The sequence below is a fragment of the Streptomyces cucumeris genome (assembly GCF_024295805.1).
GTDB classification, from domain to species: Bacteria; Actinomycetota; Actinomycetes; order Streptomycetales; family Streptomycetaceae; genus Streptomyces; species Streptomyces cucumeris.
This window is the reverse complement of sequence record NZ_JANCLX010000001.1, coordinates 297,901-475,845: the sequence shown is the minus strand read 5'-3', so window position 1 is coordinate 475,845 and position 177,945 is coordinate 297,901. Positions and strand designations below refer to the sequence as shown.

Sequence of the window (177,945 nt, the reverse complement as noted above, 5' to 3'; positions counted from 1 at the left end):
TCGCCCGTCCGGGGGCCCCCCCCCTGCCCCCCCCCCCCCCCCCCCCGGGGGGGGGCCCCCCCCCCCCCCCGCGCGCCCCCCACGCCGTTCTGGGTTCACCACCCACGTCACGGCTCCACATCGAGGATGCGCACCGGCCGTCCTTTCCACTCGTCCGCAGCGGTCGTCGCGACCCGCGCCCCGTCCGGGCGCTCAGGGTTCGGCTGGGCCACGTAGGCGGCGTGGGCCATCGCCCATCTTTCGGTGTCGCGCGCCACCGAAAGGGCAGCAGACAGGTCCAGGTCGAGGACCGTCAGGCCGGGCAGGGCAGCGATGTGCTCTGCCGTCCCGGGGCGGGTGCGGTCGGCCTCCACGAGGGCGCAGGCCGGGGCGTAGAGGAACCAGTCCGCTTCGGCGTGAGCTCGGTGGATCAGCCGGGAGAGCAGGATGTTGCCGCGGCCGGCCGCCACCATGGCCGTGTCGTCCAGCACGATGTGCATCGCATCGGTCACCGGGGCGCCGCCTCGGCCAGCCGCCGGTCCAGTTCGGCGTCCAGATCGGCCACCTCGGCCTCGGTGGGGTCGTATCCGTTCCACTCTCGCAACACGGAACGAGCCTTCTCGGCACGCTCAGCGCGCTCAGCGGGGGTCAGCACCGATTCGGCCAGGCGGGCCAGGTAGGCCCGCAGGGACAGCCCCTCCGACGCCGCTATCTCCGCGAGCCGGTCTCGCGCCTCCGTGGGGATGCGGATGTTCGCGTCGGCCATGGTGAGGCTCCTTCCACTCATCACACCAGGGTACGGGTACGTCCCCGTACCCGTACCCCATTCCGCCGGAGCGCTGACGTCAGACCAGGAAGTCCGCGGCCAGGCGTTCGGCCGTGCGTTCCAGGAGGGGGCCGGCCTCGGCGATACAGCGTGCCGGGTCGGGCTCCAGATCGGTGAGGGGATAGGCGCGGCGGATGCCCGCCGTGCCCAGGGCCGACGGGGAGAGGGCGAGACGGCCGCAGACCGCCACGACCTCGATGCCCCGCGCCCGCGCCGCCGCCGCCACGCCCGCCGGGGCCTTGCCGTGCAGGGTCTGCCCGTCGAGCGAGCCCTCGCCCGTGATCACCAGATCCGTGCCCTCCAGCGCCGCCGCGAAGCCGAGCACGTCCAGCATCACGTCGATCCCCGGGCGGAAGACCGCGCCGAGGCCCAGGAGCGCGCCGAAGCCGATACCGCCCGCCGCGCCCGCGCCGGGTGCCTGGGCGCAGTCGGCGGCCCGGGAGCCCGCCGCCCGCTCCAGCACCCGCGCGTAGTGCGCCAGCGCGGCGTCCAGTGCCCGGACCTCCTCCGGACCCGCGCCCTTCTGCGGGCCGTAGACCGCCGCCGCGCCCTTCGGCCCGGTCAGCGGATTGTCGACATCGCTGGCGAGCACGACCTCGGTCTCCGCGAGCCGCGGGTCCAGACCGGTCAGATCCGCGGTGGCCAGCTCGCACAGCGGGCCGCCGCCCGGGGCGACCGGTGCGCCGTCCGCGTCCAGCAGCCGGGCGCCCAGCGCCACCAGCATCCCCGCGCCGCCGTCCGTGGTGGCGCTGCCTCCGACACCGAACACGATGCGGCGCGCCCCCGCATCCAGGGCCGCGCGCAGCAGCTCACCGCTGCCGTGGGTGGTCGCCGTCAGCGGTGCGTACACCCCGGCCGGGAGGTGCCGCAACCCCGACGCCTCCGCCATCTCCACCACGGCGGTGGTCCCGCGCAGCGCGTACGCGGCCGTCACCGGGGTGCCCAGCGGTCCGGTGACCGTCAACTCCCGGCGCTCGAACCCGGCCGCTACGGCCGCGTCCACCGTGCCGTCACCGCCGTCGGCGACCGGCAGCGACACGATCTCCAGCTCCGCGCCCTCCGCCGCGCCGCGGCGCAGCCCGGCCGTCACATGCCCGGCGACCCGCACGGCGGTGAGCGATCCCTTGAACTTGTCCGCGGCGATGAGCACACGGGTCGGCCGGGTCTGCTGCCCCTCGGCCCAGGTCTTCGTCGGCTCTGCCTTTTCCTCGTCCGTCACCTTGGTAACCCCTTGCTTCCGGAACAGGCAGTCGCGCCGCTGCGACCCTATCCGCCGCCAAGCCCCTTGCCCACCACCGCTTTCCCGCGCGCTGCGCCCCGGTCTCCGGTACACCTGACACATGGGCCTCAGCGGCAGCGCACTCTCCGACAGGATCCACGGCGGCTGGCTGGGCCGTGTCGCCGGGAACATGCTCGGCAAGCCCGTCGAGGAAGGGACGCACTGGACCCGCGCGCGTATCGACCGCTATCTGCGCCGTGCCGGGGCGCTGCCGCTCACCGACTACCTGCCCGCGCTGGAGCCGCCGCCGGACCCCGTGGAGTTCGCACTGCGCCCCGAGTGGCAGCGGTGCGTCCGCGGCCGGATCCACGGCAGCGTCCGCGACGACGACGTGGACTACTCGGTCCTGGGGCTGCACCTGCTGGAGACCCACGGCTTCGGGTACACCACCGAGCAGGCCGGCGAGATGTGGCTGCTGTGCCTGCCCTACCTCCAGACCTTCACCGCCGAGCGCGCGGCGTACCGCAATCTGGCCGCCGGGGTGAAGCCGCCGCTCAGCGCCACACTCGACAATCCGTACCAGGAGTGGATCGGCGCCCTGATCCGCGCCGACATCCACGGCTGGGTCAACCCCGGCGATCCGCGCCGCGCCGCCGGGATGGCCCGCCGTGACGCCGTGCTGTCCCACACCGGCAACGGGGTCTACGGCGCGATGTGGGCGGCCGCCCTGATCGCCGCCGCCTTCACCGCCGACGGCCCGCGCGAAGCCGTCGAGGAGGCCCTGACCCCCATCCCCCCGCGCTGCCGACTGGCCCGTGTCGTCCGCCGCGCCGCGTCCCTGTACGACGCGGGCGTGGACTGGGCGGACGCCCTGGATCAGTTGGAGCGGGAGACAGCCGGGCTGCCCTGGATCCATGTCGTCCCCAACGCCGCCGTGATCACCGCCGGACTGCTCTACGGCGCCGGGGACTTCACCGCCACGCTCGCCCTGACCGTCCGCGGCGGTCTGGACACCGATTCCAACGGCGCGACGGCGGGCTCGGTCGCGGGGGTGCTGTGCGGTGCGCAGGCCATCCCCCCGCAGTGGACCGTCCCGCTCGAGGACCGCCTGCGCAGCGCGGTGTTCGGCTTCGACGGCGCCCGCATCAGCGACCTGGCGGCACGCACGCACCGGCTGGCGGTGGCGGGTGCGGGGGCTCAGCTCGTCGTGACGTAGCGCCGCCGCGTCCGGCGAAACGCGGTCGCCCCCGTGCGTGCCCGCTGCGTACGCTCGGCGGCATGAGCAGCGAGAGCGAGCACCGGCCCCTGGTGGCGATCCTGAGCGGCGCGGGCATCTCCACGGACTCCGGGATCCCGGACTACCGCGGGCCGCAGGGGCTGTGGCGGCAGGACCCCGAGGCCGAGAAGCTCGTGACCTACGACCACTACATGACCGACCCGGAGATCCGGCGCCGCTCCTGGCTGATGCGGCGGGACAGCGAGGCGCTGCGCGCCCGGCCGAACGGGGCCCATGAGGCGGTGGCGCGGCTGGAGCGGTCCGGGGTGCCGGTCAGGGTGATCACCCAGAACGTGGACGGGCTGCACCAGCTCGCCGGACTGCCCGCGCGCAAGGTGCTCGAACTGCACGGCACCGCACGGACGGTCCAGTGCACGGTGTGTGACGCACGGTCGGACATGGCAGGCGCGCTGGAGCGGGTGGCGTCCGGGGATCCGGACCCGTCCTGTGAGGAGTGCGGCGGGATCCTGAAGTCGGCGACGGTGATGTTCGGGCAGAACCTGGACCCGGAGGTGCTGACCGATGCGGTCGCGGTGGCGCGGGCCTGCGAGGTGTTCATCGCGGTCGGCACCAGCCTCCAGGTGCAGCCCGCGGCCTCGCTCGCGGGGATGGCGGCGGAGGGCGGCGCCCGGCTGATCATCGTCAACGCCGAGCCGACCCCGTACGACGAGCTCGCGGACGAGGTCGTGCGCGAGCCCATCGGTACGGCGCTGCCCGCCCTGCTGGACCGGATCGCCGCGGGCGGCTGAGGCCGGGCGGCGCGTCAGTCCACGAGATCCCAGACGCCGACCAGCCCGGCCCCGCTCTCGAAGTCCAGGAGCCGGCGCTTGCGGTCGAGTCCGCCGCCGTAGCCGGTGAGGCTGCCGGAGGCACCGACGACGCGGTGGCAGGGGACGATGATGCCCACCGGGTTCTTGCCGTTGGCCAGACCGACGGCGCGGGACGCGGAGGGCTGTCCGATCCGGTCGGCGAGCTGCCCGTAGGAGAGCGTCACGCCGTAGGGGATGCGGCACAGCTCGGCCCAGACGCGGCGCTGGAACGGCGTGCCGGTCAGCTTCAGCGGCAGCTCGAACGCGGTGAGGTCGCCCGCGAAGTAGGCGGTGAGCTGGCGGGCGGTCTCGGCGAACGGCGCCTCGTCCGGGTCGCCGGGCGCGCCGAAACTCTCCTCGGGCGGGCGGTGCCGCTGCCCCGCCATGTAGAGACCGCTGAGCTCCCCGTCGGTGGCGACCAGGGTGAGCGGGCCGCAGGGGCTGTCGACGACGGTGTGCGTGATCATGTCGGGCTGTCTTCCTCGGGGTGCTGGTGACGGTCAGGGCGCGGGCAGCCGGTTGATCGCATGCGACTCGTCGGTGGCCCATAGGTACTGGACGGCGTAGGCCCGCCACGGCCGCCACCGTGTGGAGTGCCGGGTCAGCGCGCCCGGGGTGGCGGGCAGGCCCAGCCCCGCGGCGCCGCGGCGCACACCCAGGTCGGTGGGGATGAAGGCGTCCGGGTCGCCGAGCGCCCGCATCGCGATGATCTCCACGGTCCACGGGCCGAGCCCGGGCAGCGCGGTCAGACCGGCGCGGGCGGCGTCCCAGTCGGTGCCGACGCCGAGCGTGACCCGGCCCTCGGCGAGCGCGCCGATCAGTCCGGTGAGCGTGGCCCGGCGGGTGCGCGGCATGGCCAGCGCCTCCGGGTCGAGACCGGCGAGGGCGCCGACGGTCGGGAAGAGGTGGGTCAGTCCGCCCGCCGGATCCGCGACGGGCTCGCCGTGGGCGGTCACCAGCCGGGCCGCGTGGGTACGGGCCGCCGCCGTGGACACCTGCTGGCCGAGCACGGCGCGCACCGCGAACTCCTCGGCGTCCACCGTGCCCGGCACCCGTCGCCCCGGGGCCTTGTCGACCAGCGGCGCGAGCCGGTCGTCGGCGCGCAGCAGCTCGTCCACGGCGGCCGGGTCGGCGTCGAGGTCCAGCATCCGGCGGCAACGGCTGATCGCCCCGGCCAGATCGCGCAGATCGGCGAGTGAGAGCTGACAGGCGATGTGGTCCGGCCGCGGGCTCAGGGCGACCACCCCGGGTCCGTACGGCAGCCGCAGGGTCCGCCGGTACGCGCCGTCGCGCCACTCCTCCACCCCGGGGACCGCGGTGGCGGCCAGGTGTCCGAAGAGGTTGTCCGGGCACAGCGGGGCGCGGAAGGGCAGTCGCAGGGTCAGCACGCCGGGGACGGCGGGCTGCGGACCGCTCCTGGCCCGCTGCCGCAGCTCGGTCGGGGTGAGCGCGAAGACCTCGCGCACGGTCTCGTTGAAGGCGCGGATGCTGGCGAACCCGGCGGCGAAGGCGATGTCCGCCATCGGCAGCGGGCTGGTCTCGATGAGCAGCCGCGCGGTCTGCGCCCGCTGGGCGCGGGCCAGGGCGAGGGGCCCCGCGCCGAGCTCGGCGCGGAGCTGCCGTTCGATCTGGCGGGTGCTGTAGCCGAGCCGCGCGGCAAGACCCGGCACCCCGTCCCGGTCCACCACACCGTCCGCGATCATCCGCATGGCACGGGCCACCAGGTCCGCGCGCTCGTTCCACTGCGGGGAGCCGGGGCTGGCGTCGGGGCGGCACCGTTTGCAGGCCCGGAAACCGGCCTGCTGGGCCGCGGCCGCGCTGGGGTAGAACCGCATGTTCCCGGGCTTGGGACCGACGACCGGACAGCTGGGGCGGCAGTAGATGCCCGTGGTGACGACGGCGATGAAGAACCAGCCGTCGAAGCGGGCGTCCTTGGCCTGCGCCGCGCGCAGGCACCGGTCGGTGTCGGTGTGCATGTCTCCAGCATCCGCCAGCGGGTGGGGCGGTGCTCGCGGAAATCCGACATGGACCTTCCGCCGGGCCGCGGCGGCCCGTCCGACGAGGGCGGTTGTGTGAAACAGGCAGACCGGGGGCGTGCCGATCGGCATCATGGTCATGTGACGGACTACGCCGAGCTCCCGCTCCCCGATGGCACCCCCGTACGTCTAGAGCTGACCCCCGTGGTCGGCGCGCCCGGCGCCGCGCCGCCCGCCACCAATGGCAGCACCCCCGGGGACCCGGCGGACCGGCTGCCCGGCGGGATCGGCGGGGTGACACCGGTGTCCCGGGGGCAGCGGGCCGCGGTGCTGGCCGCGGACGGGCTGCGCGCGGTACTGCGGCCGCTGGGCCCGCTGTTGCAGGAGGTGCATGACGCGGTGTCCACCGCGGCGAACCCACCCGACGAGATCCAGGTGCAGTTCGGCGTCCAGGTCGGCCAGGACCTCAAGCTGGGCATCGTCGGCGCGGGCGGCCAGGCCAGCATGACGATTTCGGCCACCTGGCAGCTCTCGGGTCCCCGTACGGCCTGACCGATGGAGTGGTTCCGTTCCGCACCGGCCCCCGGGCAGCGTCCGGTCACGGTCTCGGTGCTGAGCCAGGTCGACCAGGAGGCGGTCGGCTCCGGGGTCCTGCTCCCCGGCGGCCGTCGCTTCCTGACCTGTGCGCATGTGATCAACTGTGCGCTGGGCAAGGAGGACACCACCTGCGCCGACCCTCCGGCGGCGGGCGCGCTGACGGTGCGGGTGCACGGTCCGGACGGCGGGGCCCCGCACATCCGCACCGCCGAACTCACCGTGTGGATACCCCCGGGCCGCTCCCGCGGCGTGGAGTGGGAAGGCGATCTAGCCGTACTCGACCTCACCGAACCGCCGCCCCGTGAGCTGCTCGCGCCGCGCTGGCGGGCCATGACGGCGGGGCAGTCGGTGCTCGCCTGGCACGCCAGCGGGCTCGCGGCCACCATCGCCAAGGCCCAGGTGACCTCGTGCGACGGCCGGATCGGCTATGTGGACGGCGAGTCCCTCACCGGGGTCGCCATCGACCACGGCTACAGCGGAGGGCCGCTGTGGTCGGGTGAGGAAGGGGCGGTGGTCGGCCTGGTCGCGGCCGCCCTGACACCCCCTCACCATCCGGCCACCGGAGCTCCGCTGGCCTACGCACCGCACCATGTCGCGCGCCGTAGCTGGAGCATTCCGTGGCAGCGGATCCAGGACGAGCTGCGCCGGGCGGGCGCGGCGCACGTACTCCACGAACCGGCGCCCGGACCGTGGACGCCGTACGAGCCGTGGACGCCGTCCGGACCGTACGGCGACGGGGGGTTATCCGGGCCCGCCGCACCCCCGCCACCCGCACCACCGCACCCCGACCCCGCCCACCGCCTCCTCACGGCCGTCCTCGCCCGCGCGCTGGCCGACCCCGTCCGCCGCGCCGACTGCGCCCGTACCGTCGCCCGGCGCTGCGGCCACCCCCACCGCACCGACGGCTCCGCCCCGTCCGTGGACGAGTTCGCCCGGCTGCTCACCCAGGACGGACGGGCGCTGCCCGCCCTCGCCGAGGTACTGCACCCCGCCGCCCCGCGCGATGTCGCCGAACTCCTCGCCGCCGGGCGGATGTCCGGGGTGCCCCAACTGCTCTCCCCCGGTGAGCTGGAAGAGTTGCTGACCCAGTTCGCCCGGGTGCCCCTCACCGTGGCCGCCCGACTCCCCTCCGTCGTACGGGCCGCGCTGCCGCTGGCCGAGCTGCCGGGGACACCGCTCGCCGGATCCGGCTGGACCGACCCGGACGCCGGGGTGCGGGCGGTCCGCGTCCGGGAGCTGATCGGCGCTCTGGAGGGGCTGCGCGGGGACAGCCGCCCCGTCCCCGACGGCACCGCGGGCGTCCCCGGACTGCTGCGCGTGGTCACGTACGTGGCCGCCCTGTGCCCGGCCGACCCCGGTGAGGCGCTGCGCCGCTGGAGCACGGCGGTCGCCGTCCGGCTGGGCATCCACCCGGCCGCGCTGGAGGAGCGCCGCACCGACGCCCACGAGTGGGCGAAGCGCCAGCGGACGTCGGCCGCGGTCCCCCGGGTGCTGGTGCGGCTCACCGCCCACCCCGGCCAGGACGGCACCGACCGCTACCGGCTGCGGATGTGGTGCGACGAGGGCGAGGGCCCCCGCCGGGTGTCCGGTGGCGGCGGCGACGGCGAGGGCTATGCGCCGCGCAGCGCGGCCCAGGCCGCCGAGGACATCCTCACGGTGATCGAGCCGCTGCACCGGGCGCTCCCCGCCGGGGTCCGGCCCGTCATCGAACTCATCGTGGACCGCGAGGCGCTGGAGCTCCCGGTCGACCAGTGGGAGTGGCCGGGCCCGGCCGGTCTGGTGCCCGGGGTGCTGGGCGCGGAGTACCCGCTCGTCGTCCACTGCCCGGAACTGCTCCAGCGGGCCGGTGAGCGGTTCAAGGCGGCGCTGCGCCACCGCTGGCAGCGGCTGGACGACGGCGGGGCCGTGCACATCGACGGCGCCACGGGCGGCGCGCACGGGGTGTACGCGCTGCTGATGGACCATCTGGACGCCGCGCAGGCCACGGTGGACGGCGTTCCGGCGGAGGTGCGGATCGAGATCGTCCAGGTGTGTCTGGCGATGGGGATGCCGGTCGTCGTCTGGGACCGGGACACGGACGCGGAGTCCGGCTCGCACGCCGTACGGGCGGTGGCGGGCACCCCGCCGCGCCGGTTGCCGGAGACGGTGCGCGCCTACCGCGCCAGGACCCTCGGCTGTCCGCGGACGTTCCTGGGGCGGCCGGTGCTGGCCTGGGCCGAGGCCGACCGCGAACTGCCCCGGCTGGAGCTGGCCGACCCCACGGAGCCGTCATGACCGTCCATCGCACAGTCCCTGTCCGCCGTGCCGGCCACCTCGGCCACCTCGGCCATATCGCTACGGAGGTCCCATGACGGCGTCGTACGACCGTCCCCCACCCGGCGGCAACGACTGGCGGCTCTTCCGCGGCGACGGTGTCGCGCGGGGCGCCGACCTGCCCCCGGCCCCGCCCTGGCGGCGGTTCGGCGCCCCGGGCACCGGGTCCGGCGAGGACGGCCCGCCGCCCTACCTGATCTCCGCCGACCACGCCGACGTGGTGAACGCGGCACTCCATCTGCGCCGCCCGCTGCTGGTCACCGGCCAGCCCGGCACCGGCAAATCGTCCCTGGCCCGGGCCGTCGCCCATGAGCTGGACCTCGGCGAGGTACTGCGCTGGCCGGTCAACAGCCGCTCCACCGTGCAGGACGCGCTCTACCGCTACGACGCGGTCGGCCGGCTCCGCGAGACCACGCTGAACCGCGATCGCGGCGGGCCGGAGCCGGACATCGGGTCCTTCATGCGGCTCGGACCGCTCGGCACCGCCCTGGTACCGCGGCCCCGGCCCGGTGTGCTGCTGATCGACGAACTGGACAAGGGCGATGTGGACCTGCCCAACGATCTGCTGACCGTCTTCGAGGAGGGCGAGTTCGAGATCCCCGAGCTGTCCCGGCTCTCCGACGAGCGGCCCGAGGTCGAGGTGCCCACACTGCGGACCGGCGAGCGGGCGCGGGTGGTGCGCGGCCGGGTGCGGTGTGCCGAGTTCCCCGTGGTGGTCGTCACCAGCAACGGCGAACGGGACTTCCCGCCCGCGTTCCTGCGGCGCTGCGTCCGTCTCGAACTGCCGCCGCCGGACGAGCGGCAGCTCCGCGCGATCGTCACTGCCCATCTCGGCGAGGGCGCGCTGCACGAGGTGGACGATCTGCTGCGAACGTTCCTGCGCCGCCGCGCACCGGGCGAACTGGCCACCGACCAGCTCCTGAACGCGGTCTTCCTCCGCACCGGGGGCGTGGACCTGGACGCCGACGGACTGCTCGACGCCGTACTGCACCGGCTCGGCGGGGCGGTGTGACCCATGGCCCCTGACGCCGAACGGCTCGATGAACGGCTGGGCGCGCTGCGTTCCGTCCTCGAGTCCAGTGGCGTCACCCTGGCCCGCGAAGAGCTGCTGGACGCGCTGTGGCTGGCCGCACGGCTGCCCGCGGACGGCGCCGACGCGCCGCTGCGCCGCGCCCTGGACCGCCGGGCCGCGGCCGACGACCCGCCGGACGTCGCGCGTGACCCCTCCGGCGCGGACGGCGGCGCGGCGGGCGCCCAGCGGTCGGCGGACCCGCCGCCGGAGCCCGTCCGGCCGTCGGCGGGGCCGCCGTCGGCCGTACCGGAGGACGTCCGGACCGCCGGACTGCATGCCGTCCCGGACGGCTCCGACGCCCACGGCCCGCCGCACGCCGGTCCGTCCGGCGCGCTCGCGCTGCGCGTCCCCGAGGGCAAGGCGCTGCGCGCCGAGCTCCGGATCGGACGCGCGCTGCGCCCGCTCCGGCAGCACCGGCCCAGCGTCGCCCGGCACGAGGTGGACATCGACGCCACGGTGACGGCGCTGGCCGAGACCGGACTGCCGGACGTCGCGCTCCGCCCGGCGCGTGAACGCTGGCTGGATCTGGCGTTGGTGATCGACGACGGGATCTCGATGCTGCTGTGGCAGCGGCTGGCCGCCGAGATCCACGCGATGACGGAACGGCTGGGCGCGTTCCGCCTGGTGCGGACGTACGGTCTGAGCGCTCCGGACCCCACCGCCCCGCCGCGGTTGAGCGCCCGCCCCTTCGATCCGGCGGCCGCGCCGATGCCGCCGCGGGCCCTGGCCGATCCGTCCGGCCAGACGCTGGTGCTGGTGCTGAGCGACGGTATGGGCCCGGCCTGGCGGGACGGCCGCAAGCACGAGGCCGTACGGCGCTGGGCCCGCTGCGGGCCCACGGCGATCCTGCACGCCCTGCCGCACCGGATGTGGGACGGCTCCGGTATCCGCGCGCACCGCTGGCGGGTGACGACCCGCCGCAGCGGCGCCCCCAACACCGCGTGGCGGGTGAGCGATCCCGTACTCCCGGCGGGCCTGGCGGCGTTCGACGGCGTTCCGGTGCCGGTGATCGAACCGGAGCCGGGGGCGATGGCGACATGGGCCCGGCTGGTCGCCTCGCCGGGCGGCAGCGCGCTGCTGCCCCTGCTCGGCCGCCCGGAACCGGCACCGCACCGGGCGGCCGCTACGGCCGACGGGCTGGGAAGCGTCCAGCGCTTCCGCGACGCCGCCTCCCCCGAGGCGTACCGGCTGGCCGCTCATCTGGCGGCGGTCGCCCCGGTGTCGGTGCCGGTGATGCGGCTGGTGCAGGCCGCCGTGCCCTGGCAGGCGGATACCGCACACCTCGCCGAGGTCTTCCTCGGCGGACTGCTGCGGCCCGCCGACGCGGGGCCCTGGGCGGGGCTGCTGCCGCCCCGGCACCGGGTCTTCGACTTCCCGGAGGCGGCCCGGACGGGGCTGCTGGACGCCGTTCCGACCGCCGAACTCATCGCCACCGGGCGCCATATCGGCCGCACCCTGTCCGATCTGGCGGGCCGTTCACCCGATTTCCCCGCCTGGCTGGCCCATCCGTCGGGACCGGATGTCCTGCCGCCCGGTGCGCGGGCGTTCGCCGAGGTGGGCCCGCGCCTGGCCGCCCGCTTCGGGGCCCCGGCCCTGCCGGTGGAGCTTGCGGCGGCCCCGGGGAGCGGGACGGAACCCCCCACCCTGGGCCTGCGGGGGCCCGACCGCCGGACGGAGTCCGCTCAGGCCGCGCCGTCGCCCACCGCGTGCCCGACGTGCGCAGAGCCGTTGGAACCCCTCGACCGCTACTGCGGTACCTGCGGCTGGGACATCACCGTCGCCCCGGCGGATCTGTGCCCGGAGTGCGGGGCCCCGGTACGGGGCGACAGCGAATACTGCGATACCTGCGGCATCCGCATCGGACCCGGTCCGGGTCTCCCGGCCCGCCCGGCGACCCCCGTACCCGCGTCGTTCACGACGCCGCCTCCGCCGCTGGTCCCGCCGGAGCGGTCCCGGCACGGCACCGTCACGCTGTCCGACGATGTCCCGGTCTCCCTGGGCCCCTACCAAATCGCCGGGAGGCTCGCGTCGGACGCCCGGATCGTGACCTATATCGGCTTCGGCCAAGGCCAGTTCGCGGTGGTGCGCGCACCCCACGCGGGCGCGGAGCCCGGAGACTACTGGCTGTGGGCACGGACCCAGGCACTGCGTCAGATGGACGGCCATTACGCGCCCCGGCTGCTGCGCAGTTCCGAGGCGCCACCGTTCATGGCGGAGGAGTTCCTCCGCACCGCCGACGGTTCGCTGCCCACCGATCTGCTGAGCCTCCTGTCTGCCGGGGCGCCCGGCTGGAACGGCGACCGGTTCCTCCGTATCGGCCGGAGCCTCGCCAAAGCCGTCGCCCGGTGCGCCGATCGGCACATCGTCCACGGCGGACTCACCACCGCAACGGTGCTCGTCGTGGACGATGCCGTGAAGCTGGTCGGCTGGGAGGCGGTCTCCTTCGTCGACGACGTGTGGGCGTCGCCCGCCGCGGCGGACGACGTCCTCGCGCTCGGCCGGATCCTCCAGGCCATGGGAGGGCGCAGTGCCGGCACCGGCCGGTGGGAGGACTTCCCGTGGCGGGACATCCCCGGGGTGAGTCCGCGCGCCACGATCGAGGCGTGCCTCGACCCTGACCCCAGACTCCGCCCGACGGCACATCAGGTCGCCGAAGTGCTGGCCCGCTACGAGCATCAGCCCCTGGGCAGCGCGTCCCCTACCCCCCAGGGCTATGGGGACTTCCTCGACCTCGATGGTCTGCTCCACCAGGCCCCGGCCGCCCCACCCGCCATGACCGCTCCGCCGAAACCTGCCAGACCGACCATCGCCTCCCGACTTCGGCTCGGCGGCCGGGCCAAGGCGGCGGAGCGGCAGCGCAGACTGGAGCTGATCCGTACGCCGTTGCGGCCCGCCCCCTACCGCATCGCGGTGATCAGCCTCAAGAGCGGCATCGGCAAGACCACGACCACCCTGGCGCTCGGCTCCGTACTGGCTGCCGAACGGCAGGACAAGGTCATCGCACTGGACGCCAAACCCGGCGCGGGCACCCTCGCCCACCGGGTGCGGCTGGAGACCGGCGCGACCATCCGCGACCTGGTCATCGCGCTCCCGTACCTCCACAGCTATATGGACATCAGGCGGTTCACCTCACGACTCCCGTCGGGACTGGAGGTGCTCGCGAGCGACGTGGAGCCCACCGCCCTGCCGGTCGACGACGCGGACTACCGCCGCGTCATCGACATCCTGGGCAGGCAGTACCCGCTCACCCTGACCGACACCGGCCCAGGGCTGCTCTACAGCACGATGCGCGGGGTGCTGGATCTCGCCGACCAACTGGTCGTCCTCTCCAGCGCGTCGGTGGACGGTGCGGGCAGTGCGAGCACCACCCTCGACTGGCTCACCGCACACGGCTACCGGGACCTGATCTCCCGCAGCGTCACCGTCGTCTCGGGGGTCCGGGACCCCGGGGCGACGGTGAACACCGACGATGTGGTGGCGCACTTCCGGAGCCGCTGCCGTGGTGTGGTCGCCGTTCCCTTCGACCGGCATCTGGCCGACGGTGGCGAACCGGACCTCGCTCTGCTGCGGTCGAGGACCCGCGAGGCGTATCTCGATCTGGCGGCCCTGGTGGCCGAGGACTTCGGGCGCCACCTGCGGTAAGGGGGAGGGCGCCCGCGGTGAGGCGGCCGACGGTACGGACGTGCGGCTCGTCACCCCGACCGCGTCATGGCACGGGGCCCCTCCCGGACGCCCTATCGTGTACGCCATGTCGTCCACCGACCTCATCCGCATCGTCTCCCGCTCCTCTCCCATGGCCCTGGCCCAGGTCGAGCGGGTCCGCACCGAACTCGCGGCCCTCCACCCCGGGATCCGTACCGAGGTGATCCCGGTGACCACCTCCGGCGACCGGTGGATGGGCGATCTGTCCAAGCTGGGCGGGAAGGGCGCGTTCACCAAGGAGGTGGACGCTGCGCTGCTGGCGGGCGAGGCCGATCTGGCCGTGCACTGCATCAAGGACGTGCCCGCCGACCGGCCGCTGCCCGCGGGCACCGTGTTCGCCGCCTATCTCAAGCGGGACGACATCCGCGACGCCGTGATCCACCCCGAGGGGCTGACCCTCGACCAGATGCCCGAGGGCACCAGGATCGGCACCTCCTCGGTACGGCGGGTGGCCCAACTCGCCGTCACCCACCCGCACGTCGAGTGCGTGCCGATGCGCGGCAACGCCAACCGCCGTCTGGAGAAGCTGGCGGCCGGTGACGCGGACGCGCTGCTGCTGGCCGTCTCCGGTCTGGAGCGCATCGGCCGGACGGACGTGATCAGCGAGATCCTCTCCGTCGACACCATGTGCCCGCCGATCGGCGCCGGGGTACTCGGGCTCCAGTGCCGCGAGGACGACACCGCGACCATCGACGCCGTCGCCGGACTCGGGGACACCGACGCGTGGAAGGAGGTCACGGCGGAGCGGATGCTGCTGCACGTCCTCCAGGGACACTGCAACTCCCCCATCGCGGGGTTCGCCAAGGCCGAGCGCGACGGACGGCTGTCACTGCGCGCCCGGGTGTTCAGCCCGGACGGCAAGACGGTGCTGGACGCGCACGAGTGGGCGGGCCCGCTGGACCCGGCCACCCTGGGCACCTCGGTGGCGGTGGCGCTGCTGCGCCAGGGTGCCCGCGAGGTCATCGACACCATTCCGCACTGAGGCACTGACGCACCGGGGCGGACCGGCCGGTCCGCCCTAGCGCCCCTGCCGCAGCCGCCGCCACACCGCCCGTGCCGCATGGTGCCCCGACATCCCGTGGACACCGGGGCCGGGCGGGGTCGCCGAGGAGCACAGGAAGACGGCGGGGTGGGGGGTGGCGTACGGGACCCGGGCCAACCGGGGCCGTATCACCGCCTGGAGGCCGCCGAAGACACCGCAGGCGATGTCGCCGCCCACGTAGTTGGCGTTGCGCGCGGCCAGCTCGGGGGGTCCGGCCACCGCGCGGGCCAGGACGAGATCGCGGAAACCGGGGGCGAACCGCTCGATCTGCCGCTCGATGACCTCCGTGGCATCGCCCTTCCAGCCGCTGGGCACATGCCCGTAGACCCAGAAGGTGTGCTTGCCCTCGGGGGCGCGGGAGGCGTCGAGCAGGGACGGCTGGGCGGCGATCAGGAACGGCACCGTCGGCTCACGGCCGTCGGTGGCGGCCCGCAGCGCCGCGCCGATCTCACCCGCGGAGGGGCCGATATGGACGGTCCCGGCACGGCGGGCCTCGGACGCGGTCCACGGCACCGGGCCGTCCAGGGCGTAGTCGATCTTGAAGACGGAGGCCCCGTAGCGGTAGTGGGCGAAGGCGTTGCCCAGTCCGGCGATCCGGGCCAGTGCGGTGGGTGAGGTGTCGAAGACGTACGCACGGGCGGGCGGCAGTTCATCGAGCCGCCGGACCGGGGTGCCGACGTGGATCGTGCCGCCCTGCTCGCGCAGGTAGGAGCCGAGGGCGTCCGCGATGGACTGGGAGCCGCCGCGCGGCACCGGCCAGCCGACCTCATGGGCGGCGACGGCGAAGGTCAGCGCGGGCGCCGCGGTGGTCAGCGCGCTGGTCGGCGCGATGGCATGTCCGGCAAGCCCGCTGATCAGGGCCTTCGCCTTCTCGCCGCGGAAACGGCGGGCGAGGAGGGTGGACGGCTGGAGCGCGTGCAGCCCGAACCGGACCCAGGTGGCCGGGTCCCGCGGCACCCCGTCCCACTGGGTGCGCAGGATGTCGGGCGCGAAGGTGTGCCATTTGCCGAGGTAGGGCGCGACCAGCCGTCGGTAGGTCCCGGCGTCCCGCGGCCCGAGCGACATGGCCGTCTCGCCGACCGAACGGGCCAGCACCGCCGCGGAACCGTCCGGGAAGGGATGGGCGAGCGCCAGCTCGGGGTGCAGCCACTCCAGACCGTGCCGGGCGAGCGGCATCCGTTCGAAGGCCGGGGAGCCGACCCCGAGGGGGTGCACGGCGGAGCAGGGGTCGTGGCGGAAGCCGGGGAGGGTGAGCTCCTCGGTGCGGGAGCCGCCGCCGATGGCACCGGCCGCCTCGTAGACCTCCACCGCACAGCCGCGGCGGGCGAGTTCGACGGCCGCGGTCAGCCCGTTCGGTCCGGCACCCACCACAACCGCGTCGAGCATCGACGGCACGTCGGCCTCCTCCTCCTCGCCATTGAGGATCGTGGAACGTCAGCCGGCGGCGGCCAGCAGGCTCAGGATATGCCGTGCGGTGGCCTCGTCCCGGGCCGCTGTGAAAGGCAGCGCGTTTCCGCCAATAATGCGGAACGGTTCCCCGGCCAGGGTGGCGCTGGTACCGCCCGCCTCGGCCACCAGCAGCAGTCCCGCGGCGTGGTCCCAGGCGTTCTCCCAGGTGAAGGCGAGGGCGTCGAGCTGTCCCCGGGCCACCTTCAGATACTCCAGACCGGCCGAACCACACGGCCGCGGTGCGACGCCCGGGGTGCTCAGACCGGCCAGGGCGCGCTTCTCCGCGTCGGTGGTGAAGTCGAAGTGGGAGATGGCCACTTCGAGGGTCGCGCCGGGCTCCGGCGAGCCGGAGCGGATCGGCTCCCCGTTCAGCAGGGCACCCTGACCGCGCCGGGCCACGGCCATCTCGTCCACCGCCGGGGCGAAGGTCCAGGAGACGAGCAGTTCGCCGTGGTGGGCCAGGGCGACCAGGGTCGCGAAGCCCGGATCGCCGTGGACGAACTGCCGGGTGCCGTCGACCGGGTCGACGATCCACACCGGGGCGTCGCCGCCGAGCGCGCCGAGGATCGAGGGGTCGGCGTGCACACCCTCCTCGCCCACCACGGCCGAGCCGGGCAGCAGGCTGGTCAGCGAGGCGGCCAGATGCTGCTCGGCGAGCCGGTCGGCGGTGGTGACGAGGTCGTGCGGGCCGTTCTTCTCGATGATCTCGTGCTCGGCGAGCTGTCGGAAGCGCGGCATGATCTCGGCGGCTGCCGCCTTGCGGACCGCCTCCTCGACATCGGACAGATCACCAGTGAGAAATTGATCGATCATACGTTCATCGAACCATGCCGCTCCGACAGCCGGTGACCAGGTGGCGGACGGAGGGTGTCACCGAGGTGAACCCCCTCACCGTCCCGGAGCCGCCGACTGCCGGCCGTCAGCCGCCCGGGAGCCTCAGCCGGTGCGGTGCCTGGCGGCCCCGGGCAGCATCAGCGCGGTGTAGAGCACCAGGGAGGCCCCGAGTCCGACCGCCCAGCCGTAGTCGGCCAGCGGCTGGAGGAACGGGATCAGTCCGTCCTCCGGGAACGGGCCCTTGCCGGGGTGGGAGTACGAACCGCCCACCGCGAGCACCCCGCCGACGGCGAAGGCGGCCACGGCCCGCCAGTTCCAGCCGGAGACGTACCAGTAGCGGCCCCCGGGCCGGTAGAGATCGGCGAGGTCGAGCACCGTACGGCGGATGATCCAGTAGTCGGCGATCAGCACTCCGGCGACGGTGCCGAGCAGTCCGCCGACGACACCGAGCCAGGTGAAGATGTACAGCTCGGGGGTGGAGGTGAGCTTCCAGGGGAAGATCACCACACCGACGATCCCGGTGATCAGCGCCCCGGTGCGGAAGCTGATCAGCTTCGGCGCCAGATTGGCCAGGTCATAGGCGGGCGAGACGACATTGGCCGCGATGTTGACCGAGATGGTGGCGATCAGCACCGTCACCAGCGCGAAGAGCAGACCGAAGACATTGTCCGTCTTGCCCGCGAGCGCCACCGGATCCCAGATGGCCTCGCCGTAGACGGCCTCGGAGCCGGAGGTCACGAAGACCGACAGCAGGGCGAAGGCCGTCATGGTGGTGGGCAGGCCGAGGGACTGTCCCCACACCTGGGCCCGCTGGCCCGCGCCGAAGCGGGTGAAGTCGGGGATGTTGAGGGAGAGGGTGGCCCAGAAACCGATCATGCCCATGAGGGCGGGGAAGAAGACGGGCCAGAAGTCACTGCCCCAGCCCAGTTTGGAGGGCTGGTCGAGCAGCGAGCCGAACCCGCCCGCCTTGACGGCTATCCAGACCAGCAGCACCACGGCTCCGATGAGCACGAAGGGCGCGGCCCAGTTCTCGAACCGTCTCAGAGTCTCCATACCCCGGTAGATGATGGCCAGTTCCAGCGCCCAGAAGACGACGAAGCACAGCCACAGGGTCCAGGGGTAGCCGCCGATCTCCCCGGCCGTCGCCCAGCCGCCGCCGAACACCTTGCCCAGCAGGATGTAGATGCCCTGTCCGCCGATCCAGGTCTGGATGCCGAACCAGGCGCAGGCCACGGCGGCCCGGATGAGCGCGGGGAGGTTGGCACCGCGCAGTCCGAACGAGGCGCGTGCCAGCACCGGGAAGGGGATCCCGTACTTGGGCCCGGCGTGGCCGGTGAGCAGCATCGGCAGCAGCACGATGACATTGGCCAGGGCGATGGTGAAGACGGCCTGCTTCCAGTCCATGCCGAGGGCGACCAGACCGGAGGCCAGGGTCCAGGAGGGGATGTTGTGGGCCATGCCGATCCACAGCGCGGTGAAGTTGTAGGTGGTCCAGCGGCGTTCGGCGACCGGGACCGGCCGCAGGTCCTCGTTGCAGAAGCGGCTGTCGGCCAGGGAGGCGCCGGGTGGCAGCTCGACGCGGCCGTCGGGGTGGGTGGTCCGGCCGGGCTCGGCGGGGGGCGGTGCGGTGGCGGTCATGGCGACCCTCTTCGTTCGGGACGGCGATACGGGGAGAGAGGGTGGGCGGATGCCGCGGGCCGGTCCCGGTGGACCGGCCCGCGGGGGGAGTCAGCCGCCGAAGGCGGGGATGATCCGCTCGCCGTAGGCGTCGATGGTCGCCTCCTTGGCGTCGTGCATCGCGTAGACGGCGAACTGGTCGACACCGAGCGACCGCAGCCGCTCCAGCTTCTCGATATGCGCCTCCACCGGGCCCAGCAGACAGAAGCGGTCGACGATCTCGTCGGGGACGAAGGCGGTGTCCGGGTTCCCGGTGCGGCCGTGGTGGCTGTAGTCGTAGCCCTGCCGCTCCTTGATGTACGCGGTCAGGGACTCGGGAACGGCGCCGGAGTGCTCACCGTAGCGGGAGACGAGATCGGCGACGTGGTTGCCGACCATCCCGCCGAACCACCGGCACTGCTCACGCGCGTGGTCCAGGTCGTCCCCGACGTACGCGGGGGCGGCGACGCAGATGGTGACGGAGTCGGGGTCGCGCCCGGCCGCGGCGGCGGCGTCCCGCACCGCCTTGACCATCCACTCCGTCAGGAACGGGTCGGCGAGCTGGAGGATGAAGCCGTCGGCCTTCTGCCCGGTCAGCGCCAGGGCCTTGGGGCCGTAGGCGGCCATCCACACCGGCAGCCGGCCGTCCTCGACCCACGGGATGCGCACCGGGTTGCCGTCCACGACGGCTTCGCGGCCCTCGGCGAGGTCGCGGATGGTGTCGATGGCCTCGCCCAGCCGGGCCAGTGTGTTGGGCCTGCGGCCCGCCACCCGCATCGCGGAGTCACCGCGGCCGATCCCGCAGACCGTGCGGTTGCCGTACATGTCGTTGAGGGTGGCGAAGGTGGAGGCGGTGACCTCCCAGGTGCGGGTGCCGGGGTTGGTGACCATCGGTCCGACGATCAGCCGCTCGGTGTGGTCCAGGATGCGGCTGTAGATGACGAAGGGCTCCTGCCACAGCACGGCGGAGTCGAAGGTCCAGCCGTAGCGGAAGCCGTTGTTCTCGGCGCGTTGCATCAGGTCGACCACCCCTGACGCGGGCGGATCCGTCTGAAGGACGAGTCCGAAGTCCATGCTTGCTCCAGGTTCAGGGTTCAGGAGAGGTACTGACAGGTGGCGCGCGGCACATAGCGGCCGTGTCCGGCCCGCCCGGTGTACTCCCGCTGGTCGATCACGGTGGTGCCGCGCGACAGCACGGTCTGGACCTGCCCGGTGATCTGCTTGCCCTCGTAGGCCGAGTAGTCGACGTTCATATGGTGGGTCTCCACCGACAGGGTCTGCTCGGCGGCGGGGTCGTAGATGACCACGTCGGCGTCGGCGCCCGGGGCGATGGTGCCCTTCTTCGGGTAGAGGCCGAACATCCGGGCCGGGGTGGCGCAGGCGATCTCGATCCAGCGGCGGCGGGAGATATGGCCGTCCACCACGGCCTGGTGGAGCAGGTCCATCCGGTGCTCCACCCCCGGCATACCGTTGGGGATCTTCGAGAAGTCCCCGCGGCCCAGCTCCTTCTGACCGGTGAAGCAGAAGGGGCAGTGGTCGGTGGAGACGACCTGGAGGTCGTTGGTGCGCAAGCCCCGCCACAGCGCCGCCTGGTGCTCCCGCGGCCGCAGCGGGGTGGAGCATACGTACTTGGCGCCCTCGAAGTCCGGTTCCGCGAGGTTGTCGGTGGACAGGAAGAGGTACTGCGGACAGGTCTCGCCGAAGACCGGCAGCCCCTTGTCCCGGGCCTGGGTCAGCTCGGCCACGGCCTCCTCGGCGGAGACGTGCACCACGTAGAGCGGGGCACCGGCCACCCGGGCGAGCTGGATGGCGCGGTGGGTGGCCTCGGACTCCAGCAGCGCCTTGCGGACCTCGCCGTGGTAGCGGGGGTCGGTCCTGCCCTCGGCGAGGGCCTGTTCGACCAGGACGTCGATGGCGATGCCGTTCTCGGCGTGCATCATGATCAGCCCGCCGTTGGCGGCGCCGCGCTGCATGGCGCGCAGGATCTGGCCGTCGTCGCTGTAGAAGACGCCCGGATAGGCCATGAACAGCTTGAAACTGCTCACGCCCTCCTCCACCAGCAGGTCCATCTCCTTGAGCGACCCCTGGTCGACATCGGAGAGGATCATGTGGAAGCCGTAGTCGATGGCGCAGTTGCCGCTCGCCTTCAGATGCCAGGCGTCCAGGCCCTCGCGCAGTGCGTGGCCCTTGGTCTGGATGGCGAAGTCGACGATGGTGGTGGTGCCGCCCCAGGCCGCGGCCCGGGTACCGGTCTCGAAGGTGTCGGCGGCGAAGGTGCCGCCGAACGGCATCTCCATATGGGTGTGCGGATCGACGCCGCCCGGGATGACGTACTTCCCGGTGGCGTCGAGGGTGCGGTCGGCGGTCCAGCCGCGGGCGCACTCGCTGTCGGATGCGGCCAGGGCCACGATCTTCTCGTCCTCGATCAGGACGTCGGCGTGGGTCTCCTCGGCGGCGGTGATGACGAGCCCGCCACGGATCACGGTACGGGGCATCAGCTCGCACTCCTTCCGGACTGGGTGGCCTTGAGGGCTGCCTCGAGGATCTCCGCGCCCTCCTCCGCCTCGGCGACGGTGAGGCTCAGCGGCGGGGCGATGCGCAGCGCGCTGCTGTTGTGCCCGCCGCCCTTGCCGATGAGCAGTCCGCCCTCACGGGCGGCCTCCAGCACGGTGGAGGCGGCCTCGGGGGACGGCCGGTCGGTGCCGGGCTCGACCAGTTCGAGACCGATCATCAGCCCACGGCCGCGTACTTCGCGGACGGTGTCCAGACCGGCGGTCGCGGCCCGCAGCCGCTCGATCAGCAGTCCGCCGACCCGGCGGGCATTGCCCTGGAGGTCGTGCTCCACGAGGTGGTTGAGGTTGGCGAGGCCCGCGGCCATGGTGACCGGGCTGCCGCCGAAGGTGGAGATGGAGTTGGCGTCCAGGCAGTTCATGACCTCGGCGCGGGCCACCACCCCGCCGATGGACATACCGTTGCCGATGCCCTTGGCGAAGGTGAGGATGTCCGGCGGCCCGGAGCCCTCATGGGCCTGCCAGCCCCAGAAGTGGTCTCCGGTGCGGCCCCAGCCGGTCTGCACCTCATCGGTGATCCACAGGATGCCGTGCCGGTCGAGCACCTCGCGGAAGGCGGCGAACAGCCCGTCGGGCGGTGAGGTGAACCCGCCGACGCCCTGGACCGGTTCGGCGATCAGCGCGGCGACGTTGCCGTGCGTCTGGCCGAGGATGTCCTCGAGGTCGGCCACACACGCCTGGATGAACTCGGCGTCGGTGAGGTGGGCGAAGGGTCCCCGTCCGCGCACCCCGCCGTGGACGTACAGGGTCTGAAGCGGGGACAGGCTGGTCGGCGACCAGGAGCGGTTGCCGGTGATGCCCACGGCCGAGAAGGACCGGCCGTGGTAGCTGTTGCGCATCGCCAGGATCTGGTTGGAGCGGCGGTGGGTGGTGGCCAGCAGCAGGGCCGTGTCATTGGCCTCGGTGCCGGAGGTGGTGAAGAAGACCCGCGCGTCGGGGATGCCGGACAGCGCGGCGACGCGCTCGGCCAGGTCCACCATCGGACGGTCGAGGTAGAGCGTGGAGCTGTGCAGGATCCGGCCCGCCTGCTCGCTGATCGCCTTGGTGACCTCGGGCAGCGCATGGGCGGTCATCGTGGTGAGGATGCCGCCGAAGAAGTCGAGGTAGCGGTTGCCGTCCGCGTCCCAGACATGCCGCCCCTCACCGTGGGTGATCTCGATGGGCCGCTGGTAGTAGAGGGCCAGCCAGTCGGGCAGCACCGCCCGATGGCGCCGGTGCAGCGCCGCGTGGACGCCGGAGGGCTGCTCGGTCACGGCTTCACCAGCCCCTCGTAGGCGTCGGGACGCCGGTCGCGGTAGAAGGCCCACTGCTGGCGCACCTCGTCGATGAGCCCGAAGTCGAGGTCCCTGACGATCAGTTCCTCCTCCTTGTCGCTGGCCACCTCGCCGACGAACTGGCCGCGCGGGTCGACGAAGTAGCTGGTGCCGTAGAAGTCGTTGTCGCCGTGCTCCTCCACGCCCACGCGGTTGATGGCGGCGACGAAGTACTCGTTGGCGACGGCCGCGGCGGGCTGCTCCAGCTGCCACAGATACGCGGACAGACCGCGCGAGGTCGCCGACGGGTTGTAGACCAGCTGGGCGCCGGCGAGCCCCAGCTCGCGCCAGCCCTCCGGGAAGTGACGGTCGTAGCAGATGTAGACGCCGACCTTGCCGACGGCGGTGTCGAACACCGGCCAGCCCATGTTGCCGGGCTTGAAGTAGTACTTCTCCCAGAACCCCTTGACCTGGGGGATGTGGTGCTTGCGGTACTTGCCGAGGTAGCTGCCGTCCGCGTCGATCACGGCGGCGGTGTTGTAGAAGAAGCCGGACTGCTCGACCTCGTAGACCGGCACCACGATGACCATGCCGGTCTCCCGGGCCAGCGCCTGCATCCGCTGGACGGTCGGCCCGTCCGGTACCCGTTCGGCCCATCGGTAGTGCTCCGCCTCCTGCACCTGACAGAAGTACGGGGCGTTGAACACCTCCTGGAAGCCGATCACCTTCGCGCCCTGGGCGGCCGCCTGCCGGGCGTACTCCTCATGCTTCGCGATCATTGATTCGGTATCGCCGGTCCAGGTGGCCTGGACGAGAGCGGCACGTACGACATTGGCCATGATCAGCTCCTTCACAGCAGGTGCTCCGAGGGCTTACCCCCGTCGTCAACCTGTGTCTACGCACGTAGAATCCGGCTGTGGTGAAGAACGTAGAAGCGCACTCACCACTCTGGCAATACCGCCGCCGTTACTCAATGAAGACATTCAGAGTTCGCGTCGCATCAGGCCAGACCGGCTGTACGCAGTGCTAGAGCGAGATCGTTACGGCTACTGGCGGACACCCGGTCCGCGGCGTCCAGGAGCAGCGGAACCAATGTGGCTGGATCCTCACCTGCCGCCCCCGCCGCCTCCTCCGGGCTGCGGGCCCGGAGCAACGCCCGCAGCAGCAGGTCCGCCTCATGTCCGGCACCCGCCGCGACCAGCGCGAGCGCGGTGTGCGCGGTCTCCGCGACCGGGCGGGCGACGCTCTGCCGCAGCAGCCGTTCGCCGTCGGCCTCCCGGCCCGCCCGCATCAGGGCCTCCGCGGCGGCGGCCAGGCGCGCGGGCGGAAGGCACGCCATCTCCCAGAGCAGCGTGGCCACATCCGCCCCGAGCCCGGCGCGCTCCAGCTCCGCGGCGAGCACCGGCAGCCGCGGGGCGGGCCAGGCGGCGGTCTCGCACAGCACCATATGCGCCTCACCGCCGCGCCCCTGCGCCCGCAGACTGCCGAGCCGGGTGACGGCCTCGGCGGCGGCGCGGTGTGCCTCACCGCGCCGGGCCGCCTCCCGTACGGCGCGGTGGGTCGCGCTCTCGTCCCGCCCTCCGCGGCGCCGGCGCCGGGGGCCACCCCCGTCGCCGTACGCCCCGGCGAACCGGGCTCCCCGGGGCGTCGCGGGGGCCTCAGCGGTGTCCACCGCCGGGGCGGGAGCGGGGTCCGGGTGCGGCGCCGCTCCCCCGCCCCCGTCACCGTCGTCGGCCTCGACCCCGGCGAAGCGCGCGCCGCGGGGACGCGAACGAGCAGCGGGGGTCGGATGTTCGAGGCCCGACTCCGGCGCAGCGCCCGGATCCCCGCCACCATCGGGCCGGAGCGTCTCCCGCTCGGGCCGCTCCGGGCTACGGCCACCGGGCTGAAGGTGGTCGGGACCGTACCCGTCCGCGGCACGGCCATCGGGCACGAGGTCATCGGGCAGCAGCCCCCGCTCGGGCCCGCCCGGACCGTGGCCACCGGACTGGAGGCGGTCGGAACCGTAACCGTCGGGCGCACGCCCATCCGAGCCCCGCTCACCTGACGGATAGCCACCGGCTCCGGTGCGGGCGGGGTCGTGCCCGTCGCCCGGGACGTCATCGAGGGCGGTGAGGCGGGCGCTCAGTTCCTCGCAGCGGGCCGTCGCGCGTTCCCGGTCGTCGCGCGCCCACGCGAGATCCGCGTTCAGGGCGTCCCGCGCAGCGGGGTCGGCGGCGGTGTGCAGGGTCTCCTGGAGGTGGCGCTCGCGTCCGGCCGCGCGGTGCTGTTCGCTCCGCATCGCCTCCAGCCGCTCCCGGAGCGCCGCGGCTCCGCCGACCTCGGTGTCGTAGACCCGGACCGATGCCCGGTAGAGGTCGGCCGCGCGGGCCGCCGCGTCCCGCGCCGCCTGCGGGCTGTCATGGACGGAGAGGTCCTGGAGCAGCGCCTGGACCACGTCCCAGGGTGGCACCTCATGGCCGTCCAGACACGCTTCCAGACCCTTCGGGTCGCGCCGCGCGAAGACGCCGTACCACCCCGCCCCCCGGTCCAGCCGCCGCGTCAGCGCCCGCAGGAAGTCCGCGAACTCACCGACCTCGGCGGGGAGTTGCCCGCCCACATCGCCACCCCTCTCCCCCTGACCGCCTTCACCCCCCTGGCCCGCATTCGACACCCCGCGTGTTACGGATCCGGTTACGGGCGTGCTACGGACGGTTTTCCTGCTCCGCACATGACAGCCAAACTTGCCAGTCCGGCTGTTGAAATCGTACGGTCGAACCCATGGCACCCCACCCGGAGACCCGCGCCCAGGAGCGCGTGGCCGCCGACCTCTCGGCCGTCGTCGGGCAACTGATGCGGCGGATGCGGGCGGCTTCACCGCTCGGTGAGCTGACCCCGTCCCAGCGCAGTGTGCTCAGCCGTCTGGACACCGGCGGTCCGGCCACCACCGCGGCCCTGGCCCGCGCTGAGCTGATCCGCCCCCAGTCGATGCGCGCGATCCTCGCCGCGCTGGAGGAGCGGGGGCTGGTCGAGCGCACCCCGCACCCCACCGACGGCCGGCAGATCGACTTCTCGGTCACCGAGGAGGGGCTGCGCGCGATCGCCGCCGTACGGCAGGCCAAGCAGAGCTGGCTGCTGGAGGCGATCGCCACCCGTCTCGACGCGGACGAGCGCCGCACCCTGGCCGAGGCCACCGCCTTGCTGAGACGACTGGTCGAGGAGTGACGCGAGCCCGGTCGACGGGATGCCGGACCCGTGGCTGATCCGCCCCTACCGCTCAGGAGCCCTGATGACCGCCACCACGCTCGACCCGGACACCGCCCTGGTCCTGGTCGACCTCCAGAAGGGCATCACCGCGCTGCCCACCGCGCACCCCGCCGCCGAGGTGGTGGAGCGGGCGGCCCGGCTGGCCGCCGCCTTCCGTGCGCGCGGACTGCCGGTGGTGCTGGTGCGGGTGGTGGCCGGGGCGCCGGGCCGTACCGAGTCGGGGCCCAGCCGCCCGGGGCCGCGGCCCGCGGACTTCGCCGAGCTCGCGCCCGGACTCGGGCGCACGGACGACGACATCGTGGTCACCAAGCACACCTGGGGCGCCTTCCACGGCACCGATCTCGACCTCCGGCTGCGCCGCCGCGGGGTGACCCAGGTGGTGCTGGGCGGGATCGCCACCAGCATCGGCGTGGAGTCGACCGCACGGGCCGCGTACGAGCACGGGTACCACGTGACCGTCGCGACCGACGCGGTGACCGACATGGATCCCGAGGCGCACCGCAACAGCGTCGAGCGGATCTTCCCGCGGCTCGGGGAGACCGGGACGGCCGACGAGCTCATCTCCCTGCTGGGCTGAGCCGGCCACGCCGGACCCGCCGGAACGTGCGGCCGGGCCGGTCCCCCGTGCGGGGGAGACCGGCCCGGTCGCGGTCAGCAGGGCGGTCCGTCAGCCGGGCCGGACCACCATCGCCGAGCCGCCGCCGCGTCGTTGCGTCTCGGCCGCGGCCAGCCACTTCCCGCCGGGCAGCCGCTGGACACCGGTCGCGGCGCCGATCTCCGGGTTCTGCTTGAAGGAGTGGCCGAGCGCCTCCAGTTCGGCGCGCTCGGCGCCGTTCCACAACCCCGGTTCCAGCTCGGTCTGGGCCGCGTTGCGCTGGCTGGCGCGTGGTGCGGCGATGGCGTCGACCAGCGGCATGCCCCGGTCGAGGTGGTTGAGCATCGTCTGCAGCACGGTGGTGATGATCGTCGCGCCGCCGGGTGAGCCGAGCGCCAGCACCGGCTTGTTGTCGTCGAGCACGATCGTCGGCGACATCGACGACCGGGGCCGCTTCCCCGGACCCGGCAGGTTGGGGTCGTGGACGGCCGGGTCGGCGGGTGCGAAGGAGAAGTCGGTCAGCTCGTTGTTGAGCAGGAAGCCGCGGTCCGGGACGGTGATCCCGCTGCCGCCGGTCTGCTCGATGGTGAGCGTGTAGGCGACGACGTTGCCCCACTTGTCGGCCGTCGTGAGGTGGGTGGTGTTCTCGCCCTCGTAGGTGGTGGGGGCGGCGTGGCCGCGGGTGTCACAGCTTCCGGGCTTCCCCGGGCGGGTCGGGTCGCCGGGCTTCACCGGGCTCTTGAGCACCGCGTCGGGCTTGATCAGGCAGGCCCGGGAGTCGGCGAACCGCTGGGAGGTCAGCCCCTTGGTGGGGACGTCCTCGGCGGCCGGGTCGCCGACCCAGCGTCCGCGGTCGGCGAAGGCGATCCGGCTGGCCTCGATATAGCGGTGGAGGTAGTCGCGGTTACTCAGCTTGGAGAGGTCGGTCCGCTCCAGGATGTTGAGCCCCTCGGCCACGCTGGTGCCGCCGGAGGACGAGGGCGCCATGCTGTAGACGTCCAGTCCGCGGTAGCCGGTGCGGGTGGGCGCCTGCTGCTTGGTGCGGTACTCCCGCAGGTCGCGCGCGGTCAGATCACCCGGGTGTACGGTGCGCTCCGCCTTGGGGTCCACCGGGGGCTTGCGCACGGTGTCGACGATGTCGCGGGCCAGCTCGCCCTTGTAGACCGCCCCGGTGCCCTTCTTCGCCAGCAGGGCGTAGGTGCGGGCGAGATCGGGGTTGGTGAAGGTGGAGCCGACCACCGGCAGCTTGCCGCCGGGCAGGAACAGCTCGGCCGAGGCCGGGAAGTCCTTGAAGCGGGCCTCGTTGTCGGCGGTCTGCTGGCGGAAGGTGGCGTCCACGGTGAAGCCGTCGCGGGCGAGCTGCTCGGCGGGCTTCAGCACCTGTCCCAGTGACCGGGTGCCCCATGTGTCGAGGGCGTCCTCCCAGGTGGCGGGGGTGCCGGGGGTGCCCACACTGAGCCCGCTGGTGACGGCGTCGGCGAACGGCAGCGGTTTGCCGTCCTCGCCGAGGAAGAGCTTCTCGTCGGCGCTGAGCGGCGCGGTCTCCCGGCCGTCCAGGGTGTGCACCTTGTGCGTCCTGGCGTCGTAGTAGACCAGGTACCCACCGCCGCCGACGCCCGCCGAGTACGGCTCGGTGACACCGAGGGCGGCGGCGGTCGCGACCGCCGCGTCCACCGCGTTCCCGCCGCGCCGCAGCACCTCGATCCCGGCCGCCGAGGCGTCCGGGTCCACGCTGGAGACCGCACCGCCGTAGCCCTGGGCCACCGGGGTCTTGGCGGGGGTGTCATGCCGGGCGGTGTCCGCCGGACCGGTCTGCGCCGCACCGGCCGGGGCGATGCCCAGCACGGCGGCCAGCGCCGCCGCCGCGGCCATCGCGGGCACCCGGCGGCGTGGGGGCGCGGCGCCGGACGTGGTCGACGGTGCGGCTGGTCGTGCGGCGGGCCCCATCCATACCTCCATGCGGACGACAGGGGCCGGAGCCTACCCGTGCGCGGTGTGATCACGACAGGGGTCGGACCGTCCCGGCCGGTCGGGACGGGAGTCGGGTTCCCCCGATCCCCGCCCTCGAACACCCACCCGGTTCGCCGCTACGATGCGCGGCCATGAATGACACCCTGCAGGACCTGATCGCCTCCGCGGCGGCCCTGGTCGTGGGCCTGGCCCTCGGCTGGGCCGTGCATTCGGCGCTGGTGCGCCGCAGGCGCACCCGCGAGCAGCGCTTCTTCGGCCTGCCGGACGGCTCGGAGTGCGTGCTGGTCACCCATCGGGACAGCACCTCGGCGCACTGGAGCATTCCGCGCCATGACGCCCTCGCGCTGCTCGGCCTGGCCTCCGTCGTGGAGAACTGCGGCGCCCATCCCGAGATCGCGCCGCATGACACCGGGTTGCAGGGGTTCGGCGCACGGACGGAGTTCTGCGTGGGCGATCCCACGGCGCACCGCAGGCTGGCCGCCCATCTGTCGAACCTGCTGCCCGGGGTGGCCGTGCACCCGGGCGATGAACCGGGCGCGGACCGCGGCACCTTCACCATCGGCGGCACCGCCTACCGCGCCGAACCGGGCGCGGTCGAGTACGTCCTGCTGGCCCGGCTGACGGCGGGTGAGGGCGGGCGTCCGGTCTTCCTGGCCGCCGGACAGCGCCCGGTGACCCATCGCGCGGCGGTGCGCCACCTGGTGCGCAACCGGTCCCGGCTGGCGCGGAAGTACGGCGCCCAGGGCTCGTTCTGCCTGCTGCTGAAGGTCGTCAACTCCCAGGCGTACGGCCCGGACGTGGTCGAGCTGGTCGCCGATGTCACCAAGGCCGCGGCCGCGGCGCCCGCGCGGTCGCACGCCGCGCCCAAGGAGGCGTGAGCGCACCCCGCTTCCACCGCGCGGCGCGGGGCCGGACCCGGACGGGGTCCGGCCCCTGGGCAGCGCCCCAAGCCGCTCCGGCCCCGGCAGCCGGGAGCGGCCTTTATCGTTACCCATGCGTAACTTACCGCGCTATTACCAGCGGTAAACACCCGGGTTACCGTCAGGTCACTTGAGCGCGTGCTCCCTTGAGCCCCCCACGGCCTTTTTCCCCACAGGAGCGACAAGTGACCCCTGCCCGTACCTCCCTGCGCACGGCGGCGATCACCGCCGTATCGGCAACCGTGCTGGCCGGTGCCGCCCTCGGCCCCGGCGCCGTGGCACCGGCCGCCGCGGCGGCGCCCACGAGCGCCGTCAGCGCGGCCGCCTCCCCGGCGTCCGTGCGTTTCGTCGACATTCCCGGCGACGGCGGCGTGCAGCTCGCCGCCAATGTGGTCGCCCCGGCCGACGCCGGTGCCGGGCACCGCTATCCGCTGGTCGTGCTGCCCACGAGCTGGGCCATGCCCCAGGTCGAATATCTCGCCCAGGCCAAGAAGCTGGCCGACTCCGGCTATGTGGTGGTCAGTTACAACCCCCGGGGCTTCTGGCAGTCCGGCGGACGCGTCGAGACGGCCGGGCCGCCCGATGTCGCCGACGCCTCCAAGGTCATCGACTGGGCGCTGGACCACACCGCCGCCGACCCCGGCCACATCGGCATGGCCGGGGTCTCCTACGGCGCCGGGATCAGCCTGCTCGCCTCGGCGTTCGACCCGCGGGTGAAGGCCGTGGTGGCGATGAGCGGCTGGGCGGATCTGATCGACTCCATCTACAGCGGCCGCACCCAGCACCGTCAGGCCGCCGGTCTGCTGGGCGGGTTGGGAACCCTGACCGGCCGGCCGAGCGAGGAGATGAAGGAGATCCTCAAGGACTTCCTCGGCTCCAACCTGGCCAAGGAACAGGACATGATCGAGTGGGGGCGCAAACGCTCCCCCGCCACCTACCTCGACCGCATCAACACCAACGGCACGGCCGTGATGCTGGGCAACGCCTGGGGGGACTCCATCTTCCCGCCCAACAGCTACGCCCGCTTCTACGACAAGCTCAGCGTGCCCAAGCGTCTTGAGCTGCGGCCCGGGGACCATGCGACCCCCGAACTCACCGGGCTGCTGGGGGTGCCCAATGACACCTGGGACCACTCCCGCCGCTGGCTGGACCGCTACCTCAAGGGCGACCGGAACGGCATCGACAGCGAACAGCCGGTACAGCTCGCCTCCCGGACCAAGGACGGCTACGAGGGCTATCCGAGCTGGTCGGCCGTGCCCGGTGACCACCGCCGGATCGCCCTGGACCGCACCGAGCGGATCAGCGCCGACCACAACTCCGGCGCCGACGGCGGTACGGCGATCCTCAGCGGTGTGCTGGACCAGTTCCTCAGGCTGCCGCCGCTGGCCTCGATCCCGCTGCTGCCCCGCTCCTTCGCCGCCGTCTGGCAGAGCGAGCGCTACGCCACCGAACAGCGCATCCGCGGGAACGTCACCCTGCACACCACGATGACCAGCAACAAGTCCAGCGGTACGGCGGTGGCGTACCTCTACGACGTCGGCGCGCTCGGTATCGGCAAGCTGATCACCCACGCCCCGGTCACCTTCCACGACCGCACCCCGGGGACGCCGTTCGGCGTGGACCTGGAGCTGTTCTCGACCGCCTACGACCTCCCCGCCGGGCACCGGCTGGCCCTGGTCGTCGACGCCAAGGACCCGCTCTACAACGAGCACAACCCGGACGGGGCGCGGCTCACCTTCTCCTCGCCCGCGGACGATCCGTCCGCGCTGTCGGTGCCGGTCCGCGACTGAAGCGGACGGGCCCGGCCCGTTCACCGCCTCCGCCCCCGTGTCAGGTGCGGGTGTCACCCGGCATGGGGGCGGCCGGTTCGGCGGCGGCGACGGTCATCTGACCGGTCTTCACACTGCGCCGCTCCCGCTTCGCCACCCAGTTGGCGAACCACGACAGCAGCATGCACATCCCGATGTAGATCGGTGAGATCACCATCACCACCGGGATGAACGGGAGGTCGTAGTCGAGATTGGACGCGATGAGCTTCCCGGCGTGCAGGAACTCCTCGTAGGTGATGAGGAAGCCGAGCGAGGTGTCCTTCAGCGCCACCACCAACTGGCTGATGATGGCGGGCAGCATCGCCCGTACGCCCTGCGGCACCAGGACGTACGTCATCACCGCCGTCTTCCGCATGCCCAGCGAGTACGCAGCCTCGCGCTGACCGCGGTCCACCGCGTTCACCCCGGCGCGGAACACCTCGGCCAGCACCGAGCCGTTGTACAGCGTCAGCCCGGTGACCAGCGCGGGCAGGGGCTGCACCTTCAGCGCGACGAACACGAAGAAGATCATCACCAGTACCGGCATCGCCCGGAAGAACTCCACCACCAGCGTGGACAGCCAGCGCACCGGCCGGTGCTCGGAGAGCCGTCCGGCGGCCAGCACCGCGCCGAGCACCAGCGAGAACACCGCGGCCAGCGCGAACGCCTTGAGGGTGTTGGCGAGCCCGCGCAGCAGCAGCTCCTGGATGCCCTTGTACGTGAAGGGCGCCCATTTCTCGGCCGCGAACTGCCCGGTGTCCACCAGGAGGTAGACCACCCAGGCGATCAGCGCCAGCAGCACGGCCGTCGCCGCGACCCCGTAGATCCGGTGGCGGCGCCGGGTGCGCGGCCCGGCCACGTCGTAGAGGGCGGTGGTCATCGCGGCACTCCCCAGCGCTTCTCCAGGACGGCGAAGATCGCGCTGATGGCCAGCGTCACGATCAGATAGCCGACGGCGATCCAGATGAAGGTCCAGATGATGCTGTAGCCCATCTCGTTGAGGGGCTTGTAGGTGCCGAGCAACTCGGTGACGCTGAACGACCCGGCGATGGCGGAGTTCTTGGCGAGCGCGATCAGGGTCGAGCCGATCGGCGGGATGACCGAGCGGAACGCCTGCGGCAGCACCACCGCGCCCAGCGTCTGCTCGAATGTCATCCCGAGGCTGCGCGCCGCCTCGCCCTGTCCCACCGGCACCGTATTGATGCCCGAGCGCACCGCCTCACAGATGAACGCCGAGGTGTAGCAGCCCAGCGCCAGCACCGCGAAGGTGGTGAACGGCAGTACCAGGCCGAACCGCGGCAGCCCCAGCATCACCGCGAAGAACAGCAGCGTCAGCGGGGTGTTGCGCAGCACCGTCACCCACGCGGTGCCGAACGCCCGCAGCGAGGCCACCGGCGCCACCCGGAACGCCGCCATCAGGATGCCCACGGCCAGGGCGAGCAGGGACGCGTACACGGTCAGCTCGACCGTGCCCAGGAACCCCTTGCCGTAGAGGGAGAAGTTGTCGGTGAGCACATCCATGCGGCGGCCTCAGCGCGTCTGGTAGCGGTCGATGGGCGGCGGTTTGGGCGCGGGCACCCCGGACAGCCCGAGGGTCGCGTTGTACGCCCTCTTCCAGTCCCCGTTGCGCTCGTGGGCCAGCAGGGCGTCGTCCAGCGCGAAGCGCAGCGCGTTGTCATGGCGGGGCACGCCGATGCCGTACGGCTCCCTGGAGAACGGTTTGCCCACCACCTTCAGCTCGTCCGGGACCTTGGCCGCGTAGCCGAGCAGGATCACGTTGTCCGTGGTGACCGCGTCGACCTGGTAGCTCAGCAGGTTGTCCACACAGACCGAGTAGGTGTCGTAGGCCACCGCACGCGCCTTGGGGTAGTCGGACTGGATCCGCTGGAGCGGGGTCGAACCGGCCACCGAGCACACCGTCTTGCCCGCGAGGTCCTGCGGACCGTGGATGTCGTCCTCGTCCGCGCGCACCAGCAGCGACTGGCCCGCCATGTAGTACGGCCCGGCGAAGCCGACCTGGCGCTTGCGCAGCGGATTGATGGTGTAGGTGCCGACGTAGTAGTCGATCTGGCCGTTCTGGAGCGCGGTCTCCCGGTTGGCGGAGGCGATGGTCCGGAACCGGATGGTGCTGGGCTGGAACCCCAGCGACGCGGCCATCATCTTGGCGATCTCGATGTCGAAACCGGAGTAGCGGCCGGTGGCCGGGTCCTTCTCGCCCAGATAGGGCTGGTCCTCCTTGACCCCCACGGTGAGGTGGCCGCGCCGCTCGGCCCGCCGCCAGGTGGGCGACTCCGGCAGCCGGAAGCCGGTGTCCACCTTGTAGGTGGGCAACTCCTCGGCCTGGGGACCCTTGACGGGCGGGCTGCCCTCCTTGCCGCATCCGGCCGCCGCCGGAAGCAGGGCGAGGGCCAGGGCCAGCGCGGTGATCGCCCGGCGGATGCGCCTCATGTCCGTCACCACCCGGCTCAGTGCTTGAGGATCTTGGAGAGGAAGTCCCGGGCCCGCTCGGTCGCCGGGGCGCTGAAGAACTCCTCCGGGATGCGGTCCTCCACGATCCGGCCGTCGGCCATGAAGACCACCCGGTTCGCCGCGGAGCGCGCGAAGCCCATCTCGTGGGTGACGACGACCATCGTCATCCCGTCCCGGGCGAGCTGCTGCATGACCTCCAGCACCTCGTTGATCATCTCCGGGTCGAGCGCCGAGGTCGGCTCGTCGAAGAGCATCACCTTCGGGTCCATGGCCAGCGCCCGGGCGATCGCCACCCGCTGCTGCTGGCCGCCGGAGAGCTGCGCCGGGTACTTGGGCGCCTGGTCCGCGAGCCCGACCCGCTCCAGCAACTCCCGTGCCCGCTGCTCGGATTCCCGCTTGGCGCGCTTGCGCACCTTCTGCTGGCCGAGCATCACATTGTCCAGCACGGTCCGGTGCGCGAAGAGGTTGAACGACTGGAAGACCATACCGACCTCGGCCCGCAGCCGTGCCAGCTCCTTGCCCTCCTCGGGCAGCGGCCGGCCGTCCACGGCGATGGAGCCGGACTGGATCGTCTCCAGCCGGTTGATGGTCCGGCACAGCGTGGACTTCCCGGAGCCGGAGGGTCCGATGACCACCACGACCTCACCGCGGCCGACGGTGAGGTCGATGTCCTGGAGCACATGGAGCGCGCCGAAGTACTTGTTGACCTCACGCATCTCGATCAGCGGTTCGCCGACGGCCATACCCGGCCCCACCCACTTTCGCCTGTGTCGCGTCAGCGCAAGCTATCCAGACAAAAGCGGCACATCGCAGAGGACACGCATACCGGGGAGTGGATACCCCCCGATCGAGAGCGGGCCGGGGCGACGGCTCAGGGCATCGCGCCGGAGACCACCGTGCCGTCGTCGAAGACGAGGTACAGCACACCGCCGTCACCGAGCACCAGGGGCGGGATCCACTCGGAGGGGTCCTTCACGACCGGCCAGCCCGGATAGCGGACCGACTTCCCGGAAGGCCGTCCGTCGGCGCCGGAGAAGGGCCGCAGACCCCTGTGGTCGACGGAGAGGAAGCCGTCGCCGTGGACCGGCACCGTCACCTCCCCGGTGCCGCTCGGCCTGGTCCAGCGCGTCCCTTTGGTGAGCAGGTCGACACCGCGCAGCGTCATGGTGCCGTCGGTCCCGGTGATACGGGTGACGGCCGTCCGGCCGGTGCCCGCGGTCACCATGCCGCCCGGCAGCGTGGACAGCGTCTTGAGGGTGCGGGGGTCGCGCACGGTGGTGGTGTTCTCGGCGGTGTCGCAGTAGACACGCCCTGCGCGCACCACCAGCGGGAGACAGGGCGGCGCCTCGCCCGTCGCCTCCCCGTCGGCGGTGTCCAGCGCGACCCCACGGGTGTCCCCCTGGACGTACAGCCGGTCCCCCACCAGCTCCATGCTCTGCGGGAAGACGCTTCGGTGGACCTTCTCCCAGAGCCGGTGTCCGCTGGACGCCCGGTAGGCGCGGAAGAGCATGCTGGAGCTGGTGCCCACACCCGCCGGTCCGCCGTAGACGATGTACACCACACCGTCCGCGGCCGCCGCCCGCGTGGGGACGTACCCCGCGGCACCCGGCCAGTGGGACACCGGCTTGCCGGTGCCGAGACGCAGGCCCACGACGCCGTCGCCCTCCGCGGCGTAGACGACGTCGCCGCCGATCGCGGGGAAGAACTCACCGGCGCTCTGGTCGTTGCGCCCGCCCTCGTCGTGATAGCGCCAGACCCGTTTGCCGGTGGCCGCCTTCCGTACCTCGACTCCGCCGGGGACACCGCACATCAGATAGGCGTCCGCCAACTGGCAGGCGGACGGGGTGCCGTCCGGCAGCCGGGCGTGCCAGGGCTTCCAGCCCGCGGGCCGCCGCTTCCGGTCATCGGCGTGGGGCCCCAGCCCCACGGCCCGGGCGCCGATGTCCGTACGCCCGGTCACCACCGGTCCCGCGGCGACCGGGGCGGGGGCGGCCGCGTCCGAAGCCGTCTCGTCGCCGTCCCACGGACCGGGGAGCAGCGTGGTGATCAGCAGCCCGGCCGTCAGCGCCGCCGCCCCGGCCAGGGCGAGGACCAGGGAGCGCGGGCGCCGCCGTCCGTCCGGGGCGGACGGCGCCGGTGCCACGGCGGGCGGGGTGGGCCCGGGCGACGGGGGCGGTGCCGACTCCAGCACCCGGCGCACCTGAGCGTCATGGGAACCGATGAGCCCGGAGATCCCCTCGGGCCATGGGAAGGGCCCGGTCCTGCGGGTCTCCCGTCCCGGCCTGCCGTTGGCCGCCGCCTCGGGGTCGAAGGAGCGCAGCAGCGCGTCCGGGGTCGGCCGCGCGCCGGGGTCCCGGTCCAGGCAGGCCGCGACGGCCTCGCGCAACTCGTCCGGTACGCCGTCGAGATCGGCCTCACCGCGGGTGACGCGGTGGATGACGGCGGCCAGTTCCTCGTCGTGGAACGGTCCCGAGCCGCGGGCGGCGAAGCACAGCAGCGCGCCGAGGGCGAAGACATCGGCGGCCGCCGTCACCGGCCCGTCGGTCATGAGCTGTTCCGGGGCCATGAAGCCCGGTGAGCCGATCATCGTGCCGACCCCGGTCAGCGCGGTGGCGTCGTACGCCTGCGCGATACCGAAGTCGATGATCCGGGGCCCGTCGGCCGTCAGGAGGACGTTGGCGGGCTTGAGGTCGCGGTGCAGCACCCGTGCGCCGTGGATCGTCCGCAGTCCGCGGGCCAGGTCCGCGCCCAGGGCGCGGACGGCGGCCGCCGGGAGGGGACCGCACCGGGTCACCGCCTCGTGCAGCGAGGGGCCGACGATGTACTCGGTGGCCAGCCAGGGCGGGGTCGCGGCGGGGTCCGCGTCCACCAGCGCCACGGTGTGGGGGCCGCGGACCGCCCGGGCCGCCTCCACCTCGCGGCGGAAGCGGATGCCGAACTCCCGGTCATCCGCCCGGTCCTGGCGCAGCGTCTTGACCGCGACCAGCGAGCTCAGCAGCTCACCGGGCGGGCGATGCGGAACGTCCTGAGGTAAGGCCAGGTACACCGTTCCCATACCGCCCGAACCCAGTGCGGCCAGCGGCCGGTACGGGCCGATCCGGCGCGGGGCGTACTCGTCGAGGGGTCGCAGCACCGCTCCCTCGTCTCCTCTCGTGGTGGTCCAGTGGTCGTGGTGGTCCCGCGGATCGCGCGGGTGGCCGGCGTTGGTGTCAGGGCAGGTCGAGCGAGCGGACCGTGCCGTCGTAGTAGACGAGGACGACGGTTCCCCCGGCCGACAGCAGCTCCGGCGCCCGCACCGCCTTCCCCACGTTCCCGGTGGCCGGGGCGGAGCGGATACCGGGCGCGCCCTTCACCGAGGTCCGGTGCGCGGGGCCGTCCCACGGCAGGGTGTACAGCGCGGCGTTGTCGGCGTAGACGGCGGTGTTCCCGATGAACACGCCCGCGGAGACGGCCGCCCGCTGTCCGCCGGGCGTACGGGCCACCGGGCCGACCCGGAGCGTCGTGCCGTCCATCCGGCGCAGCAGCACCGCGTCGCCTTCCGTGGTCAGCGCGCCACGGCTGCCCAGCGCGCCCACCGAGCCCCGTGCCGGGGGCACCCCGGGATAGACCGGATCGTCCGGGTGGTCGACCCGCTCCAGGGTGCGGGCGTCCAGGGCGGCGACGCCCTCGTGCCCGCCCGGGCACAGCACCTCACCGCCGCTCAGCCGCGCTCCCCGGCACCGCTCCGCGGCCGTCTCCGAGACGGCTTCCCGCTTCCCGGTACCGGCGTCATACGCCGTCAGACGGTCCGGGCCCAGCACATAGACCAGACCGGTGCCGAACGCCTGGACGCCGACGGGGGTCCCGGACGCCGCCGCGCCGTCCCGCGCGGGGAGGGCGCGGGACCACAGCCGGTGGCCGCCGCGGACGTCGTACGCCAGAACCTCGGAACCGCCGTCGTTCCCGGTGGCCGTGAGGAAGACCCGCCCGTCGGCCGCGAGGATCCGTCCGCGGTCTCCCCCGCGGCCCGCGATCCGCCGCTCCCAGCGGACCGAGCCGTCCCGGACGTCGCGGGCGCGCAGCCGCCCGGACTCGGCCGAGACCACCAGCCCGCCGACGACCACCGGATGGGCGCCGTCGCCCCGGACGTCGTGCGCGGGCCGCTCGCCCGGGTGCTCCCGGTCGGTCCGCCACCGGCGCGCACCGGACGCGGCGTCGAGGGCCTGGAGCGTTCCGTCCGCGAGGCGGCACACCAGCAGTCGGCGGTCCAGCGCGCAGGCCACCGGTGTGTCCGCCAGCCGGGCCGCCCAGCTCCGCCAGCCCTCCGGTCGCCGGGCGCCGCTCGGGGAGAAGGTCCGGTTGCGGTCCGGGCCGCCGTACGCGTCCACCGAGACCGAAGTGGTGTCGGCCGCCGCGCCGTTCGCCCCGGTCCGCGCTCCGGCGCCGCCCGGGTCGAGGGCGCGGATCCCCAAGACCGCCAGGGCGGTGGCGGCCAGCACCGCCGCGCCGGTCAGCACCCGCCGTCGGCGCGGCATACCGTCCCCGCCCGTCCGCGGCGGCCGGGGCACCGCACCGGCCTCGGTCGGCGCACCGTGCACGGCGGACGCGCCGGACGGGGGCTCCGGACCGAACGCGGGCTCCGCGGCGGCCCGTTCGAGGGTGCGTCGCAGCTCCCCTTCCCGCTCGGCGATCAGTGCCTGGACCGGAGCGGGCCAGGGAGGGCGCGCGACGGCACCCACGGGGGTCCCGGCCGCGAACCGCCGCTCCAGCTCGGCGGTGTCAGGCCGGGCCGTGGGATCGGGGTGCAGACAGTCGGTCAGCAGTTCGCGCAGCCAGCCGGGGACACGGGAGAGATCCGCCTCGGCTTCCGCGATGCGGAACAGCACCAGGGCCATCGGCCCGTCACCGTCGCCGAACAGCCCCTCGCCGGTGGCGGCGTAGCACAGCAGTGTGGCGAGGCAGAAGATGTCCGAGGCCGCGACGATATGGCGGCTGCCCCTGACATGCTCGGGCGACATGAAGCCCGGTGAGCCGACCACGGCTCCGGCGACGGTCATGGTGGCGGCGCCGAAGGCCCGGGCGATACCGAAGTCGATGACCTTGGGTCCGCCGTCCGCCAGCAGCACGTTCCCGGGCTTCAGATCCCGGTGCAGGACACGGGCGTGGTGGATGCTGCGCAGGGCGCGGACGAGGTCCAGGCCGAGGGCCCGGACGTTCTCGGGCGGCAGCGGGCCGGATCGGAACACGGTCCGGTCGAGGGCGGGTCCCGGTATGTACTCGGTGGCCATCCACGGGGTGTCGGCCTCGGCGTCGCCACCCAGCAGCCGTGCGGTGTAACGGCCCTCCACCGCCTGGGCCGCGGCGATCTCGCGCCGGAAGCGTCCGCGGAAGTCCCGGTCGGGGTCGGGGTCGGCGGTGCCTTCCGCGACGAGGTCGGGCCGGATCGTCTTCACCGCGGCCGGCCGGCCCTCGGGGTCGACCCCGAGGAACACCTCGCCCATGCCGCCCGCGCCGAGGCGGGTGAGCAGCCGGTAGGGCCCGATGGCCCGGAGCGAAGGCTGGGACACCCCTCCCCGCACGTCCTGACCCCCCTCTGCCACAGCGCGTCCACAGATTACCCGTTGGGGCGACCGTGACCGCTCGCCGACTCACGGGTGACCGTGACCCGCCGTCGGGCTATGTCTCGGCGGCCTCTGCGTAGAGCTGGGAGAGTTCCGGGGCGCCGTCGACGGCCCATTGGTGACCGGCCTGGACGACGTCGACCTCACGGCCCGAACCGAGTCTGACGACGGGTCGGCCGCTGGGCCAGACCTGCCAGACGGCGCCGGGGACGGTGCGGATGATGACCGTGCCGAGGTAGAGCCCGGCGTCGTTGCCGAGCCAGGTCAGTTCCTCGGGGTCGTCCCGCCAGCGCGGGAGGAGCTGGTCGAGTTCCTCCAACGAGGCGGCGGAATCGTCAAGTCCGATCCCGGCGGTGGCGGCCCGGGCGCGCAGCAGTTCGCATTCGGAGAGCAGTTGCGCGACCCCCTGGGGATCCTCCTCCTGGGCGCCCATCAGCGCCGTGGCGGAGGCCGGGCCGTGCCGCTTGCGCCAGTTGTCCAAGAAGGGGATGTTCATACCACTCAGCGTCGCATCCGGCGCACGGGCGCACCACAGGGCGCGCGGTATGGCTCGTGACCCGATGATTGTCTTGACGCCATCCATCCGCCTCTCTACGTTCTTCCCGCACCTGTCGGATCAGCAGTCGGGGTTGGTTGCGAGAGGGGACACGTATGCGCCTGGGCAGACGGTGGACGGCAGCCGGGATCATCGCGGGAGGTGTCGCCTTCGCCCTTCCGGCATCGGCCGTACCGGCCCTGGCCGGGACCGCCACCCGGACCGCGCCGCCCGAGCCGCTCCCCCTGGAGCGGCTTTTCGACAACCGGGGGGTCAGCGAGGACTCCCGGCCCGGGGACGCGGACCTCGACGGTTCGGGCAACTCGCTGTCCGCGGGGGATCTGAGGGCCGCCGGGTGGACGCCGGGGCGGGTGCTCGATCTGGACGGGGCACGGCTGACCTGGCCGCGGGGCGCGGGAGCGCGGCCGGACAACGTGGTCGCCGACGGGCAGGCGGTACGGCTGCGCGGCCGGGGCGAGGCGCTCACCTTCCTCGTGGCGGGCAGCGCGCCGGAGGGATCCGGCGCCGGGGTGAGCGGCACCGGGACGGTGCGCTACCGCGACGGGTCGAGCGGGACGTACACCCTCACCGCGCCGGACTGGCGCGCCGGTTCCGCGGCCACCAAGGCGGTCGGCCTCCCGCACATCAACGGCGCGGGCGGACAGCGGACGGAGCCCGCCCGGCTGTACGCGGTGACGGTGCCGGTGGCCCGGGGCCGGGAGATCGCGTCGGTGGTGCTGCCCCGGGATCCTGGGCCGGGCGCCGATCTGCATGTGTTCGCCGCGACGCTGCGGCGGTCCGCGCCGGGCTGGACCGGTAGCTGGGGAGCGAGCACCGCCGGGTACACCAAGGTCGGACCGTGGACGGACCAGACGCTGCGGCTGGTGGTGCACACCAGCGCGGGCGGGCCGCGGGCCAGGATCCGGCTGGCGAACACCTTCGCGGCGGCGCCGGTCGGGATCGGCCGGGCCACCGTCGCCGTACAGGGGAACGGGGCGGCGGCGCACGGTACGCCGGTGCCGCTGACGTTCGGCGGACGGCGGGGCGCCGCGATTCCGGCGGGAGCGCAGCTGGTCAGCGACCCGGTGGACTTCCGCGTCCCTGCGGACACCAATCTGCTGGTGAGCGTGCATCTGCCGGGTCCGGTCAGCGCGGCGCCGGTGCACACCCAGGCCACCCAGCGCTCGTATCTGAGTGCGCCCGGCAGCGGGGACCGCACCGGGGACACCGGCGCGGACGCCTACACCGGCACCCTGACCACCTGGCCGTTCCTCACCGGTGTGGAGGTGACGGGCGGGCCGGGCACGGTGGTGGCGCTGGGCGACTCGATCACCGACGGCACCAACTCCACGGCCGACGCCAACCGCCGCTGGCCGGATGTCCTGGCCCGGCGGCTGCGGGCGCAGTCCGAGGTGCCCGCGTACGGGGTGGTCAACAGCGGAATCTCGGCGAACCGCGTGGTCACCGATGTGTATACCGGCGACGGGGTCTCCACGGTGACCAGCGGGGTGAGTGCGCTGAGCCGGCTGGAGCGGGACGCGCTCGCCCGGACCGGGGCCCGGACCGTGGTGGTCTTCCAGGGCATCAACGACCTGCGCTGGGGCACCTCGGCGCAGGATGTCATCGCCGGGCTGCGGACCCTCGCGGCGCGCGCCCATGCGCGCGGGCTGCGGGTCGTGGGGGCGACGATCGCGCCGTGCGAGGGCGAGGCGCGCTGCACGGCGGACGCCGACGCACGCCGTCAGGTGGTCAACGCGTTCCTGCGGGACAGCGGCGGGGTGTTCGACGCGGTGCTGGACTTCGATGCGGTGGTGCGGGATCCGCAGCACCCGGCGCGGATCCTCCCGGCATACGACAGCGGTGACCATCTGCACCCCGGGGACGCCGGGTTGCGGGCGATGGCCGAGTCGATCGACCTGCGGACCCTGACGGGGTGACCCCTCGGTCTCAGACCTCCAGGTCGACCACGACCGGGGCGTGGTCGGAGGCGCCCTTGCCCTTGCGCTCCTCACGGTCCACATAGGCGTCGCCCACGGCCTTGGCGAACGGCTCGTTGCCGTAGACCAGGTCGATCCGCATGCCCCGGTTCTTGGGGAAGCCCAGCTCGCGGTAGTCCCAGTAGGTGAAGGGGCGGTCGTACTTCAGCGGGCGCGGCACCACATCGGACAGACCGGTGCCGCGCAGCGCGGCCAGGGCGTCCCGCTCGAGGTCGGTGACATGGGTGAGGCCGTCGAAGGCGGCCCGGTCCCAGACGTCCTCGTCAGCGGGCGCCACGTTGAAGTCGCCGAGGACGGCGAAGGGGCGGTCACCGGCGGCGTCCTCGGTGACCGTGGAGCGCAGCGCCTCCAGCCAGGCCAGCTTGTAGTCGTAGTGCGGGTGGCCGATCTCCCGGCCGTTGGGCACATAGACCGACCAGACGCGGACGCCGCCGCAGGTGGCCGCTATGGCGCGCGGCTCCTGCCCGCCGTCGTAGTCCGGGCCGCCGGGCAGACCGACGGTGATCTCGCCGAGCCCCACCCGGGAGAGCAGCGCCACCCCGTTCCACCGGCCGGTGGCGTTGACCGCGGACTCGTAGCCCAGCTCACGCAGCGGCTCGTAGGGGAAGGCGGACTCGGCGCACTTCGTCTCCTGGACGCACAGCACGTCCGTACCGCTGCTCTCCAGCCAGGCGAGCAGCCGCGGCAGCCGGGCGGTGATCGAATTGACGTTCCAGGTCGCGATGCGCATGTGGGTCAACCTAACAGCCGGGTCCGACAGCGCTCACAGGGTCAGCGTCTGCCCCGGCGCCAGCCGCAGATGCTCGGTACCGGCGATCCCCGGACCCTCGGGTCCCAGCAGCCGGCCGTAGACCTGCGGGGCCACCTCGGACAGCAGGGCGTCGTGGATGTCGACGGCACGGCGGGGGGCCACGGCCCGGACGTAGTCGAGCACCTCGCTGAACTTGTTCCAGGGGGCGTGCACCGGCAGCAGCAGCGTGTCCAGCCTGCGGCCGGGGGGCACGGTGAGCGCGTCGCCGGGGTGGAAGACGGTGTTGTCCACCACGTAGCCGACGTTGGTGATCCGGGGGATGTCGGGGTGGATGACGGCGTGGAGCTGGCCGTGGACCTCGATCTCGAACCCCGCCGCGGTGAAGGTGTCGCCCTCGCCGATCGTGTGCACCCGGCCGGGGAACGCCGCCGAGATCTGCCCGGCCACACTGGTCAGGGTCCACAGCTCGGCGCCGGGGTTGGCCTCGAGCGCCACCCGCAGCCTTGCCTCGTTGAAGTGGTCGGCGTGTTCATGGGTGACCAGGATCGCGTCCGCGGCCACCGCCGCGTCCTGTTCGCTGAAGGCTCCGGGGTCGATGACGAGCGTCTGCCCGTCCTTCTCCAGCCGGACGCAGGCGTGGCCCTTCTTGGTGAGCTTCATGTGGATCATTCTGCTACCGGGCCGCCCGCGTAAACGGCTCACTCCTCCGGGCTGGTCTCCTCGCGGATGACGCGCTGGGCCACCGCGAAGGCGGCGTTGGCGGCGGGCACCCCGCAGTAGACGCCGGTGTGCAGCAGGACTTCCTTGATCTCGGTGGGGGTGAGCCCGTTGCGCAGCGCGGCGCGGGTGTGGAAGGCCAGTTCATCCAGGTGGCCGCGGGCGACCAGGGCGGTGAGGGTGATCACGGAGCGGGTGCGGCGGTCGATTCCCGGGCGGGTCCACACCTCGCCCCACGCATAGCGGGTGATGAAGTCCTGGAAGTCGCCGGTGAACTCGTCTATCTGTGACTCGGCGCGGTCCACGTGCGCGTCGCCCAGTACCTCGCGGCGCACCTTGATGCCGCGCTCGAAGGCGTCGGTGCGGACGTCCGGCACCGGTTCGGGCGCGGCGGCCCAGCCGATCTCCGCGGCCGGGGTGGCCGTCGGGGTCGTCGTCGGCGTGGCGGGGGGCGCGGGGGTGAGCACCGGCTTGACGGGCGGCGCGGGGATCGCGGTCATCCCGGTGGGGTGGTCCGGGCTCTGCCAGGTGCCGGAGAAGTGGCGGACCAGCAGATCGGTGACGGCCGCCGGCTGCTCCACCGGGGCGAGGTGGGAGGTGCCGGGGACCATGGCGAGCCGGGCGTCGGGGATTCCGGCGACCAGGACGCGGGCGTCGGCGGGCGGGGTCACCTCGTCGTCGGCGCCGACCAGGACCAGGGTGGGGGCGCTGATCAGACCGAGCTCGGCGCGGGCGTCGAATGCGGCGAGCGCCTCGCAGCAGGCGATGTAGCAGCCGGGGTCGGTGGTGCGGACCATCTGGACGGCCCAGTCGACGATGGCGGGCTGGGCGCCCGCGAACGCGGGGGTGAACCAGCGCTCGGGGGTGGCGCGGGCCACCGGGTCGAGACCGTTGGTGCGGACCACCACACCGCGCTGGCGGAAGGAGTCGGCGGTGCCGAAGCGCGGGGAGGCGGAGACGAGGGCGAGCGAGCCCACTCTGAGCGGATGGCGCAGCGCGAGTTCGGCACCGATGGCCCCGCCGAGCGAGCAGCCCGCGTACCCGAACCGGTCGATGCCGATCTGGTCCAGGGTGGCCAGCAGCCGTCCGGCGAGCTCCCGCACGGAGGAGGCGGGGTAGGCCGGTGCGCCGCCGTGGCCGGGCAGGTCGAAACGGAGCACCCGCCAATGGCGGGACAGCTCGGGTATCTGGCGGTCCCACATGTGCCAGGTGGTGCCCAGCGCCGGTCCGAGGACGAGCACGGGCCCGTCCTCGGGTCCGTCGATCCGGTACTGAAGTGTCTTGATCTCGCTCACCCGGAAACGGTATCCGAACGAGGTGGCCGCCCCTTACGGCGTAACCGTGGAGACTACGTAGACCCTCGGGTGACGGGGATTGTCACGATTGACGGTGATCTCCAGCGTGGGCTGGGGGTCCTTCTGTTTGAACACCGTTCCTGACCACTTATCGCCTGAACCAAGCCGCCAGCCGACCTTCTTGGCCTCCTTGGCACTGATGGTCACCTCGCCGTCCTCCAGGGCGGACGGACGGGTGCCGGCCCGGGTCAGAAAGCGGTTCAGACCCTCGGGCGACGTGATGAACTGCACGTAGAGCGAGCTCTCGTCCCAGGAGTTGGTCTCGTAGTAGGCGACGTCCGCGGAGTAGGCCGGGATCGGTACGTCGTATATGCGCCGCTGCACCCGGCTGGGCCAGCCCTCGGTGAGCCCGGTGGCCGAGGCGCTCTCCTCCTTGTTCTCACCGCCCTCCCGGCTCTGGATGGCCGAGATCACGCCGTAGCCCGCGGGGAGCGTGATCAGCAGGAAGACGATCAGGACCTTGAGCCAGCGGCGGCGCGGACGGCCGTCGTCACCACCGGGGGTGCCGGGGCTCTCGGGGGCGCCGCTGCCGCGGTCGGGCGGGGTGGCTCCGGGGTCGTCCTGCGCGGGGCGCTGGTCGGCGGCGTTCATCCGCGGCCCGCCTCTCCCCTGGGCGCCAGCCGCAGCGGTGAGGTCCCGGTGCGCTCATAGCGCTCGACCCGGCGGCGGTTGGCGCGGCGGAAGCGGCGGGCGACCAGCCGGGCGAGGTCGGCGGCGCCCACCATCCCGGCCTCGGGCCCGAGCTGCGCCTTGACGATCCGGGCCTCCGGCCGGTAGCCGCGGCCGGTGAGGGTGCGCCGGAAGGCGTCCCGGGCGGGCCCGATCAGCAGATCGTCGGCGGCGCTGACGCCACCGCCGATGACGAAGCAGGAGGGGTCGAGCGCGGCGGCCAGGTTGGCGATGCCGACGCCGAGCCACTGGCCGATGTCCTGGAGGAGTTCGATGCACATGGCATCGCCGTCACGGGCCAGCTCGGTGATGAGCGGCCCGGTGATCTCCTGGATGTTGCCGCCGACCCGGTCGTTGATGCCGTACGCCACCGGGGACTCGGCGGCGGCCAGCTCACGGGCCTCGCGCACCAGCGCGTTCCCGGAGCTGTACTGCTCCCAGCAGCCGCGGTTGCCGCACGGGCAGCGGTGCCCCGCGGGGACGACCTGCATATGGCCGAACTCGCCCGCGACCCCGTACTTGCCCCGCTTGACCTGGCCGTCCTCCAGGATGGCGCCGCCGATACCGGTACCGAGGGTGATCATGACGAGGTGGTCCTCGCCGCGTCCGGCGCCGAACCGCCACTCGGCCCACGCGGCCGCGTTGGCGTCGTTGTCGACCATGACCGGGACCGCGAGCCGCTCGGCGAGCCGGTCGCGCAGCGGTTCGTTGCGCCAGGACAGATGGGGGGCGAACAGGACGCGGTTGCGGTCGGCGTCCACCCAGCCCGCGGCGCCGATGCCCACCGCGTGCACATCATGCCGGTCGGAGAGGTCCAGGACCAGCTCGGTGATGGTGTCCTCGACGACCTTGGGGCTCTTGGACTTGTCGGGCGTCTCGGTGCGCAGCTTCTCCAGGATGACGCCGTCGGCGTCCACCACCCCGGCCATCACCTTGGTGCCGCCGATGTCGATGCCGACGGTGGGCACCCGGGGCGCGGACAGGTGCGAGCGGCGCTCGCGGGTGCCGACGGTCCGCAGCACGGTGGCGCGGGCCGAGCCCCGGTGCACTCTTTCGCGGTAGATGCTCATCGGCCGCCCCCTTCACCGGTGCGGGGGGTGCGGTCGCTGCGGGTGCGTGCTCGCAAGAGTTCGTCGTCCCTGCGGGGGTCTCGGGAGGCCGGGGGGCCTCGGATACGTGGTTCCGTGGCGGGTGGGGCCCGCCGTGCGATTGTGCCTCACCCGGGGCTCGCACCGCATGGCGGAGTCCCGGGGCAGCGCGCCCCGGGACTCCGTGTCGATCAGCTCGCGGCGGGGCCGGACTCCAGCCGCGCCAGCTCGTGGCTGAGCTGCTCCAGCTCGCTGCCGCCCGCCATCTGGCGGGTGAGCTCGTCCAGGGCGATGCCGTCCTTGGTGTGGCTGCCCGCCATGGCGCCGCGCTTGAGGAGGACGAAGCGGTCACCGACCAGATACGCATGGTGCGGGTTGTGGGTGATCAGCACCACGCCCAGACCCGCGTCCCGGGCGGCGGCGACGTACTTGAGCACCACCCCGGACTGTTTGACGCCCAGCGCCGCCGTCGGCTCGTCCAGCACCAGCACCCTGGCGCCGAAGTGGACGGCGCGGGCGATGGCCACGCACTGCCGCTCACCGCCGGACAGGGTGCCGATGGGCTGGTCCACATCGCGCAGATCGATGCCCATGCGCAGCAGCTCGCTGCGGGTGGTGGCGCGCATCGCGTCCACGTCGAGCCGCCGGAACGGTCCGTATCCCTTGCGCAGCTCGGAGCCGAGGAAGAAGTTCCGCCACACCGGCATCAGCGGGACGACGGCGAGGTCCTGGTAGACCGTGGCGATCCCGCGGTCCAGGGCCTCGCGCGGGGAGCCGAGCCGGGTCTCCTCGCCCTCGATCGCGAAGCTGCCGCCGTCATGCCCGTGCAGTCCGGCGATGATCTTGATGAGGGTGGACTTGCCCGCGCCGTTGTCGCCGAGGACGCAGGTGATCTCCCCGGCGCGCACCTCGAGGGAGACCTCCTCGAGCGCCTTGACGTTGCCGTAGTACTTGCTGACGCCGTTCAGTTCGATCAGCGGTGCCGTGGTCACTTGCTCGCCTCCGCCCGCTTGCGGACCCACCAGTTGAGCAGGGTGGCGAGCAGCAGCATCGCCCCGAGGAAGAACTTGAACCAGTCCGCGCCCCACTGCGCGTAGACGATGCCCTTGTTGGTCATGCCGAAGATGAAGGCGCCGACGGCGGCGCCCACCGCGGAGCCGTAGCCACCGGTGAGCAGACAGCCGCCGATGACGGCCGCGATGATGTAGAGCAGCTCGTTGCCGACACCCTCGCCGGACTGGACCACGTCGTAGTTGAACAGCAGGTGCTGACCGGAGATCCAGGCGGCGAAGGCGACGCCCATATAGAGCCCGATCTTGGTGCGGTTCACGGGGACGCCCACCGCGCGGGCCGCCTCCTTGGCACCGCCCACGGCGAAGATCCAGTTGCCGGCGCGGGTGCGCAGCAGGATCCAGGTGGCCAGTGCGATCAGGGCGAACCACCACAGGACGGTGATCTGGACCTCGACGTCCCCGATGGTCAGATGTGAGGCGAAGACCTTCTGCGCGGCGGGGAAGCCCTCCATGTCGGCGATGGTCTTGGTGGAGACCGTGTCGCTGATCAGCTTGGTGAAGCCGAGGTTGCAGCCCTGGAGGATCAGGAAGGTGGCCAGGGTGATGATGAAGCTCGGCAGGTTGGTGCGCACCAGCAGATAGCCGTTGAAGAAGCCGATGGCGAGGGTGGCCAGCAGGGACACCCCGACACCGACCCAGACGTTCGCCGTCATCTGGTACGAGAACATCGAGGAGATCAGCGCCGAGGAGGTCACCATGACCCCGGTCGACAGATCGAACTCCCCGCCGATCATCAGCAGCGCCACCGGCACCGCCATGATCCCGATGGTCGACGAGGCGTACAGCACGGTGCTGAAGCTGGACCACTGCAGGAACGCGTCGGCGGCGAACGAGAAGAAGACGAAGACGGCGACGGCGCCGACCACCGCGCCCAGCTCCGGACGGCTCGCCAGCCGGCGCGGCAGCGAGGCGCGCACCGTCCGCCGGTCGTCCGGGCGGCCCGGTCCGGCGGGATCACCGCCGGCACCGGCGGTCTTGAGGGGTTGGGCGTCCGTGCTCATCGGGTCCCCCGCTTGGTGTACCCGGCGAGCTCGGCGGCGTCGTCCTTGGTGACGATCTGCGGACCGGTGAGCACCGGCTTGCCGCCGCCGAGGACATCGGCGTTGTAACGGTGGAGCCAGAGCAGGTCCACCGCCTCGTAACCCTGGAGGTACGGCTGCTGGTCGACGGCGAAGCCGAGCGTGCCGTCCTGGAGTGCGGCGGCGACCTTCGCATTGAGGTCGAAGGTGTCGATCTCGGCGTCGCTGCCCGCGCGGTCGGCGGCCTTGGCGGCGGTGTCCGCGAAGGGCGCGCCGAGGGTGACCACGCTGTCGATGTCCTTGTCGGACTGGAGCTTGGCCTCGATGGAGGACTCCACGTCGGGCATGTTGGTGCCCTCCACGTAGATCTTCTCCATCTTTCCGGCAAAGGTGTCGGCGGCGCCGTCGCAGCGCTGCTCATGGCCGACGTTGCCCTGCTCGTGCAGGACGCACAGGGCCTTCTTGCGGCCGCGCTTGTTGAGCTCCTCGCCGACGGCCTCGCCCGCGATGGTCTCGTCCTGGCCGACGTGGGTGAGGGCGCCGAACTTCTTGGACTCACCGGAGCCGGAGTTGACGGTGATCACCGGTATCCCGGCCTTCTGCGCCCGCTTGACCACGGACTTCATGGCGTCGGGCTTGGCGAGCGTGACGATCAGCCCGTCGACCTTCTGGTCGATGTAGGACTGCACGAGCTGGGCCTGTTCCTTGCCCTCCTCGTTGTGGGCGTAGAGGAACTTGATGTTGTCCTTGGCGGCGGCCTGTTTGGCGCCGCTCTGCACGATGTCCCAGAAGGTGTCGCCGTCGCCGGAGTGGGTCACCATGGCGAAGGTCCACTTGGGGGTGTCGACCGCCGCCCGGCCCCCGGCCGCCGCCTGGGCGGCCCGCTCCTCGGCGCGCTTGCCGCCGGTACTGCTGCACCCGGCCAGGCCCGCGCCCAGCGCCGCCGCCACCACGGCGGCGGTCATCGCGCGCACCCCTGTCCGAACCTTCGCCGCCCTCGCCACGTAGCGTCGCCCTTCTCGCCGTCTATTCCGGTGTGCACCGGATGACCCGGTCTGTCCGCTGTCATGATCACGGCCTGGCGCCAGGTGTTCCGGGCTCCGGCCGCCGCCAAGTATCCGTCACCGCCGGCCACCCTGGCCCCTGGGGGCTCAGCGGGCGCCACGGGCGGTGCGTTTCTCCAGCTCGGGGGCGTCTTCGCCGGTCACGGCCGTGGGCCCGACGCCTGGTGCTGGATCCGCCCCCTCCCGGCCGCCCCGATGCGGCTGGGGGACTTGTAGCGGCGGGCGCGGATCGCGTCAAGGCACCGCGCTCCGGGGCCGGTCGAGAACGGGCGGGGAACGGCCGGGGGCGCCGGAGCCTCAGGGGCCTCAGGGGCTTTCAGCGGCCTCAGGGGCGGACGAGCAGCTGGAACTCGAAGGCGTAGCGCGAGGCCCGGTAGATATGCGAGCCGAACTCCACGGCCCGACCGGTGTCGTCGAAGGTCGTACGCTCCATCGTCAGCACCGGCGCGCCCTCCGGCTCGCCGAGCTCCTCCCCCTCCTCGGCTGTGGCCGCGCGGGCGCCGACCGCCTGGCGGGCGCTGTGCAGGGTGATCCCGGCGGCGCGCATCAGCCGGTACAGACCCGTGCCCTCCAGCTCCGCGCTGTCCAGGGTGAACAGCCCCGCGGGGAGCCAGTTGCACAGATGGGCCATGGGCTCGCCATGCGCCAGCCGCAGCCGCTCGATCAGCACCACGTCGGTGCCCTCCGCGAGCCCCAGGGCGGCGGCGACCTCGGCGGTGGCGGGTTCGGTGGTGTTCCGCAGCACCCGGGTGGCCGGGCGCTGCCCGGCGGCCTCCAGGTCGTCGTAGAGGCTGCTCAGCTCCAGCGGGCGCTTGACCTGGCTGTGCACCACCTGAGTGCCCACACCCCGGCGCCGGACCAGCAGCCCCTTGTCGACGAGCGACTGTATGGCCTGGCGGACGGTGGGGCGGGACAGCCCGAGCCGCCCGGCGAGGTCGATCTCATTGCCGAGCAGGCTCCCGGGCGCCAGCCGCCCCTGTTCGATCGCCGCCTCGAGCTGCTGGGACAGCTGGAAGTACAGCGGGACCGGGCTGCTGCGGTCCACGCTGAACTGGAGCTCCGCCGCGCCAGAAGAGTCTTCTCCCTGCATTGCCACGGGCCGAGCGTAGCCGGATGAGCACATGACGGGAAGTCGTGAAGTTCGGTTGTCCGGACAAACGGCGGGGCGACTACGGAGAGAGATCGTTCCTGCCGTCCCGGCGATCGTCAGCGGACGCCGCCGGGGGCCGGGGTGAACTCCACCGGCAGGGCCGACAGCCCGCGCATCCAGGGCGAGGGCCGCCAGACGAGCGCCTTCGCCGACACCGCGAGCCGCAGATCGGGCAGCCGGTCCAGCAGCACCTCGACCCCGGTCCTGGCGATGACCTCGGCGATCTCCTGGGCCGGGTAGGGGCAGCGGTGCGAGCCGTGACCGAAGGAGAGGAACGCGCTGTTGCCCTCGGTGGAGACCCGGCGGTCCGGCCGCACCTCCGGATCGGCGTTGGCGGCGGCGAAGCCGAGCAGCAGCAGATCCCCGGCGCGGATCCGCTGCTCCCCCAGGACGGTGTCCCGGGTGGCCCAGCGGCCCGCGATGTTCTGGGTGGGGGTGTCCTCCCACAGCACCTCGTTCATCGCCCGGGCCACGCTGTGGCGGCCGCCGGAGAGCGAGAGGGCGAACCGCTCGTCGGTGAGCATCAGCCGCAGGGTGTTCCCGATCCAGTCGGCCGTCGACTGGTGACCCGCCCCGAACAGCACCATCAGGTCCTGGATGATCTCCTCGTCGCGCGAGGGGTCCGAGGAGCCGATCATCCGGGAGGCCACATCCGGTCCGGGGACCTCACGCTTGGCGGCCAGCAGCTCCCGCATTCCGGCGCGCAGCGCCTTCTGCCCCGCCAGCGCCTTGCGGCTGCCGTCCACCACCTCGTGGAGCGAGCGCAGCAGCTTCAGCCCCATGGTGTCGGGGAAGCCGAAGATCCGGGCGATGACCAGCGCCGGGAGCAGCACCGCGTACTCCGCGACCAGATCGGCCTCACCCCGTTCGCAGAACGCGTCCACCAGCAGATCCGCGAACTTCTCCGCCTGGTCGCGCAGTTCGTAGGGGTCGACGGCGTCCAGCGCGTTGTTGATGGTCAGCGAACGCTTCCGGTGGACCTCGCCCTCGGTGTAGACCACGGCGGTGTCACCGCGGCCGATCATGGGCAGCAGGGGCCAGTCGTCGGGTATGCGGTCCCAGGCGTTCCAGCCGCTGGAGTCGCGGGTGAACAGGGCCGGATCGCTGGTCAGCTGGCGCAGTTCGCGGTAGCCCAGCACCAGCCAGGCGGGGACCCCGCCCTCGAGCAGCACCGGGGCCACCGCCCCGTGTTCGCGCCGCATATCGGCGTACATCCGTGCCGGGTCGGTCTGGAACCCCGGCCCGCTGAGCGGCCGGGCGCCGGAGCGGGCGGGGCAGCCGGTCGGCGGGGCGGCGGTGCCGGACGTGGTCGCGGCGCTCCCGGAGCGTTCGAGGTGCGCTGTCATCGATCAGTCCTTATGACACTGGGGTGATGTAAACCCGGGTCAATATAGGTCAGTCACGGCAGCGTGGGGAGGCTCGGAGGCAAAGCGGTCGTTATTTCAACCACTCGTCCTCATACCGTTCGTAGGTGCCGTCATGTGTGGCCAGATGGACCCACTGGTCGACGTATTCCCTGAACTGCGTGTCCCCGCGCGGCAGGGCATATGCCTTCTCGGAGAAGGAGAACGGCTTGTCCGGGTGGACGGCGCACAGTTCGGGGTGGATCGCGGACTGGTAGCGGGTCTCGCTCGCGTCCGTCATCATCACATCGGCCCGGCCCTCGATGATCTCGTCGAAGATCGTGGTGTTGTCCGGATGGACGGTGAGGGTGGCCTTCTCGATGTGGGCGCGCGCGAACTGCTCGTTGGTGCCACCGGGGTTGACCACCACCCGCACCCCCGGCCGGTCGATCTCCTCCAGCGTGGTGTACTTCCGCTCGTCCGGACAGCGCACGATCGGCGTCTTGCCGTCGGTGAGGTACGGCTCGCCGAAGGACACCGTACGGGCGCGGGCGAGGGTCACCGACACCCCGCCCATCCCGATGTCGCAGCGCCCGGCGGCCACCTCACCCGTCAGGTCGGCCCAGGTGGTGGCGCGGTACTCCGGGGTGGCGTCAAGGCTCTTGGCCAGATCGCGGGCCATCTTGATGTCGATGCCGGAGTACGCCCCGGTCCTGGGGTCGCGGTGGGTGAAGGGGCGGTAGTCGCCCGTGGTGCACACCCGCAGCACCCCGCGCTCGGGCACCTTGTCCAGCAGGGTGCCGTGCGGACGGGCGCGTTCGGCCGCGGAGGGTGCCGCGGATCCGGCGGCCAGGGCCGAACCCGCGGCGGTGGCGGCGAGCAGGGCGGCGACGGCGGACAGGGTGACGGTGCGTCTCACAGCGGCTCCTGAGCTCCTGAGCACGGGTTCTCCTGGGCACGGGCTCTCCTCGGCAGGGGCGGAGAGCCCGGGGCGCATGATCACAGCGCGCCCAGGGTGGCAGAAGTGGCGGCTCAGGAGAACCCGTTGACCCTCAGTACGGTTCGGGACCGGGGTCGAGCGGCGGGCCCACGTCCGCGAGCCGGGCCAGCAGTTCGGCGACGCGCTTGGCCACGGTGTCCCGGTCGCCCTCGGCCAGCGAGGCGCCCATCCCGCAGGCCACCGCGCCCGCGGCGATCCACTCCGGGGCCTCGGCCACTCCCACCCCGCCCGTGGGGATCACGGCGGCCTGGGGCAGCGCGGCGGTCACGTCCCTGACCCAGCCGGGGCCGTACGCGGAGGCGGGGAACAGCTTGAGGGCGTCCGCGCCCAGCTCCAGCGCGCGCACCGCCTCGGTGGGGGTGGCCACCCCGGGGAAGACGGGCAGTCCGTAGCGGTGGCCGGTGCGGATGACCTCGGCGTCCAGGCTCGGGGAGACCAGGAAGCGGGCGCCCGCGTCGGCCGCCATCCGGGCGGAGGTGGCATCGAGCACCGTGCCCGCGCCGATCACCGCGTCATTGCCCACCTCCCGGATCAGGGTGGTGACCGCCTCCAGGGCGAAGGGCGTGGTCAGCGAGATCTCCAGGCCGGCTATACCGGCGGAGAGCAGGCTGTCCGCAGTGGCCGTGGCACGGTCGTAACTGTCGCTCCGTACGATCGCCAGGACGCGCTGCGCAAGCGCGGCCCGGGTGGTCTCCCAGCGGTACACGGCGGTCGCCGCCTTTCCTCTCCGAGGTGCTGCCAGGGGGTGCCGCGCCGGATTGCCCCGGGGATATGCGGCACGTGCGGTGTGCGGTGGACGGTGTGCGGTGCTGCGACGGGCTCGGGGTGCGGGGACAGCGGAGGTGCGGGGTGGTTCCGTCGGGGTGTCGCGGATGCGGTGTGCTGCGGTGCGGGTGGTGCCGGGACGAGCCTACGGACCGGGCGGGCGGGTCAGCGGTGGACCCCGTCCCCGCCGCCCGCGGCGCGGGCGAGGGCGCGGTCCCGGGCGGCGGCGGTGGGCAGCCCGTCGGTGTCGGTGGCGGCCTGGACCGCGAGGGAGGCCACACAGGCGGCCTCGGCCAGCGCGCGCTGCTCGCGCAGACCCCGCAGCCGGGCCGAGAGATAGCCCGCGGCGAAGGCGTCACCGGCGCCGATCGGATCGACGACCGGCACCGCGTGGGGCTCCTGACGCCAGCTTCCGTCCGCGGTCCGCACGGTGGCCGAGTGGTCCGGGTGCTTGACCACGACTTCCCGGGCGGCGCCGGCCAGCAGCTCCTCCGTGGCCTCGGCCACGGACAAGGAGGTCAGCAGCTCCAACTCGTCCTCCCCCGCGAGGACGATGTCCGCCTCGCGCAGCAACGGGCCCGCCGTCTGGGTCCACTGGGCGGCGCCGCCCAGTTTGTGCCGGACGTTGGGGTCGAAGGAGATCCGGGCCCCGGCCGCGCGAGCCAGCTCCACCAGGCGGCGGCTGGCGGCCGCGGCGGTCGGCGAGAGCATGGGGGTGATCCCGGAGAGGTGCAGCAGCCGGGCGCCCTCGACGGACTCCGGGCGTATCTGCTCGGGGTTGAGCCGGGAGGCGGCCGAACCCATGCGGTAGTACTGCACATCGATGGCGCGGTGCGGATGGCTGTCCCGCATCAGCAGCCCGGTGGGGGCATGGTCGTCCACCATGGCGTGGCCGACGTCCACACAGTCCGCGCGCAGCTCGCGCAGCACCGCCTCGCCCGCCGGATCGGCGCCGACGCGGCCGAGCCAGCGCACGCCGTGGCCGAGCCGGGCAAGGCCCACGGCCACGTTGGACTCCGCCCCCGCCACCGACCGGCGGAAGTGCACGGCACGGTCCAGCGGAACTCCGGGCTCCGCCAGCAGGAGCAACATCGCCTCGCCGCATGTGACCACGTCCGGGCCGTTCGCCACCGGTGCCTCCCCAACACGACCGCTACCACCGAAACGGTATCGGGAGGCGCTGACAAGGGGCCGTGCGGGGTTGGGTACGAGGCGCGGTACGGGCCGCCGGATCGTATGCGACCGGTGCGCCGCGGGAGGCGCGGTGTGTCCCCGTGACACCACGCCGCGCGGCCGCTGCCCTGTTGCCGGGGCAGCGGCCGCGATGTGGGGGGTGGCGGTCTTCTTCGGCTCAGCAGCCGCGGTCCACCAGGTCGAACGACTCGTAGTGGTCAGCGGTGTAGTAGTCCTCGTTGTCCTTTTCACCGGTGACGATGCGACGGGCGCCACGGTCCGGGGAGCCGGGGGTCTCGACCGTGAACTCGTGGTAGTAGCCGGACGACTGGTCCGGGAGGATGCCCTCGCGGTTGTCGAAGACGGTGCCGTCCTGCGGGTACGGGTAGGGGCCGTCCTTCTCGATCAGGTCGAGGGTCTTGTGGGCCTCGTCGGGCAGCTTCGAGTAGCAGATGTCGCCGACATCGGCGGCGACCCGGACCGAGGCGACGACGCTGTGGCCGGCGGGGGCGGCGGTGGCCGTGACGGCCGTTCCGCCGAGCAGCAGCGTCGAGGCGAGGGCGCCGAGTGCACCGATGCGAGCAATCCGTGGGGGGATTTTCATGGCACTAGCATGACGCGCGTAGAGGATGGCATGTCAATGCCAAGTACCCGTAGTTACCGAGGAGTTCACAAGACCTCCGCGAGATGCCGTACCCGGTGAGGAAAATGTAACTTTTGCCTCTCGGGCAAATCTTTTGCCCCAGGGGTGAAGGGCTGGCTATACCGGAGCTATGACTCCGTTCCCCGGCGGGCCCGGTGACCAGCCTCTCGGCGGATCCGGCGACGGACCGCCGACCGAACTGCCCACCGTCGCTCCGCGTCTGCGAGACCTGCGGCGGCGCAGCGGTCTGACCCTGGAGACCGCGGCCCGGCGGGTCGGTCTCTCCCCGGCCCATCTGTCCCGCCTGGAGACCGGGCGGCGGCAGCCGTCGCTGCCCATGCTGCTGGCCTTGGCCCGTACGTACGGCACCACGGTATCCGACCTGCTGGGCGAGGCGCCTCCGGAGCGGGAACCGGTGGTGCGGGCCGACCGGATGGAGCCCCAGGAGGCGGGCGGCTGGACCTACTGGCGGGCCGGGGGTTCGGGCCGGGCCATGCAGGCGCTGCGGGTGCACGTCCCGGAGCGCTCCGGTGCCCAGGACGCCCTGGTGCGGGTCCACCCCGGCGAGGAGTGGCTCTACGTCATCCGGGGGCGGCTGGGGCTGACCCTCGGGGAGACGGTCCACGTCCTCGCCGAGGGCGACGCCGCCCACTTCGACTCCCTCACCCCGCACCGCATCGCCGCCGCCTCGCCCGGCGGCACCGATCTGCTCTTCGTCCACACACTGCTGCAGAGCGGCGCGGCCGAGTTGTGCCTCGGTGACGCCGCCCGCGGAGGAAGGCACGGTACGCCGTGAACGAGACGACCGCCGACCACACCCCCGGAACCGCCGGCACCCCTCCGGCCAGGGCCGCCACCACCCCCGACGAGGAGGACCGGGCGCCCATGACCTTCACCGTCCGGGTCTTCATCTACCTGGTGGGCGTGCACTTCATCGCCGGCTTCCTCTTCCTGCTCTTCTACCTCGCGGGCGCCAAGTAGCCGCGCGGGGAAGGCTTTCCGGTGTCCGGTGCCGGATCCGGCCGGACGGCGGCGTCCGCAGGGGCTCGGCGCCGCCTGCACCGCCACCGTCGCCGCACTGGTCAGGCTGGGGTGGGAACACATACGGCGGGAACACGGACTCCGACCACCGCCCCCGAGCACCGCACCGCCGCAGACCAGAGAGGAGCACGCCGATGGTCGCCACCGCCCCGGCGCGGGCCCGCACCCTGTGGGCCCTGTTCGAGCCGATCCACGCGGTCACCTACTTCGCGCCGGAGGCCCTGACCGCCTACGAGGACGCCGGGCTGCGCGGCTTCTGGCGCGGCTATTTCGCGGGCCGCGCCGCCCCGCTGGGGCCGGTCGGCCCGGAGCCCGTCGTGGCGGCGTTCTTCAGCTTCGCGCCCTCGATGGTCGCGCGCGCCCTGCCCGACGCCTGGGCGGTGGCGCCGCCCGAGCGGGTGCTGGAGGTCCGGCGCGCCGGGGCGGTCGCCGCGCTGCGGCGGCTGCTGGCCGGGCAGGAGGCGGCGGTGGAGCGCGCCGCCGAGGCCCTGGTGCCCCGGTCCGCCGGTCTGGACACCGCGGGCCGGGTGCTCACATCGGCCAACGCGGCGCTGGACTTCCCCGACAAGCCCGTCGAGCGGCTGTGGCACGCCGCCACCCTGCTGCGTGAGCACCGCGGTGACGGTCATGTGGCGGCCCTGGTCGCCGCGGGCCTGGACGGCTGTGAGGCGCTGGGCCTGCGCGCGGGCGCCGATCTGCCGCGGGCCGAACTCCAGCCGTACCGCGGCTGGACCGACCAGGAGTGGGAGGCCGCGCTGACCCGGCTGGCCGACCGCGGGCTGCTGAAACCGGACGGCACCGCCACCGGGAACGGGCGTGAACTGCTGCGCGCGGTGGAGTCCGCCACCGACCGCGCGGCCGAACGCCCCTGGCGGCCGCTGACCGCCGAGGACACCACGGCCCTGACGGCCCTGTTGAAGCCGCTGGCCGCGGCGTGCTCGACGGCGCTGCGCTTCCCCAATCCGATCGGGGTGCCGGAGCCGGGCGCCTGACGTTCCGTCCACCGCCCGGCTGCCGCCCGGCCGCTGTCAGCCGCTCAGCTCCGCATGGCGTCCGGCGAGCGTCCCGGCGCCCCGCTCGGTCAGTTCGCCGTACAGCCGCAGCCGGGCGACCCCGCCGTCCGGGTGGATGTCGATCCGCACATGGGTCACCGGCGGGGCGTCGTCCAGGGACAGCCGGTGGACGGTGTCGGGCTGGAGGCGGGTGCGGGGCAGCAGTTCGGTCCAGCCGGGGGCGGTGTGGTCGGCGGGGTCGGCGCCGGTCGTCGTGTCGAGGCCGTGGAGCGTGGCCCAGCCCGCCGCGTTGCCCTTGTAGCAGCCGGTGTCGATCTCCACGGCGCGGATCCGGGAGTGGCCGGTGAGCCGGTAACGCACCCAGTCATGACCGGTGTCGCGCCGCCGCCGGGTCTCCCAGCCCTCGTCCATCCGCTGGGAGCGGCCGGGCTGGATGGAGTTGGCGGGCGGGGAGAAGAAGCGGTCCGATGCATCCTCGGCCACCCCGCCGTTCTCCAGCGCGGCCAGGTCGAAGACGGAGAGCGCGGTGAGCCAGGCCGGATCGGGGGCGGCCTCGCCGTACACCCGGAGCCGGGCGATCCCGCCGTCGGGGTACTGCGTGAGGCGCAGATGGGTGAAGCGGCGCGGTACGGAGACCTCGAAGCCGTTGGCCGCGTGGCCGCCGACCGGGGTACGCGGGACGAGCACGGTCCACTCCACCCCGTCGGCGAGCAGCTCCTCCGGGGACGGCGCGCCCGGCACGCAGGCCGCCTCGACACCCACCGCCCGCGGGTGGTTGCCGCGGAAGTGGGCGGTGTCGACGACGATGCCGTGGATGACCCCGGGCGCGCCCAGGCGGATCAGCGCCCAGTCGTGGTCGGTGTCGGCGGGGTGCGGGGTGTCGGCGGAGGCGCCGCGCCGCCGCCGGGTCTCCCAGCCGTCCATGACCTTGCCCTTGTGGCCGTAGGTGGCCGGGTCGAAGTGCGGGACCTGGGGTTTGATCAGGTTCTCGCGTTCGGCGAAGAACTCGTCGTTGGCCGCGATGACGCTGCCGCCGAGCCGCCGGTCGGCCAGATCGGTGAGGTGGGTGAAGGGGAAGTCGGCGGAGCGGTAGTCGGCGTAGGGATCGCCGCCGCCGTACGGGTCGGCGTCACCGGTGAAGCGGGGTGTGGGCGCGGTCATGCGCGGGGCTGCCTTTCCAGGAGTCTGCCGGTGGGTTCGGTGGGGGTGCCGTGGTCAGCGATCTTCCGTCCGCGCAGCCAGGTGGACCGTACGACGCCGTGGAGGGTTCTGCCCGCGTAGGCGGTGACCTGGTTGCGGTGGTGCAGGGCTGCGGGGTCGACGGTGAACGTCTCGTCGGGGGCGAGGACCGCGAAGTCGGCGTCGTGGCCGGCCGCGACGGCGCCCTTGCGATGGTCGAGGCCGACCAGGGCGGCGGGCGCCGCGGACATCCAGCGGGCCACGTCGTGGAGGGTGTGGCCGCGGCGGCGGGCCTCGGTCCAGACCGCGGGCAGACCGAGCTGGAGCGAGGAGATCCCGCCCCAGGCCCGGCCGAAGTCGTCGACCTTCAGCTCGGCGGTGCACGGTGAGTGGTCGGAGACGACACAGTCGATGGTGCCGTCGGCCAGCCCCCGCCACAGCGCGTCCTGGTTGGCGGCCTCACGGATGGGCGGACAGCATTTGAACTCGGTGGCGCCGTCCGGGACTTCCTCGGCGGTGAGGGTCAGGAAGTGCGGACAGGTCTCGACGGTGACGCGGACGCCGTCGCGCCGGGCGGCGGCGAGCAGCGGCAGCGCCTCGGCGGAGGAGAGGTGGAGGACATGTACGCGGGCGCGCAGCTCACGCGCCAGCTCCACCAGCCGCTCGATCGCCCGGTTCTCGGCGTCGCGCGGGCGGGAGGCGAGGAACCCGGCATAGGCCGGACCGCTCGGTGCCGGGGCGTCCTCGATGAGGTGCGGGTCCTCGGCGTGCACGATGAGCAGTCCGCCGAAGCCCGCGATGGTGCGCAGGGCGGTGTCCAGACCGGCCGGGGTGAGATGCGGGAACTCATCGACGCCGGAGGGCAGCAGAAAGCATTTGAAGCCCATGACGCCCGCGTCGTGCAGCGGTTCGAGGTCGGCGGCGTTACCGGGCACCGCACCGCCCCAGAAGCCGATGTCCACATGGGCCGCCCGGCGGGCGACGGCCCGCTTGACCTCCAGGGCGTCCACGGTGGTGGTCGGCGGGACGCTGTTGAGCGGCATGTCGACCAGGGTGGTGATCCCGCCCGCGGCGGCCGCGCGGGTGGCCGTGGCGAACCCCTCCCACTCGGTGCGGCCGGGGTCGTTGACATGGACGTGGGTGTCGACGAGACCGGGCAGCAGCACATCGTCCCCGAGGTCCTCGACCCGGGCCCCGGGCGGGTCCGGGGCGTCGTACGGCAGGACGGCGGCGATCGTCCCGGTGGCCACGGACACGGCGACGGACGCCGCGCGCGGCCCTTCCGGGGTGACGACGCGCGTCGAGCGCAGCACCAGTTCGGCTTCCGGATGGGACACCCGCATCCTCCTCGGCTTCCAGGTTCTCCCGGACTCCAAAAATCAACATTCTGTTGAAGCTCGAGTCTTCACCCCGCCACCGGCCCGGTCAAGACCCCGTCCACCGGGGCGCCGCCGGACGCCCGCCGCCCGGGCCGTGACCGGCGCCGACAGCCCGCCAAAGGCACTGTGGGCGCCGGTGCGGCCCGGTAGGCTGCCGGTGGCCGGCCGGCTGCGGATCGTCGCCGCGCACGGCCCGGTACCCGCCGCAGTGAGAGGACACCCCGACGTGCCGTCCGCCGAGCCCAAGACCGCCGCCAGCTCCGGCGGCGTCCAGTCCCTCGAGCGCGCCTTCGATCTGCTGGAGCGGATGGCGGACGCCGGGGGCGAGGTGGGCCTGAGCGAACTCTCCACCAGCAGCGGGCTGCCGCTGCCCACCATCCACCGGCTGATGCGCACCCTGGTGGCCTGCGGCTATGTACGCCAGCAGCCCAACCGGCGCTATGCCCTCGGCCCCCGGCTGATCCGGCTCGGGGAGAGCTCGGCCCGGCTGCTGGGCACCTGGGCGCGGCCGTATCTGGCGCGGCTGGTGGAGGAGACCGGGGAGACCGCCAACATGGCCCTCCTGGACGGCGATGAGGTGGTCTACGTCGCCCAGGTGCCGTCCCGCCATTCGATGCGGATGTTCACCGAGGTCGGGCGGCGGGTGCTGCCGCACACCACGGGCGTCGGCAAGGCACTGCTGGCCGCCGCTCCCCCGGAGGAGGTGCGCGCCCTGCTGGGCCGTACCGGGATGCCGCCGGTGACCCCGCGGACCATCACCACGCCGGACGGCTTCCTGGAGGCGCTGCGCCGGGTGCGCGAGACGGGCTACGCGGTGGACGACAACGAGCAGGAGATGGGGGTGCGCTGTCTCGCGGTGCCGGTGCCCGACTCCCCCACCGCGGCGGCCATCTCGATCTCGGGTCCGGCGGGCCGGGTCACCGAGGAGGCCACGGCCGACATCGTGCCGATCCTCAAGGAGGTCGCGGCCGAGCTGTCCGGCGCGCTGGCCAGCGGCGGCGGCACCGCCTGACGGCGCGGCGGACCCACGGCGCCGACGGCGGGCCCTCGGGTCACTCCCTGCCGCGGCTCCTCGGCACACTGCCGAAGAGATCGATCGCGACCCGGACCCCGCTCAAGGAGGGGCCGAGCGCGCTCACCGAACCCAGCGCGCCCGCGATCAGCAACAGGGAGCGGCGCAGCCGGTGCAGCTCGGGGGCACCGGTGCGGATCATGGCGTCCAGCGCGGCGAGTTCATCGTCCGCGATGGCGCGATCGGGTAATTCGGCCGGATGGGCGGCCAGGTCACGCCTGAGCCGGGCGACGGCGAGGCGCAGCTCGGCCGCTCTCGGGTCTTCGTCGGTGCCGGACACTCGGCTGGCTTCCCTCACCGCGACGTCCTCCACCGACGAGGCATCGGGCGCTTCCCAGAGCTTCACGCCGTCATCGGACAACACTGCCCTTCGCCCCCTCGCACACTGGTGCACGAGCCTGCCCCCTCTCCCTCTCTCCCATACGGCCGCCAGGCATCAGGACCGGACGTAAGCCCGGACACAGGACCGGACACAAGGGGCCGCGGCTCAGTTAACGACACGGTACGCACGCCGCGCCATACGGAGAGCGAAAATCAGACCGGCTTGGATGGATCGTCCACGGCGGCCTCCGGTGAGGTAAGCAGGGCCCATGGATCGCACCTCGACTGACAATGCGCAGGTCGCCGGAGTGCTGCTGGCGGCGGGCGGTGGACGGCGGCTGGGCGGACGGCCGAAGGCCCTGTTGAGGCACCGGGGGCGGCCGCTGGTGGAGCACGCGGCGCGCGCGCTGCGGGAGGGCGGCTGCGCCCCGGTGCACATCGTGCTGGGCGCCGCCGCCGAGGAGGTGCGGGCGCGGGCCGAACTCCCGGGCTGCGTCCTGGTCGACAACCCGGACTGGGCGGGCGGTATGGGCTCCTCGCTGCGGGCCGGGCTGACCTCGCTGGCGGCGAGCGGAGCCTGCGCGGCCCTGGTCACGCTGGTGGACCAGCCGGGGATCGGGGCCGCCGCGGTGGCCCGGCTGCTGACCGCGTACGACGGCCCGGACAGCCTGGCGGCCGCGGAGTACGACGGGGTACGGGGCCATCCGGTGCTCTTCGGGGCGGCCCGGTGGGAGGGCGTGGCGGCGGACGCGGTCGGCGACCGCGGGGCGCGCGGCTATCTGCGGGCGCACGGATCGGCGCTCACGCTCGTGGACTGCTCGGACATCGCTCGACCGGATGACATCGACACGGCCGCGGACTTGACGCTGCTGGAGTGAGCCGGGGGTGGCACCGGGGGCCACGGGAGCCCGATGGGGTGAGGGCGGGCTCGCCCCTCAACAAAAGATTGAAGTTCCACCATGAGGAAATTACTATCCACAGGCCAGAAGGTTTGTGGGACGCCATGCTGCCCGTACGGCGTCGCACCGCCCTTCCCCCATCCCCGGCACCCCGTGCCACGCACCGCCTCCCAAAGGAGTGTCCGCCCATGCCAGCACCAGCGCCGTCCCCGCTGGCCGTCGTCGACACCGAACCTCTGGACCGCCAGGGCGAGGTGCTGACCGACGCGGCCCTGACCTTCCTCGCCGCGCTGCACGACCGCTTCACCCCGCGCCGCGACGACCTGCTCGCCCGCCGCGCGGAACGCCGCGCCGAGATCGCCCGCACCAGCCGTCTGGACTTCCTCCCCGAGACCGCCGCCGTCCGCGAGGACCCCGACTGGCGGGTCGCCCCGGCACCGCCCGCCCTCCAGGACCGCCGGGTGGAGATCACCGGCCCCACCGACCGCAAGATGACCATCAACGCCCTGAACTCCGGGGCGCGGGTCTGGCTCGCCGACTTCGAGGACGCCTCCGCACCCACCTGGGAGAACGTGATCGGCGGTCAGCTCAACCTGATCGACGCCTATGAACGGCGGATCGACTTCACCTCCCCCGAGGGCAAGAGCTACGCCCTGCGCCCGGACGAGGAACTGGCCACCGTGGTTACCCGGCCGCGCGGCTGGCACCTCGACGAGCGCCATCTGCGGGCGTCCGACGGCCGTGCGGTGCCCGGCGCACTGGTCGACTTCGGGCTCTACTTCTTCCACAACGCACAGCGGCTGCTGGACCGCGGCAAGGGCCCGTACTTCTACCTCCCCAAGACCGAATCGCATCGGGAGGCCCGCCTCTGGAACGACGTCTTCGTCTTCGCCCAGGACTACGTGGGCATTCCGCAAGGGACCATCCGCGCCACCGTCCTGATCGAGACAATCACCGCCGCCTACGAGATGGAGGAGATCCTCCACGAGCTGCGCGACCATGCCTCCGGGCTCAACGCGGGCCGCTGGGACTACCTCTTCTCCATCGTCAAGAACTTCCGCGACGGCGGCCCGGACTTCGTCCTCCCCGACCGCAACGCGGTCACCATGACCACCCCGTTCATGCGCGCCTACACCGAACTCCTGGTGCGCACCTGCCACAAGCGCGGCGCCCACGCGATCGGCGGTATGGCCGCGTTCATCCCCAGCCGCCGCGATCCGCAGGTCAACGCGGTCGCCCTGGAGAAGGTCCGGGCCGACAAGGACCGTGAGGCGGCCGACGGTTTCGACGGCTCCTGGGTCGCCCACCCCGATCTGGTGCCGGTGGCCCGCGCCAGCTTCGACGCGGTGCTCGGCGACCGGCAGCACCAGAAGGACCGGCTGCGCGAGGAGGTGCGCGTCACCGCCGCCGAGCTGATCGACATCTCCTCGGTGGGAGCGAAGCCCACGTACGAGGGACTGCGCAACGCCGTCCAGGTCGGGATCCGTTACATCGAGGCATGGCTGCGCGGTCTGGGCGCCGTCGCCATCTTCAACCTGATGGAGGACGCCGCCACCGCCGAGATCTCCCGCTCCCAGATCTGGCAGTGGATCAATGCCGGTGTGGTGTTCGAGAACGGCGAGAAAGCCACGGCTGACCTGGTGCGCAAGGTGGCCGCCGAGGAACTCGCGGCGATCCGCGAGGAGACCGGCCCGCAGGGCTACGCGGCCGGAAAGTGGGATCAGGCCCACGATCTGCTGCTGAAGGTCGCACTCGACGAGGACTTCGCGGAGTTCCTCACCCTGCCCGCGTACGCCCTGCTGGACTGAACCGGGCGGAGCACCGGTTGGAACCGCACCCGGCGGCCGCGGGCCGTAAGCCCCCGGTCGCCGGGTGCGGTCGCCGCCACGGGCCCGGTGCACTGACCGGACCCGCGTCCGGCCGGGAGCCGTCCCTCCCGGCCGGAGCCCTGGGTCACCCGTCGGCCGCGATACGGGCCAGCCGGTGTGCCTCGTCGCGCGCGGTGCGCGCGATCTCGTCCTCGTCGACGGTGAGCAACCGCCCGTCCGCCACCACCGGTTCACCGTTCACCAGCGACAGGGTCACCGGGGCCGCCGCGCCGAGGACGAGGGCGGCGACCGGGTCGGCGATGGTGGAGTGGCCGATGCCGTCCAGCTTCCACAGCACCAGGTCGGCCAGCTTGCCCGGCTCCAGCGATCCGATCTGGTCCTGGCGCCCCAGCACCCGCGCACCGCCGTGGGTGCCCAGACGCAGTGCCTGGCGTACCGTCAGCGCCTTCTCGCGGTGGCTGCCGAGCCGGTTGACCAGCAGCGCGTTGCGCAGCTCGGTGTGCAGCTCACCGGACTCGTTGGAGGCGGTGCCGTCCACGCCGAGACCGACCGGCACCCGTGCCGCGAGCAGATCCGGCACCCGTGCGATACCCGCGGCGAGCCGGGCGTTGGACGAGGGGCAGTGGGCCACTCCGGTACCGGTCCGGGCGAAGGCGGCGATGTCGGCGTCGTTCATATGGACGCAGTGCGCCATCCACACGTCCTCGCCCAGCCAGCCGGTGGACTCGAAGTAGTCGGTCGGCCCCATCCCGAACAGCTCGTGGCAGAACTTCTCCTCCTCCACCGTCTCCGAGCCGTGGGTGTGCAGCCGCACCCCCTTGCGGCGGGCCAGGGCCGCGCCCTCGCGGAGCAGTTCGGTGGAGACCGAGAAGGGTGAGCAGGGCGCGACCGCGATCTGGAGCATCGAGTCGAACCCGCCGTCGTGGTGGGTGTCGATCGCCTCCTCGGTGGCGGTCAGCGCGCCCTCGGTGCTCTCCACCGCGAAGTCCGGCGGCAGTCCGCCGTCGGAGGCCCCGCGGTCCATGGAGCCGCGCGCGGCGGTGAACCGCACCCCCAGCTCACGCGCCGCGCGGATCTCGGCGCCGAGCAGATCGCCGGTGCCGCGCGGGAAGACGTAGTGGTGGTCCATGGCGGTGGTGACACCACCGCGCGCCATCATCGCCAGGGAGCCGCGGGCCGCCGCGTGGACCATCTCCTCGTCGATCCGCGCCCAGGTCGGATAGAGGGCGACCAGCCAGTCGAAGAGGTTGCAGTCCTGCGCAAGGCCCCGGGTGAGCCACTGGTAGAAGTGGTGATGGGTGTTGACCAGGCCCGGGGTGGCCAGATGGCCGGTGCCGTCGATCCGGCGGACCACGTCCGGCAGGTCCCGGGGCGCGGGCCCGGCGCCGACCGACTCGATGCGGTTGCCCGCGACCACCAGGTGCCCGGAGGCGTACTCGGTGTCCGCGGCGTCCACGGTGGCGACGGCGCAGTTCTCGATGACGATGCGGTTCATGCGGCGCCCTTCAGTCGGTGGGGATCCGGGGCGTGGCACCGTCACGCAGCACGGTGGCCTCGATCAGGCCGTAGGGCCGGTCGGCGGCGAAGTACACCTCGTTGTCGTTCTTGAGGCCGAAGGGCTCCAGATCCACCAGGAAGTGGTGCTTGTTGGGGAGGGAGAGCCGTATCTCGTCGATGTCCGGCCGGTGTTCGATGACCCGGGCGCCCATCTGGTAGAGCGTCTGCTGGAGCGAGAGCGAATAGGTCTCGGCGAACGCGGTCAGCAGATGGCCGCGGGTCTCGGCGTAGGCCCGCTCCCAGTCCGGCGCCGGTGCCGCGTCATCGCTCCAGCCCGAGCGCCAGCGGGCGTGCACCTCGGTGGCGAGGATACGGTCGCGGGCCTCGGGCAGGGTGGTGTACTTGTCCCTGACGTAGCCCCAGAACTCGGAGTCGGTGGAGTTCAGGACGGTGAGGTCCTTGAGCCCGGAGAGCACCTCCCAGCGCTCGCCGTCGTAAGAGACCTGGGCGGTGCGGGTCTCCCGGCCGGAGCGGACGAAGGAGTGCCGGGCCTCGCCGGAGGTCTCGATCCGGTCCCAGGAGTACTCCTCGATCCGGATGCGGGCGGCGTGGATCGGCTCCTGGCTGGTGACGAAGTGGCGGGCCAGGTGGATGCCGAACTGTTCGGCCGAGGTGATCCCGTGTTCCTTGGCGAAGGCGTACACGGTGTTCTTGGTGGTGTCGGTGGGCAGCACGTTGGCGTTGCTGCCGGAGAGGTGGACCTCGTCCATGTCGCCGGAGAGCGCCACCGAGACGTTCAGGTCCTTGATGTGGTGGACGGCGCCGTCGCGCACGACGCGGACGACGCGGCATTCGGCTTTGCCGTACTGGTTCTGGCCGAGCTCGGGCATCGGGCTTAGCTCCCTCGGTATACGGAGTAGCCGAACGGGGTGAGCAGCAGCGGTACGTGGTAGTGCTCACCCGGCTCGACGGCGAAGACGACCGCCACTTCGGGGAAGAAGGCATGGGGCAGATACGGCCCGGTGGCGAAGCGCAGCCGTACCTCGGTGGTGCCCCCGGGGAGGGCGGGCAGGTCCTTGCAGCGGCCGTCGGCGTCGGTGGCGGAGGTGGCGTGCGGGGTCCAGTCCGCACCGCCCCCGGCCCGGACGGCCAGCTCCACGTCCACCCCCGCGGCCGGGCGGCCGACGCTGGTGTCCAGGATGTGGGTGGATACGGAGGTGGCGTTCGCCATCAGCGCTCTCCTTCCGCGGCGGCCTCCATGAGGCGGATGAGCCGGATGCGATTGATCTTGCCCAGCTCGGTGCGGACGATCTCGCGCTCGGTGTCCGCGTCGTTGCCGATCCGCTCGCGCAGGGCGGCGAGCATCTCCTCGCCGCCGCGTCCGGTGGCGCAGATCAGGAAGACATGGCCGTGGCGCTCCTGGTACTCCAGGTTCGATTCCAGCAGTTCCGCGCGGAGCTCGTCGCGGACCCCGCTCTGCTCGCGGGCCGAGGTGGCGTCGCCCGGGGCGGGTCTGCCGATGGGCGGGTGTCCGGCCATCGCCTCGGCGAGATCCCCGGCGGTCAGCTCTGCCATGGCCGCGTCGGAGGCGGCGAGCAGCTCCTCGACGGTGGCGTAGGGCCGCCCCGAGGCCACCGCCCCGGCCCAGGTCCGGGCGGTGCACACCTCGTGCAGCAGCCCGGCGGCATCGCGCTCGGCCACGGAGTTGAACCGGGTCAGACCCGGCGGTGCGCTGGTAGTCACATCGGCAAGCTAGGAGCCCCCCGTGGCAATCGTCAACACTTTGTTGAAAACTTTCGGTGGCATGATCGGCCGCACGGGTGACCGGAGCGACAGGGGGAGACCGCGGTGACGAACGGACCGCACGAGGAGCCGGCCATGGTCACGGGGCTGCCCGGGTCACTGCCCGCCGCGCTGTGGTCGGTGCCCTACGCGGGTGCGCGCCACCCCGGGTCCGCGGCCGTCAGGGAGCGGCCAGGACTCGCCGCAGGAGCCAACTGCCAGCTCTTCGCCTACGCGGTACTGCGCCACTTCGGGCTGCGGCCCCCGGCGCTGCGGTCGAGCGAGCTGTGGGACGACGCAGAGTCCACCGTGCGGGTGACCACCCCGCGCCCGCTGGACCTGCTGCTCTTCAACGCCACCGACGACGCCTTCGGCGCACATCTGGGCGTCTGGGCGGGCCCGGAGGCGATCCTGCACCTGTGCGCCGAGGTGGGGCGGCCGACCGTATGGACCCCGGCTGCCTTCGCGGCACGCCCCCGCTACCGGACCCTGGTCGGGATCAAGCGGATGGCGGCGCGCCCTTCTCGCGGTTGAGGTAGTTGTAGACGGTGAAGCGGCTGACCCCGAGCGCGCTCGCCACCGTCTCCACGCCGTGCCGCACCGAGAAGGCCCCGCGCTGCTCCAGGAGCCGGACCACCGACTGCTTGGTCCTGCGGTCCAGGTCGGCGAGCGGAACACCGTGGCGGCGCTGGAGGTCGGCCAGGATGTGGTCGAGCGAATCGGACAGATGCGGCAGCCGGACGGCCACCACCGCACGGCCCTCCCAGGAGAGCACCACATCGTCGCCGCGCGCCCCCTCCGGGGCGACCATCTCGCCACCCATGGCGTCCACCAGCGGTTTGACGGCCGAGACGAACGGGTGGTCATCGGGCACGCTCAACGCTCGCCCTCCTGGCCCGCACCGGCCTCACCGATCACATTGACCTGGAGCGAGACCCGGGTGGCACCCGCCTCCAGGGACTTGCGCAGCAGTTGGTCCACGGCGCTCAGCACGGCATCCGCCCGCCCCTCGGCCGTGTTGCCGAACGGACCGACGTCCACCGCGTCCAGCGCGGCGGACTGCACGGTCTCGCGGGCCACCACGGCGTGCGGCGGTACCTCGTCGAGGTCGAACGGCTCGGTCGTGAACTCCACCCTCAATCTCACGCCGCCAACCTACTGCGCCCCGGGCGGCTCGGGCAGCCCCTCTTGACAGTCCCGCGACCATCGCCCCATGCTTCCGTAATCCAGAAAGCAACTTCCGCTATACGGAATCTTTGAAACGGAAGGAGCCGAGGGCCCATGGACCGCACGGCCGGGCGCTTCGCGCGCTTCGACGTCAATCTCTCGATCCTCTTCACCGAGCTCCCCCTCCTGCAGCGCCCGGCGGCCGCGGCCGCCGCGGGCTTCGGCGCGGTCGAGCTGTGGTGGCCGTGGCCCCGGGACCCGACGCCCGGCCGGGCCGAACTCGACGCGCTGCGCGGCGCGCTGGAGAGCGCCGGGACCCAGCTCGTGGGGCTCAACTTCTACGCCGGTGAACTGCCCGGCCCCGACCGGGGTGCGCTGTCCGTCCCCGGTGAGGAGTCCGAACGCTTCCGCGCCAACGTCGAGGTCGCCGCCGATTTCGCCGCGTCCGTCGGATGCACCGCGCTCAACGCGCTGTACGGCAACCGGATCGAGGGCGCGGCCCCCGAGGACGAGGACGCCCAGGACGCCCTGGCGCTGGAGAACCTGACACTGGCCGCCCGCGCCGCCGACCGAGTGGGCGCGACGCTGCTGATCGAGGCCCTGGGCGCCGCGGAGTCCCCGCACTACCCGCTGGTGAGCGCGCCCGCCGCGGTCGAGGTGGTGGAGCGGGTCAACGAGGCCACCGGGCTGGACAACGCCGCGTTCCTGATGGACCTGTACCACCTGGCCCGGAACGGCGAGGACCTGCCGCTGGTCATCGAGACCTACGCGGACCGCACCGGCCATGTGCAGATCGCGGACGTCCCGGGCCGTGGCGCGCCCGGTACCGGCGCACTCGACATCCCCGGTCTCCTCGACCGGCTGCGCACCGCCGGTTACGACGGCTGGGTCGGGCTGGAGTACAAGCCCGGCGGGCCGAGCGCCGCGTCCTTCGACTGGCTGACCCGGGACCCGGCCGACCGCCGCTGAGCCGACCCCTGACCGAACGACACCAGAAAGGCCGGACCGTGAGCGAATCCCTTCCCACCATCGCCTGGATCGGACTCGGCATCATGGGCTCGCCCATGTCCGAGAACCTGATCAAGGCGGGCTACGACGTCACCGGGTTCACCCTCGAACAGGAGAAGCTGGACCGTCTCGCCGCCGCCGGGGGCACCCCCGCCGCCTCCGTCGCCGAGGCCGTCCGGAACGCGGATGTGGTGATCACCATGGTGCCCGCCTCGCCCCAGGTCGAGGCCGTCGTCCTCGGCGAGGACGGAGTGCTGGCCCATGCCCGGCCCGGCAGTCTGCTGATCGACATGTCCTCCATCACCCCGCAGACCTCACGGGCCGTGGCGAAGGCCGCCGCCGAGGGCGGCAAGGGCGTCCGGGTGCTGGACGCACCGGTCTCCGGCGGTGAGGCCGGGGCGGTGGAGGCCGTGCTGTCCATCATGGCCGGCGGCGAGCCGGAGGACTTCGAACGGGCCCGGCCGGTCTTCGCGGCGCTGGGGAAGACCGTGGTCCTGTGCGGTCCGCACGGTTCCGGACAGACCGTGAAGGCCGCCAACCAGCTGATCGTGGCGGCCAACATCCAGGCGTGCGCCGAGGCCGTGGTGTTCCTGGAGAAGTCCGGGGTCGACCTCGGGGCCGCGCTCGACGTCCTGGCGGGCGGGCTCGCCGGATCCACCGTCCTCGAGCGCAAGAAGGAGAACTTCCTCCGCCGCGACTTCGCCCCCGGCTTCCGGATCGATCTGCACCACAAGGACATGGGCATCGTCACCGCGGCGGCCCGTGACGTCGGCGCCGCGCTGCCGGTCGGCGCCGTGGTGGCCCAGCTCGTCGGCGCGCTGCGCGCCCAGGGAGACGGCGGCCTCGACCACTCCGCCCTGCTGCGCGGGGTCGAACGGCTCTCGGGGGCGGTGGCCACCGGCCGCTGACCGCCCCGCGCCCCGAACCCCCGGGCGGCGGTGACCGGCAGATTCCCAGTCGCGCCCGCCGGTGCCGCCGCCCGGGCAGGGCGTGTTTCGAAAGTCCCGCCTGCCCCGCGACGCCTGGCACGCACGCTCGCTGCGTTGTCGGGATCGTCCGAGTAGGCCCGCTACAAGGACGACCCTCCGCCTTGCGATCGCACGCTCCCCCGGCTACCGCCGGGAGGTGCCCCCTGACGCCGCGGGGCCCGCCCTCCGGGCGGACGGCGCTACTTTCGAAACACGCCCTAACACGCCTTCCCCGTCAGCCGGGAAGAAACCCCCAACTCCCCGCACCGGCCGACCGCTTCATGGAGCATGGGCACGACCGCCCCGTCCGTCCCCATGGATCTCCCGGAGCCCCGAGATGACCGACAGCGTGCCGGTGCGCTGCCCCGCGTGCCGTCGCGAGCAGTCCTTCACCCCGCCGACCTTCCCCTGTTCCTGCGGTGCGCCGCTCACCCTTCCCGTGCTGCGCGACGGGGCGCCCGAGGAGATCGGCCATCGCACCTGGCAGGACATCTGGGTGGTCGTCGACTGTCCGTCGTGCGGCCGCCAGGGCCACTGGCCACAGCCGGAGTTCGGCTGCGGCTGCGGGGTGCTGCTGCGGGTCCCGGTCACTCCCCCGGCCCCCGTCGCGCCCCAGCGGCCCGGCCCCGCGACGGCCTCCCCGCCGTCCCGTCCGGCGGTGGCCCGCCCGGCCTTCCGGCCGGTGACGATCCGCACCGCCGGGGACGCGGTCACCGCCGCCGCCCAGTATCTGAGGTGGCTCGGCTTCACCGACCCGCGCCGGCCGGAGGACCCGGACGCCGGGGTGGACCTCTGCGGCACGGGCCTGGTCGCCCGGATCGATCCCTCCACCCGCCCCGCGGGGCTGCGGGGGGTCGAATGCCTGTGGCTGCACGGACTCCAGCGGTCGGCCCTGGGCGTGTTCTTCTCGCTGGCCGGTTACGCCCGGGAGGCGCGGGCGCGCGGCGACGCGCTGTGCGTCCCGCTGTTCGTCATGGATCTGACCGGCACTCCACAGCCGGTGAACGACCCGGCGGACGCGCTGATCCGGACGGGGCCGCCGGACGGCTGAACGACATGGAGCTGGCCGTCCGCGACCACGGCGGCAGCGGCCCCACGCTGCTGCTGCTCCACGGCGTCGGCCGTACGCTCGCCGACTGGTCGGGCGCCGCGGCCCGACTGGCCGCGGACCACCGCGTCATCGCGATGGACCTGCGCGCCCACGGCCACTCCTCGGCGGGCTCCGGTCCATGGGCGGTCCCCGCCGTGCTCGACGACATCGGGGCCGTGCTGGATGCCTTCGGCATCCCGGACGCGCTGCCGGTGGGCCATTCGCTCGGCGGCATGCTGGCCGTCCTGTACGCCGATGCCCGCCCCCGTACCCCCGGCGCGGTCAACCTCGACGGCTTCGGGCAGGGGCGGCCCGGGATGTACACCGGTCTGGACCCGGAGACCGTGCGCGAACGGCTGGCGCGCGCCCATGACGTCAGCCGGGCGGGCGCGGGCCGGACCTTTCCGCCCGAGGGGCTGGACGCGGTCCGTGCCTACGAGAGCGCCATGGCGGAGCAGTTGGGGTTCGCGCCCGGGCTGCTGGCGGAAGGGCGGCGGCGCGCACTGGCCGGGACCGCCGACGGGCGGCTGGTGCTGCGTCCCGAGCGGGAGCGTGCCCTGGAGATGCTCGACGCCATGGACGAGCTGGACCTGTTCGCCGTCTACCGCCGGACGACCCGTCCGCTGCTGGTGGTGCGCGCCGGACGGCTGGCGGATCAGGGTGACCAACTGGCCTGGTACGACGAGCTGATGGCGGCCTACGTCAAGGGGCTGGACCGGGAGCTCACGGCGCTCGCCGCCGAACGGCCCCTCCTCACGGTCCGCGGGCTCGACGCCACCCACGCGATGCTGCTGGAGCGGCCGGACGCGGTGGCGGCGGCCATCCGCGACTTCGTGCAGCGCCTGGGCTTGCGCTCATGACCGGTGAACGCTTCCGTTGAGACAGCCACCCTCCACCGTTCACTGGCTCACCCGTCCCATCCGCACGACCGGCCGGAGGCGAACGATGGCTGCTCCGTGGTACCTCAGATTATCCGCCGCCCTTCTCACCACCATGACCCTGCTGCTCACCACCGGATGCGGGGGCGACACCCCGTCGCCGCGTCCCTCCGGCAATTCCCCCGGACCCATGACGACCACCCCGGGCGCTACGTCGGGCGGCACCCCGGCCACGACTCCGGCCGGTACCCCGCCCGGCACCTCCCCGGGGCCGGTGGGCCAGAGCTCTGCGAGCGGCGGCGGGGGCGGCTCGGAGACCGTGGAGGGCGACATCCAGGCCGCGGTGTCGGTCACCACCGCCTACTGGTCCACCCACTGGTCCGAGTTCTTCACCGGCGCCTACGGCCCCCCGCGGGTGCAGGGCGCGTACGACGGCGCCGCGCCGGACGTCCCCGCCTGCGGCTCCGAACCGCTGCCGGACGACAACGCGGTCTACTGCCCCGCCGGGGACTTCATAGCGTGGGACATGGACCTGATGCGCTGGGGCCACCAGCGGGGCGACGCCTGGGTGTACCTGGTCATCGCCCATGAGTGGGGGCACGCCGTCCAGAACCGGCTGGACGCGGGCCTGGTCGACATGGCCCGTGAGCTCCAGGCCGACTGTCTGGCCGGGGCGGTGCTGTTCGGCGCCGCCCGCGACAAGACCCTCACCTTCGAGGACGGCGACACCGAGGAACTGGCCGACGCCCTGACCGCGCTCGCGGACAAGACGCCCTGGACCAACACCTCCGACCACGGTGACGCCACCCAGCGGGTGTCGGCCTTCAACCGGGGCGCGGAGACCGGTGTGAAGGGGTGTCTGCCCACCGCAGGGCAGTGACCGCCGCGGCCGGCGCCGCCGTTCAGCGCGGCGCCGGCTGGGCCTCCGGAAGCGGATCGAGCTCACGGGCGCCGGTCTCGCGCAGCTCCACCTTGCGGACCTTGCCGCTGACCGTCATCGGGAAGGCGTCCATCAGCCGCAGATAGCGGGGCACCTTGTAGTGGGCGAGCCGTCCCCGGCAGAAGTGGGCGAGTTCATCGCGGGTGAGATCCTCGGCGCCGTCCGTCAGGATGACGCAGGCCATGATCTCCTCGCCGTACTTCTCGTCGGGCACCCCCACGACCTGTACATCGGCGATCTTGGGGTGGGTGTACAGGAACTCCTCGATCTCCCGGGGGTACACGTTCTCCCCGCCCCGGATGATCATGTCCTTGATCCGGCCGACGATCTGGACGTAGCCGTCCTCACCCATCACCGCGAGGTCGCCGGTGTGCATCCAGCGCGCGCTGTCGATCGCCTCGGCGGTCAGATCCGGCTCCTGCCAGTAGCCGAGCATCACCGAGTAGCCGCGGGTGCACAGCTCCCCCCGGGTGCCGCGGGGAACGGTCACCCCGGTGGTGGGGTCGACCACCTTCACCTCGACATGCGGCATCACCCGGCCGACGGTGCCGGTACGGCGCTCCAGGTCGTCATCGCGCCGGGTCTGGGTGGACACCGGTGAGGTCTCGGTCATGCCGTAGCAGATGGACACCTCGGCCATATGCATCTCGGAGACCACCCGCCGCATCACCTCCACCGGACAGGGCGAGCCCGCCATGATCCCGGTGCGCAGCGAGGAGAGGTCGAAGGTGCCGAAGTCGGGAAGGTTCAGCTCCGCGATGAACATCGTGGGCACGCCGTACAGCGAGGTGCAGCGCTCCCGCTCGACGGCCGAGAGGGTGGCCGCGGGGTCGAAGGCCGGGGCGGGGATGACGATGCAGGCGCCGTGGCTGGTGGCGCCCAGGTTGCCCATGACCATGCCGAAGCAGTGGTAGAAGGGGACCGGCAGACAGACCCGGTCCAGATGGGTGTAGCCGACCATCTCCCCCACGAAGTAGCCGTTGTTGAGGATGTTGTGGTGGGAGAGGGTGGCGCCCTTGGGGAAGCCGGTGGTGCCCGAGGTGTACTGGATGTTGACCGGGTCGTCGCAGGAGAGCCCGGCCTCCCGCTCGGCCAGCTCCGAGGGCGGCACCTCGGCGCCCGAGCCCACCAGAGCGTCCCAGGTGGGGTCATCGATGTAGACCACATCCCGCAGGGCGGGGCAGTCGGTGCGCACCTGCTCGACCATGCGGCGGTAGTCGCTGGTCTTGTGCTCGGTGGAGGAGACCAGGACGGAGATCCCGGCCTGCCGCAGGACGTAGCGCAGTTCATGGACCCGGTAGGCCGGGTTGATGTTCACCATGATGGCGCCGATGCGGGCGGTGGCGTACTGCACCAGGACCCATTCGGGGCAGTTGATGGCCCAGATGCCGACCCGGTCGCCCTTGCCCACGCCCCTGGCCATCAGCCCGAGCGCGACCGCCTCGACGGCCCGGCCGAACTCGGCGTAGGTCCAGCGGCGGCCGGAGGGGATGTCCACCAGCGCGTCGCGGCCGCCGAACCGCTCGACGATACGGGCCAGGTTGGCGCCGATGGTGTCGCCCAGCAGCGGCACCTCACCCGTACCGCTGGCGTACGACAGGGCGGGCGGGGCCGGTGGGCCGGACGGCGGGGCGGTCATGGGGTCTCCTCGTCGGGACGTGTGGGGGAGGCGGTCATGAGGGCTCAGCCCTCTTCGTGGAACTCGGTGCCGTCACCGCGCGCGGTGGCCTCGCGCAGCTCGATGCGGCGGATCTTGCCGGAGACGGTCTTGGGCAGCTCGGCGAACTCCAGGCGGCGGACCCGCTTGTAGGGGGCCAGCACCGCGCGGGAGTGGGCGAACAGCGCCTTGGCGGTGTCGGGTCCTGGCTCCCAGCCCTCGGCCAGCACGATGTACGCCTTGGGCACGGCCAGCCGGATGGGATCCGGCGCGGGCACCACGGCGGCCTCGGCCACCGCCTCGTGCTCCAGCAGCGCGCTCTCCAGCTCGAACGGGGAGATCTTGTAGTCGGACGCCTTGAACACATCATCGGCGCGGCCGATGTAGGTGATGTAGCCGTCGGCGTCGCGCGCGCCGATGTCACCGGTGCGGTAGTACCCGTCCGCGGTGGCCTCGGCGGTGCGCTCCTCGTCGCCCTCGTACCCCGTCATCAGACCGACCGGACGGCCGCCGGGCCCGGTGAGGTCCAGACAGATCTCGCCCTCGTCGGCGGGCCGTCCGCTGACCGGGTCCAGCAGGACGACCGAGAAACCGGGGGTGGGCCGTCCCATCGAACCGGTCTTCAGCGGCTGGCCGGGGGTGTTGGCCACCTGGACGGCGGTCTCGGTCTGGCCGAAGCCGTCCCGGATGGTGACCCCCCAGTCCCGCCGGACGTGCTCGATCACCTCGGGGTTGAGCGGCTCGCCCGCGGCCACCGCCTCGCGCGGGGGGTTGCGCAGCTGGGTGAGATCGGCCTGGATCAGCATCCGCCAGACCGTGGGCGGTGCGCAGAACGTGGTGACGGCACAGCGGTCCATCTCCTCCATCAGCCGGGTGGCGTCGAACCTCTTGTAGTTGTGGATGAAGACCGTCGCCTCGGCGTTCCACGGAGCGAAGAGGTTGGACCAGGCGTGCTTGGCCCAGCCCGGGGAGGAGATGTTGAGGTGGACGTCGCCCGGCCGCAGCCCGATCCAGTACATCGTCGCCAGATGGCCGATCGGGTACGAGACATGGGTGTGCGCGACGAGTTTGGGGCGGGCGGTGGTCCCGGAGGTGAAGTACAGCATCAGCGGGTCGTCGGCGAGGGTCGGCCCGTCGGGCACGAACGGCTCGTCCGGCGCCTCGTCCCCCGTGATCTCGGCCGTCCCGGCGTCCTCGTAGGCGAGCCAGCCCTCGCGCAGTCCGCCGACCGAGATCCGGGTGTAGTCGCCCGGCACCTCGTCGAACTTGTCCGTGTCCCCGGCCCGGACGATCACATGCCGGGCCCGGCCGCGCTCGATGCGGTCGACCAGGTCGACCGGGCCCAGCAGCGGGGTGGCCGGGATGACGACGGCGCGCAGCTTCATCGCCGCGAGCGCGGTCTCCCACAGCTCGCGCTGGTTGCCGAGCATCACCACGACGCGGTCGCCCGCCTCGACCCCGAGGTCGCGCAGCCAGCCCGCCGCCCGGTCCGAGCGGCGGCGCATCACCTCGAAGCTCACTCGGGTCTCGGTGCGGTCTTCCTCGACGATGTGCAGAGCGGTGCGGTCGTTTCCCTCGGCGATGCGGTCGAACCAGTCGAGCGCCCAGTTGAAGCGTTCCGGGCGCGGCCAGGCGAATCCCCGGTACGCCGCCGCGTAGTCCTCCCGGTGGTCGAGCAGGAAGTCCCGTGCCCCGCGGAAGTCGCGAGACGGACTGTTTGCTGTCACATGTCCTCCTGATTGCCGTACCGCTCGCTAGCATCGTGCGACGGGTGATCTGAGTCTCACCACCCCCGGACGGGGGTGGCGGTATTTCGGGGAGGTGGCCGTGGCGGATTCGGACCGGACCGTCGACGTACGGACATCGCTGCTGCGGATGCGGCGGAGCGGTGGATTGCCCGTGGCGTTCGGCGGACTGTTCGCGGGCTCACGGCAGTTCCGCATCTCCGAACTCACCGGCACCACCACCTCCGCCCTGCGCGGACTCGCCATCACCGCCGGGAACGGCCTGGGCGGCAAGGTGCTCACCATGTCCCGGCCGATCTCGGTGGCCGACTACCCCGCCTCGCGGGTGATCAGCCATGAGTACGACGCGGCGGTGGGCGCCGAGGGGCTGCGCTCGATGCTCGCGGTACCGGTGGTGGTGCGCGGCCGGATCCGCGGGGTGCTCTACGGCGCGCTGCGCCAGCCGCTGGTGCTCGGCGACCGCGCGCTGAGCGCCGCGGTGGGGGCGGCGCGCGAACTGGAGCAGTCGCTCGCGGTGCGGGACGAGGCGGAGCGGCTGATGGACGTGGCCCAGCGGCCCGTACCGGAGGCGGAGCCGGATCCGGCGCGGTGGGAGGAGGTGCGCGAGGCCCATGTCGATCTGCGGGCCCTGGCACAGCGGGTGCCCGATCCACAGCTGCGCCAGGAGATCCTCCGGGCCTGCGGACGCCTGGCCCGCGCCTCCACGGGCGGCGACCGGACGCCACCGGCCCGCGCACGGGTGGAGCTGTCACCGCGCGAGGTGGACGTCCTGGCGTGCGTGGCGTCCGGCGCCACCAATTCCGCGGCGGCGGAGCGGCTGGGGGTGCGGCCGGAGACGGTGAAGAGCTATCTGCGCTCCTCGATGCGCAAACTGGGAGCGCACACCCGCCTCCACGCAGTGGTCGAAGCCCGCCGCGCGGGCCTCCTCCCGTAGGCCGTGCCCGCACCGTCCCACCGGGCCCATGCCGCGGGGCCAGGGGGTGGCGGCCGCGCGCGGAGTCGCGCGGGTGCATCGTCCACGAGCCCGGGAGCCCGGGGAGGGATATCCTGCACTGTGGTCAGTGCTCTGCGCCCGCGTGCCCGCGACGAGGAGGTGAGGTCCGCGATGCACGGTGAACCTCCCAGTCGTACGCCGCGCGGCGCCACCCCGGCCCGGCTGTTCTGACCGGTCCGGTGGCGGTGCCCGGCGGTGTGCCCGACACCCCGCTCCCGCGCCCGCTCCCCCGTAAAGGACCCGCCATGTCCGAGCGCTCCTCCCGCACCCCGCGGCCCCCGAGGCGATACCCGTGGCTGCGCCCCACCGCCGCCCGCGAGACGGACTCCGCCGCGCGCTCCTCCCCCGGCCCCCACCACCCCGGTCCGCCGCGCGGCGAACCGGTCCCGGCGGCCTCCGGCGGCGCGCCCGCCGAGGACGAGCGGAGCGTGGTGGACGCCGCGGTCTACCGCGGGGGCCGCCGCGTCGGCTCGCCCACCACCCTGGCCGCCACCTACCGGCGGCTGCGCGAGCAGCCGGGCGCGATGGCGTGGATCGGGCTGTACCGGCCGTCGGAGGCGGAGCTGCTGTCGCTGGCCGAGGAGTTCGACCTGCACAAACTGGCCATCGAGGACGCGATGGAGGCGCATCAGCGCCCCAAGCTGGAGCGCTACGGCGAAACCCTCTTCGTGGTGCTGCGCGCCGCGCGCTACCTGGACGCGCCGGAGGAGGTCGACTTCGGCGAGCTGCACATCTTCGTGGGCCCGGACTTCGTGATCACCGTCCGGCACGGCGCCGCCCCGGACCTGTCCGCGGTGCGCACCCGGATGGAGTCGACACCCGAGCTGCTGGCGCTGGGCCCGGAGGCGGTGCTGTACGCGATCCTGGACGCGGTGGTGGACGGCTACGCCCCGGTCGTCGCGGGCGTGCAGAACGACATCGACGAGATCGAGACCGAGGTGTTCCGGGGCGACCCCGAGGTGTCCCGCCGGATCTATGAACTCTCCCGCGAGATGGTCGAGTTCCAGCGCGCCACCCGCCCCCTGGTGGGGATGTTGCGCGGGCTGATGGCCGGGTTCGACAAGTACGGCACGGACGAGGAGCTCCAGCGCTACCTGCGGGACGTCGCCGACCATGTCACCCACACCAGCGAGCGGGTGGACGGCTTCCGCTCGGCGCTCACCGACATCCTGGCGGTCAACGCCACCCTGGTGACCCAGCAGCAGAACGCCGAGATGCGGGCGCTCGCCGAGGCCGGGTTCGAGCAGAACGAGGAGGTCAAGAAGATCTCCGCGTGGGCGGCCATCCTCTTCGCGCCGACCCTGGTGGGCACGATCTACGGGATGAACTTCGACCACATGCCGGAGCTGCACTGGGCGCTGGGCTACCCGTTCGCGGTGCTGCTGATGGCGGCGGTGTGCGTCAGCCTCTACGTGATCTTCAAACGCCGCGACTGGCTCTGAGCGCGCCGGGCCCCGGCACCGGCGGCATGGTTGCCAGCCGACCCGGCGGGAACATACGTTTGACTCCAAACATCCCCATCGTGCGCGAGGGAAGGCCGGACACCGAATGGACCTGGGACACTGGCTCGGCCGGGCCGTGGAGGCGAACCGCGAGTGGGCGCAGGGGTACGGCCCCTTCCCCTCACATCCGTCGCTGGAGATCGACGACGACCGGTTCGCCGAGGTGTTCGGCACCTTCACCGAGCGGCTGAAGGAGAACTACCCCTTCTTCCACCCCCGCTACGCGGGGCAGATGCTCAAACCCCCGCACCCCGCCGCCATGGTCGGCTACCTCACCGCCATGCAGATCAACCCCAACAACCACGCGCTGGACGGCGGACCGGCCACCGCGCGGATGGAGCGGGAGGTGGTGGAGCAGCTCGCCGCGATGTTCGGCTATGGGACCCATCTGGGCCACCTCACCACCAGCGGCACCGTGGCCAATCTGGAGGCGCTGTTCGTCGCCCGGGAGCTGCACCCCGACCGGGGTGTCGCCTACAGCGCCGAGGCGCACTACACCCACGGGCGGATGTGCGGGGTGCTGGGTGTCGAGGGGCATGCCGTGCCCACCGACGGCCGGGGCCGGATCGACCTCGACGCACTGGAGGAGCTGCTGGCCACGGGCCGGGTGGGCACCGTCGTGCTCACCGCGGGCACCACCGGCCTCGGCGCGATCGACCCCATCGACGAGGCGCTGGCGCTGCGCGAGCGCTACGGCGTACGGATCCATGTGGACGCCGCCTACGGCGGGTTCTTCACCCTGCTGGCCGGGGCGGAGGGTACGGCGGGGCTGGCGGAGGCGCCCTGGCGGGCGATCGCGCGATGCGACTCGATCGTCGTCGATCCGCACAAGCACGGGCTCCAGCCCTACGGCTGCGGGGCGGTGCTGTTCGCCGATCCGGAGGTCGGCCGGTTCTATCTGCATGACTCCCCGTACACCTATTTCACCTCCGAGGAACTCCACCTCGGTGAGATCAGCCTGGAGTGCTCACGCGCCGGGGCCTCGGCCGCCGCGCTCTGGCTCACCTTCCAGTTGCTGCCGCCCACCCCGGAGGGTCTCGGGCAGGTGCTGGCGGCCGGCCGGCGGGCCGCGCTCACCTGGGCGGAGCTGATCGAGGGCTCGGAGCTGCTGGACCTGTACCAGCCGCCGGAGCTGGACATCGTCAGCTACTTCCCGGTGACCGACCCGCCCGCGCTCTCCGCGATCGACCGCGCCTCGGCCCGGATCCTCCAGGACGGAATGACCGGCGAGGCCCCCGTCTTCCTCTCCACGCTCCGGGCCGACGCCCAGGCGTTCACGGGCCGCCACCCCAAGCTGGCCGCCGACGCCGAGGGGGCGCGGATCCTGCGCAGCGTGCTGATGAAGCCGGAGTCCGAGGACTATGTGCCCCAACTGCACGCGCAGGTCGAGGAGCTGGCACGGCGGGGATGACGCGCCCACCAGGCCGAGGGGCCCCGGGGCTCAGGGCGCCGGGGGCCCGATCCGCACCGCACGGACGGCGGCCGAGGGGTCGGAGGCGGTGAGCAACCGGGCGCCCTGGGCCTCCAGCGCCTCGCCGTCGTCGGCGGACAGCGGGACGAACGGGGAGACCGTGAGGGTGGCCGAGGCGCGGTCGCCCTTGCCGGTCCGTTCGATCCCCCAGATCCCGCCGACGAAGCCGTCCACCAGGATCGTGCCGCGCACCACGCCGTTGACCCCCATCACCCGCGTCCGGTAGGCGTCGTCCAGCACCCGGGCGCGGTCGGCGTGCGAGAGCAGCAGATTGTCGAAGTCGGCCACCAGCCGCGCCGGAACCGGTGTCGCGGGATCCGGCAGCGGCGCACCGGGGACGTCGTACAGTTCGCGCCCGCCCTCGTCGCGGAAGGTCCGCAGACCCGGCCGCAGCCGGTCCACCACCTCGCGCAGCCCGGTCAGCCCGCACCACTTCTGGACGTCGGCCACGGTCGCGGGCCCGAACGCCGCGAGATAGCGCAGCACCACGGCCTCCAGGGCGGCGGCCGGGGACCCGCTCTCCATCGGCCGTCCGAGCCAGTCCTCCACGGTGGCGTAGCGGGGGCCGCCGCCGCGGCTCCACAGCCCGCGCGGTGGCACCTGGACCAGCGGCGCCCACAGCCGCAGCGCGTTCACCAGCGCGCCGGGGTCCACCTCCGGCCAGCGCGCGCCCAGCTCCCGGCGCAGCTCGGCGGGGCCCAGGGCCGCACGGCCCAGCAGCTCCCGCCCCACCGCCACCACCTCGTCCCGCTCCACCCCGCTCACCGCGCGGGCGAAGGCGTTCTGCCGGAACGTCCGGTCCAGCATCGGCTGCACCAGCGGGCGCAGGAGCAGCGCGTCCGCCGCGCTCACCAGGTGCACGGTGCCACGCATCAGCACCATCCGGGTCACCTGACGCTCGGTCATCAGCGTTTCCAGCTCGCCGAAGGAGAAGCCGTCGAGCCGGGTCCACAGCCCCAGGTACGGCGCGCCCGGCGCCTGTGACTGCATACCGACCAGCCACTCGATGGTCTCGAGAGGCGAGCGGGACGCCGAGGGGTTCAGCAGCAGTTGCCGCTCCAGCAGCGCCCGGTTGAGCGCGCGGGGACCGAGCACGGGGTTCGTCATACCCCGCACGGTACGGACCCTTGCGGACAGCCGCTGTCCTCCACCCCCACCACTTCTGACGCTCCCTCCCAACGTGCAGCTTTTCGGGGTGACTTGTGCTTCGATGCCGACCACACGTGCCGAACGCACGGGTAACACGGGCGAGTAACAAGCGACGGGAGTGTGGGTATGGACCGGCGAGGGTTCCTCAGGGGTGCGGCAGCGATCTCCGCCGCAGGGCTGATATCCGCGGCGGGCGGTACCGCGACGGCCGTCGCGGCGCCGCCCCGGCGGCTCGCGCCGCAGGACTGGCTGTCCGCCGTGCCGGACGCGACCCCCGTCCAGCGGCTGACCCTGCCCGGCACCCATGACTCCGGCGCCCGCCACGGCGGTCCGTGGACCGAATGCCAGAACACCGGCATCATCGACCAGCTCACCAGCGGTATCCGCTTCCTGGACATCCGCTGCCGCGCCTTCGACAACGCCTTCCCGATCCACCACGGCGCCTTCTACCAGCACCTCAACTTCGACGATGTGCTCATCGCCTGCCGCGACTTCCTCTCCGCGCACCCGACGGAGACCGTGCTGATGCGGGTGAAGCAGGAGTACTCGGAGGAGAGCGCCGAGGAGTTCCGCCGCATCTTCGACACCTATCTCGACAAGGGCTGGCGTTCACTGTTCCGCCTGGACACCACCCTCCCCACCCTGGGCGAGTCCCGGGGCAGGGTGGTGCTGCTCGGCGACTCCGGCGCGATGCCGGGCGTCCGGTACGGCGACGCCCAGCTCTTCGACATCCAGGACGACTACATGGCGGAGCCGTTCGGGAAGTACCCGAAGATCGAGGCGCAGTTCCGCAAGGCGGTGGCGCAGCCCGGCAAGCTGTTCATGAACTACGTCAGCACCGCGGCCCTGCTGCCGCCCCGCTGGAACTCGGACCGGCTCAACCCGAAGGTCAGGGGCTTCCTGGAGGGCGCCGGAACCCAGGTCTTGACGGGGCTCGGCATCGTCCCGATGGACTTTCCGAACACCGCCTCCGGCCTGGTCGACGCCCTCATCCGGAAGAACCCCGTCTGATCGACGGGCCGAGCCGGGGCGCGCGCTAGTCCACGGCGGGCCGGGCGAACCGTACGAGTTCCAGGGCCTGGTCGGGGAACCACTCCCCGGCCTCGGGGTCGACCGTGCCGCGCTCCGGGTCCTCCGGCCCCGCCGTGCCGCGCAGACACCGGCCGTCGGACTCGCCCGGGGTCTTCACCCACAGCGCCGCGTCCTGGAGCGGATCGTCGGTACGGGTGGTCGGGCGGACGCCCAGGCCCCGGTCGGGCGGGTTGCACCACGGCTGCGGATCGCTGTGGTCACTGCCCGTCGGGGTCCACGGGCCCTGGCCGTTGCGGCTGGTGTCGGTGACGAAGTGCTTCAGCCCCGAGGCGTCGGCGGGGGTGTGCTCCTTGACCCAGGCCCGCGCCCGGCGCTGCGACCAGTCGCGGTCGGCGCAGTCGGCGGGGTCCCCGCCCTCGTCGGCGTAGGCCAGACAGGAGGAGATCAGCCGTCCGTACCAGGTGTTGGCCGCGTCGGTCTGGTAGTGCGAGACATTGAGCGCGAAGCCGGCCGCGCGGTCGACCCCGGCCTTGAGGAGCCGGGGCACGATGCTGCTGACGGAGTGCCAGCCGGGGTGGCCCGCGTCCAGGTAGACGGAGGTCTCGTCGAGTGCGGTGAGGACGTCGACCGCGTAGTTGATCTCGGAGTAGCGGGCGGCGGTCTTCGGGTCCTCCCCGTCGATGAGCTGGTCGAGCCCCTCGGGGTCGGTGAGGTCGGCCGGGTCGCCCACGACCTCCGGGTTGCCGGTGTCGGTGTCGGGGTCGGGGAGGGCCGGTTCGGGAGCGGCCGTCGCGGAGGCGGAGGGCTCGGGGCTGGGCAGGATGCCCGGCGTCTCCGCCGCGGGGGCCGAAGGAGCCGGTGTCCGGGCTCCGGGGGCCCGCGCCGCGGGCGTCTGGGCGGCAGGGGACTGGGCCGCCGGGGCCTGGGTTCCGGCGGGCTTCGGGGACGCGGGCGTCTGGGCGGCGGTCTGCCCGGCCGCGGGGCTCTGCGCCGCCGGGGTCTGGGCGGCCGGACTCTGCGCCGGGGACTGTCCGGCGGCGGGCTTCTCCGCCGCCGGCTGCCCGGCCGCCGAGGGCGCGTCCGACGGGGCTCCGGTGGCGGGGGCGGACTGGATGCCCGGATCGGGCAGCGGGGGCAGTTCCCCCTCGCCCGTGGCCGCGGCCCCGGCGCCCGTGTCCTCGGACTGGCCGTCCGCGGTCTGGCCGTCCGCGGGGGTGGCCGGGTCCGCCTCGGCGGGCAGCGTACTGGCCTGCGCCTCCGGCTCGCCGCCGTCCCCGTCAGCCGCTCCGGCACCGTCCCCGCCCCCGACCGCGTTCTTCGCGCAGTCCGACGGAAGCAGCGCCAGCGAGTCGGGTTCCAGGACCACCAGCGCCGGGCGCTGCCCGATGCCGCGGGCGACGGCGTCGATCCACGCCTGGTACTCGGCGGTGCTCCCCGCCCCGCCCGAGGAGTAGCTGCCGCAGTCCCGGCCGGGGACGTCGTACAGCGTCAGCACCGGCAGTGTGCCGCGCTGCTCGGCCCTGCGGGTGGTGGTGCGGACCGTCCGCTCGACCTCCTCGGGGCTCTCGTCCCCGTACCAGACGGCCTGGGGGGTGCGCACCATGGACAGGATCCCTCTGGCCTCACGGCTCTCGCCCCGCCAGGCGAGCTGGGACACCTGGCGGTAGGGGTCCCGTTCGGGCGGCGGGGTGTAGAGGCGGTTGCCGCGCAGCGCTTCGCCGACGCCCTGGGGCGCGGCGGCCTGCACGGCCGAACTGCTCAGCAGGGGAAGGGCGGTTGCGGCCAGGACGGCCATCGGGGCGGTGAGGGCTTTCCGCTTGCTACGCACAGGTGCACTCCAGGGGCGGCGGACGGGTCGAATCTGACTCTCACTCAGAAACTCGCACCCGGCAACGCGGCCGTACGCCAGGTGGCGGTACCGGTTTCCCGCCCAGGAGTGGCCTTAGATCGGATGAACGTCAGGCGACCGAACCGATCGGGTCCGCGCTCGCGCGGCTCCCGTCGTGGTGGATGGGGGTGTGCGCGCCGGTCAGCGGCACCCCGCTGCCGCCCCGGCGGCTTGCGACGATCTCCCCCGCGATGGACAGCGCCGTCTCCTCGGGGGTGTGGGCGCCGAGGTCGAGTCCGATCGGGGAGCGCAGCCGGGCCAGCTCCGGTTCGCCCAGGCCCACCTCGCGCAGCCGTCGCAGCCGGTCGCGGTGGGTGCGACGGGAGCCCATCGCGCCGACGTAGCCGACGGGCATCCGCAGCGCCCGCTCCAGCAGCGGGACGTCGAACTTGGCGTCGTGGGTGAGGACGCACAGCACGGTCCTGGTGTCCACCCCGGTCGTCTCCAGATAGCGGTGCGGCCAGTCGACGACCACCTCGTCGGCCTCGGGGAACCGGTGGGCCGCCGCGAAGACCGGACGGGCGTCGCAGACCGTCACGTGGTACCCGAGGAACTTCCCGATCCGCACCAGGGCGCTCGCGAAGTCGATCGCCCCGAAGACGATCATCCGGGGCGGGGCCACACTGGACTCCACGAGCAGGGTGACCGGACGGCCGCAGCGGCTGCCCTCGGCCCCGATGACCACGCTCGCGGTCCGCCCGGCGTCCAGCAGGGCGCGCGCCTGCCCCGCCGCACCGCGGTCCAGCGCCGCCCGGTCGGCCGCGGTGGCGCCCTCCGGACCGCCGAGGGTGCCCTCGTACGTCCCGTCCGGGCGGACCAGCAGGGCACGGCCCAGCAGTCCGTCCGGACCGTCCGTGACCCGCGCGAGCGCCACCGCCGCGCCCCCGTCCGCGGCGGAGCGGACCGCGGCCGCGAGCACGGGGCGCAGCACGGTGTCCGCCGCCGGGACCGGGGTGACCAGCACCTCGATGACCCCGCCGCAGGTCAGGCCGACCGCGAAGGCGTCCTCGTCGGAGTAGCCGAAGCGGGTGCGGACCGTCTCCCCGGTGGTCAGGGCCTCCTGGCACAGCTCGTAGACCGCGCCTTCCACACAGCCGCCGGACACGCTGCCGATGGCCGTGCCGTCGGCGTCGACGGCGAGCGCCGCGCCCGGCTGCCGGGGCGCGCTGCCGTGGACGGCCACCACGGTGGCGACGGCGAAGTCCCGGCCCTCCCGGCACCAGCGGTGCAGTTCGGCAGCGATGTCCAGCATGGTGATCAGCTCCTCGTGCCGCCGCTATCGGACCCCGAGCCAGTGCTCGATCGGGTTCAGGGCGAAGTAGATGACGAATACCGCCGTCAATACCCACATGAACACCCCGGGCTCGCGATATCTGCCCTGCGCGGCCTTGATGGCGGTGTAGGAGATCACGCCCGCGCCGACTCCGGCGGTGATGGAGTAGGTGAACGGCATCAGGGCGACGGTCAGGAAGACCGGGATCGCCACCGCGCGATCGGCCCAGTCCACATGGCGGGCGTTCTGCATCATCATCGCGCCGATGACCACGAGGGCGGCGGCCGCGACCTGGCCGGGCACGATCTGGGCGAGCGGGGTGAAGAACAGCCCGGCGGCGAAGAGCAGTCCGGTGATCACGCTGGACAGACCGGTCCTGGCGCCCTCGCCGACACCTGTGGCGGATTCGATGAAGACGGTCTGGCCGCTGGCCCCGGCCACCCCGCCGATGGCGCCGCCCGCGCCGTCCACGAAGAGCGCCCTGCTCAGCCCCGGCATCCGGCCGCGTTCATCGGCCAGCTTCGCCTCGGTGCCGACCCCGATGATCGTCGCCATCGCGTCGAAGAACCCGGCCAGCACCAGGGTGAAGACGATCATGCCGACCGTCATTCCGCCGATCTGGCCCCAGCCGCCGAACTCGACCTGTCCGAAGAGGCTGAAGTCGGGGGTGGAGACGGCGTGGGCGGGCAGTTCGGGGGCGCGCCCGCCCCAGGTCTTCGGATCGAGTCCGGCCACCGCGTTGATGACGACGGCGAGGACGGTCCCGGCCACGATGCCGATGAGGATCGCGCCCGGCACCTCACGGGCCTGGAGCATGAAGATCAGCAGCAGCGTGACGCAGAAGATCAGTACCGGCCAGCCCGCGAGCTGTCCCCCGGTGCCGAGTGTCACGGGTGCGCCCTTGCCCACGAAACCGGCGTTGACCAGGCCGATCAGGGCGATGAACATGCCGATGCCGATGGTGATGCCGTGTTTGAGGGCGAGCGGGATCGCATTCATGATCACTTCACGGAGACCGGTGACCACGAGCAGCACGATCACCGTGCCGTACAGCACGCACATGCCCATCGCCTGCGGCCAGCTCATATGCGGGACGACCTGGCCGGTGAGCACGGCGGAGACACTGAGCCCGGCCGCCAGCGCGAGCGGCACCTTGCCGATGAAGCCCATGAGGAGGGTGGAGACGGCGGCGGCGAGCGCGGTGGCGGTGATCAGCGCGCTCTGGGCGAGCCGGTGGTGCTGGACGTCCTCACCGGACAGCAGCAGCGGGTTGAGCAGCAGGATGTACGCCATCGCCATGAAGGTGGTGACGCCGCCGCGGATCTCCCGGGCGAAGGTGGATCCGCGGTCGGATATCTGGAAGTACCGGTCGAGACGCGACCGGCGGGCCGTTCCCTCCGGGGTGATCGGTGGTTTGACGGCGTGCTGGGTCATGCGGTGCCACTCCCAAGTGTCATAGGGGGTTGGGATGGTGCGTCGGCATCCACGACCCGGGGGACGGCCCGGTCGGTGGTGAGGGGGGTGGGGAGGTGGTGCTCAGGTGCCCGTCAGATGCTCCGGCCTGATCGGGACCCGTTTCAGGGGGAGGCCGGTCGCCGCGCGGACGGCGGCCACGACGGCCGGGGTGGAGGAGAGGGTGGGCGCCTCGCCGACCCCGCGGAGCCCGTACGGGGCGTGGTCGTCGGCCAGTTCGAGGACATCCACGGGGATGGTGGGGGTGTCGAGGATGGTGGGGATCAGATAGTCGGTGAACGAGGGGTTGCGGACCCGGGCGCCGTCGGAGACCACGATCTCCTCCATGACGGCGAGACCGAGCCCCTGGGTGGAGCCGCCCTGGATCTGGCCCACGACGGAGAGCGGGTTGAGCGCCTTGCCGACGTCCTGGGCGGCGGCCAGCTCGATCACCTTGACCAGGCCCAGTTCGGTGTCGACCTCGACCACCGCGCGATGGGCGCAGAAGGAGTACTGGACATGGCCGAAGCCCTGGCCGGTCTCCAGGTCGAACGGTTCGGTGGGGCGGTGCCGGAACTCCAGCTCCAGTTCGATGGGTTCCTCGCCGACGATCTCGGCGAGGTCGCCAATCACCTCACCGCCGTCGGTCACCACCTTGCCGCCCTCCAGCAGCAGTTCGGCGGTGGCCCAGGCGGGGTGGTAGGAACCGGACCGCTCCCGGCCGCGCCGCAGCACCTCCTCGCGTACCGCCTGGCAGGTGTGCCTGACGGCGCCGCCGGTCATATAGGTCTGCCGGGAGGCGGAGGTGGAACCGGCCGAGCCCACCTGGGTGTCGGCGGGGAGGATGGTCACCTGGCTGACGCCCAGTTCGGTACGGGCGATCTGGGCGTGCACCGTGACCCCGCCCTGGCCGACCTCGGCCATCGCGGTGTGCACCAGGGCCACCGGTTCGCCGTTGATCACCTCAAGCCGGATCCGGGCGGTGGAGTAGTCGTCGAACCCCTCGGAGAAGCCGACGTTCTTGATGCCGACCGCGTAGCCGACCCCACGCACCACCCCTTCGCCATGGGTGGTGTTGGACAGTCCGCCGGGCAGTGCGCGGACGTCGGTGGAGTCGTCGGCGGTCAGCCACTGGCGCTCGGGGGGCATCGGCAGCGCCTTGACCCGGCGCAGCAGTTCGGCGACCGGCGCGGGTGAGTCCACGAGCTGTCCGGTGGGCATCACCGCGCCCTGGGACATGGCGTTGCGCTGCCGGAACTCCACCGGGTCCATACCCAGTTCCGCGGCCACGGCGTCCATCTGCGCCTCGTAGGCGAAGCACGCCTGGACGGCGCCGAAGCCGCGCATCGCGCCGCACGGCGGATTGTTGCTGTAGAGGGCGATGGCCTCGACGTCCACATGGTCGACGACATAGGGGCCGATCGCCAGGGAGGCGGCATTGCCGACCACCGCCGGGGAGGAGGAGGCGTACGCCCCACCGTCCAGGACGATGCGGCACTGTACGTAGAGCAGTTGACCGTCGCGGGTGGCGCCGTGCTCATAGGTGAGCTTGGCGGGATGCCGGTGCACATGGCCGAAGAACGACTCGTAGCGGTTGTAGACGATCTTCACGGGGCGGCCGGTGCGCAGTGCCAGCAGACACGCGTGCGCCTGCATGGACAGGTCCTCACGGGCACCGAAGGCCCCGCCCACGCCCGACAGCGTCAGCCGCACCTTGTCGGCGGGCAGCCCGAGGACCGGTGCGAGCTGGTCGCGGTCCACGTGCAGCCACTGGGTGGCGATGTACAGGTCGACGCCGCCGTCCTCGGCGGGTACCGCGAGCCCCGACTCCGGCCCCAGGAACGCCTGGTCCTGCATGCCGACCTCGTAGTCGCGGCGCACCACCACATCGGCGCGGGTGCGGGCGGCGATGACATCGCCGCGCCGGACCGGCTGCCGGTGCACGATGTTGGGGTGCGGGACGTGGCCCGCATGGTGGTCGGCGCGGCCCGGATGGAGCACGGGGGCGTCCGCCGCGGTGGCGGTGGCCTCGTCCACGACCGGCGGCAGCTCCGCGTACTCCACCTTGATCTTGGCTGCGGCGCGCCGGGCGGTCTCGGGGTGGTCGGCGGCCACGATGGCCACCGCCTCCCCGTGGTAGCGGACCCGGTCCTTGGCGAGTACGGGCTGGTCCTTGATCTCCAGCCCGTAGTGGGTGGCGGCCGGGAGGTCGTCATGTGTCATCACGGCGTGGACCCCGGGCACGGCCAGCGCCTCGGCGGTGTCGACGGACCGGATCTCGGCGTGGGCGTGGGGGCTGCGGAGAGTGAAGCCCCACAGCATGTCCTCGTGCCACAGGTCCGAGGAGTACGCGAACTCGCCGGTCACCTTCAGGGTGCCGTCGGGGCGCAGCGTGGACTCGCCGATGGCGCCCCTGGTGGCCGTGCTGGTCTGGGTGATCTTCCCGGGGGTGGGTCCGGCTCCCATGGTCAGCCCTCCTCCCCGGTGCGGGCGGCCGCCAGGCGGACCGCGTCGAGGATCTTCTCGTAGCCGGTGCAGCGGCACAGATTGCCGGACAGGGCCTCGCGGATGTCGGCGTCGGACGGCTCGGGGTTGCGCTCCAGCAACTCGTCCGCGGCGACCAGGAGTCCGGGGGTGCAGAAGCCGCACTGGACGGCACCGGCGTCGATGAACGCCTGCTGGACCGGGGCCAGCGGGGTACTGCCACCGGGGCCGGGCTGCCAGCGGCGGGCCTCGTCCAGCCCGGTGCCGGAGCCCTGCTCCGGGCCGCCGGGGGCGGTGGCATCGCGCCGCTCGGCGAACTCCGCCAGACCCTCGACGGTGACCACGTCGCGCCCCTCGGCCTGACCGGCGGCGACCAGACAGGCACAGACCGGGACATTGTCGAGGCGGACCGTACAGGACCCGCATTCGCCCTGCTCACAGGCGTTCTTGGAGCCCGGAAGCCCCATCCGCTCCCGCAGCACGTACAGCAGCGACTCGCCCTCCCAGACGTCGTCGGCCTGCTGCGGCCGCCCGTTGACCGTGAAATTCACGCGCACTGTACGGTCCTCCCGTTCCCCTCGCGGTACGCCTGCCAGGTCCAGCCCAGCGTGCGGCGGGCCATCACCGACACCGCGTGGCGCCGGTAGGCCGCGCTGCCGCGGACATCGTCGATCGGATTGCAGGCGCCGGCGCACAGCTCGGCGAACTGCCGGGCGACCGACGGGGTGATGATGGCGCCGCTGTCCCAGAACCCGCCGTCGGCCAGTGCGGCGTTCAGGAAATCCTCCGCCGCCCGCGCCCTGATCGGGGTGGGCGCGGCGGAGCCGATACCGGTACGGACGGTCCGGGTGCGCGGGTGCAGCGCCACGGCGAACGCGCACACCGCGATGACCATGGCGTTACGGGTGCCGACCTTGGAGAACTGCTGCGGTCCTTCCGCCTTCTGGATGTGCACCGCCCGGATCAGCTCATCGGGCTCCAGGGCATTGCGCTTGACCCCGGTGTAGAACTCCTCGACCGGGATCATCCGGGTGCCGCGCACCGACTCCACCTCGACCTCGGCCCCGGCGGCCAGCAGCGCCGGGTGGGAGTCCCCCGCGGGCGAGGCGGCCCCGAGGTTGCCGCCGACCGTGCCGCGGTTGCGGATCTGCGGGGAACCGACGGTGTGCGAGGCGAGCGCCAGACCCGGCAGCTCGGTCCGCAGCTCCTCGATGATCCGGGTGTAGGGGACACCGGCGCCCAGCCGGACCGTGCGCTCGCCGACCTCCCATTCGGTCAGCTCGGCGACACGGTTCAGATCGAGCAGGACGTCGGGCCTGCGATGGTCGAAGTTGATCTCGACCATGACATCGGTACCGCCCGCGATGGGCACGGCGGTGGGGTGCTCCGCCTTCGCGGCGAGCGCCTCCCGCCAGCCGGCGGGACGCAGAAAGTCCATCGGTCACTCTTCTCGGTTCGGCGGGGCGGGGGCGGGAGGACGGCGACCCGGCTTCCCCCAAGAACTCTGCACGCGGCTTACCGCCAGTAGACCGAGGTGTGGGCCACCTGGTGCAGTCACCGAAGGCATGAAGCAGTTGGCTGGCCAGCGGGCTGGTCTTGTAGATTCGAACGAAGAGCGGGGAGTGGAAACCTCGCGGTATTCGACCGGTGACAAGAACAAGATCGGCTGGCATCACCATGCGGCTGCGCGCACTGCTGGAGACCGACCTCCTGGGCCTTCGCCTGCTCGGCGGCGAGGACGAGCTGGACCGCACCGTCCGCGGCGTCATGACCACCGACCTCAGGGACCCCAGCCGCTATCTGTCCGGCGGGGAGCTGGTGCTCACCGGGCTGGCCTGGCGGCGTGAGCCGGGCGACTCCGAGCGGTTCGTACGGATCCTGACCGCCGCCGGGGTGGCCGGGCTCGCGGCGGGTGAGGCGGAGCTCGGCTCGGTGCCCGAGGACCTGGTGGTGGCCTGCGCACAGCACCGGCTGCCGCTGTTCTCGGTGGTCGAGGACGTGTCGTTCGCGTCGATCACCGAGCATGTGGTGCGCCAGGTCTCCGGTGAGCGGGCCGGGGACCTCGCGGCGGTGGTGGAGCGGCACCGGCGGCTGATGACCGCGGGCCCCGCGGGCGGCGGCCCCGAGGTCGTCCTGGATCTGCTGGGCTCCGACCTCGATCTGCCCGCCTGGGTGCTGTCCTCCACCGGACGCCGGATCGCGGGCCCGAGCGCCCCCGGCCCCTCCCCCGAGCCGCCGTCGGCGATCCGGGCCGAGCTGGCGGGCGAGCTGCTGGGGGCGCTGCGCACCGGGCGGCGCGGCCCGCAGCGGGTCACCGCCGCGAACGGCGCCGTCTACTCCCTCTTCCCCATCCGCGGCGGTGACTCCGGGGACGTGCGCGACACCGTCCTGTCCGACTGGCTGCTGGCGGTCGCCGCGGACGCGGGCGACTGGCCGGAGGAGCGGCTCGATCTGCTGCGCGGGGTCACCCAGCTCATCGCGGTCGAGCGCGACCGCAGGGACGCGGCCCGCACCGTGCGGCGGCGGCTGGCCCAGGAGGTGCTGGAGCTGGTCCAGACGGGCGCCCCGCCCGCCGAGACCGCGGCCCGGCTGCGGGTGGCGGCCCCCGTCCTGCTCCCCGGCCTCGGCTCGGCGCCGCACTGGCAGGTGGTGGTGGCCCGGGTGGAGTGGGGGTTCACCGGGAACGGCGAGAACGGGCACAACGGGGAGACGGCCCCGGCCGGTGCCACGGACGGCGGGATCCCCGGCGGGCCGGTCGCCCAGGCGCTGCTGGAGGAGATCCTGGTCGACCCGGACGCGACCGGGCCGGAGCTGTCGGACCGGATCGCCGTGGCGTACACCGGCGAGGAGGCGGTGGCGCTCGTACCGCTCCCGGCGGGCCCGGACGCCGCGGAGGGTGACGACGCCTCCGCGAACGGACTCTCGCTGGACGCCGGGCTGCACGCGGACACGCTGCTGGCCGCCGTACGCGAGCCGCTCACCCGCGGTCTGGACGGTGACGGCCGGATCACCCTCGGGGTGAGCGCCGCCGTCCCTTCCGCGGACGGGCTGCGCGGCGCGCTGGAGGAGGCCCGGCACGCCCGCCGGGTCGCGGCCGCCCGCCCCGGCCGGGTCTGCGCCGCCGGTCACCAGGAGCTGGCCTCGCACGTCCTGCTGCTCCCCTTCGTCCCGGACGACGTCCGCCGTGCCTTCACCGCCCGGCTGCTCGATCCGCTGCGCGACTACGACCGGCGTCATCGCGCCGAACTGATCCCGACCCTCGAGGCCTTCCTCGCCTGCGACGGGTCCTGGACGCGGTGCGCGGCGCGGCTGCATCTGCACGTCAACACCCTGCGCTACCGGGTCGGCCGGATAGAGCAGCTCACCGGGCGCGAACTGTCCCGGCTCGAGGACAAGCTGGACTTCTTCCTCGCGCTGCGCATGAGCTGACGGACGGACCGCGCGCCCGGGCTCACGGGCCGACCGCCGGAGGCGAGCGGCCTCGCTCCCACGAGCCCCGTGCGCACCCCCACGCCCCACCGGTGCGCCTAGGAGCCACCGCCCCCGTCTGGGGTTTGTGAATTCGTTCACACCAACCCCTTGGCCGCGCCCTCGCATTCATGCTGAGATTCGCCTCACGGCTTCCGGCTCGATGGCGCGCTTGGGGAGGGCAATGTGGCGGACACCGCCATGTCACCACCTGGATCGTCGAATTCCGATTCCGCGGAACCTTCCGAGACACGTTCCGGCGTTCCGGCGGGGCGCGGGGACGCCCCACTCGACACGGCGGTCTGGCGGCTGCGCTCGCGCGGTCTGTGGAAGGACGCCGCCGAACTGCTCACGCCCTACGCCGAGGCGGACGCCTCGGCCGCGCTCAAGCGCAGTGTCATCATGATCGAACGGTGTATGTACACCTCCGCCGGATGGGACGCGGCCGAGGACGCGCTGCGGGCCGCGGAGGCCCTGGCGCTCACCGACGCCGAGCGGGGCGCGACCGCCTGCGAGCGCGGCTACCTCGCCTACGCCTCCACTCTGCTGAGCGTCCGCGACCGGGCCGACGAGGCGCGTACCGCGCTCGGCCGCGCCGCCGCGCTGCTGGCGCCCGGCTCCCCGACCCGCGCGCTGCTGGACTTCCGCCGCGGGCTGATCTCCCAGCACCTCGCCCACAACCCGACCGGCGCCCAGACCGCCTTCCAGCGCGCCCACGCGGGCGCGACGGCCCACGGCGACGTCCTGCTCACCTCGTTCACCTGGCGGCATCTGGCCGCCATGGCCGAGGAGGAGGGCAATCTCCCCGAGGCCCGGCACGGCTTCGCCGAATCACTGCGCATCCGGGAGGAGCTGGGCTACCTGGTGGGCATCGCCCCGGCCCTGGCCGCCCTGGCCGATGTGGAGCCGGACCCCGAGGAGGCCGAACGGATGCGCACCGAGGCGGGCCGTCTGGTGCGGCTGCTCGGTGGCGTCCCGGTGTGGCTGGCCGACCAGTTAGGACACACCGAACCACCTCTGGACGGCCGCGGCTCCTAACACACCACGGGGTCGGCGGCCCGGGTGCCGGGCGATCCGTGGGGGGCCGCCCGGCACCCCCACATCCACCGGGCGCGGCCGCCCGCTCGTGTCCGGGCCGGTCAGGCCCCGCCGAAGTGCGCGCGCACCAGGGACTCCACGGTGCCCAGATCGCGGGCGGCCAGGGCGTCGAGCAGGGCGGTGTGCTCGGCGGCGTCCGCCAGCAGATCGGCCGTGCGGACCGGGCGGCCACCGGCCCGGGGCCACTGGGCGCGGCGGTGGAGCTCATCGGCGACGATCACCAATTGCTGGTTCCCGGACAGGCTCAGCACGCTCTGGTGGAAGGTGCGGTCCGCCTCCAGATACGCGGCCCGGTCCCCCTTGGCCGCGGCCGCCGCCGTGGCCTCGGCGAAGGGCCGCAGCAGCGCCCAGCGCTCGGGCGCGATGGCCTGGGCCAACCCCAGCATCACGGGGACCTCCAGCAGGGCGCGGACCTCGGCCAGCTCCGCCAGCTCCCGCGCACTGCGCCGGGCGATCCGGAAACCGCGGTTGGGGACGACCTCGACGGCACCCTCGCCCGCGAGCTGCTGCATGGCCTCGCGCACCGGGGTGGGAGAGACGCCGAAGCGCTCGGCGAGGGCGGGGGCGGAGTAGACCTCGCCCGGGGTCAGCTCACCGCCGACCAGCGCGTCCCGCAGGGCGTCGAGGATCTGCCCGCGGACGGAGTGACGCCGGGGGGACCGGCGCGCCGCGGGCACACCGGACGGGGGCTGCGGCTCCGTTGCCGCCTCCGCTTTGGCCTGCTCCACTCGGCTCCTCCTGACATGCCATCGAAACGATATGCGGCCGCCGCGTGAGGTCAAACCCCGGGTAACATCAAGTAAGGTTAGGCTAACCTCGCCCGACTTCCGCGAATCGGTGGTCCCGCATGTCCGTGCCCGCGCTCCACCCGGTCCATACCGCATCCGCGGACACCGGTCCCGCCGGTGTCCGGGCGGTGCTCACCGCGTACGAGCGGCTGGCGGAGGTCCTCCCCTCCTGCACGGTCACGGTGCGCACCGGCCCGGTGCCGCCCACCGGCCGCGGCTGGACGCACGCGGCCGACCTCGCCACGGGCGGACCCGCGCTGGACTCCTTCCTCGCCTGGGACGAGGCGCAGGTGGAGCGGGACTACGGACCGGGGGCCCGGCCGGACGTCATCGCCGGGTTCGGACTGCACCGCTACGCCTGGCACATCTGTCTGCTGTTCACCGTCCCGTGGTTCCTGCGGCGCCGGGTGCCCCGGCTGCCGGTCGACCGGGTCTCGTACCACCGGACGCGGGGCCGGATCGCGGTGCGCGCGGGCGAGTTCGCATGTCTGACGGACGATCCGGCGGCGGCGCTGCCCGGCGCCCGGCCGGTCGCGGACGAGGAGGCGCTGCGCACCGAGCTCCGCGCGGCGGTGGCCGAGCACCTCGGCCCGGTACTGGACGGATTCCGGCCACGGATGCGCCGTGGTTCCCGCGCGCTGTGGCGGATGGCGGCCGACGAGATCACCGAGGGACTGTGGCACGTCGGCGGGCTGCTGGGGGAAGAGCAGCGCGCGGTGGCGGAGTTGACGGCGCTGCTGCCGGGCCCCGGTGACCTCTATCCGGCCGGGGCCGCGTTCCGCGAGCTGGCCGGGGCCGAGGGCGGTCCTGCCGTCACCCGGAACCGGGCCAGTTGCTGCCTCTTCTACACCCTGCGGCCCGACGAGCCGTGTCTGACCTGTCCGCGCACCGCCGACGCGGACCGGATCGCCCGACGGGTGGCGAACTGAGGTACGGATTACGCGTGATCGGGTTCCGTGAATAGAATCAAGCGGCTTGCACAGAGCGAGCGTTCGAACCGTAACGCACCTATCCGCGTGCCTTCCCGCCCACTTGGCGGACTCTTGTCCGGAAACCGCTCGAAGCCGGTCCTGATTCCGTCAGTATGTCGCGCGTGTGGGCCGCACTGCGGCCAGGACTTCACGGAAGCGAGGCAAGGGGCACCGGATGAGACTGACCGACATATCGCTGGGCTGGGCCCTGCCGGTTCTCGTGGCACTCCTCGGTGTCGTCGGGGCGGTGGTGATCCTCGCCCGCGGCCGCAGCGAGAAGAAGTCCGACAGCGGTCCCGCGGACTCCTGGGAGCGCAGCGAGGAGCGGCGCCGGCGGAAGGAGGCCATCTACGGGATGGCCTCGTACGTACTGCTGTTCTGCTGCGCCGGAGTGGCCGCCGCGCTCTCCTTCCAGGGTCTGGTCGGCTTCGGCCGGGAGAACCTGGCGCTCACCGGCGGCTGGGAGTACCTGGTCCCGTTCGGCCTGGACGGCGCCGCCATGTTCTGCTCGGTGCTCGCGGTGCGCGAGGCCAGCCACGGTGACGCGGCGCTCGGCTCCCGGCTGCTGGTGTGGATGTTCGCGGGTGCCGCCGCCTGGTTCAACTGGGTGCACGCGCCGCGCGGTATGGGCCACGCGGGTGCCCCGCAGTTCTTCGCGGGCATGTCGCTGTCGGCCGCGGTCCTGTTCGACCGCGCGCTCAAGCAGACCCGCCGCTCGGCACTGCGCGAACAGGGCCTGGTGCCCCGGCCGCTGCCGCAGATCCGCATCGTCCGCTGGCTGCGCGCTCCCCGGGAGACCTTCGCCGCCTGGTCGCTGATGCTGCTGGAGGGTGTGCGGACGCTGGACGAGGCGGTCGAGGAGGTCCGTGAGGACCGCCGCGAGAAGGAGAGCAACCGCAAGCGCGAGCGGGAGCAGGAGCGGCTGGACCGGGCGCGGATCCGCGCACTCAACCGGCAGCATCGGGCGTGGGGCCGCCGCGGTGGCCGTCAGGTGGATGTCGCCGTCACCACCGACCGTCCCGCGGCCTTGAGTTCGGAGCCTGCCATAGGGGAGAAGGTGCTGGAACCGGCCGGCGGCGCCGAGCCCTCCCGGCTGTCCGGGTCCTCCACCCGTCCCGCCCTGCGGTCCGCGACCGCCGCTGACAGCGACAGCGGGGACTGGAACCGTGACCGGGATTTCAGCTTCGGCTTCGGTGACCCTGACGCGGACTTGGACAAGGACAAGGACGCCGAAGCCGACCGTTCCCGCACCGTCGACCTCACCGCCGAGGACGACACCCTGACCCTCCCCCGGCTGGACTCGCTGGAGGAGAAGCTGGCGCAGATCGAGCGCGCCTTCGGCTGAACACCGACACCGACGGGCGGTCGCGTCGGCGGGGCACTCCTCCGCCGTCGCCCGCCCGTCGTCGTTTTCCCCGGCGTCCCCCGCCATTCCGCCGCGTTCCGCGGCCGTCCGCCCCGTCGCCGGGTCCGCGGGGGTCACTCCACGAGGCCGTCGGCCTCCAGCTCGAACCACAGCGCCTTGCCCACCCCATGGGTGCGTACGCCCCATGCGTCCGCCAGCGAGTGGACCAGCAGCAGCCCGCGCCCGGAGGTGGCGTCCTCGGGGGGCCGGGCCCGCAGCACCGGATGGCGCGCGTCGAAATCCCGCACCTCCACCCGTAATCGGCCCGCCAGCCGCGCACCGGGCCCCTCCCCCAAGGTGGCCGAGACCTGGGCGCCGCGGCCGGTGTGCACCAGCGCGTTGGTCACCAGCTCGCTGATGAGCAGCTCGGCGAGATCGGCCCGGCCCGGTCCGCCCCAGTGCCGCAGCATCAGCCGCAGCTCCGCCCGCACCTGAGCCACCGCGGCCAGTTCGTCCCGCGCCAACCGTTTGCTGAGGACCGGGCCCCGCTCCACCTGGACAGCCTCCGCAGCCTTCGTCCTCGGATCCGGATCCGGACGGCCGACCGGCACCCGGCCCGGCCGTACACACTGACGCTTCATCCTCCCCCGCCCCGGCCGCCCGCCCCGGGCGGGCGGCCGCGTCGCATGCCGTCGAACACGCTCACGGGAATGCATGCCCGCGTGTTGGCGCCCACACACCGAGGGAACTGTTGGGAGTGATCCGCCCCGCGCAGAGCCCGAGGAGCCGAGATGCACGACGACCGACTGTTGGTGGAAGGACGCCTGGACCGGGCGCTGAACCAGTTCATCCGGCCCGCCCGGTATCCGGAGCGGGTACCGCTGGCCCTGTTCGCCTGGCGGGCACCGGGGGAACCGGTGCCGGTCGGCGAGGCGCTGGAGGCCGCGTACGAACGGTTCGAGACCGGCACCGACTGGGGCAGCCCCTGGTCGACCTGGTGGTTCCGGCTGGAGGGGGCGGTCCCGGCCGAATGGGCCGGCCGCCGCGTCGAGGCCGTGATCGACCCCGGGTTCTCCGGTGACGGCCCCGGGTTCCAGGCCGAGGGGCTGGTGTACGACGCCCACGGGGTGCCGCTGAAGGGCATCCACCCGCGCAACCGCCATATCCCGGTCGCGGCCCCGGCCGAGGGCGGTGAACCGGTGCGGCTGCTGCTGGAGGCGGCCGCCAACCCGGCCGTACTGCGCGACGGTTTCGTGCCCACGGCGCTGGGCGACGTACTGACCGCCGGGGACCGTCCGCTGTACCGCTTCGCCTCGGCCGACCTCGCCGTGCTGGACGAGAACGTCTGGCACCTGGTGCTGGACATCGAGGTGCTCTCGGAGCTGATGCGCGAACTCCCCGCGGACCGGCCGCGCCGCCATGAGATCCTGCGCGCCCTGGAGAACGCGCTGGACGCGCTCGATCTGCACGACGTACCGGGCACCGCGGCCGCCGCCCGCGCCGAACTGGCCGACGCGCTCAGCCGTCCCGCGCACGCCAGCGCCCACCGGGTCTCGGCCACCGGACACGCCCATATCGACTCGGCGTGGCTGTGGCCGCTGCGCGAGACCGTACGCAAGGCGTCCCGCACCTTCGCCAATGTCACCGCGCTCGCGGGCGACTACCCCGAGCTGGTCTTCGCCTGTTCCCAGGCGCAGCAGTACGCATGGGTCAAGGAGCACCAGCCGCATATCTGGGAGCGCATCAAGAAGGCGGTGGCGGACGGTAACTGGGCGCCGGTCGGCTCGATGTGGGTGGAGTCGGACGCCAACATGCCCGGCGGGGAGGCGCTGGCCCGGCAGATCGTGCACGGCAAGCGGTTCTTCCTGGAGGAGCTGGGGGTGGAGACCGAGGAGATCTGGCTGCCGGACTCCTTCGGCTACACGGCCGCCTTCCCGCAGCTCGCGAAGCTGGCGGGGGTGAAGTGGTTCCTCACCCAGAAGCTGTCGTGGAACCAGACCAACAAGATGCCGCACCACACCTTCTGGTGGGAGGGCATCGACGGCACCCGGGTCTTCACCCACTTCCCGCCGGTGGACACCTACAACGCCCAGTTCCACGCGGGCGAACTGGCGCACGCCGAGCGCAACTTCGCCGACAAGGGTCTCGCCACCCGCTCCCTGGTCCCGTTCGGCTGGGGCGACGGCGGTGGCGGACCCACCCGCGAGATGCTGGAGAAGGCGCGGCGGCTGGGCTCGCTGGAGGGTTCGCCCCGGGTGGAGATCCACAAGCCGTCGGTGTTCTTCACCGAGGCCGAGCGGGAGTACGGCGCCAAGGCCCCGGTGTGGTCCGGGGAGCTGTACCTGGAACTGCACCGGGCCACGTACACCACACAGGCCAAGACCAAGCAGGGCAACCGGCGCGGTGAACACCTGCTGCGGGAGGCGGAGTTGTGGGCCACCACGGCCGCGCTGCACGCCCCCGGCTACCACTATCCGTACGACGATCTGGACCGGATCTGGAAGACGGTGCTGCTGCACCAGTTCCACGACATCCTGCCGGGCTCGTCGATCGCCTGGGTGCACCGCGAGGCCCGGGAGACCTATGAGCGGGTCTTCGCCGAGCTGGAGGGGATCGTGGCCACGGCGGTGGCGGCACTGGGCGGCGGCGGTCCCGCGGTGCTCAACGCCTCGCCGTACGAACGCGAGGAGGTGGCCGTGGTGGACGCCGAGACCGCTTCGGCGCTCCCGCCGGAAACCCCCTCCCAGGAGCTGGGCGGGGGGCGGACGGCGGTGCCGGTGCGGGTGGCCGGGCTGGGCGTCGCGGCGCTCCCGGCCGCCGCCACCCCGGGCGAGCCCGGGGTGACCGCGCTGAGCGACGGCCACAGCATCGTGCTCGACAACGACCGGCTGCGGGTGACCATCGACGCCGACGGGCTGCTGACGTCCGTACTGGACCTGGACGCGGGCCGTGAGGTGCTGGCACCTGGCGCCCGTGGCAACCTCCTCCAGCTCCACCCCGACCACCCCAACCAGTGGGACGCCTGGGACATCGACCGGCACTACCGCCGCACCCGCACCGACCTGACCGACGCCGAGCACGTCGAGCTGACCGAGTCCGGACCGCTGCGGGCCACGGTGCGCGTGGTGCGTTCCTTCGGCGCCTCACGGGTGGTCCAGGACCTCACCCTGGCCGCGGGCAGCCGCCGTCTCGACATCGCCACCGAGGTGGACTGGCAGGAGTCGGAGAAGGTCCTCAAGGCCGCGTTCCCGCTGGATGTGCATGCCCGGGTGTCCACCGCGGAGATCCAGTTCGGCCATGTGGACCGCGCGACCCACACCAACACCGGCTGGGACGCGGCCCGTTTCGAGATCTGCGCCCACCGCTGGCTGCGGGTGGCCGAGCCCGGGTACGGGGCGGCGCTGCTCAACGACTCGACGTACGGCCACGAGGTGACCCGCACCGCGCACCGGGTGCCGGACAGGGAGGAGGGCGAGGCGGCGGACGGCGACGGGCATGAGGTGCTCGGCACGACCGTACGGCTGACGCTGCTGCGCGCCCCGCACAGCCCGGACCCGGAGACCGACCTCGGCACCCACCGGTTCCGCTACGCCCTGCTGCCGGGCGCGGACGTGGGGGACGCGGTCGCCGGCGGGCTGGCGCTCAACCTGCCGCTGCGCCCGCTGCCCTCCGGTCCCGCGGCACTGGCGCCGCTGGTCTCGGTGGACAACCCGGCGATCACGGTGGAGTCGGTCAAGCTGGCCGAGGACCGCAGCGGCGATGTGGTGGTGCGGCTGTACGAGTCGCACGGCGGCCGGGCGGCGGGCACGCTGGTCACCGGATTCCCGGTGACCCGGGCGGAGGTGACCGATCTGCTGGAGCGGCCGCTGCGGCCCGCCGCGGCCGGTGCCGCGGGGCTGAGTCTGGCCCTGCGTCCGCACCAGATCCTCACCCTGCGGCTGCGGCCGGTGTCCGGGTAGCCATCCGCGGTGGAGGGAGCCGTCCAGGCGGTCGATCTCCCCCACATCGGCCGAATACCTGTCTTGCCCTTTCATCTCACGCTATGTTCCTCGTCGTCGGCGGTGTGCCGTTCGGCGACGGGGACGGGGACGGCGAGGCGCCCGTGTCCCGGGCGCCGTCGGCCCGTGCGACACCGTCCGTGACCCGGCGTGTGAAGTAACGCGTCCGGTACAGCCGTGGCAGCTCCGGTGCGCGCCGGAGCACCAGCCCCACCGCGGCGGGGAGCGCCGCGACCGGGGCGGCGAGGCGGCGGACGTTCATGGTTCCTCCCATGGCTGGCGCCGTGTGGAGGGTTGGGGCGAGAGGGCGCGGAATCTCCCCCGAAAAGTGGGGGAGGACGTTGTAGAGCACACCGGAGCCACGGACCGGACGAGCGACGCGGAACTGGTGCGCGCCTTCCTTCAGGCGCGCGGAACCGCCGCCCGGGAGGCCGCGTTCACCCGGATCCACGAACGGCACGCGGACGCCGTGCTGTACCGGTGCGCGTCGCTGCTGCCGGACGATCCGGACGCCGCCGAGTCGGCCGCCACGGCGGCCCTCACCGCGGCGTACCACGATCTGAACGCGGGGCGGCCGCCACGGGAGCCGCACAAACTGCGCGCCTGGCTGTACGGCATCGCCCGGCACCGCTGCTCCGAGGAACTGCGCCGACGCGGCCCGGCCGGCCCCGGGTTACCGGCGGAGGTGGCGGACGACACCTGGGAGTCGGTGAGCCGGGCGCGGCTCGCCGAGGTCGACCGCATCCTGGACGTGGTCGCCGCGAGCTTCACCGAGCCCCAGCGGCGGATCTTCCAGCTCAGCACCCGTCAGCACCTCCGCGGCAAGGCCCTGGCAGCGGCCCTCGGCGTCAGCGAGAAGGAGGCCAACGACGACACCTGGGAGAACAAGCAGCGGCTGACCAAGGGGTTCGGCGCCTATGTCCTGGCCAAGGACGGCAGACCGCACTGTCCCGAACTGGCCCGGCTGCTGGATCAGGCCGCCTGGGACGGCGAGAACTTCACCAAGGTGCTGCGCCTGCGCATCCTGCGCCATATGGACACCTGCAGGACCTGCGACGACTGTGCCGTCTGCCGTGCGACGAAGACCCGGCTGATCCGCCCCTACGCCCCCGTCCTGCTGCCGGTGGCCGCCGGAATGGCCCTGCGCGACCGTGTCGAGGCCCGGATCCGCACCGCCAACGCCTCCGCCTCCCTCCCCTCGGACAGCCCGCTCCCGCCGCCTCCCCCGGGCCCGCCGCCGGGCGGCGGACCGGGTGCCGCGCGGCGGCCGCGTACGCTCCGGATCGGCGCAGCGGCCGTCGCCGCCACCATGGGCGTCGTCGCGCTGCTCGCGCTGCGGGCCTGGTCCACCGGTGACGACGCGCCACCGGCCCGCGCCCAGGACCGGGTGGCCGCCTCCGTCACCCGGGCGATGACCGGCAAGAAGTTCGTGACCTTCGACATCCAGGCCCGCAACATCAGCGACCCCGCGCAGTTCGACGGGAGCGGCCGTATCGACATGTCGGCCGACGGCACCGTGTCCGCGGCGACGCATGTGCTCTACGAACCCGGTGAGGACCCGTGGTTCCCGCCCGATGTGGTGGTGATCGGCGACCGCGCCTGGATCACCCCCGACAACACCCCGGCCGAGACCGGCCCTTCGGCCTACGGGCCCACGACCGTCGTCGACCGGGCGTCCGCCAGCCAGGACTCCCGGGTCGGCAACGCCCTCCAGACCCGCTGGATCGCCTCCCCCGCAAACACCGCGCAACTGCTGCGCCGGGCAAGCGACTTCCGCGAGCGCGGCACCGCCGGAACCCGTGTGCTGACCGGCCGGGCCCCGCTGAGCGCCCTCGCCGACGACCCGGCCGGGGGCTTCTTCTACCGGCCCTACCTCACCAAGGCGCCCGCGGACGCCATGGTCACCTTCACCCTCACCACCGACCGCTCCTACCTCCCCGTGAAGATGACCTTCGAGATCCCGGTCCGGCACACCGGCTACCTGGCGAGGTACGACCACGACCCGTTCACGGTCGGCTATCGCGACTGGGCCGAGGGCAAGCCCATCACCCGGCCCACCGGGGAGCCGCCGACACCGCAGTGGGGAGAGCGTCCCGCGTAGACCGTGGAGTGCGGACGGTCAGGGGCGCGGCACATTGCGCAGATTGGAGCGGGCCATCTGCACCATCCTGCCGACGCCGCCGTCCAGCACCATCTTGCTGGCGGACAGCGCGAACCCGGTCACCATCTCGGCCCTGATCTTCGGCGGGATGGACAGCGCGTTGGGGTCGGTCACCACGTCCACGAGCGCGGGCCCCTTGTGCCGCAGGATGTCGCGCAGCGCCGACCGCAGGTGTTTGGGCTTCTCCACCCGCACGGCGTGGACCCCGGCCGCCTCGGCGAGGGCCGCGAAGTCGGGGTTGTGGTTGCCGGTGCCGTAGGCGGGCAGCCCCGACACCAGCATCTCCAGCTCGACCATGCCCAGCGAGGAGTTGTTGAACAGGACCACCTTCACCGGCAGGTCGTACTGGACGAGGGTGAGGAAGTCGCCCATCAGCATGGTGAATCCGCCGTCCCCGGACATCGACACCACCTGGCGGCGGCGGTCCAGGAACTGGGCCCCGATGGCCTGCGGCAGCGCGTTGGCCATCGAGCCGTGGGTGAATGAACCGATCACCCGGCGGCGGCCGTTGGGAGTGAGGTAACGGGCCGCCCAGACGTTGCACATCCCGGTGTCCACGGTGAAGACCGCGTCGTCCGCGGCCTCCTCGTCCAGCACCGAGGCCACGTACTCCGGGTGGATCGGGACGTGCTTCTCGACCTTGCGGGTGTACGCCCGGACCACGCCCTCCAGCGCCTCCGCGTGCTTCTTCAGCATCCGCTCAAGGAAGCGGCCGTCGGTCTTGGGACGTACCTTCGGTGTCAGACAGCGCAGTGTCTCGCGGACGTCGCCCCACACCGCGAGGTCCAGTTTGGAGCGGCGGCCCAGGTGTTCGGGGCGTACATCGACCTGCACGGTGGTCACGTCGTCCGGGAGGAAGGCGCCGTAGGGGAAGTCGGTGCCCAACAGCATCAGCAGATCGCATTCATGGGTGGCCTCGTAGGCCGCGCCGTAGCCGAGCAGTCCGCTCATGCCCACGTCAAAAGGATTTTGATACTGGATCCATTCTTTGCCGCGCAGGGCGTGGCCCACCGGCGCCTTCACCCGTGTCGCGAACTCCATCACCTCGTCATGCGCCCCGGCGGTGCCGCTGCCGCAGAAGAGCGTGATCCGGTCCGCCGCGTCCACCATGCGCGCCAGCTCGTCGATCTCCGCGTCGCCCGGCCGCACCGTGGGCCGCGAGGTGACCAGCGCATGTTCCTCGGCGCGCTCGGGCGCCGGACGGGCGGCGATGTCACCGGGCAGGGTGACCACACTGACCCCGCCACGGCCGATCGCGTGCTGGACTGCGGTCTGCAGGACCCGCGGCATCTGCTGGGGGCTGGAGATCAGCTCGCAGTAGTGGCTGCACTCGCGGAAGAGCTGGTCCGGATGGGTCTCCTGGAAGTAGCCGGTGCCGATCTCGCTGCTGGGGATATGGGAGGCGAGGGCCAGTACCGGTGCCATCGAGCGGTGGGCGTCGTAGAGGCCGTTGATGAGGTGGAGGTTTCCGGGGCCGCAGGAGCCCGCACAGGCGGCGAGGGTTCCGGTGAGCTGGGCCTCGGCGCCCGCGGCGAAGGCGGCGGTCTCCTCGTGGCGCACCTGGATCCAGTCGATGGCGGCGTTGCGGCGGACCGCGTCCACCACGGGGTTGAGGCTGTCGCCGACCACCCCGTACAGCCGTCGCACCCCGGCGCGGACCAGGATGTCCACGCATTGCTCCGCCACCGTCTGCTTGGCCATCGCGTGCCTCGTCCCTTCCGCCCTGGGTCGCCGGGGTCCGTACGCCCCCGTCCATCAACCCATGGACGACGCGCTCACGCCTCCCAGACGGCCACCGCCGTACGGTCGTCGGCGTAGCCCTTCACCCGGGTCTGGGCATCGGCGAGATAGGCGGCGAGCCCGGGCGGTTCCGGCCCTGCCCAGCGTTCGGCCAAGTGGTCGGCGAGCGCCGCTTCGCCGCGCAGGGGTCCGGCGAGGCCCTCGCCGCAGAGCAGCAGGGTGTCGCCCGGACGGGCGACGGAGGCGCGGAAGAGGAACGGTCCGCCGACGGGGGTGCCCGGCGTGATGTCGTGGGCGGATGCCGGGTCCTGCGGGGACGCGGCCGGGGTGCGTGGCTCCGGAATGTGCGACTCCGGGGTGCCGGGCTCAGGGGTGCCCGGCTCCGGGGGCGGCGCCTGGGGCGGGCCGCTCGCGGTGTCCGGTTCCCCCGGGGCGGGCTCCAAGTCCTGCCAGCCGCCCGCGCGCAGCCGGAACACCCCTCCCCCGCCGACGCCGAAGAACACCCGGGTGCGGCAGGCCGGATGAGCGGGCAGCAGCAGACAGCGCACCGAGGCGGTGTACTCGGCCGGGTCCAGCCCCAGCGTGGTGGCGCGGGCGCGCAGCCTGCCGTAGCCGCGCGCGGTCAGCCGGTGCAACCCGGACTTGAGGGCGCCGCGGTCGGCGGTGTGCAGATCGTCGGCCAGCCGGACGCGGCTGCGGCCGACCGCGCCGCCGATCCACTCGCACATCTCGCGCGCGGCGTGCTGCGACCGGGGCGCCGCGCGCACCCCACCGGCCACGACGACCAGCACCAGGGCGCTGTCGCCGGTCCCGAACCGCGCGGTCAGCAACGCGTCCCGGCGGGACTCCCCGCGATAGCGGGCCGAATCGCCGCGCAACGAGGCGGCGCGGAGGGTGAACGTGCCGTAGCGGGCGCCGTCCAGCACGGTGTCGGGCACCAGCTCGCCGAGCTCCTCCGGATCGGCGACGGGCAGGGTCGTCGGCTCGCCCTCGTAGGTCGGCGGCCCGTTCCCCACGAACCCGACCTCAGCCGCCCGCCACGGCCGCGCCGCGGCCCCGCCGGGCGGCCGCCCCGACGACCGCGGCGAGGCGGTACCGGTGCCGTGGGCCCCGGCGGGGGCGGAGGCGCCCGGACGGGGCCATACCTCACCCGGACTGCGGCCGGCCGCGCCGGAGCCGCTACGGGCGGACGGGTCCGGCCCCGTCGGCTCGGACCTGGACCCCGGACCACCGTTACGGATGGACGAGGCGGCATCGGGCCGACCGGCAGCGCCTCGGCCGTCAGACGCACCTGGGTCCGGCCGGGCGGCAGAGTCCGGACTGCCACTACCGGACGCCGGGCCCGGCCCCGGCGGCCCGGACGCGGCTGGATCCGACCGAGCGGAAGGATCCCGCCCGGTGGAAGCGGGCCCGCCGGATGTGGATCCCGGATCACCGTTGCGGGCGGACGGGGCCGGGGCGGATCGAGCGGCGGTATCCCGGCCGTCGCGGGCGGCGGAGTCCGGACTGCCGTCGGGGGCGGGCGGGGCCGGGGCGGGGTTGGGGGGCGGTGCGGCGCCGGGGCCTTCACCGCGGGGAGATCGCCACCCCTGCGGGCCACCTCCCTCGGCGGCGTCCGGCCCCGGTGCGGCACCGCCCCGCTCCTCCCGCGACCCCCACGGAGCCCCCGCGGCGGGCCGCGTCCCGGTGCCGCCGGGGCGGCAGCCGAGTGTGCGGGCGGCCGAGTCGAACCGGTCGTCGACGGAGTCCGTCGCCGCGGCGGGTCCCGCGTCGGCCCGACGCGGGTCGTACAACTCGCCCCACCAGTCGTCCTCGTGACCGCGCTTGTCCCCCTGCTGGCTCATCCCCACATTGTCCACAGCAAGGCTTCACGGCAACACCACGCCGCGGCCCGTGGGCGTTCGGCCGTCGCGTCCGGCAGCCTGGTGACATGGCGACGTGGCAGCTGGTCCTGTGCGGCCTGGTCATGCTGCTGGGCCTGGTCGGCGTGGTCGTACCGGGACTGCCCGGCCCGGTCATCGTGTGGGCCGCGGCGCTGTGGTGGTCACTCACCGAGAAGACCGGCCCGGCCTGGGCCTTTCTGGCCGGGGCCACCGCGCTGCTGCTGCTCGAGCAGGCCGTGAAATGGCTGCTGCCCGCCCGCCGGATGCGCGGGGCGGGCATCACCCGGCGGACGTTCCTGCTGGCCGGGATCGCGGGCATCGTCGGCTTCTTCGTACTCCCGGTGATCGGCGCGCCCATCGGCTTCGTGGCCGGGATCTACGGCGCGGAGCGGCACCGGCTGGGCGGACACGGGGAGGCGTGGGTGTCGACGCGGACGGTGATGCGGGCGATCGGCACCAGCGTGCTGGTCGAGCTGTTCGCGTGTCTGCTGGTCGCGGGCGGCTGGGTGGCGATGGTCGTCGTGCACTGACCCGCCAGGGCCGCCGAGGGCACCGTGGAGGACGGCCGGGGGCGCACCGGAGTGAAACCCGGCGCCCCCGCGCGCCCCACATGGTGCGGTGAGAACCACCAGCCCCCACCGCACCACTGCGCGTGGTCAACCGCACGGCCGGACCGGCCTCGCAGCGGGCCGGCGGGGCGAGGCGAACCCCGGCTGACGCGGCTAGCCGCGATACGCCTCCAGCAGCCGCAGCCAGATCTCGCTCATCGTCGGGAACGACGGAACCGCGTGCCACAGCCGTTCCACCGGTACCTCGCCCGCCACCGCCACCGTGGCCGAGTGCACCAGTTCCCCCACCCCCGGGCCCACGAAGGTGACGCCGATCAGATGGCCCCGGTCCAGGTCAACGATCATCCGCGCCCGGCCCCGGTAGCCGTCCGCGTAGAGGGCCGCGCCCGACACCTGGCCCAGGTCGTAGTCGACGACCCGGACGCTGCGCCCCTGCGCCTCGGCCTCGGCCGCGGTCAGCCCGACCGCGCCGACCTCGGGGTCGGTGAAGACCACCTGCGGTACGGCCGCGGTGTCCGCGGTCGCCGCATGCGCGCCCCAGCGGTCGGTCTCCAGCAGCGGCACGCCCTGCGCCCGCGCGCCGATCGCCGCGCCCGCGATCCTGGCCTGGTACTTGCCCTGGTGGGTGAGGAGCGCGCGGTGGTTCACATCGCCCACGGCGTACAGCCAGCCGCCGGGCACATCGCGCACCCGGAGGGTGTCGTCCACGTCCAGCCAGCTCCCGGGCCGCAGCCCGATCGTCTCCAGGCCCACGTCGTCGGTGCGCGGCGCCCGGCCGGTGGCGAACAGCACCTCGTCCGCCTCGACGCTCTCGCCGCCCTCGAGGGTGAGCGTGACCGGCCCGTCCGTACCGTCTCGCCGTACGCCCGTCACCGACGTACCGGTGCGGATCTTCACCCCGGCCTCGGTCAGCGCCTCGGCCACCTGCTCGCCCGCGAACGGCTCCATCCGCTCCAGCAGCCCGGTGCCGCGGATCAGCATGGTCACCTCGGAGCCGAAGGCGTTCCACGCGGTGGCCATCTCGACGGCCACCACCCCACCGCCCACCACGGCCAGCCGCCGCGGCACGGTGGACGAGCTCGTCGCCTCACGGCTGGTCCAGGGGCGGGCCTCGGCGAGTCCGGGGATGTCCGGCAGGGCGGCCCGGCTGCCGGTGCACAGGCCGACCGCGTGCCGCGCGGTGACGACGCGCTGCTGTCCGTCCGGGCCGGTGACCGTGACCTGGCGCGGACCGGTCAGCCGCCCGTGGCCGCGGAGCAGGTCGATACCCGCCGAGTCCAGCCAGCCGATCTGGCCGTCGTCCTTCCAGTCGGAGACGAAGTAGTCACGGTGGGCGAAGACCGCGGCGTCGTCCAGCGGACCGCCCACCGCCTGGCGCAGCCCGGGGGCGCGGCGCGCGTCGGCGCGGGCGATGACCGGGCGCAGCAGTGCCTTGCTGGGGATGCAGGCCCAGTACGAGCATTCGCCGCCGACCAGTTCGCTCTCCACGATGGCCGTGGAGAGCCCGGCGGCGCGGCTGCGGTCCGCCAGGTTCTCGCCGACCGGGCCCGCGCCCAGGACCACGACGTCGTACTCGTCCATGGCGTCGTTCATCGCAACCCGCTCTCTGCCGGATCCGGCGGTGTGATCGACCGTGTGGCACCCCGCACCCCCGGGTGCCCCTGGGGACATCCTGGTGCCGAGTAACCGCGCGGAGCCACCCGAATCGGCATCCCGCGCCGTTCCGTCATGACACGGCGGCGGCGACGGCGAAGGCCCCGCGCCCCCGAGGAGGGGCGCGGGGCCACTGCGGTGGTCTGCGCTACGGCTTGCGCAGCGGTCCGCGCTTGAGCTCCGCCAGATGCCGTCCGGTCGCCTGCTTCTGCTTCCAGTCCCGCCGGATCTCGGCCCGCAGCCGGGCGTCGGTCCGGGCCGCGAGGCGTTCGTTCTCCCGCAGCAGCTTGCGGTAGCTCTCCAGCCGCCGGTCCGGCAGTGAGCCGTCCTCGACGGCGGTGAGCACCGCGCACCCGGGTTCCGTGCGGTGGGCGCAGTCGTGGAAGCGACATTCCTCGGCGAGCGCCTCGATCTCGGCGAACGCCTGGGAGACACCGCTTCCGGCGTCCCACAGCCCCACCCCGCGCAGCCCCGGGGTGTCGATGAGCGCACCGCCCCAGGGCAGCGGCAGCAGATCACGGGTGGTCGTGGTGTGACGGCCCTTGCCGTCACTGTCCCGGATCTCCTGCACCTCCTGGACGGACTCCCCGATCAACGCGTTGGCCAGGGTGGACTTGCCCGCCCCTGACTGGCCGAGCAGTACCGCGGTGCCGGAGGAGAGCACGGCGGACAGCACGTCCAGCCCCTCCCCCGTGGCGGAGCTGACGGGCAGCACCTGGACACCGGGGGCGGCCGTCTCGGCGTCGTCGACGAGGTGGCCGAGCGTGGCGGGCTCGGGCACCAGGTCGGCCTTGGTGAGGACGACCAGCGGCTGGGCACCGCTCTCCCAGGCCAGGGCCACGAACCGCTCCAGGCGGCCCAGGTCGAACTCGGTGGCGAGGGAGACGGCGATCACGGCGTGGTCGACATTGGCGGCCAGCACCTGGCCGTCGGACCGCTTGGAGGAGGTGGAGCGCACCAGGGCGGTGCGCCGCGGCAGCAGCGTCCGCACATAGCGCGGGTCGCCGCCGGGGTCGACGGCGGCCCAGTCACCGGTGCACACGATGCGCATCGGGTCGTGGGGCGTGACCAGTTCGGTGTCGGCCCGCACGGTGCCCGCGCGGGTGATGACGTCGCACTGGCCGCGGTCCACCCGGATGACCCGGCCGGGCAGCAGCCCCCGCTCGGCGTACGGGGCGAACACGGCCTCCCAGTCCTCGTCCCAGCCGTACGGGGCGAGCGGGTCCTCGGAGGTGCCCAGGAGGGAGGACGGTGAAGCGAAAGAGGATGACAAGGGGTGACCCTTCGCAAGGGTGGCCCCGGCACGCGCCGCTCGGCGCGGAGGAATGACGTGGGATCAGCCGGAGGCCACGGAGGTGGACGTGATGAACTCCTGATTGCGGGCAGCGCCCAGCGCAAAGACAGCCATCGGTCACACCTCCTTCTCGCACGTCTCGTATCGGACCGCGGCGGCCGGACGGCCACCGGATCGGGTCGGCATCACTGTAGTGGGGCGGCCGGATCGGCACCACGGGTTTTCCCGCGTGCCTACGGAGCCGGATCAGATCGCCCCGGCGGCGGGCACCCCGTAGTCCTCGGGTGCCTCGACGGCGCGTTCGGCGGCGCGGCTGGTCTCCTCCCAGGCCGCCCAGGTGTCCATACGGCGGCGGGAGATGTCGAAGGCCAGGTCGTAGACGGCGCTGCCGAGCAGCAGCCGCAGCGGCGGGTCATCGCTGTCCACCAGCTTCAGCACGGCCTCGGCCGCCAGATGGGGCAGGCTGTCGATCGAGGATTCGGCGAACCGCTTCTCCAGTTCGGCGCGGAGCGGCGCGTAGGCGTCCATCGGCTCGGTGGCGGCCAGACCGGTGGTGTAGAGGTCGGTCCAGTAGCCGCCGGGCTCCACGAGGGTGACCTTGACACCGAAGGGCGCCGCCTCGGCCGCCAGCGCCTCGCTCATTCCCTCCAGGGCGAACTTGCTGGCGCTGTAGAGCCCGGTGAGGGGATGGCCGCCCAGTGCGCCGACGCTGGAGATCTGGACGAGATGACCGCTGCCCCGGGCGCGCAGGGTGGGCAGAACGGCCTGGCTGACCCACAGGGCGCCGAAGAAGTTGGTGTCCATCTGGGCGCGGGCCTCGGCCTCGCCGAACTCCTCGACCATCCCCATGGCGAGGAACCCGGCGTTGTTCACGACGATGTCCAGACGGCCGAAGTGGCGGACGGCGGTATCGACGGTGGTGTGGACGGCCGCCCGGTCGGAGACGTCCAGCGGGAGGGTGAGCAGCCGGTCGCCGTGCTCGGCGGCCAGCGGCTCGAGGGTGGTGAGGGTGCGGGCGACGGCGACGACGCGGTCGCCCGCCGCGAGGGCGGCCTCGGTGAAGGCCCGGCCCAGTCCCCGGCTCGCACCGGTGATGAACCAGACGCGGCCTGCGGCGGGGGTGATGGTCATGGAGATGCGGCTCCTCGGGTTCTCGGGTTCTCGGCGGTAATGAAACGAAACGATACGGTCCGTCTCGCTTCGATGGTGTGAACCCTACCCAGCGGGTGTCGCATTGGCAAGACGGAACGTCTCGTCCGTCGGTGGTGGGGCTAGGACGGCGGTGTTCCGGCGCGCCGGCCGCCCTCCGCGGTGCTCTCCGACGTGGTTTCCGCGGATCCGTCCGCCGCGGTGTCGGCCTCGGGCCGCCGCGGCCCCTGCCGGGGCGCGCGTCCGGGCTTCTCCGGGTGCGCCGTCCGCCCGTCGCCGTTCCCGGCCGCCCGCCCGGCGGGCTTCTCGGCGGGATCCTCCGTGCGCTTTCCCGTGGGCTTCGCGGCGCCGTTCCCGGTCCGCTCCGCCGTCTCCCGCCTGCCGTGCAGCCGCGCCCGGAGGTCCTCGTGCGGCAGGAACTGGGCCCACCGCTCGGGGAACTCCGACGGCGGGGTGATCTCGGCCGCGCCGTCGTCCGCGGTGCGCTGGTCCCGGGAACGCAGCCGGGCCGTCTGCTCCCGGACCCGGGCGGCCTGCTCGGCGCGCCCCGCGGCGGTGGCCACCGACGGCCAGACCCGGTCGATCGCGGCGTTGACGGCCGCCCCCACCAGCACCGCGAAGGCGGACACCCCGATCCACAGCAGTACGGCGACCGGCGCGGCCAGCGAGCCGTAGATCGTCGGGCCCTCCACGGTGTGCACCAGGTAGATGCGCAGCAGGAAGCTGCCGAGCACCCACATGGTGAGGGCCACCAGAGCGCCGGGGACGTCCTCGCGCCAGGGCGAACGGACCGGCACCGACACGTGGTACAGCGTGGTGAGGAAGGCGACCGACAGCAGGATCACCACGGGCCAGTACAGGATCTGGACCAGACCGCCGCTGGCCGGGAGGAGGTCCACCACCGTCTCCGGCCCGATGACCATCAGCGGCAGCGCCACCGCTCCGACGACCAGCGCGACCAGGTAGAGGAGGAAGGCCAGCAGCCGGGTCCTGACGATCCCGCGGCGCCCCTCCAGCCCGTACATGATGGTGATGGTGTCCACGAAGACGTTCACCGCGCGGGAGCCGGACCACAGGGCGATGGCGAAGCCGAGCGAGATCACATCGGGGCGGCCGCCCTCGATGACGTCGTCCAGCAGCGGCCGGGCGATCTGCTTGACGCCCTGGTCGGACAGGACGGCCCCGGAGGCGTCCAGGATGTTCTGCCGGATGGTCGCCACCGTCTCGGTGTCGGTCCAGGCGTCGAAGTAGCCGAGCAGCCCGATCAGGCCCAGGAGCAGCGGCGGCAGGGACAGCAGCGTGAAGAAGGCCGCCTCGGCCGCCAGCCCGGTGACCCGGTGCTCCATGCAGGAGTTGACGGTGTCCTTGAGCAGCAGCCAGACCATCCTGCGCTTGGAGACATTGCGGTAGAGGGCACGGGCCTTGTGGAGCCGGCCGGACGGCTTGGACAGTTCTTTCGCGGGCTGCACCTTCTCACCGTATCGGGCGGTTTCACCCCGGCTCACCCGGCGACCGGCCCGCGCGCCCATGGCGCGCCCCGCGCGGTTCCCCGCGCAGGGGGCCATCAGGGTGTCCGCCCGTGCGACGGCGGAGGGGATGCCGCGCCGACTCGGCACCACCCTCCGCCCGCCGGGCCCACTGTCCGCCCGGATGCGGACGGGCGCAAAGGTTGCGCCGCGTTGCAACCGGGCCGAGGCGCGGGCCGGTGTCAGCAGCCGCCGCAGTTGTAGAAGAGCACGTCCCAGTGGTTGCTCTCGCGGGCGTAGATGTTGCCCGCGCCGGAGCGGTACTGCTGGGCCCCGTCGCCCGGCCGCGGGCCGATGTTGGTGAAGGTGCGGGTGATGTAGCCGCTGAGGCAGCTCGTCGGGCTGAAGTCCAGCTTGTAGCCGTTCCAGTGGCTGTAGGTGCCGGAGGCGTGTCCGGTCTCGGTGCCGCCGGTGATGGTGAGGGCGCAGCCGCTGCCCTGTTCGAGGGTGGTCGCGCCCTGGATGGTGGCCAGGTTGACCTGCTCGAACGAGGTACAGGTCGGCCTGTTGCGGTCCGAGCAGCCGCCGCTGGAGGTCCAGCCGACCCCCGCGGCACGCAGGCGCGCGGTCGCGTCGGCGTGGCTGAGCTTGGTGACGGCCGCGGCGCCCGGGGCGGTGACGGCCGTCGGCGCGGTGGCGGACACCGGGGCGGGAGCGGCCACCGCGCCCTGGGCGGTGACGAGACCGGTGGCCGCGAGGAGCGCGCCGCCGAGCAGGGCGGCGGCCCGGGTGCCGGTGCGGGTGCGGATCATGGAGTGATCTCCCTCGTCGTCGGATCAGACGGATCAGTGGGATCACCGGGGCGGACCGTGGGTCTCCCCGGGACGCGGCGCCGTTCCTCCGGCACGGGCGGCGGGGTGCGTGCCGCCTGCGCGAGACATGTCAAAAGAGCGCTCCCACGGTGGCCCATGAACGGCCCGCCGTCCACCGGTTCCGGCAACCGCTTGCCGCGGCCACCGCCCGGCTCCCGGCCGTCCCCCCGGTCCGTGGTTGTCTGTCCACCATGAGCATCACAGTGACCACGTGGTCCTTGGAGCAGACCTCGCCCGCCGACCTCAGTCCGGCGCGGGAGCCCGCGGCCGAGGCGGGGGTACGGATCGTCCGGGCGGAGGTGCCGAGCCCGGAGTTCAGCCGCTTCCTCTACACCTCCATCGGCGCCGACGTCTCCTGGACCGACCGGCTGGCGTGGTCGCACGAGCACTGGCAGGAGCATCTGGACCGGCCCGGTGTGGAGACCTGGGTGGCGTACGAGCACGGCACCCCGGCCGGGTACATCGAGCTGGAGCGCCAGGACGACGGCGTGGTCGAGATCCTCTACTTCGGACTGCTGCCCGCCTTCCGCGGCCGGCGGATCGGCGGCCATCTGCTGACCTGGGGCATCCGCCGCGCCTGGGACCAGGGCGAGCGACTGCCGGGCCGGCCGCCGACCAAGCGGGTGTGGGTGCACACCTGCAGCAAGGACGGGCCGTACGCGCTGGACAACTACCAGCGGCGCGGCTTCCGGGTCTTCGACGTCGCCACCGAGACGGAGGGGTGACCCACACCACAACGTCTCGCCATACAAGACACTAGCGTCCAGATAGTGGATGACGGTGGACTCCTCCGAGACCACCGTGCCACGCTTCCTCCATGTCTCGAGCTGGAATTGCCTTGGTGAGTCGACGCCACGTCGACCTCGGCCGCATGTCCAGCGCGATCTGTCCGGTGGGCTGACCCGCACCTCTTCAGGGCCCCGAGGCCCCGGGCAGCACCTCACCGTCCCCGACGCCCCCGACCACCGCCCCCGACGACGTGGGCGGGCGCGGCTGTGGGACCTCCCCCGCCGCACCACCGCACCCGGTACCGCCGAAGCGCCGTGCCCGCCTGCGCAGAATCGCAGGTCAGAGGGTGCGCGCGAGCACCATCCGCCGCACCGAGCCGCTCAGAAGGACACACCGCCATGGCCGCCACCCCGGAACGCGCAAGCGCATCACCCCGCCGCAAGGCCGGACGCCACCGCGGCGAAGGCCAGTGGGCCGCGGGGCACTTCACTCCGCTCAACGGCAATGAGCAGTTCAAGAAGGACGATGACGGTCTCAATGTGCGGACACGCATTGAGACGATCTACGCACAGCGTGGCTTCGACTCGATCGACAGCGCCGATCTGCGCGGCCGGATGCGCTGGTGGGGTCTGTACACCCAGCGCAAGCCCGGGATCGACGGCGGCAAGACCGCCGTGCTGGAGCCCGAGGAGCTCGACGACACGCACTTCATGATGCGGGTCCGGGTGGACGGCGGACGGCTGACCACCGAGCAGCTCCGCGTCATCGGCGAGATCTCGCAGGAGTTCGCGCGCGGCACCGCGGACATCACCGACCGGCAGAACGTCCAGTACCACTGGATCCGGATCGAGGACGTACCCGAGATCTGGAAGCGGCTGGAGGCCGTCGGGCTGTCCACCACCGAGGCGTGCGGTGACACTCCGCGCGTGATCATCGGCTCCCCGGTCGCCGGGATCGCCGAGGACGAGATCATCGACGGCACCCCCGCCATCGAGGAGATCCACCGCCGCTACATCGGCACCGAGGAGTTCTCCAACCTGCCGCGCAAGTTCAAGTCCGCGGTCTCCGGCTCCCCGGTCCTCGACGTCGTCCACGAGATCAACGACGTGGCGTTCGTCGGAGTGCGCCACCCCGAGCACGGTCCCGGCTTCGACCTGTGGGTCGGCGGCGGTCTGTCCACCAACCCCAAGATCGGTGTCCGGCTCGGCGCCTGGGTCCCGCTGGAGGACGTACCCGACGTCTGGGCCGGTGTCATCGCCATCTTCCGCGACTACGGCTACCGGCGGCTGCGCAACCGCGCCCGGCTGAAGTTCCTGGTCGCCGACTGGGGCCCTTCGAGGTTCCGGCAGGTGCTGCAGGACGAGTACCTGGGCCGAGCGCTGGCCGACGGCCCCGCGCCCGAGCAGCCCGTCCAGCAGTGGCGTGACCACATCGGTGTCCACCGCCAGCGCGACGGCCGCTTCTACATCGGCTTCGCCCCGCGCGTGGGCCGGGTCGACGGGGCCACCCTCACCAAGATCGCCGACCTGGCCGAGGCCCATGGCTCCGGCCGGCTGACCACCACCGTCGAGCAGAAGATGATCGTGCTCGATGTGGCCGAGGACCAGGTGGAGTCGCTGGTCTCCGGACTGGAGGCAATGGACCTCCAGGTCAAGCCGTCCCCGTTCCGGCGCGGCACCATGGCCTGCACCGGTATCGAGTTCTGCAAGCTGGCCATCGTCGAGACCAAGGGCCGCGGCTCCACGCTGATCGATGAACTCGAGCGCCGGCTGCCCGAGTTCGACCAGCCGATCACCATCAACCTCAACGGCTGCCCCAACGCCTGCGCCCGGATCCAGGTCGCCGACATCGGTCTCAAGGGCCAGCTCGTCATGGACTCGGACGGCAACCAGGTCGAGGGCTACCAGGTGCACCTGGGCGGCGCGCTGGGCCTGGAGCCCGGTTTCGGCCGCAAGGTGCGCGGTCTGAAGGTCACCGCCGATGAACTGCCCGACTACGTCGAGCGGGTGCTGCGCCGCTTCGAGAAGGAGCGCCAGGACGGCGAGCGGTTCGCCACCTGGGCCGCGCGGGCCGACGAGGAGGCGCTGTCATGAGTGAGCGCGCCGCGCCGTTCTACTGCCCGTACTGCGGGGACGAGGACCTGCGCCCCTCCGAGGAGGGCCACGGCGCCTGGGAATGCGCCTCCTGCAACCGCGCGTTCCGCCTGTCGTTCCTCGGGCTGCTGGCCAAGGGCCTGCGGCGCGATCCGGGCGGAGAAGGGGGCACCACGACATGACCGGGATCCGGCAGACAGACGATCTGGCGACGCTCGCCGAGCGGGCGGGCCGCGATCTGGAGGACGCCCCGGCGCTGGACATCCTGCGCTGGGCGGCCGACACCTTCGGTGCGCGGTTCTGCGTCACCTCCTCGATGGAGGACGCGGTGGTGGCCCATCTGGCCTCCCGCGCCTTCCCCGGGGTCGACGTGGTCTTCCTCGACACCGGCTACCACTTCCCCGAGACCATCGGCACCCGGGACGCGGTGGCGGCGGTGATGGACGTCAACGTCATCACGCTCACCCCGCGCCGGACGGTGGCCGAGCAGGACGCCGAGTACGGTCCGCGGCTGCACGACCGCGACCCCGACCGGTGCTGCGCGCTGCGCAAGGTCGCGCCGCTGGAGGAGGGTCTGCGGGAGTACGACGCCTGGGCCACCGGGCTGCGCCGCGACGAGTCCCCGACCCGGGCCGGCACCCCGGTCGTCGGCTGGGACGCCAGGCGGCAGAAGGTGAAGGTCTCCCCGATCGCCCGCTGGACCCAGGCCGACGTGGACGCGTACGTCACCGAGCACGGTGTGCTCACCAACCCGCTGCTGATGGACGGCTATCCGTCGGTCGGCTGCGCGCCCTGCACCCGGCGGGTGCTGGAGGGCGAGGACACACGTTCCGGCCGCTGGGCCGGGAGCACCAAGACCGAATGCGGGCTGCACGGCTGATGGCCGCCGACCAGGAGAACGAGATGAGCGCGCCTCTGCACACCGGAGCCACCGTGTGGCTGACCGGTCTGCCCAGCGCCGGGAAGACCACGATCGCCTACGCCCTGGCCGAGCGGCTGAGCGGTGAGGGCCACCGGGTGGAGGTGCTCGACGGCGACGAGATCCGGGAGTTCCTCTCCGCGGGGCTCGGCTTCTCCCGCGAGGACCGGCACACCAATGTCCAGCGGATCGGCTTCGTCGCCGAACTGCTGGCCTCCCAGGGGGTGAAGGTGCTGGTCCCGGTGATCGCCCCGTACGCGGACAGCCGCGAGGCGGTGCGCGAGCGCCACCAGAAGGAGGGCACCGCGTATCTGGAGGTGCATGTGGCAACGCCCGTCGAGGTGTGCTCGGAGCGGGACGTCAAGGGGCTCTACGCCAAGCAGGCGGCGGGCGAGCTCACCGGGCTGACCGGGGTCGACGACCCGTACGAGGCCCCGGCCGACCCGGACCTGCGTATCGAGGCACATCAGCAGGGCGTACTGGAATCCGCCGCGGCGCTGCGAGCGCTGCTCGGCGAGAGGGGACTCGCGTGAGCGACATGACGACGACCGCGGCTGCGATCAACGGCACCGGGGCCGCCGACAGCGACCCCTACGCGCTGTCGCACCTGGACGCGCTGGAGTCCGAGGCGGTGCATATCTTCCGCGAGGTGGCGGGCGAGTTCGAGCGGCCGGTGATCCTGTTCTCCGGCGGCAAGGACTCCATCGTCATGCTGCACCTGGCGCTGAAGGCGTTCACCCCGGCGGCGGTGCCCTTCTCCCTGCTCCACGTGGACACCGGGCACAACTTCCCCGAGGTCATCGACTACCGGGACCGCACCGTCGCCGAGCACGGACTGCGGCTGCACGTGGCGTCGGTGCAGGACTACATCGACCGCGGTGTGCTCAAGGAGCGCCCGGACGGCACCCGCAACCCGCTGCAGACGCTGCCGCTGACCGAGAAGATCCAGGCGGAGAGGTTCGACGCGGTCTTCGGCGGCGGACGGCGCGACGAGGAGAAGGCCCGCGCGAAGGAGCGGGTGTTCAGCCTCCGCGACGAGTTCTCGCAGTGGGACCCGCGCCGCCAGCGCCCCGAGCTGTGGAACCTCTACAACGGCCGGCACGCACCCGGTGAGCATGTCCGTGTCTTCCCGCTCTCCAACTGGACCGAGCTGGACGTGTGGCAGTACATCGCCCGCGAGGGCATCGAGCTGCCGGAGATCTACTTCGCGCATGAGCGCGAGGTGTTCAAGCGCAGCGGGATGTGGCTGACGGCCGGTGAGTGGGGCGGGCCCAAGGACGACGAGACGGTCGAGAAGCGGCAGGTGCGCTACCGCACCGTCGGCGACATGTCCTGCACCGGTGCCGTCGACTCCGACGCGGTGACCCTGGAGCAGGTCATCACCGAGATCGCCGCGTCCCGGCTGACCGAGCGCGGCGCGACGCGCGCCGACGACAAGCTCTCCGAGGCCGCGATGGAAGACCGCAAGCGCGAGGGGTACTTCTAAGCATGAGCACGATCACGACCGAGGAGCTCTCGGCCACCACCCTGCTGCGGTTCGCCACGGCCGGCTCCGTCGACGACGGCAAGTCGACCCTGGTGGGCCGGCTGCTGCACGACTCCAAGTCGGTCCTCGCCGACCAGCTGGAGGCCGTGGAGCACGCCTCCCGCAACCGCGGCCAGGAGGCCCCGGACCTCGCGCTGCTGACGGACGGACTGCGCGCCGAACGTGAGCAGGGCATCACCATCGACGTGGCGTACCGCTACTTCGCCACCCCGCGCCGGCGGTTCATCCTCGCCGACACCCCGGGCCATGTGCAGTACACCCGGAACATGGTCACCGGCGCCTCCACCGCCGAGCTGACGGTGATCCTCGTCGACGCCCGCAACGGCGTCGTCGAGCAGACCCGCCGGCACGCCGCCATCGCGGCCCTGCTCCGGGTGCCGCATGTGGTGCTGGCCGTCAACAAGATGGATCTGGTGGACTACCAGGAGCCCGTCTTCGCGGCGATCGCGAAGGAGTTCACGGCGTACGCGACCGAGCTGGGCGTCCCCGAGGTCACCGCCATCCCGATCTCCGCGCTCGCCGGTGACAACGTGGTGGAGCCGTCCGCCACCATGGACTGGTACGGCGGCCCGACCGTCCTGGAGCACCTGGAGACGATCCCGGTCAGCCACGATCTGCGCCACTGCCACGCGCGTCTGCCCGTGCAGTTCGTGATCCGGCCGCAGACCGCCGAGCACCCGGACTACCGGGGCTACGCGGGCCAGATCGCCGCCGGTTCCTTCCGCGTCGGCGAGGCGGTGACGGTGCTGCCGTCCGGCCGCGCGTCGCGGATCTCCGGTATCGAGCTGCTGGGCGAGCAGGTCGACGTCGCCTGGACCACGCAGTCGGTGACCCTCCTGCTGGAGGACGACATCGACATCTCGCGCGGCGATCTGATCGTGCCCAGCAAGGACGCCCCGGCGACCACGCAGGACATCGAGGCGACCGTGTGCCACGTCGCCGACCAGGCGCTGACCGTCGGCCACCGGGTGCTGCTCAAGCACGGGACCCGTACGGTCAAGGCGATCGTCAAGGACATCCCGTCCCGGCTCACGCTGTCGGACCTGTCCCTGCACCCGCACCCGGGGCAGCTCGTCGCCAATGACATCGGCCGGGTGAAGATCCGCACCGCCGAACCGCTGCCGGTCGACTCCTACGCCGACTCGCGCCGCACCGGCTCCTTCATCCTCATCGACCCCAGCGACGGCACCACGCTCACCGCGGGCATGGTCGGCGAATCGTTCGCCTCCCCCGAGCCCGTCAAGGACGAGTCCGAGGACGACGGGTGGGATTTCTGATCATGGCCGGAGAAGCGTTCTCGACCTTCGCGAAGGAGGGCGGCCGCGTCGGCAGCGGCGCCCGTGGCAGCGGCCAGGGAGGGGTCGGGCGATGTGTGTGCTGATGCATAGCCCCATTTCGTGCCCTGCCCCGTTCCACCGGATCCGAAGACCCCGTGAACGGCCGGGCGTCACCTGACGCTGTCCGGCCCCTGCGAGAGGACCGCCTCCCGTGTCGTACACCGACCGCCCCGCCGCCGCCCGGCCCACCGGGCTCCCCCGCCGCCGCACCCGGCTCCTCGCGGCCGCCGCCGTCTTCCCACTGCTGCTGGGCGCCCTCGGCGCCTGCGGCTACGGCTCCGAGAAGAAGGACGACGACCAGGGCGCAGCCGCCCTCCCCGCCGCGGGCGGAAAGAAGGTCGACGGTCTGGACCAGGTGAAGGTCGGCTACTTCGCCAACCTCACCCACGCCACCGCCCTGGTGGGGCTGCGCAAGGGCGGCCACATCCAGCAGGCGCTGGGCGGTACCAAGGTGCAGCCCTTCGTCTTCAACGCCGGGCCCTCGGAGATCGAGGCGCTCAACGCGGGCTCCATCGACATCGGCTGGATCGGCCCCTCGCCGTCCATCAACGGCTATGTGAAGTCGCACGGCGAGAACCTCAGGATCATCTCGGGCTCGGCCTCCGGGGGCGTCAAGCTGGTCGTCAACCCGAAGAAGATCAAGTCCGAGGACGACATCAAGGGCAAGAAGATCGCCACCCCGCAGCTCGGCAACACCCAGGATGTGGCGTTCCTCAACTGGATCGCCAAGAAGGGCTGGAAGGTCGACGCCCAGAGCGGCAAGGGCGATGTGTCGGTGGTCCGCTCGGACAACAAGGTGACGCCCGACGCCTACAAGTCCGGTGCCATCGACGGTGCGTGGGTGCCCGAGCCGACCGCCTCCAAGCTGGTCGCCGACGGGGCCGAGGTGCTGCTCGACGAGTCCTCGCTGTGGCCGGACAAGAAGTTCGTCATCACCAACCTGATCGTCAAGCAGTCGTTCCTCGAGGAGCACCCGAAGGTCGTCGAGGCCGTGCTGCGCGGTTCGGTCCGTACCAACGACTGGATCAAGGCCGAGCCCGAGAAGGCGAAGGCGGCGGCCAACGCCGCGCTCAAGGCGGAGACCGGCAAGCCGCTCCCGGCGGAGGTCATCGACCCGGCGTGGAAGGGCATCCAGGTCACCGATGACCCGCTGGCCTCGACGCTGAACACCGAGGCGGACCACGCGGTCAAGGCGGGGCTGCTGGAGGAGCCGGACCTCAAGGGCATCTACGACCTCACCCTCCTCAACAAGGTCCTCAAGGCCGAGGGCAAGCCGGCGGTGTCGGCCGCCGGACTCGGCAAGCAGTAGTCCGCCGCCCGCTCCCCGTACGCAACGCCACACCGTACGCACCCACCAGGAGGTGACCGGATGTCCCCGGCACTGACCACCGAGAAGGCCGATCCGGCGGGTACCACCGCGACCGTCGCCGCGGACCCGGCGGTACGTATCGACCACGTCCACAAGGCGTTCGGCCGGGCCGGCGCCGTCCAGCCCGTCCTCGACGACATCACCCTCACGGTGCGGCCCGGGGAGTTCGTCTGCATCCTGGGCGCGTCCGGCTGCGGCAAGTCGACCCTGCTCAACCTGATCGCGGGCCTGGACAGGCCGACCGCCGGGACCATCGAGGTCCCCGGCGGCCGGCCGGCCCTGATGTTCCAGGAGCACGCGCTGTTCCCGTGGCTGACCGCGGGCAAGAACATCGAACTGGCGCTGCGGCTGCGCGGTGTGCCCCGGGCCGACCGCAGGCCCGAGGCGGAACGGCTGCTGGAGCTGGTGCGTCTCGGCGGCTCCTACGGCAAGCGGGTGCACGAGCTGTCCGGCGGGATGCGGCAGCGCGTGGCGATGGCCCGCGCGCTGGCGCAGGACTCCCGGGTGCTGCTGATGGACGAGCCGTTCGCCGCGCTCGACGCCATCACCCGTGACGTCCTGCACGACGAACTGACCCGGATCTGGAGCGAGACGGGCGTCTCCGTCCTGTTCGTCACCCATAACGTCCGCGAGGCCGTCCGGCTGGCCGAGCGCGTGGTGCTGCTGTCCTCGCGCCCCGGCCGGGTGGTCCGCGACTGGAGCGTGGACATCCCGCAGCCGCGCCGGATCGAGGACGCCGCCGTCGCCGACCTGTCCATAGAGATCACCGAAGAACTGCGTGGGGAGATCCGCCGCCATGGCCGGGCCTGAGACCACCGGCGCGACCGACGCCAACGGCGTGTCCGCCACCGAGAAGAGCACGACCGGCACCACCGCGGTCCGGGAGAAGGACGCCCGGGACATGGAGGGCCTGGAAGCCGGTCTGGACGCCCTGGACACCGTGCAGATCAAGCGCACCTCGCCCACCGAGGTGCTGGTGCAGAAGGTGCTGCCGCCGATCGTGGCCGTCGCCCTGGTGGTGGCCATCTGGAAACTGCTGGTCGTGGCCGAGGTCACCGACGACTACAAGCTGCCCGACCCAGGGCTGGTCTGGGACGCGCTGCGCGAGCTGTGGCTCCAGGGAGAGCTGCTGGACATCGTCTGGACCAGTGTCTCCCGCGGGCTGTTCGGCTTCCTCATCGCGCTGGCCATCGCCACCCCGCTGGGGCTGGTCGTGGCCCGGGTGAAGTTCGTCCGGGCCGCGCTGGGACCGATCCTGTCCGGACTGCAGTCGCTGCCGTCCGTGGCCTGGGTGCCGCCCGCCGTGATCTGGCTGGGCCTGAACGACCAGATGATGTACACCGTCATCCTGCTCGGCGCGGTCCCCTCCATCGCCAACGGCCTGGTGGCCGGGATCGACCAGGTGCCGCCGCTGTTCCTGCGGGCCGGACGCACCCTGGGCGCCCGCGGTCTGGTCAGCGCCCGGCACATCCTGCTGCCCGCCGCGCTGCCCGGCTATGTCGCGGGGCTCAAGCAGGGCTGGGCGTTCTCCTGGCGTTCGCTGATGGCGGCCGAGATCATCGCCAAGTCCCCCGAACTCGGCCTGGGGCTCGGCCAGTACCTGGAGAACCAGCGCAACAACTCCGATATGGCCGGGGTGATGCTCGGCATCACCCTCATCCTGGTCGTCGGCATCGCCATCGAGCTGCTGATCTTCGCCCCGATCGAACGCCGCGTGCTGCGCAGCCGCGGTCTGCTGGCGAGCGCCCGCTGATGTCCGCCACGTCCCCGGCCCTGCTGGTCATCGCCCACGGCAGCCGCGACCCCCGGCATGCGGCGACCGTCGGCGCGCTCTGCGCGCGGGTACGGTCGCTGCGGCCGGGGCTGCGGGTGGAGGCGGCCTTCCTGGACTTCAACGCGCCCCGCGTGGGCCAGGTGCTGGCCCGGCTCGCCGCCGAGGGCGTGACGGACATCGCCGCGCTCCCCCTGCTGCTCACCCGTGCTTTCCACGCCAAGTCCGACATCCCCGCGGTGCTGCGCGAGGCCACCGCCCGGCTCCCCCGGCTGACCGTCCGGCAGACCGAGGTGCTGGGCCCCTCCCCGCTGCTCACCGACGCGCTGGACCGGCGGCTGTACGAGGCCGGTCTGCGCCCGGCCGACCGACGCTCGACCGGGGTCGTCCTGGCCTCGGCGGGCTCCACCGACCCGGAGGCGATCGCGGTGATCGCTGAAATCGCGCGGGAGTGGCGGCACACCGGATGGTGCGCCGTGCGACCCGCGTTCGCCTCCGCTTCCCTCCCCCGCACCGAGGACGCGGTCCGCGCGCTGCGTGCCGAGGGTGTCCGGCGGGTGGCGGTGGCCCCCTACGTCATCGCCCCGGGCCGGCTCCCGGACCGTATCGCCCACGGCGCCCACGAGGCGGGCGCCGATGTGCTCGCCGGTGTCCTCGGCCCCGCCCCCGAACTCGCCCGGCTGCTGCTCCGCCGCTACGACGAGTCCCGCGCCGCCGCCCCGGTCCTGCTCAGCGCCTGAGGAAGTACGCCGACGGCCGCCGCACCCACCAGGGGTGCGGCGGCCGCGCTGCCGCATGGGGCTGAAAGGCGTTACTTGACGACCTTCAGCAGCTTGTTCGGCGTGCCCTCGCTCGGGTTGGTGATCTTGTCAGCGGTGGCGCCGTCGGTCAGGGCCTTGGCGACGTCCGCCGGCTTGGCGTCCTTGTGACCGCTGAGGTAGACCGCGGCGGCACCCGCGACATGCGGGCTGGCCATGGACGTACCGGAGATGGTCTTGGTGGCGTCGTCGCCGTTGTTCCAGGCGGAGGTGATGTCCGAACCGGGGGCGTAGATGTCCACCGCGGAGCCGAAGTTGGAGAAGTCCGACTGCTCGTCCTTCTCGGTGCTGGAGGCGACGGTGATCGCTTCCTTCACCCGGGCCGGGGAGCTCTGACCGGCGTCGGAGGACTCGTTGCCCGCCGCCACCGCGAAGGTGACACCGGCGTCGATGGCCTTCTTCACGGCCGCGTCGAGCGCCTCGTCGACCCCGCCGCCCAGGCTCATGTTGGCCACCGACGGGCCCTTGTGGTTCTCGGTCACCCAGTCGATGCCCGCGACGACCTGCTCGGTGGTGCCGGAGCCCTCGTTGTCCAGGACGCGCACGGCCACGATCTTGGCCTTCTTGGCGACACCGTGGTCGGCACCGGCGATGGTGCCCGCCACATGGGTGCCGTGGCCGTTGCCGTCGTCGGCGTCCTCGTCGTTGTCGATGGCGTCGAAGCCGGAGGTGGCGCGGCCGTCGAAGTCCTTGTGCGAGGTGCGCACACCGGTGTCGATGACGTAGGCGGTGACACCCTCACCCGCGGTGTCGGGGTAGGCGTACTTCTTGTCGCCCTTGGTGTCGTCCTGGTCGATCCGGTCCAGGCCCCATGACGGCGGGTTCTCCTGGGTGCCCTTGATCGTGAAGCGGTGGTTCTGGATCACCTTGGCGACCGACGGGTCGGCGGCGAGCCGCTTGGCCTCGGTCTCGCTCAGGCTGCCGGCCGAGAAGCCGTTGATCGCGGAGTCGAAGCTGCGGCGCATCTTGCCGCCGTACTCCTTGGCGAGGTCCTTGCCCTCGGAGGCGGCCTGGATGGTCTTGCCGCCCTTGAGCATCACGATGTAGCTGCCGTCCACGGCGCTCTTCGACTCGGTGCCGTAAACCTTGCCCTCAGCGGGGGCGTTGGTGGCGGCGCCGGCCGGAAGGGCCACGAAGGCACCGGCGGTGACGGCGGCCGCCGCGGCGACGGCGAGGCCGATGCGACGCGCGCTGCGCTTTTTGTGTACTGCCATGACGAGGGAATCCTCCTCGTGCGGTTGTGGGGGGAATCGCACTGAGTGCGCACACACCCAGGGGAAATCACTAGTACTCCCCGGGCTGACTCGAAACCCTGACCGATTGACCGGACCAATTCAAGATCTCCCGGAAGGTGTGACGCAGACAACTCCCGGCCATCACGGCGATCAAGCCAAATCCCTTTACGTGTAAGGGGCTTGTATCGGGAGGGTAGGGCTGTCCCCCCTCCCCGGGGTGGAGAGAGCGGCCCCCCGGTTCACCGGCCAGCAGGATGGGTCCCCGCTCCCCCGCGGCCTAGCGTCGTTTCCGGTGGCGGCACGGGGTCGTCGCCACAGGAAAAGAGGACGTCGTGGCGGATACGGACCGCTTGGACAGACCGCGCGGTATAGCGGCCCGCGCGGGGAGTTGGAGCGCCCGGCACCGGTGGACCGCGGTCGGCGGATGGGTGCTTCTGGTCATCCTCGCCCTGGCCGTCGGGTCGATGGCCGGACGGGTCGATGTTTCGGACAGTGAGCAGGTTCCCGGCGAGTCCGGGCGGGTCTCGAAGATTCTCGACGAGGCGGGCATTGAAGAAGCCGCCGGTGAAACCGTCCTGATCCAGGCCAAGACCAACGGGACCACGGCGAACGACCCGGAGTTCCACAAGGCGGTCGACGCGGTCATCGGCGCGGTCCGCGGTACCGGTGAGGTCACCGCCGTGAAGTCCCCTTACCAGACCCGGACCATCTCCGCCGACCGGCGTTCGGCGCTGGTGCAGTTCGACATCCGCGGTGACGCGGAGAAGGCGGCGGAGCGCATCCAGCCGGTGCTGGACGCGGTGGACAAGGCCCAGGACGGCCATCCGGACCTGCTCATCGAGGAGTTCGGCGACGCGAGCGGCCAGAAGGCGTTCGACGACGCCTTCGGCGATGACTTCCAGCAGGCCGAGTACTCGGCCCTGCCGGTGGCCCTCGGCATCCTGCTGATCGCCTTCGGCGCCCTGGTGGCCGCGCTGCTGCCGGTGGCGCTGGCGATGACCGCGTTCCTGGCCACCACCGGTCTGGTGGCGGTGGTCAGCCACTGGGTCCATATGAGCGACACCGCCAACTCCGTGATGCTGCTGGTGGGTCTGGCCGTCGGCGTCGACTACTGCCTGTTCTACCTGCGGCGGGAGCGGGAGGAGCGCGCCGCGGGACGGGACGCCCAGACCGCGCTGCGGATCGCCGCCGCCACCTCGGGCCGGGCCATCCTCGTCTCCGGCGTCACGGTCATCGTGGCGATGGCGGGCATGCTCTTCACCGGTATCGCCGAGTTCAAGGCGATGGGTCTGGCCACCCTGATGGTGGTGGCGGTGGCGATGGTCGGCTCGGTGACCGTACTGCCCGCGCTGCTCTCGCTGCTCGGTGAGCGGGTGGAGAAGGGGCGGATTCCGTTCCTGGCCCGCGCCAAGCGCAAGGGCAACGGCGAGAGCCGGGTCTGGCGCGCGGTGCTGGCGCGGGTGCTGCGCAGGCCCAAGCTGTCGCTGGCCATCGCGGGCGGTGCGCTCGTCGCCATCGCCGTGCCCGCCGTGAGCATGAACACCGCCAACCTCACCATGGACCAGGAGTTCGGCGACCGGCTGCCGGTCGTGGCCGCCTACCAGCACATCGACGAGGCGTTCCCGGGCGGCCCCGACCCGGCCGAGGTCGTCGTCAAGGCGGATGACATCGGCGCCGCACCGGTGCGCGACGCCATCAGCCGCTTCCGCGCCGACGCGGTGGCCAAGGGCGCCTCCAAGGGGCCGGTCAAGGTGACCGTCCACGCGAAGGAGAACGTCGCCGTCATCCAGGTGCCGCTGATCGGCGGCTCCGACGAGGCGAAGAGCGAGAAGAGCCTCGCCGTCCTGCGGGACGAGGTGCGCCCCTCGACCCTCGGCGCGGTGGACGGTGTGGAGGCCCCGGTCGGCGGCTCCACCGCCTCCTCCAAGGACTTCAACGACAAGCTGGGCTCGGCCGTGCCGCCGGTCTTCGCCTTCGTCGTGATCTTCGCCTTCCTGCTGATGCTGATGTCCTTCCGGTCGCTGACCATCGCGGTGACCTCGATCGTGCTCAACCTGCTGTCGGTGGGCGCCGCGTACGGCATCCTCACCGCGGTCTTCCAGCACGGCTGGGGCGCGGGCCTGGTGGGCGCGGAGGGCGTGGGCGCGATCGTGTCCTGGCTGCCGCTGTTCCTCTTCGTGATCCTCTTCGGGCTGAGCATGGACTACCACGTCTTCGTGGTCTCCCGGATCCGCGAGGCGCGGCTGGCCGGGCGCACCACCAAGGACGCGGTGGTGCACGGTGTGGTCACCACGGCGGGTGTGGTCACCAGCGCCGCCGTCATCATGGTCGCCGTCTTCGCAATCTTCGGAACGCTGTCGATGCAGAGCATGAAGCAGATGGGCGTGGGGCTCGCGGCCGCGGTGCTCATCGACGCCACGGTGATCCGCGGTGTGCTGCTCCCCGCGGTGATGGCGCTGCTGGGCGAGCGCAACTGGTACCTGCCCACGTGGCTGCGGTGGCTGCCCGACCTGACCCATGACGAGGCGGTCGCCGCGCAGCCGCCCGTCACCGCCCCGGTGGGCGCGGCGCACGGTCATGGCGCCGACCTGGATGACCGGCCGCGGCACGCCAGGGTCTGACCGCTTCCCCTCCGCAGGGAATCCGCAGCAACCCCGCAGCGACTCCGCAGCGACGTCAACCGGTCGCGTGGCCCCTCGGCCGCGCGGCCGGTTCCGCGTACCGGCCGGTTCCTGAAGGGGCGGGCCGGGGGCGTCCGGCCGTGAAGCGGGTCCCGGGAAAACCCGTTGCGCGGTCGCCCGGCCGGTCCGTACGGTGCCGGGGTCACGGCGGAGTTCCGTGACGTCGTACACGGCCCGCGAACGGCGCACCGGGAGGAGGACACCGATGGGCGGCAGTCCCGGCATCGGCGTGTTCACCCGCGTCACCACCCCCGGCTGTGCCGGGGCGACAGGTGCCCGCGCCTGTGCCGTGTTCACCCGCCGTCCGCGGCGCGGCCCCGGTGCCCTGGCCGGCCCGGACGCGCCCAGCCTCCCATCGAGTCTGTGATCCGCCCGTCGTCCTGAACGACCCGTCGCCCCCGGCGATGTGCCGTACATGGACCACCTGCGTTCCCGATCGCCCGCTTCCGCATGCCCTGCGCCAGGGCCCCCGCCAGTTCAGGAACTACTCGTTCCGGGCGGGCGGCAGGGCCTGTCCGGTGCTGCCGTCACGGCTGCCACCACTGCCACCGCCGCCCGTCCGGCTCCGGAAGGACCGTGGCCGTGGCCCGCAATCGACACCGTTCCCCCGCGCCCCGTCGTCACCCTCGCGACCGGGCGCGGCGCACCCTCTCCCAGAACTTCCTGGCCGACCCGGGCTCGGTGGCCCGGGTCGTCCGCGCCGCCCGCCCCGGCCCCGGCGACCTCCTGGTCGAGGTCGGCGCGGGCAAGGGCGTGCTCACCGAGGCGCTGGCGCCGCTCTGCCGTGAGCTGATCAGCTATGAGGTCGACCGTCATCTGATCGCGGGGCTGCGGCTACGGCTCGCCCCGTATCCGTCCGTACGCGTGGTCCACCGGGACTTCCTGACCGCGCATCCCCCGCGCGCACCGTTCGCCCTGGTGGGCAATGTGCCCTACGCCCGCACCTCGGACATCGTCGACTGGGCGCTGCGGGCGCCGGGGCTCACCTCGGCGACCCTGCTGACCCAAGCCGAGTACGCCCGCAAGCGCACCGGTGACTTCGGCCGCTGGAGCCTGCTGACGGTGCGGACCTGGCCCGAGGTGGAGTGGCGGCTGTGCGGCCGGGTGCCGCGGACCGCCTTCCGGCCGGTGCCCGCCGTGGACGGCGGGATCCTGCGGCTGATCCGCCGTCCGCGGCCACTGCTGCCGGACGCGGCTCAACGGGCCGTCTACGCGGACCTGGTGGAGCTGGGCTTCTCCGGTGCCGGTGGTTCGCTGTACGCGTCACTGCGCCGGATCTGCCCCGCCCGGCGGCTGACCGCCGCGTTCGCGCGGGCGGGGCTGGAGCGGGGGGTGGTCGTCGCCTTCGTCACGCCCCCGCAGTGGCTCGTCCTGGCTCAGGAGCTCACCGGGGTGGCCGGGGTGGCGGCCGCCGCCACCGGGGCGGGCGCGGCGGCCGGTGCCGCCGCGTCGAAGGAGTCCAGGGTGCGGGTGAAGTCCCGGGTGGACAACAGCAGTTTGTAGATGATGGCCAGCTCGAAGACGAGCAGCAGCACACCCGAGACGACGGTCGTCGCCACCACCGCGTCGAGGGCCGGGCCGATGATGAACACGCCCATCTGGAACTCGATACCGCTGATGAGATGAGCGCGGATGCGGTGGCGCAGCAGGACGTTCCGGCACCGGGTCCACCACGGGAAGCGGCGCCGGAACTCCTGGTGCAGATCGACGACGGCGGCGGGGCGGCGCGCCGCCGGGGCGCCCTCCGGGGCCATGTCCGGGACGGCGGGCTCGTCCGCGCCCGCCGGGGCGACCGGCTCGGTGGCCGTCGTCCCGTCCGCGTCCAGGGCGGCCACCGTGACCCGGTCCTGCTCGATGTCGGCCTCGGGGTTCTCCCGGAGCAGGTCCTCCATGAAGGCGAGTTCGGCCGCGTTCTCGGCCTTGCGCGCGGCCCGCATCCGGGCCTTGATCTGCTTGCGCATCCCGTGCCGGATCTTGAAGATCTCCAGCGAGTCGATGTAGCGCAGGGCGTCCAGCGAGGCCACGGCCAGCGCGAGCCAGAGGTAGAGCACCTCACCGGTGCGCTGGTACTGGCCGCCCATCAGCGCCACCGCGCAGACCAGGACCCGGATCCGGTCGAAGACGAAGTCCAGCCAGGCGCCGAAGACCGAACCGGTCCCGGTCAGCCGGGCCAGCTTGCCGTCCATGCAGTCGAAGATGAAGCTGACGTGGTAGAGCACCGCGCCGAGCACCAGCCATCTCCAGTCGCCCTGGGCGAAGCAGGCGGCGGAGAGCAGACCCACGAGGAAGGCACCCCAGGTGAGCTGGTTGGGAGTGGCGCGGGTGTGCTTCGCGGTCCAGCGCACCAGCGGTGTGGCCACCGGGTCCACGAGCATCACGGTCCACCACGCGTCCCGCTTCTTCTCGGTGATCCTGCGGACCTCTGCGAGCGGCGGTATGTCTCGGGTCATTCTTCAGCTTCCTGGCGTTTGACAAGCGTTTACTCAAAGCTAAGAAGCCGGTAGCAGAAGAGACAAGAGCGGACCAACGCAACCTTTCCCGGGGGGTATCGGTCTCCTCTGTTCAACGGGTCAATGGCAGGTTCAGGTGGACAGCCGGGCCTCGATGAGGTCGGCCGCCCGCCGGGTCCCTCCCTCGCCCGCCATCCGCTCCCGGACCGCCGCGCACCGGGCGGCCACCTCGGGGTCGCCCGCGAGGGCGAGCACCGCCTCCCGCAGCGCCTCGGGTGTCGCCTCCTCTTTGGGGAGGTGGCGGGCGACACCGAGCCCCTGGAGCACATCGGCGTTGGCGAACTGGTCGACGGCCTGCGGTACGGCGACCATCGGCACCCCGCACGCCAGCCCCTCCTGGCTGCCGCCCGCACCCGCGTGGGTGATGAAGACATCGGCCTGGCGCAACACACTGAGCTGCGGAACCCAGCGATGCACCTCGACATTGGCCGGGATCTCACCGAGTTCGGCCATGTCGACGTGTCTGCCGATCTGGAGGACGACGTACCAGCCCGCGAGATCCCCGAACGCCTCCAGACAGGCGCGGTAGAAAGCGGGCTCCTTGGTCCAGGTCGAGCCGAGGGAGACCAGCAGGACCCGGTCGGTGGACGCCAGGCCCTCGGGGCGGCGCCAGGTGCCCTGACCGCTCCGGTCGCCCTGGCAGGCACCGACGAAGGTGTAGACGCCGCGGTCGACCCGGTCGGCGTGGGGCTGGAGCACCTCGGGGATCAGCACGATGCACTGCCCGGGGCGGCCGATGAGCCGGTCGGGGTCCATGTCGGCCATCCCGTTCTCGTCCAGCCAGGCGCGGTAGCGCGCGTAGTACGCCCGGCCGCGCTCGGTCGCGCGGATGGGGGCCATCATCGGCTCGGCGACCTCCTCCTCGTAGCCCTCCCAGGCCACGAGACAGGGCGAGAGCTGGATGGCCGGGACACCCCAGCGACGGGCGAGCACGGGGGCCGGATAGGCGGTGATGTCATGGAGGACGAGGTCGGGTTCATCGTCCTGGTACGCCTGTCGTAGCTGGGGCAGCGACTGGACGGCGTCGGCGAGGAAGGGCTCGATGTGGTCGATGACCTCGGTGCCCCATGCCTCGGGTTCGTCGTCGGTGGGGAGGGTGGAGGTGTAGATCCGGGGTTCGGCGCCGGTCTCGGCGACCTTGGCCGCGAAGGACTCGGGGATGGCATAGGTGACCCGGTGGCCCCGGGCCACCAGTTCGCGGATCACCTCCAGGCTCGGGTTGACATGGCCGTGGGCGGCGATGCTGAACATGGCGATGTGGGCGGGCCGGTGGCGGCGCGGGGATGCGGTCATGTGCTTCACGTTAGCGAGACGATACGTCTCGTACAAATGAATTTCCCGCACCGGCGGGACTCTGCGGACACGGTCTAGCGCTGGTAGCGGGCCAGCACCAGATTCCCGTCCCCGACCAGCCGGTCCCGTAGTCCGTCCAGCCCGATCGCCCCGCTGTAGTACTCCTGGAGCGCGGGTGTGGCGACCTTGTCCTTCCACTCCGGATAGCCGCGCACCGACTGGGCGGGCGCCGGGCGCAGCGTCCCGGCCAGCGCGGTACCGGTGGCCCAGCCGTACCGGCGGGTGCGCAGCGCCGGATCGCGCAGGGCGCGCTCGCCGGTCGGCAGCATCCAGTCGCCGAGCGCGAGCCGCACCATGGGGGCCGGCCGCAGCAGGAAGTCCAGGAAGCGGATGGCCTCCTCCCGGTACGGGCTGTCCTCCGCGATGGACAGCGTCTGCGGGCTCACCCCCTGCCGCTGGTCACCGCCGGGGCCCGCCGGGGACGGCAGTACGGTCCACTCGAACCCCTCGGGCGCCTGCTGCACGATCTGCTGGCGGTAGGAGAAGCCGAGCGGGACCATCGCGTACTTCCCGCCGAAGAAACCGGGCAGGGTGTCCGAACCGCCCATGCCGAGGGTGGTGCGGGAGGCCGTGCGGTCACGTACCACCTGGTCGTGGATGGTGCGCGGCACCCGCTGGTCGGCCGCATCGAAGCGGATGGTGACCTTGCCGTCCGCGCCGCGGTGGAAGAGCCTGCCACCGGTGGACAGCGAGAGGTTGAGGGTCGCGGAGACGGGCTCCTTGAGCGGCCAGGCCACCCCGTGCCGGCCACCCCGGGTCAGCTCCCGCGCCACGTCCTCGAACTCCGCCCAGCTCCACGGGTCCCGCGCGGTCGGGATGCGCACCCGGGCCTCCTCCAGTGCCGGGCGGTGGGCGATCAGCACCCGTGGCTCCTGGAGGAAGGGCACGCCGAAGACACCGTCGCCGAAGGTGGTGGTCCGCCAGCTCTGCTCCGGGATGTCGTCCTTCAGCCGGCGCGGCAGCAGCCCGCCGAGATCGGCGAGACAGCCGCCGTAGGCGAAGTCGGCGAGATCGTCCGCGGCGTCGTGGATGATGTCCGGCGCCTCTCCGGCCTCGAAGGAGGTGAGCAGCTGGTCGTGGACGCTGTCCCAACTGCCCTGGAGGTACTCCACCGTGATGTCCGGGTGGGCCGCGTTCCACTCCCCCACCAGCCGTCTGACCGCGTCCACCGACTCCTTCTGCCAGGCCAGCGACTGGAAGCGGAGCCTGACCTTCCCGCCCGTGCGGCGACGCCGCTGCGGAGCGCAGCCCGGCAGCAGCCCGGTGACGGCGGGGGCGGCCAGCGCCCCGGCGAGGAAGCCCCGGCGGCGCATCAGTGCTTCACCGCCCCGGCCAGCGTGCCGCTGGTGATCCGCCGCTGGATGACGGCGAAGAGGACGAGGGAGGGAAGGGTCGCCAGCAGCGAGGCGGCGGCCAGCGGTCCGAGGTCGGCCACGCCCTCCGCGCCGATGAAGTGGGTGAGGATGACCGGCATCGTCTGTTTCTCGGGGGACTTGAGCAGGACGAGGGCGAAGAAGAACTCGTTCCATGCGTTGATGAAGGCGAACAGGGCGGTGGCCACGATCCCCGGGGCCAGCAGCGGCATGGTGACCGAGACCAGCGCCCGGAGCCGCCCCGCGCCGTCCACCGCCGCGGCCTCCTCCAGTTCGGGCGGCACCGCCCGGACGTACCCCGCGAGCATCCACAGCGCGAACGGCAGGGACCACACCACATAGACCAGGATCAGCCCGCCGAGGGAGTCGATCAGCCGGAGGTTCTTGAGCACCAGGAACAGCGGGATGATCACCAGCACAAAGGGGAACGCCTGGCTGACCACCACCCAGCCGGTGGCCGCCCGGGACAGCGGGGAGCGGTGGTGCCGCGCCATGACGTACGCCATCGGGGTCGCGATCACCACCGCGATGACGGCCGCGGCCAGCGCGGCGAGCAGACTGTTGGCCCCGGCCCGCAGCAGTGGCTGCTCGTCGAACGCCTGCCGGAAGTTGTCGAGCGTCGGATGGTCCGGGATCCAGCCCGGGTGCAGACCGGCCAGTTCGCGCGGCGATGTGAACGCGGTGGACACCAGCCACAGCAGCGGGAAGCCGAGGAAGACCAGATAGCCCAGCAGCGCGAGGTACTGACCGGTGCGGGCCGCGCGGCGCCGGACGAGAAGCCCGCGCGGCGGACGTGAGGCCGTGGTCATCGGTCGTCTCCCCTCAGCCGTCCGACGAGCTGGACCGCGAGCAGCACCGAGACCACCGCGACCAGTACGCATCCCATCGCCGCCGCATAACCGAACTGGCCGTAGCGGAACGCCTCTTCATAGGCGAAGAGCATCGGCAGCCGGGTGCGTCCACCGGGCCCGCCGCCGGTCAGGACGTACACCAGCGCGAAGGAGTTGATGTTCCAGATGAAGCTGAGCGCGCCGATGGCGAGGGCGACCGGCCGGATGGCGGGCCAGGTGACGGTGCGGAACCGCCGCCACGCGCCCGCGCCGTCCATCGCCGCGGCCTCGTGCAGTTCCCGCGGCACGTTCGAGAGCCCCGCCAGCAGCACCACCGTCACCTGCGGCAGCCGCGCCCAGATGCCGACCACGACCACCGCGGGCAGCGCTGTGCCCAGACTCCCCAGCCAGTCCCGCTGGGTGCCCAGCGTCTCCCCGAGGATGCCCGCCTCCGGGTGGTAGACCAGCCGCCACATGATGCCGACCACCACCTCCGGCATCGCCCACGGAACGATCGCCAACGCCCGTGCCAGCCACCGGAAGCGGAGGTTCTGGTTGAGAAGGAGCGCCAGCCCGAGCGCCAGCACGAACTGAGGCACCGATACGGCGACCGCCCAGAGCAGCCCGATCCGGAACGACTCCCAGAACAGCGTGTCCTGCGCCAGGTCCTGGAAGTTGAGCAGCCCGATCCACTCGGTGGGCTCGGTCCGCCCCGACTGCGCGTCGGTGAACGCGAGCGCGATCCCGTACAGCAGCGGGCCGACGCTCAGCAGCAGGATCGGGATCAGCGCGGGCAGCACCAGGAACCAGGCACCGTGCCCGGTGACACGCCGGACCCCCGGCGCACCCCCACCGGAAGCCCCCGCCCCCGCTCTCCGGTCCGGCCGCGCCGTCGCGGTCATGGGTGTCACGTCAGGAGGCTCCTTCGAGGCGCGGCGGTGCGGGCGGTGGGACGGAGCGGTACGGGGCGGCCCGATGGGGAAGCCCACGTCATCGTGCGGAGGGGGCCGGGCGCAGTCAAGGCATACGACCCGCGGCGCGGCGTACGGGAGTTGGCCCCGCCCGGTCCGGCGCGGCGCACCCGACGGCGATCACCGGACGGACGGCGGTGCATGATGAGGCGTGGCTCACGGGAGGCGAAGGAGGTAGGGCGTGGTGGACGTGGCGTTCACGGAGGAGCGGGCGCGGGCGGTGCTGGGGGCGGCGCTGCCGCCGTACCGGGCCGGGGCGGCCGGGGCCCGGCTGCTGGCCCTCGGGGAGAACGCCGTGTTCGCCGTGGACGATCTGTCGCTGGTGGTGCGGGTCAGCCGGGACCTGGAGGTGTGGGACCGGGCCGCCCGGGAGCTGAAGGTGGCCGACTGGCTCGCCCGGGAGGGGCTGCCCGCGGTGCGGCCGGACCGGCGCTACGGCTCGGAGCAGCCGCTGCCGTTCTCCGGCCATCTGGTGACGTACTGGCAGCAGCTCCCCGAGCCGGTGCGGCCCGCCGGGCCCCGCGACCTGGCCGCGCTGCTGCATCTGGTGCACGCCCTGCCGGAGCCGCCCGCCGGGCTGTCGCTGGAACTGCCGCGGCGGGAGCTGCTGGGCGGCGTGGAACGGTGGCTGCGGCTGGCCGGGGACGCGATCGATCCGGCGGACGCGGCGTATCTGCGGTCCCGCCGGGACGACTTCGCGGCGGCGGCCGCCGAGCTCACCCCGTGGCTCGCTCCCGGCCCGATCCACGGGGACGCGCTGCCCCGCAATGTGCATATCGGCCCGGACGGTCCGGTCCTCGTCGACCTGGAGACGTTCTCCTCGGACCTGCGCGAACACGACCTGGTGGTGATGGCCCTGAGCCGGGACCGCTACGGCCTCGCCCCGGTCGCCTACGACGACTTCACGGCGGCCTACGGCTGGGACGTACGCGAGTGGCCGGGATGCGCGGTGCTGCGCGGCGCCCGGGAGACCGCGAGCTGCGCATGGGTTGCCCAGCACGCGCCGGGCAACCCGGCGGCACACACCGAGTTCACCCGCCGGGTGGCCTCCCTGCGGGACGGCGACGCGACGGTGCGCTGGTACGCGTTCTGAGCGGTCCCACGACGCGGTGCGCACTCGCGCGCGGCCCAGCGCCGGGGGCACGCCGTTCCTGCCGGTCAGCAACAGCCGTTGTGGCAGATGGCGGGACCACCGGCAGGTGATCGACGGGATCCTGCACCGGGTGTGGTCGGCCGACGGAACGTGGGAGCGGGCGCCGGGTCCGGAGGCCGCACGGGTTCTGCGGGAGGAGCGGGCGCCGCTGCTGGCGGAGCGCGAGACGCTGACCGCGGACGATCAGGAGCGGATCACGGTGATCCTCCGGGAGATGCCCAGCCGTCTGGCCGCGGCGCGGGAGGGCGGCGCCGGTGACTGACTCGACGCCGACGGGCCCGCCTCGCCTCCTGACGGACGACCAGGTGGCGGAAGGTCTGGCGCGAGGACGCAGGGGGCACGGAAGACCACGCTGCGGCCGCTGGCCGCCGCGCACGAAGGCTCAACGTCATGCTCGTCGGCCCGTATACGCAGGGGAGTACACCCTCAAGCGGGGCTGGCCTGACCCGGCGCTCGGATCGGTCAGTGATCCGGACACCTTTGGCAACCACCCCGGCGAACGTCTTGTCGCCGTCGGCCCGGCTGACTCTGCTGCGCAATTCACGAGTCAGGCCCGGGTGCGAGTGAGGCCAGCGCGGTGGGCCGCACCGCACCGGCGGCGGCCGAGCCGAGTAACAGTTCGGCCAGGTCATGAGGCCGCGCCTGCTCACCGGTTGGAGCCGCTGCTGCGATCCGGTCCAGCCGGAAGCCTCGGCCCGCCCGCCGTGTGCGGCACCAGGCGATGAGGTACCAGCGGCCGCTGGCGGTGAGCAGTCCGGCCGGTTCCACTACGCGGTCGCTTTCGTGCCCTGCCCCGTCGATGTAGGACAGCCGCAGCACCATGGTGTGGGTGACGGCCTGTTCCACTGTGACGCGGACCGCGGAGTCGGTCCGCGACGGCAGCGCGACGATCCGTACGGCCAGTTCCCGGGCCGCCGCCGAGGCGGGACCGGTCATCGATGCCGCGATCTTCTGGTACGCCGTGCGGGCCGCCCCGGAGTAGGGGGCGGAGGTGTCGGCCGCGGCCAGCGCGGCGGCCAACGCCGAGGCCTCATCGGCGGTGAAGTGGATCGGGGGCAGCGTCATCGCCGGGTCGATCGTCCAGCCTCCGCCGCGTCCCGGTGTGGTGCGCACCGGGACACCGGACTCCATCAGCGACTGGAGGTCTCGCTGTACCGTGCGCGTGCTGACCTCGAACCGTGCGGCGAGCGCTGCGACCGTCAGCGGCCGCGGCGCTGCCGCGCGCAACTCTTCCACCAGCGCATAGAGCCGGGTAGTGCGGTTCATCGGGCCGACGTTACCGTCCCGCCGTGGCCAGGAACTCCCGCTCACGCGCCTGTTCCCGCTCGGTGATGGTCAGCGGGAACAGAGTGAAGCCGTGCATCGCCCCGGCGACGACGCCGAGCTGCACGGGCGCACCCGCCGCCTGCCATCGCTGGGCCAGAAACAGTGAGTCGTCCAGCAGCGGGTCCTCGGTGCCGACGACGATCCGGGCGGGCGGCAGGCCGGTCAGGTCGGCGAAGAGCGGCGAGACCTCCGGGGCGCGGCGCTGCTCTCCCCCCATCCCGGGTGTGAACAGCTCATAACTGCCGTGCAACGAGTCGGTATTGCTCAGCAGCTGCCTGGTGCCGAACGACCGCTGGCTCGGTGTCATCGACAGGTCGTACGGGCCGAAGAGCAGATTGGCCGCCCGGAACGCGCCAGCGATGCCGTGCCGGTCGCGAAGGCGCAGCAGTGTCACGACACTCAGGTGGGCGCCGGCCGATTCGCCACCGATCAGCAGCCGCCCGGTGCCGAACTCGGCATCGGCGTTCTCGACCAGCCAACGGGTGGCTGCTTCGCAGTCGTCGGGTCCGGCGGGGAACGGGTGCTCCGGCGCCAGGCGGTACTCCACGCTCACCACAGCCAGCCGTGCCTGCACGGCAAGCTGCCACAACTTCTCGTCCTGCCCATCCGCAGAGCCAAACGCCCAGCCACCCCCGTGGATGTGCAGGTATACGCCGTCGACGTGGTCGGGCACGAACACCCGGACCTTCACCCCGCCCACTACGACGCGGTCTTGACCGTGCGACAGTCTCACCGGTGGCGTGTGACCACCGAGCCGGTTACGCCGCAGGAGCGCCAGCACGGTTGCGTCCGGCGCTTCCCCGCGCGTGGGACGGCTCGCAGCAGCAGCCTCGAATTGCTTGTTGAATGCCAGGGTCTCGGCGAGGCAGTCCTCATCGGTGATCGTCATGTCGTCGACACTCGCAACTGTCCGCGACAACCCCCTGTCACCGTTTCTCCATGACCTGCGTCACAGCCTGTCGCGCTACCCGTCTGGTCGTTGGCTTGGCGTGCGGTCGTGGGGGTGGTGTGAGTGTCGACGTGGCCGAAAGGGCTGCCGGAGATCCCGGAGCAGACGGCGGTGGTGGCCCGGGCAGCGTTTCCACTGGGGAGCCTGGCGATGCGGGCGCGGCACCGTCCGGCCGGTCGCGGCCGTGGACGTCGCGGAGTTCCCCCACCGGTACGAGCTGCGGATGGACGGCTGGCGCAAGCCGTCCTCGCGGACCAAGCGGGACAGGCTCGCGCAGGTCTTCGGTCAGGACGCGCTGGCGTTGTGCGGGCCGTGTGGGCACCCGGGGCCCCGGAAGGGATGAGGGATCGAGACAATGCGGGTACTGCGGCAGATCCTCGTGCTGACCTACTTCCTCCGCACCGATGCCAAGGGGCGGGAGGTGATCGTGAAGCGGGCCGCCGACGACGAGGGCGTCCTGGCCTGCCGCCCCTGCTTCTTCCGCGAGCAGTGCACCAGCTCAGCCCTTGGCCGCCGCATGCTCACCCTGCGGCCCAGAGAACCCGAAGAGGCCCTCGCCAGGACCCGGGGCACCCCTTCCCGTGCGGGGCTGCCCGCTGAGGCCGACCGGGCGAGGTCACAGCGGCGAGGCGCCCTCCCGCACCGGCACGACCGCGGCCGTCGGCGCAACGCGCCAACCCGCCCGATGCGTGCCCCCACCACTGGGCCGCCCTCCGCGCGGCGCGCGTCCCGTGCCGTCCCCGCGCTGGGGCCGCGCTCAGGCCCGCCAGGCGGGGTCGCGGCCGCTGAGGCCCACCGCGCGGTCGAGTGGCGGGGCGTCTTCCGGCACCGGGACGACCGCGCCGAACAGTTCCTTCGGGCGGTCCTCCAGGGCGGACTGCGACAGCAGGGCGAGGACGGCCTCGGTGCTGCGGGCGTCGCAGTCGAAGGGCTGGCCGGTCGCACGGGCCAGATCCCAGCCGTGGATCACCAGTTCGTCCAGCGCGACCAGCCCCATGACCTCGGCGGGCAGGGTGACTCCCCCGGCCTGCGCGTTCCCCTGCCAGGCCGCCGGGTCCCGCCACGCGGCCGCCATGCCGTCCAGCCGCCGGGGCAGTTCCTCCCGCCAGCCCGGCTCCAGCCGCGCCGCGGACCCCCGACCGGGTGCGGACCGCTCCGGGTCCTCCGGCGCCTTCTTGTGCGCCGCGTCCTGGAAGGCGAGCGCGAGCCCCATCATGTGGTCCAGCAGATCCCCCACCACATACTCCGCACAGGGGGTGCGTGCCGTCAGCTGGTCGTCCGAGACACCGCCGAGCAGCGCGGTGACCCGGCCGGCCGCGGGGCCGAGATCGACGTTCGGGCTCTGTTGCGTCACAGGGGTCCTCCTCGTTCCGGTCCGTTTCTTCCTCTACCTGTACGGACCGGCCGGAGCCGGGAAACTCATCGGCGCGGGGAGCACCCGTCCGGCCGGAGGGCGCTACGCCGCCGCGGCCCCCACCTCGCGCAGCGGCCAGCTCCCGTCCACCACCGCGTCCGGTGTGCCCTTGCGACGCAGCCAGGACTGGAAGTCGGCGGCCCAGTGGGCGTACCAGGCCACCTGCTTGCGGTGCAGGTCCCACAGTCCGAGCCCGGCCACCTCACGGTGGCGCTCGGCGACCGCGCAGGCCACCAGGACCGCCGCCAGCGCGTCCGCCCCGGCCTCATGGGCCCGCTCATGCGCCACCCCGTACTCCCCGCAGACCGCCGCCAGTGTCCGCTTGCCCTTGCGGTACCGGTCGACGGCCCGGTCTATCGTGTACGGGTCGACGACCGGCCCGGTCTCGGCGCCGTCCAGCCGCTCGCTCAGCGGCCGCAGTCCGTACCGCCCCAACTCGGCGGCCAGCAGGCTGAGATCGAACGCCGCGTTGTACGCCACCACGGGGGCGCCCCGGCGCCAGTGGGCGACCAGCGCGTCCGCCACCTCGTCCACCACCTCCGCGGCGGGCCGCCCCTCGGCCCTCGCCCGCTCGTCGGTGATCCCGTGCACCGCCACGGCACCGTCCGGTATGGGCACTCCCGGATCGGCCAGCCACTCCCGCCGTGCGATCGGCTCCCCGCCCTTCACCTCGATCACGGCCGCGGTCACGATCCGCGCGGTACGCGGATCCGTGCCCGTCGTCTCCAGATCGAATCCGATCAGAAGCTCACGGTGCCAGCCCATGGCTGCCCTCCCTTGGCATGATTCCCCCGGTTTCCCCCGGTTTTCCCTTACTGCGCTCACCTTCGCACGGGCCACTGACAACACCGTCCGGGGACGGCCGGTCCGGCACCGAGGCCTCCATGGCCGCCGACGTCTCCATGGCCACCAGCGCCTCCATGGCCGCCGCCGACTCCGGGGCCAGCCGGAAGATGCCCTGCACACCGGTGGAGTGGCGCAGTTCCCCGTCGACCACGTGCTTCAGACGGCGCTCACCGCGGCGCGAGGTGTAGGTGAGCGACGTCAACAGGTCCGGCGGCAGCGGGCGGTCGAAACGGAGCGGGGAACCCGGCGGGCCGAGGAGGACCTCGCTGACGCCCCCGGCCTTCAAGCCGTCCCAGCGCAGCAGCCGGACATAGTCCTCCAGGGCGGTCCGCTCACCGACCGTGTCATAGGGGAGGATGCGGCCGACCTCCATCCGGCCGAGCGCCCACAGCCGTTTGCGGAAGGCACGCACCGGATAGATGTGGTCGCCTTCCTCCACCCCGGCGCGTACGAAGCTGGGCAGCGACAGATGGGGCCCTCCGAAGAGGATCACCAGGCGCTCCCCTTCCTGGCCCTTCCGCCTCAAGTAGCGGCAGACGTCATTGGTCCACAGGGTCGTATACGCGTTCGGCATGGCAGGAGCGTACGGACGGGGTACGACATTCGCGGCCCGGAGCCGGAGGCCCCGCGGACGGGGCGGGGGGTCAGGAGACCGGGCGGGAGTCCGCCCAGACGCTCTCGAATTCCTCCCGGTAGGTGCCGAACAGCCCGCCGTCGACCACGGCCCCCGCATCCTGGCCCGCGCGCACCACATCGCGGCCGCGGCCGCCGCCGCGCAGCACCAGCACCGGGGCCTCCATCCCGCGGGCCTTGCGCAGATAGCTCTGGATCACCGCGAGGCCGTCGGTGCCGTCGCCGTTCACCAGATAGGCGGTGAAACGGGGGGTCTCGTCGAAGACATGGATCTCGAAGGCACCGGGATCACGCAGCCGGGCCCGGACCCGCCGCATATGGAGGATGTTCATCTCCACCGAGCGGCTCAGCTCGCCCTTCTTCAGGCCGAGTTCGCGCTCCCGGCGGCGGACCGCGCTGCTGGCGGGGTTGAGGAAGAGCAGCCGCGCCCGGCAGCCGGACTCGGCCAGCCGCACCAGTCGGCGGCCGGAGTAGTTCTGGACCAGGAGGTTGAGTCCGATACCGACGGCGTCCAGGCGGCGGGCGCCCTCGAAGAGGTCCTCGGCGGGCAGCTGGCGCTGGAGCCGCACCCGGTCGGAGTGGACACCCACCACATCGGCGTAGCGGTCGCCGACCAGGTCCTCGACGGCGTCGATGGGCAGCCGGTCCGCCGAGGGGGTGCCGGTGCCGCTGCCGAGTATCTCCAGCAGCCGGGCCGAGGCGCGCTCGGCCTGGGCGAGAACGGTCTCGGACAGCGCCCGGTTGCGGGAGACGACGTTGCGCGCCACCTCCAGCTCGTCCAGCGCGAGTTCGACCTCACGGCGGTCGTCGAGGTAGGGCTCGAAGCACGGCCAGTGCTGGACCAGCAGCTCCCGTAGCTGCGGGAGGGTGAGGAAGCTCAGCACGTTGTCGTCGGCGGGATCGAGCAGATAGCCCTTGCGGCGGGACACCTCCCGGACCGCCACCGCACGCTGCACCCACTCCTGTCCGGCGGGCCCGGCCGCGGCGATGACCCAGTCATCGCCGTGGACCGGTTCATAGATGGGCCGGAGAACGGCACCGACGACCGCGCGCAGTCGCTGTTCCACCAGATTCAGCCAGATGTAGGCACGTCCGGCCCGGCGCGCACGCGTCCGCACCTCGGCCCAGGCGTCGGCGCCCCAGTCCAGTTCCGCTCCGATCTCCATCGGCCGCACCAGGGACACCGCGCCGGGAGGTGCGTCGGTGGAGCCGTCACCCCCGGGACCTCCGTCACCAGGGGGCAGCTCCAGACCGCCCGAGCTCACCTGTGCACCGCCTTCCGCCCCCGTCCAACGATCACCGCAGACTACTGCGCGGGCGGAGGCGGTGCAGCACTCTCGATCGACCTATCGGTCAACCGGCCTCTTCCGTATGGCCGTTGTGACCGGAGAGTGCAGGAGGCGTGAGCGGATTCATAGCGGTGACATCGCGCGGGGCGAGCTGGAATCCCTGCCAGTGGACCGGCATCGGCTCCTGGTCCTCGTCACGGGCGATGTGATGGAACCCGATGTTGACCCATACGATCGGGTGTTTGAGCGTCTGGCCGGTGACCCACTTGTCGACGGACTTGCCCGCCCCGCGACCGCAGTTGCGGAGGTTGTGGGTGGCGAACTGCTCACACTTGTTGTACTCGGTGAAGTACACGTCGTGCTTGGTGTAGCTGCGGCCCTGGTACTTGGTGGTGTGGCCGGGCACGATCTCGTAGCTGCGCGGATGGCCGTCCTTGTTCTTGCCCGCGGTGCTCACCACGCGCCACCAGCGCGCCTCCGCGGCGTCCCCGGCGAGCTCCTTGGTGACCTGCTTGCGGGTGGTCTTGGTCTTGGGGATCTGACCGGAGGTGGCGGTGGTCTTGGAGTCGTACTGCTCGATCTTGCTCTTGGGCGAGCCGTCGAGACCGAAGTTCAGCCGCCAGAAGACGTTGTGGGCGTGGCTGGTGGCGAAGTCCTTGGCACCCTTGCCGATCGGCCAGCCACGGCCGTCCCCGGCGTCGTAGTCCATCGGGGAGAGTGTGCCGGTGGCGCCGACCTGCATGGACATGGTGCCGTCACCGGAGAACCGCCACTCGGTGATGTACTCGTACCAGCCGACCTGGTTGACGGTGTAGAGCAGCAGGTCCTTGCCCTGCCGCTGGAAGACCTTGTCCCCCTCGCCCGACATCCGGTAGGCGTGGCCGCGGGCGCGGGTGGTGGCGCACAGACCCTTCACATCCGGCCGGCTGGGGTCCCAGGCGTCCGGCACCCGGACGGTCTTGATGGTGCCGCCGGGGCACTCGGCCGGGTCCAGCTGCATCAGCCCCTGGGAGAAGCCCTGGCCGGTGAGATCGTCGTACTCATTGCTGCCGTCGTCGTACGGCACATGGATCTGACCCAGCTTGGCCGAGGTCAGCACCTTGATCGGGGCGGATTCGCCCTTGGGCTGGTACGAGACGTCGTCGAGCACGAGCCCGGCCTTGCTCTCGTAGTGCCAGCACATCCGCCAGGTGGTGCCGCCGTCCAGCGTCTGCTCGATCTTGTAGGGGGTGCTGCAGGCCGCGGCGGGGGCGGGGGCCTTGGCGGGGAGCTTCGCGGGGGCCGCTTGGGCGGGGCCCGCGGCGACCGCCACGGTGCCGAGCAGCGTGGTGGCGCCGACGGCAGCCGCGACCCTCAGACGGGCGCGGCCGAGCCTTCTTCCAGGCATGGAGGACTCCTGTTGGTTCACAAGTGAGTGGGCGTGGGTGAGCGTCCGGGCGCCTCAGTCCAGCCGGGCCACGGAACGGTCGCTCAGGTCGACCACCAGCTGACGGGTGTCGATCCACGGGCCGTTGACGACCCGGGTGAACAGCCGCAGGCAGCGGTGCTCACCGCAGTCCTGGACGGAGGCCGGTCCCGCGCTGTCCCCGCTCCCCCGGTAGACGAAGCCGGTCACGGTGAGCTGACCGGGGGCGGTCAGCGTCCTGCCGGTGGCGTCCTTGAAGTCCTTCCGCAGACCCGCGCCCAGCTTGTCGCCGATCAACAGCCGGGCGGCCTCGACGGCCTCACCACGGCTGGGCGGCGGCTGGACACCCCGCTGGGTGTCGGTGTTCTCGACCTTGCCGGTGCCCAGGTCGACCGTCTTGGTCACATACGTGTCGTCCTTGTAGTCGTAGTACGTGACCTCGGCACGACGGGGCGGGGCGGCCTTGCCGACCTCGTCCGGCCCCAGTTCCGCGAGGTCGGTCGAGAGGTGCTGGGGGCCCGTCTTGCCCTTGACGTTCTCACTTCCGGCCCGGAAGTCGCGGCTGAGCGCGAGCGACTGGGCACGCTTCATCTCGTCCTCGGTCAGCGGATCCCGTCCGGTGCCCTTCTTCGCCCCATCGGGCGCGGACTCCACCACTCCGGGCCGCGGCGACGCCTGGCCCTGCTCGGCCGCCGAACCCTGCGGCCCTCCCCCACCCGGTCCCTCATCACCGGACGCACTGCCCGGCAGCGTGATCGCGATCAGCGCCGCTCCGGCCGTGACCGCCACGGCCGCACCGGCCACCACCTTGCCCAGGTGCCGGTGGATCATCGTGCGCACATCCTCCCCCAATCCCCCCAGTCGACATATCCATCTGCATAGCGGTAAATCGCGTATGCGAAGGTCACCCGGTAGGACGAACCAATCTGGCCGTAGGTTGCCTGCCATGTGAGGAATTTCCGCCGAAACCGCTGTCAGACCCGATGAGTTGGGAAAGGATTCCCTCCCGATCCGGTTCCGTCCGGTGCCACGGGTGCTCGCGGCCCCCGGAGGAGAAGTGGAAGAGTCGACACATGCAGGTCTGGCCGGGACAGGCTTACCCCCTGGGCGCCACATACGACGGCGCCGGAACCAACTTCGCGGTGTACTCGGAGGCAGCGGTTCGGATCGAACTGTGCCTTCTGCACGACGACGGCTCGGAGACGGCCGTCGAACTGCGCGAGACCGACGCGTTCGTGCGCCATGCCTATCTGCCGGGGATCATGCCCGGGCAGCGCTACGGCTTCCGGGCCCACGGCCCGTACGAACCGCAGCTCGGCCACCGCTGCAATTCCGCCAAGCTGCTGCTGGACCCCTACGCGAAGGCGATCAGCGGCCGGATCGACTGGGGCGAGGAGGTCTACGGCTACCACTTCCACCGGCCGGACAAGCGCAATGACCTGGACTCCGCGCCGCACACCATGGCGTCGGTGGTGGTCAACCCGTACTTCGACTGGGCCGACGACCGTCCACCGCGCACCGACTACCACCGCACCGTCATCTATGAGGCCCATGTCAAGGGCCTGACGATGCGCCACCCCCGGCTGCCGGACGAGCTGCGGGGCACCTACGCGGCGCTGGCGCACCCGGCGATCATCGAGCATCTGACGGAGCTGGGTGTCACCACACTGGAGCTGATGCCCGTACATCAGTTCGTCAACGACCACCGGCTGGTCGACGCGGGGCTCGCCAACTACTGGGGTTACAACACCATCGGCTTCTTCGCCCCGCATAACGCCTACGCCTCCTGGGGCGACCGGGGCCAGCAGGTCCTGGAGTTCAAATCGGCGGTACGGGCGCTGCACCAGGCGGGGATCGAGGTCATCCTCGACGTGGTCTACAACCACACGGCCGAGGGCAACCACCTGGGCCCGACGCTGTCCTTCCGGGGGCTGGACAACGCCTCGTACTACCGGCTGACGGACGACCGGCGGTACTACATGGACACCACCGGCACCGGGAACTCCCTGCTGATGCGCAGTCCGCACGTCCTTCAGCTGATCATGGACTCGCTGCGCTACTGGGTCACCGAGATGCATGTCGACGGCTTCCGCTTCGATCTGGCGGCCACCCTGGCCCGGCAGTTCCACGAGGTGGACCGGCTGTCCTCGTTCTTCGACCTGGTGCAGCAGGACCCGGTGGTCAGCCAGGTGAAGCTGATCGCGGAGCCCTGGGACGTCGGCGAGGGCGGCTACCAGGTGGGCAACTTCCCGCCGCTGTGGACCGAGTGGAACGGGAAGTTCCGGGACACCGTGCGCGATCTGTGGCGCGGGGAGCCGCGCACCCTGGCCGAGTTCGCCTCCCGGCTGACCGGCTCCTCCGACCTCTACCAGGGCGACGGCCGCCGCCCGCTGGCCTCGGTCAACTTCGTCACCTGCCATGACGGCTTCACCCTGCGCGACCTGGTGAGTTACGACGAGAAGCACAACGAGGACAACGGCGAGTCCAACCAGGACGGCGAGAGCTACAACCGCTCCTGGAACTGCGGGGTCGAGGGCGAGACCGACGACCTCGAGGTGCGGGCGCTGCGCCAGCGGCAGATGCGCAACTTCATCGCCACGCTGATGCTCTCGCAGGGCGTGCCGATGCTCAGCCACGGCGATGAGTTCGCGCGCTCCCAGGGCGGCAACAACAACGCCTACTGCCAGGACAACGAGGTCTCCTGGGTGACCTGGCCGAACCCCGGCAAGGAAGGCCGCGAGGAGGACCGCTCGGCGCTGGAGCTGCTGCGCTTCACCCGCTCGCTGGTGTGGCTGCGCCGTGACCACCCGGTCTTCCGGCGCCGCCGCTTCTTCCACGGGCGGCCGGTGGAGGGCACCCACGACGAGCTGTCGGACATCGTCTGGTTCACCCATGAGGGCGAGGAGATGCGGCAGCGCGACTGGCAGGCGGCCCACGCCAAGTCGCTGACCGTCTTCCTCAACGGGAGCGCGATCTCGGAGCCGGGGGTGCGTGGTGAGCGGATCACCGATGACTCCTTCCTGCTGCTGTTCAACGCGCACCACGAGCCCCTGGAGTTCACCGTTCCGGTCGACCACGGCAAGTCGTGGCAGGTCATCGTGGACACCGCGGAACCGGAAGGGGTGGAGCCCGGCAGCGGCGCGAAGGTGGCCGCGGGCGACCGGCTGACACTGGTGGACCGCAGCCTGATGGTGCTCCAGCGCCCCGCGTAGGAGGCGGCGGGAGCGACGGCGGGAGCGACGGCGGCCCGGTCGGGCGGAGCGGCGGGAGCACCCGTATGGGTGCGCGGCATCTGATGGCGCCCGCGGTCTGGGTACATACGTTCCTATGACGGCTGACCCCATGGCGCCCACCGCCACCTACCGGTTACAGCTCCAGCCCGGCTTCCCGTTCGAGGCGGCGCGGCGGACCGTGCCGTACCTGGCCTCGCTCGGCGTCTCCCATCTGCATCTCTCCCCCGTCCTTGAGGCCCGGCCCGGCTCCACCCACGGCTATGACGTGGTGGACCACTCGGCGGTCCGGGCCGAGCTGGGCGGCGAGGACGGTCTGCGGGCGCTGGCCCGTACGGCGCGGGCGCACGGCCTCGGGCTGATCGTGGACATCGTCCCCAACCACATGGCCGCGCCCGTGCCCGAGCTGCTCAACCGGCCGCTGTGGGAGGTGCTGCGGGAGGGGCCCGCCTCGCCGTACGCACGCTGGTTCGACATCGACTGGGCGGAGCACGGCGGCAAGGTGCTGCTGCCGGTGCTGGGCGGTCCGCTCGGCGAGGAGCTCAAACGGCTGGCGGTGGAGGGCGAGGGCGACGAGGCGGTCCTGCGCTACCACGACCACACCGTGCCACTGCGGCCCGGTACCGCGGGGCTGCCGCTGCCCGAACTGCTGGACGCCCAGTGGTACCGGCTCGGCTGGTGGCGGCTGGCCCGCACCGAACTGAACTACCGGCGCTTCTTCACCATCAACGAGCTGATCGCGGTGCGGGTGGAGGATCCGGAGGTGTTCACGGCGACCCACGCCAAGCTGCTGGAACTGATGCGGGACGGGGTGGTCGACGGGCTCCGGGTGGACCATCCGGACGGACTCGCCGACCCGGCCGGCTATCTGCGGCGGCTGGACCGGGCGGTGCGGGACGCGACGGGGGGCGCGGGGCGGTGGACCGTCGTGGAGAAGATCCTCGCCCGGGACGAACGGCTGCCCGCGGACTGGCCGGTGGCCGGCACCACCGGCTATGACGCGCTGCACCACATCGACGGGCTCTTCCTCGACCCCGGCGGGCTGGCCGCGCTGACCATGATCTACCAGGACCTCACGGCGGCCGGGGCGAACGAGGGCGGCGATTGGGCCGCGACCGTGCGCCGCGCCGCCGATGAGGTGGTGACGCGGGAGCTGGCGGCGGAGGTGGAGCGGCTGGTGCGGACCGCCGTGCGGATCTGCGACGCCTCGCCCCGGCTGCGCGACCACGCGCCCTGGACGCTGCGCACGGCTGTACGCGAACTCCTGGTCCGGCTGCCCGTCTACCGCCCGTATGTGGTCGTGGGCACGCCCGCGCCGGACGGGGACGCCGCGCTGCTGGAGGAGGCGGCGCGGGGCGCCAGGGCGGCGTTCGCGGTGCCGGAGGAGGCGCGGGCCGTGGACACCGTGCGGGACGCGGCACTGGGCAGGCTCGGCGACGGCCCCCACCACCGGGACTTCTGCGCACGCTTCGCGCAGACCGCGGCGGCGCTGCGCGCCAAGTCGGTGGAGGACACGGCCTTCTACCGCTACACCCCGCTGCTCTCGGCGGCGGAGGTCGGGGGCGACCCCGGGCACCCCGCCGTCCCGGCCGAGGAGTTCCACGCCTTCGCGGCGCGGCTGCTGCGCGACTGGCCGGCGACCGGCACGGTGCTGTCCACGCATGACACCAAGCGCAGCGCGGACGTCCGGGCACGGATCGCGGCGCTGACCGAGTCCCCGGAGTGGTGGGGGCGGCTGATGGCGCGGGAGCTCGCACGGACGGAGACGGGAGCGGGGGCGGGAGCGGCCGGGCCGGTGGCTCTCGACGCACGGACGGTCTGGGCGGTGTGGCAGACCGCACTCGGCCTCGGCCAGGCAGACACCGCCCGGCTGGTCCCGGCGGTACTCAAGGGCGTGCGCGAGGCCGGGCTGCGTACCACGTGGACGGAGCAGGACGCGGCGTACGAGGAGGCGGTGACGGGCTGTCTGGAGTCGGCGCGAGGGCCGGGCGACCCCGACGCGCCGCTGTGGGCGGAGCTCGGCGCCGAAGTGGACGCCCCGGCCCGGGCCATCGCGCTGGGCGCCGCGCTGGTGCAGCTCACCATGCCCGGCGTCCCCGATCTCTACATGGGCACCGAGCACAGCTACCGCGCCCTGGTCGACCCGGACAACCGCCGCCCGCCCACTCCGCGTCCGGAGGTGCTGGTGGCCCTGGACGCGGGGCGGGAGGCGGACGGTCCGTCCACCGAGAAGCTGCTGCTGACCTCGGCCGCGCTCCGGCTGCGGCGTGAACACCCGGAGTGGTTCTGCGCGGGCAGCGGCTATCTCCCGCTGCGGGCCGAGGGCCCGGCCGCCGCGCACTGCGTCGCCTTCGCCCGGACTCCCGGTCGTGTGAGCGATGGGTCCGGGGACGGCGGCCGGCCCAGACCTGCTGGGGCGATCACGGTGGTCACCCGGCTGTCGCGACGGCTGGCCACGGCGGGCGGCTGGGGCACCACCCGGCTCCCCCTGCCACCCGGCCCGTGGCGCGACCTGCTGACCGGCCGCACGATCGAGGGCCCCTGCCACCTGGCCGACCTGCTGCCCCGGCTCCCGGTGGCCCTGCTGATCCGCGTGTGACCGGGCGGGGGCGTGGCACGCACCAGGCGGAGACTCAGACGGAGACGACGCCGGTCGAGCGCCGCCGTCGGCGCGGCGGAACCCTGGGCCCCGGACCGACCGGCCGACAGACGGACTGGGCCCACGGCCGACTGATGCCCCGCCGATCGGGCCCGGGCCCCCGAGGCCGACGGCGACCGGCGCTCGCATCCTTCACCCGGCGCGCCCGCCCCGGGCTTACGCCACGGTCCGCACCGACCCCACCTCGTCCTCGGCCGAGGTCTCAACCGGCGCCTGCCCTCGCGCCTCACCCTCGGACGCCTCCGTCCGGCCCAGGCGGGCGGTGCGGCCGAGCAGCTCGACGAAGGCGGCGGCCGCTCCGGTCAGGGCCACGCGCGAGAACGCGACCACTTCGCGAGACCACGGCGGGTCGAGGGTCACCACCGCGCAGCGGTGCCCGGCGGCGACGTGCGCGGGGGTGACGACGATGCCCGAACCGGCGGACGCCATCCGCACGGCGGTCGAGGAGTGTTCGGTGTGCACCCCGTCCCGCGGGGTGAACCCGGCCCGCTCGCAGGCCGCGTCCAGTACGCGGCGCCCGTCGATCACCGGCTCCAGCGCACAGCGCACCCAGTCATGGTCGGCCAGCTCGGCCAGCCGTATGGACTCCCGCCCGGCCAGCGGGTCCCCATCCGGGACGACCACCACGATCTCCTCCCGGCCGAGGGTGACCACCGGGCCCGGCCAGCCCGCGGGCCGGTGGCCGACGGCGAGGTCGGCCACCCCGCGCTCCATGTGCTCGCCGAGCTCCTCACCGTTGGCGTACTCGCGCACCACCAGCCGCACACCGGGGTGTTCACGCCGCCAGTGGGCGAAGACCTCGGGCAGCACCCCGACGGCGAGGGCGTGCAGGGTGGCGATGTGCAGTTCGCCACCTTCGGTCCCGGCGGCGGCCCGTGCCGCGCGCCGCGCCTGCCGGGCGCTGCGCACCGCCCGTTCGGCATGGGGCAGATAGGCGCGGCCCATGGCCGTCAGCCGCACCCCGCGCGACAGCCGTTCGAGCAGGGGGCCGCCGATCTCCGTCTCAAGGGCCTTGACCTGGTGCGACAGTGTCGGCTGACTGACCCCCAGAAGTTCGGCGGCGGCGGTGAAGGAGTCCTCCTCGACCACCGTGACCAGATATTCCATCTGCCGCAGACTCATCCGCTCCCCCATGTCATGCAGAGAATCCATTGGAATCATAAAAACTATGCCTTGGACTCATGGTCCATCCCGGGCGGAGGCTTATGCCCATGGATGAGACCGACGTCATCGTCATCGGGGGCGGCACCGGCGGCTACAGCACCGCGCTGCGCGCCGCCGCCCTGGGCCTGGAAGTGGTGCTCGCCGAACGCGATCTGATCGGCGGCACCTGTCTGCACCGCGGCTGCATCCCCAGCAAGGCGATGCTGCACGCCGCCGAACTGGTCGACGGCATCGCGGAGGCGCGGGAGCGCTGGGGCGTCAAGGCGTCCCTGGACGCGGTGGACTGGCCCGCCCTGACCGCGACCCGCGATGACATCGTGGACCGCAACCACCGCGGAGTGGCGGGCGCCCTCTCCCGGGCAGGTGTCCGGGTGGTGCATGGCTCCGCCGCCCTGACCGGCCCCCGCTCGGTCCATGTCACCCCGGCGGCCGCCGCGCAGGGTGCGCCGGTCGAGTGGACCGCACGCCGCGGCATCGTGGTGGCCACCGGCTCCCGGCCGCGCACCCTCCCGGGGCTGACACCGGACGGCCGACACATCGTCACCAGCGATGACGCCCTCTTCGCCCCCGGACTGCCCGCCTCCGTACTGGTGCTGGGCGGAGGCGCCATCGGAGTCGAATACGCCTCCCTGCACCGCTCCATGGGCGCACGGGTCACCCTGGTCGAGGCGGCGGACCGGCTGCTGCCTCTGGAGGACGCCGATGTCAGCCGCCAGCTCACCCGCGGGCTGAAGCGGCGCGGTATCGAAGTGCTCACCGGCGCCCGGCTGGAGGCGGCCGAACCGTATGAGAACGGAGTGCGCGCCACCGTCCTCACCTCCCGTGGCACTGCACAGACCCTGGATGTCGAGCGGCTGCTCATGGCCGTCGGCCGGACCCCGGTCACCGACGGGCTCGACCTCGCCACCGCCGGACTCACCACCGATGAGCGCGGCTTCCTCGCCCCGGCCGACTGGTCGCGCCTTCAGACCGCGGTACCGGGTATCCATGTCGTCGGTGATCTGCTGCCTCCTCCTTCCCTCGGACTGGCCCATGCCTCCTTCGCGGAGGGCCTGTTGGTGGCCGAGACCCTGGCGGGCCGCACACCCCGCCCGGTGGACTATGACGCCGTGCCCCGGGTGACCTACTCCAGTCCGCAGACCGCCTCCGTCGGCCTCTCGGAGGCGGCGGCCCGCAGCCGCGCGGGCGACGACGCGGTGGTGGTCAACACCATGCCGCTGACCGCCGTGGCCAAGGGCATGGTGCACGGGCAGGGCGGCATGGTGAAGGTCGTCGCGGAGCGGACGGCCGCCTCCGGGGCGGCGGAGCCGTCATCGGCGACTGCGGCCTCAAGCCCGGGACCGACACCGACTCCTGCCGGGCGGATCCTCGGCGTGCATCTCGTGGGCCCTCATGTCTCGGAGATGATCGCGGAGAGCCAGCTCATCGTGGGATGGGATGCCGAACCCGCCGATGTGGCCCAGCACATCCACCCGCACCCCACCCTCTCCGAGGCCGTCGGCGAGACCTACCTCACGCTGGCCGGGCGGGGTCTCCACCAGCACTGACCGATGGCCCGGTCCGCGGTCCGGGCCGAGATCCTGGCCGCGGACCGGCAGTCTCCCCCTTCAGCCCCTGTCCTGCCCCTGTCCTGCCCCTTAGACCCTGTCCTGCGCGGCGCTCTCCGCCGCCGTGGGTATCTCCGGGCCCGCGGGCCGTCCGTCCATCGCCTCGGCCACCATCACGAGGACCACGCCGAGCACGAGGATCACCCCGCTCGCGATCCACTCATGGCCGTCCACGAAGGGCAGACGGCCCAGCACACCCCAGAGCCGGAACCAGCCCACGAGTTCATGCACCAGACCGGCCAGGCCCCAGAACACGAGGAGCGACCCCGCCCCCTGCAGTACCTTCTTCATATCTCGAGGCTAGGCAGCGGACCGGTGGCGGCGGATCGGCCGAAGGTATCGGACCGCCCGACTTTGGTCGCTTCCCCGGCCGCAGGCGGCGACGCCGCTCCCGGCCGTCGCTACCGTCATGCGTATGGGCAGCTCATCCACCGCGCAACCGCCGCGCCGCACCTTGCGCGACTGGTTCGTCGACCCCGCCGTCATCGTGCTGGCCGGGTTCTTCTCGGTCCTCGCCGCCGCGTCGGTGGCCGAGGACCCGTCGGTGTCGGACGACGCGCTGCTCGCCGACGTCGGCGCCGGGGCTCTGGCCTGCCTCGCGCTGTGGCAGCGGCGCCGGTGGCCGGTGGGGCTGGCGCTGACGCTGCTGGCCCTCGGCACCGTCTCGTTCTACACCGCGGGGCCGTTGCTGGTGGCGCTGTTCACCGTCGCCGTCCACCGTCCCCCGCGCACCCTCGCGCTCGTCGGCGCGGCCGCCGTGGCCCATTTGCTGACCGGTCCGGCCCTCCGCCCCGACCCGGACCTGCGCTACCTGGAGTCGGTGCTGCTGAGCGCGCTGCTGATCGGCGGCGTCGTCGGCTGGGGCATGTTCGTGCGCTCCCGCCGCCAGTTGCTCGCGTCGCTGCGCGAACGCGCGCTGCGCGCGGAGTCGGAGGCGGCGCTGCGCGCCGAGCGGAGCCAGCGGCTGACCCGTGAGCGGATCGCCCGGGAGATGCACGACGTGCTGGCGCACCGGCTCTCCCTGCTGAGCGTCCACGCGGGCGCGCTGGAGTACCGCCCGGACGCCTCCCCCGACGATGTCGCCCGCGCCGCCGGGGTGATCCGCGACAGCGCCCATCAGGCGCTCCAGGACCTGCGGGAGGTGATCGGGGTGCTGCGGTCCCCGGACGGCGAGTCCGGCGACACGTCCCCGCCCGACCGGCCGCAGCCCGCGCTCATCGATCTGCCGCGGCTGGTCGAGGAGTCGCGGCAGGCCGGGATGCGGGTCACGCTGCGGGACCGGATCGACGGCTCACCGGGCGCGGAGGCGGTGCCGGGCGCCACGGGCCGTACGGCGTACCGGATCGTCCAGGAGGGGCTGACCAACGCCCGTAAGCACGCCCCGTACGCCGAGGTGACGGTGGTGACGGCCGGGAGCAGGGGCGCCGGGCTGACCGTGGAGATCCGCAATCCGCTGCACCGTGCCGACGTCCCGCCATCGGCGCCGGCCGCCGCCGGAATCCCGCAGCCGGCGCCCGGCGCCCGAGAGCTCACACCCGCCGGGAAGCGGGGATCTGACGATGCGTCGCCCGCACCGCCCGCCGTGGGCATCCCCGCCCCCACCCTCGCCGCTCCCGTCCCCGGCGCCGCACGCCCGGCGGCCCCCGGTGCGATCCCCGGTGCGGGCCGTGGGCTCATCGGGCTCGCCGAGCGCGCGGAGCTGACCGGCGGGCGGCTGGAGAGCGGTCCCTCCGAAGGCGGCGACTTCCGCCTCTACGCATGGCTACCGTGGCCCGCATGAGTGCTTCTCCGCCGGACTCCTCCGCGCCCACCCCGGCTCCCACGACCGCGCCCCTCCCCTCCAGCGCGGCGGGCCACGGGCCCGGGTCCGCCCCCGTCCGCGTGCTGCTCGTCGACGACGACGCGCTCGTCCGCGCCGGGCTGCGGCTGATGCTCGGCGGGGACTGCGGAATCGAGATCGTGGCCGAGGCGTCCGACGGTTCGCAGGTGGCCGCCCTGGTGGACCAGTACGCCCCGCACGTCGTGCTGATGGACATCCGGATGCCCACCATGGACGGACTGGCCGCCACCGAGGAGCTGCGGCGGCGCCCACAGTCCCCCGAGGTCATCATCCTGACCACCTTCAACGCGGATGAGCATGTGCTGCGTGCCCTGCGCGCCGGGGCGGCGGGCTTCGTGCTCAAGGACACTCCGCCCGCCGAGCTGGTGGCGGCCGTGCTGCGGGTCGCGGAGGGCGATCCGGTGCTGTCCCCGGCGGTGACCCAGCAGCTCATCGAGCATGTGGCGGGCGCCGGTACGGACCCCCGGCGGGGCCGGGCGCAGGAGTTGCTGACCCGGCTGAACGACCGGGAGCGGGAGGTCGCGGTCGCCGTGGGCCGGGGCAAGTCCAATGCGGAGATCGCCGCCGCGCTGTTCCTGAGCGTCCCCACGGTGAAGACGCATGTGTCGCGGATCCTCACCAAACTGGGCCTCAACAACCGCGTCCAGGTGGCCCTGTTGACCCATGACGCGGGCCTTCTCGACCCCTGATCCACCGCACCACACCCACCCCGCACCGGGCTCGCGGAAAAGATCTGGACGCGGGCCCGTCACGGCCTCTACAGTGCGGACACGCCCTTGATCAGGAAGGAGGCGAGAGCCATGGACATCGTGTCGACCATTCCGCGCTCCCGCCCCCCGTCCGCAGGGCGTATCCGCGTCTGATCAGGTATCCGACCCGGGAGCGCATCGCTTTTCCGGAAGGATTCACATGACCGACCTGGTCATCCGCGCGCTCACCGAGGGCGACGCCCAGCTGTTCCACACCCTGAAGGACCCCGAGCTCGTCGGCCGGGGCCGCTTCGGCCGTACCTACGCCACCATCGGCCAGGGCGGGGAGTACCGCCCCGACTGGACCTGGGTGGCCCTGCGCGACGGGCGCGTCGTGGCCCGCGCCGCCTGGTGGGCCGCGCCCGACGGCACCGAGCCCGTCGCACTGGACTGGTTCGACTTCGCCGACGGCGAGGACGAGGCCGCGGCCGCGTTGTTGCGCACCGCGCCCCACCACGCCGAGTACACCCTGATGGTCCCGCCGGGCTGGCGCGACCGCCCCGAGGAGCGGGCCGCGGCACAGGCCCGGGTGGACGCCGCCGTGGCGGGCGGACTGACCCCGCTGGTCGAGCGGTTCCGCTACGAATGGACGCCCGGCGACGGGCTGCCCGAGCGGCCGGGGCGGCTGACGTTCCGGCCGGAGCCCGATGACGACGTGATCGCCGGGGTGCTCGGCCGGATCATGCCGGGCACCCTCGACGCACACGATGTGAAGGCCATGGCCGAAGGCGGTGTCGAGGCCGCGGTCCGTGAGTTGATGGAGTTCCTGTCCTGGTGCCCGTCACCGCGCGAGTGGTGGCGGCTGGCCGTCGATGCCGACGGGGACGTGGTCGGCATACAGGTGCCCGCGCACAATCCGAGCGGTCCCTGCGTCGGCTACATCGGGGTCGTGGCCGAGCACCGCGGCCACGGCTATGCGTACGACCTGCTGGTGGAGTGCACCCACGACCTGGTGGCACGGGGCGCCACCCGGATCGCCGCCGCGACCGACCAGGGCAACGCGCCCATGGCCGCCCACTTCGCCAAGGCGGGCTACCCGGTCACCCAGGAGGTCATCAACCTCGTGTGACCGGCTGGGCCGGTCGGCGCGTCCGGCCGGTTGCCCGGTTGACCGGTGTTGTCCTGCTGCGCGTCGGGCATCGCGTCCTCCAGCATGGTCAGGAGCCTCGGGCCGGAGCACGAGGTGAGCGGCCGTGAGACGGGAGACGCCAGTGCTGTTCGAGGTGTGGGCGCCGCGGGCCGGGCGGGTCGGGCTCCAGGTGGACGGCGCAGCGCGTCCCATGGAGCGCGACCCCGTCCGGCAGGGCTGGTGGCGGACCGAGGCCGAGGCCGGACCCGGGTCGGTCTACGGTTTCGCGCTCGACGGCGGCCCGCCGCTGCCCGATCCGCGCTCGCGCCGCCAGCCGGACGGCCCCGAGGGGCTCAGCGCCGTCGTGGACCACTCCCGCTTCCCCTGGGAGCGGGAGTGGTTCGGACGGCCGCTGCCGGGCGCGGTCCTCTACGAGCTGCACATCGGCACCTTCACCCGTGAGGGCACCTTCGACGCTGCGGCCGAACGGCTGCCGCACCTGGCCGCGTTGGGCGTCAGCCATGTGCAGCTCATGCCCATCTGTCCGTTCCCCGGGACCCACGGCTGGGGGTACGACGGGGTGGCGCCATGGGCCGTACACGAGCCGTACGGCGGGCCGGAGGGCCTGGCCCGCTTCGTCGACGCCGCCCACGGCCACGGCCTCGGTGTGGTCCTCGACGTGGTCCACAACCATCTGGGCCCCTCCGGCAACCATCTGCCCGCCTACGGCCCGTACTTCACCGATACCCACCACACCCCGTGGGGTGCCGCGGTCAACCTGGACGCCCCCGGCTCCGACGAGGTCCGCGCGTACTTCATCGGCAGTGCCCTCGCCTGGCTGCGCGACTTCCGCCTCGACGGGCTGCGGCTGGACGCCGTGCACGCGCTGCACGACACCCGGGCGCGCCACTTCCTCGCCGAGCTGTCCGCCGCCGTGGACGCGCTGGCCGCCCGGACCGGCCGTCCGCTGTTCCTGATCGGCGAGTCCGATCTGAACGATCCGCGCACCACCACACCGCGCGAGTCCGGCGGCCTCGGACTGCACGCACAGTGGAACGACGACTTCCATCACGCCCTGCACACCCTGCTCACCGGTGAGCGCCAGGGCTACTACGCCGACTTCGCCGCCGCGGGCCCCGGAGCCCTGGCCAAAACGCTGACCGGCGGCTTCTTCCACGACGGCGGCCATTCGGCCTTCCGGGGCCGGGCGCACGGCAGTCCGCTGAACACCCTCACCGCCCCCGCGCACCGGCTGCTCGGCTACGCCCAGACCCATGACCAGATCGGCAACCGGGCGACCGGCGACCGGCTCTCCCACCGGCTGTCCCCCGGTCCGCTGGCCTGCGCGGCGGCCCTCGTCCTGTGCTCACCGTTCACCCCGATGCTGTTCATGGGCGAGGAGTGGGGCGCCGGTACGCCCTGGCAGTACTTCACCGACCACCAGGACCCGGAGCTCGCCGAGGCGGTACGGCAGGGCCGCCGCCGGGAGTTCGCCGAGCACGGCTGGGCCGAGGCGGAGATCCCCGACCCGCAGGATCCGGCCACCCGGCTGCGGTCCTGTCTCGACTGGTCGGAGCCGGAGCGGGAGCCCCATGCCGAACTGCTCGACTGGCACCGGCGGCTGATCGCGCTGCGCCGCGCGGAACCGGCGCTCACCGATCCGGGCTGGCCGACGTCGGTGACCTCCGGCGCCTCGGCGGCGGGCACGGCGGACGACGGGTGGTTCGGCTTCCGGCGCGGCCCGCTCCATGTGCTCATCAACCCCCAGGACCGTCCGGCCAAGATCCCGCTGGGCACCGGCCCCGGCGGGATCACCGAGGTGGTGGCCGCCTGGCGGCCGGTCGAGCTCCCGGGCGCGGACGGCGTGCTGCGGCTGCCGCCCGGCTCGGCGGCCGTCCTGCGCCACGCGACCAACTGACCGCGCGGACGCGGCCCGGGGGTCTCAGCCCTCGACGGCCATGCGCACGCCCAGGGCCACCAGTACCCCGCCGGAGACCTGCTCCATCCTGCGGCGTACGGCGGCCCGGCTCAGCAGACCCTTCAGTCGGCTCACGCACCAGACGTAGACCGAGTAGTAGCCGATCTCGTAGACCGCCCACACCGCCGCGAGCGCCACCATCGTGGGTAGCTGCGGTGCGCCGGACGGTACGAACTGCGGCAGGAAGGACAGCGCGAAGACGGCCGCCTTGGGGTTGGCCAGGTTCATCACCAGCCCCGCGCGGTAGGAGCGCCACCCCGAGCCGCGTCCGAGCGGGGCCGGTGCGGCGGCTGTCTCGTCGGCCGCCGCGTCCCCGCCCTCCCGCTTGGCGCGCCGGGCCGAGCGCAGTGTCTGGACGCCGAAGCCCACCAGCACCACCGCGCCGGTGATCCGCATGACGTCGTACGCCAGCTCGGAGGCGGCGAGCAGCCCGGTGAGCCCGAAGGCCGCGACCAGGCCCCAGATGAAGATCCCCGTCTCATTGCCGAGGACCGTCATCAGGCCGGCCCGCTTGCTGACGAGCGACTGCCGGATGATCAGGACGGTGCTCGGGCCGGGGGAGGCGGCGATCAGGGTGCAGGCCCCCAGGAAGGCGAGGAAGGTACTCAGCATCCGGCCATCGTGGGCCCGGCCGCACCGATCACGCCACCCCTTGGCGCAGCCTCCGGGACCCTCCGGCGCCCGGCCTCAGCTCTCCCGGGGCGTCAGCCGCAGCGAGATGGAGTTGATGCAGTACCGCTGGTCGGTCGGGGTCGGATAGCCCTCACCCGCGAAGACATGGCCCAGATGGGACCCGCACCGGGCGCAGCGCACCTCGGTGCGGACCATGCCGTACGAGCGGTCCTCGATCAGCTCGACCGCGGAGGTGTCCGCCGGGTCGTAGAACGACGGCCAGCCGCAGTGGCTCTCGAACTTGGTGTCCGAGCGGAACAGCTCGGCCCCGCACGCCCGGCACGAGTACACGCCGGTCGTCTTGGTGTCGGTGTACTCACCGGTGAAGGCACGCTCGGTACCGGCCTCCCGCAGGACCTGGTACTCCTCCGGGCTCAGCTCCGCGCGCCACTGCTCGTCCGGCTTGTCGATCTCGTACGCCATCGGCGGACTCCTCAGCTCTCGCGGCTCTCCGGGCTCTCCAGACGGGCGAGGATCTCCGGACCGAGATCGGTCACGTCACCCGCGCCCATGGTGAGAACAAGGTCACCGGGCTTGGCCATTCCGGCGATCAGCCCGGGGACCGCGGCCCGGTCGTGCTCGGCGGTCACATCGGCGCCCCCGCGCGCGGCGGCGTCGATGACCAGGGCGCTGGTGATGCCCGGGACGGGGTCCTCGCGCGCCGGGTAGATGTCCAGGACCACGGAGGCGTCCGCGAGCGTCAGGGCCTCGCCCATCTCGGTGCCCAGCTCCTGGGTGCGGCTGAACAGATGCGGCTGGAAGACCACCAGGACCCGGCCCTCCCCGGCGCCGCCGCGGATCGCCTCCAGGTCGGCGGCGATCTCGGTGGGGTGGTGCGCGTAGGAGTCGATGACCTGCACCCCGGCCGCGGTGCCCTTGAGCTGGAGCCGTCGCTTGACGCCGGTGTACGCGGCGATCGCGGGGGCGAGGTCGGCGGCGGGCACACCGAGGGCGGCGCCCGCGGTGAGCGCGGCCACCGCGTTGAGCGCGTAGTGGCGGCCGGGGACGGAGACGGCGAAGGTGAGCTCCCGGCCGCCCAGGACATCGGCGAGCCGCACGGTGACCTGGCTGGTCAGACCGTGCTGGACGATGTCGAGCACCCGGACGTCCGCGCCCTCGTCCTCGCCATAGGTCAGGACCCGCAGCCCCTCGCGGCCCTTCACCCGGGCGCTCAGCTCACGGGCGCCGTCGTGGTCGGCGGAGATGACGAGCGCACCGCCCGGCCGGATGCGGCCCACGAAGGTCTCGAAGGACTCGTAGATCTCGTCCATCGAGGCGTAGTTGGCGTGGTGGTCGAGCTCCACATTGAGGACGATGGCGACCTCGGGGGCGTACTTGTGGAAGCTGCGGTCGCTCTCGTCGGCCTCGGCGACGAAGATCTCGCCCTTGCCGTGGCGGGCGCTGGAGCCGGGGGCGTCCAGGTCACCGCCGATGACGTAGGTGGGGTCGAGGCCGAGGCTGCCCAGGGAGACGGCGAGCATCGAGGTGGTGGTGGTCTTGCCGTGGGTGCCCGCGACCGCGATCGGCCGGGCGCCGTCCATCAGCGCGGCGAGCGCGTCGGAGCGGTGCACCACCGGGATGCCGCGCTCGACGGCGGTGACCAGCTCCAGGTTGTCGGCGCGGATGGCACTGGAGATCACCACGCTGGTGGCGTCGGGCGCGATGTGCTCGGCGGCGTGGCCGATGTGCACGGTGGCGCCCGCGGCGCGCAGCGCGGCGACGGTCGGGGAGTCCTTGCTGTCACTGCCCGCGACCAGGGCGCCGCGCTGGGCGAGCACCTTGGCGACGCCCGACATCCCGGCGCCGCCGATGCCGATGAAATGCGGTCGATCCAGCGCGTCGGAGGCGGTGCCGGCCGGTGCCATGTACGGGTCTCCCTGGTTCGCGGTTCTCGTTGTCGGCCCCGATTCTCGCACCCCGCGCCGTCCGGCCCCGCCCAAGGCCGCGGCCGCCGCGCTCAGCCTCCCGCCGTCTGCTCCTCGTCCACGGCGTGGGAGAACAGCTTGAGCACCGGGACGCCGACGGTGTGGCGGGCCCGGGAGGCCCAGTCCCGGTGGAAGAACTCCTCCACGAAGTGCGGGGCGGTCAGCACGATCACCTCGTCGGCGCCGGTCTCCTCGACCACACCGCGCAGCACCTCCAGCGGGCGGCGCTGGACGACATGGCCTCTGGCCTTGCACCCGGCTTTCTCCAGGGCCGCCACCGAGTGGTTGAGGGCGCGCTCGGCGGGCTCCAGCGCCTCGCTGCCCTCGGGCTCCTCCCGCTCCTGCGCGGCCTGCTCCAGCTCGCCCAGCGCGATGTCGTCAATGGCGCGCAGCAGCCGGTCCTTGCTGCCCCGGGGCTGCATCAACACGATGAAGGACACCGCGTCGTCACCGTGCAGGGTGGTGACGAACTCCACGTCGGCAGGGGTCAGGGGCTTCTCGATCATCAAAACGCTCGTGAACACGGCAGGCGCCCTTCTCCATTCACGGATCCAATACCGGAATCCAGGAATCCAGTCCGTTTATGCCTTTACTGCAACATTATTGGTAAATCCGACGGTAGCGGGTGAAAAGGAAACCGGCTTCCTCCAGGACAGAAGCAAGAGCGAACCGTTCCGGTTCCACCAGGGCGGGACCGTTGACGATGCGCGCCGCATCCCCCGCGGCCAGCATGGGCGCCATCGACAGACATAGCTCGTCGAGTACCCCGGCTGCGGCAAACAGTCCTAGAAGTTTCGGGCCGCCCTCGGTCAGCAGCCGGGTGTGACCGCGCGCGGCCAGGGCGGTCACGATCGTGGTGGCGTCCACCCGGCCGGACTCCGCGGCCCCGGCGAGCACCACGTCGGCACCGGAGGCGCGGGCCGCCGCCAGCCGGTCCCCGGCCGCCCGGCCGCCGGTGATCACCAGCGTCGGCACCACCGGCTCGGTGAACAGCGGCAGCGAGAAATCCAGGTCCAGACCGGCGCTGACGACGGCGATGGCCGGCGCGGGGGCCTGGCCGAGCGCCGCCCGGCGCTCGGCGAACGCCTCCCGGGCCCGCGCGGGGCGATAGCCCTCCCTGCGGACGGTCTCCGCGCCGACGACGACGGCGTCGGCAAGACCGCGCAGCACTCCGAAGATCCGCATATCGGCGGTGGACGACAGCGGCTGCGAGCGGCCGTCGTGATGGGCCGCGCCGTCGAGCGAGGAGACCATGTTGGCCCGCAGTACGGCTCCGGTGGGGCCCGGCGGCCGGTCCGGGTAGGCATAGGCGTCGGCGAGCTCGTCCAGCCCCCATTCACGGTCCTCGGCGCCGCGTGCCGCGGCGGATCCGGTGGTCGGTTCGGTGGACAGCGGGAACAGGCGTCGCATACGGCGCAGTGTGACATGCCTCCCTCTCGGTCGGTCGGCCCCGGAAAAGCGACTACCCTGGACTTCCGTGTCTGCACCAACCACCACTTCTGGCTCGGCAGGCCCGATAGCCGCCGAAGCCCCGGTAGCCCTCACCGCCCGCGCGCCTCAGGTTCCGGCCGAGCGCCTGGTCGCCGAGATGGTGCCGCCGCCCCGCTTCGCGACGGTGAGCTTCGACAACTACATCCCGGACCGCGACCAGCCCAGCCAGGCCGAGGCCGTCAAGGCGCTCGGCGACTTCGCCGAGGGACTCGGCGGCGGGGCGAGCGCCAAGGACGGACGGCGACGGCACTGGTTCCGGCGGGAGCCCAAGCCCACCGTCCCCAGCGGCCCGCGCGGGATGTACCTCGACGGGGGTTACGGCGTCGGCAAGACCCATCTGCTGGCCTCCCTCTGGCACGCCACCCCGGCCGCCCCCGAGCAGAAGGCGTTCGGCACCTTCGTGGAGCTGACCAACCTCGTCGGCGCCCTCGGTTTCCAGCAGACCGTGCGGACCCTCAGCGGCCACCGGCTGCTGTGCATCGACGAGTTCGAGCTGGACGACCCGGGCGACACCGTGCTGGTCTCCACCCTCCTCGGCAAACTGGTCGACGCGGGCGTGGCACTGGCCGCGACCTCCAACACGCTCCCCGGCAAGCTGGGCGAGGGCCGGTTCGCCGCCGCCGACTTCCTGCGCGAGATACAGGGGCTGTCCGCCCACTTCCGCCCCCTGCGCATCGACGGCGAGGACTACCGGCACCGCGGGCTGCCCGAGGCCCCCGCCCCGCACTCCGACGACACGGTGACGCGCGCGGCGTACCGCACTCCCGGCGCCTCGCTCGACGACTTCCCCTCCCTGCTGGAGCACCTCTCCCGGGTGCACCCGAGCCGCTACGGCGCGATGTGCGACGGCATCCAGGCCGTGTGTCTGACCGGGGTCGGACCAGTGCCGGACCAGTCGACCGCGCTGCGGCTGGTGGTCCTGGCGGACCGGCTCTACGACCGCGAGGTGCCGGTGCTGGCGTCCGGTGTCCCGTTCGACCAGCTCTTCAGCGAGGAGATGCTCAACGGCGGCTACCGGAAGAAGTACTTCCGGGCGATATCCCGGCTCACGGCCCTGGCCCGGGACGCCAAGGGGCTCGCCGGGACGCACGGCGGACACTGAGCCGCCGGGCCGGCCCGCACCGGCCGTCACCGGGTGAGACGCGCACAGCCGACACGGATCAGATGGTTCCCGCGCGGCGTTGCGCGTGATACACACGTGCGGTCATATTTCCTGTCCGCCAGCAGGGAGTTACCGCATGTCAGCGACACGACGTCAGGTCCTGGGCCGCACCGGTGCGCTGGGCGCCTCCATCGCCTTCACCGGGGCCATCCCGGAACTCTTCGCCGGTACGGCCGCAGCCGCCGAATCCGACTCCGCCGCCGGGGCGGCCGCCCACGGTGGCTACGGCCCGCTCGTCCCCGACCCCGACGGTCTGCTCGACCTCCCCAAGGGATTCCGCTACCGGGTGCTGTCCCGGGAGGGCGACGAACTGCGCTCGGGCGAGGGCAAGGTGCCCAGCAACTGCGACGGCATGGCCGCCTTCCCCGGCCGGTCCAGCGGCAGGCACGGCCGCACCCACCTGGTCCGCAACCACGAGAACCGCGTGACCGCCAAGATCCGCGTCCCCGCGGTCAAGGGCCTCACCTACGACCCGGCGGGCCTGGGCGGCTGTACCGCCCTCGAACTCGACGCCCGCAACCAGGTGCTCTCCGAGCGCGTGGCGATCGCGGGCACCGCGGTCAACTGCGCGGGCGGCCCCACCCCCTGGCACACCTGGCTGACCTGCGAGGAGACCGAGGACAGGGCCGGGACCAACGGGTACACCAAGGACCACGGCTTCATCTTCGAGGTCGACCCCTACGACCCGCGCCGCACCGGCGCCGTGCCGCTCACCGCCATGGGCCGCTTCCAGCACGAGGCCATCGCGGTCGACCCGCGCAACGGCATCATCTACGAGACCGAGGACGCCTTCGAGAAGCCGTTCGGGCTCTTCTACCGGTTCCGGCCGAAGAAGCCCCTCGGCGGTACCGGCTCGCTCCGCGCGGGCGGTGAACTCCAGGCGATGCGGGTGCCGGGCGTACGCGACCTCTCCACGATCCAGGAGACCGGCACCACCTTCGACGGCATCGAGTGGGTGACGGTCCCCGATCCGCTCGCCAAGGAGACCCCCATCCGCTTCCAGGACTTCGGCGCGGGCGGCATCACCCACGCCCAGAAGCTGGAGGGCTGCTACTGGGGCGGGTCGTCGGTCTACTTCGTCTCCAGCTTCGCCAAGAGCTCGGACGGTTCGGCGGCCGACCACTACGGCCAGATCTGGCGCTACGACCCGCAGCGGAGGCGGCTCACCCTGGTGATCGTCTTCGGTCCCGACACCGACCTCCAGCTGCCCGGCGAGTCCCCCGACAACATCACGCTGGCGCCCAGCGGCGGCCTGATGGTGTGCGAGGACGGCGACGGCGCCCAGCACGTCTTCGGGCTGACCCGGCGCGGCGAGGTCTATCCGATGGCCCGCGGACGGCAGAACATCGGCACCCCGGAGAAGCCGGAATGGGGTGAGTTCGCGGGTGTCACCTTCGCCCCGGACGGCGGGACCATGTACGTCAACTGCTACACGCCCGGGACCACCTTCGCGGTGACCGGCCCCTGGCAGCACTGAGCGCTCCGCGGGACATGCCGCGCGGCCGCGTCATGGCCGGTCGCGCGGCTCCCCGGGCGTCGTCGCGCCCGGGCCCCGCTATGTCCGGCGGGAGCTGAGGGCGCAGGCCAGGGCGGTCGCCCCGGCGGCGGCCAGGCAGGTCACCGCCAGCGGGAGCAGCGGCAGCGGTACGGCGCCGGTATGCGACCCCTCCACCAGCCCCGACACGGCGGCGTTCGCGGGCGAGGCACCGGCCACCAGCACCAGCAGCGTGGTGACCGCGGTGGCGGAGACGGCCCAGCCGGGGCCGCGCAGCAGCGGCCGGTTGCACAGCGCGCCGACGGCCGTGCCCAGCAGCGCGCAGGCGAGGGCGGCCAGCAGCCCGGCGGCGGTCGCCCTCCCCAGCGGGATCCCGGTCCGGTGGTCCGCGGTGTGCGGATCGCCGATGAGGGCGACGTACAGGGTCCCCACGGTGCCGAGCGCGAGCGCACCGAGGAGCGCGGTGAGCACCGAGGCGAGGTGCGCCCGGGCGGGTCCCGCCGCCGCGGCCGCGCAGGTACGCGCCGCGGCGGGCTCGGTGCCGGTGCACACCCGCACCAGCCAGGCCGCCACCGGGAGCAGCGCGGCGGCGGCGTAGCCGAAGGAGTCGAGGACCGGGTCCCCGGCCCGCACCGCGATACCCATGAAGGCGGCGTAGAGCAGCACCGGCGACAGCCAGCGCTGTGAACGGACCAGCAGCGCGGCCTGGTAGCGCAGCAGGGCGGTCATGGTCCCTCCGGGGGAGTCGCCGCCGTGACCGGGAGCTCCGTCACGGAGCGGATGTGCCACGGCGGGTGGGCGGTGAGCAGGGCGCGCAGCAGCGCGTCGGAGTGCGCGGCGCCGACGGTGAGCCGTACGGGGCCGGGGCCGACGCGCCCCGGCGCAAGGGGCTCGTGGCGCGGCGCGCCGGGCAGATCCGGCGGGAGGCCGGTGCCCGGCGGGCCCTCGGTCACCACCGCCACCCACGGCCCCGCATCGTCCTCCGGGCCCTTGGGCCGCGGCCCCGACGCGTCCGGCCGGTGCGCGGCCACCGGCGTCAGCCGCGCGTCGGCGACGCGGAGGACGGTGTCGGCGGCGCCGGACAGCCGCCGGGGATCGTGGTCGACGAAGACGACCGTGCCTCCCGCCGCGACCCGTTCGGCGACGGCGGCATCCAGTTCGGCGCGCGCCGCCCGGTCCAGGCCGGTCCACGCCTCGTCGAGGACCAGCAGCCCGGGGGCGCCGAGCAGCGCCTGCGCCACGGCCACCTTCTGGCTGCTGCCCTTGGACAGCTCGGTGAGCGCGGTGTCGGCGTGTCCGGCCGCGCCGAACCGTTCCAGCCACTCCCCCGCCCCGCGCTCCGCCGCCGTACGCCCCAGTCCGTGGATGCGCCCCAGGTGGACCAGGTAGCCACGGGCGGAGAGGGGGAGTTCGGCCGGGAAGCGCTCGGGTACGTACGCGGTGCGCGGACGGCCGGTGATCCGGCCCGCGCTCGGCGCGTCGATCCCGGCGAGCAGCCGCAGCAGGGTGGACTTCCCACTGCCGTTGGTGCCCTCCACGCGGACCAGCGAACCGGGTGCCAGTTCGAGGTCGATCCCGCGCAGCACCCAGGGCCCGCCCAGACCGTAGCGTCGGCCGACTCCCCGCAGTCTCATACCGGTTGAGCCTAGACAACGAGCGGACCAACCACCCCCATGGCTCAGTTGGAGCCGTTCTTCTCGGGCTTGACCTCGCTCGGGCGCACGATCACGAACCCCTCCCCGTCCAGCCGGAGCTGGACGGCCTCGCCCGAACCGCCGCGCAGCATCGAGCCGAAGCTCTGTGAGCGGTGCAGCGAGGTGCGCAGCGAGGTCGTCCAGCCGACAACCGCGTCGGTGTCCACGCACACCGGGTCGGTGGCGGACACCGGGATGACGATGGGGTTGCCCTCACAGATGAGACCGAGCCGTCCGGCGCCGCTGAACACGGTGTTGAACAGACCGCCGCCCGTCATCCCCGCGCCCTTGAGCATCGCTATCTCGTAGGAGAGGGAGGAATCGAAGCACAGGACGTTGTGCCCGTTGATCGTGAGGCTGTCGCCGGGGGCGAGGTCCACCACGAAGCAGTTGGCCGCCTCATGCGCGAACCACGCCTCGCCCTGGCCCCGGACGACCATGAGGGCCAGGCCCTCACCGGTCATCGCGCGCTTGAGGAACTTGCCGACGCCCTGGCCGTGCTTCTCGAAGGAGAGGTCGCCGCGGAACGCGACCATGGCACCCTGGCGGGCGTAACACTCGCCGTTGACCGCGTACTTGATCGATTTCGGGTTCTGGAGGGTCATCCCCGGCGCGGTGGCGAACTGCGCCATGTACTCCGGGGAGAAGAGATCACTCTGCATGTACACATAATTCCGGGCTTGCTGATCATTTCGCAATATCCGACGGACTCGGGACGTGCGCCCTGCTGGCAGACTGGGCGCGTGACCAGCTCCGGAACCCACCCCGAGACCAGCCCGTTCCGTACCGCGGAGACCGACCGGGACGCCGCGCCGCAGTTCGTCCTGCCCCTGGTGGTCCGGATCGAGAAGGCCGCGCCCCCGACCCGTACCGACGCCCTGGAGACGGCGGCCCGCGCGGTGCTGGTCCTGCTGTCGGACGAGCGGGCGACCGCGACGGACGGCGCATGGGCCGAGGCCGTGACGGCCTGGCAGGACGCCCGGATCCGCAAGGTGGTGCGGCGGGCACGCGGTGCGGAGTGGCGGCGGGCCGGGACACTGCCGGGCATCACGGTGACCGGGCGGGCGACGGACGGCCGGGCGGAGGCGGAGGTACGCGTCTTCCCGCCGGTGCCGCTGGACGGCTGGCCGAAGGAGCTGGTCAAGCTCCAGGTGTCCGGCACCGACCTGGACGATCCGGAGCCCCCGGCCGCGCCCGGCTCTGATGGACCAGTGCTGTGGATGAATCCGCATATCGATATGTCGGCGGGCAAGGCGATGGCCCAGGCCGGGCACGGCGCCCAGCTCGCCTGGTGGCGGCTGGACGGCACGGCGCGGGCGGCCTGGCGGGCCGCGGGCTTCCCGCTGGCGGTGCGCACCGCGTCACCCGCGCGCTGGGAGGCGCTCACCACGAGCGGGCTGCCGGTGGTGCGGGACGCGGGCTTCACCGAGGTGGCGCCCGGGTCCTGCACGGTGGTGGCGGACCACCCGGCCCTGCGGCGGCGCTGACCGCCGGGGCACGGGCGGACCGCCGGGGCGCGGTGGACCGTCGCGCTCAGCCGGTGGGACGCCGCCTGCGGCGGATCGCGCGGGTGACCACCGGCGGCAGGACATCGGCGGCGAGCCGCCGGACCGGCGAGGACGGGGCGCGCCCCGCCACGGCCCGGCCCGGCGCACCGGAGGGGGCCGGGGTGGTGCCGCGCGGCTCACCGGCATAGCGGGAACGCGGGGCGGCCGGGTTCGGCGGCTTGCCGGAGAACCGCAGTATCCGGCGTCCCGCGATCTCCTGCACGCTCGTGCGCAGCGCCGAGCGCCACTCCTCGTCGGCGAGCAGCTCGTCCTGCAGCGCGGTGGGGTCGCCCCAGGTCCCGTAGAGCTTCTGGGTGCTGAGGCAGACCGGCCGCAGCCCCCGGGTGAACACCGCCTCCCAGGTCGCGGCGGCCACGCCCGGGGTGTGCTCGGAGCGGAAGTCGTCCAGTACGACCAGGCCACCGGGGACCAGCGCGGTGCGCGCGGTGTCGATGTCGCCCACCACGTGCTCGTACAGGTGCGAGGCGTCGATGTGCACGAAGCGGCAGCTCTCCGGGCCGACGTGGTGCGGCACCACGGAGGTCGGGCCCTGGACCACCTCGGGCAGCTCGTCGTGGAAGGCCAGGTAGTTCTGCTCGAAGGCGTTACGGGTGAGGGTGGCGTACGAGGTACGGGCCTCCGCCGCGTTCCGCTCGTCCGGTGCGTCGGCCCCGAAGAGATCGCAGACCGTGAAACGTTCGCCGCCGCGCAGATAGGCGGCGGTGAAGATGGCGCTCTTGCCCAGGTAGGCGCCCATCTCCAGCAGGTCCCCATTCTGCTCATGGCGCTCCTGACGGGTCAGGAAGCGGTCGAAGAGCACCTGGTCGAGGCTGGGGAACCATCCCTTGACGTCGTCGAGGCCGCGGGGGCGCCGCGCGGTGTGCCCGGTGGTGGCCGTCATGCTGCTCCCAGTCCCTCGGTTGCGTGCGTGGCCGCCACGCTGACAGCGGAAGGCAACGCCGGAGGGTCCCCGTGGTGTGTGTCGTGTGACCGAAAGGGGCGGGGCGACGTCATGGCCATACCGGTTCATACCTGGGCGTAACGGGGCGCTGGATGGCCGGAAATCGACGAGCAGGCGGACGACGGGGGCCAGCGGCCCCGTCTCAGAAGCGGAGGACCGCCGCGATGCGTTCGCACCCGGCGAGGGAGCCGTCCGGGACGAAGGCGACCTCGCTGCCGGTGTCCAGCGCGGCCTCGATGATCTCGTCCACGATGTCCTCCTGCACGGCCGGGCCGTGCTCGGCGGAGGTCATCTCGTCCGCGTCGACCGGGATCAGATGTCCGTCGGTGAGCCGGACGGGCCGCTGGTAGTTCTCCTCGACCGCCAGCAGGTCGATCCGGCCCTCCCGGACCACCTGCCACACCTCCTCCAGCCCGGCGGCGAAGGCCCGCCGCCCCTGGGCCTGCTCGGTGCGCTGGATGACGCGCTCGGCGTGGCGGGCGGCCTGCTCGCCCAGCGCCGGGCGCAGCGCCTCGGTCAGCGCCTTGGCCGGGCCCCCGGCCAGTCCGCCCTTGGGCACCCGGCTCACGGCCGCCTTCGCCGCCGAGCCCACCTCGTCCAGCAGGCTCAGCGCGGGGGCGAGCCCGACCAGGTAGAGCGGACGGGGGTCGCCCGCGAGCAGACAGTCGAGCCCGGTGTCGACCTGCCGCAGATACTGCCGGGTGCGCTCGTCGTCGTAGATCCCCGGCGCGTTGCCGATCCGCTCCTCGCGCTCCACGTCCTCGTTGTCGCCCGGCTCGGGGGCCATCGGGAACCCGGCCGCGCGCACCTGCTGGAGCGAGCCGTCGGAGCCGCCCCACAGCGCGGTGTGGTCCGAGGCGACCGTGAGCACCCAGTACGGACGGGTCCGCTCACGCGCCGCGACCAGGTTGCGGGTGAGGAAGGTGTCGCTCAGGACCACGCGCTCCGGGGCCGTCCTCGGCAGTGACCAGACCTCGTACTCGCCCTTCGCCGCGAAGATCACCAGCGAGTCCAGGGCGTAGCGCAGATCCGCGTCGGCCACGGCGCGGTCGAGCTGCGCGCTGATGTCGAAGCGGGCGTCGCGCGGCACGTCCGGGGCCGCCTCCAGACGTCGTTTGGCCTCGGCGACGAGGTTGCGCAGCCGCACCGAGTCCTGGGCGTTGTCCGTTTCGCGACGGTGGGTCGGGAGGGTGATGGTGACCGCCGGATAGGGCCTCTTGGCGCGGAGGGCGGTCAGCGTCCGGGATGTCAGACCTGTGGTGCGCATCGTTGGCCTCTCGACGCTGGTCATCACAGGATCGCCCAGGAGCGGCGGGGTCGCATCACGGAGCCGGGACGGACGCCCGGGACCGCCTCCGAACCCTTACGGAGCGGTGACGGCACGGCGCGTGGGCGGACGGCAGGGGCCGTCACGGCCTAGCGTCGCCCCCATGCGCGTACTGGTCACCGGAGGCGCGGGCTTCATCGGCTCGCACATCGTCACCGCACTCACCGCCCACGGCCATGAGCCGGTCGTCCTCGACGCCCTGCTCCCGGCCGCCCACCCGGCACCACCGCCGTTGCCCGACGCCGAGTGGATCCACGCCGACGTACGGGACCGCGGGGCGGTGGACGCCGCGCTGCGCGGCGTGGACGCGGTCTGCCACCAGGCGGCGATGGTCGGCCTCGGCAAGGACTTCGCCGACGCGCCGGACTACGTCGGCTGCAATGACCTGGGCACCGCCGTACTGCTGACGGCCATGGCCGCCGGCGGGGTGCGGACCCTGGTGCTCGCCGGGTCGATGGTCGTCTACGGGGAGGGGCGCTACGACTGCCCCCGGCACGGATGGGTGCGGCCCGGCCCGCGCGCGGAGGCCGATCTCGCGGCGGGCCGGTTCGAACCGCCCTGCCCGCAGTGCGGTACGCCGCTGGTGGCGGGGCTCGTCGGGGAGGACGCCCCGGCCGATCCGCGCAATGTCTACGCGACGACGAAGCTGGCGCAGGAGCATCTGGCGGCGGCGTGGGCGCGGGCCGTGGACGGCCGCGCGGTGTCCCTGCGGTACCACAACGTCTACGGCCCGGGGATGCCGCGCGACACCCCGTACGCGGGTGTCGCCTCCTTCTTCCGCTCGGCCCTTGCGCGCGGCGAGGCACCGACCGTCTTCGAGGACGGCGGTCAGCGCCGGGACTTCATCCACGTACGCGACGTGGCGGCGGCGAACGTGGCCGCCCTGGAGGCGGGCGCCGAAGCGACGGAGGCGGGCGCGCTGACCGCGTACAACACCGGAAGCGACGACCCGCAGACCGTGGGCGGGATGGCGGCCGCCCTCGCGGCGGCCCACGGCGGTCCGGCACCGGTGGTGACCGGCGAGTACCGGCTCGGCGACGTCCGCCACATCACCGCCTCGTCGCGGCGGATCCGGGAACGGCTGGGGTGGCGGGCGACGGTGCCGTTCGTGGACGGCATGGCCGAGTTCGCCCGGGCGCCCCAGCGTGCGACGCCCCTCCGGCCCGCCCCGGTTCCGTAGCCCCCACAAACCGCGCCCGGTCCCGGCCCCCCGTCCGGGACCGGGCGCGCCCCTGCGCCGACGCGTGGCGGTAGGTCCGATACCCGGCCCGGCCGGGCTCACCTCGCAAGGCCCACCGGAGCGCGCCGACGTGCCACGCACCGCACACACCGCACCGAACCGTGGCGGCATGAGCCATCCCCGGTCGGCAGCGCGCGGGCACCCCGGCCGCGGGGATCGCACCGGGCTCACCCCGCGGGTGCGCGAACGTCACGCGGACGCGGCTCCGCCCCGATGCCCGGAGGCGATGGCCGACGCCGGTCCTCAGCGCCCCCGGCGAACGGCGCGTACGCGCCACGAACCGCACGCTCCGCCCCGGCCGTTGGCGGCATGGGCCATCACCGGTCGGCAGCGGGCGGCTCCCCTCGGGCACTCGGGCGGCCCGGGCCACGCCGGGCTCGTCCGGTCACGCCGGACCCACCCGCGCGGGGCGCCCGCGACGGCGTCGCTCCGCGCCGAACCGTGGCGGCAAGGGCCATCTCACGACCCCGGCGCACTCCGGGAAGCCCACGCGGACACACCGCGGACCGCGCCGACGGGAGCCGCCATCGCCGATCCCGCCCGCAGCCCGGCGGCCCGCCGGACAGGCGGCGCCGCCGGGCCGGGCGGGGTCAGGCGGATGCCGCGGGGAGGCGGACCTCGAAGCGGCAGCCGCCGACCACGTTGTGGACCGCGGCGCGGCCGTCGTGGGCCTCGACGATGCCGCGGACGATGGCGAGGCCCAGGCCCGCGCCCGCCGGGGGCGTACGGGCGTGGCTGCCGCGCCAGCCGGTGTCGAAGACGCGCGGCAGGTCCTCCTCGGGGATGCCACCGCAGCCGTCCGTCACCGACAGCACCACATGGTCCGCCTCGCGCTCGGCGGTGACCGCGACCGTACCGTCGGCCGGGGTACGGCGGATGGCGTTGACCAGGAGGTTGCCCAGGACGCGGGTCATCTCCTTGCCGTCGACCTCGATGGGAACGGGGTCGACGGAGTTGCCGATCAGCCGTACGCCCAGCTCCCTGGCGAGCGGATCGGCGCCCGCCAGGGCGTCCCCGACCAGGTCGTAGACGGAGACCCGGGTGAGGCTGAGGGACAGCGCCCCGGCGTGGATGCGGGAGAGCTCGAAGAGGTCGCCGACCATCCCGTTGAGCCGTTCCACCTCGGTGCGGATCTGCCGCAGATAGCGTTCCGGGTCGGGCACCATCCCGTCCTCCAGCGCCTCCGACATCGCCCGCAGTCCGGCCAGCGGGGTGCGCAGGTCGTGGGAGATCCAGGCGACGAGCTCACGGCGCGAGGCCTCCAGCGCCCGTTCGCGTTCGCGGGAGGCGGCGAGTCTGGCGCTGGTGTCGGCGAGGGCACGGCTGAGGGCGGCGAGTTCGGCGGTGGCCTCGCCGTCGGGGGCGGCGAAGGCACCGCCGTCGCCGAACGAACGGGCCGCCTGCGTCAGCTCGTTGCTGCGCGCCACGACCCACCGGCCCAGCAGCACCGCCGTGGCCATCGACACCACGGCGGCCATCGCACAGACGGTGGTGACGACCGAGAGGTCGTGCGCGGACAGGAACATGGCCCAGGCGACGGCGAGGGTGCCCGCCAGCATCGCGGTGACCGTGACGGCGGCGACCACGGTGAGGGACACGGCGACGGAACGTCCGCGCAGCATCCGCAGCGCGAGCGCGCCGAGCAGCCCGGCCGCGGCGGCGCCGAGGAACGCGAACAGGGCCATCAGGAGGATGTCTTGCACGGCGGTCAGCCCTCACCCTCGTGGTCCACGGCCGTGGATCCGGACGGTGCGTCGAAGCGGTAGCCGACGCCCCAGACGGTCTGGATGAGGCGCGGCGCGCCCGGATCGTCCTCGACCTTCCCGCGCAGCCGCCGCACATGGACGGTGACGGTGGACAGATCGCCGAAGTCCCAGCCCCAGACGTCCCGCATCAGCTCCTCGCGGGTGCAGGCCACACCGGGGTTCCGCAGCAGATGGGCGAGCAGATCGAACTCGCGGAGGGTGAGGGCGAGTTCCCGGCCGTCCCGGGTGGCGCGGCGGGCGGCGGGGTCGAGGGTGATCCCGGCGTGCCGGAGCACACCGTCCCGCGGCGCGTACTCGCCGCCGGGGCCGCCGGGACCGGTGCCGCCGGGCGCCCCACCGAGGTGGACGACCCGCGGCCCGGTACGGCTGCGGCGGAGTACCGACTCCACACGCAGCACCAGTTCGCGCGGGCTGAACGGCTTGGTCACATAGTCGTCCGCGCCGATCTCCAGGCCGAGGATCCGGTCGTCCTCGTCACCGCGCGCGGTGAGCATGATGACCGGCACCGGCCCCCGCTCGCGGAGCGTCCGGCACACCTGGAGCCCGTCCATGCCCGGCAGCATCAGATCGAGGACGACCAGGTCGGGCCAGTGGGCGGCGGCACGGGCGAGCGCCTCGGGGCCGTCGGCGGCCCGGTCGACGTCATAGCCCGCGCGGTCGAGGTATCCGGCGACGACCTCGGCGACGGTCGGGTCGTCGTCCACGACGAGGACCCGGCCGGGGGTGGGGGTCTGCTGCATGGCCACAGCCTCGCACCTGGCCGGATCCGGGCCCACCCCGGTGTGGCCGGGAACGGTCGACGTCCGTGTTTCGTAAGGTCCCGAAGTCTGAAATGCCGCTTTCGCCTCCGTAGTGTGGAGCGCGTGACAGATGCGATCACCCCCCGTTCCGACGGTGTTCCCCGCGCCGATGTCGTCCTGCCGTGCCTGGACGAGGCCGACGCCCTGCCCTGGGTGCTGGCCCGCATCCCCGACGGCTGGCGCGCCATCGTCGTCGACAACGGCTCCACGGACGGCTCGGCCGCCATCGCCCGCGACCACGGCGCGACCGTCGTACACGAGCCCCGCCGCGGCTTCGGGGCGGCCTGCCACGCCGGACTCCTCGCCGCCGAGGCGGAGTTCGTCTGCTTCTGCGACTGCGACGCCACGCTCGACCCCGGACTGCTGACCGGCTTCGTCGCCACCCTCGCCGAGGGCGGCGCGGATCTGGTGCTGGGACGCCGCCGTCCCCAGGGGCGCGGCACCTGGCCCGCGCACGCCCGGGTCGGCAACCTCGCCCTCGCCCGGATGCTGCGCCGCCGGACCGGTCTGGGGCTGCACGACCTCGGCCCGCTGCGCGCCGCCCGGCGCGCACCGCTGCTGGACCTCGGCCTCACCGACCGGCGCAGCGGCTATCCGCTGCAGATGGTGGTGCGCGGCTCCGACGCGGGATGGCGGATCGAGGAGCGCGACGTGCCGTATCTGCCGCGCGCGGGGCGGTCGAAGGTCACCGGCACCTGGCGGGGCACCTGGCATGCGGTGCGCGATATGCGCGCGGTGCTCCACGACCGGCCGCCGGTACCCGTCGCCGGGGTCAACCACCCGGTCGGGACTGCCCGGTGAGCCCCGCGCGCGGCGCCTCGCGGAACGGCGCACGGACGAAGGTCACCGTGCTCGTCATCGCCAAGGAGCCGATGGCGGGCCGGGTGAAGACCCGGCTCACTCCCCCGTACACCCCGGTGGAGGCCGCGGCGCTCGCCGAGGCCGCCCTCACCGACACCCTCCACACCGTGGCCGGGCTGCCCGCGCACCGCCGGGTGCTGGCGCTGGACGGCCGTCCGGGGCGGTGGCTGCCGCTCGGCTTCGAGGTCATCCCGCAATGCCGCGGCGGTCTCGACGAACGGCTGGCGCACGCCTTCGCGCACTGCCAAGGACCCACGCTGCTGCTCGGTATGGACACCCCGCAGATCACCCCCGCACTGCTCGCCCCGGTGCTGGACCCGCACGGCTGGACCCGCCGCGACGCCTGGTTCGGCCCGGCCGCCGACGGTGGCTTCTGGGCCCTGGGCCTGTCCGACCCGGACCCCGCGCTGCTGCGCGGTGTGCCGATGTCCACCGCCACCACCGGTGCCGTACAGCGCCGTCGGCTCGTCGACGCCGGGCTGCGGGTGTACGACCTGCCGGTCCTGCGCGACGTCGACACCGCGCGCGACGCGCTGAAGGTGGCGGCGGCCGCGCCGGGCAGCCGGTTCGCCCGGACCCTGTCCCGGATGCCGGTACGGGCGGGCGCCCGATGAGCGCGGCCGGGTCGATACGGAACGGAACCGGGCCGGACGCCGTCGGGCTCCGTGAGCGGGCCGACGGCTGGGCGCAGCCGGCCTCATGGCGTGCCGACCCCTATACGCGGGCGCTGCGCACCGGACGCGGCCCGCTGTATCTGCGGCGCTCCGACGGCTGGATGCTGCCGCTGGAGGTCGAACGCTGGTGCGCGGACGCCGACCCCGCCGACCGCACCGTACTGACGCGCTGCCGGGGCCCCGTCCTCGACATCGGCTGCGGCCCCGGACGGCTGGTGGCCGCACTCGCCCTGCTGGGCCGTCCCTGCCTGGGCATCGATGTGAGCCAGGCGGCGGTCGCCCGCACGATCGGCGCGGGCGGACCGGCCCTGTGCCGCTCGGTGTTCGAGCCGATCCCGGGTGAGGGGCGCTGGGGTACGGCGCTGCTGATCGACGGCAACATCGGCATCGGCGGCGATCCGCGGGCCCTGCTGACCCGGGTCGGCCGGGTCCTCGCGCCGGACGGGCTGGTGCTCGTCGAGGTGGCACCGGCGGACCTCGACGAACGGGTGCGGGTCCGGGTGGACGACGGACACGGCGGCGTCGGCACGGACTTCCCCTGGGCCCGGGTGGGCGCCCCCGCCCTGCTGCGCCACGCGGCCGCGGCGGGCTGGAACGCCGTCGAGCGGTGGTCGGCGCTCGACCGCGACTTCGTGGCCCTGCGCCGTGCGCTGCCCGGAGCATGCACGTCCCCCGAGGGCTGACACCCCCGGCCCCATGACCCCGGTCGGCGGTGCGGTGAACTCCCACCCGCACCGCCGACCGGTCTGTCCGCCCCCGACACGCCAGCCCCACCAGGGCGGGCGGCTCGTCGCC

The 177,945-nt window shown here is 72.8% G+C and carries 156 protein-coding genes and 1 pseudogene; 66 read left to right on the top strand and 91 right to left on the bottom strand.

The window, feature by feature from the left end:
- Window positions 1-107: 107 nt before the first annotated feature.
- From NMK44_RS02220 to NMK44_RS02210, 3 genes are all read right to left on the bottom strand, one after another.
- A complete protein-coding gene (locus NMK44_RS02220) occupies window positions 108-491 on the bottom strand; it encodes a PIN domain-containing protein (protein WP_254737562.1) in 384 nt (127 codons plus the stop codon).
- A complete protein-coding gene (locus NMK44_RS02215) occupies window positions 488-745 on the bottom strand; it encodes a hypothetical protein (protein WP_254737560.1) in 258 nt (85 codons plus the stop codon). Before NMK44_RS02215 ends, NMK44_RS02220 begins: the two co-directional genes overlap by 4 nt.
- A gap of 79 nt (window positions 746-824) precedes the next feature.
- Window positions 825-1,955 carry a glycerate kinase gene (locus NMK44_RS02210; protein ID WP_254737846.1) on the bottom strand — a complete coding sequence of 377 codons (1,131 nt, stop codon included), beginning with the start codon at window positions 1,953-1,955 and terminating at the stop codon, window positions 825-827.
- 190 nt (window positions 1,956-2,145) lie between these two features.
- On the opposite strand from NMK44_RS02210, the gene NMK44_RS02205 reads away from it, so the two are divergent.
- Window positions 2,146-3,240, top strand: coding sequence for an ADP-ribosylglycohydrolase family protein (locus NMK44_RS02205; RefSeq protein WP_254737558.1), 1,095 nt, complete (start codon window positions 2,146-2,148; stop codon window positions 3,238-3,240).
- Between the two features lie 62 nt (window positions 3,241-3,302).
- Window positions 3,303-4,049, top strand: coding sequence for an SIR2 family NAD-dependent protein deacylase (locus NMK44_RS02200; protein WP_254737556.1), 747 nt, complete (start codon window positions 3,303-3,305; stop codon window positions 4,047-4,049).
- A 14-nt stretch (window positions 4,050-4,063) separates the two neighbouring features.
- Here the strand turns inward: NMK44_RS02200 and NMK44_RS02195 are convergent, their stop codons facing one another.
- Complete coding sequence (locus NMK44_RS02195) at window positions 4,064-4,576, bottom strand: methylated-DNA--[protein]-cysteine S-methyltransferase (RefSeq protein WP_254737554.1); 513 nt, start codon at window positions 4,574-4,576, stop codon at window positions 4,064-4,066.
- A gap of 33 nt (window positions 4,577-4,609) precedes the next feature.
- Entirely contained in the window at window positions 4,610-6,085 is a 1,476-nt protein-coding gene (locus tag NMK44_RS02190) for an AlkA N-terminal domain-containing protein (RefSeq protein ID WP_254737552.1), read from the bottom strand.
- A gap of 141 nt (window positions 6,086-6,226) precedes the next feature.
- On the opposite strand from NMK44_RS02190, the gene NMK44_RS02185 reads away from it, so the two are divergent.
- From NMK44_RS02185 to hemC, 5 genes are all read left to right on the top strand, one after another.
- On the top strand, window positions 6,227-6,637 hold the full coding sequence (locus NMK44_RS02185; protein WP_254737550.1) for a CU044_2847 family protein: 411 nt from the start codon (window positions 6,227-6,229) through the stop codon (window positions 6,635-6,637).
- A 3-nt stretch (window positions 6,638-6,640) separates the two neighbouring features.
- Complete coding sequence (locus tag NMK44_RS02180) at window positions 6,641-8,956, top strand: VMAP-C domain-containing protein (protein WP_254737548.1); 2,316 nt, start codon at window positions 6,641-6,643, stop codon at window positions 8,954-8,956.
- A gap of 73 nt (window positions 8,957-9,029) precedes the next feature.
- Window positions 9,030-10,007, top strand: a complete 978-nt coding sequence (locus NMK44_RS02175; RefSeq protein WP_254737546.1) for an AAA family ATPase — start codon at window positions 9,030-9,032, stop codon at window positions 10,005-10,007.
- A 3-nt stretch (window positions 10,008-10,010) separates the two neighbouring features.
- Complete coding sequence (locus NMK44_RS02170; protein WP_254737544.1) at window positions 10,011-13,709, top strand: SAV_2336 N-terminal domain-related protein; 3,699 nt, start codon at window positions 10,011-10,013, stop codon at window positions 13,707-13,709.
- Window positions 13,710-13,815: 106 nt separating this feature from the next.
- On the top strand, window positions 13,816-14,751 hold the full coding sequence (gene hemC, locus NMK44_RS02165; RefSeq protein ID WP_254737542.1) for a hydroxymethylbilane synthase: 936 nt from the start codon (window positions 13,816-13,818) through the stop codon (window positions 14,749-14,751).
- A gap of 36 nt (window positions 14,752-14,787) precedes the next feature.
- On the opposite strand, the gene NMK44_RS02160 is transcribed toward hemC, so the two are convergent.
- From NMK44_RS02160 to NMK44_RS02125, 8 genes are all read right to left on the bottom strand, one after another.
- Window positions 14,788-16,197, bottom strand: a complete 1,410-nt coding sequence (locus tag NMK44_RS02160; protein ID WP_254737844.1) for a phytoene desaturase family protein — start codon at window positions 16,195-16,197, stop codon at window positions 14,788-14,790.
- 48 nt (window positions 16,198-16,245) lie between these two features.
- Entirely contained in the window at window positions 16,246-17,073 is an 828-nt protein-coding gene (locus NMK44_RS02155) for an inositol monophosphatase family protein (RefSeq protein ID WP_254737540.1), read from the bottom strand.
- 123 nt (window positions 17,074-17,196) lie between these two features.
- A complete protein-coding gene (locus tag NMK44_RS02150) occupies window positions 17,197-18,732 on the bottom strand; it encodes an NCS1 family nucleobase:cation symporter-1 (RefSeq protein ID WP_254737538.1) in 1,536 nt (511 codons plus the stop codon).
- Window positions 18,733-18,822: 90 nt separating this feature from the next.
- On the bottom strand, window positions 18,823-19,824 hold the full coding sequence (locus NMK44_RS02145; protein ID WP_254737537.1) for a TIGR03842 family LLM class F420-dependent oxidoreductase: 1,002 nt from the start codon (window positions 19,822-19,824) through the stop codon (window positions 18,823-18,825).
- 20 nt (window positions 19,825-19,844) lie between these two features.
- On the bottom strand, window positions 19,845-21,248 hold the full coding sequence (gene hydA / locus NMK44_RS02140; protein WP_254737842.1) for a dihydropyrimidinase: 1,404 nt from the start codon (window positions 21,246-21,248) through the stop codon (window positions 19,845-19,847).
- Complete coding sequence (locus NMK44_RS02135; protein ID WP_254737535.1) at window positions 21,245-22,573, bottom strand: aspartate aminotransferase family protein; 1,329 nt, start codon at window positions 22,571-22,573, stop codon at window positions 21,245-21,247. Before NMK44_RS02135 ends, hydA begins: the two co-directional genes overlap by 4 nt.
- The gene (locus tag NMK44_RS02130) at window positions 22,570-23,412 is read right to left on the bottom strand and encodes a nitrilase-related carbon-nitrogen hydrolase (protein ID WP_254737533.1); all 843 of its coding nucleotides are present in this window, start codon (window positions 23,410-23,412) and stop codon (window positions 22,570-22,572) included. Before NMK44_RS02130 ends, NMK44_RS02135 begins: the two co-directional genes overlap by 4 nt.
- 161 nt (window positions 23,413-23,573) lie before the next feature.
- Window positions 23,574-25,172, bottom strand: coding sequence for a hypothetical protein (locus NMK44_RS02125; protein ID WP_254737531.1), 1,599 nt, complete (start codon window positions 25,170-25,172; stop codon window positions 23,574-23,576).
- 161 nt (window positions 25,173-25,333) lie between these two features.
- On the opposite strand from NMK44_RS02125, the gene NMK44_RS02120 reads away from it, so the two are divergent.
- Both NMK44_RS02120 and NMK44_RS02115 read left to right on the top strand, forming a co-directional pair.
- Complete coding sequence (locus NMK44_RS02120; RefSeq protein ID WP_254737529.1) at window positions 25,334-25,777, top strand: MarR family winged helix-turn-helix transcriptional regulator; 444 nt, start codon at window positions 25,334-25,336, stop codon at window positions 25,775-25,777.
- 64 nt (window positions 25,778-25,841) lie between these two features.
- Window positions 25,842-26,396: an isochorismatase family protein gene (locus NMK44_RS02115; RefSeq protein ID WP_254737527.1), complete on the top strand. Its 555-nt coding sequence runs from the start codon at window positions 25,842-25,844 to the stop codon at window positions 26,394-26,396.
- A 90-nt stretch (window positions 26,397-26,486) separates the two neighbouring features.
- On the opposite strand, the gene ggt is transcribed toward NMK44_RS02115, so the two are convergent.
- The gene (gene ggt, locus NMK44_RS02110; RefSeq protein ID WP_374215221.1) at window positions 26,487-28,286 is read right to left on the bottom strand and encodes a gamma-glutamyltransferase; all 1,800 of its coding nucleotides are present in this window, start codon (window positions 28,284-28,286) and stop codon (window positions 26,487-26,489) included.
- Between the two features lie 230 nt (window positions 28,287-28,516).
- On the opposite strand from ggt, the gene NMK44_RS02105 reads away from it, so the two are divergent.
- Window positions 28,517-29,263, top strand: coding sequence for a hypothetical protein (locus NMK44_RS02105; protein WP_254737523.1), 747 nt, complete (start codon window positions 28,517-28,519; stop codon window positions 29,261-29,263).
- 227 nt (window positions 29,264-29,490) lie between these two features.
- Window positions 29,491-31,095, top strand: a complete 1,605-nt coding sequence (locus NMK44_RS02100; protein ID WP_254737521.1) for a CocE/NonD family hydrolase — start codon at window positions 29,491-29,493, stop codon at window positions 31,093-31,095.
- Between the two features lie 40 nt (window positions 31,096-31,135).
- On the opposite strand, the gene NMK44_RS02095 is transcribed toward NMK44_RS02100, so the two are convergent.
- The 7 genes from NMK44_RS02095 to NMK44_RS02065 form a co-directional block, all read right to left on the bottom strand.
- Complete coding sequence (locus tag NMK44_RS02095; protein ID WP_254737519.1) at window positions 31,136-31,993, bottom strand: amino acid ABC transporter permease; 858 nt, start codon at window positions 31,991-31,993, stop codon at window positions 31,136-31,138.
- A complete protein-coding gene (locus NMK44_RS02090) occupies window positions 31,990-32,634 on the bottom strand; it encodes an amino acid ABC transporter permease (protein WP_254737517.1) in 645 nt (214 codons plus the stop codon). The genes NMK44_RS02095 and NMK44_RS02090 overlap by 4 nt, the downstream gene beginning before the upstream one ends.
- Window positions 32,635-32,643: 9 nt before the next feature.
- Window positions 32,644-33,561 (bottom strand): glutamate ABC transporter substrate-binding protein, encoded by a 918-nt coding sequence (locus NMK44_RS02085; protein WP_254737515.1) that lies wholly within the window; start codon window positions 33,559-33,561, stop codon window positions 32,644-32,646.
- Window positions 33,562-33,578: 17 nt separating this feature from the next.
- A complete protein-coding gene (locus NMK44_RS02080) occupies window positions 33,579-34,307 on the bottom strand; it encodes an amino acid ABC transporter ATP-binding protein (protein ID WP_254737840.1) in 729 nt (242 codons plus the stop codon).
- Window positions 34,308-34,453: 146 nt separating this feature from the next.
- Window positions 34,454-36,715: a protein kinase domain-containing protein gene (locus tag NMK44_RS02075; protein ID WP_254737513.1), complete on the bottom strand. Its 2,262-nt coding sequence runs from the start codon at window positions 36,713-36,715 to the stop codon at window positions 34,454-34,456.
- A gap of 76 nt (window positions 36,716-36,791) precedes the next feature.
- Window positions 36,792-39,128: a protein kinase domain-containing protein gene (locus NMK44_RS02070; protein WP_254737511.1), complete on the bottom strand. Its 2,337-nt coding sequence runs from the start codon at window positions 39,126-39,128 to the stop codon at window positions 36,792-36,794.
- 109 nt (window positions 39,129-39,237) lie between these two features.
- Complete coding sequence (locus NMK44_RS02065) at window positions 39,238-39,678, bottom strand: DUF6278 family protein (protein ID WP_254737509.1); 441 nt, start codon at window positions 39,676-39,678, stop codon at window positions 39,238-39,240.
- A 155-nt stretch (window positions 39,679-39,833) separates the two neighbouring features.
- Here NMK44_RS02065 and NMK44_RS02060 point away from each other — a divergent pair, with 155 nt between their 5' ends.
- Window positions 39,834-41,654 (top strand): SGNH/GDSL hydrolase family protein, encoded by a 1,821-nt coding sequence (locus NMK44_RS02060; protein WP_254737507.1) that lies wholly within the window; start codon window positions 39,834-39,836, stop codon window positions 41,652-41,654.
- Between the two features lie 10 nt (window positions 41,655-41,664).
- On the opposite strand, the gene NMK44_RS02055 is transcribed toward NMK44_RS02060, so the two are convergent.
- From NMK44_RS02055 to NMK44_RS01990, 14 genes are all read right to left on the bottom strand, one after another.
- Window positions 41,665-42,444, bottom strand: coding sequence for an exodeoxyribonuclease III (locus NMK44_RS02055; protein ID WP_254737505.1), 780 nt, complete (start codon window positions 42,442-42,444; stop codon window positions 41,665-41,667).
- Window positions 42,445-42,477: 33 nt separating this feature from the next.
- The gene (locus NMK44_RS02050; RefSeq protein ID WP_254737503.1) at window positions 42,478-43,125 is read right to left on the bottom strand and encodes an MBL fold metallo-hydrolase; all 648 of its coding nucleotides are present in this window, start codon (window positions 43,123-43,125) and stop codon (window positions 42,478-42,480) included.
- A 38-nt stretch (window positions 43,126-43,163) separates the two neighbouring features.
- On the bottom strand, window positions 43,164-44,477 hold the full coding sequence (pcaDC, locus tag NMK44_RS02045; RefSeq protein WP_254737501.1) for a bifunctional 3-oxoadipate enol-lactonase/4-carboxymuconolactone decarboxylase PcaDC: 1,314 nt from the start codon (window positions 44,475-44,477) through the stop codon (window positions 43,164-43,166).
- A 33-nt stretch (window positions 44,478-44,510) separates the two neighbouring features.
- Window positions 44,511-45,128 carry a hypothetical protein gene (locus NMK44_RS02040; RefSeq protein ID WP_254737499.1) on the bottom strand — a complete coding sequence of 206 codons (618 nt, stop codon included), beginning with the start codon at window positions 45,126-45,128 and terminating at the stop codon, window positions 44,511-44,513.
- Window positions 45,125-46,276: an ROK family glucokinase gene (locus NMK44_RS02035; protein ID WP_254737497.1), complete on the bottom strand. Its 1,152-nt coding sequence runs from the start codon at window positions 46,274-46,276 to the stop codon at window positions 45,125-45,127. Before NMK44_RS02035 ends, NMK44_RS02040 begins: the two co-directional genes overlap by 4 nt.
- A 209-nt stretch (window positions 46,277-46,485) precedes the next feature.
- Window positions 46,486-47,316: an ATP-binding cassette domain-containing protein gene (locus NMK44_RS02030; protein ID WP_374215213.1), complete on the bottom strand. Its 831-nt coding sequence runs from the start codon at window positions 47,314-47,316 to the stop codon at window positions 46,486-46,488.
- On the bottom strand, window positions 47,283-48,368 hold the full coding sequence (locus NMK44_RS02025) for an ABC transporter permease (protein ID WP_254737493.1): 1,086 nt from the start codon (window positions 48,366-48,368) through the stop codon (window positions 47,283-47,285). The genes NMK44_RS02030 and NMK44_RS02025 overlap by 34 nt, the downstream gene beginning before the upstream one ends.
- Complete coding sequence (locus NMK44_RS02020; RefSeq protein WP_254737491.1) at window positions 48,365-49,351, bottom strand: sugar ABC transporter substrate-binding protein; 987 nt, start codon at window positions 49,349-49,351, stop codon at window positions 48,365-48,367. Before NMK44_RS02020 ends, NMK44_RS02025 begins: the two co-directional genes overlap by 4 nt.
- Before the next feature lie 424 nt (window positions 49,352-49,775).
- Complete coding sequence (locus NMK44_RS02015) at window positions 49,776-50,540, bottom strand: GntR family transcriptional regulator (protein WP_254737838.1); 765 nt, start codon at window positions 50,538-50,540, stop codon at window positions 49,776-49,778.
- A 116-nt stretch (window positions 50,541-50,656) separates the two neighbouring features.
- The gene (locus NMK44_RS02010) at window positions 50,657-51,946 is read right to left on the bottom strand and encodes a cytochrome P450 (RefSeq protein WP_254737489.1); all 1,290 of its coding nucleotides are present in this window, start codon (window positions 51,944-51,946) and stop codon (window positions 50,657-50,659) included.
- Window positions 51,947-52,037: 91 nt separating this feature from the next.
- Window positions 52,038-52,862 (bottom strand): transporter substrate-binding domain-containing protein, encoded by an 825-nt coding sequence (locus NMK44_RS02005; RefSeq protein ID WP_254737487.1) that lies wholly within the window; start codon window positions 52,860-52,862, stop codon window positions 52,038-52,040.
- 133 nt (window positions 52,863-52,995) lie between these two features.
- The gene (locus NMK44_RS02000; RefSeq protein WP_254737485.1) at window positions 52,996-53,649 is read right to left on the bottom strand and encodes a bifunctional 4-hydroxy-2-oxoglutarate aldolase/2-dehydro-3-deoxy-phosphogluconate aldolase; all 654 of its coding nucleotides are present in this window, start codon (window positions 53,647-53,649) and stop codon (window positions 52,996-52,998) included.
- A gap of 224 nt (window positions 53,650-53,873) precedes the next feature.
- Window positions 53,874-54,839, bottom strand: coding sequence for a sugar kinase (locus tag NMK44_RS01995; RefSeq protein WP_254737483.1), 966 nt, complete (start codon window positions 54,837-54,839; stop codon window positions 53,874-53,876).
- A gap of 220 nt (window positions 54,840-55,059) precedes the next feature.
- Window positions 55,060-55,485: a guanyl-specific ribonuclease gene (locus NMK44_RS01990; RefSeq protein WP_254737481.1), complete on the bottom strand. Its 426-nt coding sequence runs from the start codon at window positions 55,483-55,485 to the stop codon at window positions 55,060-55,062.
- 169 nt (window positions 55,486-55,654) lie between these two features.
- Between NMK44_RS01990 and NMK44_RS01985 the strand changes: the two genes are divergently transcribed.
- From NMK44_RS01985 to NMK44_RS01975, 3 genes are all read left to right on the top strand, one after another.
- Window positions 55,655-56,320, top strand: a complete 666-nt coding sequence (locus NMK44_RS01985; RefSeq protein ID WP_254737479.1) for a helix-turn-helix domain-containing protein — start codon at window positions 55,655-55,657, stop codon at window positions 56,318-56,320.
- On the top strand, window positions 56,317-56,505 hold the full coding sequence (locus tag NMK44_RS42385; RefSeq protein ID WP_254737477.1) for a DUF6126 family protein: 189 nt from the start codon (window positions 56,317-56,319) through the stop codon (window positions 56,503-56,505). Before NMK44_RS01985 ends, NMK44_RS42385 begins: the two co-directional genes overlap by 4 nt.
- Before the next feature lie 194 nt (window positions 56,506-56,699).
- Window positions 56,700-57,557, top strand: coding sequence for an SCO6745 family protein (locus NMK44_RS01975; RefSeq protein ID WP_254737475.1), 858 nt, complete (start codon window positions 56,700-56,702; stop codon window positions 57,555-57,557).
- Window positions 57,558-57,593: 36 nt separating this feature from the next.
- Here the strand turns inward: NMK44_RS01975 and alc are convergent, their stop codons facing one another.
- On the bottom strand, window positions 57,594-58,739 hold the full coding sequence (alc, locus tag NMK44_RS01970; RefSeq protein ID WP_254737473.1) for an allantoicase: 1,146 nt from the start codon (window positions 58,737-58,739) through the stop codon (window positions 57,594-57,596).
- Window positions 58,736-60,094, bottom strand: coding sequence for an allantoinase AllB (gene allB / locus NMK44_RS01965; RefSeq protein WP_488186206.1), 1,359 nt, complete (start codon window positions 60,092-60,094; stop codon window positions 58,736-58,738). Before allB ends, alc begins: the two co-directional genes overlap by 4 nt.
- A 268-nt stretch (window positions 60,095-60,362) precedes the next feature.
- Here allB and NMK44_RS01960 point away from each other — a divergent pair, with 268 nt between their 5' ends.
- The gene (locus NMK44_RS01960; protein ID WP_254737469.1) at window positions 60,363-61,148 is read left to right on the top strand and encodes an IclR family transcriptional regulator; all 786 of its coding nucleotides are present in this window, start codon (window positions 60,363-60,365) and stop codon (window positions 61,146-61,148) included.
- Window positions 61,149-61,188: 40 nt separating this feature from the next.
- On the opposite strand, the gene NMK44_RS01955 is transcribed toward NMK44_RS01960, so the two are convergent.
- Entirely contained in the window at window positions 61,189-61,488 is a 300-nt protein-coding gene (locus NMK44_RS01955; protein ID WP_254737836.1) for a DUF5955 family protein, read from the bottom strand.
- A gap of 310 nt (window positions 61,489-61,798) precedes the next feature.
- Between NMK44_RS01955 and NMK44_RS01950 the strand changes: the two genes are divergently transcribed.
- Both NMK44_RS01950 and aceB read left to right on the top strand, forming a co-directional pair.
- Complete coding sequence (locus NMK44_RS01950) at window positions 61,799-62,407, top strand: nucleotidyltransferase family protein (protein WP_254737467.1); 609 nt, start codon at window positions 61,799-61,801, stop codon at window positions 62,405-62,407.
- Window positions 62,408-62,616: 209 nt separating this feature from the next.
- A complete protein-coding gene (gene aceB / locus NMK44_RS01945) occupies window positions 62,617-64,236 on the top strand; it encodes a malate synthase A (protein WP_254737465.1) in 1,620 nt (539 codons plus the stop codon).
- A 145-nt stretch (window positions 64,237-64,381) separates the two neighbouring features.
- On the opposite strand, the gene NMK44_RS01940 is transcribed toward aceB, so the two are convergent.
- From NMK44_RS01940 to uraD, 4 genes are read right to left on the bottom strand one after another with little or no spacing between them, the layout of a single operon-like run.
- On the bottom strand, window positions 64,382-65,752 hold the full coding sequence (locus NMK44_RS01940; protein WP_254737463.1) for an 8-oxoguanine deaminase: 1,371 nt from the start codon (window positions 65,750-65,752) through the stop codon (window positions 64,382-64,384).
- A gap of 10 nt (window positions 65,753-65,762) precedes the next feature.
- On the bottom strand, window positions 65,763-66,644 hold the full coding sequence (gene pucL / locus NMK44_RS01935; protein WP_254737461.1) for a factor-independent urate hydroxylase: 882 nt from the start codon (window positions 66,642-66,644) through the stop codon (window positions 65,763-65,765).
- Between the two features lie 5 nt (window positions 66,645-66,649).
- Window positions 66,650-66,985 (bottom strand): hydroxyisourate hydrolase, encoded by a 336-nt coding sequence (gene uraH, locus NMK44_RS01930; protein WP_254737459.1) that lies wholly within the window; start codon window positions 66,983-66,985, stop codon window positions 66,650-66,652.
- Window positions 66,985-67,497, bottom strand: a complete 513-nt coding sequence (gene uraD / locus NMK44_RS01925; protein ID WP_254737457.1) for a 2-oxo-4-hydroxy-4-carboxy-5-ureidoimidazoline decarboxylase — start codon at window positions 67,495-67,497, stop codon at window positions 66,985-66,987. The genes uraH and uraD overlap by 1 nt, the downstream gene beginning before the upstream one ends.
- Before the next feature lie 135 nt (window positions 67,498-67,632).
- Between uraD and NMK44_RS01920 the strand changes: the two genes are divergently transcribed.
- Complete coding sequence (locus tag NMK44_RS01920) at window positions 67,633-68,070, top strand: hydrolase (protein WP_254737834.1); 438 nt, start codon at window positions 67,633-67,635, stop codon at window positions 68,068-68,070.
- On the opposite strand, the gene NMK44_RS01915 is transcribed toward NMK44_RS01920, so the two are convergent.
- Both NMK44_RS01915 and NMK44_RS01910 read right to left on the bottom strand, forming a co-directional pair.
- On the bottom strand, window positions 68,036-68,416 hold the full coding sequence (locus NMK44_RS01915) for a helix-turn-helix domain-containing protein (protein ID WP_254737455.1): 381 nt from the start codon (window positions 68,414-68,416) through the stop codon (window positions 68,036-68,038). The genes NMK44_RS01920 and NMK44_RS01915 overlap by 35 nt on opposite strands.
- The gene (locus tag NMK44_RS01910; protein ID WP_254737453.1) at window positions 68,413-68,682 is read right to left on the bottom strand and encodes a YkoF family thiamine-binding protein; all 270 of its coding nucleotides are present in this window, start codon (window positions 68,680-68,682) and stop codon (window positions 68,413-68,415) included. Before NMK44_RS01910 ends, NMK44_RS01915 begins: the two co-directional genes overlap by 4 nt.
- A 135-nt stretch (window positions 68,683-68,817) precedes the next feature.
- On the opposite strand from NMK44_RS01910, the gene NMK44_RS01905 reads away from it, so the two are divergent.
- From NMK44_RS01905 to NMK44_RS01885, 5 genes are all read left to right on the top strand, one after another.
- Window positions 68,818-69,672 carry a TIM barrel protein gene (locus NMK44_RS01905; RefSeq protein WP_254737452.1) on the top strand — a complete coding sequence of 285 codons (855 nt, stop codon included), beginning with the start codon at window positions 68,818-68,820 and terminating at the stop codon, window positions 69,670-69,672.
- 38 nt (window positions 69,673-69,710) lie between these two features.
- A complete protein-coding gene (locus tag NMK44_RS01900) occupies window positions 69,711-70,619 on the top strand; it encodes a 2-hydroxy-3-oxopropionate reductase (RefSeq protein ID WP_308358082.1) in 909 nt (302 codons plus the stop codon).
- A 397-nt stretch (window positions 70,620-71,016) separates the two neighbouring features.
- A complete protein-coding gene (locus NMK44_RS01895) occupies window positions 71,017-71,730 on the top strand; it encodes a hypothetical protein (protein ID WP_254737450.1) in 714 nt (237 codons plus the stop codon).
- A gap of 5 nt (window positions 71,731-71,735) precedes the next feature.
- Complete coding sequence (locus NMK44_RS01890; RefSeq protein ID WP_254737448.1) at window positions 71,736-72,629, top strand: alpha/beta fold hydrolase; 894 nt, start codon at window positions 71,736-71,738, stop codon at window positions 72,627-72,629.
- A 208-nt stretch (window positions 72,630-72,837) separates the two neighbouring features.
- Window positions 72,838-73,527, top strand: coding sequence for a neutral zinc metallopeptidase (locus NMK44_RS01885; RefSeq protein WP_254737446.1), 690 nt, complete (start codon window positions 72,838-72,840; stop codon window positions 73,525-73,527).
- Window positions 73,528-73,549: 22 nt separating this feature from the next.
- On the opposite strand, the gene NMK44_RS01880 is transcribed toward NMK44_RS01885, so the two are convergent.
- Both NMK44_RS01880 and NMK44_RS01875 read right to left on the bottom strand, forming a co-directional pair.
- Window positions 73,550-75,226: an AMP-binding protein gene (locus NMK44_RS01880; protein ID WP_254737444.1), complete on the bottom strand. Its 1,677-nt coding sequence runs from the start codon at window positions 75,224-75,226 to the stop codon at window positions 73,550-73,552.
- Between the two features lie 44 nt (window positions 75,227-75,270).
- The gene (locus NMK44_RS01875; protein WP_254737442.1) at window positions 75,271-76,971 is read right to left on the bottom strand and encodes an AMP-binding protein; all 1,701 of its coding nucleotides are present in this window, start codon (window positions 76,969-76,971) and stop codon (window positions 75,271-75,273) included.
- Between the two features lie 148 nt (window positions 76,972-77,119).
- Here NMK44_RS01875 and NMK44_RS01870 point away from each other — a divergent pair, with 148 nt between their 5' ends.
- The 3 genes from NMK44_RS01870 to NMK44_RS01860 all read left to right on the top strand — a co-directional run bounded on the left by NMK44_RS01870 (window position 77,120) and on the right by NMK44_RS01860 (window position 80,896).
- A complete protein-coding gene (locus tag NMK44_RS01870; RefSeq protein ID WP_254737830.1) occupies window positions 77,120-77,923 on the top strand; it encodes a LuxR C-terminal-related transcriptional regulator in 804 nt (267 codons plus the stop codon).
- Window positions 77,924-78,228: 305 nt separating this feature from the next.
- Window positions 78,229-79,425 (top strand): magnesium and cobalt transport protein CorA, encoded by a 1,197-nt coding sequence (locus tag NMK44_RS01865; protein ID WP_254737440.1) that lies wholly within the window; start codon window positions 78,229-78,231, stop codon window positions 79,423-79,425.
- Between the two features lie 106 nt (window positions 79,426-79,531).
- The gene (locus NMK44_RS01860; RefSeq protein ID WP_254737438.1) at window positions 79,532-80,896 is read left to right on the top strand and encodes a pyridoxal phosphate-dependent decarboxylase family protein; all 1,365 of its coding nucleotides are present in this window, start codon (window positions 79,532-79,534) and stop codon (window positions 80,894-80,896) included.
- Window positions 80,897-80,926: 30 nt separating this feature from the next.
- Here the strand turns inward: NMK44_RS01860 and NMK44_RS01855 are convergent, their stop codons facing one another.
- Window positions 80,927-82,063 (bottom strand): winged helix DNA-binding domain-containing protein, encoded by a 1,137-nt coding sequence (locus NMK44_RS01855; RefSeq protein ID WP_254737436.1) that lies wholly within the window; start codon window positions 82,061-82,063, stop codon window positions 80,927-80,929.
- A gap of 168 nt (window positions 82,064-82,231) precedes the next feature.
- On the opposite strand from NMK44_RS01855, the gene NMK44_RS01850 reads away from it, so the two are divergent.
- Entirely contained in the window at window positions 82,232-83,116 is an 885-nt protein-coding gene (locus NMK44_RS01850; RefSeq protein WP_254737434.1) for a phosphatidylinositol-specific phospholipase C, read from the top strand.
- 25 nt (window positions 83,117-83,141) lie between these two features.
- On the opposite strand, the gene NMK44_RS42380 is transcribed toward NMK44_RS01850, so the two are convergent.
- From NMK44_RS42380 to NMK44_RS01815, 6 genes are all read right to left on the bottom strand, one after another.
- Entirely contained in the window at window positions 83,142-84,965 is a 1,824-nt protein-coding gene (locus NMK44_RS42380) for a glycoside hydrolase family 6 protein (protein WP_308358078.1), read from the bottom strand.
- 130 nt (window positions 84,966-85,095) lie between these two features.
- Complete coding sequence (locus tag NMK44_RS01835) at window positions 85,096-86,277, bottom strand: XdhC family protein (protein ID WP_254737432.1); 1,182 nt, start codon at window positions 86,275-86,277, stop codon at window positions 85,096-85,098.
- A gap of 24 nt (window positions 86,278-86,301) precedes the next feature.
- Window positions 86,302-87,732 carry an NCS2 family permease gene (locus NMK44_RS01830; RefSeq protein WP_254737430.1) on the bottom strand — a complete coding sequence of 477 codons (1,431 nt, stop codon included), beginning with the start codon at window positions 87,730-87,732 and terminating at the stop codon, window positions 86,302-86,304.
- Between the two features lie 102 nt (window positions 87,733-87,834).
- The gene (gene pucD / locus NMK44_RS01825; protein WP_254737428.1) at window positions 87,835-90,216 is read right to left on the bottom strand and encodes a xanthine dehydrogenase subunit D; all 2,382 of its coding nucleotides are present in this window, start codon (window positions 90,214-90,216) and stop codon (window positions 87,835-87,837) included.
- A 2-nt stretch (window positions 90,217-90,218) separates the two neighbouring features.
- Entirely contained in the window at window positions 90,219-90,791 is a 573-nt protein-coding gene (locus NMK44_RS01820; protein WP_254737426.1) for a (2Fe-2S)-binding protein, read from the bottom strand.
- A complete protein-coding gene (locus NMK44_RS01815) occupies window positions 90,782-91,672 on the bottom strand; it encodes an FAD binding domain-containing protein (protein WP_254737424.1) in 891 nt (296 codons plus the stop codon). Before NMK44_RS01815 ends, NMK44_RS01820 begins: the two co-directional genes overlap by 10 nt.
- 239 nt (window positions 91,673-91,911) lie before the next feature.
- Here NMK44_RS01815 and NMK44_RS01810 point away from each other — a divergent pair, with 239 nt between their 5' ends.
- Window positions 91,912-93,663: a PucR family transcriptional regulator gene (locus NMK44_RS01810; RefSeq protein WP_254737422.1), complete on the top strand. Its 1,752-nt coding sequence runs from the start codon at window positions 91,912-91,914 to the stop codon at window positions 93,661-93,663.
- Between the two features lie 240 nt (window positions 93,664-93,903).
- Window positions 93,904-94,740, top strand: coding sequence for a hypothetical protein (locus tag NMK44_RS01805; protein WP_254737828.1), 837 nt, complete (start codon window positions 93,904-93,906; stop codon window positions 94,738-94,740).
- Window positions 94,741-94,841: 101 nt separating this feature from the next.
- Here NMK44_RS01805 and NMK44_RS01800 read toward each other — a convergent pair whose 3' ends face one another.
- Window positions 94,842-95,561, bottom strand: a complete 720-nt coding sequence (locus NMK44_RS01800) for a GntR family transcriptional regulator (RefSeq protein ID WP_374215220.1) — start codon at window positions 95,559-95,561, stop codon at window positions 94,842-94,844.
- A gap of 86 nt (window positions 95,562-95,647) precedes the next feature.
- On the opposite strand from NMK44_RS01800, the gene NMK44_RS01795 reads away from it, so the two are divergent.
- Window positions 95,648-96,517 carry a (2Fe-2S)-binding protein gene (locus NMK44_RS01795; protein ID WP_254737418.1) on the top strand — a complete coding sequence of 290 codons (870 nt, stop codon included), beginning with the start codon at window positions 95,648-95,650 and terminating at the stop codon, window positions 96,515-96,517.
- A 217-nt stretch (window positions 96,518-96,734) separates the two neighbouring features.
- A complete protein-coding gene (locus tag NMK44_RS01790; protein ID WP_254737416.1) occupies window positions 96,735-97,904 on the top strand; it encodes a DUF2637 domain-containing protein in 1,170 nt (389 codons plus the stop codon).
- 134 nt (window positions 97,905-98,038) lie between these two features.
- On the opposite strand, the gene NMK44_RS01785 is transcribed toward NMK44_RS01790, so the two are convergent.
- Window positions 98,039-98,545: an ATP-binding protein gene (locus NMK44_RS01785; RefSeq protein WP_254737414.1), complete on the bottom strand. Its 507-nt coding sequence runs from the start codon at window positions 98,543-98,545 to the stop codon at window positions 98,039-98,041.
- 150 nt (window positions 98,546-98,695) lie between these two features.
- Between NMK44_RS01785 and NMK44_RS01780 the strand changes: the two genes are divergently transcribed.
- Entirely contained in the window at window positions 98,696-101,863 is a 3,168-nt protein-coding gene (locus NMK44_RS01780) for an alpha-mannosidase (RefSeq protein ID WP_254737412.1), read from the top strand.
- Between the two features lie 76 nt (window positions 101,864-101,939).
- Here the strand turns inward: NMK44_RS01780 and NMK44_RS01775 are convergent, their stop codons facing one another.
- The gene (locus NMK44_RS01775) at window positions 101,940-102,164 is read right to left on the bottom strand and encodes a hypothetical protein (RefSeq protein WP_254737410.1); all 225 of its coding nucleotides are present in this window, start codon (window positions 102,162-102,164) and stop codon (window positions 101,940-101,942) included.
- A gap of 66 nt (window positions 102,165-102,230) precedes the next feature.
- On the opposite strand from NMK44_RS01775, the gene NMK44_RS01770 reads away from it, so the two are divergent.
- Window positions 102,231-104,003 carry an RNA polymerase sigma factor gene (locus tag NMK44_RS01770; RefSeq protein ID WP_254737408.1) on the top strand — a complete coding sequence of 591 codons (1,773 nt, stop codon included), beginning with the start codon at window positions 102,231-102,233 and terminating at the stop codon, window positions 104,001-104,003.
- Window positions 104,004-104,021: 18 nt separating this feature from the next.
- Here the strand turns inward: NMK44_RS01770 and NMK44_RS01765 are convergent, their stop codons facing one another.
- Both NMK44_RS01765 and NMK44_RS42375 read right to left on the bottom strand, forming a co-directional pair.
- Window positions 104,022-105,764, bottom strand: coding sequence for a pyruvate dehydrogenase (locus tag NMK44_RS01765; protein ID WP_254737406.1), 1,743 nt, complete (start codon window positions 105,762-105,764; stop codon window positions 104,022-104,024).
- Between the two features lie 74 nt (window positions 105,765-105,838).
- On the bottom strand, window positions 105,839-106,819 hold the full coding sequence (locus NMK44_RS42375; protein WP_308358069.1) for a protein phosphatase 2C domain-containing protein: 981 nt from the start codon (window positions 106,817-106,819) through the stop codon (window positions 105,839-105,841).
- 914 nt (window positions 106,820-107,733) lie between these two features.
- Here NMK44_RS42375 and NMK44_RS01755 point away from each other — a divergent pair.
- Entirely contained in the window at window positions 107,734-108,216 is a 483-nt protein-coding gene (locus NMK44_RS01755) for a DUF456 domain-containing protein (protein ID WP_254737402.1), read from the top strand.
- Between the two features lie 192 nt (window positions 108,217-108,408).
- Here the strand turns inward: NMK44_RS01755 and NMK44_RS01750 are convergent, their stop codons facing one another.
- The 5 genes from NMK44_RS01750 to NMK44_RS01730 all read right to left on the bottom strand — a co-directional run bounded on the left by NMK44_RS01750 (window position 108,409) and on the right by NMK44_RS01730 (window position 114,629).
- Window positions 108,409-109,848: a dihydrolipoyl dehydrogenase family protein gene (locus NMK44_RS01750; RefSeq protein WP_254737400.1), complete on the bottom strand. Its 1,440-nt coding sequence runs from the start codon at window positions 109,846-109,848 to the stop codon at window positions 108,409-108,411.
- A gap of 208 nt (window positions 109,849-110,056) precedes the next feature.
- The gene (gene rsgA, locus NMK44_RS01745) at window positions 110,057-111,181 is read right to left on the bottom strand and encodes a ribosome small subunit-dependent GTPase A (protein ID WP_254737398.1); all 1,125 of its coding nucleotides are present in this window, start codon (window positions 111,179-111,181) and stop codon (window positions 110,057-110,059) included.
- A 267-nt stretch (window positions 111,182-111,448) separates the two neighbouring features.
- Complete coding sequence (locus NMK44_RS01740) at window positions 111,449-112,333, bottom strand: SDR family oxidoreductase (protein WP_254737397.1); 885 nt, start codon at window positions 112,331-112,333, stop codon at window positions 111,449-111,451.
- 140 nt (window positions 112,334-112,473) lie between these two features.
- Window positions 112,474-113,820: a YhjD/YihY/BrkB family envelope integrity protein gene (locus NMK44_RS01735; protein ID WP_254737395.1), complete on the bottom strand. Its 1,347-nt coding sequence runs from the start codon at window positions 113,818-113,820 to the stop codon at window positions 112,474-112,476.
- A gap of 239 nt (window positions 113,821-114,059) precedes the next feature.
- On the bottom strand, window positions 114,060-114,629 hold the full coding sequence (locus NMK44_RS01730; RefSeq protein WP_254737393.1) for a hypothetical protein: 570 nt from the start codon (window positions 114,627-114,629) through the stop codon (window positions 114,060-114,062).
- A 251-nt stretch (window positions 114,630-114,880) separates the two neighbouring features.
- Here NMK44_RS01730 and NMK44_RS01725 point away from each other — a divergent pair, with 251 nt between their 5' ends.
- The 12 genes from NMK44_RS01725 to NMK44_RS01675 all read left to right on the top strand — a co-directional run bounded on the left by NMK44_RS01725 (window position 114,881) and on the right by NMK44_RS01675 (window position 125,193).
- Window positions 114,881-115,414, top strand: coding sequence for a GNAT family N-acetyltransferase (locus NMK44_RS01725; protein WP_254737391.1), 534 nt, complete (start codon window positions 114,881-114,883; stop codon window positions 115,412-115,414).
- 92 nt (window positions 115,415-115,506) lie between these two features.
- Window positions 115,507-115,590, top strand: a complete 84-nt coding sequence (locus NMK44_RS42615) for a putative leader peptide (protein WP_355954497.1) — start codon at window positions 115,507-115,509, stop codon at window positions 115,588-115,590.
- Between the two features lie 226 nt (window positions 115,591-115,816).
- The gene (locus tag NMK44_RS01720) at window positions 115,817-117,511 is read left to right on the top strand and encodes a nitrite/sulfite reductase (protein WP_254737389.1); all 1,695 of its coding nucleotides are present in this window, start codon (window positions 115,817-115,819) and stop codon (window positions 117,509-117,511) included.
- On the top strand, window positions 117,508-117,693 hold the full coding sequence (locus tag NMK44_RS01715) for a hypothetical protein (RefSeq protein ID WP_254737387.1): 186 nt from the start codon (window positions 117,508-117,510) through the stop codon (window positions 117,691-117,693). The genes NMK44_RS01720 and NMK44_RS01715 overlap by 4 nt, the downstream gene beginning before the upstream one ends.
- The gene (locus NMK44_RS01710; protein WP_254737385.1) at window positions 117,690-118,391 is read left to right on the top strand and encodes a phosphoadenylyl-sulfate reductase; all 702 of its coding nucleotides are present in this window, start codon (window positions 117,690-117,692) and stop codon (window positions 118,389-118,391) included. Before NMK44_RS01715 ends, NMK44_RS01710 begins: the two co-directional genes overlap by 4 nt.
- The gene (cysC, locus tag NMK44_RS01705) at window positions 118,391-118,963 is read left to right on the top strand and encodes an adenylyl-sulfate kinase (RefSeq protein ID WP_254737826.1); all 573 of its coding nucleotides are present in this window, start codon (window positions 118,391-118,393) and stop codon (window positions 118,961-118,963) included. The genes NMK44_RS01710 and cysC overlap by 1 nt, the downstream gene beginning before the upstream one ends.
- A 5-nt stretch (window positions 118,964-118,968) precedes the next feature.
- On the top strand, window positions 118,969-119,916 hold the full coding sequence (gene cysD, locus NMK44_RS01700; protein ID WP_254737824.1) for a sulfate adenylyltransferase subunit CysD: 948 nt from the start codon (window positions 118,969-118,971) through the stop codon (window positions 119,914-119,916).
- 2 nt (window positions 119,917-119,918) lie between these two features.
- Entirely contained in the window at window positions 119,919-121,253 is a 1,335-nt protein-coding gene (locus NMK44_RS01695) for a sulfate adenylyltransferase subunit 1 (RefSeq protein WP_254737383.1), read from the top strand.
- Window positions 121,254-121,464: 211 nt separating this feature from the next.
- Complete coding sequence (locus NMK44_RS01690) at window positions 121,465-122,622, top strand: ABC transporter substrate-binding protein (RefSeq protein WP_254737381.1); 1,158 nt, start codon at window positions 121,465-121,467, stop codon at window positions 122,620-122,622.
- A gap of 60 nt (window positions 122,623-122,682) precedes the next feature.
- Window positions 122,683-123,492 (top strand): ABC transporter ATP-binding protein, encoded by an 810-nt coding sequence (locus NMK44_RS01685; protein WP_254737379.1) that lies wholly within the window; start codon window positions 122,683-122,685, stop codon window positions 123,490-123,492.
- Complete coding sequence (locus NMK44_RS01680; RefSeq protein ID WP_254737378.1) at window positions 123,479-124,435, top strand: ABC transporter permease; 957 nt, start codon at window positions 123,479-123,481, stop codon at window positions 124,433-124,435. Before NMK44_RS01685 ends, NMK44_RS01680 begins: the two co-directional genes overlap by 14 nt.
- A complete protein-coding gene (locus tag NMK44_RS01675) occupies window positions 124,435-125,193 on the top strand; it encodes a sirohydrochlorin chelatase (RefSeq protein ID WP_254737377.1) in 759 nt (252 codons plus the stop codon). The genes NMK44_RS01680 and NMK44_RS01675 overlap by 1 nt, the downstream gene beginning before the upstream one ends.
- Before the next feature lie 71 nt (window positions 125,194-125,264).
- On the opposite strand, the gene NMK44_RS01670 is transcribed toward NMK44_RS01675, so the two are convergent.
- The gene (locus NMK44_RS01670) at window positions 125,265-126,485 is read right to left on the bottom strand and encodes a S8 family peptidase (RefSeq protein ID WP_254737376.1); all 1,221 of its coding nucleotides are present in this window, start codon (window positions 126,483-126,485) and stop codon (window positions 125,265-125,267) included.
- A 353-nt stretch (window positions 126,486-126,838) separates the two neighbouring features.
- On the opposite strand from NMK44_RS01670, the gene NMK44_RS01665 reads away from it, so the two are divergent.
- The 3 genes from NMK44_RS01665 (at window position 126,839) to erm (ending at window position 130,690) form a co-directional block, all read left to right on the top strand.
- A complete protein-coding gene (locus tag NMK44_RS01665) occupies window positions 126,839-129,127 on the top strand; it encodes an MMPL family transporter (protein ID WP_254737375.1) in 2,289 nt (762 codons plus the stop codon).
- A 265-nt stretch (window positions 129,128-129,392) separates the two neighbouring features.
- The gene (locus NMK44_RS01660) at window positions 129,393-129,554 is read left to right on the top strand and encodes a hypothetical protein (protein ID WP_254737374.1); all 162 of its coding nucleotides are present in this window, start codon (window positions 129,393-129,395) and stop codon (window positions 129,552-129,554) included.
- A gap of 215 nt (window positions 129,555-129,769) precedes the next feature.
- Complete coding sequence (gene erm / locus NMK44_RS01655; RefSeq protein WP_254737373.1) at window positions 129,770-130,690, top strand: ErmE/ErmH/ErmO/ErmR family 23S rRNA (adenine(2058)-N(6))-methyltransferase; 921 nt, start codon at window positions 129,770-129,772, stop codon at window positions 130,688-130,690.
- Here erm and NMK44_RS01650 read toward each other — a convergent pair.
- From NMK44_RS01650 to NMK44_RS01630, 5 genes and pseudogenes are all read right to left on the bottom strand, one after another.
- A pseudogene (locus tag NMK44_RS01650) lies at window positions 130,597-131,637 on the bottom strand (CDP-alcohol phosphatidyltransferase family protein); the annotation flags it as partial. The gene erm and the pseudogene NMK44_RS01650 sit on opposite strands and share 94 nt — an antisense overlap.
- A gap of 132 nt (window positions 131,638-131,769) precedes the next feature.
- A complete protein-coding gene (mgt, locus tag NMK44_RS01645; RefSeq protein WP_302887647.1) occupies window positions 131,770-132,990 on the bottom strand; it encodes a macrolide-inactivating glycosyltransferase in 1,221 nt (406 codons plus the stop codon).
- 74 nt (window positions 132,991-133,064) lie between these two features.
- Window positions 133,065-134,363, bottom strand: coding sequence for an ABC transporter substrate-binding protein (locus tag NMK44_RS01640; RefSeq protein WP_254737371.1), 1,299 nt, complete (start codon window positions 134,361-134,363; stop codon window positions 133,065-133,067).
- Window positions 134,363-135,232 carry a carbohydrate ABC transporter permease gene (locus tag NMK44_RS01635; RefSeq protein WP_254737370.1) on the bottom strand — a complete coding sequence of 290 codons (870 nt, stop codon included), beginning with the start codon at window positions 135,230-135,232 and terminating at the stop codon, window positions 134,363-134,365. The genes NMK44_RS01640 and NMK44_RS01635 overlap by 1 nt, the downstream gene beginning before the upstream one ends.
- The gene (locus NMK44_RS01630) at window positions 135,229-136,155 is read right to left on the bottom strand and encodes a carbohydrate ABC transporter permease (protein ID WP_254737822.1); all 927 of its coding nucleotides are present in this window, start codon (window positions 136,153-136,155) and stop codon (window positions 135,229-135,231) included. The genes NMK44_RS01635 and NMK44_RS01630 overlap by 4 nt, the downstream gene beginning before the upstream one ends.
- Before the next feature lie 259 nt (window positions 136,156-136,414).
- On the opposite strand from NMK44_RS01630, the gene NMK44_RS01625 reads away from it, so the two are divergent.
- On the top strand, window positions 136,415-137,317 hold the full coding sequence (locus NMK44_RS01625; RefSeq protein WP_374215219.1) for a phosphotransferase: 903 nt from the start codon (window positions 136,415-136,417) through the stop codon (window positions 137,315-137,317).
- Window positions 137,318-137,423: 106 nt separating this feature from the next.
- Window positions 137,424-137,639: a hypothetical protein gene (locus NMK44_RS01620; RefSeq protein WP_254737368.1), complete on the top strand. Its 216-nt coding sequence runs from the start codon at window positions 137,424-137,426 to the stop codon at window positions 137,637-137,639.
- Between the two features lie 278 nt (window positions 137,640-137,917).
- Here the strand turns inward: NMK44_RS01620 and NMK44_RS01615 are convergent, their stop codons facing one another.
- The 8 genes from NMK44_RS01615 to NMK44_RS01580 form a co-directional block, all read right to left on the bottom strand.
- Window positions 137,918-138,643, bottom strand: a complete 726-nt coding sequence (locus NMK44_RS01615) for a helix-turn-helix transcriptional regulator (protein WP_254737366.1) — start codon at window positions 138,641-138,643, stop codon at window positions 137,918-137,920.
- A 10-nt stretch (window positions 138,644-138,653) separates the two neighbouring features.
- Window positions 138,654-139,592, bottom strand: coding sequence for an alpha/beta hydrolase (locus NMK44_RS01610; protein WP_254737365.1), 939 nt, complete (start codon window positions 139,590-139,592; stop codon window positions 138,654-138,656).
- Between the two features lie 817 nt (window positions 139,593-140,409).
- Complete coding sequence (locus NMK44_RS01605; RefSeq protein ID WP_254737364.1) at window positions 140,410-141,006, bottom strand: TIGR03086 family metal-binding protein; 597 nt, start codon at window positions 141,004-141,006, stop codon at window positions 140,410-140,412.
- A gap of 102 nt (window positions 141,007-141,108) precedes the next feature.
- Window positions 141,109-141,831, bottom strand: a complete 723-nt coding sequence (locus NMK44_RS01600; protein ID WP_254737363.1) for a 3'-5' exonuclease — start codon at window positions 141,829-141,831, stop codon at window positions 141,109-141,111.
- Window positions 141,815-142,486 carry a hypothetical protein gene (locus NMK44_RS01595; RefSeq protein ID WP_254737362.1) on the bottom strand — a complete coding sequence of 224 codons (672 nt, stop codon included), beginning with the start codon at window positions 142,484-142,486 and terminating at the stop codon, window positions 141,815-141,817. The genes NMK44_RS01600 and NMK44_RS01595 overlap by 17 nt, the downstream gene beginning before the upstream one ends.
- Before the next feature lie 70 nt (window positions 142,487-142,556).
- On the bottom strand, window positions 142,557-143,810 hold the full coding sequence (locus NMK44_RS01590; protein WP_254737361.1) for a DUF5919 domain-containing protein: 1,254 nt from the start codon (window positions 143,808-143,810) through the stop codon (window positions 142,557-142,559).
- Between the two features lie 88 nt (window positions 143,811-143,898).
- A complete protein-coding gene (locus NMK44_RS01585) occupies window positions 143,899-145,221 on the bottom strand; it encodes a copper amine oxidase (protein ID WP_254737360.1) in 1,323 nt (440 codons plus the stop codon).
- A 54-nt stretch (window positions 145,222-145,275) separates the two neighbouring features.
- On the bottom strand, window positions 145,276-146,070 hold the full coding sequence (locus tag NMK44_RS01580; RefSeq protein WP_254737359.1) for a Tat pathway signal sequence domain protein: 795 nt from the start codon (window positions 146,068-146,070) through the stop codon (window positions 145,276-145,278).
- Window positions 146,071-146,312: 242 nt separating this feature from the next.
- Here NMK44_RS01580 and glgX point away from each other — a divergent pair, with 242 nt between their 5' ends.
- A complete protein-coding gene (gene glgX / locus NMK44_RS01575; protein ID WP_254737358.1) occupies window positions 146,313-148,451 on the top strand; it encodes a glycogen debranching protein GlgX in 2,139 nt (712 codons plus the stop codon).
- 115 nt (window positions 148,452-148,566) lie between these two features.
- Complete coding sequence (treY, locus tag NMK44_RS01570; RefSeq protein WP_254737357.1) at window positions 148,567-151,068, top strand: malto-oligosyltrehalose synthase; 2,502 nt, start codon at window positions 148,567-148,569, stop codon at window positions 151,066-151,068.
- 216 nt (window positions 151,069-151,284) lie between these two features.
- On the opposite strand, the gene NMK44_RS01565 is transcribed toward treY, so the two are convergent.
- Window positions 151,285-152,250, bottom strand: coding sequence for a LysR family transcriptional regulator (locus NMK44_RS01565; protein ID WP_254737820.1), 966 nt, complete (start codon window positions 152,248-152,250; stop codon window positions 151,285-151,287).
- A gap of 89 nt (window positions 152,251-152,339) precedes the next feature.
- Here NMK44_RS01565 and NMK44_RS01560 point away from each other — a divergent pair, with 89 nt between their 5' ends.
- Window positions 152,340-153,839, top strand: coding sequence for a dihydrolipoyl dehydrogenase (locus NMK44_RS01560; protein ID WP_254737356.1), 1,500 nt, complete (start codon window positions 152,340-152,342; stop codon window positions 153,837-153,839).
- A gap of 90 nt (window positions 153,840-153,929) precedes the next feature.
- Here NMK44_RS01560 and NMK44_RS01555 read toward each other — a convergent pair whose 3' ends face one another.
- Window positions 153,930-154,190, bottom strand: coding sequence for a hypothetical protein (locus tag NMK44_RS01555; protein WP_254737354.1), 261 nt, complete (start codon window positions 154,188-154,190; stop codon window positions 153,930-153,932).
- Between the two features lie 118 nt (window positions 154,191-154,308).
- Here NMK44_RS01555 and NMK44_RS01550 point away from each other — a divergent pair, with 118 nt between their 5' ends.
- The 4 genes from NMK44_RS01550 to treZ all read left to right on the top strand — a co-directional run bounded on the left by NMK44_RS01550 (window position 154,309) and on the right by treZ (window position 159,475).
- Window positions 154,309-155,679, top strand: coding sequence for a sensor histidine kinase (locus NMK44_RS01550; RefSeq protein WP_428849355.1), 1,371 nt, complete (start codon window positions 154,309-154,311; stop codon window positions 155,677-155,679).
- Window positions 155,676-156,428 (top strand): response regulator transcription factor, encoded by a 753-nt coding sequence (locus NMK44_RS01545; protein ID WP_302887646.1) that lies wholly within the window; start codon window positions 155,676-155,678, stop codon window positions 156,426-156,428. The genes NMK44_RS01550 and NMK44_RS01545 overlap by 4 nt, the downstream gene beginning before the upstream one ends.
- A gap of 220 nt (window positions 156,429-156,648) precedes the next feature.
- Window positions 156,649-157,557: a GNAT family N-acetyltransferase gene (locus tag NMK44_RS01540; RefSeq protein WP_254737350.1), complete on the top strand. Its 909-nt coding sequence runs from the start codon at window positions 156,649-156,651 to the stop codon at window positions 157,555-157,557.
- 142 nt (window positions 157,558-157,699) lie between these two features.
- Entirely contained in the window at window positions 157,700-159,475 is a 1,776-nt protein-coding gene (gene treZ / locus NMK44_RS01535; RefSeq protein WP_254737816.1) for a malto-oligosyltrehalose trehalohydrolase, read from the top strand.
- Between the two features lie 24 nt (window positions 159,476-159,499).
- On the opposite strand, the gene NMK44_RS01530 is transcribed toward treZ, so the two are convergent.
- From NMK44_RS01530 to NMK44_RS01510, 5 genes are all read right to left on the bottom strand, one after another.
- Window positions 159,500-160,147, bottom strand: a complete 648-nt coding sequence (locus NMK44_RS01530) for a LysE family translocator (RefSeq protein ID WP_254737348.1) — start codon at window positions 160,145-160,147, stop codon at window positions 159,500-159,502.
- A 75-nt stretch (window positions 160,148-160,222) separates the two neighbouring features.
- Entirely contained in the window at window positions 160,223-160,630 is a 408-nt protein-coding gene (gene msrB / locus NMK44_RS01525) for a peptide-methionine (R)-S-oxide reductase MsrB (RefSeq protein ID WP_254737346.1), read from the bottom strand.
- Window positions 160,631-160,641: 11 nt separating this feature from the next.
- Complete coding sequence (gene murC, locus NMK44_RS01520) at window positions 160,642-162,072, bottom strand: UDP-N-acetylmuramate--L-alanine ligase (protein ID WP_254737344.1); 1,431 nt, start codon at window positions 162,070-162,072, stop codon at window positions 160,642-160,644.
- A 92-nt stretch (window positions 162,073-162,164) separates the two neighbouring features.
- Window positions 162,165-162,638, bottom strand: coding sequence for an indole-3-glycerol phosphate synthase (locus NMK44_RS01515; protein WP_254737342.1), 474 nt, complete (start codon window positions 162,636-162,638; stop codon window positions 162,165-162,167).
- Window positions 162,639-162,732: 94 nt separating this feature from the next.
- Entirely contained in the window at window positions 162,733-163,542 is an 810-nt protein-coding gene (locus tag NMK44_RS01510) for a pyrimidine reductase family protein (protein ID WP_254737340.1), read from the bottom strand.
- Window positions 163,543-163,609: 67 nt separating this feature from the next.
- On the opposite strand from NMK44_RS01510, the gene zapE reads away from it, so the two are divergent.
- Window positions 163,610-164,725 (top strand): cell division protein ZapE, encoded by a 1,116-nt coding sequence (gene zapE / locus NMK44_RS01505; protein ID WP_254737338.1) that lies wholly within the window; start codon window positions 163,610-163,612, stop codon window positions 164,723-164,725.
- A 136-nt stretch (window positions 164,726-164,861) separates the two neighbouring features.
- Window positions 164,862-166,262 (top strand): alkaline phosphatase PhoX, encoded by a 1,401-nt coding sequence (locus NMK44_RS01500; protein ID WP_254737336.1) that lies wholly within the window; start codon window positions 164,862-164,864, stop codon window positions 166,260-166,262.
- A gap of 78 nt (window positions 166,263-166,340) precedes the next feature.
- Here NMK44_RS01500 and NMK44_RS01495 read toward each other — a convergent pair whose 3' ends face one another.
- Genes NMK44_RS01495 through NMK44_RS01485 form a run of 3 tightly spaced genes read right to left on the bottom strand, consistent with a single transcriptional unit; the run spans window position 166,341 to window position 168,636 of the window.
- Window positions 166,341-167,009, bottom strand: coding sequence for an ABC transporter (locus NMK44_RS01495; protein WP_254737334.1), 669 nt, complete (start codon window positions 167,007-167,009; stop codon window positions 166,341-166,343).
- Window positions 167,006-167,914 (bottom strand): ABC transporter ATP-binding protein, encoded by a 909-nt coding sequence (locus tag NMK44_RS01490; RefSeq protein ID WP_254737332.1) that lies wholly within the window; start codon window positions 167,912-167,914, stop codon window positions 167,006-167,008. Before NMK44_RS01490 ends, NMK44_RS01495 begins: the two co-directional genes overlap by 4 nt.
- A 44-nt stretch (window positions 167,915-167,958) precedes the next feature.
- Window positions 167,959-168,636, bottom strand: coding sequence for an AIM24 family protein (locus NMK44_RS01485; RefSeq protein ID WP_254737330.1), 678 nt, complete (start codon window positions 168,634-168,636; stop codon window positions 167,959-167,961).
- Window positions 168,637-168,717: 81 nt separating this feature from the next.
- On the opposite strand from NMK44_RS01485, the gene NMK44_RS01480 reads away from it, so the two are divergent.
- The gene (locus tag NMK44_RS01480) at window positions 168,718-169,461 is read left to right on the top strand and encodes a peptidyl-tRNA hydrolase (RefSeq protein ID WP_254737328.1); all 744 of its coding nucleotides are present in this window, start codon (window positions 168,718-168,720) and stop codon (window positions 169,459-169,461) included.
- 46 nt (window positions 169,462-169,507) lie between these two features.
- Here NMK44_RS01480 and NMK44_RS01475 read toward each other — a convergent pair whose 3' ends face one another.
- Together NMK44_RS01475 and NMK44_RS01470 are read right to left on the bottom strand one after the other, a co-directional pair.
- Complete coding sequence (locus tag NMK44_RS01475) at window positions 169,508-170,422, bottom strand: class I SAM-dependent methyltransferase (protein ID WP_254737326.1); 915 nt, start codon at window positions 170,420-170,422, stop codon at window positions 169,508-169,510.
- A 202-nt stretch (window positions 170,423-170,624) separates the two neighbouring features.
- Complete coding sequence (locus NMK44_RS01470; protein WP_254737324.1) at window positions 170,625-171,749, bottom strand: baeRF3 domain-containing protein; 1,125 nt, start codon at window positions 171,747-171,749, stop codon at window positions 170,625-170,627.
- Window positions 171,750-171,912: 163 nt separating this feature from the next.
- Between NMK44_RS01470 and NMK44_RS01465 the strand changes: the two genes are divergently transcribed.
- Window positions 171,913-172,989 (top strand): NAD-dependent epimerase/dehydratase family protein, encoded by a 1,077-nt coding sequence (locus NMK44_RS01465; RefSeq protein ID WP_254737322.1) that lies wholly within the window; start codon window positions 171,913-171,915, stop codon window positions 172,987-172,989.
- A gap of 650 nt (window positions 172,990-173,639) precedes the next feature.
- On the opposite strand, the gene NMK44_RS01460 is transcribed toward NMK44_RS01465, so the two are convergent.
- Both NMK44_RS01460 and NMK44_RS01455 read right to left on the bottom strand, forming a co-directional pair.
- A complete protein-coding gene (locus NMK44_RS01460) occupies window positions 173,640-174,752 on the bottom strand; it encodes a sensor histidine kinase (protein WP_254737320.1) in 1,113 nt (370 codons plus the stop codon).
- A gap of 5 nt (window positions 174,753-174,757) precedes the next feature.
- Window positions 174,758-175,555 carry a response regulator transcription factor gene (locus tag NMK44_RS01455; protein WP_254737318.1) on the bottom strand — a complete coding sequence of 266 codons (798 nt, stop codon included), beginning with the start codon at window positions 175,553-175,555 and terminating at the stop codon, window positions 174,758-174,760.
- A gap of 114 nt (window positions 175,556-175,669) precedes the next feature.
- On the opposite strand from NMK44_RS01455, the gene NMK44_RS01450 reads away from it, so the two are divergent.
- From NMK44_RS01450 to NMK44_RS01440, 3 genes are all read left to right on the top strand, one after another.
- Window positions 175,670-176,416, top strand: coding sequence for a glycosyltransferase family 2 protein (locus tag NMK44_RS01450; protein ID WP_374215212.1), 747 nt, complete (start codon window positions 175,670-175,672; stop codon window positions 176,414-176,416).
- Between the two features lie 71 nt (window positions 176,417-176,487).
- Complete coding sequence (locus tag NMK44_RS01445) at window positions 176,488-177,090, top strand: TIGR04282 family arsenosugar biosynthesis glycosyltransferase (RefSeq protein WP_254737812.1); 603 nt, start codon at window positions 176,488-176,490, stop codon at window positions 177,088-177,090.
- Window positions 177,087-177,833, top strand: a complete 747-nt coding sequence (locus NMK44_RS01440) for a methyltransferase domain-containing protein (protein WP_254737316.1) — start codon at window positions 177,087-177,089, stop codon at window positions 177,831-177,833. Before NMK44_RS01445 ends, NMK44_RS01440 begins: the two co-directional genes overlap by 4 nt.
- The last annotated feature ends 112 nt before the right edge of the window (window positions 177,834-177,945 follow it).

What these genes read in the sequence shown, in the direction of transcription:
- mgt (WP_302887647.1), bottom strand. Translation starts at nt 132,990, where the DNA reads ATGACCGCATCCCCGCGCCGCCACCGGCCCGCCCACATCGCCATGTTC.
- NMK44_RS01615 (WP_254737366.1), bottom strand. Translation starts at nt 138,643, where the DNA reads ATGAACCGCACTACCCGGCTCTATGCGCTGGTGGAAGAGTTGCGCGCG.
- NMK44_RS01580 (WP_254737359.1), bottom strand. Translation starts at nt 146,070, where the DNA reads ATGATCCACCGGCACCTGGGCAAGGTGGTGGCCGGTGCGGCCGTGGCG.
- NMK44_RS01440 (WP_254737316.1), top strand. Translation starts at nt 177,087, where the DNA reads ATGAGCGCGGCCGGGTCGATACGGAACGGAACCGGGCCGGACGCCGTC.
- NMK44_RS01715 (WP_254737387.1), top strand. Translation starts at nt 117,508, where the DNA reads ATGAGTGAGCGCGCCGCGCCGTTCTACTGCCCGTACTGCGGGGACGAG.
- NMK44_RS01470 (WP_254737324.1), bottom strand. Translation starts at nt 171,749, where the DNA reads ATGCGCACCACAGGTCTGACATCCCGGACGCTGACCGCCCTCCGCGCC.
- NMK44_RS02175 (WP_254737546.1), top strand. Translation starts at nt 9,030, where the DNA reads ATGACGGCGTCGTACGACCGTCCCCCACCCGGCGGCAACGACTGGCGG.
- NMK44_RS01695 (WP_254737383.1), top strand. Translation starts at nt 119,919, where the DNA reads ATGAGCACGATCACGACCGAGGAGCTCTCGGCCACCACCCTGCTGCGG.
- NMK44_RS01550 (WP_428849355.1), top strand. Translation starts at nt 154,309, where the DNA reads ATGCGTATGGGCAGCTCATCCACCGCGCAACCGCCGCGCCGCACCTTG.
- NMK44_RS01455 (WP_254737318.1), bottom strand. Translation starts at nt 175,555, where the DNA reads ATGCAGCAGACCCCCACCCCCGGCCGGGTCCTCGTCGTGGACGACGAC.
- msrB (WP_254737346.1), bottom strand. Translation starts at nt 160,630, where the DNA reads ATGGCGTACGAGATCGACAAGCCGGACGAGCAGTGGCGCGCGGAGCTG.
- ggt (WP_374215221.1), bottom strand. Translation starts at nt 28,286, where the DNA reads ATGGCCGCGGCGGCGGCGCTGGCCGCCGTGCTGGGCATCGCCCCGGCC.
- NMK44_RS01835 (WP_254737432.1), bottom strand. Translation starts at nt 86,277, where the DNA reads ATGCTGGACATCGCTGCCGAACTGCACCGCTGGTGCCGGGAGGGCCGG.
- NMK44_RS02020 (WP_254737491.1), bottom strand. Translation starts at nt 49,351, where the DNA reads ATGACCGCCGCCGTGGTGGCGGCGGCGCTGGGCGCGGGCCTGGCCGGG.
- NMK44_RS01595 (WP_254737362.1), bottom strand. Translation starts at nt 142,486, where the DNA reads ATGCCGAACGCGTATACGACCCTGTGGACCAATGACGTCTGCCGCTAC.
- NMK44_RS01485 (WP_254737330.1), bottom strand. Translation starts at nt 168,636, where the DNA reads ATGCAGAGTGATCTCTTCTCCCCGGAGTACATGGCGCAGTTCGCCACC.
- NMK44_RS02200 (WP_254737556.1), top strand. Translation starts at nt 3,303, where the DNA reads ATGAGCAGCGAGAGCGAGCACCGGCCCCTGGTGGCGATCCTGAGCGGC.
- NMK44_RS01670 (WP_254737376.1), bottom strand. Translation starts at nt 126,485, where the DNA reads ATGGCAGTACACAAAAAGCGCAGCGCGCGTCGCATCGGCCTCGCCGTC.
- NMK44_RS01475 (WP_254737326.1), bottom strand. Translation starts at nt 170,422, where the DNA reads ATGACGGCCACCACCGGGCACACCGCGCGGCGCCCCCGCGGCCTCGAC.
- NMK44_RS02160 (WP_254737844.1), bottom strand. Translation starts at nt 16,197, where the DNA reads ATGCTCGACGCGGTTGTGGTGGGTGCCGGACCGAACGGGCTGACCGCG.
- NMK44_RS01740 (WP_254737397.1), bottom strand. Translation starts at nt 112,333, where the DNA reads ATGACCATCACCCCCGCCGCAGGCCGCGTCTGGTTCATCACCGGTGCG.
- NMK44_RS02060 (WP_254737507.1), top strand. Translation starts at nt 39,834, where the DNA reads ATGCGCCTGGGCAGACGGTGGACGGCAGCCGGGATCATCGCGGGAGGT.
- NMK44_RS01830 (WP_254737430.1), bottom strand. Translation starts at nt 87,732, where the DNA reads ATGACCCAGCACGCCGTCAAACCACCGATCACCCCGGAGGGAACGGCC.
- NMK44_RS01720 (WP_254737389.1), top strand. Translation starts at nt 115,817, where the DNA reads ATGGCCGCCACCCCGGAACGCGCAAGCGCATCACCCCGCCGCAAGGCC.
- NMK44_RS01755 (WP_254737402.1), top strand. Translation starts at nt 107,734, where the DNA reads ATGGCGACGTGGCAGCTGGTCCTGTGCGGCCTGGTCATGCTGCTGGGC.
- NMK44_RS01640 (WP_254737371.1), bottom strand. Translation starts at nt 134,363, where the DNA reads ATGCGCCGCCGGGGCTTCCTCGCCGGGGCGCTGGCCGCCCCCGCCGTC.
- NMK44_RS01775 (WP_254737410.1), bottom strand. Translation starts at nt 102,164, where the DNA reads ATGAACGTCCGCCGCCTCGCCGCCCCGGTCGCGGCGCTCCCCGCCGCG.
- NMK44_RS02025 (WP_254737493.1), bottom strand. Translation starts at nt 48,368, where the DNA reads ATGAGCACGGACGCCCAACCCCTCAAGACCGCCGGTGCCGGCGGTGAT.
- NMK44_RS01730 (WP_254737393.1), bottom strand. Translation starts at nt 114,629, where the DNA reads ATGATCCGCACCCGCACCGGCACCCGGGCCGCCGCCCTGCTCGGCGGC.
- NMK44_RS01515 (WP_254737342.1), bottom strand. Translation starts at nt 162,638, where the DNA reads ATGATCGAGAAGCCCCTGACCCCTGCCGACGTGGAGTTCGTCACCACC.
- NMK44_RS02115 (WP_254737527.1), top strand. Translation starts at nt 25,842, where the DNA reads ATGACCGCCACCACGCTCGACCCGGACACCGCCCTGGTCCTGGTCGAC.
- NMK44_RS02040 (WP_254737499.1), bottom strand. Translation starts at nt 45,128, where the DNA reads ATGAACGCCGCCGACCAGCGCCCCGCGCAGGACGACCCCGGAGCCACC.
- NMK44_RS01870 (WP_254737830.1), top strand. Translation starts at nt 77,120, where the DNA reads ATGCGGCGGAGCGGTGGATTGCCCGTGGCGTTCGGCGGACTGTTCGCG.
- NMK44_RS01530 (WP_254737348.1), bottom strand. Translation starts at nt 160,147, where the DNA reads ATGCTGAGTACCTTCCTCGCCTTCCTGGGGGCCTGCACCCTGATCGCC.
- NMK44_RS01540 (WP_254737350.1), top strand. Translation starts at nt 156,649, where the DNA reads ATGACCGACCTGGTCATCCGCGCGCTCACCGAGGGCGACGCCCAGCTG.
- NMK44_RS01710 (WP_254737385.1), top strand. Translation starts at nt 117,690, where the DNA reads ATGACCGGGATCCGGCAGACAGACGATCTGGCGACGCTCGCCGAGCGG.
- NMK44_RS01630 (WP_254737822.1), bottom strand. Translation starts at nt 136,155, where the DNA reads ATGACCGCGACGGCGCGGCCGGACCGGAGAGCGGGGGCGGGGGCTTCC.
- NMK44_RS01985 (WP_254737479.1), top strand. Translation starts at nt 55,655, where the DNA reads ATGACTCCGTTCCCCGGCGGGCCCGGTGACCAGCCTCTCGGCGGATCC.
- NMK44_RS01855 (WP_254737436.1), bottom strand. Translation starts at nt 82,063, where the DNA reads ATGACGAACCCCGTGCTCGGTCCCCGCGCGCTCAACCGGGCGCTGCTG.
- NMK44_RS01610 (WP_254737365.1), bottom strand. Translation starts at nt 139,592, where the DNA reads ATGACGATCACCGATGAGGACTGCCTCGCCGAGACCCTGGCATTCAAC.
- aceB (WP_254737465.1), top strand. Translation starts at nt 62,617, where the DNA reads ATGCCAGCACCAGCGCCGTCCCCGCTGGCCGTCGTCGACACCGAACCT.
- treY (WP_254737357.1), top strand. Translation starts at nt 148,567, where the DNA reads ATGACGGCTGACCCCATGGCGCCCACCGCCACCTACCGGTTACAGCTC.
- NMK44_RS01495 (WP_254737334.1), bottom strand. Translation starts at nt 167,009, where the DNA reads ATGACCGCCCTGCTGCGCTACCAGGCCGCGCTGCTGGTCCGTTCACAG.
- cysD (WP_254737824.1), top strand. Translation starts at nt 118,969, where the DNA reads ATGACGACGACCGCGGCTGCGATCAACGGCACCGGGGCCGCCGACAGC.
- NMK44_RS02065 (WP_254737509.1), bottom strand. Translation starts at nt 39,678, where the DNA reads ATGAACATCCCCTTCTTGGACAACTGGCGCAAGCGGCACGGCCCGGCC.
- NMK44_RS01865 (WP_254737440.1), top strand. Translation starts at nt 78,229, where the DNA reads ATGTCCGAGCGCTCCTCCCGCACCCCGCGGCCCCCGAGGCGATACCCG.
- NMK44_RS02215 (WP_254737560.1), bottom strand. Translation starts at nt 745, where the DNA reads ATGGCCGACGCGAACATCCGCATCCCCACGGAGGCGCGAGACCGGCTC.
- NMK44_RS02095 (WP_254737519.1), bottom strand. Translation starts at nt 31,993, where the DNA reads ATGACCACCGCCCTCTACGACGTGGCCGGGCCGCGCACCCGGCGCCGC.
- NMK44_RS02190 (WP_254737552.1), bottom strand. Translation starts at nt 6,085, where the DNA reads ATGCACACCGACACCGACCGGTGCCTGCGCGCGGCGCAGGCCAAGGAC.
- NMK44_RS01940 (WP_254737463.1), bottom strand. Translation starts at nt 65,752, where the DNA reads ATGAACCGCATCGTCATCGAGAACTGCGCCGTCGCCACCGTGGACGCC.
- pucD (WP_254737428.1), bottom strand. Translation starts at nt 90,216, where the DNA reads ATGGGAGCCGGACCCACCCCCGGGAAGATCACCCAGACCAGCACGGCC.
- NMK44_RS01795 (WP_254737418.1), top strand. Translation starts at nt 95,648, where the DNA reads ATGTCCGTGCCCGCGCTCCACCCGGTCCATACCGCATCCGCGGACACC.
- NMK44_RS02105 (WP_254737523.1), top strand. Translation starts at nt 28,517, where the DNA reads ATGAATGACACCCTGCAGGACCTGATCGCCTCCGCGGCGGCCCTGGTC.
- NMK44_RS01975 (WP_254737475.1), top strand. Translation starts at nt 56,700, where the DNA reads ATGGTCGCCACCGCCCCGGCGCGGGCCCGCACCCTGTGGGCCCTGTTC.
- NMK44_RS01560 (WP_254737356.1), top strand. Translation starts at nt 152,340, where the DNA reads ATGGATGAGACCGACGTCATCGTCATCGGGGGCGGCACCGGCGGCTAC.
- NMK44_RS01685 (WP_254737379.1), top strand. Translation starts at nt 122,683, where the DNA reads ATGTCCCCGGCACTGACCACCGAGAAGGCCGATCCGGCGGGTACCACC.
- murC (WP_254737344.1), bottom strand. Translation starts at nt 162,072, where the DNA reads ATGGCACCGGCCGGCACCGCCTCCGACGCGCTGGATCGACCGCATTTC.
- NMK44_RS01905 (WP_254737452.1), top strand. Translation starts at nt 68,818, where the DNA reads ATGGACCGCACGGCCGGGCGCTTCGCGCGCTTCGACGTCAATCTCTCG.
- NMK44_RS01565 (WP_254737820.1), bottom strand. Translation starts at nt 152,250, where the DNA reads ATGAGTCTGCGGCAGATGGAATATCTGGTCACGGTGGTCGAGGAGGAC.
- NMK44_RS01785 (WP_254737414.1), bottom strand. Translation starts at nt 98,545, where the DNA reads ATGAAGCGTCAGTGTGTACGGCCGGGCCGGGTGCCGGTCGGCCGTCCG.
- NMK44_RS02090 (WP_254737517.1), bottom strand. Translation starts at nt 32,634, where the DNA reads ATGGATGTGCTCACCGACAACTTCTCCCTCTACGGCAAGGGGTTCCTG.
- NMK44_RS01465 (WP_254737322.1), top strand. Translation starts at nt 171,913, where the DNA reads ATGCGCGTACTGGTCACCGGAGGCGCGGGCTTCATCGGCTCGCACATC.
- NMK44_RS01600 (WP_254737363.1), bottom strand. Translation starts at nt 141,831, where the DNA reads ATGGGCTGGCACCGTGAGCTTCTGATCGGATTCGATCTGGAGACGACG.
- NMK44_RS02145 (WP_254737537.1), bottom strand. Translation starts at nt 19,824, where the DNA reads ATGGACTTCGGACTCGTCCTTCAGACGGATCCGCCCGCGTCAGGGGTG.
- NMK44_RS02055 (WP_254737505.1), bottom strand. Translation starts at nt 42,444, where the DNA reads ATGCGCATCGCGACCTGGAACGTCAATTCGATCACCGCCCGGCTGCCG.
- NMK44_RS02205 (WP_254737558.1), top strand. Translation starts at nt 2,146, where the DNA reads ATGGGCCTCAGCGGCAGCGCACTCTCCGACAGGATCCACGGCGGCTGG.
- NMK44_RS01815 (WP_254737424.1), bottom strand. Translation starts at nt 91,672, where the DNA reads ATGGACTTTCTGCGTCCCGCCGGCTGGCGGGAGGCGCTCGCCGCGAAG.
- NMK44_RS01890 (WP_254737448.1), top strand. Translation starts at nt 71,736, where the DNA reads ATGGAGCTGGCCGTCCGCGACCACGGCGGCAGCGGCCCCACGCTGCTG.
- NMK44_RS01885 (WP_254737446.1), top strand. Translation starts at nt 72,838, where the DNA reads ATGACGACCACCCCGGGCGCTACGTCGGGCGGCACCCCGGCCACGACT.
- NMK44_RS02050 (WP_254737503.1), bottom strand. Translation starts at nt 43,125, where the DNA reads ATGAAGCTCACCAAGAAGGGCCACGCCTGCGTCCGGCTGGAGAAGGAC.
- NMK44_RS01635 (WP_254737370.1), bottom strand. Translation starts at nt 135,232, where the DNA reads ATGACCACGGCCTCACGTCCGCCGCGCGGGCTTCTCGTCCGGCGCCGC.
- cysC (WP_254737826.1), top strand. Translation starts at nt 118,391, where the DNA reads ATGGCCGCCGACCAGGAGAACGAGATGAGCGCGCCTCTGCACACCGGA.
- NMK44_RS01765 (WP_254737406.1), bottom strand. Translation starts at nt 105,764, where the DNA reads ATGGCCAAGCAGACGGTGGCGGAGCAATGCGTGGACATCCTGGTCCGC.
- glgX (WP_254737358.1), top strand. Translation starts at nt 146,313, where the DNA reads ATGCAGGTCTGGCCGGGACAGGCTTACCCCCTGGGCGCCACATACGAC.
- NMK44_RS01990 (WP_254737481.1), bottom strand. Translation starts at nt 55,485, where the DNA reads ATGAAAATCCCCCCACGGATTGCTCGCATCGGTGCACTCGGCGCCCTC.
- NMK44_RS02170 (WP_254737544.1), top strand. Translation starts at nt 10,011, where the DNA reads ATGGCCCCTGACGCCGAACGGCTCGATGAACGGCTGGGCGCGCTGCGT.
- NMK44_RS02035 (WP_254737497.1), bottom strand. Translation starts at nt 46,276, where the DNA reads ATGAGCATCTACCGCGAAAGAGTGCACCGGGGCTCGGCCCGCGCCACC.
- NMK44_RS01805 (WP_254737828.1), top strand. Translation starts at nt 93,904, where the DNA reads ATGTCACCACCTGGATCGTCGAATTCCGATTCCGCGGAACCTTCCGAG.
- NMK44_RS01660 (WP_254737374.1), top strand. Translation starts at nt 129,393, where the DNA reads ATGGGCGGCAGTCCCGGCATCGGCGTGTTCACCCGCGTCACCACCCCC.
- NMK44_RS01880 (WP_254737444.1), bottom strand. Translation starts at nt 75,226, where the DNA reads ATGACCGCCCCGCCGTCCGGCCCACCGGCCCCGCCCGCCCTGTCGTAC.
- NMK44_RS01790 (WP_254737416.1), top strand. Translation starts at nt 96,735, where the DNA reads ATGAGACTGACCGACATATCGCTGGGCTGGGCCCTGCCGGTTCTCGTG.
- NMK44_RS42615 (WP_355954497.1), top strand. Translation starts at nt 115,507, where the DNA reads ATGTCTCGAGCTGGAATTGCCTTGGTGAGTCGACGCCACGTCGACCTC.
- NMK44_RS01850 (WP_254737434.1), top strand. Translation starts at nt 82,232, where the DNA reads ATGGACCGGCGAGGGTTCCTCAGGGGTGCGGCAGCGATCTCCGCCGCA.
- NMK44_RS01500 (WP_254737336.1), top strand. Translation starts at nt 164,862, where the DNA reads ATGTCAGCGACACGACGTCAGGTCCTGGGCCGCACCGGTGCGCTGGGC.
- NMK44_RS01895 (WP_254737450.1), top strand. Translation starts at nt 71,017, where the DNA reads ATGACCGACAGCGTGCCGGTGCGCTGCCCCGCGTGCCGTCGCGAGCAG.
- NMK44_RS02150 (WP_254737538.1), bottom strand. Translation starts at nt 18,732, where the DNA reads ATGACCGCCACCGCACCGCCCCCCGCCGAGCCCGGCCGGACCACCCAC.
- NMK44_RS02010 (WP_254737489.1), bottom strand. Translation starts at nt 51,946, where the DNA reads ATGACAGCGCACCTCGAACGCTCCGGGAGCGCCGCGACCACGTCCGGC.
- NMK44_RS01725 (WP_254737391.1), top strand. Translation starts at nt 114,881, where the DNA reads ATGAGCATCACAGTGACCACGTGGTCCTTGGAGCAGACCTCGCCCGCC.
- NMK44_RS01950 (WP_254737467.1), top strand. Translation starts at nt 61,799, where the DNA reads ATGGATCGCACCTCGACTGACAATGCGCAGGTCGCCGGAGTGCTGCTG.
- NMK44_RS01585 (WP_254737360.1), bottom strand. Translation starts at nt 145,221, where the DNA reads ATGCCTGGAAGAAGGCTCGGCCGCGCCCGTCTGAGGGTCGCGGCTGCC.
- NMK44_RS01675 (WP_254737377.1), top strand. Translation starts at nt 124,435, where the DNA reads ATGTCCGCCACGTCCCCGGCCCTGCTGGTCATCGCCCACGGCAGCCGC.
- NMK44_RS01490 (WP_254737332.1), bottom strand. Translation starts at nt 167,914, where the DNA reads ATGAGACTGCGGGGAGTCGGCCGACGCTACGGTCTGGGCGGGCCCTGG.
- NMK44_RS02085 (WP_254737515.1), bottom strand. Translation starts at nt 33,561, where the DNA reads ATGAGGCGCATCCGCCGGGCGATCACCGCGCTGGCCCTGGCCCTCGCC.
- NMK44_RS01810 (WP_254737422.1), top strand. Translation starts at nt 91,912, where the DNA reads ATGCGGCTGCGCGCACTGCTGGAGACCGACCTCCTGGGCCTTCGCCTG.
- NMK44_RS01920 (WP_254737834.1), top strand. Translation starts at nt 67,633, where the DNA reads ATGGTCACGGGGCTGCCCGGGTCACTGCCCGCCGCGCTGTGGTCGGTG.
- NMK44_RS01445 (WP_254737812.1), top strand. Translation starts at nt 176,488, where the DNA reads ATGGCGGGCCGGGTGAAGACCCGGCTCACTCCCCCGTACACCCCGGTG.
- NMK44_RS01680 (WP_254737378.1), top strand. Translation starts at nt 123,479, where the DNA reads ATGGCCGGGCCTGAGACCACCGGCGCGACCGACGCCAACGGCGTGTCC.
- NMK44_RS02120 (WP_254737529.1), top strand. Translation starts at nt 25,334, where the DNA reads ATGGCACCCCACCCGGAGACCCGCGCCCAGGAGCGCGTGGCCGCCGAC.
- NMK44_RS02180 (WP_254737548.1), top strand. Translation starts at nt 6,641, where the DNA reads ATGGAGTGGTTCCGTTCCGCACCGGCCCCCGGGCAGCGTCCGGTCACG.
- NMK44_RS02015 (WP_254737838.1), bottom strand. Translation starts at nt 50,540, where the DNA reads ATGCAGGGAGAAGACTCTTCTGGCGCGGCGGAGCTCCAGTTCAGCGTG.
- NMK44_RS01780 (WP_254737412.1), top strand. Translation starts at nt 98,696, where the DNA reads ATGCACGACGACCGACTGTTGGTGGAAGGACGCCTGGACCGGGCGCTG.
- NMK44_RS01860 (WP_254737438.1), top strand. Translation starts at nt 79,532, where the DNA reads ATGGACCTGGGACACTGGCTCGGCCGGGCCGTGGAGGCGAACCGCGAG.
- pucL (WP_254737461.1), bottom strand. Translation starts at nt 66,644, where the DNA reads ATGCCCGAGCTCGGCCAGAACCAGTACGGCAAAGCCGAATGCCGCGTC.
- hemC (WP_254737542.1), top strand. Translation starts at nt 13,816, where the DNA reads ATGTCGTCCACCGACCTCATCCGCATCGTCTCCCGCTCCTCTCCCATG.
- NMK44_RS01545 (WP_302887646.1), top strand. Translation starts at nt 155,676, where the DNA reads ATGAGTGCTTCTCCGCCGGACTCCTCCGCGCCCACCCCGGCTCCCACG.
- alc (WP_254737473.1), bottom strand. Translation starts at nt 58,739, where the DNA reads ATGACCGCGCCCACACCCCGCTTCACCGGTGACGCCGACCCGTACGGC.
- NMK44_RS02155 (WP_254737540.1), bottom strand. Translation starts at nt 17,073, where the DNA reads ATGATCGATCAATTTCTCACTGGTGATCTGTCCGATGTCGAGGAGGCG.
- NMK44_RS01555 (WP_254737354.1), bottom strand. Translation starts at nt 154,190, where the DNA reads ATGAAGAAGGTACTGCAGGGGGCGGGGTCGCTCCTCGTGTTCTGGGGC.
- NMK44_RS01510 (WP_254737340.1), bottom strand. Translation starts at nt 163,542, where the DNA reads ATGCGACGCCTGTTCCCGCTGTCCACCGAACCGACCACCGGATCCGCC.
- NMK44_RS02130 (WP_254737533.1), bottom strand. Translation starts at nt 23,412, where the DNA reads ATGGCCAATGTCGTACGTGCCGCTCTCGTCCAGGCCACCTGGACCGGC.
- NMK44_RS01750 (WP_254737400.1), bottom strand. Translation starts at nt 109,848, where the DNA reads ATGAACGACGCCATGGACGAGTACGACGTCGTGGTCCTGGGCGCGGGC.
- NMK44_RS02195 (WP_254737554.1), bottom strand. Translation starts at nt 4,576, where the DNA reads ATGATCACGCACACCGTCGTCGACAGCCCCTGCGGCCCGCTCACCCTG.
- uraH (WP_254737459.1), bottom strand. Translation starts at nt 66,985, where the DNA reads ATGGCGAACGCCACCTCCGTATCCACCCACATCCTGGACACCAGCGTC.